The organism is Congzhengia minquanensis (genome assembly GCF_014384785.1).
Classification (GTDB): Bacteria; Bacillota; Clostridia; order UBA1381; family UBA9506; genus Congzhengia; species Congzhengia minquanensis.
The window spans coordinates 1-230,686 of record NZ_JACRSU010000002.1 but is presented as its reverse complement, the minus strand read 5'-3'; the positions used below and the strand labels follow the sequence as shown (position 1 = coordinate 230,686).

General features: G+C 43.8%; 195 protein-coding genes, 1 tRNA gene and 1 other annotated feature (1 of these 197 cut by a window edge). Of the genes, 103 read left to right on the top strand and 93 right to left on the bottom strand.

Translation table 11 applies throughout. From position 1 onward, the window contains the following. The 7 genes from mnmL to rpsR all read left to right on the top strand — a co-directional run. Positions 1 to 338 carry the final stretch of a tRNA modification radical SAM protein MnmL/YtqA gene (gene mnmL, locus H8698_RS06155; RefSeq protein WP_177679065.1) on the top strand. 613 nt of this gene lie to the left of the window's left edge, so only the last 338 of its 951 coding nucleotides appear in the window; the start codon falls outside the window, past its left edge; it ends in the stop codon at positions 336 to 338. A 78-nt stretch (positions 339 to 416) separates the two neighbouring features. Next, positions 417 to 1,211, top strand: coding sequence for an endonuclease/exonuclease/phosphatase family protein (locus H8698_RS06150; RefSeq protein WP_249311729.1), 795 nt, complete (start codon positions 417 to 419; stop codon positions 1,209 to 1,211). A 17-nt stretch (positions 1,212 to 1,228) separates the two neighbouring features. Further along, positions 1,229 to 3,871, top strand: coding sequence for an alanine--tRNA ligase (gene alaS / locus H8698_RS06145; RefSeq protein ID WP_249311728.1), 2,643 nt, complete (start codon positions 1,229 to 1,231; stop codon positions 3,869 to 3,871). Between the two features lie 147 nt (positions 3,872 to 4,018). After that, positions 4,019 to 7,483: a hypothetical protein gene (locus H8698_RS06140; RefSeq protein ID WP_249311727.1), complete on the top strand. Its 3,465-nt coding sequence runs from the start codon at positions 4,019 to 4,021 to the stop codon at positions 7,481 to 7,483. A gap of 152 nt (positions 7,484 to 7,635) precedes the next feature. Next, positions 7,636 to 7,947, top strand: coding sequence for a 30S ribosomal protein S6 (gene rpsF, locus H8698_RS06135; RefSeq protein WP_249311726.1), 312 nt, complete (start codon positions 7,636 to 7,638; stop codon positions 7,945 to 7,947). 28 nt (positions 7,948 to 7,975) lie between these two features. Beyond that, a complete protein-coding gene (locus H8698_RS06130; RefSeq protein WP_249311725.1) occupies positions 7,976 to 8,425 on the top strand; it encodes a single-stranded DNA-binding protein in 450 nt (149 codons plus the stop codon). A 40-nt stretch (positions 8,426 to 8,465) separates the two neighbouring features. Further along, positions 8,466 to 8,705 (top strand): 30S ribosomal protein S18, encoded by a 240-nt coding sequence (gene rpsR / locus H8698_RS06125; RefSeq protein ID WP_249311724.1) that lies wholly within the window; start codon positions 8,466 to 8,468, stop codon positions 8,703 to 8,705. Positions 8,706 to 8,764: 59 nt separating this feature from the next. Here the strand turns inward: rpsR and H8698_RS06120 are convergent, their stop codons facing one another. The 3 genes from H8698_RS06120 to H8698_RS06110 form a co-directional block, all read right to left on the bottom strand. Beyond that, complete coding sequence (locus tag H8698_RS06120) at positions 8,765 to 9,004, bottom strand: AbrB/MazE/SpoVT family DNA-binding domain-containing protein (protein WP_249311723.1); 240 nt, start codon at positions 9,002 to 9,004, stop codon at positions 8,765 to 8,767. Between the two features lie 122 nt (positions 9,005 to 9,126). Next, the gene (locus H8698_RS06115; protein WP_249312266.1) at positions 9,127 to 10,884 is read right to left on the bottom strand and encodes an ABC transporter ATP-binding protein; all 1,758 of its coding nucleotides are present in this window, start codon (positions 10,882 to 10,884) and stop codon (positions 9,127 to 9,129) included. A gap of 7 nt (positions 10,885 to 10,891) precedes the next feature. Continuing rightward, a complete protein-coding gene (locus tag H8698_RS06110; RefSeq protein ID WP_177680367.1) occupies positions 10,892 to 12,067 on the bottom strand; it encodes a cation diffusion facilitator family transporter in 1,176 nt (391 codons plus the stop codon). 146 nt (positions 12,068 to 12,213) lie between these two features. On the opposite strand from H8698_RS06110, the gene H8698_RS06105 reads away from it, so the two are divergent. Continuing rightward, positions 12,214 to 13,476, top strand: a complete 1,263-nt coding sequence (locus H8698_RS06105) for an L-rhamnose isomerase (RefSeq protein ID WP_283245406.1) — start codon at positions 12,214 to 12,216, stop codon at positions 13,474 to 13,476. An 89-nt stretch (positions 13,477 to 13,565) separates the two neighbouring features. Here H8698_RS06105 and H8698_RS06100 read toward each other — a convergent pair whose 3' ends face one another. The 3 genes from H8698_RS06100 to H8698_RS06090 all read right to left on the bottom strand — a co-directional run bounded on the left by H8698_RS06100 (position 13,566) and on the right by H8698_RS06090 (position 17,710). Further along, complete coding sequence (locus tag H8698_RS06100; protein ID WP_249311722.1) at positions 13,566 to 16,121, bottom strand: hybrid sensor histidine kinase/response regulator; 2,556 nt, start codon at positions 16,119 to 16,121, stop codon at positions 13,566 to 13,568. Positions 16,122 to 16,126: 5 nt separating this feature from the next. Beyond that, complete coding sequence (locus tag H8698_RS06095; protein ID WP_249311721.1) at positions 16,127 to 16,489, bottom strand: Hpt domain-containing protein; 363 nt, start codon at positions 16,487 to 16,489, stop codon at positions 16,127 to 16,129. Between the two features lie 129 nt (positions 16,490 to 16,618). After that, positions 16,619 to 17,710, bottom strand: a complete 1,092-nt coding sequence (locus H8698_RS06090; RefSeq protein ID WP_430393568.1) for an HD-GYP domain-containing protein — start codon at positions 17,708 to 17,710, stop codon at positions 16,619 to 16,621. A 159-nt stretch (positions 17,711 to 17,869) separates the two neighbouring features. Here H8698_RS06090 and H8698_RS06085 point away from each other — a divergent pair, with 159 nt between their 5' ends. Further along, entirely contained in the window at positions 17,870 to 19,333 is a 1,464-nt protein-coding gene (locus tag H8698_RS06085; protein ID WP_249311720.1) for a GntR family transcriptional regulator, read from the top strand. Between the two features lie 340 nt (positions 19,334 to 19,673). Here the strand turns inward: H8698_RS06085 and H8698_RS06080 are convergent, their stop codons facing one another. Both H8698_RS06080 and H8698_RS06075 read right to left on the bottom strand, forming a co-directional pair. Further along, positions 19,674 to 20,381, bottom strand: coding sequence for a histidine phosphatase family protein (locus H8698_RS06080; RefSeq protein ID WP_249311719.1), 708 nt, complete (start codon positions 20,379 to 20,381; stop codon positions 19,674 to 19,676). Positions 20,382 to 20,392: 11 nt separating this feature from the next. Further along, positions 20,393 to 21,199: a sugar phosphate isomerase/epimerase family protein gene (locus H8698_RS06075; RefSeq protein ID WP_249311718.1), complete on the bottom strand. Its 807-nt coding sequence runs from the start codon at positions 21,197 to 21,199 to the stop codon at positions 20,393 to 20,395. A 115-nt stretch (positions 21,200 to 21,314) separates the two neighbouring features. Between H8698_RS06075 and H8698_RS06070 the strand changes: the two genes are divergently transcribed. Beyond that, on the top strand, positions 21,315 to 22,136 hold the full coding sequence (locus H8698_RS06070) for an AraC family transcriptional regulator (protein WP_249311717.1): 822 nt from the start codon (positions 21,315 to 21,317) through the stop codon (positions 22,134 to 22,136). A gap of 4 nt (positions 22,137 to 22,140) precedes the next feature. Here H8698_RS06070 and H8698_RS06065 read toward each other — a convergent pair whose 3' ends face one another. Next, positions 22,141 to 22,902, bottom strand: coding sequence for a putative ABC transporter permease (locus H8698_RS06065; RefSeq protein ID WP_177680358.1), 762 nt, complete (start codon positions 22,900 to 22,902; stop codon positions 22,141 to 22,143). 173 nt (positions 22,903 to 23,075) lie between these two features. On the opposite strand from H8698_RS06065, the gene H8698_RS06060 reads away from it, so the two are divergent. Next, positions 23,076 to 23,378 (top strand): hypothetical protein, encoded by a 303-nt coding sequence (locus H8698_RS06060; RefSeq protein WP_249311716.1) that lies wholly within the window; start codon positions 23,076 to 23,078, stop codon positions 23,376 to 23,378. Between the two features lie 47 nt (positions 23,379 to 23,425). Here H8698_RS06060 and H8698_RS06055 read toward each other — a convergent pair whose 3' ends face one another. Next, positions 23,426 to 24,343: a nucleoside hydrolase gene (locus H8698_RS06055; protein ID WP_249311715.1), complete on the bottom strand. Its 918-nt coding sequence runs from the start codon at positions 24,341 to 24,343 to the stop codon at positions 23,426 to 23,428. A 126-nt stretch (positions 24,344 to 24,469) separates the two neighbouring features. On the opposite strand from H8698_RS06055, the gene H8698_RS06050 reads away from it, so the two are divergent. The 7 genes from H8698_RS06050 (at position 24,470) to H8698_RS06020 (ending at position 32,603) form a co-directional block, all read left to right on the top strand. Continuing rightward, positions 24,470 to 25,633 (top strand): ABC transporter substrate-binding protein, encoded by a 1,164-nt coding sequence (locus tag H8698_RS06050; protein ID WP_249311714.1) that lies wholly within the window; start codon positions 24,470 to 24,472, stop codon positions 25,631 to 25,633. Positions 25,634 to 25,652: 19 nt separating this feature from the next. Beyond that, positions 25,653 to 26,537 carry a branched-chain amino acid ABC transporter permease gene (locus H8698_RS06045; RefSeq protein ID WP_249311713.1) on the top strand — a complete coding sequence of 295 codons (885 nt, stop codon included), beginning with the start codon at positions 25,653 to 25,655 and terminating at the stop codon, positions 26,535 to 26,537. Between the two features lie 15 nt (positions 26,538 to 26,552). Next, a complete protein-coding gene (locus tag H8698_RS06040) occupies positions 26,553 to 27,623 on the top strand; it encodes a branched-chain amino acid ABC transporter permease (protein WP_249311712.1) in 1,071 nt (356 codons plus the stop codon). Beyond that, on the top strand, positions 27,620 to 28,456 hold the full coding sequence (locus H8698_RS06035; RefSeq protein ID WP_249311711.1) for an ABC transporter ATP-binding protein: 837 nt from the start codon (positions 27,620 to 27,622) through the stop codon (positions 28,454 to 28,456). Before H8698_RS06040 ends, H8698_RS06035 begins: the two co-directional genes overlap by 4 nt. Beyond that, positions 28,449 to 29,192 (top strand): ABC transporter ATP-binding protein, encoded by a 744-nt coding sequence (locus H8698_RS06030; RefSeq protein ID WP_249311710.1) that lies wholly within the window; start codon positions 28,449 to 28,451, stop codon positions 29,190 to 29,192. The genes H8698_RS06035 and H8698_RS06030 overlap by 8 nt, the downstream gene beginning before the upstream one ends. Then, positions 29,182 to 30,576, top strand: a complete 1,395-nt coding sequence (gene asnS, locus H8698_RS06025; RefSeq protein ID WP_249311709.1) for an asparagine--tRNA ligase — start codon at positions 29,182 to 29,184, stop codon at positions 30,574 to 30,576. Before H8698_RS06030 ends, asnS begins: the two co-directional genes overlap by 11 nt. A 74-nt stretch (positions 30,577 to 30,650) precedes the next feature. Next, entirely contained in the window at positions 30,651 to 32,603 is a 1,953-nt protein-coding gene (locus H8698_RS06020; RefSeq protein WP_249311708.1) for an NAD(+) synthase, read from the top strand. A 22-nt stretch (positions 32,604 to 32,625) separates the two neighbouring features. On the opposite strand, the gene H8698_RS06015 is transcribed toward H8698_RS06020, so the two are convergent. Beyond that, positions 32,626 to 33,444, bottom strand: a complete 819-nt coding sequence (locus H8698_RS06015; protein WP_249311707.1) for a helix-turn-helix domain-containing protein — start codon at positions 33,442 to 33,444, stop codon at positions 32,626 to 32,628. A gap of 144 nt (positions 33,445 to 33,588) precedes the next feature. Here H8698_RS06015 and H8698_RS06010 point away from each other — a divergent pair, with 144 nt between their 5' ends. The 6 genes from H8698_RS06010 (at position 33,589) to H8698_RS05985 (ending at position 41,424) form a co-directional block, all read left to right on the top strand. Further along, positions 33,589 to 34,905, top strand: a complete 1,317-nt coding sequence (locus H8698_RS06010; RefSeq protein WP_177679997.1) for an alpha-L-fucosidase — start codon at positions 33,589 to 33,591, stop codon at positions 34,903 to 34,905. A gap of 184 nt (positions 34,906 to 35,089) precedes the next feature. Further along, positions 35,090 to 36,640, top strand: a complete 1,551-nt coding sequence (locus tag H8698_RS06005) for an SLC5/6 family protein (RefSeq protein ID WP_249311706.1) — start codon at positions 35,090 to 35,092, stop codon at positions 36,638 to 36,640. 164 nt (positions 36,641 to 36,804) lie between these two features. Further along, positions 36,805 to 38,010: a DegT/DnrJ/EryC1/StrS family aminotransferase gene (locus H8698_RS06000; RefSeq protein ID WP_249311705.1), complete on the top strand. Its 1,206-nt coding sequence runs from the start codon at positions 36,805 to 36,807 to the stop codon at positions 38,008 to 38,010. Next, positions 38,007 to 38,744 carry a sugar transferase gene (locus H8698_RS05995; RefSeq protein ID WP_249311704.1) on the top strand — a complete coding sequence of 246 codons (738 nt, stop codon included), beginning with the start codon at positions 38,007 to 38,009 and terminating at the stop codon, positions 38,742 to 38,744. Before H8698_RS06000 ends, H8698_RS05995 begins: the two co-directional genes overlap by 4 nt. After that, a complete protein-coding gene (locus H8698_RS05990) occupies positions 38,737 to 39,486 on the top strand; it encodes a glycosyltransferase family 2 protein (RefSeq protein ID WP_249311703.1) in 750 nt (249 codons plus the stop codon). The genes H8698_RS05995 and H8698_RS05990 overlap by 8 nt, the downstream gene beginning before the upstream one ends. Before the next feature lie 33 nt (positions 39,487 to 39,519). After that, on the top strand, positions 39,520 to 41,424 hold the full coding sequence (locus H8698_RS05985) for a polysaccharide biosynthesis protein (protein ID WP_249311702.1): 1,905 nt from the start codon (positions 39,520 to 39,522) through the stop codon (positions 41,422 to 41,424). Between the two features lie 24 nt (positions 41,425 to 41,448). Here H8698_RS05985 and H8698_RS05980 read toward each other — a convergent pair whose 3' ends face one another. The 3 genes from H8698_RS05980 to spoIVA form a co-directional block, all read right to left on the bottom strand. Continuing rightward, on the bottom strand, positions 41,449 to 41,820 hold the full coding sequence (locus H8698_RS05980; protein ID WP_249311701.1) for a DUF2752 domain-containing protein: 372 nt from the start codon (positions 41,818 to 41,820) through the stop codon (positions 41,449 to 41,451). Positions 41,821 to 41,828: 8 nt separating this feature from the next. Next, positions 41,829 to 42,176, bottom strand: coding sequence for a DUF4234 domain-containing protein (locus H8698_RS05975; protein WP_249311700.1), 348 nt, complete (start codon positions 42,174 to 42,176; stop codon positions 41,829 to 41,831). A gap of 105 nt (positions 42,177 to 42,281) precedes the next feature. Next, a complete protein-coding gene (gene spoIVA, locus H8698_RS05970) occupies positions 42,282 to 43,760 on the bottom strand; it encodes a stage IV sporulation protein A (protein ID WP_249311699.1) in 1,479 nt (492 codons plus the stop codon). 233 nt (positions 43,761 to 43,993) lie between these two features. Here spoIVA and H8698_RS05965 point away from each other — a divergent pair, with 233 nt between their 5' ends. The 10 genes from H8698_RS05965 to H8698_RS05925 all read left to right on the top strand — a co-directional run bounded on the left by H8698_RS05965 (position 43,994) and on the right by H8698_RS05925 (position 55,104). Next, positions 43,994 to 45,595, top strand: coding sequence for a Na+/H+ antiporter NhaC family protein (locus tag H8698_RS05965; protein WP_249311698.1), 1,602 nt, complete (start codon positions 43,994 to 43,996; stop codon positions 45,593 to 45,595). Between the two features lie 123 nt (positions 45,596 to 45,718). Then, positions 45,719 to 49,360: a hypothetical protein gene (locus tag H8698_RS05960; protein WP_249311697.1), complete on the top strand. Its 3,642-nt coding sequence runs from the start codon at positions 45,719 to 45,721 to the stop codon at positions 49,358 to 49,360. A gap of 123 nt (positions 49,361 to 49,483) precedes the next feature. Continuing rightward, complete coding sequence (ppdK, locus tag H8698_RS05955; protein ID WP_346726837.1) at positions 49,484 to 52,108, top strand: pyruvate, phosphate dikinase; 2,625 nt, start codon at positions 49,484 to 49,486, stop codon at positions 52,106 to 52,108. A 129-nt stretch (positions 52,109 to 52,237) separates the two neighbouring features. After that, a tRNA-Ser gene (locus H8698_RS05950) sits at positions 52,238 to 52,326 on the top strand. A gap of 37 nt (positions 52,327 to 52,363) precedes the next feature. Then, a complete protein-coding gene (locus tag H8698_RS05945; RefSeq protein WP_346726829.1) occupies positions 52,364 to 52,792 on the top strand; it encodes a Fur family transcriptional regulator in 429 nt (142 codons plus the stop codon). A gap of 74 nt (positions 52,793 to 52,866) precedes the next feature. Then, positions 52,867 to 53,430, top strand: coding sequence for a 6-pyruvoyl trahydropterin synthase family protein (locus tag H8698_RS05940; RefSeq protein WP_249311695.1), 564 nt, complete (start codon positions 52,867 to 52,869; stop codon positions 53,428 to 53,430). A gap of 445 nt (positions 53,431 to 53,875) precedes the next feature. Continuing rightward, positions 53,876 to 54,169, top strand: coding sequence for a GNAT family N-acetyltransferase (locus H8698_RS13380; RefSeq protein WP_346726828.1), 294 nt, complete (start codon positions 53,876 to 53,878; stop codon positions 54,167 to 54,169). 22 nt (positions 54,170 to 54,191) lie between these two features. Further along, positions 54,192 to 54,434 (top strand): GNAT family N-acetyltransferase, encoded by a 243-nt coding sequence (locus H8698_RS13375; RefSeq protein ID WP_346726836.1) that lies wholly within the window; start codon positions 54,192 to 54,194, stop codon positions 54,432 to 54,434. A gap of 371 nt (positions 54,435 to 54,805) precedes the next feature. After that, the gene (locus H8698_RS05930; protein WP_249311694.1) at positions 54,806 to 54,952 is read left to right on the top strand and encodes a hypothetical protein; all 147 of its coding nucleotides are present in this window, start codon (positions 54,806 to 54,808) and stop codon (positions 54,950 to 54,952) included. Then, the gene (locus H8698_RS05925) at positions 54,952 to 55,104 is read left to right on the top strand and encodes a hypothetical protein (protein WP_249311693.1); all 153 of its coding nucleotides are present in this window, start codon (positions 54,952 to 54,954) and stop codon (positions 55,102 to 55,104) included. Before H8698_RS05930 ends, H8698_RS05925 begins: the two co-directional genes overlap by 1 nt. Before the next feature lie 41 nt (positions 55,105 to 55,145). Here H8698_RS05925 and H8698_RS05920 read toward each other — a convergent pair whose 3' ends face one another. From H8698_RS05920 to secD, 6 genes are all read right to left on the bottom strand, one after another. Beyond that, positions 55,146 to 55,820 (bottom strand): P-II family nitrogen regulator, encoded by a 675-nt coding sequence (locus H8698_RS05920; RefSeq protein ID WP_249311692.1) that lies wholly within the window; start codon positions 55,818 to 55,820, stop codon positions 55,146 to 55,148. Then, complete coding sequence (locus H8698_RS05915; RefSeq protein WP_249311691.1) at positions 55,817 to 57,352, bottom strand: DUF1538 domain-containing protein; 1,536 nt, start codon at positions 57,350 to 57,352, stop codon at positions 55,817 to 55,819. Before H8698_RS05915 ends, H8698_RS05920 begins: the two co-directional genes overlap by 4 nt. Before the next feature lie 82 nt (positions 57,353 to 57,434). Then, positions 57,435 to 58,490 carry an NUDIX domain-containing protein gene (locus H8698_RS13370; RefSeq protein ID WP_346726827.1) on the bottom strand — a complete coding sequence of 352 codons (1,056 nt, stop codon included), beginning with the start codon at positions 58,488 to 58,490 and terminating at the stop codon, positions 57,435 to 57,437. A 78-nt stretch (positions 58,491 to 58,568) separates the two neighbouring features. Then, positions 58,569 to 59,510 (bottom strand): L-lactate dehydrogenase, encoded by a 942-nt coding sequence (locus H8698_RS05900; RefSeq protein ID WP_249311690.1) that lies wholly within the window; start codon positions 59,508 to 59,510, stop codon positions 58,569 to 58,571. A gap of 104 nt (positions 59,511 to 59,614) precedes the next feature. Beyond that, positions 59,615 to 60,514 carry a protein translocase subunit SecF gene (secF, locus tag H8698_RS05895; protein WP_249311689.1) on the bottom strand — a complete coding sequence of 300 codons (900 nt, stop codon included), beginning with the start codon at positions 60,512 to 60,514 and terminating at the stop codon, positions 59,615 to 59,617. A 1-nt stretch (position 60,515) separates the two neighbouring features. Beyond that, positions 60,516 to 61,814: a protein translocase subunit SecD gene (gene secD, locus H8698_RS05890; RefSeq protein ID WP_249311688.1), complete on the bottom strand. Its 1,299-nt coding sequence runs from the start codon at positions 61,812 to 61,814 to the stop codon at positions 60,516 to 60,518. 209 nt (positions 61,815 to 62,023) lie between these two features. Then, positions 62,024 to 62,263, top strand: a binding site (T-box leader). Between the two features lie 96 nt (positions 62,264 to 62,359). Here secD and pheS point away from each other — a divergent pair. The 16 genes from pheS (at position 62,360) to H8698_RS05810 (ending at position 83,058) form a co-directional block, all read left to right on the top strand. Next, entirely contained in the window at positions 62,360 to 63,379 is a 1,020-nt protein-coding gene (gene pheS / locus H8698_RS05885) for a phenylalanine--tRNA ligase subunit alpha (RefSeq protein WP_177678643.1), read from the top strand. 71 nt (positions 63,380 to 63,450) lie between these two features. Then, positions 63,451 to 65,823, top strand: a complete 2,373-nt coding sequence (gene pheT / locus H8698_RS05880; RefSeq protein WP_249311687.1) for a phenylalanine--tRNA ligase subunit beta — start codon at positions 63,451 to 63,453, stop codon at positions 65,821 to 65,823. A gap of 11 nt (positions 65,824 to 65,834) precedes the next feature. Next, on the top strand, positions 65,835 to 67,091 hold the full coding sequence (gene aroA / locus H8698_RS05875; RefSeq protein ID WP_249311686.1) for a 3-phosphoshikimate 1-carboxyvinyltransferase: 1,257 nt from the start codon (positions 65,835 to 65,837) through the stop codon (positions 67,089 to 67,091). Further along, entirely contained in the window at positions 67,058 to 68,152 is a 1,095-nt protein-coding gene (gene aroC, locus H8698_RS05870) for a chorismate synthase (protein ID WP_249311685.1), read from the top strand. The genes aroA and aroC overlap by 34 nt, the downstream gene beginning before the upstream one ends. Further along, the gene (gene pheA, locus H8698_RS05865; protein WP_249311684.1) at positions 68,136 to 69,269 is read left to right on the top strand and encodes a prephenate dehydratase; all 1,134 of its coding nucleotides are present in this window, start codon (positions 68,136 to 68,138) and stop codon (positions 69,267 to 69,269) included. Before aroC ends, pheA begins: the two co-directional genes overlap by 17 nt. An 11-nt stretch (positions 69,270 to 69,280) precedes the next feature. After that, positions 69,281 to 69,796: a shikimate kinase gene (locus H8698_RS05860; RefSeq protein WP_249311683.1), complete on the top strand. Its 516-nt coding sequence runs from the start codon at positions 69,281 to 69,283 to the stop codon at positions 69,794 to 69,796. Between the two features lie 17 nt (positions 69,797 to 69,813). After that, positions 69,814 to 71,505 (top strand): FAD-dependent oxidoreductase, encoded by a 1,692-nt coding sequence (locus H8698_RS05855; protein ID WP_249311682.1) that lies wholly within the window; start codon positions 69,814 to 69,816, stop codon positions 71,503 to 71,505. 14 nt (positions 71,506 to 71,519) lie between these two features. Further along, positions 71,520 to 72,392, top strand: coding sequence for a sugar phosphate isomerase/epimerase family protein (locus H8698_RS05850; RefSeq protein WP_249311681.1), 873 nt, complete (start codon positions 71,520 to 71,522; stop codon positions 72,390 to 72,392). 21 nt (positions 72,393 to 72,413) lie between these two features. After that, positions 72,414 to 73,508, top strand: coding sequence for an ROK family transcriptional regulator (locus H8698_RS05845; RefSeq protein WP_249311680.1), 1,095 nt, complete (start codon positions 72,414 to 72,416; stop codon positions 73,506 to 73,508). 64 nt (positions 73,509 to 73,572) lie between these two features. Next, a complete protein-coding gene (locus H8698_RS05840) occupies positions 73,573 to 74,289 on the top strand; it encodes a radical SAM protein (protein ID WP_283245405.1) in 717 nt (238 codons plus the stop codon). Between the two features lie 15 nt (positions 74,290 to 74,304). Continuing rightward, positions 74,305 to 76,629, top strand: a complete 2,325-nt coding sequence (locus H8698_RS05835; protein WP_249311679.1) for a pyruvate formate lyase family protein — start codon at positions 74,305 to 74,307, stop codon at positions 76,627 to 76,629. 12 nt (positions 76,630 to 76,641) lie between these two features. After that, complete coding sequence (locus tag H8698_RS05830) at positions 76,642 to 77,937, top strand: sedoheptulokinase (protein WP_249311678.1); 1,296 nt, start codon at positions 76,642 to 76,644, stop codon at positions 77,935 to 77,937. Position 77,938: 1 nt separating this feature from the next. Beyond that, complete coding sequence (locus tag H8698_RS05825) at positions 77,939 to 78,958, top strand: class I mannose-6-phosphate isomerase (RefSeq protein WP_249311677.1); 1,020 nt, start codon at positions 77,939 to 77,941, stop codon at positions 78,956 to 78,958. Positions 78,959 to 78,983: 25 nt separating this feature from the next. Further along, entirely contained in the window at positions 78,984 to 79,526 is a 543-nt protein-coding gene (locus H8698_RS05820; protein WP_249311676.1) for a YgjV family protein, read from the top strand. Further along, positions 79,523 to 80,785, top strand: a complete 1,263-nt coding sequence (locus H8698_RS05815; RefSeq protein WP_249311675.1) for an SGNH/GDSL hydrolase family protein — start codon at positions 79,523 to 79,525, stop codon at positions 80,783 to 80,785. Before H8698_RS05820 ends, H8698_RS05815 begins: the two co-directional genes overlap by 4 nt. A gap of 2 nt (positions 80,786 to 80,787) precedes the next feature. Then, positions 80,788 to 83,058, top strand: coding sequence for a glycoside hydrolase family 2 protein (locus H8698_RS05810; RefSeq protein WP_249311674.1), 2,271 nt, complete (start codon positions 80,788 to 80,790; stop codon positions 83,056 to 83,058). On the opposite strand, the gene H8698_RS05805 is transcribed toward H8698_RS05810, so the two are convergent. The 6 genes from H8698_RS05805 to potA are packed head-to-tail and all read right to left on the bottom strand — an operon-like array spanning position 83,055 to position 88,601. Next, entirely contained in the window at positions 83,055 to 83,921 is an 867-nt protein-coding gene (locus H8698_RS05805) for an EamA family transporter (RefSeq protein WP_249311673.1), read from the bottom strand. The two genes, H8698_RS05810 and H8698_RS05805, sit on opposite strands and share 4 nt — an antisense overlap. Before the next feature lie 20 nt (positions 83,922 to 83,941). Then, on the bottom strand, positions 83,942 to 84,883 hold the full coding sequence (dusB, locus tag H8698_RS05800; RefSeq protein ID WP_249311672.1) for a tRNA dihydrouridine synthase DusB: 942 nt from the start codon (positions 84,881 to 84,883) through the stop codon (positions 83,942 to 83,944). A 2-nt stretch (positions 84,884 to 84,885) separates the two neighbouring features. Continuing rightward, complete coding sequence (locus tag H8698_RS05795; RefSeq protein ID WP_249311671.1) at positions 84,886 to 85,920, bottom strand: ABC transporter substrate-binding protein; 1,035 nt, start codon at positions 85,918 to 85,920, stop codon at positions 84,886 to 84,888. A gap of 31 nt (positions 85,921 to 85,951) precedes the next feature. Further along, complete coding sequence (locus H8698_RS05790) at positions 85,952 to 86,725, bottom strand: ABC transporter permease (RefSeq protein ID WP_249311670.1); 774 nt, start codon at positions 86,723 to 86,725, stop codon at positions 85,952 to 85,954. Continuing rightward, positions 86,722 to 87,561, bottom strand: a complete 840-nt coding sequence (locus tag H8698_RS05785) for an ABC transporter permease (protein WP_249311669.1) — start codon at positions 87,559 to 87,561, stop codon at positions 86,722 to 86,724. Before H8698_RS05785 ends, H8698_RS05790 begins: the two co-directional genes overlap by 4 nt. Then, a complete protein-coding gene (potA, locus tag H8698_RS05780; RefSeq protein ID WP_249311668.1) occupies positions 87,558 to 88,601 on the bottom strand; it encodes a spermidine/putrescine ABC transporter ATP-binding protein in 1,044 nt (347 codons plus the stop codon). Before potA ends, H8698_RS05785 begins: the two co-directional genes overlap by 4 nt. Before the next feature lie 418 nt (positions 88,602 to 89,019). On the opposite strand from potA, the gene upp reads away from it, so the two are divergent. Beyond that, positions 89,020 to 89,649, top strand: coding sequence for a uracil phosphoribosyltransferase (gene upp, locus H8698_RS05775; RefSeq protein ID WP_249311667.1), 630 nt, complete (start codon positions 89,020 to 89,022; stop codon positions 89,647 to 89,649). 17 nt (positions 89,650 to 89,666) lie between these two features. Continuing rightward, a complete protein-coding gene (locus tag H8698_RS05770) occupies positions 89,667 to 90,104 on the top strand; it encodes a GatB/YqeY domain-containing protein (RefSeq protein WP_249311666.1) in 438 nt (145 codons plus the stop codon). A gap of 45 nt (positions 90,105 to 90,149) precedes the next feature. On the opposite strand, the gene ftsH is transcribed toward H8698_RS05770, so the two are convergent. From ftsH to H8698_RS05725, 9 genes are all read right to left on the bottom strand, one after another. Next, positions 90,150 to 92,057: an ATP-dependent zinc metalloprotease FtsH gene (gene ftsH / locus H8698_RS05765; protein WP_249311665.1), complete on the bottom strand. Its 1,908-nt coding sequence runs from the start codon at positions 92,055 to 92,057 to the stop codon at positions 90,150 to 90,152. A gap of 90 nt (positions 92,058 to 92,147) precedes the next feature. Further along, positions 92,148 to 92,690 carry a hypoxanthine phosphoribosyltransferase gene (gene hpt, locus H8698_RS05760; protein ID WP_249311664.1) on the bottom strand — a complete coding sequence of 181 codons (543 nt, stop codon included), beginning with the start codon at positions 92,688 to 92,690 and terminating at the stop codon, positions 92,148 to 92,150. Continuing rightward, positions 92,683 to 94,044 (bottom strand): tRNA lysidine(34) synthetase TilS, encoded by a 1,362-nt coding sequence (gene tilS, locus H8698_RS05755; protein WP_249311663.1) that lies wholly within the window; start codon positions 94,042 to 94,044, stop codon positions 92,683 to 92,685. Before tilS ends, hpt begins: the two co-directional genes overlap by 8 nt. A gap of 21 nt (positions 94,045 to 94,065) precedes the next feature. Then, positions 94,066 to 95,409: a replicative DNA helicase gene (gene dnaB / locus H8698_RS05750; protein WP_249311662.1), complete on the bottom strand. Its 1,344-nt coding sequence runs from the start codon at positions 95,407 to 95,409 to the stop codon at positions 94,066 to 94,068. Between the two features lie 26 nt (positions 95,410 to 95,435). Continuing rightward, positions 95,436 to 95,882 carry a 50S ribosomal protein L9 gene (rplI, locus tag H8698_RS05745; protein WP_177680090.1) on the bottom strand — a complete coding sequence of 149 codons (447 nt, stop codon included), beginning with the start codon at positions 95,880 to 95,882 and terminating at the stop codon, positions 95,436 to 95,438. A gap of 31 nt (positions 95,883 to 95,913) precedes the next feature. Beyond that, complete coding sequence (locus tag H8698_RS05740) at positions 95,914 to 97,911, bottom strand: DHH family phosphoesterase (RefSeq protein WP_249311661.1); 1,998 nt, start codon at positions 97,909 to 97,911, stop codon at positions 95,914 to 95,916. Between the two features lie 22 nt (positions 97,912 to 97,933). Then, the gene (locus H8698_RS05735) at positions 97,934 to 98,890 is read right to left on the bottom strand and encodes a DUF2232 domain-containing protein (protein WP_249311660.1); all 957 of its coding nucleotides are present in this window, start codon (positions 98,888 to 98,890) and stop codon (positions 97,934 to 97,936) included. A gap of 156 nt (positions 98,891 to 99,046) precedes the next feature. Further along, a complete protein-coding gene (locus H8698_RS05730) occupies positions 99,047 to 99,940 on the bottom strand; it encodes an SPFH domain-containing protein (protein ID WP_430393567.1) in 894 nt (297 codons plus the stop codon). A 26-nt stretch (positions 99,941 to 99,966) separates the two neighbouring features. Continuing rightward, positions 99,967 to 100,383 carry an NfeD family protein gene (locus H8698_RS05725; protein WP_249311658.1) on the bottom strand — a complete coding sequence of 139 codons (417 nt, stop codon included), beginning with the start codon at positions 100,381 to 100,383 and terminating at the stop codon, positions 99,967 to 99,969. 339 nt (positions 100,384 to 100,722) lie between these two features. On the opposite strand from H8698_RS05725, the gene H8698_RS05720 reads away from it, so the two are divergent. The 7 genes from H8698_RS05720 to H8698_RS05690 all read left to right on the top strand — a co-directional run bounded on the left by H8698_RS05720 (position 100,723) and on the right by H8698_RS05690 (position 108,536). Then, positions 100,723 to 102,840: a polyribonucleotide nucleotidyltransferase gene (locus H8698_RS05720; RefSeq protein ID WP_249312244.1), complete on the top strand. Its 2,118-nt coding sequence runs from the start codon at positions 100,723 to 100,725 to the stop codon at positions 102,838 to 102,840. An 18-nt stretch (positions 102,841 to 102,858) separates the two neighbouring features. Next, complete coding sequence (gene thrS, locus H8698_RS05715; protein ID WP_249312235.1) at positions 102,859 to 104,796, top strand: threonine--tRNA ligase; 1,938 nt, start codon at positions 102,859 to 102,861, stop codon at positions 104,794 to 104,796. After that, the gene (gene mtrB, locus H8698_RS05710; RefSeq protein ID WP_177680003.1) at positions 104,797 to 105,030 is read left to right on the top strand and encodes a trp RNA-binding attenuation protein MtrB; all 234 of its coding nucleotides are present in this window, start codon (positions 104,797 to 104,799) and stop codon (positions 105,028 to 105,030) included. Positions 105,031 to 105,065: 35 nt separating this feature from the next. Next, complete coding sequence (locus H8698_RS05705; RefSeq protein WP_177680004.1) at positions 105,066 to 105,263, top strand: hypothetical protein; 198 nt, start codon at positions 105,066 to 105,068, stop codon at positions 105,261 to 105,263. Between the two features lie 24 nt (positions 105,264 to 105,287). After that, the gene (gene pfkA / locus H8698_RS05700) at positions 105,288 to 106,271 is read left to right on the top strand and encodes a 6-phosphofructokinase (protein WP_249311657.1); all 984 of its coding nucleotides are present in this window, start codon (positions 105,288 to 105,290) and stop codon (positions 106,269 to 106,271) included. An 85-nt stretch (positions 106,272 to 106,356) separates the two neighbouring features. Further along, the gene (locus tag H8698_RS05695) at positions 106,357 to 107,727 is read left to right on the top strand and encodes an MATE family efflux transporter (protein ID WP_249311656.1); all 1,371 of its coding nucleotides are present in this window, start codon (positions 106,357 to 106,359) and stop codon (positions 107,725 to 107,727) included. Positions 107,728 to 107,741: 14 nt separating this feature from the next. Further along, positions 107,742 to 108,536, top strand: coding sequence for an alpha/beta hydrolase (locus tag H8698_RS05690; RefSeq protein ID WP_249311655.1), 795 nt, complete (start codon positions 107,742 to 107,744; stop codon positions 108,534 to 108,536). A gap of 38 nt (positions 108,537 to 108,574) precedes the next feature. Here H8698_RS05690 and H8698_RS05685 read toward each other — a convergent pair whose 3' ends face one another. Continuing rightward, on the bottom strand, positions 108,575 to 109,963 hold the full coding sequence (locus tag H8698_RS05685) for an MATE family efflux transporter (protein WP_249311654.1): 1,389 nt from the start codon (positions 109,961 to 109,963) through the stop codon (positions 108,575 to 108,577). 128 nt (positions 109,964 to 110,091) lie between these two features. Here H8698_RS05685 and H8698_RS05680 point away from each other — a divergent pair, with 128 nt between their 5' ends. From H8698_RS05680 to H8698_RS05660, 5 genes are all read left to right on the top strand, one after another. After that, positions 110,092 to 111,030 carry a prephenate dehydrogenase gene (locus H8698_RS05680; RefSeq protein WP_346726826.1) on the top strand — a complete coding sequence of 313 codons (939 nt, stop codon included), beginning with the start codon at positions 110,092 to 110,094 and terminating at the stop codon, positions 111,028 to 111,030. 17 nt (positions 111,031 to 111,047) lie between these two features. Next, positions 111,048 to 111,194, top strand: coding sequence for a hypothetical protein (locus tag H8698_RS05675; protein ID WP_249311652.1), 147 nt, complete (start codon positions 111,048 to 111,050; stop codon positions 111,192 to 111,194). A 16-nt stretch (positions 111,195 to 111,210) separates the two neighbouring features. Continuing rightward, positions 111,211 to 111,738, top strand: coding sequence for an ECF transporter S component (locus H8698_RS05670; protein WP_249311651.1), 528 nt, complete (start codon positions 111,211 to 111,213; stop codon positions 111,736 to 111,738). 270 nt (positions 111,739 to 112,008) lie between these two features. Further along, on the top strand, positions 112,009 to 113,628 hold the full coding sequence (locus H8698_RS05665; RefSeq protein ID WP_249311650.1) for a hypothetical protein: 1,620 nt from the start codon (positions 112,009 to 112,011) through the stop codon (positions 113,626 to 113,628). Positions 113,629 to 113,648: 20 nt separating this feature from the next. Then, a complete protein-coding gene (locus tag H8698_RS05660) occupies positions 113,649 to 114,776 on the top strand; it encodes an alpha/beta hydrolase family protein (protein ID WP_249311649.1) in 1,128 nt (375 codons plus the stop codon). Between the two features lie 28 nt (positions 114,777 to 114,804). On the opposite strand, the gene H8698_RS05655 is transcribed toward H8698_RS05660, so the two are convergent. The 17 genes from H8698_RS05655 to H8698_RS05570 form a co-directional block, all read right to left on the bottom strand. Then, positions 114,805 to 115,578 carry a DeoR/GlpR family DNA-binding transcription regulator gene (locus H8698_RS05655; protein WP_177677734.1) on the bottom strand — a complete coding sequence of 258 codons (774 nt, stop codon included), beginning with the start codon at positions 115,576 to 115,578 and terminating at the stop codon, positions 114,805 to 114,807. Between the two features lie 16 nt (positions 115,579 to 115,594). Then, positions 115,595 to 116,233: a phosphate propanoyltransferase gene (gene pduL / locus H8698_RS05650; RefSeq protein WP_249311648.1), complete on the bottom strand. Its 639-nt coding sequence runs from the start codon at positions 116,231 to 116,233 to the stop codon at positions 115,595 to 115,597. Between the two features lie 25 nt (positions 116,234 to 116,258). Beyond that, entirely contained in the window at positions 116,259 to 116,897 is a 639-nt protein-coding gene (locus H8698_RS13280) for a BMC-T shell protein (protein ID WP_283245401.1), read from the bottom strand. A gap of 23 nt (positions 116,898 to 116,920) precedes the next feature. Continuing rightward, entirely contained in the window at positions 116,921 to 118,312 is a 1,392-nt protein-coding gene (locus tag H8698_RS05635; protein ID WP_249311647.1) for an aldehyde dehydrogenase family protein, read from the bottom strand. Positions 118,313 to 118,374: 62 nt separating this feature from the next. After that, positions 118,375 to 118,923: a BMC domain-containing protein gene (locus tag H8698_RS05630; protein WP_249311646.1), complete on the bottom strand. Its 549-nt coding sequence runs from the start codon at positions 118,921 to 118,923 to the stop codon at positions 118,375 to 118,377. Between the two features lie 23 nt (positions 118,924 to 118,946). Beyond that, positions 118,947 to 120,281 (bottom strand): SLBB domain-containing protein, encoded by a 1,335-nt coding sequence (locus H8698_RS05625; protein ID WP_249311645.1) that lies wholly within the window; start codon positions 120,279 to 120,281, stop codon positions 118,947 to 118,949. 5 nt (positions 120,282 to 120,286) lie between these two features. Then, positions 120,287 to 120,556 (bottom strand): EutN/CcmL family microcompartment protein, encoded by a 270-nt coding sequence (locus tag H8698_RS05620; RefSeq protein ID WP_177677725.1) that lies wholly within the window; start codon positions 120,554 to 120,556, stop codon positions 120,287 to 120,289. Positions 120,557 to 120,661: 105 nt separating this feature from the next. Then, positions 120,662 to 120,940, bottom strand: a complete 279-nt coding sequence (locus tag H8698_RS05615; protein WP_177677744.1) for a BMC domain-containing protein — start codon at positions 120,938 to 120,940, stop codon at positions 120,662 to 120,664. A 150-nt stretch (positions 120,941 to 121,090) separates the two neighbouring features. Beyond that, entirely contained in the window at positions 121,091 to 121,366 is a 276-nt protein-coding gene (locus H8698_RS05610) for a BMC domain-containing protein (protein ID WP_177677723.1), read from the bottom strand. Between the two features lie 24 nt (positions 121,367 to 121,390). Next, positions 121,391 to 122,587 (bottom strand): zinc-dependent alcohol dehydrogenase, encoded by a 1,197-nt coding sequence (locus H8698_RS05605; protein WP_249311644.1) that lies wholly within the window; start codon positions 122,585 to 122,587, stop codon positions 121,391 to 121,393. Between the two features lie 11 nt (positions 122,588 to 122,598). Further along, on the bottom strand, positions 122,599 to 123,090 hold the full coding sequence (locus tag H8698_RS05600) for a GlcG/HbpS family heme-binding protein (RefSeq protein ID WP_249311643.1): 492 nt from the start codon (positions 123,088 to 123,090) through the stop codon (positions 122,599 to 122,601). Positions 123,091 to 123,107: 17 nt separating this feature from the next. Then, positions 123,108 to 123,908: a class II aldolase/adducin family protein gene (locus tag H8698_RS05595; RefSeq protein ID WP_249311642.1), complete on the bottom strand. Its 801-nt coding sequence runs from the start codon at positions 123,906 to 123,908 to the stop codon at positions 123,108 to 123,110. 126 nt (positions 123,909 to 124,034) lie between these two features. Continuing rightward, positions 124,035 to 124,457: a EutP/PduV family microcompartment system protein gene (locus tag H8698_RS05590; RefSeq protein WP_177677987.1), complete on the bottom strand. Its 423-nt coding sequence runs from the start codon at positions 124,455 to 124,457 to the stop codon at positions 124,035 to 124,037. Between the two features lie 5 nt (positions 124,458 to 124,462). Next, on the bottom strand, positions 124,463 to 124,840 hold the full coding sequence (locus H8698_RS05585; protein ID WP_177677989.1) for a BMC domain-containing protein: 378 nt from the start codon (positions 124,838 to 124,840) through the stop codon (positions 124,463 to 124,465). 3 nt (positions 124,841 to 124,843) lie between these two features. Then, positions 124,844 to 125,629, bottom strand: coding sequence for a glycyl-radical enzyme activating protein (locus H8698_RS05580; RefSeq protein WP_177677991.1), 786 nt, complete (start codon positions 125,627 to 125,629; stop codon positions 124,844 to 124,846). 4 nt (positions 125,630 to 125,633) lie between these two features. Then, positions 125,634 to 128,156 carry a glycyl radical protein gene (locus tag H8698_RS05575; RefSeq protein WP_249311641.1) on the bottom strand — a complete coding sequence of 841 codons (2,523 nt, stop codon included), beginning with the start codon at positions 128,154 to 128,156 and terminating at the stop codon, positions 125,634 to 125,636. Between the two features lie 5 nt (positions 128,157 to 128,161). Beyond that, positions 128,162 to 128,926: an HAD-IIB family hydrolase gene (locus H8698_RS05570; RefSeq protein WP_249311640.1), complete on the bottom strand. Its 765-nt coding sequence runs from the start codon at positions 128,924 to 128,926 to the stop codon at positions 128,162 to 128,164. Positions 128,927 to 129,224: 298 nt separating this feature from the next. Here H8698_RS05570 and H8698_RS05565 point away from each other — a divergent pair, with 298 nt between their 5' ends. Next, complete coding sequence (locus tag H8698_RS05565; RefSeq protein ID WP_249311639.1) at positions 129,225 to 132,854, top strand: S-layer homology domain-containing protein; 3,630 nt, start codon at positions 129,225 to 129,227, stop codon at positions 132,852 to 132,854. Positions 132,855 to 132,870: 16 nt separating this feature from the next. Here the strand turns inward: H8698_RS05565 and H8698_RS05560 are convergent, their stop codons facing one another. Next, positions 132,871 to 133,371 carry a hypothetical protein gene (locus H8698_RS05560; RefSeq protein ID WP_249311638.1) on the bottom strand — a complete coding sequence of 167 codons (501 nt, stop codon included), beginning with the start codon at positions 133,369 to 133,371 and terminating at the stop codon, positions 132,871 to 132,873. Positions 133,372 to 133,532: 161 nt separating this feature from the next. Between H8698_RS05560 and H8698_RS05555 the strand changes: the two genes are divergently transcribed. Continuing rightward, complete coding sequence (locus H8698_RS05555) at positions 133,533 to 134,036, top strand: hypothetical protein (RefSeq protein WP_249311637.1); 504 nt, start codon at positions 133,533 to 133,535, stop codon at positions 134,034 to 134,036. 41 nt (positions 134,037 to 134,077) lie between these two features. Here the strand turns inward: H8698_RS05555 and accA are convergent, their stop codons facing one another. The 10 genes from accA to H8698_RS05505 all read right to left on the bottom strand — a co-directional run bounded on the left by accA (position 134,078) and on the right by H8698_RS05505 (position 141,926). Further along, positions 134,078 to 134,857: an acetyl-CoA carboxylase carboxyl transferase subunit alpha gene (gene accA, locus H8698_RS05550; protein WP_249311636.1), complete on the bottom strand. Its 780-nt coding sequence runs from the start codon at positions 134,855 to 134,857 to the stop codon at positions 134,078 to 134,080. Next, positions 134,844 to 135,671, bottom strand: a complete 828-nt coding sequence (locus H8698_RS05545) for an acetyl-CoA carboxylase carboxyltransferase subunit beta (protein ID WP_249311635.1) — start codon at positions 135,669 to 135,671, stop codon at positions 134,844 to 134,846. Before H8698_RS05545 ends, accA begins: the two co-directional genes overlap by 14 nt. Before the next feature lie 9 nt (positions 135,672 to 135,680). Next, positions 135,681 to 136,103 (bottom strand): 3-hydroxyacyl-ACP dehydratase FabZ, encoded by a 423-nt coding sequence (gene fabZ, locus H8698_RS05540; protein ID WP_177680050.1) that lies wholly within the window; start codon positions 136,101 to 136,103, stop codon positions 135,681 to 135,683. After that, on the bottom strand, positions 136,100 to 137,332 hold the full coding sequence (fabF, locus tag H8698_RS05535; protein ID WP_249311633.1) for a beta-ketoacyl-ACP synthase II: 1,233 nt from the start codon (positions 137,330 to 137,332) through the stop codon (positions 136,100 to 136,102). Before fabF ends, fabZ begins: the two co-directional genes overlap by 4 nt. An 80-nt stretch (positions 137,333 to 137,412) precedes the next feature. Further along, on the bottom strand, positions 137,413 to 138,147 hold the full coding sequence (fabG, locus tag H8698_RS05530; protein WP_249311631.1) for a 3-oxoacyl-[acyl-carrier-protein] reductase: 735 nt from the start codon (positions 138,145 to 138,147) through the stop codon (positions 137,413 to 137,415). Further along, positions 138,140 to 139,060 carry an ACP S-malonyltransferase gene (gene fabD / locus H8698_RS05525; protein ID WP_249311629.1) on the bottom strand — a complete coding sequence of 307 codons (921 nt, stop codon included), beginning with the start codon at positions 139,058 to 139,060 and terminating at the stop codon, positions 138,140 to 138,142. Before fabD ends, fabG begins: the two co-directional genes overlap by 8 nt. Further along, positions 139,048 to 139,992 carry an enoyl-[acyl-carrier-protein] reductase FabK gene (fabK, locus tag H8698_RS05520; RefSeq protein ID WP_249311627.1) on the bottom strand — a complete coding sequence of 315 codons (945 nt, stop codon included), beginning with the start codon at positions 139,990 to 139,992 and terminating at the stop codon, positions 139,048 to 139,050. The genes fabD and fabK overlap by 13 nt, the downstream gene beginning before the upstream one ends. Positions 139,993 to 139,995: 3 nt before the next feature. Beyond that, on the bottom strand, positions 139,996 to 140,217 hold the full coding sequence (locus H8698_RS05515; protein WP_177677700.1) for an acyl carrier protein: 222 nt from the start codon (positions 140,215 to 140,217) through the stop codon (positions 139,996 to 139,998). Positions 140,218 to 140,266: 49 nt separating this feature from the next. Next, positions 140,267 to 141,226 (bottom strand): beta-ketoacyl-ACP synthase III, encoded by a 960-nt coding sequence (locus tag H8698_RS05510; RefSeq protein WP_249311626.1) that lies wholly within the window; start codon positions 141,224 to 141,226, stop codon positions 140,267 to 140,269. Between the two features lie 115 nt (positions 141,227 to 141,341). Further along, complete coding sequence (locus tag H8698_RS05505) at positions 141,342 to 141,926, bottom strand: TetR/AcrR family transcriptional regulator (RefSeq protein WP_177679129.1); 585 nt, start codon at positions 141,924 to 141,926, stop codon at positions 141,342 to 141,344. A 191-nt stretch (positions 141,927 to 142,117) separates the two neighbouring features. On the opposite strand from H8698_RS05505, the gene H8698_RS05500 reads away from it, so the two are divergent. The 8 genes from H8698_RS05500 to H8698_RS05465 all read left to right on the top strand — a co-directional run bounded on the left by H8698_RS05500 (position 142,118) and on the right by H8698_RS05465 (position 161,044). Further along, positions 142,118 to 144,634 carry a heavy metal translocating P-type ATPase gene (locus tag H8698_RS05500; protein WP_283245400.1) on the top strand — a complete coding sequence of 839 codons (2,517 nt, stop codon included), beginning with the start codon at positions 142,118 to 142,120 and terminating at the stop codon, positions 144,632 to 144,634. A gap of 160 nt (positions 144,635 to 144,794) precedes the next feature. Continuing rightward, positions 144,795 to 147,281, top strand: coding sequence for a right-handed parallel beta-helix repeat-containing protein (locus H8698_RS05495; protein WP_249311624.1), 2,487 nt, complete (start codon positions 144,795 to 144,797; stop codon positions 147,279 to 147,281). A gap of 37 nt (positions 147,282 to 147,318) precedes the next feature. Then, positions 147,319 to 153,057, top strand: coding sequence for a hypothetical protein (locus tag H8698_RS05490; protein ID WP_249311622.1), 5,739 nt, complete (start codon positions 147,319 to 147,321; stop codon positions 153,055 to 153,057). Positions 153,058 to 153,134: 77 nt separating this feature from the next. Continuing rightward, entirely contained in the window at positions 153,135 to 156,884 is a 3,750-nt protein-coding gene (locus H8698_RS05485) for a carbohydrate binding domain-containing protein (protein ID WP_249311620.1), read from the top strand. A 136-nt stretch (positions 156,885 to 157,020) separates the two neighbouring features. Beyond that, positions 157,021 to 157,863 carry an NAD(+)/NADH kinase gene (locus H8698_RS05480; RefSeq protein WP_249311618.1) on the top strand — a complete coding sequence of 281 codons (843 nt, stop codon included), beginning with the start codon at positions 157,021 to 157,023 and terminating at the stop codon, positions 157,861 to 157,863. Positions 157,864 to 157,879: 16 nt separating this feature from the next. Then, positions 157,880 to 158,335: an arginine repressor gene (locus H8698_RS05475; RefSeq protein ID WP_177681127.1), complete on the top strand. Its 456-nt coding sequence runs from the start codon at positions 157,880 to 157,882 to the stop codon at positions 158,333 to 158,335. 25 nt (positions 158,336 to 158,360) lie between these two features. Beyond that, positions 158,361 to 160,046: a DNA repair protein RecN gene (gene recN, locus H8698_RS05470; protein WP_249311617.1), complete on the top strand. Its 1,686-nt coding sequence runs from the start codon at positions 158,361 to 158,363 to the stop codon at positions 160,044 to 160,046. Further along, positions 160,046 to 161,044, top strand: a complete 999-nt coding sequence (locus H8698_RS05465; protein WP_249311615.1) for a rod shape-determining protein — start codon at positions 160,046 to 160,048, stop codon at positions 161,042 to 161,044. Before recN ends, H8698_RS05465 begins: the two co-directional genes overlap by 1 nt. Positions 161,045 to 161,103: 59 nt before the next feature. Here H8698_RS05465 and pyk read toward each other — a convergent pair whose 3' ends face one another. Continuing rightward, positions 161,104 to 162,525 carry a pyruvate kinase gene (gene pyk / locus H8698_RS05460; RefSeq protein WP_249311613.1) on the bottom strand — a complete coding sequence of 474 codons (1,422 nt, stop codon included), beginning with the start codon at positions 162,523 to 162,525 and terminating at the stop codon, positions 161,104 to 161,106. Positions 162,526 to 162,711: 186 nt separating this feature from the next. On the opposite strand from pyk, the gene ispG reads away from it, so the two are divergent. The 21 genes from ispG to lgt all read left to right on the top strand — a co-directional run bounded on the left by ispG (position 162,712) and on the right by lgt (position 189,216). Beyond that, entirely contained in the window at positions 162,712 to 163,773 is a 1,062-nt protein-coding gene (gene ispG, locus H8698_RS05455) for a flavodoxin-dependent (E)-4-hydroxy-3-methylbut-2-enyl-diphosphate synthase (protein WP_249311612.1), read from the top strand. Between the two features lie 9 nt (positions 163,774 to 163,782). Then, positions 163,783 to 168,057, top strand: a complete 4,275-nt coding sequence (locus tag H8698_RS05450) for a PolC-type DNA polymerase III (RefSeq protein ID WP_249311610.1) — start codon at positions 163,783 to 163,785, stop codon at positions 168,055 to 168,057. Between the two features lie 39 nt (positions 168,058 to 168,096). Then, positions 168,097 to 170,532 (top strand): DNA internalization-related competence protein ComEC/Rec2, encoded by a 2,436-nt coding sequence (locus tag H8698_RS05445; RefSeq protein WP_249311608.1) that lies wholly within the window; start codon positions 168,097 to 168,099, stop codon positions 170,530 to 170,532. Then, positions 170,519 to 171,535, top strand: a complete 1,017-nt coding sequence (holA, locus tag H8698_RS05440) for a DNA polymerase III subunit delta (RefSeq protein WP_249311606.1) — start codon at positions 170,519 to 170,521, stop codon at positions 171,533 to 171,535. The genes H8698_RS05445 and holA overlap by 14 nt, the downstream gene beginning before the upstream one ends. A gap of 111 nt (positions 171,536 to 171,646) precedes the next feature. Further along, on the top strand, positions 171,647 to 172,705 hold the full coding sequence (gene hrcA, locus H8698_RS05435; protein ID WP_249311604.1) for a heat-inducible transcriptional repressor HrcA: 1,059 nt from the start codon (positions 171,647 to 171,649) through the stop codon (positions 172,703 to 172,705). A 5-nt stretch (positions 172,706 to 172,710) separates the two neighbouring features. Continuing rightward, positions 172,711 to 173,277 (top strand): nucleotide exchange factor GrpE, encoded by a 567-nt coding sequence (gene grpE, locus H8698_RS05430; RefSeq protein ID WP_249311602.1) that lies wholly within the window; start codon positions 172,711 to 172,713, stop codon positions 173,275 to 173,277. Between the two features lie 44 nt (positions 173,278 to 173,321). After that, a complete protein-coding gene (gene dnaK / locus H8698_RS05425; protein ID WP_249311601.1) occupies positions 173,322 to 175,160 on the top strand; it encodes a molecular chaperone DnaK in 1,839 nt (612 codons plus the stop codon). Positions 175,161 to 175,245: 85 nt separating this feature from the next. Then, complete coding sequence (gene dnaJ / locus H8698_RS05420; protein WP_249311600.1) at positions 175,246 to 176,367, top strand: molecular chaperone DnaJ; 1,122 nt, start codon at positions 175,246 to 175,248, stop codon at positions 176,365 to 176,367. 84 nt (positions 176,368 to 176,451) lie between these two features. Then, positions 176,452 to 177,843: an aminopeptidase gene (locus H8698_RS05415; protein WP_249311598.1), complete on the top strand. Its 1,392-nt coding sequence runs from the start codon at positions 176,452 to 176,454 to the stop codon at positions 177,841 to 177,843. Positions 177,844 to 177,898: 55 nt separating this feature from the next. After that, entirely contained in the window at positions 177,899 to 178,705 is an 807-nt protein-coding gene (locus H8698_RS05410; RefSeq protein ID WP_249311597.1) for a GNAT family N-acetyltransferase, read from the top strand. A gap of 194 nt (positions 178,706 to 178,899) precedes the next feature. Beyond that, entirely contained in the window at positions 178,900 to 179,169 is a 270-nt protein-coding gene (locus H8698_RS05405; protein WP_249311596.1) for a DUF3795 domain-containing protein, read from the top strand. 127 nt (positions 179,170 to 179,296) lie between these two features. Further along, positions 179,297 to 179,755: an acyl-CoA thioesterase gene (locus H8698_RS05400; protein WP_177679933.1), complete on the top strand. Its 459-nt coding sequence runs from the start codon at positions 179,297 to 179,299 to the stop codon at positions 179,753 to 179,755. Positions 179,756 to 179,768: 13 nt separating this feature from the next. Continuing rightward, positions 179,769 to 181,061, top strand: a complete 1,293-nt coding sequence (locus tag H8698_RS05395) for an FAD-dependent oxidoreductase (protein ID WP_249311594.1) — start codon at positions 179,769 to 179,771, stop codon at positions 181,059 to 181,061. Positions 181,062 to 181,191: 130 nt separating this feature from the next. Then, positions 181,192 to 182,571 carry a DUF4340 domain-containing protein gene (locus tag H8698_RS05390; RefSeq protein ID WP_249311592.1) on the top strand — a complete coding sequence of 460 codons (1,380 nt, stop codon included), beginning with the start codon at positions 181,192 to 181,194 and terminating at the stop codon, positions 182,569 to 182,571. Between the two features lie 11 nt (positions 182,572 to 182,582). Further along, positions 182,583 to 183,671 (top strand): homocysteine S-methyltransferase family protein, encoded by a 1,089-nt coding sequence (locus H8698_RS05385; protein ID WP_249311590.1) that lies wholly within the window; start codon positions 182,583 to 182,585, stop codon positions 183,669 to 183,671. Further along, positions 183,672 to 184,265 (top strand): recombination mediator RecR, encoded by a 594-nt coding sequence (recR, locus tag H8698_RS05380; protein WP_249311588.1) that lies wholly within the window; start codon positions 183,672 to 183,674, stop codon positions 184,263 to 184,265. Between the two features lie 20 nt (positions 184,266 to 184,285). Further along, positions 184,286 to 184,969, top strand: a complete 684-nt coding sequence (locus H8698_RS05375) for a tRNA1(Val) (adenine(37)-N6)-methyltransferase (RefSeq protein WP_249311586.1) — start codon at positions 184,286 to 184,288, stop codon at positions 184,967 to 184,969. A 12-nt stretch (positions 184,970 to 184,981) separates the two neighbouring features. Then, a complete protein-coding gene (rsmI, locus tag H8698_RS05370) occupies positions 184,982 to 185,821 on the top strand; it encodes a 16S rRNA (cytidine(1402)-2'-O)-methyltransferase (RefSeq protein WP_249311584.1) in 840 nt (279 codons plus the stop codon). Between the two features lie 11 nt (positions 185,822 to 185,832). After that, a complete protein-coding gene (gene yfmF / locus H8698_RS05365) occupies positions 185,833 to 187,116 on the top strand; it encodes an EF-P 5-aminopentanol modification-associated protein YfmF (protein ID WP_249311582.1) in 1,284 nt (427 codons plus the stop codon). Between the two features lie 2 nt (positions 187,117 to 187,118). Next, the gene (yfmH, locus tag H8698_RS05360; protein ID WP_249311580.1) at positions 187,119 to 188,414 is read left to right on the top strand and encodes an EF-P 5-aminopentanol modification-associated protein YfmH; all 1,296 of its coding nucleotides are present in this window, start codon (positions 187,119 to 187,121) and stop codon (positions 188,412 to 188,414) included. Positions 188,415 to 188,427: 13 nt separating this feature from the next. Continuing rightward, a complete protein-coding gene (gene lgt, locus H8698_RS05355; protein WP_249311579.1) occupies positions 188,428 to 189,216 on the top strand; it encodes a prolipoprotein diacylglyceryl transferase in 789 nt (262 codons plus the stop codon). Positions 189,217 to 189,259: 43 nt separating this feature from the next. Here the strand turns inward: lgt and H8698_RS05350 are convergent, their stop codons facing one another. Then, complete coding sequence (locus tag H8698_RS05350) at positions 189,260 to 192,385, bottom strand: metallophosphoesterase family protein (RefSeq protein ID WP_249311577.1); 3,126 nt, start codon at positions 192,383 to 192,385, stop codon at positions 189,260 to 189,262. Between the two features lie 249 nt (positions 192,386 to 192,634). Between H8698_RS05350 and H8698_RS05345 the strand changes: the two genes are divergently transcribed. Next, complete coding sequence (locus H8698_RS05345; RefSeq protein WP_249311576.1) at positions 192,635 to 192,877, top strand: helix-turn-helix domain-containing protein; 243 nt, start codon at positions 192,635 to 192,637, stop codon at positions 192,875 to 192,877. 55 nt (positions 192,878 to 192,932) lie between these two features. On the opposite strand, the gene H8698_RS05340 is transcribed toward H8698_RS05345, so the two are convergent. The 3 genes from H8698_RS05340 to H8698_RS05330 are packed head-to-tail and all read right to left on the bottom strand — an operon-like array spanning position 192,933 to position 195,988. Continuing rightward, the gene (locus tag H8698_RS05340) at positions 192,933 to 194,153 is read right to left on the bottom strand and encodes a CapA family protein (protein WP_249311574.1); all 1,221 of its coding nucleotides are present in this window, start codon (positions 194,151 to 194,153) and stop codon (positions 192,933 to 192,935) included. Continuing rightward, the gene (gene prmC / locus H8698_RS05335) at positions 194,104 to 195,033 is read right to left on the bottom strand and encodes a peptide chain release factor N(5)-glutamine methyltransferase (protein WP_249311572.1); all 930 of its coding nucleotides are present in this window, start codon (positions 195,031 to 195,033) and stop codon (positions 194,104 to 194,106) included. The genes H8698_RS05340 and prmC overlap by 50 nt, the downstream gene beginning before the upstream one ends. Further along, positions 195,017 to 195,988, bottom strand: a complete 972-nt coding sequence (locus H8698_RS05330; protein WP_249311570.1) for a DUF1385 domain-containing protein — start codon at positions 195,986 to 195,988, stop codon at positions 195,017 to 195,019. The genes prmC and H8698_RS05330 overlap by 17 nt, the downstream gene beginning before the upstream one ends. A 144-nt stretch (positions 195,989 to 196,132) precedes the next feature. Between H8698_RS05330 and lonB the strand changes: the two genes are divergently transcribed. Beyond that, a complete protein-coding gene (gene lonB, locus H8698_RS05325) occupies positions 196,133 to 197,830 on the top strand; it encodes an ATP-dependent protease LonB (RefSeq protein WP_249311568.1) in 1,698 nt (565 codons plus the stop codon). A 52-nt stretch (positions 197,831 to 197,882) separates the two neighbouring features. On the opposite strand, the gene H8698_RS05320 is transcribed toward lonB, so the two are convergent. The 5 genes from H8698_RS05320 to rpsT all read right to left on the bottom strand — a co-directional run bounded on the left by H8698_RS05320 (position 197,883) and on the right by rpsT (position 201,889). Continuing rightward, positions 197,883 to 199,214: an MATE family efflux transporter gene (locus H8698_RS05320; protein WP_249311566.1), complete on the bottom strand. Its 1,332-nt coding sequence runs from the start codon at positions 199,212 to 199,214 to the stop codon at positions 197,883 to 197,885. Then, entirely contained in the window at positions 199,201 to 199,674 is a 474-nt protein-coding gene (locus tag H8698_RS05315) for a MarR family transcriptional regulator (RefSeq protein ID WP_249311563.1), read from the bottom strand. The genes H8698_RS05320 and H8698_RS05315 overlap by 14 nt, the downstream gene beginning before the upstream one ends. Before the next feature lie 131 nt (positions 199,675 to 199,805). Beyond that, entirely contained in the window at positions 199,806 to 200,786 is a 981-nt protein-coding gene (locus tag H8698_RS05310) for a tyrosine recombinase XerC (RefSeq protein WP_249311562.1), read from the bottom strand. A 110-nt stretch (positions 200,787 to 200,896) separates the two neighbouring features. Further along, positions 200,897 to 201,541 carry a histidine phosphatase family protein gene (locus tag H8698_RS05305; protein ID WP_249311560.1) on the bottom strand — a complete coding sequence of 215 codons (645 nt, stop codon included), beginning with the start codon at positions 201,539 to 201,541 and terminating at the stop codon, positions 200,897 to 200,899. An 81-nt stretch (positions 201,542 to 201,622) separates the two neighbouring features. After that, the gene (rpsT, locus tag H8698_RS05300; protein ID WP_177677684.1) at positions 201,623 to 201,889 is read right to left on the bottom strand and encodes a 30S ribosomal protein S20; all 267 of its coding nucleotides are present in this window, start codon (positions 201,887 to 201,889) and stop codon (positions 201,623 to 201,625) included. Positions 201,890 to 202,150: 261 nt separating this feature from the next. Between rpsT and rpsU the strand changes: the two genes are divergently transcribed. Then, the gene (rpsU, locus tag H8698_RS05295; RefSeq protein WP_177677686.1) at positions 202,151 to 202,327 is read left to right on the top strand and encodes a 30S ribosomal protein S21; all 177 of its coding nucleotides are present in this window, start codon (positions 202,151 to 202,153) and stop codon (positions 202,325 to 202,327) included. A 55-nt stretch (positions 202,328 to 202,382) separates the two neighbouring features. Here rpsU and H8698_RS05290 read toward each other — a convergent pair whose 3' ends face one another. The 10 genes from H8698_RS05290 to H8698_RS05245 form a co-directional block, all read right to left on the bottom strand. Continuing rightward, on the bottom strand, positions 202,383 to 202,955 hold the full coding sequence (locus H8698_RS05290; protein ID WP_249311558.1) for an RpiB/LacA/LacB family sugar-phosphate isomerase: 573 nt from the start codon (positions 202,953 to 202,955) through the stop codon (positions 202,383 to 202,385). 28 nt (positions 202,956 to 202,983) lie between these two features. After that, positions 202,984 to 203,706, bottom strand: a complete 723-nt coding sequence (locus tag H8698_RS05285) for an SGNH/GDSL hydrolase family protein (RefSeq protein WP_249311556.1) — start codon at positions 203,704 to 203,706, stop codon at positions 202,984 to 202,986. After that, positions 203,703 to 205,907, bottom strand: a complete 2,205-nt coding sequence (locus H8698_RS05280) for a family 78 glycoside hydrolase catalytic domain (protein ID WP_249311554.1) — start codon at positions 205,905 to 205,907, stop codon at positions 203,703 to 203,705. The genes H8698_RS05285 and H8698_RS05280 overlap by 4 nt, the downstream gene beginning before the upstream one ends. 74 nt (positions 205,908 to 205,981) lie before the next feature. Further along, a complete protein-coding gene (locus H8698_RS05275; protein WP_249311552.1) occupies positions 205,982 to 207,007 on the bottom strand; it encodes a LacI family DNA-binding transcriptional regulator in 1,026 nt (341 codons plus the stop codon). Positions 207,008 to 207,199: 192 nt separating this feature from the next. After that, positions 207,200 to 207,610 (bottom strand): DUF4363 family protein, encoded by a 411-nt coding sequence (locus H8698_RS05270; protein WP_249311551.1) that lies wholly within the window; start codon positions 207,608 to 207,610, stop codon positions 207,200 to 207,202. Beyond that, the gene (locus H8698_RS05265; RefSeq protein WP_249311549.1) at positions 207,607 to 208,221 is read right to left on the bottom strand and encodes a DUF421 domain-containing protein; all 615 of its coding nucleotides are present in this window, start codon (positions 208,219 to 208,221) and stop codon (positions 207,607 to 207,609) included. The genes H8698_RS05270 and H8698_RS05265 overlap by 4 nt, the downstream gene beginning before the upstream one ends. A gap of 122 nt (positions 208,222 to 208,343) precedes the next feature. After that, entirely contained in the window at positions 208,344 to 209,795 is a 1,452-nt protein-coding gene (gltX, locus tag H8698_RS05260) for a glutamate--tRNA ligase (protein WP_249311547.1), read from the bottom strand. Between the two features lie 134 nt (positions 209,796 to 209,929). Further along, positions 209,930 to 210,946, bottom strand: coding sequence for an ABC transporter substrate-binding protein (locus H8698_RS05255; RefSeq protein WP_249311545.1), 1,017 nt, complete (start codon positions 210,944 to 210,946; stop codon positions 209,930 to 209,932). 2 nt (positions 210,947 to 210,948) lie between these two features. Next, positions 210,949 to 211,752, bottom strand: a complete 804-nt coding sequence (locus H8698_RS05250) for an ABC transporter permease (RefSeq protein ID WP_249311543.1) — start codon at positions 211,750 to 211,752, stop codon at positions 210,949 to 210,951. Then, entirely contained in the window at positions 211,742 to 212,512 is a 771-nt protein-coding gene (locus H8698_RS05245) for an ABC transporter ATP-binding protein (protein WP_249311541.1), read from the bottom strand. Before H8698_RS05245 ends, H8698_RS05250 begins: the two co-directional genes overlap by 11 nt. 137 nt (positions 212,513 to 212,649) lie before the next feature. Here H8698_RS05245 and H8698_RS05240 point away from each other — a divergent pair, with 137 nt between their 5' ends. Beyond that, complete coding sequence (locus H8698_RS05240) at positions 212,650 to 214,293, top strand: 2-isopropylmalate synthase (protein WP_249311539.1); 1,644 nt, start codon at positions 212,650 to 212,652, stop codon at positions 214,291 to 214,293. Positions 214,294 to 214,358: 65 nt separating this feature from the next. Here H8698_RS05240 and H8698_RS05235 read toward each other — a convergent pair whose 3' ends face one another. The 7 genes from H8698_RS05235 to recJ are packed head-to-tail and all read right to left on the bottom strand — an operon-like array spanning position 214,359 to position 222,168. Next, positions 214,359 to 215,219, bottom strand: a complete 861-nt coding sequence (locus H8698_RS05235) for a 3'-5' exonuclease (RefSeq protein ID WP_249311537.1) — start codon at positions 215,217 to 215,219, stop codon at positions 214,359 to 214,361. 28 nt (positions 215,220 to 215,247) lie between these two features. Beyond that, the gene (locus H8698_RS05230) at positions 215,248 to 215,919 is read right to left on the bottom strand and encodes a uracil-DNA glycosylase (RefSeq protein ID WP_249311535.1); all 672 of its coding nucleotides are present in this window, start codon (positions 215,917 to 215,919) and stop codon (positions 215,248 to 215,250) included. Positions 215,920 to 215,922: 3 nt separating this feature from the next. Next, a complete protein-coding gene (gene nrdR, locus H8698_RS05225; protein ID WP_249311533.1) occupies positions 215,923 to 216,375 on the bottom strand; it encodes a transcriptional regulator NrdR in 453 nt (150 codons plus the stop codon). Positions 216,376 to 216,377: 2 nt separating this feature from the next. After that, the gene (gene hemZ / locus H8698_RS05220) at positions 216,378 to 217,565 is read right to left on the bottom strand and encodes a coproporphyrinogen dehydrogenase HemZ (protein ID WP_249311532.1); all 1,188 of its coding nucleotides are present in this window, start codon (positions 217,563 to 217,565) and stop codon (positions 216,378 to 216,380) included. 15 nt (positions 217,566 to 217,580) lie between these two features. Then, on the bottom strand, positions 217,581 to 218,201 hold the full coding sequence (locus H8698_RS05215; RefSeq protein ID WP_249311530.1) for an MBL fold metallo-hydrolase: 621 nt from the start codon (positions 218,199 to 218,201) through the stop codon (positions 217,581 to 217,583). Between the two features lie 19 nt (positions 218,202 to 218,220). After that, positions 218,221 to 220,443: a RelA/SpoT family protein gene (locus H8698_RS05210; protein WP_430393566.1), complete on the bottom strand. Its 2,223-nt coding sequence runs from the start codon at positions 220,441 to 220,443 to the stop codon at positions 218,221 to 218,223. 12 nt (positions 220,444 to 220,455) lie between these two features. Beyond that, positions 220,456 to 222,168, bottom strand: a complete 1,713-nt coding sequence (gene recJ, locus H8698_RS05205; RefSeq protein ID WP_249311528.1) for a single-stranded-DNA-specific exonuclease RecJ — start codon at positions 222,166 to 222,168, stop codon at positions 220,456 to 220,458. 205 nt (positions 222,169 to 222,373) lie between these two features. On the opposite strand from recJ, the gene H8698_RS05200 reads away from it, so the two are divergent. Beyond that, positions 222,374 to 222,841, top strand: a complete 468-nt coding sequence (locus H8698_RS05200) for a metallophosphoesterase family protein (protein ID WP_249311527.1) — start codon at positions 222,374 to 222,376, stop codon at positions 222,839 to 222,841. A gap of 24 nt (positions 222,842 to 222,865) precedes the next feature. Next, positions 222,866 to 223,642: a type III pantothenate kinase gene (locus H8698_RS05195; protein ID WP_249311525.1), complete on the top strand. Its 777-nt coding sequence runs from the start codon at positions 222,866 to 222,868 to the stop codon at positions 223,640 to 223,642. Here H8698_RS05195 and H8698_RS05190 read toward each other — a convergent pair. Continuing rightward, positions 223,635 to 224,231, bottom strand: a complete 597-nt coding sequence (locus tag H8698_RS05190) for an SGNH/GDSL hydrolase family protein (protein ID WP_249311523.1) — start codon at positions 224,229 to 224,231, stop codon at positions 223,635 to 223,637. The genes H8698_RS05195 and H8698_RS05190 overlap by 8 nt on opposite strands. 31 nt (positions 224,232 to 224,262) lie before the next feature. Further along, a complete protein-coding gene (locus tag H8698_RS05185; RefSeq protein WP_249311522.1) occupies positions 224,263 to 224,655 on the bottom strand; it encodes a ComEA family DNA-binding protein in 393 nt (130 codons plus the stop codon). A 258-nt stretch (positions 224,656 to 224,913) separates the two neighbouring features. Here H8698_RS05185 and H8698_RS05180 point away from each other — a divergent pair, with 258 nt between their 5' ends. Next, positions 224,914 to 225,837, top strand: coding sequence for a hypothetical protein (locus H8698_RS05180; RefSeq protein ID WP_249311520.1), 924 nt, complete (start codon positions 224,914 to 224,916; stop codon positions 225,835 to 225,837). Continuing rightward, a partial coding sequence (locus H8698_RS05175) for an RHS repeat-associated core domain-containing protein (protein WP_249311518.1) occupies positions 225,834 to 230,686 on the top strand: 4,853 nt, incomplete at its 3' end. The genes H8698_RS05180 and H8698_RS05175, both read left to right, overlap by 4 nt.

The window sequence follows — 230,686 nt, the reverse complement described above, 5'->3', positions numbered from 1 at the left end:
GAGAAACGCAGGAAGATATGGTAAAGACTGCGTTTGTTTTAGGGAAATTACGGCCTGATGCGGTAAAAATTCATTTGCTTCACATATTAAAGGGCACAAAGGCCCAGCAGCAGTTTGAAGCGGGAGAGCTAACTCCGATGAAAAAAGACCGGTATATCGACACGGTTTGCCGTCAACTTGCATATCTTCCGCCGGAATGTGTAATTGAGCGGCTTACGGGCGACGGCATTAAGGACAAGCTCATCGCGCCGCGCTGGAGCTTGGACAAAATTTCAGTTCTGGCGGGGATAGACAGGGAGCTTTGCTTAAGGGGCGCGGTTCAGGGGGAATTTTTCTAAGAATTAACCTTGACGCAAAGGCATTTTTATAGTATGATAATACTATTGTGGATATACAAAATATGGGAGATGTTTTTTATGATAAAACCCCTAAAAATTGTTACCTTTAACCTGCGGTGCGCCTGGTCAGAGGACGGCGTAAACAGCTTTGTTCACCGGGCAGGTCTGATTTGGGAAAAAATGCGCGCGGAAGCGCCTGACGTCGTGGCCTTTCAGGAGGTTATGCCGAAATCACTGGCAATTTTAAAGCTTCTGATGCCGGATTACGAATTTTTCGGTCAGGGAAGGAACGCAGATTTTGGCGGAGAGGGCCTTTATACGGCAGTGAAACAATCTGCCGTTTCTGCGGTTGGCTTTGAAACCTTTTGGATTGGTCCAAAGCCTTACGAATCGGAGTCGCGGTTTGAAGACCAAAGCATCTGCCCGCGGATTTGCGTTGCCGCGCTGTTGCGCCATAACGCAACCGGACAGCTTTTCCGCGTTTATAACATCCATTTGGACCATCAGGGAAGCGGCGCGCGAAAGCAGGGCATCCGGTGCGTTTTAGAACGCATTGCACAGGACAGACAAAAGGGCAGTGCGCCTGTTGTGCTATTGGGCGATTTTAATGACACGCCGGAAAGTGAAACAATCCGGCTCTGTGCATCAGGCAAAAGTGTAAAGCTTTCAGATGTTACAAGCAAAATAACATGCACGTTTCACAATTTTGGACGGGACAACAGTGGTTTTGAGAAAATTGACTATATTTTTCTTTCCGAAGAACTGCTGGGCAATGTTATAAGCACATCGGCATGGGAAGACAAGGTAAATGGGATTTACCTTTCCGACCACTATCCGGTTTGCGCTGAACTAAAATTAACTACGAATGAATAAACGAAAGGTTGAGATAAATGGAAAAATTAGGTCTTAATGAAATTAGAGAGAAATATTTATCCTTTTTTGAATCGAAAGGGCATTTGCGCCTGCCCAGTTTTTCGCTGGTTCCGGAAAACGACCCGAGTCTATTGCTCATTAACGCCGGAATGGCGCCCTTAAAGCCCTATTTTACGGGCCGGCAGGTGCCGCCGAAAAAGCGCGTTACAACTTGTCAGAAGTGTATCCGCACGCCGGACATTGAGCGTGTGGGCAAAACGGCGCGTCACGGCACGTTTTTTGAAATGCTGGGGAACTTTTCTTTTGGCGACTATTTTAAAAACGACGCAACAAAATGGGCCTGGGAGTTTGTAACCAAGGTGTTAAACATGCCTGTGGACAAGCTTTGGGTAACCATTTATGAAGACGATGATGAAGCTTTTGACATTTGGACGAAAAATGTCGGCGTATCTCCCGACAGAATTGTGAGAATGGGCAAGGAGGACAACTTCTGGGAAATCGGTACAGGCCCCTGCGGCCCCTGCTCTGAAATCTATTTCGACCGCGGCCCCGAACACGGCTGCGGCTCGCCCGACTGTAAGGTGGGCTGTGAGTGCGACCGATATGTTGAGTTTTGGAATTTGGTATTCACACAGTTTGAAAAGCAGGAGGACGGCACATATAAAAAATTGGATCACCCGAATATCGACACCGGCATGGGATTAGAGCGGATTGCCTGCATCATGCAGGGTGTGCTTTCTCTGTTCGACGTAGACACCATTAAAAGCATCCGTGACAAGGTGTGCGAAATGGCTGGCGTGGAATATGGAAAAGACCCGCAGACAGATGTTTCTGTCCGCGTGGTGACAGACCACATTCGCAGCACAGTATTTTTAATTTCCGATGGCGTGAATGTGTCCAACGAGGGCAGGGGATATGTTCTGCGCAGACTGCTGCGCCGCGCTGCTCGCCACGGAAAGCTTTTGGGCATTAACGGCACGTTTTTATATAAGTTGGCAGACACGGTAATTGACGCATCTGAAAAAGCATATCCGGTTTTGGAAGAAAACCGTGAAATGATAAAAAGCAAAATTAAGAACGAGGAAGAACGGTTTGCGCAGACCATTGACGCGGGATTTTCCATATTAAACAGCTTTTTAGACGATAAGCTGTTAGACAACATGGAGAAAAATACCATTTTCTCAGGCAATGATGCTTTTAAACTCTATGATACCTATGGATTTCCCATTGATTTAACCCGGGAAATTTTGGCCGAGCGCGGCATTGAAATCGACGAGGAAGGCTTTAACCGTGAAATGGAAGCGCAGCGCCAGCGCGCCCGCGCAAATGCAAAAATGACCGAGGTGGGCTGGGAAGACACCATTGCAGATGCGTTATCGAATGTTGCGCCTACGGACTTTGTGGGATATGACAGTTTAGAATCAGAAGCTAAAATTATTGCTATTGTAACAGATGCCGGAAGTGCCAAAGCTTTGGCAGAGGGAAATTCGGGCATTCTGGTTTTGGATAAAACACCGTTTTACGCCGAAAGCGGCGGACAGGTGGGCGATGTGGGAAAAGTGTGCGGCGAGTTTACGGAAGCCGTTGTGACAGACACGAAAAAGACCCCCGACGGAAAATTTTATCATATTGTTGAAGTGAAAGAGGGCACCTTTGGCGTTGGCGAAACTGTTACGGCAAAGGTTGACATTCGTACGAGAAGACGCACCCAGGCAAACCACAGCGCAACACACTTGCTGGACAGTGCGCTGAAAAATAAATTTGGCCGGGCCGTTTCCCAGGCTGGGTCGTTGGTGAACAAAGACCGTCTGCGGTTTGACTTTACTTTAGACAGGCCGGTATCCAACGAGGAACTGGCTGAAATTGAAGCGGACGTAAATCGCCAGATTGCAATGGCCGTGCCGGTGGTTTGGGAAACTATGCCGATTGACGAGGCAAAAAATAAAGGTGCCGTGGCAGTTTTCGGCGACAAATATGGAGATGTTGTGCGCGTGGTTACCATGGGGAACTATTCCATGGAACTGTGTGGTGGCTGTCATGTGGGAAATACATCCGAAATTGGATTGTTTAAGATTCTTTCCGAAACAGGCGTTGCAGCAGGCGTAAGAAGAATTGAGGCCGTAACGGGCTTTGGTGTTTTAACCGAGGTATATGCAATGCAGGAAGTTTTAAACACCACGGCAGAGGCCTTAAAGTGCGCCCCTAAGGATTTGGCGAAAAAAGCGGCAATCGTTATGGATGAATTGAAAAAGGCCGAAGCGAAGATTGAAGGCTTAAACGCAAAGCTTGCAAAAAGCTCTGAGGGTGACATCTTAAACAGCGCAAGAGAAATTAACGGCATTACGGTGGTGTGCGGCAGGATTGACGGCGCGACGGTTGATGCGCTTCGAAAAATCGGCGACGATTTTAAAGCCCAAACCCCTTGCGGTGTAATTGTTTTGGCATCTTCCGACGGCGGCAAGGCAACCTTCATTGCCATGGCAACAAAAGAAGCAATCGCAAAAGGCGCCCACAGCGGTAACATTGTCCGCGAGGCAGCAAAAATTGCAGGCGGCGGCGGAGGAGGCAGACCCGATTCTGCCCAGGCAGGCGGAAAAGATGTGTCTAAAATTGACAACGCTCTCGCGGCTGTTTACAAAATGATGGAGGAATTGAATTAGTAAAAACAAACAATTATATTGTTAAAAAAATAAATATATATAGTTAAAATATACATTGCAAATTCGACAATTAAATGATAAAATCGACATAATAGGAGGATGTTATAAAAAAACACAACACTAATTTAAAAATTAGGGGGAATTTTCATGAGAAAGAAATTTATTTTTTTTAGTTTCCTGTTTATGGCGATGTTTATCTTCGGCGCTGTTCAAGCTTTTGCAGAAAAAGAGGCATCTTATGATGCAAGCACTATGACAGTGGCCTATTCGGATACGAATATGGCCATTCGAAAGAATGGTACGGTTTATTTTGCGCTTTATCAAAATAACCGCATGATAAGCCTAACCACGAAAGATGTGGGAAGAGAAGACACTTCTGTTTCCTTGTCGGCTGAGGTAAAAATGACACCGGATTCCGGTAAAGTTTTTCTATTTGACAGCGAACTAAAACCTATGGCTGAAACAGTTGTGCTAAAGATGGAAAACGGAAACCTAGTTATACAAGACTCCGTAACAGTTACAAAAGATTTTGAAGACTATAACGAAACAACTGGCATATTCGAATATTATGCCGATATCAACGATACAAAGACTTCAAAAATCTGTGTAAACACCGAAAATTTATCAGTATTTTACAATGGTTCGTTGATTTCAACAAATGATATTATAGACGCATTTGGCAGTCTTAAAACATTGTTAGTCGAACGCGCGGATTCCATTACCTTTAAAGAACAAAAAAATGGGATGTTCAATAAAGTTTATGTGACGGATTATGCGTATAGACAAGTAGAGGGAGTAAGCCTAAATGATCTATATGTAAAATTTACAATCGGGGGCTTTTCTCTGAATCCGGATGATCGCGGCGACCGCTTTTTTGCCTATAATTTATTTGATGCCGAAGGCAATATCATTTCTTTAGCGGATGTAAAAGAAGGCGATATCTTTAATATCGCTGCACCGATGCACAATGGTCTAATAGGTGATTTTGACACTGTTCCATATATGGATATTTATGTTACTCGGGAAACTGTTACGGGCATTGTTGACGAAGAAATAGAGGCTGGTTACAGATACAGCATTAATGGAGAAGTATATATAATTGATCCTAACGCGAATATTAAAGTTGGAGATGAAGGAATATTTTACCTTACAATTGACAAAAAAATATATGATTCCGATGCTGCTTCTATTCTTAAGAGAAACTATTCTTTCATTAGCGCTTATGGCTGTGAAACAGATTTTGGTGTTAACAAACACCAGCTCAGGCTGTTTACTGCCGATGGCACATTTCTAGACTTTACTGTTGCCGCTACCTTAAGGGTTTATGAAGGAAATACTTATGCAATTTACAAACGGTCCGATTATGGGCAAGATGCTTTTTTTGCAAAAATTGCTAGCCTGGTTGAAGATGCAGCAACAGAAGAGGAAGCGACAGAAAATCTTGGAAAGAGACTGATTACTTATAAGATAAATTCTGAAAATGAGATTACTGAACTGAGGTTTGCGGCAGCTGGCGCTGATTTTTCTGTCCTATCGCACAAAAGTGCAAAATATAATGATGATTTGCAAATATTCGGCAGTTTTGACTTAAGCAAAAATTCAAAATTGTTTGTTGCCCCTGTAAAACGAACGAATACCGGCTTGTTCAACGTTAATCAAGATAACCTTCGAACCGGTTCATTCTCTTCCTTAGATGCGAATAAGGTTGGTGGCTACAAAGCGTATTTATTTAACTTTGACAGAGAGGATTATCTTGGCGCCGCACTTGTATGTGAAACCGTTGACGCGCTTGTGAACATACCTGAGCCTGAACCTGATCCTACAATAAGCAAAAACTGTTCTTTTATTGCCAATTATGGCCGTGAAACAAGCTTCGGAGAAATTGTTCACCAGCTTAAATTGTTTACTGAAAGTGGTGAATTTAAAGTATATTCAGTAGCTGCTTCCGTCAGGGTTTATAACGGTAACTCTAGTGCAATTTATAAACGAAATGACAAATCGCAAAATGAATTTTTTGAAACCGTTGCCGATTTAGTAGCAGATGAAACCACTTTTGATGCTGCTAAATCGAAATTAGGCCAAAGAATAATCACATTTAAAACCGATTCCAGCAATAAAATAACTGAAATCAGATTTGCATCAGAAGACGCTATTTTCTCAGTGCTTGGCAATGAAAATGCAAAATATAATGAAGCTGCGCAATCATTTGGCGGCTACGATTTAGGCCAAAGTTCAAAATTGTTTGTTGCCCCGGTAAAAGAAGTTGTTGCTGGTAAGTTTAATGTTGAAGAGGATGATCTTCGTACCGGTCCGTTTACATCTTTAGATAAAAATAAGGCTGAAGGTTACAAGGCATATTTATTTAACTTTGACGAAGAGATTTATCTTGGCGCTGCGCTTGTTTGTGAAACTGTTGATGCGCTAGCAGATATTCCTGGTCCCGGACCTGACACTGAGGTGAGCAAAGATTGCTCTTTCATAGAAGCGTATGGTTGCGATACAAGTTTTGGTGTTAATATACATCAGCTCAGACTGTTTACGGGTGATAATGCGTTGGAAGCTTACGCAATAGCTCCAACGGTAAAGGTTTATGAAGGGGATACATACACAAGTTACAACCGAAATGACAAAACGCAGGATGCATTTTTTGCGACGGTTGCTGACTTAGTAGCTGACGAAACCACTCTTGAGGCTGCTAAAGCAAAGCTTGGCAGAAGAATGATTACTTTTAAGGTCAACTCTGTCAATGAAATCATAGAGCTTAAATTTCCTGCGGCGGACGCATCATTTTCTGTAATATCGAATGACAGTGCAAAATACGATCAAGATTTGCAGACATTTGGGGGCTATGTGTTAAAGGATACCTCTAGATTGTTTGTTACGCCTGTGACAAAATTTAACGATGCTTGTTACAATGTCGACGTAGAAAACCTTGAAATCATGCCATTTTCATATTTGGATGAAAATGCAGCCTACTCAGCATTTCTATTTGGTAATGAGGATGATGGCTATCTGAAAGCAGCTCTTGTTGGCGAAGACGTGGAAAGGTCTTTGAAAAATGCACATTTAGCAATTGTTAAGTCACGTTCAACTGGTCTTGATGTCAATGGTTTAGCTGTTGATAAATATACTTTTATTCAGAGCGGTAAAACGGTTACTTTGGCAGTGGACTATGATAAAGCAAACAAAGTTGAAAGAATGGATACGGGCGATGTGTTTCGTTATGTTACAAACATCGACGGTGAAATTATTCAGACAGACTTGATCTATGTTGCAAAAACAAGAGAATTTGATGCTGGTTACTATACATATGTAAATTATGACGCAAATGACAGTGCAATCGTATATGGCAAGGTTACAGAGGTTAGAACAAATAAAATGACAATTGACGCGGAGGATGAATTGACATACAAATTGAATATGACACCAGGCAACACCTATGCAATGCTGGAGGAAGTGAAATTGTCCGGTTCGAATCAATCTTCCGCTGTTCGTATGCTGACTGGAACAGCAGACCTTAGGGATTCTTATGGCTTAAGTGAATACTATGTAGTTGCAATTCTTGGTGAAACCGGCAGGTTTGAAGATGTTGTTGAGATTTTACACCAATAAACGAAACTTCTCTGCAGAAAACATAATTATTGCAAAAACCACTTGACAAACTATGTATTATTATATATAATAATGTAGTTAACATTGCGTTTAGCAGTGTATCCTTGCTCTAAGTGTTAGCTTAGGGCCAAAGTCCAAAAGGAGGTGTAAAAATGTCAGAAGTAATCAATCAGTACGAAACGATCTTTGTAGTTGACGCGGCTTTGGAAGAAGAAGCAATCGCAGGTATTGTTGATAAGTTCAAAACATTAATCGGTGAAGCAGGAGAGATTGAGTCTGTTGACGAATGGGGAAAAAGAAGACTCGCATATCCTATCGATTACAAAACAGAAGGGTATTATGTTCTGATTAATTTCAGCGCAAAACCTGATTTTCCGCTTGAGCTTGAACGTATTTACAACATTACAGACGGTCTTTTAAGAAGCATTACCGTTAGAAAGATTGAGAAAAAAGCCAGAAGCTAATTAAAATTGGCATGGAGGGTTGACGACTATGAATAAGGTTATTTTGGTAGGCAGACTTACAAAAGATCCGGAGCTTCGCGCAACAACATCCGGAATTCCTGTTTGCAGCTTCACGGTTGCTTGCGACAGAAGGTTTGTAAAACAGGGAGAGGAGCGCAAAGCCGATTTTATTAACTGCATCGCTTGGCGCCAGGCCGGAGAATCCATTTCAAAATATTTTGCAAAGGGACACAGAATTGCACTGGAAGGTTCTATCCAGACAAGAAGCTGGACAGACAATGAGGGAAAGACCCGCTACTCAACTGAAGTTGTGGTAGACCAGTGGGAATTTGCACAGAGCAAAAGTGAAAATGGAGCCAGCGCGTCTTACCAGCCGTCATCGTCGCTATATCCGCCCCAGCAGGAGAGCAGTCAATCACCGGCTGCGGGGGATATTGATGGATTTATGCCGATTGAAGAAGAGGATTTGCCCTTCTAATTTTTAGCTGAAACAGTCAACTGTAAAGGAGGTAATTTAAATGGCAGACAGGCCAATGATGAGAAATCGCAAAGCGAAGAAAAAGGTTTGCTCATTTTGTCAGGACAAGGTTGATTATATCGATTACAAAGATGTTGCAAAGTTAAGAAGATATATTTCTGAGCGCGCTAAAATCCTTCCCAGAAGAATTACAGGAACATGCGCAAAGCATCAGAGACAGCTTACAGAGGCAATAAAGAGAGCAAGGCACATCGCGCTTTTGCCTTTCACTGCAGAATAATTAAAACATAAAAAAACACTGTGATATGAGTCACAGTGTTTTTATTTTTTATGTCACCTTTACCGTCCTAGCTCGTCCAAACACTTTGGGCATATATTTTTGCCCTTAAAACTAATAACATCTTTCGAATTGCCGCAGAATATACAGGAAGGTTCATATTTTTTCAAAATGATTGTTCCTTCATCAACATAAATTTCCAAAGCGTCTTTCACTGCAATGTCCAATGTTCTCCGTAACTCAATCGGGAGTACGATTCTTCCAAGCTCGTCCACTTTTCTTACAATTCCTGTCGATTTCATTGTCTAATCACCTCGTTATTTAGAATAATTTATAGCTTCTACGCTTATTATAGCACTTGCCATAAATATAGTCAACAAATAGAATTTGAAGTTTCTGTGAACTTTTTACAAAAAAATACAAATTAAGAACGATACATGCTATACATGTGGCTATACAGACCGCCAGCTTCCAAAAGCTCTTTGTGGTTGCCTTTTTCTTCAATTCCATTTTCCGTCAGCACCAAAATTGTAGAAGCATTTTTAATTGTGGTGAGCCTGTGTGCAATGACGAAAGTCGTCCTTCCCTTAGCTAAGCGTTCTAACGATTCCTGAACGATGCGTTCGCTTTCATTATCTAAGGCGGAGGTTGCCTCGTCTAAAATCAAAATCGGCGGGTTCTTTAAAAACACCCGGGCAATGCCGACGCGCTGCTTCTGTCCGCCGGAGAGCTTTACTCCCCGCTCTCCGACGTATGTATCGTAGCCGTCTTCTAAATCCATGATAAAATCGTGAGCGCCGGCAAGTTTTGCAGCTTCCATAATTTCTGCTTTGGTTGCGCCGGGCCGGCCATATTCAATGTTCTCATACACCGTACCGGAGAACAGGTAAATATCCTGCTGAACGACACCAATGTTGGAACGCAGACTCTTTAATTTCAGCGATTTTATGTCTTTACCGTCAATGGAAATTGTCCCGTCTGTCACATCATAAAACCGAGGAATGAGGCTGCAAAGAGTGGTTTTCCCACCGCCTGAGGGTCCTACCAGCGCAACTGTGTCGCCGGGCTTCACATGAAGGGACAGATTATTTAGAACGTTTTCATTTTCAGACGAATAGCTAAACGTTACGTTGTCAAACTGAATATCGCCGGAAACGTCATTTAAATCTACTGCATTTGGAGCGTCAGTGATTTCAACGGGAGAGTCCATAATTTCAAAAAAGCGTTCAATTCCCGTCATGCCGCGCTGGAACTGTTCCATAAAATCTACAATTCTGCGAATGGAGGAAAGAAGCGTAGAGGCATATAAAAGATATGCAGTGAAGTCCCCGGCGGTAATTTTACCATACTTGATAAAGAATGCGCCCGCCACCACAATAACGATATACATCAGTCCGTCGAACAGCCTTGTGGAGGACTGGAAGCCCGCCATGTATTTATAAGAAACCTTTTTTATGTCCAGCAGCTTGGAGTTTCCGCCCTCAAACTTTTCTTTTTCACATTCTTCGTTTGCAAAGGAATGTACCACGCGAATTCCCAAAAGCGCGTCTTCAACTTGTGCGTTAAGCTCGCCGATTTGTGTCCGCTGGCGCTTAAACTGCGTCCGCATTTTTACATTAAAATATCGTGTGCTAATAATGATAAGCGGAATGATGGAAAAAATTATCAGCGTCAGCCATATGTTAAAGGAACCTAAAATGATGAACGACACTACAATTTTGATGGTAGAAATAAACAGCTCCTCCGGGCAGTGGTGGGCAAACTCTGTTACGTCAAACAAATCGTTTGTGATTCGCGACATAATTTGGCCGACCTTTGTGTTGTCGTAAAAGGAAGACGACAAATTCTGAAGGTGCGCAAACATATCGCGGCGCATGTCCGTTTCCATTTTTGCCCCCATAACGTGGCCAACCGAAGCCATATAATAATTTGCTGCGGTGTCGATAATGCGCAGCACCAGGTAAATTGCACCCACAGAAAGAATTGCTCTGGTGGTGAGGGCGGCAATATCGTTGGTCGCATTGTCGGTGATAAAACGGGCAATCAGCGGCAGAATCAGCTCGCAGAATGTTGTGAAAAGGGCGCAAAACAGGTCGAAGACCATTACTTTCGTATATTTTTTATAGTAAGGCAAAAATCGTTTAAAAAGGCCTTGCTTTTTTGTCTTCTGTTTCAATGTTATAACCTCCTTAGTATTGCTGTTTGTAGTCCACCCGAATTACAGGGTAGTATATAGGGTTTTCCTGTTTTAAATTTTCACTGATTAGGCGGATGGTGTTTTTTTTCTCTTCATCTGTCAGTGAAAAGGGAACTTCCAAATCGAAAATTAAATTGATTCTATTTTTACCGTCAGTCATGCGGAAATCGTGCATGCCAAGCTCGGGGTTTATTTGGGTAATAATGGACTTCACAGTTTCTTTAACAGCGTCGATTTTCTCACATCCCACCAAAATAGGGTCTGTGTGAATTACAGTTTCTACCCCGGTTTCGTTTAAAATTTGAACCTCTAACGCGTCGATAATCTCATGCAGCATAATTGCAGACTTTTCACAGGAGACCTCTGCGTGGACAGAGGCAAGAATCCGTCCCGGACCGTAGTCGTGTATAATTAAATCGTGGATACCCAAAATTTCCCTGTTGGAAAACAAAATTTTTGTAATGGCTTTTGCAAGGGCCGGATCGGGAGAAGAGCCCAATAATGTACTTATGGTGTTCCACGCCACGCGAACGCCGGTAATGCAAATTAAAACCGCCACAATCAGGCCCGCAATTCCGTCCACCACCGGCGGAAGAAATTTACACAGGATAACGGACAAAATCACCGCGCTGGTTGCAACCACATCACTTAAGCTGTCGCTTGAAGTGGCTTTTAAAACTTCAGAGTCAATTTTGTTGCCCAAATACCGCATGGAGAAAAACATCCACAGCTTAATTAACACCGATATAATTAAAATGATAATCATTACAAGATTATATGCCGGCGCTACAGGGTGAAGAATTTTTTCAAAAGAAGATTTTATCAGCTCAAGGCCAACCGAAATGATAATAAACGACACAATCAGCGAACTGATATATTCAATTCTCCCATGACCGAAAGGATGTTCCTTGTCGGGCCGCTGGCTGCTGAGTTTTGCACCGATTAAGGTTACGGCTGACGAGCCGATGTCTGACAAGTTGTTAAAAGCATCTGAAATGATGGCGATGGAGTTAATGGCGGTTCCGATAATGGTTTTTATGACAAACAGAATGACATTGCAAATAATGCCCAAAATTCCGCCGAAAACGCCATAAGCTGTGCGGACAGATGGATTTTTCACATCATCGCTGTTTTTTATAAAGATTTTGGTCAGCAGTTTTATCAACATAAATACCCCCGGTTTTGCTAAAAATTACATAAATATTATTATATCTTATTTTCCGTTCATTTGCAAGAAGTAAAAATCAAATATTGATTTTTGCATTTCTACATGATATGATAAACAAAATGAAAATATTTGGGAGGCAGACGTAATTGGAAAAATTCATTTTAGAAAACTATAAAATTGCAAAAAAGATGTATGAAACCATTGGCGTTGACACTGACGAGGTGTTGGAACGGGTAAAAAAAATTCCTGTGTCCATGCACTGCTGGCAGGGCGACGATGTGATGGGGTTTGAAGGCGCGGGCGAGCTTACCGGCGGAATTCAGACCACGGGGAACTATCCCGGAAAGGCCAGAAACGGAGAAGAGCTCCGCTGCGACATGGAAAAAGCGCTGTCACTGATACCCGGAACCCACAAAGTAAACATTCATGCAAGCTATGCCGAGTTTGACGGAAACAAAGCAGACCGCGACCAGCTTACACCCGCCCATTTTGAAAAATGGGTTGCGTGGGCGAAAAAAAACGGCATTGGTTTGGATTTTAACGAAACCTATTTTTCCCATCCCAAAAGCGAAAGCGGTTTAACCCTCTCAAGCGGAGATGAAGAAATTCGCAGGTTCTGGATAGAGCATGGAAAACGATGCAGGAAAATCGGCGAATATTTTGGCCGGGAGCTGGGACAGACCTGCGTAACCAACCTTTGGATTCCTGATGGTTATAAAGACATTACAGTGGATAAGCTAGGCCCAAGAATGCGGTTGAAAAAATCGTTAGACGAAGTTTTTGCAGAAAAGATTGACTCAGCATATAACATAGATTCGGTGGAGAGCAAAGTGTTCGGCATTGGCTCAGAAAGCTACGTGGTGGGAAGCCACGAGTTTTATATGGGCTATGCCGCGCAGCATGACGATGTAATGCTCACGTTAGATGCGGGGCATTTCCATCCTACTGAAGTGATTTCGGGCAAAATTTCTTCCATATTTACTTTTAAAAACAAATTGCTGCTTCACGTTTCCAGACCGGTTCGCTGGGATTCCGACCATGTAGTTATTTTTGATGATGAGCTTTGTGCCATTATGCAGGAATTAAACCGAAACGACCTGTTTGGCAAAACCTACATTGCATTGGACTTTTTTGATGCAAGCATTAACCGTATTGCGGCTTGGGTGATTGGCATGCGCAACACCATTAAGGCTATGATTTTTGCAATGCTTGAGCCCGTGGAAACGCTGAAAAAAGCAGAAGCAGAAGGAGATTTCACATCCCGGCTTGCGCTTTTGGAGGAATATAAATCCTATCCGTTCTCGGCAGTTTGGGATTATTACTGTCAGGCAATGGGCGTTCCGGTTAAGGAAAGCTGGCTGAATGAAGTGAGAACTTATGAACGGGACGTTTTGGCAAAACGGATATAAAAAACAGGCTTAAACTCAAAAGGCCAATGTCAGTAGAGAAAATCAGTAGAAAAGCGCGTGCCTTCGGTCACGCGCTTTTAGGGCTGAATTTATATTAGATATCTTTTTAACAGGCGAGTTAATTCTAAAACATCGATTGGCTTAGCTATATGGGCATTCATACCACACTCCAAGCAATGTTGTATGTCGTCAGAAAAAGCATCTGCACTCGTAGCAATAATTGGAATAGATAAGGCATCAGAACGATTCAGTTCTCGAATTGCTTTTGTGGCCTCATATCCTGTCATATGCGGCATACGGATATCCATAAGAATGGCATCGTAATATCCTTCCGGTGATTTTTGGAACTTGTCCAGGCATATCTGGCCATCTTCTGCCCAATCCAGCTCTATGCCCAAGTCGGACAACAATTCTCTTGCTATCTCCCAGTTAAGCTCATTATCTTCAGCAAGCAGGATACGACAACCGGATAGATTAATATTTTGGTTCATTGTCTGGTCATGTTCTGTTTCCATGTCCATATACGGACACAAGGCATGATAAAGCGTGGATTTAAAAAGTGGCTTAGTAATAAAACCACGAATACCTGCTTCACGAGCCTCCGCCTCAAATTCACTCCAGTCGTATGCCGACATCAGCAGAATTGGTACTTCATCTCCTAGATTACGCCGGATTTCTTTTGCAACCTGAATTCCATTCATACCTGGCAGTTTCCAATCCAATAGAATGATTTGATAATCATCTTTCTTTTTGTGGCGTCGTATTACCAGTTCTATTGCTTTTTCTCCGCTTAATGTCCATTCTGCTTTTATTCCGATGGATTTAAGTACGTCTATAGTTGTCGTACATGATAGTTCGTCATCATCAACCACCAGCATATTCCAGGAGGGGAGAACCATATCCATTTCCACTGCAACTGATTTTTCAAAATCAAACGTGAGAAGAAATTCGGTACCTCTATCAGGCTCACTTTGTATATCGATGGTTCCTTCCATTGCGTCCACAATGTACTTTGTGATCGACATTCCTAAACCGGCCCCCTCAGTTTTATGTATTCTGGTACCATCTGCACGGCTATAGGATTCATATATTTTTTTCAGAAAATCTGGTGACATACCAATTCCATTATCCTTGACATTGATATGAATTCGGACATAGTTTTCTCCTTTCGGAGATTTTTCTTCAGAAAGGGATAATTGTATCGAGCCGCCCTCCGGTGTATACTTCGTTGCATTTGATAAAAGATTTAACAAAACCTGATTTAAGCGCACACCATCGCACCACACATTTTCTGTTAGAATATTTTCAACATGTATGTCAAAGGTTTGCTTTTTAGTTTTAACCTGCGGCTGCATAATGTTAACAATTCCTTCAACAACTTCCTTTAATGAGATTTGTTCTTTTGCTAAAGTTAATTTGCCGCTTTCAATTTTAGACATATCCAAAACATCATTGATTAATCCCAATAGGTGTTTACTCGATATTGCGATTTTTCTAAGGCAATTCTGCACCTGTTGCCGGTCGTCTATGTGGGCTGTGGCAATCGCGGTCATGCCTACGATTGCATTCATGGGTGTACGGATGTCATGGCTCATATTAGCTAAAAATTCACTTTTCGCTTTGCTTGCCTCAAGAGCCATCTGCCGAGCCTCCTCTAATTCATGCACCTGAGAACGGGTTATAGAAAAATATCGAAGAAAAATCAATGTTAGAATAATCAAAACAGAAACACATGACAATAATGTCATAAACATACGCTGGTTGCTCAGATTATTTATAGCATCGTCCAATATACTATAAGGCATTACCGATACTAAATACCACTCAGAATAGGGTAACGATATACCATAAATTTGCCGTTCTTCGCCATTTACTTCAAATGTTGTTGCATATTCTTCACGATTTTTTAGTGCAGCACCAAATTCTTCAATAGGATTTTCTACAGTTAACTCATTTGCTGTAAACCCAAGCTGCTTTTGTAGTTGTTCAAAGAAATACAACAACTCAGAGTTGGGGTTCTGTATTACAAAGCTGCCGTCTGGCCTGATTATATGATAATACATTAGTTGCCCCTCATCTTTTAGAGAAAGGAAATCAGTAATATAATCCAGAGGAACGGCTGCGATCAGACCAGTGCTCTTATCGCCATTGCGCATCGGATAAGCAGCGTCAATGCCAAACAATACCACTTCATTTCCAGCAGAGTCAACACCTACAGCGACTCGTTGTTCCCCCTGTAATAATGCTTCTACAAAAGGTTCTGGGTTAAGTGGCTGTATGGATTGTCCGTAAAGCGTCTGAAATTTACCATTGGCAGAACAAAGCGCTAAATAGTCAAATCCCCTGACCTGTGCCCTGTAAATAAGTTCCTCATATAGATTTTCTATATCGTTGTTATCTGTTGAGACAACAGAAACAACGCCGCTAACTTGATCAAAACGCAATTTAATCACAGTTTCAAAGTGCCTGGACATCTGTTCATTCATTCCAGACATATAAATATTTCCAATCTCATAAACGGTCTTTTTACTTTTTCTGCTCATATAGATTCCGAGCAGACTGAAAACAGCAATACTAAAGATCAGAAGTCCGATGAAGCTAGATATAAGAAATCGTGTTGCAACATTCTTTTTATTGATAACCATAGATGTTATTCCTCCTTGGATTTCTTGAAATCTTTAATAACATCAATTGTTTCACGGTAGTCCTTTGATAGCTGCGGCATCATATCGACAGCCTTATTCCAATCGTTTTCCTTTAACGCTTTTGTTACTAGGCTACTACTGTCAAACAATCTGGTAAAAGAAAGGTTCTGACAAATTCCTTTGAGTGTATGAACGGCTCTAAGAGCTTCAGCATAGTCTTTATTACCCATAGACGATTCAAATAAGTTAAAGCTTTTATCGTCGAGAAATTTATATACAAATTTCTCAACGGTTTGTTCACGCCGCAGTCTATCCAATACCTCATCAAAATCGCCGCCAAATTTTATATAACAATCTTTTAGATTCATAATCACAATTCCTTCCTTTTAAACCGTTGTCTGTGCGGCCCTCTTTCTATTTTAGAAAACAATAGTCACGTTATTTTTTGTGTTTTTTGAAGTATATTTTATCTTTAAAACAACCTATCATAGTCTATTTTATTTCTTAATATCCTGTATATTTTTTGTGTCTTGTTCAGAAGAGGTATTCATAAGCTCACTTTCAAGTGTATCCGCAATTTCTTGCAGACACAATAAAAGAGTAGGATTAAATGCACCACATTGTCCTTTTAAAATCATTTTCAAAGCGTTTTCATGCGAATAAGCTTTCTTATAGCAACGCTCACTGGTCAATGCATCGTATACATCGGCCAGCGCAACCACCTGGGCAGCTATGGGTATTTCTTCCCCCTTTAAGCCGTCCGGATAACCATCGCCGTCATACCTTTCGTGGTGCCATCGACAAATTTCAGAAGCTACTTTGACAAGCGGGGATTCCTGCTGCTCAATGGGCAGGTCCTGTAGCATATTGGCGCCGACCATTGAGTGAGTTTTTATTACTTCGAACTCCTCTGGCGTAAGGCGTCCAGGTTTATTCAGTATTGCATCTGAAATTGAGATTTTCCCAATATCATGTAGCGCAGAAGCAGTACTGATTAAAGAAATATCTGCCTCGGACAAAGGATATTGATTTGTGCGCTGAACCAACTGCTTTAGCAAATATTTTGTAATCGTATTCACACGCAATACATGCAATCCGCTCTCGCCGTTACGGAATTCCACAATGTGAGACAGGATTGAGATCATCAGCTCATTATTTTTTTCCTGCTTGTGTACCTGTTCTACGATAATTTTCTCAAGATGCTGCTGGCGCGCATATAAAAACATCGTATTAGAAATTCGGCGCTGGACAATGGCCGAATCAAAAGGACGGCTGATATAGTCAAAAGCTCCCAAATCGTAGGCCAGCTTTATATTTGCAGGGGAATCATCAGCAGAAATCATAATAACAGCGAAGTTATCATTCCAGTGGTATTTGTTTATGTAAGCTAACACTTCAAATCCATCCATTTCAGGCATCATAATATCCAAAAGCAGAAGGGAAAAATCTGTTCTTTGCCTTGAAAGAAGAGAAATTGCTTCTGCACCATTATCAGCCTCTACCACATCATATTGTTCTTTCAGGATATCTGCCAAAAGCGCGCGATTCATTTCTGAATCGTCCACAATTAAGATTTTTTGTTTTTCCATTGTTCCTTAAACTCTTTCACTATAATTTTACATTTTAATTATAACCCTTTTCCTTATATGTTGGCAATATCCATATTGGTAAGGTGTACAAATAGGTGAATATTTTTGATGACAAATTTGGTTCGTCATGATATAATTCAGACAGATAGGAGGCAAGTTATGAAACCACAAGAAACAAAATTTACCTTTGTATATAACGAAATTAAACAGAATATTTTGGAGGGCCAAATATCTCCGGGAAAGGCTTTGCCATCTTCAAGGATGTACTGCGAGCGATTTCATGTAAGCAGATATACGATTAACCGCGTATTTGACGCCTTGCGGGAAGAAGGGCTGATTGATATTCAACCTCGTCTTGCGCCGATTGTTGTTTCAACAAAAAATACTTATCATTCATCAAATGCTGTTTTCGAGATTTTAAAACAAAAGGAAGGTATTTTACAGGTATATCAGACTTTTGCTTTAATATTGCCTTCACTCATGGTTTTTGCCTTGCAAGGGTGTGATGTGGAGATAATGCCTCACTATAAACAGGCTATGAAAGAATTGCGTTTGGGATATGCCGCCGGTGGATGGCGTTCTCTTTCGAAACTAGCATATGATACATTAAGAATAGGTGGCAATTCCCTATTCAGCGAACTCTATTCTACGTTTGGCCTTTATAATAAGCTTGCATTCTTTACAGAAGATTGTCCCTATTTCTCTAAGCACTTTTTGCAGGGGTCTGTATCTGCAACCAGAGTAATTATAGATATTTTAAAAGGCAATGATTCACTCGCAAAGTACAACCAGTTATTGAATATATATCAAAAACTTACGGATTCCATTGAAAATACGTTAAATTACCTGTCAGAGACAACACCAAAATGTCTTACACAAACTGGTTTGAAGTTTTCATGGAACCCTATGCGTGGTCAGGATTATTATTATTCAAAAATTGTTGATGACATCAATCTAAAAATCGGCCTTGGAGAATATCCTGTTGGAATGTATCTTCCATTTGAAAAACAATTGGCTAGCCAGTATGATGTCTCTTTATCGACAGTCAGAAAGGCTTTGTCAGAACTCGAACAGAGAGGTTTCGTAAAGACGTTAAATGGTAAAGGCACTATAGTGATAGAACCGGATGATACGAAACTTTATCAGTTGACTTTTAATTCCGGACATGTAGAAAAGGCATTGCGTTACCTTCATGCCTTACAGCTAATGATATTAATTATTCGTCCAGCAGCTTTGGTTGCAGCTCCGCAGTTTACTAGAGCAGAATTGGACGAATTAGCAGACGGGTTTACTTCCTCTGACTCTATTTATTTAGCGGATATTTTTGAATTGATAATGAAACATATTACGTTAAAACCTTTATATGTTATATTATCTGAAACCAATCATCTTCTCGAATGGGGACACCATTTTGCTTATTATTCGTCCAGGAAACATACTCTTTCACATCTCAACAAGCAAGTCATTCTAGCGCTTCAGCTGTTAAGTGAAGGTAATGCAGAATCCTTTGCAGATGGCATAGCAGATTGTTACCGTTATAATTTGGTTTGTATGAAGAAGCGTATGGCAGAAAAATATAGGTTTCATAACGCAGCTAATATTCAAGTTCCAGAAAAATACTAGTTAGCAAGCAATGGAAAGGTTATCCCTTTCTGTTTGTTGGAGAGTTCCACAGTCCTCAGGCAGAGTGCTATAGCACCTCTTCAAACACCACAAAATTGTGATGGCTACGTCACGCTTAAATGGCAAAAGAAAAGCTGGAAGTAATACAAAGCAAATTGCAATACCTCCAGTTTTTTCTTGCTAAAGCCGCTTGAAATTTTCATAAGCGCTTTTTCGGTTTACAATAATAAGGTCTAGGTGGCTACACCAGTTTCTGGGCAGCCACCTAGATGTGAGTATGAAAAACAGTTGTCTGCCGCCGTAAAGGTCACGGTTGACCAAAGGGGGGGAAGCCTGTTTTTTATTTTTCAAATTCCGGATAAAGGCCTGCCTGAGAGATGTCTTCTCCGGCAGCATACAGATGCGAGGTATCCCCAATTTGCACACAGCGAAAGTGTGCATTTCCGCTTCTGTCCGTTTCGGTAACGATGGTGGAAACCGAGGAGGTTGGCAGAAAAAAGTTGTGCCATAGAAGAAACGGGGACGTGCCTGTCAGGTAGGATATAATGGTCAGCCCCATGCCGCAGTGACAAAACAGTGCAATGGTTCTGTCGCTTTCTGCATCACAGCGATACAGCATGCCGTTTCGGCTCCAGCCATATTCTCTAAGCAGTTCACTTAAGCCCAGCGTTGTCTGGTCATATACCTCTTTTACGTTTCCTGAGGCAATTAAAGAAGGATTCATCCAGCGGTTGCGGTCGTAAAAGTCTGCTTCGTCGGCCCAAAGGGTAGGCGCAAGGTCCCATGGAATACGGTTTTTATTTGTATAGGGCGAAGAAATTACGCCGGCAAACTCTGCAAGCCACGGAAGAATTTCTATTTTCCCATTGAGCTTTGCCATGGTTGGTTTTGCTGTGTCCTTTGCCCTGCCCAGCGGCGAGCAGTAAAAATCGTCAATGTTCAGTTTAACAAGCCGCTGCGACAAAAGCTCTGCCTCTCGCCAGCCTTTTTCCGTTAAAGAATCAATGGCATAGTCTGGGTCGCCGTGGCGGATAATTAATAATTTCAATTTTCATTCACTCATCTCGTTAAATAGTTAAAACAATGCTTGATGTATTGGAGCTTATATCCCCGAACTTCAAGAGGACAGCTCCGCTCCCCGGGAATTTCAAAGTTAAACAGCTTGTCATATCCAATTTCCTTTAAAGCCAACACCACTGTTTCAATGTCAACGGTTCCTCGGCCAAAGGGCATCATGTGCTGGTCACGTTCGCCCTCGTTGTCGGCAATGTGCAAAGCTTTTAAATGTTTTCCCGCTTTTTTTATAAACGCTTCCTGATCGCCGAATTGCGATATGTTCAAATGACCGGTATCTAAACAAATTCCTAAGTTTTCGCTGCCGAGCTTATTGATGTACCAAAGAAGTTCATCGGCATTTTCGCAAAACTCCCGCAAATTTTCTAAACAAATAACCAAATCCTTACCCTTTAAATAATCGGTAAGCTGGCGGAGAACCGCGGCGTTCCTTTCTCGCTTTTCCTCTAATGAAAAGTTGCTGTCATACATGCCGTCGCAGTGCAAAACCGCGCTTTTAATACCAATTGCTTCAAACAAGTCGAGCCAGTTTTTCAGCGTTTCAACAACCGGCTTGCTTTCGTCACAAAGCCGGATTGTTAAAAACAAATGCCCCTGCAAAACCGACACATTGTGTGCGTCGCAAAACGCTTTAAATTTTGCTCCGGTTATCTTTGCATCCCCGCGGCCCAAAAGCACTGCCGCGTGCTCGTCTGAGAGCTCACAATAAGAATATCCGTTCTTTTCAAACTCTAAAATGGCGTCCTCCGGCGATAAGTCCATGTAGTAGCTCGACCACATACTGAGTTTCATAATGAATCACCTCAAAATTTATTTTTATTGACAGTTAATATTATAGATGATATAATACAAAAAAGTCAATTCGATTTATTACTTAAAATTTATAAAAAAGTCGCAGGTGATGAACATGTTTATCAGAACAACGCACCCGGATATGTCGGACCAAACGACCTTTGACGAAAATATGTTTGTTGTTTCAAGTGGATATTATAATTTAAAAACAAAAAACCTATCCTGTACCCGGCCAAACGGGAGAAACGACTATTTTCTTTACTATGTGTTAAAAGGTAAAAGCCGCTATGTTATGAACGGTGAGGAATGCTTTGCCGAAGCCGGCGACGTGGTTTTTTATAATATTTACGATTCACAAAGCTATTCTCATTTGTGTCAGTATCACTCCCAAATTTATTGGGCACATTTTAACGGCCTTGTAGCGGCTCCCTTTCTACAGGAACTAAAACTGACAAAAAGCATGAAAATTCACACGGAGGCAAATATCAGCATTTATTTCGAAAACATTCTAAATGAACTCACCTTTAAAAAGAAACTTTATTTTGGCGCCGCAGCAAACAATTTGGCTTCCATTTTAATTGCAATTTCAAGGGAACTAGAGAAGAAAACAGAGGGAGAAGCAAAATTCGATTATGTTATTTCCCTTATGCACAGTTTAGAAAACAATAAAATGACGCTTATGGAATATGCCAGTCTCTGCGGCTTAAGCAAATCGCAGTTTATCCGGAGCTTTACCGATTATACGGGAATGACGCCCATGCGGTATAAAAACAATATTATTATAAAAGATGCGCAGTGGTACTTATTAAATACCGACCTTGCAATTAACGAAATTGCCGCCATGCTCAAATTTGACAATGTCTATTATTTTTCAAATATGTTTAAAAAACACACGGGGCTTTCTCCAAGACAATTCCGGGAAAAAGCCACGTTTTAATTCTTTATTTTTTCCGTTTTTTCACCAGCTGCCGCAGTGCCTCAGAGCCTGCGGCACGCTGTTTTTCCAAATAGTTTTTCAGGTTTTCCTGTAAGGAAATATCAGAATGGAACGCCAACAAGAACCTCGGTTTTATCATTCTGCTTTCCGCCCCCTGTTTTATTTGCCTTTTCAGTTCTTCATAGCGGACTAAAATTTCGTTTTCGTCTGCAAATTTCTTGATTTTGCTCACAACACGGAAAGAATAGCACAAATCAATTGCAAATATGCCATAAAACATGCCAATGACAAAGGAAAACGCCAGATTTTGTGAAAACCAGTTTAATGCAGAAAGAATATGGGGGTGAACAAAAAAGTAGTAAACCGCCCCCAAAACTGCCCAGAAAAAGGAGTAAAGCGGGCAGATAATGCCTTGAAAATTACCCCAATTATTGGTATAGTCCCAAAGTTTGACGTGCATTCTTTTAATAAAGATAACACCTGCAATATACTCAATCAGCGTCATACACGCGGCCATAACCACAAACAAAACAAGTTTGGCGGCCGTTTGGTTTTGCATCACGATATACGGCTCTAAGCCGGCCAGGAGGTACAATGCACAGAGCCCGAACCCATAAAGGGGAAGACAGGGCCCTGCTAAAAATCCGGGGTTAATCCAGTGGTTTTTGCCCTCCTTGGTAAAAAAGTGACGGAACAAAACCTCAAGCCCCCAGCCAATGACACAGCCGATAGAGAATAAAAAGGCCAGAATTAAAAACTTGTTCATACCATACACCACCAGAAAAAAGATTATTTTATCCATTTTATCACAAGAATGGCAAAAATGCAATTTCTTTTTGCAATAATCTGCCTGCTTCCGCACAATGCGACAGCGCCCGACATATAATGTTGTGAGATGGAATGAAAAGCATCTTAAAATTTTTATTGGAGGTATTTTTTATGTGTGGAATCTGTAACATTGTTAGGTGCATAACAGGCAGAAGAAACGGCTGCGGCTGTGGGTGCAGAACATATGAAAATGAATGTGACCGCCGCGCAACCTGGAGAGAGCCTCGCATGAAGATTCATTGTGCAAGCGGCTTGGGAACCGAAGCAGCACGTCCGTGCGGAATGGATGACGACTGGGACTGCGGATGTAACCACAAGCATGACTGCGACTGTGAGCATAAACGACCCTGCGGTTGTGAACACAAACGTCCCTGCGACGGCAGACGCGACTGGGACCGCGATTTTGATTGCTAAATTTCTTTAAATAAAAAAGCATGTTCCCCAAAAGGGAACATGCTTTTTTATTTCGTCAGCTTTTGGAACAGGTCTTCAAAAAGCGCGTCGCGATGAATTTCGAAAACATAGCGGATGAAGTGACGGTTAGGGTCAAAACCATAGTGGTGGTCATATTCTGGGATAGGGCTTGCAATTAAACGGGAACTCATAAAGCGGTTGCTGTCATTCAGCAGCCAGGCCACCGCAGTTACGTCCCATATCACCCGGGACCAAACGCGGCCTTTTGCATACCGCTCGGCGGCTTCAACTACCGTTTCCGTAAGATATGAGCACAGTGCGTTTTTGCCGTCAATCCAATAGCGAAGTTCAGGCTCAGACAGATAAAATTTATCAACAACCCCCATACAGGGAAGCTGAACCAGAGGAACGCCGCAGCCAAAAACAACACGGGCAGCAGCCACGTCCTGAGCCATGTTAAACTCGTTGGAATTGCCAAAATCCAAAGCGTGGCCGCCCAGCCAGACAACAACTATGTTTTCCTTAATTTCAGGGGAAATTAATAGGGCAGAAGCGACATTCGTAATTGCACCGATTGCCACAACATAGAGCGGATTCTGCGGCGAATAACCAGTGGCTCTTAACGCCAAATCCTGTGCTGCCGGTGAATGAACCGGGGTATGTTCGTCCTGCAGATATTTACGGGAACCCTTTAACACGCAACCGTCGGGCAGTGCGGCGCCTGCAAGTTTTATAATTTTTAAAATTTCATCATAGCTTTTTTCCATGCCGTCTTCCGGCGAAGATGAGTTTTCATTAAAAAACGGCGCGGCATAAATAGCTTTTACCGAAAGCTTTTCCGGCGACTTTAAAAGGTATGCCAGGGCAAACTGGTCGTCTACCTCGTTATATGCGTCAGTGTCTAATACCACGTCAATATTATTTTGCGGAACATCTAAATTTTTTACATACTGTTCAAACGTCATTGTTCTGCTCCTTTTCTTTTTTTTTTTCATTATATAGTAAATAATTTCAGAAGTAAATAGATAAAATAACGATTTTTTGGAGATAACAAATATATATTGCAAGACTTGAAAAGGTGGGCATAAAAAATGAAAAAGCTTTTAATTTGTGTGTTGGCCCTTCTTTTTCCAGCTGCCTGTTTGGGATGTTCGGCAGAGAAAACGGAAAAAACTGTGAAAATCGGCGTGTTTGAGCCTGCTTCCGGCGATAATGGCGCAGGGGGCAAACAGGAAACGCTGGGAATTTTATATGCCAACAGCCAGACAAAAACCGTTGAAATTGATGGAGAACCATATCGTGTGGAGCTGGAAACCGTGGATAACGAATCTGCAACAGACAAAGCGCCTACTGCGGCGCAGAATTTATTGAGCAGGGGTGTTTCGGTGGTGTTGGGGTCTTATGGCTCAGGCGTGTCCATTGCGGCGGCCGATATTTTTGCAAGGGGCGGCGTTCCGGCAATCGGTATTTCCTGCACCAATCCCCAGGTGACGGCGGGGAACGAAACTTATTTCAGAATTTGCTTTTTAGACCCCTTTCAGGGAACGGTGCTGGCAAACTTTGCCCGGGACTATTTAAAAGCAGAAAAAGCATATTGTCTGTCAAAACTGGGGGATGACTATTCAGGCGGTTTGGTAAACTATTTTGTTGATGCTTTTCAGAAAGCCGGCGGAGAAGTGGTTTCAGAGGCATTTCAGGAGGGTAACAGCGACTTTACCTCCTACATCACAAAAGCGAAAAATGAAGGCGCCGACATTTTTTATGCCCCGGTTTCCACAGAGGCCGCGGCGCTGCTTGTAGATCAGGCCTCCTCCCAGGGATTAACGGTTCCCATCTTGGCCGGCGATACCTGGGACAGCAACGTTATTTTAAATGCGTCTAAAGGAAAAAACGTCCAAATATATGTAACTACCTTTTATCAGGAGGGCGCAAACCCGGAGTTTGACGCAGGGGTGAAAGCGTGGATGCAGTCTGACCCCAGGCATATAAAAAACAACGGCGGGGATGTTGGCCTTGCCGCCATGACAGCAATGGGCTATGATGCATATTATGTTGCACTGGAGGCCATGAAAAAAGCAGACTCAGTCAACCCCGGCGATATTTTAATCGCACTGGGAACAGTGGAGTATGAAGGGGTTTCGGGCAGTATTGCCTTTGATGAAAACGGCGACGCAATCCGGGACAGGGCATATGTGAAAACAGCGGATACTGAGTCCGGAAGCTGGAAATTTGTTGCCGAACAGACGGTAAGATAAGTGAAATGGGAGGCCGCGTATGAAAGGTGTCACACAAAATTTGCCGTATCTTTTCGCCGGAATATCAGTGGGGGGCCAATATGCGCTCATTGCCATTGGCTACACCATGGTATATGGCATTTTAAGGCTGATTAATTTCGCCCACGGCGACGTGTTCATGGCGTCTGGCCTGATGATGGTTTATGCCGCATCCGTTCTGCCCGTGTGGATTGCGATGCCGCTGGTGGCGGCCGCAACGGTGGTTTTGGGATTTTTAATTGAAAAGGCCGCTTACCGGCCGCTTAGGTCAGCGCCCCGCATGTCCGTTATGATTTCGGCAATCGGTGTCAGCTACTTGCTGCAAAATGTCGCGCTTTACGCAACTGGCGGACTGAACCAAACCTATCCGGCGATTCCCTGGGTCAGCGACACCATATCGGTTTTCGGGGTTGTAACAAAGCGGGTGACAGTTATCACGCCTGTGCTGACCGCTTTGCTGACGGCAGGGCTGATGCTTTTAATCCACCGCACCAAAAACGGAATTGCCATGCGCGCCGTGTCAAAGGATTTTGAAACGGCGCAGTTGATGGGAATTAAAATTAATTCCGTAATCAGCGCTGCGTTTGTAATTGGCTCATTTCTTGCGGCGGTGGGGAGCATGCTCTATTTTTCAAACTACAACGGAATTGTGCCGACGTCGGGCGCCATGCCCGGCTTAAAGGCCTTTGTTGCGGCTGTGTTCGGCGGGATTGGTTCCATTCCCGGCGCGGTAATCGGCGGATTTGTCATCGGCATTTGTGAAAATATTATGAAGGGGCTGGGGTGGACGGTTTTTTCAGATGCATTTACCTTTGCGCTGTTAATTGCGGTTCTTACCATAAAGCCCACAGGACTGTTCGGCGAAAAATTAGCAGAAAAGGTGTAAGCGAGGAGGGCTGGCATGAGCAAAAAAAACAATTTTATTTTATCGGGCTTGCTCATTGCGGCGCTGTTAATCGGAATTTATGTGCTGGAGCAAATTTTGCCGCCAACAGAAATGGTATTTGTGGTTTTGCAAAAAGGAGCAATTTACGCCCTGGTTGCAGTTTCTATGAATCTGTTAAACGGCTTTACAGGGCTTTTTTCGTTGGGACAGGCAGGATTTATGCTTATCGGCGCATACACTTATGCAATCTTTACCATCCCTGAGGTGCTAAAGCCGTCCGTTTACCTTTATTTTGGCGGCGGGGCAATTCATTTTACGCTGCCGGTGCTGGCAGCCATTGTTCTTGCCGGACTTGCGGCGGCTTTTTTTGCATATCTCATCGGCCTGCCGGTTTTACGCCTCAAAAGCGACTATTTAGCAATTGCCACCTTAGGATTTGCAGAAATTATTCGGGCTGTGTTTCAATGGGATGCGCTTGGGCCGGTGACCAACGGTTCCAATCTGCTCAGAAAATTTCAAACGTATGACTCCACACTGTTTCCATTTGTTGTTTCCGGCGCTTGCATTGCGGTGATTGTGCTGTTTATCCGCTCCACATACGGGCGTGCGCTTTGCGCTATCCGCGACGACGAAACAGCGGCAGAAGCAATGGGAATTCATCTTGCCCGGCACAAGCGGCTGGCGTTTTGCATCAGCTCCTTTTTTGCAGGCATATCCGGCGCACTGCTTGCAATGTTTCAAATGACGGTGCAGGCCTCAGCCTTTAAGGCAGCCATGACTTATGAGATTTTGCTAATTGTTGTAATCGGCGGAATCGGTTCTGTCACGGGCAGCTGTTTAAGCGCGTTTTTGTTTGTGGCGGCGAATGAGTGGTGGCTGCGGTTTTTAGACACGGAGCAATATATCGGCAGCTTTCAAATTCCGCTGCTCAGGCCGGGGTTTCGCAGGGTGGTATTCTCTGTTTTGGTCATGTTAGTGGTCCTGTTTTTTCAAAAGGGAATTATGGGCAGAAAGGAATTTTCCATATCGCGGTTTGCAGGCAGGCTGAAACACATCTCTTATAAAAATAAGGAGGTAAAACCATGAATCTGCTCTCTTTAAACGACGTCACCATGCAGTTCGGCGGCGTGGTTGCGGTGAATAACCTGTCCCTTACGGTTAAAAAAGGTGAAATTGTGTCGCTCATTGGCCCGAACGGAGCAGGAAAATCCACTGTGTTTAACGTAATTACCGGCGTATATGCGCCTACCAACGGCGTGGTTTCGTTTGACGGTGAAAAAATGATTGAGAATTATCCAAAGGGAAAAATGAAGCGGCTTTATGCAGGCGAAAACAGAGAAAAATATACAAAAATAATGTTAAAACGGCCGGACGAAATTACAAAGCTGGGCATTGCCCGCACCTTTCAAAACATTCGCCTGTTTCGCTCTATGACTGTGTTTGAAAATGTGCTTACGGCAATGCACGTGAGAAGAACAAGCAATGTATTCTCCGCCGTGTTTCGGATAAACCATAAAGAAGAAGCAGGCATGCGGGAAAAGAGCGCCGCGCTTTTAAAAAGTATTGGCTTGGAACAGCTTCAAAATATGCCGGCATCTTCACTTTCTTATGGCAAGCAGCGGCAACTGGAAATTGTTCGTGCACTGGCAACAGGCCCAAAGCTTTTGCTGCTGGACGAGCCGGCTGCGGGAATGAATCCACAGGAATCGGAAGAATTGGCGGAATTTATTTTAAAAATCCGCAGCCGCTATGAGCTGACAATTTTGCTGATTGAGCACCATATGGACATGGTGATGGGAATTTCCGACAAAATATATGTGGTAGATTTCGGAAAGCTCTTAGCCAGCGGCACACCGGAGGAAATTCAGCAAAACCAGGCCGTGATTGACGCCTATTTGGGAGGGGCAGAGGATGGGTGACCTTTTGACAATTGAAAACCTCACTGTATCCTACGGCGGCATTGAGGCGGTAAAAAACGTGTCGCTCTCTGTTCCGGAAGGGGAAATTGTAACGCTGGTGGGAGCAAACGGAGCCGGCAAAAGCACAGTTTTGAAATCCGCCGCCGGTTTGGTAAAACCAAAAAGCGGCTGTATTTTTTTTAAGGGGCAAAACATTGCGGCCAAACCGCCCCATGAAATCGTGAAACAGGGAATTGCACTGGTGCCGGAGGGCAGGAGGGTGTTTGCCAACCTCACTGTGAAAGAAAATTTAAAAATCGGCGCATATCTAAGAAAAGACGATTTAAAAGAAAGTATGCAGCACATCTATTCGCTTTTCCCGAGGCTGAAAGAGCGCAGGTGGCAGCTTTCCGGCACGCTGTCCGGCGGCGAACAGCAAATGCTGGCGCTTGGCCGCGCCCTGATGAGCCGGCCGGAGCTGATTATGATGGATGAGCCATCTTTAGGGCTTGCCCCATTGATTGTAAAAGATATTTTTGATATAATAAAAGAAATCCGCAATGAGGGCATCACCGTTCTTTTAATTGAACAGAACGCAAACCTGGCACTTTCCTGCGCCGACACGGCTTATGTTTTAGAAACCGGAAGGCTGGTAAAAAAGGGGACGGGGAAAGCGCTTCTGCGGGACGAAAGCGTGAAAGAGGCCTATTTGGGCAAGGCACGACAGCAAAAAAGGAGTAATAAAAATGGAACATGACAACATAAAAGATATTTACACATCGCCTGAACGCTATTCAGGGAAGCAGGTTATCGTCTGCGGCTGGATAAAAAACAACCGGGTCGGAAAAGCCTTTGGATTTATCGATCTAAACGACGGAAGTTGTTTTCGCGGAATTCAGGTGGTGCTTGAGCGGGAAAGCATTTTAAATTACGATGAAATCAGCAAGCAGAACATTGGTGCGGCGCTTGTTGTTTCAGGAAAAATAGAATTAACGCCCAATATGAAACAGCCCTTTGAGCTGAAGGCGGAAACCGTTCACATTGAAGGCGCGTCTACGCCGGACTTTCCCCTGCAAAACAAACGCCACACGCCGGAGTTTTTGCGGGAGCAGGCATATTTAAGGCCGCGGACAAACCTTTTTCGGGCGGTTTTTCGTGTTAGAAGCGAGGCGGCGTTTGCCATTCATCAGTTTTTTCACGACAGGGGCTTTGTCTATGTTCACACCCCGCTGATTACCGGGTCGGACTGCGAGGGCGCCGGAGAGATGTTCCGTGTTACCACTTTGGATTTAGAAAATCCGCCGAAAACAGTGGGCGGGCAGATTGACTGGAAGCAGGACTTTTTTGGAAAAAGCACAAATCTAACTGTATCAGGTCAGCTGGAGGGGGAAACCTTTGCCCTGGCCTTTGGAAAAATTTATACCTTTGGCCCTACTTTCCGAGCTGAAAACTCCAATACAACCCGCCATGCCGCAGAGTTTTGGATGATTGAGCCGGAAATTGCCTTTGCAGATTTAAACGACAACATGAACCTTGCCTGGGACATGATTCAGTATATTATTCAATACGTGTTAAAACACTGCCCGCAGGAAATTGAATTCTTTAACCAGTTTGTTGATAGGGGGCTAAAAGAGCGGCTTTGCGCGCTGGCGGCCAGCGACTATGAAAAAATTACTTACACTGAGGCGGTTTTGCTTTTAAAAAGCAGCAATGCAGCGTTTCAATATCCTGTGGAGTGGGGAAGCGACCTGCAAACCGAGCACGAACGGTTTTTAACCGAGCAGATTTTTAAAAAGCCGGTTTTTGTGGTGGATTATCCAAAAGAAATTAAGTCCTTTTATATGCGGTTAAACGACGACGGGAAAACCGTTGCGGCAATGGATTTGTTAGTGCCCGGTGTGGGGGAAATTATTGGCGGAAGCCAGCGGGAAGAGCGGCTCGACCTGCTTGTTGAGCGCATGAAGGAGCTTTCCCTTGAGGAAAAGGACTATTGGTGGTATTTAAATTTGCGCAGATATGGCGGAACGAAACACGCTGGGTTCGGCTTAGGGTTTGAGCGGATTATTATGTATTTAACCGGTGTGTCAAACATCCGCGACGTAATACCTTACCCCAGAACGGTGAAAAACGCGGAATTTTAGCGGAAAATGATTGTATCGAATAGAAAATTGTGGTAAAATAAAGGATAGAAATAAATTGATAGCGGAGGGGCAACATGTTTGATTTTGTAAGGATTTCCTGCTGCGTGCCAAAGGTCGCAGTGGCCAATACGGAAAAAAACACACAGGATATTATCAAAAAATTAAAGGAAGCAGAGGCAGCAAAATCAAATTTCATTGTGTTTCCCGAATTGTGTATCACCGGTTACACCTGCGGCGATCTGTTTTTTCAGGAAAGGCTTATGTCCGGGGTGAACGAGTCGCTTTTTAAAATCGCATCTGCCACAGAAAACAGTGAAGCTGTTGTGGTTTTGGGCGCGCCGATAAATATTGCCGGCCAACTTTATAACTGCTCGGTGGTTCTTGCAAAGGGAAAAATTATTGGCATTGTGCCAAAAACCTTTATTCCCAATTACAACGAGTTTTATGAAAAACGGTGGTTCTCCTCAGCGGAAGACTTAACAGAGCCTTACATGAATTCCAAAAACCTGTTTCCCGAAAACGATTACAGCTATGATATTCCCCTGGGCAGCAGCTTAATTTTTGAAACGGAAAACGGCATTAAATTTGGCGCAGAAATTTGTGAAGACCTATGGATGCCGGTGCCGCCCTGCATTGGGCTGGCGCTGCACGGCGCGGAACTGATTTTTAATTTGTCTGCCAGCAACGAAACCATTGGGAAACGGACTTACCGACGGGATATGGTAAAACAGCAGTCCTCAAAATGCTACTGTGCCTATGCCTATGTTTCCTGCGGGACAGACGAGTCCACCACAGACCTGATTTTTTCAGGCCACAGCCTTGTTGCGGAGAACGGGACCATTACGTTTGAAAATAAAAAGTTTTTGGATACGGATTATGTGCTCACAGCCGACGTGGATCTGGGAAAAATTAAAGCTGACCGGTTAAAATATAAAAGCTATAAAGACGCTACCAGTCTATATCAGGGAGATTCTGTAAAATTTGTGAAGCTTCCGGCCGTGACAGAAAGCGACGGAATGTTATATGAGGTGCGAAAACACCCGTTTATTCCGTCAGAGAAAAAAGCAAGAATAGAGCGGTGTTTAAACATTTTTGAAATGCAGACACAAGCGTTAAAAAAACGGCTCGCCATCACAGGGGGCAGGGCGGTTATCGGTGTGTCCGGCGGGCTGGACTCGACGCTGGCACTTTTGGTGACCTCAGCTGCTGTTAAGCAGCTGGGACTTCCGCCCACCAACATATGCGCTGTTACCATGCCGTGTTTCGGAACTACAGACAGAACGTTTCACAACGCGGTGGCGCTGATGGAATCGCTGGGAGTGACCACGAAGAACATCTCTATTAAAGAAGCGTGTGTCCAGCATTTTAAAGACATTGGACACGACATAAACGTTCACGACATTACTTATGAAAATGTGCAGGCCAGGGAGCGCACCCAGGTGCTGATGGATATGTCGAATGAATTTGGCGGAATTGTGGTGGGAACCGGTGACTTGAGCGAGCTTGCGCTGGGCTGGTGCACCTATTGCGGCGACCAGATGAGTATGTACGGCGTAAACGCGGGAGTTCCCAAAACCTTGGTTCGCTGGATGATTAACAGTTTGACGGAAAACAATGTTTTTCCCGAAAGCACAGAAATTTTAAAAGACGTGGCAGACACCCCCATCAGCCCGGAGCTTTTGCCGCCGGATGCAGAGGGTAAAATTGCACAGAAAACAGAAGACGTAGTTGGGCCTTATGAGCTGCACGACTTCTTCTTATACTATGTTTTGCGTTATGGATTTTCACCTGCCAAAATTTATTGTTTGGCTAACAGAGCTTTTGCAGGAATTTATGATAAAGCAACGGTTTTAAAGTGGCTGAAAACCTTTTATAAACGCTTTTTTACACAGCAGTTTAAGCGGAGCTGCATGCCGGACGGCGTGAAAATTGGCAGCGTGTGCCTCTCGCCCAGGGGGGACTGGAGAATGCCCAGCGACGCGGAAAGCACAATTTGGATCAACGAAGTGGAAACATTGGGTGAATAACAAAAAAGAGTTTAGGCACGCATTAAATTTTGCTGGCGGCCTGAACTCTTTTTCTGTATGCAAGGGGCGTTTCGCCGTACGTTTGCCGAAAACGCCGGGCAAAATAAAACTGGTCGCAGAACCCCAGCTCATTGCTGATGCTTTTAATGGAATAGCTGGTTTTGGAAAGCAGAAACTCTGCCCGGGAAAAAATTAACCCGTCGGTATATTTACCAATCGTCATGCCGGTTTCTGCTTTGAATTCTTTGGTGAGCTTGCTTTCCGAAATAAACAGGCTGGCGGCAATGTCGGCGGCTTTCAGCTGAATAGAAAGGTTGCGGCTGATAAATTTTGTGGCCTTTAGAACCTCAGGCGAATAGTTGTCGCCGGAAAAACCACGAATTTGATACTGGTCGATAAAGCGGGTGAGCGCATATTCTATATATGCTTTCATTTTCAAACCGTTTAAAAAGTCTTTCGACTGATAATAAAACAAAATCTTGTCTATCGTTTCCGGGCTTATGGGGAAGCTGGCAAAGGAACGGGCAGCCCCAAAAAAGTTTTGACCGCCGGGTTCCGTCACATTCACATGGAAAAACAGCTGGCTTAGGGAGGTTTCGCACCAATAGTCATAAGTCAGCCCGGCGGGTAGAAAATAGCAGTTGCCTGCGGATAGTTTTATAAATTCGTTTTTACTTTTTGCATAACCCTCACCGTTTAAAATAAAATAAATTCTAGAAAACGGGGAGCAGACATTCTCAGCATGCCAGTCGGTGGAAAGCTTGGCATATCCGTTGTCGGCTATGGTGATGCTTAAGTCGTTAAAAAGTTTTGCGACCTGTGTGTTCTTTTTGATATTCATGTCAAAAACTCCATATTTTAAACGAAAAAATATATTGGAAAATCAAATATACCATGTTATAATGCCCTTGAAAGTCCATAAAAACAATATATCATATTTTAAAGAAAATTTCAATGAAAAATGAGGGTAAAGGAGAGAATTTTTATGTCAAGCTATGTAACAAGAAAAACGCCGGGCGACACGGCGTGGTTCACGCACGACCGTTTCGGCATGTTTATCCATTTTGGATTGTATGCAATGCCGGCCCGCCACGAGTGGATTAAAATGCGGGAAATGATTACGGAAGAGCACTATGACAAGTATTTTAAGTATTTTAACCCCGACATGTACGACCCGAAAGAGTGGGCGCGCCAGGCAAAGGCGGCCGGAATGAAATATGTGGTGCTTACCACAAAACACCACGAAGGATTTTGCCTGTTTGACTCAAAGTTTACGGATTACAAATCCACAAATACGCCGTTTGGACGCGACATTGTCCGCGAATATGTAGATGCGTTCCGTGCAGAGGGACTGCACATTGGATTTTATTACTCTCTGATCGACTGGCATCACCCGGAATTTCCAATCGACATGATTCACCCCAGAAGGGAGGATGCAAATGCGGAGGAATTAAGTCGCGGCAGGGACGTACATAAATATGCGGAATACATGCGGAATCAGGTGACCGAGCTGTTAACAAACTATGGGAAAATAGATGTGCTGTGGTTCGATTTTTCATACTCCAACCATGAAGTTCCTGAAAAGTCCCCCTGGATGAAAGGTAAGGGCAAAGATGACTGGGAGGCGGAGAAACTAATTCAAACTGCAAGAGAATTGCAGCCGGGAATTATTATTGACAACCGCACGGAAATTGAACAGGACTTGTGGACACCGGAGCAGTATCAGCCTCTTTCCTGGGTCCGCCATGCAGAAACCGGCGAGCTTGTTACGTGGGAAGCCTGCCAGACTTTTTCCGGCTCCTGGGGATATTTTCGTGACGAAATGACATGGAAATCGCCTGAAATGCTTGTTCAAATGCTGATTAACACTGTTTCAATCGGCGGAAACCTGCTGATGAATGTGGGACCAACCGCAAGAGGCTATCTTGATTACCGGGCGGAAAACGCACTGAAGGTGTATGCGGACTGGATGAAATATCATTCCCGTTCTATTTACGGCTGCACCATGGCGGAACCGGAATTTCAAGAACCGCGGGGATGCCGTCTTACACAGTCTGTTGACGGAAAACGGCTTTATATCCACCTTTGTGAATATCCCTATAAATTTTTAGAGCTTCCCGGATATGCCGGAAAAGTGGACTATGCACAGCTGCTAAACGATGGAAGCGAGCTGAAAATGACAGAGAACGAAGTGCAGCATTTCAGCGAAGGCAGAAGCAAATCAGACGGCCTTTTGGTAATTGAGCTGCCTGAGGTGAAGCCTCCGGTTATCGTGCCTGTAATTGAGCTCTTCTTAAAATAATTTTTAAAGAAAATGCGGAAGTTTTTATTTCCGCATTTCTTTTTTTGCGTACATAAATTTATGAAAATGCAAGAAAATAACGGTATGTATGTAACGCACTTGTCAAAATAAGTAAAATTAACTTGAATCATACTTGTTTATGTGGTATAATTGTCCTTAAAAAAGAAACAGCAGGAGGTAAAATATGGAGAGGTCGAGTTGGAGCTCAAGGTCTACATTTATTCTGGCCGCAGTGGGGTCAGCCGTAGGGCTTGGCAATGCGTGGCGTTTTCCGGGATTGGTGGCCAAGCACGGAGGGGGCGCGTTTTTGTTCGTATATCTGATTGCAATGGTGTGTTTAGGGATACCGCTGCTCATGATGGAAATTTCCATCGGCAGAAAGATGCGTTCCGGCGCGCCGGGAGCACTGCGGGGCATTAACAAAAAGGCAGAGTGGATTGGCTGGGCCGCGACCAGCAATGCATTTATCATAGCGTGCTACTACGCAGTGGTTTTCGCCTGGGTAATTTTAATGGTATTTATGAGCTATAAGTTTGCCGCGTTTACAAATCTGCCGAATATGTCGGAACGGCTGAACGCCGCGAAAAACCTTTGGGCTCAGACAATTCAGACCACCGGAACAGTAACCGGCTGGTCTACCATTTCAATTCCGGTTATAATTTGTCTTCTAATTGCATGGGGTCTGATTTATTACTGTATCAGAAACAGCGCCCACAGCGTTGGCAAGGTGATAAAATATATTGTATTCATGCCCATTATTATTTTAGTGATTATGGCAATTAAGGGTCTGTCCATGGACGGGGCAATGGAAGGCATAAAACGTTTGTTTATCCCCGATTTCAATGCGCTTACTTCGCCGGGGATATGGGTAGACGCCTTTGGCCAGGTATTTTACAGCATGTCTGTTATGATGGCGATTATGTTTGCGTATGGTTCCTATTTGAGTGACGACTCCAACATTGCTGTAGACGGCCTGATTATTGCGTTTTCCGACATTGCAGTCAGCCTGCTGGCGGGCGTGGTAATGTTTTCTACCATGGGCGGCACCGGCATGTTGGATAACATGTCTGCTTCCGGCGTTTCCACTGCATTTATGATTTATCCTCAGACAATTGTCAGCTTAACAAATGTTGGTTGGTTTAACGCACTATTTGGCGTGTTGTTCTATTTATGCCTGGTTACCCTGGCAATCGACTCCGCGTTCTCCATTGTGGAAGGTGTTTCGTCGGCCATATCAGATAAGTTTGGCTTTCAATTGAAAAAAACCACAATCGGCGTTTGCATTGCGGCTGGAATTATTTCGCTGGTGTTCACAACGGGTGCCGGAATGGCTTATGTCGATATTGTTGACAACTGGACAAACCAGTATAACATGGTGATTGTCGGCGTTTTGGAATGTATTGCTGTGGGATATATGTTTAAAACATCTAAGGTTTTGCACGAAGTGAATAGGAACACAGGCAAAATTAAAATGCCATCCTGGTGGTTTAACGCGGCAATTAAAGTGATTGCACCCCTGCTTTTAACCATCCTGGTGTGCTGGAATTTGGGTTCGCTGTTTACAAGCGGCGGAATTTACGGAGCGGCAGACGGCTATACGCTGGCCTCAAACATCTGGGCAGGCTGGATTATTACAATTCTAGCGTTTTTAAGCGGCGCAATTATGCGCATCATTGTAAAGCGGAACAAAAAGTTTCGGGAGCGGGAAGAAAACTTTAAGGGTTGGGAAGATTAAGAAAAAGCACCTTAACATTCATTGTTAAGGTGCTTTTTCTTTCTTTTTATATTTGTAAGAAAAGGTTGAAATCAAAAAAATTATGTGCTATAATTAATAAATAAGATAAAAGCCTGAAGTTGTGTAAATAAATCGTATGGGTTTTCGGTCAGGAGCGTTATAAAATGTATAGAGACATACCCTTTTCACCGCCCGATATAACGGATTTGGAAATTTCAAATGTGATAGATGTTTTAAGAAGCGGATGGATAACCACCGGGGCACAGACAAAATTGTTTGAAAAGAAATTAGCTGAATCTTGCACGACTGAAAAAGCGGTGTGCCTAAACTCCGCCACGGCCTGCATGGAACTGGTTCTGCGCATGTTTGGAATTGGACCGGGGGACGAGGTTATCACCTGCAGCTATACATATACTGCAAGTGCAAGTGTAGCTTGCCATGTGGGTGCAAAGCTTGTTTTAGTAGATGCACAGACAGATGATTTTCATATGGATTATGATAAGCTGGCCGAAGCCATTACAGAAAATACAAAAGCCATAATCCCCATTGATATTGCAGGCATACTATGCGACTACGACAGAATCTATGAAATTGTAAATTCTAAAAAACAGCTGTTTCATGCAAAAAATCAATATCAGGAGGCTCTTGGCAGAATTTTGGTGCTGGCAGATTCCGCACATGGTTTCGGCGCGTCTTATAAGGGCAAAAAAAGCGGCGCTGTGGCCGATTTTACCTGTTTTTCCTTTCATGCCGTGAAAAATATTACCACCGGCGAGGGCGGGGCGATTACCTGGAGACCGGACATTGGATTAGACAGTGGCGATATTTATAAACAGTTTATGCTACTTTCTTTGCACGGACAGTCGAAAGACGCGTGGGCGAAACTTAAACCAAGCTCATGGGAATATGATGTGATTTTACCCGGCTACAAATGCAATATGACGGACATTTCCGCGGCGATTGGATTGGGACAGCTTGAGCGCTATGATGGCCTATTAAAAAAGCGCAAAAAGCTGATACAGGCATACAATGATAATCTGCCACAGGATAAAATTACCGTTTTGCAGCATGACACAGAAAACCAAAGTTCCAGCGGTCATTTATACCTGACGCGGCTTAAGGGTAAAAATTTAGATTTTCGGAACCGGTTTATTCAGCAGATGAGTCAGGCAGGTGTAGCATGCAACGTGCACTATAAACCGCTTCCAATGCATACGGCATATAAGCAAATGGGTTTTAACATTCAAGATTTTCCGAACTCCTATGCACTTTTTGAAAATGAAGTGACGCTCCCGTTAAACTCGAAAATGACGGTTGAAGATGTTTGTTACGTTGCAGAACATGTAAGGAGGCTTTTGCTAAGCCTATGAGAATTTTAAAAAAGTTTGGTTGTCTGCCTGAGCAAATGCAGAATTCTGCTGTTTTGGAGTATTACACAGCGCTTCGCAAAAAAATGTTTTGGCTCTTTTTAAAACGCATATTCGACATTGTTGTTTCCGTTCTTTTCATATGCGTTCTTCTGCCGCTGTTTCTTGTTGTTGCGGCCGCAATCAAGCTTGATTCTTTTGGCAGCATTATTTACAAACAGAGCCGCATTACCCAATATGGCAGGAAATTTAAAATTTATAAATTTCGTACAATGGTAGAAAAGGCAGACACCTTGGGCACTTTAGTGACCGTTGGGAACGACCCGCGTATCACCCGGGTTGGAAAAGTTTTAAGAAAATACAGGATAGATGAAATTCCGCAGCTGTTTAATATTTTGTTAGGCGACATGAGTTTTGTGGGAACGCGGCCAGAAGTTGAAAAATATGTAAATTGTTATACAGACAAAATGATGGCAACGTTGCTTTTGCCTGCAGGCGTAACATCTTCAGCAAGCATTTATTATAAGGATGAGAGCCAGCTTTTGGCCCAGACAGAGAACGTAGATGAAACTTATGTTCAAAAAATCCTGCCTGCAAAAATGAAATATAATCTTCAATATATAGAAAATTTTAGTCTTTGGAACGATTTAAAAATCATGGTAAAGACGGTTTTTGCCGTTTGCGCCAACAAAAAAATAGAATTGCCGGAGAACAGAAAGGCAGATGTAAATGCATAAACTCGTTTCGGTCATTACGCCAACATTCAACTGCGGGGCCTATATTTTAGAAACAATTCGGTCTGTTCAGGCTCAGACTTTTGATAACTGGGAAATGATAATTGCAGACGATTGTTCCGCTGACGATACGAAAGAAATTGTTGGACAGGCCTGCGAAAAAGACCCCAGAATAAAATATGTCCGGCTTAAAACAAATTCCGGGGCAGCCGTCGCAAGAACGGAGGCCATGAAGCTGGCAAAGGGAAATTATATGGCCTTTTTAGACAGCGACGACCTTTGGAAACCGGAAAAGCTGGAAAAGCAGCTTGCGTTTATGGAGGCGAACCGCTACCCGTTTACTGCAACTGCTTATGAAAAGATTGATGAATCTGGCCGCAAGCTGAATAAAATTGTGAACGTTATTGACAGGACAAGCTATAACCGTTTGCTGTTGGATTGTCCTATAGGAAACTCCACAGTGATGTATGATGTGGATAAAATGGGGAAGTTTGAAGTTCCAAACATTAAAAAGCGCAATGACGATGCATTGTGGCTTAAAATGTTAAAACAGGAAAAATATATTTATGGTCTGCATGAGGTTTTAATGGAATACCGCGTCCGCCCTAATTCCATTTCCAGCAATAAGCTGTCATTGGTAAAATATCATTGGAAGCTTTACCGCGAAATTGAACATTTGAGCGTATTACGGTCTGCGTTTCACATCGTTGTGTGGGGAGCGCTGAAAATATTTCATATAAAATAGATGATCAAACAGGAAAGTGAGAAGTGATTAGAAATGGAATACCTGAATAAATTATTTCGGAACAGATATCTGCTGTTAATGGATGTTTTGCTATCTGTCCTGGCCTATGCCATTGTGATTATCCTTATGTTTCCGGTTGCGTCATTTGGCGCTTATTTTATTGATAGTCTGCCCTCCATCGTGCTGACAGTTTGCGTCTTTGCTTCCATTCTTTTTATTTTCGACATGTATAATGTATATTGGATGTATGCCAGCATTAAAGAATACTTAAAGCTTTTAACAGCTTGCGTTACGGCGGGCACCGTTAGCATGCTTGTTGATATTTTTCTGTTGCACAGCGCTTTAATTTATCCTAAATTTTGCCTGGCGGCAAAATTTGCCGTGATGTTTTTAATCCTTGCATTGCGGTTTTCCATTAGAGTTTTGCAAAAGCTGTCCAACGTTTCGGCAGACAAGGAAGGAAAGCGCGTACTTGTTATTGGAGCCGGCCAGCTATGTGCAATGCTGCTGCGTGACATCCGCGACAACAAACATCTGCACTACAATGTTGTCGGCCTGATTGACGACGACAAGGTAAAGAAAAACCAGGTGATGTGCGGCGCAAAGGTGCTTGGCGGCCGCAGTGAAATTGAACGGATTTGCCGGGAGAAGATGGTGGAGGAGATTGTTTTCGCTATTTATACGCTGCCGCTTTCGGAGAAAAAGGAGATTTTAGAAATTTGCACGAAAACCGGCTGCAAGGTTAAAGTGATGCCGGGAATTGAAGCGGTGTTGTCGGGTAATTTTGGTTTTAACAGCATGCGGAATATTGAAATTGAAGACTTGCTGGAACGTGAACCTGTGAAATTTGATAACAATTTGATAAAAGAGGATTTATGCGGAAAAACCGTTTTGGTTACGGGCGGCGGCGGTTCCATTGGTTCTGAGCTGTGCCGGCAGATTATACCGTTTCGTCCGAAGCTTCTGATTATTTTGGACATTTATGAAAATACCACATATGAGCTGCAAAATGAGCTGATGGAAAAATATCCGGATCAGCAATTAGAAGTTCTAATTGCGTCCGTCAGGGACAAAAAACGTTTAGATGACATTTTTTCCGTTTACCGTCCGGAAATTGTGTTTCATGCGGCAGCCCACAAACATGTTCCGCTGATGGAATATAGCCCGTGCGAAGCGGTGAAAAACAATGTTTTCGGCACGCTGAATGTTGCAAAATGCGCAGACGAATTTGGCGTGAGGCGGTTTGTAATGATTTCCACTGACAAGGCTGTTAACCCAACAAACGTTATGGGCGCGACAAAGAGAATGTGTGAAATGATTATTCAAACAATGGCGGCGGAAAGCAAAACGGAATTTGTTGCCGTGCGGTTTGGAAATGTTTTAGGATCAAACGGGTCGGTTATCCCCCGATTTAAAAAGCAAATTGCAGCAGGCGGGCCGGTTACGGTTACGCATCCTGAAATCACCCGGTTTTTTATGACAATTCCCGAGGCGGCGCGGCTTGTAATTCAGGCGGCGGTTAACGCACAGGGGGGAGAAATTTTTGTGCTGGACATGGGAGAGCCGGTGAAAATTTATGACTTGGCGCAAAAAATGATTCGGCTTGCAGGCTTTCAGCCTGAAGGGGACATAAAAATTGAGTTTACAGGCTTAAGGCCCGGCGAAAAGCTTTATGAAGAACTTTTGATGAATGAAGAAGGGCTTCGCAAAACAGAGCACAGTAAAATTTTTATTGGCAGTCCCATTACAATTAACCACAACGAGCTTCAGCATAAGCTGCAGATTCTGTCCATTGCTTTAAACATAGGAGACGAGGCAATAAAAGAAGCTTTAAAAGAGGTTGTGCCCACTTTTGTTCCGGAACAGGCACAGGAGGAGCACGAAAGCGAGCAGGACTATGCCGCTTTATCGAACTCTGCCACGGTTGCGGTGTCTTAAATAAAAAAATACAAAAAAACGGGATTATCCGAAATTTCGGATAATCCCGTAAATCATTAACAGAACAATTTCAACTGACAAAATTATTTTGGAAACTGTGCTCAAACGTCTATCTCCGCTTTTTATGTATCGGATTGTTTCAGCCAAATACAGTGCCAGCAAGACAGGAAGCGTAACAAAAATGACCGGATTATGGAAAAACGCGTCTGCAAAATCAAACCTTGCTAAGGCCACAAACATTCCCGTAATGCCACAGGAGGGACAATATAGCCCCGTAGCCAAATGAAACGGACAGGGAACGGAAAGCCCGGTCAGCCGTATAAACATTAAATATGCCAAGCCGAACAACAGTACGGCGAGCAATCGTTTTATTTCTTTTGTCAGCCTTGCTTTCATAAGAAGTTTTAAGCTGCAATTGCTTTGTTTACAGAATCCTGCATCAGCGCATAGGAAACAATGCTCAGCCCGAAGAACGATAAAATCAGGTATAAAATTCCCCTGCTCTGAGCGGGCCAGCCCTTGTTTATATAAATTCCGTCCAGCTTTTCGCCCATTTTATACATCCAGTAAAACAGATAAATGCCGCAGGACAAAATGGAAAACAAAAACGCCATTCCGCCGGTTGTTGCCATTCGGTCGTCCGCTAAGTAGTTGATTTCATCGTTCAGCTTAATAAACCAGTAAATTCCGTAAATGCCGCAGGTAATCACGCTTAAAACAATGGAGATTGCAATTTCCCTTCTTTGTATCATACAAGCCGCCCTCATTTCTTAATTTTAAATACACAACATTTCTGCTGTAATTATATCATAGGAAACAATGGAGTGTCAAGTGCTGCGGCCGGGGCATGTCAAATTTTAGAGAATAATGCAAATCAAACCGCCGCTGCCCTCGTTAATAATCTTCTGTAGTGTTTCCTGAAGCTTCACCTGAGCCTCGTCAGGCATTCTTCCCAGCTTGTTGTGCAGCCCTTCGTTCACCAGTTCGTGAAGGGATTTTCCGAAAATGTTCGACTGCCAAATCTGCTTTGGATCTGTTTCAAATTCCTGGAGCAGATAGTGCACCAGTTCTTCAGACTGTTTTTCCGTACCCACAATGGGGCTTACTTCTGTCTGAATTTCCGCTTTAATCATGTGGATTGAGGGTGCTGACGCTTTCAGCTTCACGCCAAATCTGCTTCCTTGTCTTACAATTTCAGGCTCTTCTAAGCTCATTTCATCAATGGTGGGCGTAACAATGCCATAGCCTTTGTTTTCAACCTCTTTCAGCGCCACAGCTACCTTGTCATATTCCCGCTTAATTTCAGACATTTGTGTAAGGAGCGACAAAAGCTTATCTTCCCCGTCAATGTCAAATCCGGAGGTTTCTTTTACAATTTTATAGAACAGGTCTCCAGGGGTAGTGACGGAAATTGAGGCTTTTCCCGTGCCCAAATCAATGTTTGCCGTTTCTGCAGCTTCAATGAATTCGCAGGTACACATTTTTGCCGCCGCATCTTTTAAATTGCTTAAGGTAATAATATCTTCAGCAGCGGAAAGAACAGCTTCATAAATGCCTTTTTTTATTCTGTGCTCATCGGCTAACGCGTCAATCCATTTCGGCAAATCCACGCTGATTTCTCTCACAGGGAAGGTTAAAAGCACCTGCTTCATAATTTCCCTGATTTCCCGCTCTGTGAGAGCCAAACAGTTTACTGCCACCACCGGAGCGTGATATTGTTCTTCTAAATAGGTTCTCAAATCCTCTGTTTCGGGCTTGTCGGGATATTTTGTGTTTAATAAAATCACAAAGGGTTTGCCCATTTTGGTAAGTTCTTCAGCAACCCGCGCCTCGGCTTCTACGTAGTCCTCTCTAGGAATATCGGTGACGCTGCCGTCGGTGGTTACCAGAATCCCAATGGTGGAGTGGTCGCAGATTACTTTCTTTGTGCCAATTTCAGCAGCCTTGCCAAAGGGAATGGGCTCCTCAGACCACGGTGTTTGCACCATTCTCGGCACATCGTTTTCAATGTGGCCCAGGGCGCTGTTTACAATGTAGCCCACACAGTCAATCATTCTGACCTTCATTTTTGCATTGTCGTCAAAGGTAATTTCAACCGCTTCATTGGGAATGAATTTTGGTTCTGTTGTCATAATCGTTTTTCCGCCGGCGCTTTGGGGCAGTTCGTCTTGCGCACGTTCCTTTGAGTTTAAGTCGCCAATATTCGGAATGACAAACAGATCCATGAACTTTTTAATAAAGGTCGATTTCCCTGTCCGAACCGGTCCTACAACGCCCAGATAAACATCGCCTCCTGTGCGTTCGGCAATATCCTGATAGATATTATATTCAGCCATACATATTCCTCCATCGTTGTGATTTATTGTTTGTACATAGTATGAAAAGATCTGTTTTTTTATGACTGTTTGTCTTAAATTAATTTCATATAGAAAATTGCATAAAAAAATTCAGCTATTGCCAATAAAATTGTTGACTTTTGGCAATTTTCATAATATAATTGTAAAAGATTGGTGAATTCCTGTAATTTTTAGGAAACCGCTGCTAAAAAACTTACAAAGGGGAAACGAAAATGAAACGTAAAACCATTGTCGGAGTTATTTTTGGAATTCTTGCGGTGGCAGTATTTGCTTTGTTGGCGTTTACTGTGAACAACGGTGACCCGGAAAGCACAAGCCGTTATTCTGCTACCTTTATGTCGCTGTTGCCGCCGGTTATCGCAATCGGGCTGGCACTTATCACAAAAGAGGTTTACAGCTCTCTGTTTATTGGAATTGTGGCAGGCGGATTGTTATCTACAAACTTCCGTCCTGTAGCTGCAATGGACAATATTTTGAACGAAGGCCTAATTGCAGCAGTTTCCGGAACAGCCGGTATCTTTATTTTTCTTGTTGTTCTGGGAATTTTTGTGGCGCTGATAAATAAGGCGGGCGGCTCTGCGGCATTTGGAAAATGGGCCCAAAAACATATTAAGTCAAAAACAGGCGCGTCGATGGCTACCTTTATTCTGGGAGTTCTCATTTTTATTGACGACTATTTTAACTGCCTTACCGTTGGGTCGGTTATGCGCTCGGTTACAGACAGCCACAAAATTTCAAGAGCAAAGCTTGCATATCTGATTGACGCAACGGCAGCTCCCGTTTGCATGATTGCGCCGATTTCTTCCTGGGCTGCGGCGGTTTCAAGCTATGTGCCCGAAGGACAGGGATTGTCGCTGTTCATAAAAGCGATTCCGTATAATTTTTATTCGCTTCTCACCTTTGTGTTTATTATCGCAATTACACTAATGAAGTTTGATTACGGCTCCATGAAGCTGCATGAAAAAAATGCTGAAAAGGGTGATTTATTCACAACCGGTGATAGGGTGGAACAAAATAATGAAGAACATTCATCGCGCGGAAAAGTGATTGACTTAATTCTTCCCGTTCTTGTGTTAATTGCAATTTGCATTTTATCGTTGCTTTATGTCGGCGGCATGTGGTCTGGTGAATCATTTATTAATGCGTTTGCCAATACTGACGCAACGGTCGGTTTGCCGTGGGGCGGAATTATTGCGCTGATTGTTGCTATTTTCTATCTGCTGTGCAGAAGAGTTGTTACGTTTAAAGAAGCAATGGAATGTGTGCCAAAAGGCTTTATTGCAATGGTTCCCGCAATTTTAATTTTGACATTTGCAACGTCGCTCAAAAATATGACCGGCCTTCTCGGCGCCGCTGATTATGTCGGCGACATTATGGAAGGTGCAGCGGCAGGCCTTTCTTATTTCCTGCCGGCAATCATTTTTGTTGTGGCTGTAGGGCTTGCGTTTGCAACCGGAACCTCCTGGGGAACTTTCGGCATTTTAATTCCTATCGTTATGGCGGTGTTCCCCAACGACAGCAGCATGATGGTCATTGGCGTTTCTGCCTGCCTTGCAGGTGCGGTTTGCGGCGACCACTGTTCACCCATTTCCGACACCACAATTATGTCGTCTGCCGGCGCGGAGTGCAACCATATTAATCACGTGTCCACACAGTTGCCATATGCGCTGACTGTTGCGGCCGTATCTTTCGTTTCCTATATTATAGCAGGCTTTGTTCATAATTGGCTTATTGTGCTTCCCATTGCAATTGTTCTGATGCTTGCAACCCTGTTCGTTATTAAGGCGGCTGCCAAACGAAAAATTGCAGAATAAATTTAAAAACTCGAAAGCGTCCGGTTATTTTGCCGGATGCTTTCTTTGTTATTGACACGTTGTATATTTTATGCAATAATTGACTTATAAAGTATTCAATTTAAGGAAGGTATGGTAGCGTTCATGAAAAAGTATGTGTGGTTGGTTCTATCATTTGTTTTGCTGCTTACGCTGTGCCCCATTTTCCCGGCTGCGGCCGATATATCAGACGAGGGCTATGCCTGCTACCAGTTTGAAGACGGCATACCGGAAGGTGTCAGGCTTGAAAATGCGACTGGGAAAATTCAGTTCGGCGGGGTGTATGGAAAGGGCCTTTTGGTTACTGCAGACAGCGGTGAGCCGAAAGTTCTGCTGCCTTTTTTTTCTGAGTCAAATGTGGTTTACAGCTTTTCCGTCTGGATAAAATCCACCGGAAGCGTTGCTTTTTTTATTGAAGACCGAGCGGTGACAAACATACAAACCACAGAGGGGGAAGATGGCTGGACGCAGTTTCGCGGCAGTTGTCAGGCTTTGGACGACGGGAGCTTCAATCAATTTTTAACAATTTCCGGCGAGGAAGACTTTTTGGTTGACGATTGCCTTATTTTGTCTGAGAAATATCACGAGACGGCAATTGCAGGAAATTTGGTTTCAAACGGCAGCTTTGAAGCGGATTTAGCAGGCTGGAAATTAGGCAGCGAAGGGTCAAGAATCGAGGACGGGGCAAACGGCACACACCACGCTATCAGCACAACGGTGAATTATGACTGGGACTGTGCAAAAACACAGGTGGATATCCGGTTCGGCAGAAAATATAAATTAACCTGGTATGCAAAAGCCATTTCAGATGATGCAGATGGCCTTGACATGAAATATATTTTTGACCGCGCGCCATACATGACGGATGACAGAACACCGAAATACAGCGAGCATGTTGCAGGAGCCTTGACGAAAGAGTGGCAGAAGTTTGAAGTTGTACATCAGGATGCAAACAACACGCCGGACCAGTGTCTGGCTGATCTTTATTTCCGTGCCGGTTCAGGGAAAGACAGAGTCACGTTTGCTGTAGATGAAATAAATATTGAAGAAATTGACGATTCCTATGAGGTGCCGTCGCAGGTTACGGTTTCCGGCGATGAACTGAATCAACAGCACATTACGGCGACATTTGGAAAAAAAGGAAGCGCTGTGGGGATTTACTACCGGATTATGAAAAAATTCGGCGATGGCTTTGCTATTATGGACAACGGCTACACCGAGGATCAAACGGCGGTGAAATTTGATTTGCCCGAGAATTTCGCAGGCCTTTGCCGGGTGGAAATTAACGCTGTAGATATTTATGGAATTGTAGGAAAAACGTTTTATTCTACGTGGAAGCCAAAGGGCGAAGCGTTGTTAGAACAGAAAATTATAACCAATATTAATGAAGAAATTTGGACCGATGCAACAAAATCGTTAACTGCTGAAACGGTTTGCAGGGGAGCAGGGGATAGGAACATGCTGATGTCTGCCTTTGCCGTTTATAACGATAAGGGCGCGTTAACGGGAATTGAAACGGCCGATGTTGAAAACATTGCCGGAAACGAAGTGCCTTTGTCTGTTGCAGTTGGCAGCGATGATCATCGCGCAAAATTTATGCTGTTTAACAAAAAAAACCTTGCTCCTGTAAAGCAGGAAGATGAGCTGACAAAGACAACCTCTGGCAGCTTCTTATATGTTGATGCGGAAAACGGCAGGGACTTTAACAGCGGAGAAGCGGGAAAACCCTTAAAATCGTTAAGCGGCGCAAAGGTAAAGGTGCGCGAACTGTTAAAAACCGCTTCGGAGGATATATACGTAATCTTTAAAGAGGGGGAATATCCATTCGGAAGCGCGGTGACTTTTACACCCAACGACACGTCTGACACTTTAAAAATTCACTACATTTCTGAAAAGAAAGGCAAGGCAAGCTTCAGCGGCGGGCGGGAAGCAACCAATTTTTCATTGTGGAGCGAAGAAAAGAATATTTACAGGTCTTATGTGGGCACAGATGTTGAAACACGGCAGCTGTTTGTTGACGGTATTCGTGCCACCCGTGCGAAAAGCAGCGGCAAGCTGAAAGACGCTGTAAATTTAGGCAATGAAGGAGTGGGATACACCACAACAGACATCTCGCTGTTAGAGTTTAAGCATATTGAAGACCTGGAGTTTGTGTTTTATGAGGATTGGACCAACTCTTACTGTGGCGTTGACAATGTGACAGACAACGGAGACGGAAGCGTAACCGTGGCAATGGAGCCTGTAGGCTGGGGGTACCAGTGGAAAAAGGGCAACTGTCTGCCCACGGTTCCCGAATATATTGAAAACGCGCTGGAGCTGTTAGACGAGGAAGGGGAATGGTATTTAGACAGGCACGAGGGTTATCTGTATTATAAGCCCCGGGTGTTTGAAAACATAAACGAGGTTCGCGTGGTGATGCCGGTTTGCGAAAAGATGCTGAATTTAAACGGAAATTCGGCTTTTGATGTAATTCGCAACTTAGAATTTCGTGGGTTTGTTTTTGAGAATACCACGTGGAATGTGCCCAGCAGACCCGGTGGTTTTTGCTGCGGCCAGAACAACGGATATACCGGCGGGGAAGAGCAGTTTATCCCCGGAGCAGTGAATGTGGACAACGCGAATAACATCAGCTTTGTAAACTGCCGTTTTACACGGCTTGGCATGACGGGGCTGAAAATGACAGGCGGCCTGAAAAACTGCAAAGTGGTTGGCAACGAATTTTATGACATCTCCGGCGGCGCGCTTGTGGTGGGCGATGTAGCCAAAAACAACGCGAGTGACCCGAAAGACCCGGCTTATTATGTGGAAAATATTGACGTGACGGACAACTATATGCATAAAATTGCGGTGGACTATAAAGGCGGTGCGGCGCTCTCAACCGGCTTTCCAATAAACAGCAGGATAAACAACAACGAAATTTACGATACCTGTTACAGCGGAATGCACTTAGGCTGGGGCTGGAACTCCTACACCAAAACGGTTACAGAGGACTTTACGGTAAAACAAAACTACATTCATAAGGTGATGAACACAAAAATATTTGACGGCGGCGGTGTTTACTTTTTGGGCCGCACCAACGGGTCGGAAGAACACCCCAACGTGTTTGCAGAAAACTATCTGTACGATACCGGCAACTGCTACGGCATGATTTATCCCGACAACGGTTCAACGAATTGGGACATTTTAAGCAACGTGGTGGATTTAAACAAAAATCCCGTGTGGTACAGAAAAAATGACAGAACGCCTGAAAACATTGTGATGCCTGCTAGATGGCTGCATATTCATATGAGCACGATTACAGATATTTATTTGAAAAACAACTATACAACCACAGATGAAAACTTAAACAACGGAATTTATAATGTAAAGGTAGAGGACTTGCATGTTCATAACGATGCAGACTGGCCCCAGGAGGCGCTGGACATAATTGAACGTGCAGGTGTAACGCCAAAATACAGCGACAATTTCCGCTTCGGCCTTCAGGAGGTTGACGGGGCCGGAGCCGTTACACTGAAAACAGGAGAAACAACGGAATTGAACCTTTTTGTTCAAACCGGAAAAGAAAAGCTTTATCACAGTGCAAACTACGAAATTTATATGGTGAGCAGCAATGAAAATATTGTCAGTGTAAATGGGCAAGCTATTACAGGCTTGCGTGCCGGTTCGGCAGAAATTACTGCGTATGTAAAAGAAGCAGATATTTTACAAACCAAAAAAATTCAGGTCACAGTTGAAAATCTTTCGTAAAATGTAAAAAAAAATTTGATTTTTTATGGATTTATGATATAATGTAATATGGCGTGGGTAAATCTGCCAAACATTCGTTAAAAATATCGGTCAGACCGATTAAAAAATAGGAGGTTTTTATTGATGAAGTATGTTTATCAGTTCAGCGAAGGTAACAAAGAAATGCGCAACACCCTTGGCGGCAAAGGCGCGAACCTCGCGGAAATGACAAGCCTGGGATTACCTGTTCCCCAGGGTTTCACAGTGTCTACAGAGGCTTGTACCCGTTATTATGATGACGGAAGAAAGATCAGCGAAGACATTGAAAAAGAGATTATGGAAAACATCGAAAAGATGGAAAAAGTTACAGGAATGAAATTCGGCGATGTTGAAAATCCCCTTTTGGTTTCTGTTCGTTCCGGTGCGAGAGCTTCTATGCCCGGTATGATGGATACCATTTTAAATCTCGGTTTGAATGAAGAAGTTGTTGAAACGTTAGCAAAAAAATCTGGTAACCCGCGCTGGGCTTGGGATTGCTACAGAAGATTTATTCAGATGTATTCCGACGTTGTAATGGAAGTTGGCAAAAAATATTTTGAGCAGCTCATCGACGAAATGAAAGAGAAGAAGGGTGTAACCCAAGACGTTGAGCTCACAGCAGATGATTTAAAAGAGCTGGCAAACCAGTTTAAAGCAGAATATAAATCGAAAATCGGTGATGACTTCCCTACAGACCCGAAAGAACAGCTCATGGGCGCAATTAAAGCCGTGTTCCGCTCTTGGGACAACCCCCGTGCCAATGTTTACAGACGTGACAACGACATCCCTTATTCTTGGGGAACGGCTGTTAACGTGCAGATGATGGCGTTTGGTAACATGGGCGACACCTCGGGTACCGGCGTTGCATTTACAAGAAACCCGGCAACCGGCGAAAAGAAGCTGTTCGGCGAATTTTTAATGAATGCCCAGGGCGAAGACGTTGTTGCTGGTGTTAGAACACCTCAGCCCATTGACCAGTTAAAAGAGGTTATGCCGGAGGTGTATGACCAGTTCGTTGAAATTTGCCATAAGCTTGAGAACCACTATAGAGATATGCAGGATATGGAGTTCACCATTCAGGACAAAAAGCTTTATATGCTGCAGACCAGAAATGGTAAGAGAACTGCTGCTGCCGCTTTAAAAATCGCTTGCGATTTGGTTGACGAAGGCATGATTTCCGACAAGGAAGCAGTTGCAATGATTGACCCGAGAAACCTGGATTCTTTGCTCCATCCGCAGTTCGACGCTGCCGCAATTAAAAAAGCAGAGCCGATTGGCAAAGCTTTGGCTGCATCTCCCGGTGCTGCCTGCGGTAAAGTTGTGTTCACGGCAGAAGACGCAAAAGAGTGGGCTTCCCGCGGTGATAAAGTTATTTTGGTTCGGCTTGAAACCTCTCCGGAAGACATTGAAGGCATGAAAGCCGCTCAGGGTATTTTAACCGTCCGCGGCGGAATGACGTCACACGCAGCGGTTGTTGCCCGCGGTATGGGAACATGCTGTGTATCCGGCTGTTCTGCAATTAACATGGATGAGGATAACAAAAAGTTCGAACTGGCAGGAAAGACATTCCACGAAGGCGACGTTATTTCTATCGACGGTTCAACCGGTAACATCTATGACGGCGCTATCCCTACAGTTGACGCTTCCATTGGCGGCGAATTCGGCAGAATTATGGATTGGGCAGATAAATATAGAACGCTCCAGGTTCGGACAAATGCGGACACGCCTGACGACGCAAAACGCGCAAGAGCGCTGGGCGCAGAGGGAATTGGCCTTTGCCGTACAGAGCATATGTTCTTTGAAAGCGACAGAATTGCTGCAATTCGTGAAATGATCTGCTCCGACACTGTTGAGCAGAGAGAAAAGGCTTTGGCAAAGCTTGAGCCCATGCAGCAGGGAGACTTTGAAGCACTTTACGAAGCAATGGAAGGCGACGGCGTTAACATCCGTTTCTTAGATCCCCCGCTTCATGAGTTTGTTCCCACAGAAGAAAAAGACATTGAACAGCTTGCTAAAACACAGGGTAAAACAGTTGATGAAATTAAAGCAATTATTGCCGGTCTGCATGAGTTTAACCCTATGATGGGACACCGTGGCTGCCGTCTGGCTGTAACATATCCTGAAATCGCTGCAATGCAGACAAGAGCGGTTATCAAGGCGGCTATTAATGTTTCTAAAAAGCATCCAGACTGGAACATTGTTCCTGAGATTATGATTCCGCTGGTTGGTGAAGTAAAAGAGCTTGCATTTGTGAAAAAGACGGTTGTTGAAACTGCTGATGCAGAAATTAAGGCTGCCGGCTCTAACTTAAAATATAAAGTCGGCACAATGATTGAAATTCCAAGAGCTGCCCTGACCGCTGATGAAATTGCAAAAGAAGCTGAGTTCTTCTCGTTTGGTACCAATGACCTGACGCAGATGACATTTGGTTTTTCTCGCGATGATGCCGGCAAGTTCTTAGATTCTTACTACGACAATAAAATTTATGAAAACGACCCGTTTGCAAAAATTGACCAGGTTGGTGTTGGCAAACTGGTTAAAATGGCTTGTGACTTGGGCAAACAGACCAGACCGGATATTAAGCTCGGAATCTGCGGCGAACACGGCGGCGATCCGTCTACCGTTGAATTCTGCCACAATGTTGGTTTGACTTATGTTTCCTGCTCGCCGTTCCGCGTGCCAATTGCACGTTTAGCAGCAGCACAGGCAAAAATTAAGGCTGATAAATAATTTATATTAAAAAATAAAGCGAGGCTTTGCCTTGCTTTATTTTTTTTATAGAAAAGCAAAAAAAGAGTTGATTTTTTTCTAAAAATAGTGTATTATATATATTGTTGTGTTTCTTTAAAAACATAATATGGACGGGTATCGAAGTGGTCATAACGGGGCTGACTCGAAATCAGTTTGCGGGCAACCGCACGTGGGTTCGAATCCCACCCCGTCCGCCAGCGCCTTGAAACATTTGTGTTTCAAGGCGTTTTTTAATTGCTTTTTATTATTAAAAATAAAAAATATCTATTGACAAAATTTACTTTAATGAAACGTAAAACAATTCAGCAAACGTTAGTTTTTGAAGCGGTAAACCAGTTAAAGAGTCATGTCACTGCAGATGAAGTCTACGATGCAGTCAAAAAAGAACATCCCAGTATCAGCAGAGGGACAGTCTACCGCAATCTGAACCAGTTGTCTGAAAATGGAGCAATTCAAAAGGTAGAAGTTTTAGGCGGTGCAGACCGTTTTGATTTCCAATGCCATAAACATCATCATGTAAGGTGTTTAAAATGCGGCAAAATCTTTGACGTAGACATAGAATATGTTGATGGCTTGGAAAATAACATTAGAAATACCCGTGGGTTTGAATTCAGCGGTTATGATATTATGTTTAAGGGCCTTTGTCCAAAATGTGCGAAATAAACCATATTTATCAATTAATTAGGTGTATGCGGACACAAAAAATCCGTAAATAAAATACAAAAAGGAGAATTACTATGAGAAGCATTACAACACTAGACCTACAATATGCACACAGATTTTACGGTTTTAAAGGGGAAGCGCAGTACTTACACGGACATACAGGAGTTTTAACAATTGAAGTGGAAGATTCTGTTGAACCAGGCGTTAACATGGTTTTTCCTTGCAATGAAATTCAAAAAACCGCATGGGCAGTTCTTAAAAACTTTGACCATGCACTGGTTTTAAGAGAAGATGACCCTCTGCTGCCTGCCATTCTCGACGTTTATGAAAAGCAGGGCATTAAAAATGGTGCGCCAAATAACCAGATGAAAGGCCCCGCTTTTCAGACAGAGCTTGCAACCGCATATCCGGACTGTCGGTTGGTGGTTACGAAAGAAACTATGACGGTTGAGGGCATGATAAAAATGGTTTATGATCTGCTAAAGGATAAACTGAATATCGCCAAAATTACATTTACCAGCGGTGTAAACGCGGCTTCGGCAGAATTTGAAACAAAGAACAAAATAGACCGCTGTCCGTTGTGTGGCATTGCTTTAAACGAAAACGGAGTTTGCCCCAAGTGCGGCTATAAAAAATAGTATCTGATTTATGACGCTTTGGTGCCCAAAAATGGTGCCCGAATTTCTTGTGGCAATATAAAACGATACGGACATATACAGGGAATACCATAATATGCGAGAGCGAAAGCACTCGTTGCTTTCGCCCTCTTGGCTGCCATATAAGCAGGGGCAAACGCGCTTGTCAACAGCGGGGCGAAGTCCGTTTATCTTGACTGTTGACAAGTGTGGCTGGCTCTGCTACTTCCAAATAGTAAAGGAAAACGGTAGAATTGTTGCAGACAAAAACGAGCGATTTTTACGGAAAGGGTCCCCCTTTCCTATGCTTGCTACGAAACTTTTCACATTCATTTTTGTCCTTTGAATGAAAGGGAATGGAAATAGAGGATTGTATTGCTGATATACTATTTGCAAGTATGTGGTTTGAGAATACACAAAATTCGAAGTTGACGAAGAGGTAAAAGAAATGGAGATAAGAATTGCCACGGTTGATGATGCGGGTGCTATCAGAGAAATATATGCTCCTTATGTTATGAATACAGCAATATCCTTTGAATACGAAATTCCGGATATAGAAGAATTTCAGACCAGAATCAGTAATACACTGAAAGAATATCCTTATCTTGTTGCTTGGAAAAATAGTGAGATTGTAGGTTATGCTTATGCAAGCTCGTTTCACTCCAGAAAAGCATATAAACATTCAGCAGAATTATCTGTTTATATAAAACAAAATTGTAGAGGGCTTGGTATAAGGTGGTAAGTTATATCGGGAGCTTGAAAAAATACTGATTCGTCAAAATGTATATACGGTTCATGCTTGTATTGCAAGCCCTGAAGGAAAAGATTTACATCTTACAGATGATAGCGAGAAATTCCATGCAAAAATGGGATTTGAAATTGTAGGAAGACATTATAAATGTGGATATAAATTTGGAAAATGGTATAGTATCATCTGGATGGACAAGGTTATATCTGAAAGGTTAGATAATCCAGCTGCTTTTGTCCCATTTAGTCAATTAGAGTAAAACATTATCGCTTGAAATTTACAGCTTTCTCAGTAGAAGGACAAACAAAAAGAACGGGCGTAGCAACGGGTGTAGTGTTCACATATCCGTTTTGTCATGAGCTCAGAGAATAGGTTTAGTTACGTAGTTAAATGGCAATAAAGCCATAAATATCAATATTCAAAGAATCCTTGATTTTAGGCACTTTCAAGCATTTTCTATAAACACGTACAAGGACTTATAAGACAATATTTGTCTATAAAATCAATAAAAAACAGTAACATAATGTTGCGCGCAAAAAAAACACTCTTTTAAGAGTGTTTTTTTTGCATTTATTTTCAAATTGTTTTTATGAAATTTTGGAGCAAACTATGTGTGGAGGTGCTTTTCAAATGCCGAGGAAAGACAATGTTTATAATGAATATGTAAGTTTTCAAAAAGATAATTTAGAAAACAAGGGAAAACTAAAAAGCCAGAATACAAGACACAATACGAAAAAAGAAGCACTTGGCCCGAACACGAGGAGGAATGTTTACTAATGGCAAAAAAGGGTATGAGAAGATATCAGCCGGGAGATATTCACGGCGGTAGAAATCATAACGAAGATGACAAGCCTAAAAATGACGTTCCGCCTGTTCCTGAAATTCAGGGCAAGGCAAAACACGGCAATAAAAAAGCAGGCCCCATGTAAAAAAACATGCTGCACTCAAATAGAGTGCAGCATGTTTCGTTTTACAGCCCCATTATTTCATCAACCGGAAGTGCAAGAACAAGAGCGCGGCTTTCTGTGTTAATTCCCGCAACCTCGGTTATTTGTTTCATTATTGCATTTTTGTTGCCGCTTTCGGCTAAAATTGCCAAGATGTCTTTTTCGGGCTGAATGGTAAACCCGAAAATATTTTCCACATCCTCAAACCCTACGCGTCTTGCATGAAGCAGGGTTCCGCCGGTAGCTCCGGCGCTTTTGGCCGCGTCCATAACAATGTCCACATTGCCGCGATTTAAAATAGTTAAAATCAGTTCAAATTTTTTATCATTTTCCATAACTGTTTCCTCATTTTCCACTAAATTTTCCGGCTTGCAAAGAATTTGCGGAACCCGCGCGCTTACAGATGAAAGCGGAATTGTAAACACAATTCCTTTGCCTGGCTTATCCAACTGAAAATGATTGGTAATCCCTTTTAAAACAGAGGGGATTTTGCTTTTGGGTGCCATTGTGAGTACAACATCTTTTTCTGTTTCCTCTAGACCCAAATAGTCCAAAATTTCAGATGTGGCCGTTCCCATTCCGAGGCAGATGAAATCATAGTGGAGCTTGTTCCGTTTGTAATAGTCCACCATTTTAGAACCCTCGCCGCGTCTTGTAATGGTTACAATCAATTTAATTCTGTCGGCATTTACATTCATGCGCCTGCCTCCTCGTCTATGGTGTAGTCGATAATTTCATCTGTGATAAATTCAATCTCATTCGGTTTGATGTCTGTTGCTGTTTTCACCTTTCTGTTATAAAGAAAACCCAGTGCCTGAATGGTGATGAGCGGAGTCATTGCAACCATTGCCACAATACCAAATGCATCGGTTAAGATGTTTCCCTGAACCTTTTCGCAAACGCCCATGGCGAAAGGAAGCAAAAATGTTGCCGTCATAGGCCCGCTGGCTACACCGCCGGAGTCAAAAGCAATGGCAGTAAACACTTTTGGTACAAAAAAGCTTAAAACAAGGGCCAGAATATAGCCGGGAATAATAAACCAGTAAATCGATATTCCCGTAAGAACACGGAGCATGGAAATTCCCACCGAAAATGCGACACCCACAGATAAGCTCAACAGCATTGCCTTTGCAGGAACAGCACCGTTGGTGATTTCTTCCACCTGTTTATTTAAAACATGAACTGCAGGCTCAGCCACAACAATGAAATAGCCCATAAGCATTCCTAATGGTATTAAAATCCAGTTAAATTCCAGTCCTGCAAGCATCTTTCCAATGTAGTTGCCTACCGGCATAAATCCAATGTTTACACCCGTTAAAAACAAAACGAGACCGATGTAGGTGTAAATGGTACCGGATATGACCTTAATTAATCCTTTTTTATGAAAGGTACGCGTTATAAATTGAAATACAATAAAAAACAAAAGAATAGGGGAGAGGCCGAAAGCCACCTCTTTTATGTATGTAGGAAATCCGGCTGCAAATGCTTTTCCAACCTGTTGAGAGTCTGTGATTTCCGGTATTGCAAAATCAGGCGGCGTAACTTCTGTGGAATGTAACACAATTCCCATAAGCAGCATGGTAATAATCGGCCCAACGCTGCAAATTGCAACCAGGCCAAAATTGTTGTCTTCTGCGGCATTTTTTTGGTTTGCCGCAATACCGATGCCCAATGCAATGATAAACGGCACGGTAATAGGACCGGTGGTTACACCTCCGGAATCAAACGCTACCGGTAAAAACTCCGGTTTTACAAAAAATGAAATGAGAAACACAATTGCATAAAGAACAATTAAAGTGCTTTGCAACCGAATTCCCCAAAACTCGCGAAGGGCGGCAATGATTAAAAACAAGCCAACGCCGGCTGCAACCGTTAAAATAATCGTAAGGTCCGGCACTGCCGTAAACTGTTTGGCAAGCACCTGCAAGTCGGGCTCGGCGACTGTTACGGCAAAGCCAATTAAAAAGCACAGAAAAACAATAATAATCATCTTTTTTGAAGCGGAAATAGACCGTCCAACCTCTGTGCCCATCGGCATCATTGACAAATCTGTTCCCAGAGAGAAAAAGCCCATTCCAACAATCAGCATAACCGAACCCAAAAGAAAAAGTATCAGCATACCGGCCGGCATTGGCGCAAGATTCGTAAAACTCAGAATCAGCACGATTAAGGTAATCGGTAAAACAGATGAGATCGATTCGCTTATTTTTTGTTTTAATAATTCCTTCATGATTACCCCCTTGCTGTTTTATTACTTATTATTATACAATAACAAAAAACGTGAATCAAGAAAAAAGGCTGTTTAGATTTTGTTAAGATTGTTTCTTTGCAACCAGCATGGTTGTGTTTTCACGCCTCCAGACTTCCTGAACGGATGCAAATCCGGCACTTTTCAGCAAATCGATCTGGTTTTCAATGGTGCAGGGCGTGTCGTAGTGATAATATGTATCATTTGAAAGAGACTGTTCTTTTGCTATTCTGTCATATTCTGAAAAATAGAAGTCTTCTTCTTTTTGGCTTTCCACCATGTAATCGCATTCAATGTAAGTCCCATCAGGTGTAAGAGCTTTATTAATTTTTTTATAAAGCGCTAATTTGTCCTGTTTTTTAAAGTGATGCATCGTCTGAAACGAAACAGCACAGTCATAGATGCCGCCAAAATCACAGGTGAAATAATCGCCATGAATTAAGGTCAGACTTTTATCATTAAATTTTTCTTTTAATGCGTTGAGCATTTCTTTTGTCATGTCCACACCGGTAACAAAAATTTTAGGAAAACGTTTAAAGATTTCAGCCAATTCAAGACCTGTGCCGCAGCCAAGGTCTAAAAGAGACCCACATGTTTCTGGGAGCAGACGTGCAAGTTCCTCGTAACCCTCTTTGCAGCCCTCCACGTCTTCTAACATGTGCGCATCGTACATGTGTACTCTTGCGGCAAAAAAATCGTCCATTTTTTCTAATAAGGGGTCTTTAAACTTTTCAGTCTGTGCAAGTTTGTCCACAAGATCAACGTCGGCGGGGCAGAAGTCAAAGTTTTTTAAGCTTTCCCTCTTTACCCATTTTATGTCCCGGTGCACCCGCCGTATAACCTGACCGCGCAGAATTTTTGCATTAAAAAAAGTAAAATCAATATGAGAATCGGGATAGGTAAAACTAGCGGTGTCAAAAATACCATGCAGCTTAATGTCAATATCAAGTTCTTCCTTGCACTCCCGCAGCGCACACTCTTCCAATGTTTCATTTTTTTCAAGTTTGCCGCCGGGAAACTCCCAAAGGTTTGCATTTTTAGAAGTTTCAGACCTGCGGCAAATTAAAATTTCGTCCTTTTCATTCGTAATAATTGCAGCAGCTACAATTAAATTTTGCATTTTAAAAATTTCCTTTGTCTTTTTCTTTTATTTTACCATTTTTCGCTGCTTGTGTCAACTTCAGGTGAGCATGCAAATTTATATTTTTCTCATATATTCCCGAATGTCCGCGCAGCACCGGGTAAACTCGGCCAATTCATTGTTAGTGAGCGGCAACTCCAAAATTTGCTCGGCGCCGTGTTTGCCAATTACACAAGGCACGCCTGCATAAATGTCTGTTTGTCCATATTCGCCGTCGAGTTGTGCACTGACGGGAATGATGCATTTTTCGTCGTCATAGACCGCGCGCACCAGCCTTGCAAGGGTAGTGCAAATGCCGTATTCTGTGCAGCCCTTGCCATCGTAGGTGATCCATCCGCCATAAATCGCTTTTTCTTTCATTTCTTCTTTATCAAATTTGTATTCTTCTTTTCTTTCTTCTAAAAGGGACAGGGGAGACCCGCCAAAAAAAACATTTGACCATGGCACCATTTGGGAAGCACCGTGCTCTCCCATCATATAGGCCAAAATGGATTTGTGGTCGATATTGGCGGCAATGGACAGCACAGAGGCCAGCCGGGCAGTATCAAGCGCTGTGCCGGTACCGAACACATGCCCCTTGGGCAGGCCGCTTAATCTGTTAATCTGGTACGTAACAATATCACAGGGATTTGAAATATTAATGATAATACCGCGAAAGCCGCCGGCAATTACTTTTGGTATAAAATCATTCACCTGGGCAATGGTAAAGTTTAGCTCCTGCACGCGGTCGTGCGACGCTAAAAGTGTAATGTCCCCAACACAGTTCACCAAAATATCGCAGTCTTTTAATTCATTGAAATCTGCGCCGCGAACGGAAAGGTTATGGGGCAGATAGAGCACGGAATCTCTTAAATCCTGAATTTCACTTTTTAATTTTTTCTCATTTTTATCCACCAAAACGAGTTCATTTACAATTCCCTGAACTGCAAGGCTATATGCACAGTGTGCTCCAACGTGTCCGGCACCCGCAATGGCAACACGCCTTAATTTATTTTTCATTTTAATTCTCCTTTTTGTGTTTTGATTAGTTTGCGCTGTTTGGTGGAAGGAAATGCAAAAAAAGACAGCCAATTGCTGGCTGCCTTTCTAACTGTTTTTATTTTTTATGCGCGTGCTTTTGCCTTTTTGCCATATTTTCTTTTTTTCGCAAGGGTTTTCATGCCAACCCAAATCGGACCTGCAAGAAGTACGCTGGAGTATGTTCCTGCAAGAAGACCAACCATCAGCGGAAGTGCAAATTCCTTAATGGAGTCCACACCCAAAATATAAAGAAAAATAACCGGGATAATGGTTGTCAGGGTAGTGAAGCAGGAACGACGGAGTGTCTGCTTTAAACTTGTGTTCACCAAAGATTTTAAATCAGATTTTTGTACCTTGCCCTGGTTTTCGCGGACACGGTCAAACACAACAATGGTATTGTTGATGGAATAACCGATAATGGTCAGCATTGCCGCAATAAAGTTTGCGTTAATCGGTATCCTGAATATTGCATAGAATGCCAGCATAACCAAAACGTCATGAAGCAGACAAATAACGGCCGATGCGCCGGTGAAAAATTCAAACCGGATAGAAATATAAATAAGCATCAAAAGGCATGCAATTAATGCCGCTTTCATTGCCTGAGCACGCAGCTCAGCACCCATGGTTGCCGTTACATCTTCTACCTGGAGCACTGCAGCGTCATCAATGGAAAAATGCTCTTTTAAAGCAGTGATGATTTTATTGCGAACGTCACGCTCAATTGGCGTTGTCTGAATAATAATCTGTGTGCCGTCCGATTTTAAAACCTTCGGGGAATTGATGGATGCATCCGCACCTTTAACCACGTCTGCAACCTCGCCGAAGTCAACCTCTTTGCCCATTTCCACATACATGGTCATACCGCCGGCAAAGTCAACATCCTGAACAAAGCCGCCCTTGGCAATCAGGAAAATAATACCCAAAAGGATGATTACAATAGGAATCAGGCAAAAATATTTTGCACGTTCAACGATTTTTAACATCTTATTGTACCTCCTTTACTTTTTTCTTCACACCATACCACCACGGGTTTCTAACCTTTAAGTCCACAATCAGCATCAAAAGGTATTTGGTGATAAAAATTGCAGTGAACATACTTACAATCGTACCAATTGCCAGCGTTACTGCAAAGCCCTGAATGGTACCTGTGCCGAAAATATAAAGCACAACAGCGGCAATAATTGTCGTGATGTTGGAGTCGATAATCGCCAAAAACGCGCGGTTAAATCCGGAAAGAACTGAGGTCTTTACAGTTTTTCCAAGCTTAAGCTCTTCCTTAATTCTTTCAAAAATAATGACGTTGGCGTCCACTGCCATACCAACAGAAAGAATAATACCGGCGATACCTGCCAGACTTAAATTAATTCTGAAGAACGTCATAATATAAATTACAATTGCCATATAAGCCAACAGTGCAATGTCGGCAACCAAGCCAGGCAGCCTGTAAACAAGCAGCATGAACAGCAGGATTAAAAGAATGCCGATTCCTGCGGCGATTAAGCTGGTAGAAAGTGCTTCTTCGCCCAGTGTGGGCCCGATGGAGCTTAATTCAACGTCTTTAATTGAAAACGGTAAGTTACCGGAGTTAATTAAAGCTGCAAGCTTACCGGTTTCCGTGGCATCTGTAAAACCGCCGGAAATGATACAGTCGGACGAATTAATCGGACTGCTTACGGAAGGTCTGCTAATCTCGGTTTCGTCCAGTTTAATAGAGATATAATTGCTTCCGGATGACTTGGATGCAGCGGCGCTGGTAGCCTGGTAGAACTTATCCACGCCGGAATCTTTTAATTTCAGTTTTACATAGTGTGCAGCGGCGCCCGTTTCGTCAATCTGGCCGTAAGCGGCGGTTGCAGAATCAACGTCTGAGCCCTCTAAAACAACGTTGCCGTCAGAATCCTGAAACGAGAGCACGGCGGTTTGTCCCAGCGTGTCAACCGCTTCCTGCGGATCTTGAATGGCGGGAATTTCAACTCTGACCTTTTTATCTCCCTGACGCGAAACGGTAGCTTCGCTGTAGCCCAGCGAGTCTAAACGGTTTCTCAATACGTTTTCCACAGATTTCATCTGTTCGTCTGTAACAGAGTCTGCCTGTGCTTCGTATGTGATTACCGACCCGCCGACCAAGTCGAGCCCCTGTCTGATACCCCAATCCTCGTCTAAAGCGTTGGGATATTGAATGTCATAATCGAAAACGCTTATATTCATACCCACCAGTACGACAACCACTGATGTGATGATAACAAGTAGGGCGATGATTAATTTCGCGATACTTTTTCTCATTTGTGTTTTCCTCCTTTTAAAATCGCATAAAACTATTATATATATTTTTTTCATTTTAGTCAACACTAAATTGTGAAATTTTCCTAAAAAACTTGAATTAACTTCAAAAAAAAGGAATTGCAAAAACTTTTTTTTCTGAAATTCTGCAGTTTTTTTAAAATCAGCTTGCAATTCGTTTTAAACTGTGGTAAAATATAAAAAAATAAATATTTTCGGCAATGATGAAGCAAAGTAACCCCGCACTACCTATAAAAGAGAGGATTTTTCACCGGCTGAGAGAAAATCCGGTTAAGGCGGAAGGCGAAATTTCACTTCGGAGTTCCACGCTTGAACGGGTTAACTGATTAGGGCGCGGCGAATGGCGCACGTTACGCGTAAATGAAGTGTCTTTCTTATTTATTAAGGAAGAAATCAGGGTGGTACCGCGGATATAACTGTCCGTCCCTTTTGGGGCAGGCAGTTTTTTTTGTGCCCTTTTTTACAAACCGCGCTTTGTAAGCCCACGCAAAGAACGGAAAAATTGGTGGGCAGAAAGGTTTAGAACAATGAAAGAGCAGTTATTATCCATTAAAAAAGCTGCAGAGGAAAAGCTTTCTCAGCTCCATACGGTTCAGTCCTTAGAAGACATTCGAATTCGTGTGCTGGGGAAAAAAGGCGAACTGACACAGGTGCTTCGCCAGATGGGGTCTTTGTCGGCAGAGGAGCGCCCGGTTATCGGAGCCTTGGCAAACGACATCCGTACGGCGATTGAAAACTCAATTGCAGAAAAACGAAACGAGCTTTTAAAGGCAGAGCGGGAACAGAAGCTGAAAGACGAGGTTATTGACGTTACCATGGCGGGTAAGCGTCCTCAAATCGGCGGTTTGCACCCGATTACAAAGGTATTGGAAGAAGTTAAAGATATATTTTTGGGTATGGGCTTTTCTGTCGCGGAAGGCCCTGATGTTGAGCTGGACTATTATAACTTTGAAGCGCTGAACATTCCGAAAGAGCACCCCGCCAGGGACACCCAGGATACGTTTTATATCAGCGACAACGTGGTGCTGCGTACGCAGACGTCACCGATACAGGTTCGTGTAATGGAAAAGAGTCGCCCGCCGATTCGCATTATTGCGCCGGGCCGCGTTTACAGAAGTGACGCGGTGGACGCAACCCACTCTCCCGTGTTTCATCAGGTGGAAGGCCTTGTTGTTGACAAGGGCATCACCATGGCGGACTTAAAGGGAACGCTGGAGCAATTTTTACAAACCCTTTACGGGCAGGAGGCAAAAATCCGTCTCCGTCCGCACCACTTTCCGTTTACAGAGCCCAGCGCAGAGGTGGACGTTTCCTGCTTCGTGTGCGGCGGCAAGGGCTGCCGTGTGTGCAAGGGAGAAGGCTTTATTGAGCTTTTGGGCGCCGGTATGGTACACCCCGATGTTTTAAGGCGGTGTAACATAGATCCCGATGTTTACAGTGGTTTCGCATTCGGCATGGGCCTTGAACGCATTGTTATGAGAAGAATGAACATTGACGATATGCGTCTTTTATATGAAAACGACATTCGGTTCTTAAAACAGTTTTAATTTGTGCGCTGCAAGTTAACACCCGCAGAGGCGGCGCAAAACGAAAAGCGGGTAGAAAGGTATGAAACATTATGAAATTACCACTTAGCTGGCTTTCAGATTATTTAGATATGACAGGCATTACGCCGGAACAATATAACCACGCCATGACAATGTCTGGTTCGAAAGTTGAGGGAATTGAAAATTTAGGCGACGAAATTGAAAACGTTGTAACGGGCAAAATTTTAAGTGTGGAAAAGCACCCGGACGCAGATAAGTTAAAAATCTGCCAGGTGGACGTGGGAAGCGAAACCATTCAAATTGTCACAGGAGCAGACAATGTAAAACCGGGACAGACCGTTCCCGTTGCGAAAGACGGAGCGCGTCTTCCCGGCGGCAAGAAAATTAAAAAGGGCAAGCTTAGGGGCGTTGTGTCCAACGGCATGATGTGCTCGTATGAGGAAATTGGCATGACGAAAGAAGATTTTCCTGATGCAGAATATGGAATTTTGATTTTGGAGGACGACCTGCCTTTAGGAAAAGATATTAAAGAAGTATTCGGGCTGGACAACCCGGTTGTGGAATTTGAAATTACCTCCAACAGGCCGGACTGTTTCAGCATTATCGGGCTGGCAAGGGAAACGGCTGTTACCTTTAACAGGCCGTTTCATCTGCATACGCCCGAAGTGAAGGGCAGCGGCGACGACATTCACAACTACATGAAAGTAACAGTTGATGAGCCTGCCCTTTGCAAACGGTACACCGCAAAAATGGTGAAAAATGTGAAAATTGGACCGTCCCCCCGCTGGATGGTGGACCGTCTCCGCTCCTGCGGTATTCGTTCTATTAACAATTTAGTTGACATCACAAACTATGTGCTGTTGGAGTATGGTCAGCCCATGCACGCATTTGACATGAACTATTTAGAGGGCGGCGAAATTCATGTGCGCTGCGCAGAAGAAAACGAAAAAATGACGACGTTAGACGGCACAGAACACACCTTAGACAGTTCTATGCTGATGATTTGCGACGGGAAAAAACCTGTGGCGGTTGCCGGTGTTATGGGTGGCGAAAACTCTGAAGTGCGAGAGGAAACGAAAGATGTGCTGTTTGAGTCTGCAACGTTTTTAGGCTCATCCGTCCGCATTACTGCAAAAAAGTTGGGGTTAAGAACAGAAAGCTCCTCGCGGTATGAAAAGGGTTTGGATACGGAAAACACGGTGCCGGCTGTTTTGCGCGCCTGCGAGCTGGTGGAGCAGCTTGGCTGCGGCGAGGTGGTAGACGGATTAATTGACGTTTATACAGCTAAGCCGGAAACTGTAAAAATACCCTTTGAGCCGGAACGAATCAATCAGTTTATCGGTTTTAATGTGCCGGTAGAATTTATGGTTCAGGCGCTCACGGACTTAGGATTTGTTGTTGCAAACGGTGAAATTACCGTCCCGACCTACCGGCCGGACGTGCTATGCTTTAACGATGTTGCAGAGGAGGTCGCCCGTATCTATGGATATGACAAAATTCCCTCCACGCTAATGAAAGGCGAAGCGACGGTAGGCGTGAAAACGTATGAACAAAAACTGGAGGAACGGGTGAAAAACACCTTAGTGGGCTGTGGACTGCACGAAATTTTGGTGTTCAGCTTTACAAACCCGAATATTTTTGATAAGCTTAACATGGATGATGACGACCCGCGCAGAACTGCGGTTGTCATTTCAAATCCGTTAGGGGAAGAAAACTCTATTATGAGAACAACTGCACTGGCCTCCATGATGGAAGTGATTTCACGAAACGAAAACTTTAAGGCGGAAAGTGTTCGTCTGTTTGAGGCCGGAAAGGTTTACCGCCCTGTTTTGGGCGAACAGCTGCCGGAGGAAAAGCACGTTGTTACCTTAGGAATGTTTGGCGGCTGCGATTTTTATGATTTAAAAGGCATAGTAGAAGTCTTGCTGAACGATTTGGGCATTGCAAAAGCAAGCTTTTTGCCAAAGAGCGACGATCCCACCTTCCACCCCGGCAGATGTGCAGAGCTGATTGCCGGCGGCAAGGTAATCGGGCGGCTTGGCCAAATGCACCCGGCTGTTTGCGAAAATTATGACGTGGAGAACCATGTATATGCTGCGGAGCTTGATTTAGACGCGTTAATTTCGCTGGCCAATACGGATAAAAGCTATAAAAAACTGCCCAAATTCCCGTCCACGCAGCGGGATTTGGCCCTGATTGCAGACGACGGCGTTTTAGCTGCGCAGATTGAAGGAATTATAAAGAAAAAAGCAGGGAATATCTTTGAGTCCCTGACGCTGTTCGATGTTTATAAGGGCAAACAGGTGCCGGAGGGTAAAAAGTCGATGGCCTATTCAGTGGTGTTCCGCGCGGAAGAGAAAACGCTGACAGACGAAGACGTAAATCCCGTGGTAGACAGCATTTTAAAAGCCCTGTCCGACCAGTTGGGTGTAACCTTGCGTTAATGGTGAATTTTATGAGTAAAACAATTGCGATATCTCCCGGTTGCCTTTCAGGCACGGTTATAGCACCGCCATCAAAAAGCGCGGCGCACCGTGCGCTTATCTGCGCGGCTTTGGCCAAGGGAACATCCGTCATTTCAAACATTGCTTTGAGTGATGATATATCTGCTACTTTAGCGGCGGTGCGCATGTTGGGCGCCGAGGCCACCGTTTCAGATGGCAATGTAACGATTTGCAGCGCGGGGAAAAGAAGTCCCTTTTGCGGCGAAAATATCTTCTGCAACGAGTCCGGCTCGACCCTGCGGTTTTTGATTCCCATTCTGCTGAGCTTTGGCGGACGGTTTACCGTATCCGGCAGGGGACGGCTGATGCAAAGGCCGTTAGACGATTATTTTCAGATTTTTGACCAAAAAGGAATACAATATGAACTGCGGGGAGATAAGCTTCAGCTTGAAGGAACGCTTTTGCACGGCAGGTTTTCTCTCGCGGGAAACGTGAGTTCTCAATATATCACCGGTCTTTTATTTGCGCTTCCGCTTTTGAGCGGCGACAGCGAAATTGTTGTCACAACACCAGTTGAGTCTGTAGGATATATTGACATGACGCTGGAAATGATGAGGCGGTTTGGCGTTAGGGTGCAAGCACAAAAGAATTACAGACACTTTTATGTTCCCGGAAACCAAACTTATCAGCCCCAGAACGTTACAGTGGAGGGGGACTATTCCCAGGCGGCATTTTATCTTGTCGCAAACGAACTGGGCAGTAAAGTTTGCGTGACGGGGTTAAGTGAAAGCTCCTCCCAGGGTGATAAAGAGATTGTAAATATGATAGAGCGGCTAAAAAAAGACGAGCCGGTTCATATTGTTGATGTGAGCCAGGTGCCGGATTTGGTGCCGGTGTTGTCTGTTTTGGCAGCAAAGGCAAAAGGCATTACCCGAATTGTGGGTGCATCGCGGCTCAGGCTAAAAGAAAGCGACCGGCTGCGTGCGGTGTGCACAGAATTAAAAAAACTGGGCGTTTTGATAAAAGAAGAAAACGATGCGCTGGAAATTTGTGGTGCAAGCCGCTTTTTTAGTGCCGTGGTCGACAGCCACAACGACCACCGGATGGCAATGGCGCTGGCAATTGCGGCAACGGCGGCGGAGGGCGACGTTGTGATTTGCGGCGCGGACAGCGTGAAAAAATCCTACGGGAACTTTTGGGAAAAATTTGCAGAGCTTGGAGGCGCAATACACGAATGTCAGCAACCTATGGAAACCTGTTTCAAATAACAATTTTTGGGGAGTCCCACTCCAACGCAATTGGCGTAGTTTTAGACGGACTGCCTTCAGGAATTGCAGTTGATTTTGATAAAATAAAAACGGAAATGGCTCGGCGTGCACCAGGAAAAAACAAGCTTTCCACCCCCAGATCGGAGAGCGATGTTCCGCAAATACAAAGCGGGATATTTAACGGAAAAACCACGGGAACGCCGGTTTGTGCAATTATTTCCAATACAAACACCAGATCGCAGGATTATCAGCCGGAACTGCTTCGCCCCTCCCATGCGGATTACAGCGGCATCGTGCGCTATCACGGGTTTAACGACTACCGCGGCGGCGGTCATTTTTCCGGCAGATTAACTGCGCCTTTGGTGTTTGCCGGCGCGATTGCAAAACAGGTTTTGGAAAAAGAGCAGATTGAGGTTTTGGCGCACATTAAAAACATTGGCAGCGTTTGCGACGCAGCGTTAGACTATGCTGCGCCTGACGTTGAGTTATTAAGAAAGATAAAAAGCGAAACCCTGCCGCTGCTCGACCGCGCGAAGGCTGCGGTAATGGAAAACGAAATTTTAGCGGCAAAGTCGGAGGCAGATTCGGTTGGCGGCGCGGTTGAAGCGGTCGTAATAGGGCTAAAGCCTGGAATGGGTTCGCCGTTTTTCGAGTCGGTGGAAAGCCGGATTGCCCAAATCCTTTTTTCTGTCCCGGCGGTGAAAGCGGTTGAGTTTGGCATTGGAACCTCGTTTTCACAAATGCGCGGCAGTCAAGCGAACGATCCGTTTTATATTCAAAACGGTGAAATAAAAACAAAAACCAATCATAACGGCGGTATAAACGGCGGCATTACAAACGGCATGCCGGTTGTGGTTACAGCTGCCATTAAGCCTACGCCGTCTATCGGCAAGCCGCAGGAAACTGTAAATATCAAAGAAATGAAAGAGAGCACTTACAGCACCCATGGCCGGCATGACCCCTGCATTGTGCAGCGGGCTGTACCGGTAATAGAGGCGGCGCTGGCTGTGGCGGTTTTGGATATGCTGTTGGAGGAAAAGACATATGCTGGAACAATATAGAAAAGAGATTGACCAAATTGACGAACAGCTCGTGGACCTTTTTGAAAAACGCATGGACACGGCAAAAAAGGTAGGCGAATATAAAAAGGAACGCGGCCTTGAAATTTTTTGTCCTGATCGGGAAAAGGCCGTGATAAAAAAACGGATGGAGCAGACAAAAAATCCTGCCTACAGACAATATACCGCCGAGTTTTTTGAAGACATTATGCGGATTTCGCGTTCGCTTCAGGCAAAGGTTTTAAATGGCGCGCAGAATTTTTTATATCAGCCTGCTGATTTTTTAAACGCCGATTTAAAGGTTGTTTATCCCGGCGTTGTTGGGTCTTACAGCGGTGAGGCATTAAATAAGTTTTTTCCCGCTGTGAAGCATAAGTTAAATGTAAACACCTTTTTGGAGGCGGCAAAACTGGTTGCAAACGGGGAAGCGGACTTTGGCGTTCTGCCTTTTGAAAACAACTCCTCCGGCGCAATTGCCGATACCTTGGATTTAATTTTGTCGGAGCATTTGTTTATTGCCGGCGAAACGTATGTAGACGTGCGCCATTGCCTGCTGGGAACCAGTGACGCCGAGATGGAGGACATAAAAGAAATTTATTCCCACAATCAAGGGTTTGTTCAAAGCGGCCTGTTTTTAAGCAGCCTTAAGGCGGACATTAAATGTGTGCCTATGGAAAACACTGCGTTAGCCGCCAAATATGTTGCAGAATGCGGCAACAAAAAAAAGGCGGCCATTGCAAGCAAGCTTGCCGCAGAGAGTTATGGCCTGAAAATTCTGAAAGAAAACATTCACGAAAACAGCGGCAACACCACCCGCTTCGTGGTGATTTCCAACAAACTTACCTGCGATAATAATTGCGACAAAATTAGCGCGGCGTTTACCACACGTCACAAAAGCGGTGCGCTTTGCGATGTGTTGGCTGTGTTTGCCCGCAACGGCGTAAATTTGATGCATATTGAATCGCGTCCGTTAAAACAAAAGGATTTTTCCTACATGTTTTACATAGATTTTGAAGGAAATTTGGCTGACTCTAATGTTGCGGATGCTATTACGCAGATCAAAGAAACCGGTGCGGAATTAATTCTGCTTGGAAATTACAGAACTGAAAACGTAAGATGAAAGGTTGCAGCATGAAAAAGAGCAATATCGTTCTAATCGGAATGTCGGGAGCAGGGAAGTCGACAGTCGGGATTGCTCTGTCTTTTAAGATGAGAATGCCCTTTGTGGACATGGATAACTACATAGAGCGAACACAGAAAATGACGATTTCTAAAATATTTGAAACACGGGGAAACGAATATTTCCGCGACATCGAGGCAAAGGCGGCGAAGCATATCGGCCTTTCCTACCGGCATACCATCGTTTCCACCGGCGGCGGCGTTATTCTGCGGCCGGAAAACATGAAATATTTAAAGAAAAACGGAGTGGTGGTCTACATCAACCGCTCTGTGGAAAATATTTTAAAAACACTGAACGCGGAAAAAAGGCCGCTTTTAAAAAACAATCCGCAAAAGCTTTACGATATGTATGAGGAGCGCCACGAGCTGTATTTAAAATATGCAGATGTGGTTGTGGTGAATGGGTCTGATTTTAAAAGCGGCGTGCAAAACGTATATGATGCGGTAAAAGGGCTTGTGAAGCAATGAAATTGGAGGGAAAAGTGATGAGAACATTAAACCATCAGGTGGATTTATGTGTTGTGGGCGGCGGCTTAGCTGGCCTTTGTGCGGCTGTTTCTGCCGCGCGGCACGGGATTAAAGTCGCAATTATGCAGGACCGGCCGGTTTTCGGCGGGAACTCGTCCAGCGAAATTAGAATGTGGGTTTGCGGCGCACGGGGAAAAGACAACCGTGAAACCGGCATAATTGAAGAGATGATTTTAGACAATCATTACAGGAACACGTCCCTTAGCTTTAGCATTTGGGACAGTGTGCTGTATGAAAAGGCGCTTTTGGAAGAAAATCTTCAGGTAATTATGAACTGCTCGTGCTTAGATGCAGAAATGGACGGGAACAAAATCGTAAGCGTAAAGGGCTGGCAGACGACGACCCAAACCTTTCACATTGTGAAAGCAACCTACTTTGCCGACTGTTCAGGCGACTCTATTTTAGCGCCGTTATCTGGCGCAGAGCATACCTACGGACGGGAATCAAAGCGCGATTATAATGAAACCATTCCCCCTGATGAGCGGGATTTAAAAACCATGGGTATGAGCTGTTTAATGCAGTTCCGCGAAACCGACCACAAGTGCGAGTTTATCCCGCCGAAGTGGGCCTATCAATACACAGACGACTCCTGCTTCAAATGCAAGCGCCACGACAAAGAAGAAAACTATTGGTGGATTGAAGTGGGCGGCCTTCAAAACTGTATTGACGACACAGAGGAATTAAAAGACGAGCTTTTAAAAATTGCGTTTGGCGTTATCGACCACATTAAAAACCACGGCGACCACGGCATGGACAACTGGGAACTCGACTGGGTGGGCTTTTTGCCCGGCAAGCGGGAAAGCAGACGCTATATCGGAAAACATGTGGTGACGCAGAACGATGTGGAAACAGAAGGAAAGTTTTATGACATAGTGGGTTATGGCGGCTGGACTATGGACGACCATTTTCCTGAAGGGTTTTACTATCAAAAGGGTGAAACAACTATTTTCCACCCAGCTCCATCCCCCTGGGGAATTCCGTTTCGGGCGCTGTGCTCCAAAAACATTGAAAACCTAATGTTTGCAGGCAGAAACATCAGCGTGACCCATGCGGCACTGAGTTCCTCCCGTGTCATGGCAACCTGCGCTGTTTTAGGGCAGGCGCTGGGCACAGCCGCGGCACTAATGGTTAACAGCGGCACAGATATAAACGGCATTGATATAAAAGAGCTGCAAAGACAGCTTATGTTTGACGATTGCTATCTTCCGTTTATGGAAAGGGAGGTTTCGCCCCTCACCCTTAAGGCAAAAACAAACGCTGAAATTGTTCGGAACGGCAAAGACCGCGGGGAGGAAAACTTGTGGAAAGGAAACGCAGGCGACAGCTTGGTTTATGAATTTGATTCGCCGGAGCTGGTTGAAAAAATAAGAATCATTTTCGACAGCGACTTAAATCGCAAATACCACAACATGCCCTGCAGATTCGACCTTGTAGAAAAAAATTACCGCATGCCGAAAACCATGGTAAAGGAATATGCGGTGAAAATTACGGATGAAAACGGAAATGTTTCTGAAATTCATGTTAAGGATAACTGCCAGCGTTTGGTATTTCATGAGATTGGCAAAAAGGTGAAAAAAATTGAGCTTGTCCCCTTCGCAGACTTTGGCGGAACTGACGAAATGCGCGTGTTTTCCTTTGAACTTGTGTAAGGAGGAGAAAAAAGATGATATTATCTACCACAACAGACAGCGTGTTTGAAACATTTGGGTATGAAAACGGCATTCGGCTTTTGGCAAAGCTGGGCTTTGACGCGCTGGATTTAAACCTGATTCATCCTATTTATGAAGCAGAATTTTCGGAAGAGAATTATGAAAGCACCTGCTTAAAATTAAAGCAGTGGGCGGAAGACAACAATATCTATTTTAACCAGGCCCACGCGCCGTTCCCGTCTTACAGGTTTGGCGACGATGAATATAACGAAAAGGTAAAACCTGCCTTAATCCGTTCGATTAAAGCGGCAGGTTTGGTGGGAGCAAAGCAGATTGTTGTGCATCCAACAGCATGTCCCGACAGTGTAGATCAAAAAGAGTTTAACATTGAGTTTTATAACAGCTTGCTTCCGTATGCAAAAGAAGCGCACACAAAAATTGCGCTGGAGAACATGTGGGGTTTTGACAGTGCACAGAATAAAATTGTTCCCAACGTGTGCAGCTTTGGCCGGGAACTTGCCGACTTTTTTGATGCGTTAGACCCAGAGTATTTTACGGTTTGCTTAGACGTGGGCCATTGCGGCCTGGTTGGGCAAACTGCGGGGGCCGCAATATTTGAGCTTGGTGGACAGCGGCTTTGTGCGCTTCATGTTCACGATAACGACAATGTGCGCGATTTGCACACCATTCCCTACCAGGGGAAAATTAACTGGGACGCGGTGATGACCGCCCTGAAATGTATTGAATATGACGGTGATTTTACCTATGAAGTCGGCGGGCATTTTTTAAGCACCTATAAAAATGAGCCTGAACTTATGGTGAAGGCTTTAGAGCTTATGGTTACTACCGGCAGGATTTTAATTGCAAAATATGATAATGCTTTTTAAATAGTATTGGAGGAAGGCAGCATGAAAGCGACCAATGCGGCGGTAATGAAAGAAAAAAACAAAAAGCTGGTTTTGGACTTAATTCGCGAACGGAATTTGTCCAGAGCAGAATTGTCGCAGCAAACGGGCTTAACCAAGCCAGCGCTTTCTACCATTGTGGACGAACTGCTAAAAGAAAACATTGTTTTAGAAGTGCCGCAAATTACAAACGAGGTGGGTCGGCGCCCAAAGAAGCTTTATTTAAACCGGGAATATTTATATTTTGCGGGCGTAAATATTACAAGAAACCATTTTGAGGCGGGCATCATCAATTTTTACGGCGAGGTTTTAGTTCAGAAAAGAGAAAAAATGAAAGAAAGCCTAACGGCAAACGAAGTTATAGAACAGGTATGCAGTATGATAGCCCGGGAAATTTCAGAACTGTCAATTCCCAAAAAAAAGCTGTTTGCAATCGGCGTTACCACCCCAGGGCCGGTTGATCGAAACAATACCACGGTTTTAGCTGCGCCGAACTTTAACCAGTGGCACTTTGTGAACATTGGTGCGCAGATAAAGCACCATTTTCACGTTCCTGTTTATTTAGAAAATGTTTCTAACGCATGGGCGGTTTGTGAAAAATATTTTGGAACGGCAAAAGAGGTTCCCAATTTTATGGTGGTGAAGATTGACGAGGGCATTGGCTCCGGCATTATATTGGGCGGCAGTCTGTATGAGGGATTAAACGAGCTTGGGCACACAACCATAAATTATAACGGAATTCTCTGTGAATGCGGCAACAGAGGATGCCTAGAAACCTATGCATCAATCCGTTCCATTTTAAAAAATACCCCCTACCAAACCTGGACGGAGGCTGTTGATGCAGAAGACACTGTCCTCATCGAAAAGGAAGCAGAATATTTAGTTCCTGCGCTGGTGAATGTCAGCAATTTGTTTTCTCTTGACATTATTGTGCTGGCTTCAGACATTGCTTACAAGTCGGAACAGTTGTTATCTATTTTAAATGCCCGTGTCCGCGAAAAGAGCCTGAACCAAAAGGTAAGCATCGTGAAAACAAAAATAACGTCTTCCATCCAGAGTGCCGCTGTGATTGCGCTGGACAAATTTTTTCATTTATGATTGACAAATGGAAAAAGATGTGCTACTATCAAATTAGTAAGACCAATTAACTAATTTTAAGGGGATGGTTTTTATAAAAATTTTTCAAAAGGGGTTTAACTATTCCCAGGACGGACCGGGAAACCGGCTTGTGTACCATATGCAGGGCTGTAATTTTCGGTGCAAGTGGTGCTCCAACCCGGAAAGCATGGAAAACGTTTGTAAAACCACTGTGAATTACAGTCCGGAGGAAATTGCTGACGAGGCGAAGCGGTGCAAAATGATGTTTTTCGACGGCGGTGGTGTAACCTTTACAGGCGGAGAGCCAACCGTGCAGTTTGAAGAGCTTTTTAATACGCTGCACCTTTTAAAGAAAAACGAGATTCACACCGCTATTGAAACCAACGGTTCCTGCGGCAGACTGACGGAGCTGCTTCAGTTTGTAGATTTTTTGATAATAGATGTAAAGCATGTTGATATGGAGCAGCACAAGCAATGGACGGGGGCAGACAACTTGCAAACGCTGAATAACATTGCGGAAATAACAAAAATTGGGCGGCAGGTGCTCATTAGAATTCCGCTCATTCATGGCTTTAACAGTGGAGCGCATAAAGAATTTGCTTCTTTTTTTAAAAATCTAGACACACAAAACGCAGCTTTTGAACTGTTGCCATATCATGAATATGGCAAGGATAAGTGGGAGCGTCCTTATGAAATTGAAAACGGATTTGTTTCCAAGCAGGAAATAGACAATTTTAAAGAGGAATTTTATAAAAACGGATTGAAACTGGTTATAACTTAAGGAGGGTTATTTGTTATGCTGCATAATCTTTATGAAAAAAATGAAATTACAGACAAAGCGAAAAAGCTGTTTGCCTATGAGCGCAGCAAAAAACGGCTGGACGGCTGGTTTATCGCCCAGGAAATTGCCTGCGGGGTTGACAAACAGTTTACAGGAGTTCCAGAGGAACTGAAAAAGGCTTATATTTTGCAGGAAATTGCAAAAAAAATTCCACTGGAGCTAAACGAGAACTGTATTTTTGCGGGAACGCAGGACGATGGTTTTGCCAGGAGCTATGCGCTGATTAACCCTTCTTTTAAGGTAGAGGAGTTCAGCGGATATTGCGACCCCACAGCAGTGTTCGGTGACATTGAGCCGAATGACGAATTTTCAAAAGACAGAATTGAAGCGGTGAGGAAACAATATGAAAACACCCCATATGTGCAGGAGCTGGGAAAGGTTTATAAATCTGCAGAGAATTACACCAAAGAGGTGGCGTTTTTCGTTGAACAGGTAACGGGCCACTTGATTCCTGATTTCCGGTTTGCGCTAAAGCATGGGTTGAACGAGATGATTCAAACGCTCAGTCAAAGGAACGGAACCGGATATCAGGCAATGGCGGAATCTTTAAAAACAGTCTTGATTTTGGCGCAGAGGTATCGTATAATTGTAAAAGAACAAATGAAAACGGCAGACATACATAGGAAAAATCAGCTTGCACACATAGCGGATACGTTAAAAAAAGTGCCGGAAAACGGTGCGGAAAACTTGTATGAGGCAATCCAGTTTTTTATTTTGCTTTGGCAGGTAATGTGTTTAGAGCAAACGCCCAATCCCTTTGCATTTTCCGTTGGCAATGCAGACCGGATTTTTGACGAATTCCGAGGCTGCATGGACAGAGAAGAAATGTCGGAGCTTTTCCGCCACTTTTTGGTGTTCTTTAATGTTGCCGACAGAAGCTGGGCCATTTCGCAAAATATCATTGTCAGCGGAAAAGACATTTGCGGAAACGATTTGACCAATGAGACCACCTATGCGCTTTTAGATGCATATTACGACATGAATTTGCCGCAGCCCATTTTGTCGGTAAAGCTGCATAAGAACACGCCGGATAAGCTGTACCGCGAGCTGGGCAGATTTTTCTTTTCTCCAGGCGTTCTGACGCCGTCGCTGTTTAACGACGATGCGCTGTTCGAGGTGCTTAAGGCAAGCGGGGTTGAAGACAGCGATTTGCCCGACATTGCGATTGCCGGCTGCCAGGAACCTCTTATTATGGGAAAAGACAACGGCAACACCACAAACAGCTGGCTGAACCTGCCAAAAATTTTAGAACTGACGTTAAATGGCGGTATATCTATTTTAACGGGTGAAAAAATAGCAGAGCTTAGCCCCTGTGATTTGCGAAGTGTAAGAGAGCTATTTTATAAAAACGTGGAATTTTTTGCAGAAAAAATGGTGGAAGCTGCAAACGGTGCGTCGCAAGCACTGTCAAATTTAAGAGTGCCGTTTTTATCCTGCTTTATGGGCGGGTTTGATAGCGGAATTGACCTGCGGGATACAAAGCAGCAGGGTACAAAATATAACGGTAGCGGGTGCTTAATTCACGGATTAACTGTTGTGGCAGACTGCTTTATTGCAATTGATAGCCTATTAAAAGAACGACCTGACGAGGCGGAAAACCTAATTCCAGCTTTAAAGAACAATTTCGAGGGATATCAATCGTTACATAGATTTTTGCTTTCCTGCCATAAATTTGGAAACAATTTAGAAGATGTTGATGATGAAGCGGCGGAGATTGCAGAGCGGATTGCGAACATTGTGTCATCGAAAAAGAACTATTTGGGCAACCCCTTCCGGCCGGACTTCAGCAGCCCGTCTACCCATCTTTTATATGGATATTGGGTTTCGGCAACGCCCGACGGAAGAAAGGCAAGGGAAATGCTGGGCTATGGCGTAGACCCGCTGTATGGGGAAGCCTGCAACGGGCTGGGCTTTCGTATGCTTTCTAACATGAAGCTGCCCTTTGAAAAAATGAATGGCGGATATGCTTCCCATTTGGGAATTGACCCGAAATATTTTAAAGCGGATACCTTGGAAGAAAAGGGAATGGAGTTTAAAAACAAGATTATAAATCCGCTGTTTTTTAACGAGCTGAATGAAGGGGCGGCACCGTTTTATCTCTATGTGAATGTAACAACGCCGGAAACATTGCGGAAGGTTTTGGAAAATCCGAAAAAGTATGCCCCCAGCGGCGTTTATATCATGCGTATTCACGGCACGTTTGTAAACTTTTTGGATTTGTCCCCGGCCATTCAGCAGGATATTATAAAGCGTTTGGACTTAAAGTCAACAGCAATTTAAGGGGGGAGCAGCTTGAAAGCAATTGGACTGGACATTGGAACCACCAGCATTTGCGGAATTTTGGCAGACATACACAGCGGCGCGGTGGAAAAATCAATCACCCTCCCCAACGACAGCGGATTGTCAAGCCCCAATGCTTGGGAAAAAATACAATCTCCGCAGCGAATTTTAGAAACAGTTCACATCATTCTTTCAAAGCTGATGTGCGACGGTGTAGTGAGCATTGGTGTGACGGGACAAATGCACGGAATTTTGTATGTGGATGCGGAGGGAAGCGCCGTGAGTCCCCTTTACACATGGCAGGACGGCCGGGGTGATTTGGCGTTTCAAAACACAACCTATGCCAGATTTTTAAACAGCGCAACTGGCTACGGGTTGGTGACAGACTTTTACAATGAAAAAAATGGTCTGATTCCTGAAACGGCGGAAAAATTCTGCACCATTCACGATTTTGTTGTAATGAAGCTTTGCGGCAACAAAGCGCCGGCTGTTCATGTTTCGGACGCCGCAAGCTTTGGTTTATATGATTTAAAAAACAATGCTTTTACAATTGAAAATGATAGGATTCCGGAAGTTGTTCATGGCGTTCAAACTGCTGGTTACTACAAAAATATTCCTGTTACCGTGGCAATTGGGGACAATCAGGCCAGCTTTATCGGCTCAGTGAAAGATCAAAATGCAGTTTTGGTTAATGTGGGAACTGGAAGCCAAATCTCCGTTCTGTCTGATGAAATTTACAGCGTAAGGGGCCTTGAAACCCGTCCGCTTTATGATGATAAATATATCTTAGTTGGATCGGCGCTTTGCGGCGGCAGGTCTTTTGCCGCTTTGGAATGCTTTTTCAGGGAGGTTGTCTTCCTTGCCACAAAAGAAAAATGCGCATCGCTCTATGGGCCGATGTTAGATGCAATTGATAATCTGAAAGAAACTGGACTCATATTTGACAACCGCTTTTGCGGAACCAGGGAAGAACCGGATTTAAGGGGGAGCATTCGAAACATATCCCTTGAAAACTTCACGCCGGAAAACTTTATTTTTGGCAGTTTATACGCCATATCTGATGAGCTTTTTCAAATGTATCAAAAAACAGGAAAAACGTGCGGTGCCCTTGTAGGCTCGGGGAATGGCATTCGGAAGAACAAAAAGCTTAGGCAGATGTTTGAAGCGGCATTTTCGTGCAAAATGAATATACCGAACCAGCAGGAGGAAGCTTCCTTTGGCGCAATGCTGTTTTCGCTGGCGGGCTCCAAGCTTTATGAAAGCATTGAGGAAGCGCAGAAAATCATTCAATATGAGGAGACGAGATAACATGTTTTATGACAAACCAATATTTTTTGAGCAAAACAGGGTGTACAGGGTATATACCGGCGGTAAATTGTTTGCCGGCTTTTTTGGCGACAACTCTGAGGACAGTTTTTATCCTGAGGAATGGGTTGCATCTCCGGTGAAAGCAATGAACAAAAATAGCAGCGGCCCAAAAGAAGGCGTTTCCAAACTGCTGGGGGAAGACCTGTATTTTGACGATGCGCTGAAAACCTATAAGCAGGAAATGCTTGGCAGCCGAAACGATTTGGGCTTTTTAGTGAAGGTGTTAGACAGCGGTATCAGGCTTCCTGTTCAGGCGCACCCAACAAAAGAATTTTCAAGAAAATATTTTCACTCTGAATATGGCAAAGCAGAAAGTTGGGTGATTTTAGGTCTCAGAGAAAATGCCAAGCTTTATTTTGGATTTCAAGACGGTGTTACCATTGAGGAATTTAAAGCGGCCGTTGAAAAATCTGAATATGACAAAGAGGCAATGGTTGGCCTGATTAGAGAAGTTAATGTAGAAAAAGGCGACGTTTTATTTATTCCGGCAGGCGCTGTTCATGCCATTGGCTACGGCTGCCTGATTTTAGAGGTGCAGGAGCCTACCGATTTTACCATTCAGCCCGAACGCTGGTGCGGCGACGTGAAACTTTCTGATTATGAAATGTATTTAGGAATTGACAAGGAAACTGCCTTTACATGCTTTGATTTTGAACATAAGGTGCAAGGCAAGGTGAAAGCGCAGGTTATTGAAAAAACGGAACAATTTCAATATGAATCTTTAATTGGGAAACAGCAGACAGATTGTTTCCGGGTAAACAGAATCAATGCAAGCGGGACCATTTCGTTAAAAGAACCTGCGTCGGTGTATGTTGTAACAGACGGAAACGGCGTTTTGTCCGGACAGGACTATGAAAGAAACCTGAAAAAGGGCGATTATTTCTTCCTGCCCTATAACGCCGCAGGCAAGTTCAGCCTTTCTGGAAATCCATCCATTGAAGTAATTGAGTGCTGTAAATGAACAAAGTGAAAAGGAGCGAGCCTAAGTGAACTATTTACCGCATATTTTAGGTTACATCGGCGTACTGTGCCTGGTGCTTTCCTTTCAGGTGAACGACAAGAAAAAAATTATGCTCATGCAGGCCATTGGCCGTGCGTTTTTCATCGGCCAGTATGTGCTGCTGGCGGCCTTTGAGGGTGCAGCACAAACCGCGGCATGTATGTTATGCGCCATTGTATTTATGAACCGGGACTGTTTGGAGCCCAAAAACCGCAAATGGCTGGTTTTGATTAACCTGTTTGCAGTGGTCTTTGGTGTTATTTGGTGGAAAAACTGGCTTGGACTGTTTGCAATGGTGGGGGCCGTTTTGCAAAATGTGGCGTTTGCAATGAAAAAACCAAAAGTTGTGCGGATATTAACGGCAATTTGTATTCCGTTTTGGTTTACTTATAATTTTTCAAGCCGATCCTACGCCAGCATGACAAGCGACTGCCTGACCTTTATTTCGGTAATGACAGGCATTGTGCGGTTTGACATTTTAAAACAGCCGGAGAAACCGAATAACCAAAGAGAGGGGATAGAAGCATGAATAAAGATATAAAAATTATACTGCCGCCGAAACTCTACATTTGTTCCAGCCGGGAAAACCAGACCATTCAGACGGACAGGGAAGAATTTAACATTTTCTTTGCCAACATCATTCAGCCGTATTCAGAGGATTTTGACGTTTTCGTAAACTGCGAATATGGAGAAAACCTGGGACATTGCTGGCACATTGACCAGTTACCGGACAGCGGAACGGTTTTTCCGCTGGAAATTAGGCTATATGACGCATATGGCGTATGTCTGGCAGAAAAGAAAACTATGGTTGAAACTGTGGCAAAACAGCGCAATGGTGAAGCTTTTCGCGTGCTTGCCGTCGGTGACTCTATGACGAGAAGTGCAAAATATCTTGCGCACTTGGCCACAAAGCTGTATGGCATTGAATTTGTGGGTTCGCGGTCGTTTGATAAAACAATTTATCACGAAGGCCGCGGCGGTTGGAGCTTTGAAAACTATTTTCACGGAACGCGGGAAAACGGCGATGTAACTTCACCGTTTTTATTTCCCAGAGATGTTTCAGGTAAGGACTATTTCGGCGATTTAGGATACCACAGGGACATTGCAGATGCACTTCACGACCCTTACCAGTTCGACGGATTTAAAGTGGAGCATCCGAAAGACGGGCAAATTGTTACGGATAAAAATGAAGCATTTCGGTTTGAACACGGGAAAATGACGCAGCTTGAGAAAAATGTTTCGTGGGAGTTTTCTTTTTCAAAGTATGTGGAACGGCAAGGTCTAAAAGACCTAAACGCTGTGACGATTTTGATGGGAGCAAACGATTTGCAGATTTGTCCCTATGAAGAGTCGGATAAACGCATTGCAAAGTTTATGGACAATATGGAGCGGTTTGTTCAGTCGGTAAGGGAATACAGCGCGGCGCTTCCAATTGTAATCAATTTGCCGGTTTTGGGAGCGGAGCAGCACGCCTGGGGAAAACAAATGGGCTGCAGGGGCACGCAGAAAATGTATCGTTTTAACATTCTGCGGGCAAACCAAAGGCTGATTAAAGTTTATGGAAACCGGGAAAATGAATTTATCTTTTTAAGTCCCATGTTTTTAAATCTCGACCCTGATTATGGCTTCCCGAAAGAAGGATATCGGGTAAATAAATATGCCAGTGATGTTGTGGAGTACCAGTCGAATTGGGTGCATCCGAATGACAATGGATATTGCCAGATGGGTGATGCGCTCGGCGGTGTGCTGGAAAAAATCAGGGGATTAAGCAGCACAAAAGGAGGATGAGAATGGATCATTGGAAGGTTGCTTATGCAGAGCACAATGCTTGCAAAAACTTGGACTTTATTACTATTGAACAAATAGAAAAAGCAGGGCTTCGCATAATTCCAGCCAGCGTGCCGGGAGAGCTGCAGCTTGATATGATGCGGCAGGGCATTATTGATGATTTGTTTTATTCGGACAATGCATTGACAGCACAGAGACTGGAAAACTTGCATGCATGGTATTATACCCGATTTGACACAAAAAAGGACATGCACCTTAAATTTTATGGGATAGACACCGTTGCGGATATTTATTTAAATGGGAAAATGGTTAAGTCTGTTTCCAACATGTTTTTAGAATATGAAATTTTTGAACCGCTGAAAGAAAAGGACAATGAGCTGATTGTTCACATTAAACCGGTATGCATTGAGGCCAGAAAGTTCGAATTGCCGGCTTCGTGCATCTCACTTGCGGCTTACAACTATCCGGCCTTTTATATGCGCAAGGCTGCGCACTCCTATGGCTGGGACATTATGCCGCGGATTGTGACCAGCGGAATTTGGAAACCGGTGGAGCTGGTGAAAACAAAGAAGAACCAAATTAAAAATGTCTTTTTATCTACAAGTTTAATCGACGGAACAGATGCCACGCTGACTTTTTATATCACTACTGAGGTTGAAGGTGATTTTATACAAGATTATTCTGTGCGCGTCACCGGCGTTTGCGAAGACAGCAGGTTTGAAGTAGAAAAGACATTGTATCACACCGACTACCGTTTTGAACTTTTTGTAGAAAACTGCAAACTGTGGTTTCCAAGATTTAAGGGAAAACCTAACCTCTATCGTGTGAAGGCAGAGCTTTTATTCAGAGGAGGGGAGCCGGTAGATTCCTATGAATTTAGAAGTGGAATCAGAACGGTAAAGTTAGAAAGAACAGACGTTGCAGGAATTAACGGCGAGTTTTGCTTTTGTATTAACGGCGTAAAAACATTTATTACCGGCACGAACTGGGTTCCGCTGGATGCTTTTCATTCACGGGACGAACAGCGGATGGAAAAAGCGCTAAAACTTCTATATGAGTCCGGCTGCAACATGGTTCGCTGCTGGGGCGGCAATGTGTATGAGCGTCGGGAATTGTTTGATTTTTGTGATGAAAACGGTATAATGGTTTGGCAGGATTTTGCAATGGGCTGCGCAATTTACCCTTTTGACACTACATTTGCGCAAAAAATGCTGGAAGAAGCAGAATTTATCATTAAGCGCTACAGAAACCATCCATCCTTAGTGCTTTGGGCGGGAGACAATGAATGTGACATGGCAATTGCAGAGTGGTCCAATGTAAAACTGAATCCGGACACAAATTGGATTACACGAAAGGTGTTAAAGCACGCCTTGGCACTTCACGATTGGTCACGGCCTTACCTTCCGTCATCACCATATATTTCAGAAACAGCTTTTAAACTTGGGAAAAGACCTTCTGAAGAGCATTTGTGGGGCCCGCGGGACTATTTTAAAAGCAACTATTATAGAAATTCAGAATGTCATTTTGCCAGTGAAACAGGCTATCATGGCTGCAATTCGCCGCAGTCAATGGAAAAGTTTTTGAAAAAGACTTGGCCATTTTTTGACGACAGCGGTGCAGTGCGGAAAGAATTACTTGTTCACGCCACCGCAATGGAAACGGTAGAAGATGCTCCGTACACTTACCGCATACGGCTGATGTATGACCAGGTGAAAACAATGTTTTTAAAGGAGCCTGACAACTTAAACGACCTTGCAAAAATGAGTCAAATTTCTCAGGCAGAGGCAGACAAGTTTTTAATTGAGCATTTTCGAATTCAAAAATGGAGAAAAACCGGGCTGATTTGGTGGAATTTAATTGACGGCTGGCCGCAATTTTCCGACGCGGTTGTGGATTATTATTTTGAAAAAAAGCTTGCGTTCCACTTTATTAAGCGGGCTCAAAATCCTGTTTTGCTTATGTTTGACGAGCCGGACGGAGCCAATCTTCCGCTTTACGCGGCAAACGACTATTTAGATGATAAAGAAGTATCCTTCCGCATTACAAATATTACGGAAGGTCAATTGGTTTTAGAAGGAAGGGTAAATGTCCGTGCCAATTCAACACAGAAGGTCACAGACATTTTATGGAAGGACCAGTTATTTTATCTGATAGAATTTACTGTTGACGGAAAAACGTATAAAAATCACTATTATACGGGCCTTTTAAATATTTCGTTTGAGAATTATCTGCGGGATTTAAAGAAAAGTGGATTAGACGATTTTACGTTTTAAAACAGCATGGCAAGTGTGCCTAAGGTGATGCACAAAAGTCCAATTCCCGATTTAACCGTCAGTTTTTCACCAAAAACAATTCTGGAAAAAGCTACGGTGATTAAAATGCTGAGCTTGTCGATCGGAACAACCACACTGGCAAGCCCGTCGTGCAGGGCCTTGTAATAGCAGAGCCACGAGGCTCCGGTGGCCAGGCCGGAAAGGCAGATGAACAGAAGCTCGCCCTTTGGAATGTTTTTTACCTGACCGTGTTTTCCGGTTGTGAAAACCACAATCCAGGACATGATAAGAACCACCACAGTCCGAATAGCCGTTCCAAGGTTCGACTCCACGTTTTCAATTCCGATTTTGACTAAAATAGCTGTCAGGCTGGCAAACAGGGCGGAAAGAAATGCATAAACAAGCCATGCTTTTCCCTCTGGGGGTTCCCCGTTTGCTGCTTTGGTATTTTTTTGAATCATAAGGTAAGTGCCGGCGCCGATTGCTACCGCGCCGGTTATTTTCATTGTGTCGGCCTTTTCGCCTAAAATAATAAACGCTAGAATAATGGTCAGAACGGTGCTGGATTTATCAATAGAAACAACCTTGTTCACATCCCCAATTTGCAGGGCGCGGAAATAACAGAGCCAGGAGGCGCCTGTGGCAACTCCGGACAAGATTAAAAAGGTCAGCGACTTTGCGCTGATGGAAGACAATGTTCCCTGCGAACCCACCACAAACACCATAATCCAGGCAAACAGCAAAACAACAATTGTCCGAATTGCCGTGGCAACGTTTGAGTCTGTTTGTTTAATGCCGCATTTTGCCAGGATTGACGTAATACCGGCAAATAAAGCAGAACCAAAGGCATATAAAATCCACATGGAACCTGTCTCCTTTCTTTTTATTTCATCTCATTTACCAAATCGAAAAGTTCTTCATAGGACTTGGCTGAAAAAGCCTGCACCTTTAACTTGGCAGAGTGGGGAAGCCCTTTTACATACCATGCAAAGTGCTTTCGCATTTCCGGAACACCTACGCGCTCAGGTTTTGTTTCTCGCATCAATTCAATATGGCGCTGCATTGCGCGTTGCCTTTCAAACAAGGTTGGTTCGGAGTATGTTTCTCCTGCCAGCGTTTTTTTTATGCACTGAAAAATAAACGGGTTGCCCAAAGCGCCCCGTCCTACCATAATACTGTCGCAGCCGGTTTTGTCAAGCATGTTTTTCGCACTTGCGCCGTCTGTGATGTCGCCGTTGCCGATTACGGGAACGGAAACCGCCTCTTTTACTCGCTTTATAATTTCTAAATTCGCAGTCCCGCTGTAAAACTGTTCTTTTGTACGCCCATGTATGGCAATAGCCGAAACGCCGGAACACTCCATCACCTTGGCAAAGGAAACGGCGTTTTGGCTGTCCGTGTCCCAGCCTGCGCGGAATTTTACGCTGACAGGAACAGAAACAGCCTGAACGACTGTTTCTGCAATTTTTCCTGCTAATATTTCGTTTTGCATCAGCGCGCACCCGTCACCGTTTTTCACAATTTTCGGAGCAGGGCAGCCCATGTTAATATCAAGATAAGAAACGCCCATGCCCTCCAGTGTTTTTGCGCTTTCGGCCATAATTTCAGGGTCGTTTCCAAATAACTGCACAATCAGCGGCGCTTCGGTTTGGTTCGTCTTTAAAAGCGCGGCGGTTTTTTTGTCCTTATAATGAAGGCCTCGGGAACTGATCATTTCAGAAACCACCAAATCCGCTCCGCATTCTTTGCAAATGGTGCGAAACGCCAAATCCGTAACGCCGGCCATGGGTGCTAACATTACTTTGTTTTTATAAAACTCATTCATTTTTAGTGCGATGCTGTAATTTCGTTCCAGATTTCGAGATATTTCTGATTGATGTTGCCTTCGCTTTGCAGCATTTCGCTTCTTTCTAAAACATCGTTGTCCGGGTAAAGGCCTTTGTTGTTTTTCACTTCGTCCGGAAGCTGGTCGCGGCCTTGTGTGTTCGTAATGCCATAGCAGGTTTCCTGCGCGTTTCTTGCCGCAATGTCAGGCCGCTGCATAAAGTTGATAAACGCCTCTGCGCCGTCTTTGTTCTCAGCAGATTTCGGAACAACCATTGCGTCAACGCAATAAATTGTGCCGTTGTTGGGAATGGCATATTTTAAAGAGTCCTTTTCCTCCATGGCCTTTCCTGCTTCGCCGGAATACACCAGGCCAAGATAGCCCTCGCCGGAAATAATTTTGTCTTTTACTTCATCTGTTACATAACCCAAAATTAAGGGGCGCTGTTTTAACAGTTCCTCTTTTGCCTGGGCAAGCTCGCTGTCGTTTTCAGTATTCACAGAAAAGCCTAACTTTTTCAGCGTCATACCCATGGTGTCGCGCACACTGTCTAACATGAATATCTTGCCGGAATACTTTTCGTTCCACATGATGGACATATCGTCAACTTCATCCGTCACCTTGTCGCCGTCGTAGAGAATCCCCACGGTGGACCACATGTAGGGAACGGAATACTGGTCGTTTTCGTCGTAATACGGCGATTTAAAGGTTTCGTCAATATACTGGTAGTTGGGAATGTTGTCATAATTCAATGGCTGAATTAAATCCTCTTTTACCAGCTTGTCTATCATATAGTCAGAGGGAACCAGCACATCATAGGAGGTTGTTTTTATTTTCGTATACATATCCTCATTAGAAGCGAACTCGCTGTAAACCACTTTATAACCCGTTTCTTTTTCAAATTCTTCAATAACGCCCTCGGCAATGTATTCTGCAGCATTATAAACCTTCACAACCTTCTTGGGGTCGCCGCCGCAGCCGCTGAAAACCGCTGAACAAAGTGTAACCGCTAAAACCAATGCAATAATTTTTTTCATCTTAAAACCTCTTTCTTTCAATATTGTTATATTATGCTTTTGCAGCATTTTTATTAGTTCTGGCATTAATAATAATTAAAAGCACTAAAATCACCGCAAACATCAGCGCCGAAAGTGCGTTAATTGATGGGCTTACGCCTTTTTTTGCCGCGTTATAAATTAATATGGACAAGTTTTCCACACCCGGACCTGTGGTAAAATAGCTGACGATAAAATCGTCGATAGACAGCGTAAATGCCATAAGCAGGCCATTTATCACACCGGGCATAATTTCCGGCAGGGTGACTTTTACAGTTGCTAAGGCCGGCGTTGCGCCCAAATCAAGAGCAGCCTCATAGGTGCCTGCGTTCACCTGTTTTAGCTTTGGCATGACCGACAAAATGACATATGGAATACAAAAGGACATGTGTGCCAAAATCAGCGTAAACCGCCCGGTTGGCAGCTTGCCAATGTAAAACAGAAGCATTAACGAAATGCCTGTTACAATGTCCGGATTTAAAACGGGCAGCATGGTTACATTCATCACCGTGCTTTTCTGCCACTTTTTCAGTCCGTCAATTCCAATTGCCGCCGCTGTTCCAATGATAGTGGAAAGAATTGAGGCGATCACCGCAACAAAAATTGTGTTATAGAGGGCGTCCATAATTTGTCTGTTGTGAAACAGCTCAATATACCATTTCAGCGAAAAACCAGTCCAAACACGGTATTTCGACTCGTTAAAGGAGTAAATCATTAAAATGATGATGGGCGCATAAAGAAATATGAAAACCAGGTAAAGATAAAGCTTTGACAGTTTGTCTTTCATAGCATCATACCCCCCTGACTTTCCTTTTCAGAATCCGGCATGAAGAGTAAGCTCACCAAAATCATCACCATTAAAATTAGCGACATGGTAGAACCAAAATTCCAGTCTCCGCCCACGCCAAACTGTTTTTCAATCACATTGCCCAAAAGGTTCACGTTGTTGCCGCTTAAAATGCTCGAAATGGCAAAGGTAGTAATGGCGGGAACAAACACCATGGTAATTCCTGAGGATATGCCGGGAATGCTTAATGGAAAAATAACCTTTCGAAACACGTTCACTTTTCCTGCGCCTAAATCCTCTGCGGCCTCAATGATGGAGTAATCCATTTTTGACACTACCGAATGAATGGGCAAAATCATAAACGGAAGAAAATTATACACCATACCAAAAATCACAGCGCCCTTGCCATACAAAAACTGAATATAGCCGTCTTGTTCAATTACGCCGATGAACCGAAGAAACTGATTAATGAGCCCTTCATTTTCCAACAGTGTCAGCCAGGAATATGTTCTGAGCAATAAATTCATCCACATGGGAATTACGATTAACAGCATCATCACACTTTTATGTTTTAAGTTTTTTGAGGTTAAAATCAGCGCAGCGGGGTAGCCGATAATCAGACAGATGAATGTGCTGATTGCGGCGTATAGAACCGACCGTCCTAACACACCCAGGTACACAGGCGTAAAAAACCGTTTAAAGTTGGCAAAGGAAATGTTAAGCGATCCGTCAGGCCCCTGAACCGTAATGCCATAAACAAGCACGACGATTAAAGGAACAACGATAAAAATCAGCGCCCAAACGATGTATGGATAGCTATACCAACGTCTGTTCATTCTTCCGCCACCTTCCTCATGATATGAATATCATTGGGATAAAGGTCTAAAAACACCGTGCTGCCTTCAGGCTCCATGGCTGTGGAGTGCACAATCCAGTCAAAATTTTCAGCGCGGATATGCATTTCGTAGTGAACGCCCTTAAACACCACAGACTGGACAGTTCCTTTTATCCTGCCGTTTTCCTTATCAAATTTAATGTCTTCCGGGCGGATTACCACGTCTACCAGTTCATTTTCGTCAAATCCACTGTCTAGGCAAACAAAGTCCTGACCGGCAAACTGCACCAAAAGGTCTTTTTTCATAATGCCGTCTATAATGTTACTTTCGCCAATAAAACCGGCGACAAATGCATTTTTTGGCTCGTTGTAAATATCCACAGGCGTACCCTTTTGCTGAATTTGGCCGTCGTTCATCACGATGATTTCGTCGGACATGGTTAGAGCTTCCTCCTGGTCGTGGGTGACATAAATAAACGTAATGCCCAGCTTGGTCTGAATTTTTTTCAGCTCTAACTGCATTTCCTGCCGGAGCTTTAAGTCAAGCGCGCCTAAAGGCTCGTCCAAAAGCAATACCTCAGGCTCGTTTACCAGTGCTCGGGCAATGGCAATGCGCTGTTGCTGCCCGCCGGAAAGGGACGAAATATTTCTGTTTTCAAAGCCCTTTAAGTTTACAAGCTTTAAAACGTCGCTGACCTTTTCTTTCATAATTTTTTTATCTACTTTTTTTATCGACAAACCAAAAGCCACATTATCAAACACGTTCATATGCGGAAAAAGAGCATATTTTTGAAAAACAGTGTTCAGCCGCCTTTTATAAGGGGGAAGACTGGTAATGTCTTCTCCGTCGAACAAAATCCGGCCGCTGTCCGGCAATTCAAAACCGCCGATTAAGCGCAGGGTAGTGGTTTTACCGCACCCGCTGGGGCCTAATATTGTGACGAACTCGTGCCGCGCAATTTCAACACTGAAATTTTCAAGAATATCCTCTTCACCAAAGCTTTTAGAAATATTTTCAAGTTTAATAATAGCGTTGGACATTTATCACCCTCCCATACTGTTAAAAAAATGCCGGACGCACATCGTTCTTATGCGTCCGACACCCCACATTTTAAAGCTATACGATAACCGTATATTAAAAAATGAAATATTTAATTCTAAACGTATTATAGCATAAAGTTCCAGAAAAAGAAACACTTTTTTTAAATTTAGTCAATATAAATAAAAATGTCTGGTATAATGTTGGGAAAATTATTACTTATGTCAATAACTTTGCTTAAATACTGCCGAATTTCAGGAGAATACCATAAAAAAATATATTTTTGTCGTATTCTTATGGACAAATTGCCGGAATTTTGGTATAATAAATACAATATGTAATTTTTAGTTGAGGCACGATACTTGCCCGCGGTAAGTGCCAAAATCTAATTTTTGCGGACAGAAAGGTATTGATACAATCATGAACGAAAGAGTGCATGAAATGACGCATCCCCTTATCCTGCATAAGATTTCCATGATAAGGGACGAAAAGACCACGGTAAAAGATTTTCGGGAATTGGTGTATGAAATATCCCTGCTGATGGGGTACGAGTCCACCAGAGACCTTGATATGATTGAGCAAACAGTGAATACACCAATTGCGGAAACTACCGGAAAGTTTATTGCAAAGCAGGTTGCTCTTGTGCCAATCCTCCGGGCGGGTTTAGGAATGGTGGACGCGCTTATGAGCATTATTCCTGCGGCAAAGGTGGGGCATGTCGGCCTTTACCGCGACCATGAAACATTAGAGCCAAAAGAATATTACTGCAAGCTGCCGCCTGACATTGATAAACGACAGGTCATTGTGTTAGACCCTATGCTTGCCACCGGGGGCAGCTCTATTGCTGCGATTGATTTTATCAAGCAGCGCGGCGCGAAACGGATTAAGCTCATGTGCATTATTGGCGCGCCCGAAGGGGTAGAGGCGGTGATGAACGCACATCCGGACATTGAGCTTTTTGTAGGTACAATTGATGAAAAGCTGAACGAAAAAGGTTACATCGTTCCGGGGCTGGGCGACGCAGGTGACAGGTTGTTTGGAACAATTTAAAGATAGGAGATAGGTTTATGAATATTGAGGTTTTAAGAAAAGACATGGTTGCAGCAATGAAAGCAAAAGACAAGGCAACCAAAGATGCAATTTCCTCGCTGATTGCTGCGGTAAAAAAAGTTGCAATTGACGAAGGCGTGAGAGATGACATTCCAGAAGAACTGGTAGACAGGGTTATATTAAAAGAGTTAAAATCCATTAAAGAGCAAATCGATACCTGCCCGCCGGAGCGCGATGAACTTAAGGCCGAATATACGGCGGCATATGAAGTGGTTGAAAAATATGCGCCGAAGCAGCTTAGTGAAGATGAAATTAAAGAAATCATTAGCACAAAATTTGCAGATGTTTTGGCTGGAAAAAACAAGGGCCTCATTATGAAGGCCGTTATGGCGGAACTAAAGGGTAAAGCAGACGGTAAAGTTATCAGCGCAGTTGTTGCAGAACTGTGCAAATAAAACAAATAAAAACACAGCCGGCTAATTTGCCGGCTGTGTTTTTATTTAAGCATTTTCAGGTTCAAAATCCGAATCTGGTTCTATCGTCTTCGTTTCTTCCGTTTCGTCGTTTGTCGTTTCATCCATATGAAACAGCTGAACAAATTCATCGCCGTTAATTTTTTCCTTTTCAAACAGAGCGCCTGCAACGTTGTGCAGCTTTGCCATGTTTTCTGTTAAAATATCGGTACAGCGTTTATAAGAATCTTCGATAATTCTGCGAACCTCGCCGTCAATTTCAGCCGCAACCTCTTCGCTGTAGTCTCTGGAGTGGGAATAACTCATTCCTAAGAAAACTTCATCATTGTCCGAACGGAACGAAATTGGGCCAAGCCGTTCACTCATGCCATATTTTGTAACCATATCACGGGCAATTTTACTTGCACGCTCAATGTCGTTGGAAGCGCCTGTTGAAATATCGTCTAAAACAAGCTTCTCCGCAACGCGGCCGCCTAAGAGGCTTACAATATTGTCCAGCATATCTTCTTTAGAAACGTAGTTTTTATCTTCCTTCGGCAGAGACAGCGTATATCCGCCGGCGCGTCCGCGCTGGATAATGGAAACTTCGTGAACCGGGTCGCAGTGGGGCAGAACATGGTGGATAATTGCATGGCCGGCCTCGTGGTAGGAGACGAGCTTCTTTTCTTTGTCAGAAACCACTTTCGAGCGCTTTTCAGGCCCTGCAATTACTTTAATCACAGAGTCTTCAATATCTTTCATATTTATTTTCTTCTGACCTTTTTTAGCTGCCAGCAGAGCTGCCTCGTTCATCAGGTTTTCAAGGTCAGCACCGGTAAAGCCGGAGGTGGTTTTCGCCAAAACAGATAAATCCACATCGCTGGCCAAAGGTTTTGCGCGGGAATGAACTTTTAAAATTTCTTCCCTTCCCTTAGCGTCCGGCGTGTTAACTACTACCTGACGGTCGAATCTGCCGGGACGAAGCAGGGCGGGGTCTAAAATATCCGGCCTGTTGGTTGCAGCAATTATGATAATGCCTTCATTTGCGCCAAATCCGTCCATCTCAACCAAAAGCTGGTTTAAGGTCTGTTCGCGTTCGTCATGCCCGCCGCCGAGACCGGCACCTCTGTGACGACCAACAGCATCAATCTCATCAATAAAAATAATACTGGGCGAATTCTTCTTTGCCTGTTCAAACAAATCGCGAACGCGGGACGCGCCAACACCCACAAACATTTCAACAAAATCGGAGCCGCTGATGCTGAAAAACGGCACCTTTGCTTCGCCGGCAACAGCTTTTGCAAGCAACGTTTTACCGGTTCCGGGAGGGCCGACAAGCAAAATTCCTTTCGGGATGCGTGCGCCAAGTTCTATAAATTTAGAGGAATCCCGCAGAAAATCTACAATTTCCTCAAGTTCTTCTTTTTCTTCATCTGCACCGGCAACGTCTTTAAAAGTCACATGGGTTTCGCTGCCTTGGGTCATTTTAGCGGTACTCTTGCCAAAGGACATTGCCTTGCCGCCGCCCTGAGCCTGCCGCATAAAGAAGAACCAAAAGGCAATAAAAATGCCCACAGTGAGCAGGGTAGGCAAAAACGACACCCACCAGGGGAATTCTTCCGGTGCGGGAGTGTCGAGCTTTAAGCTTCCGCTGTCTAACTGTTTCTGTATTTCCTCCCCGGCGTTTTCATATAAAATTCCAATAGAAGGAATGCTGGCAATCCGCTTGTTGGAGTCGCCCACGGGGTTTTGTTCTTTTAATGCAATGGTTACCTTTCTGTCCTCGATTACCATTTCTGTAATCTGTTCAGATTTAATATAGTTTAATAAATCAGAGTATAGAATTTGTTTGATACCGGGACGGTAATTTAAAACACTGAAAATCAGCAGAACAATAGCGAGCAGAACCACATAGAACCAAATTCCACTGAAATTTCGTTTGTTATATTTTTTCAAAAATTTTCACTCCTAAAAACCATAAATTCATCTTAGTCTATCATATTATCTTATAAAATACAATCACTAATTCAAAATATTCATTTAATGTTAACGATTTTCATAGACCTCAGACTTTAAAATTCCTATGTATGGCAGTTCGCGGTAACGCTCTGCATAATCAAGCCCATAGCCCACAACAAACTCGTCGGGAATGGTAAAGCCGGTAAAATCGGCTTTAATGTCCCGCTCCCGGCGGGAGGGCTTATCTAACAAACAGCACAGCTTTAGGCTTTTGGGGTTTTGCTTAGACAGGTGCGCAAACAGGTTAAAAAGCGTGTTGCCCGAGTCTAAAATATCTTCCACAACTAAAACATTCTTACCCTCAACCGAGGTACTTAAATCTTTAGTGATTTTCAGTGTGCCGGAAGAATGAGTGCTGCTGCCATAGCTTGAGGCGCATATAAAATCAAACATAACGGGGAAACTGACGCATCTTGCCAGGTCGACAAAAAAAGGCAGGCTGCCTTTTAAAACCCCGACGAACAACACTTCCTCGCCTTCATAAACTGCATCAAGTTCCTTCGCCATTTCAGTAATTTTGACTTTAATATCCTCTGCACTGAAATATATTTTGCTTATGTCCTTATTCATGATTTTTCTCCTTAAGATAACTGATTTTTATATACGCATCGCCTGGTGCAGCGCGGAAGGCGGGATTGTCACGAATTCCGCAAACCCAGACGATTTCGTCACCCAAAAGCAGTATTGGAATTTCATCCCTTAAAAACGAGGGAACTTTTTCGTCAATCAACAGTTTTTTTATAGTTTTATGGCCAAACCCCAGCGAAATGCTATCGCCGGGCAGGCGGTTTCTAACTGTAAAGCATATGTCTTTACACATGGATTTCTTGATATAAATAACATTTTTCTCGTGTGCAAAATCTCCGGAGCCTTCTGAAAACAAAAGTTTATTTCCGGTTTCAGATATGATCATTTCCTCTAAACCTTTGTTTTCATAATAAAACTGCGTTTTTGCATTTGCTGTAACAAAATAGAGCCGGTCATACAGCTTGTAAACAGTGAGAAGTGCGCTTACGCTTAGCGAGGTACAATTTCCCAAAACTACGTTTTCATATATGAACCGCACCGTTTTGCCAGATGCCTCTGCTTTTGTCTGTTCCGATATCGCGGTCCGAATCAGGCATTTTACCACATAGCTGTCTTCCTGCAAAAGTGCAGGCAAATCAAAATAAATGCCGTAGCTTTGCCAGTTTGCAAGCTTTAAAAAAGCACTGTCAGCCTGCTTTTTTAAAAAATGGCTGGCCTCGCGGTAAAGTAAAATGTTTTCACTAAGAGTTTCCACAAAATTTTTGTTATAGTTTCTTATAACATCCGGAAGAAAGTGATGCCGGATACGGTTTCTTAAATAATCGTCAGAAAGATTAGAACTGTCGGTAATATAGGAAATGCCGTTTTCTTTTAAATATGTTTCAATATCCTGCCGAGAAGTGTTTAAAAGCGGCCTAATAACAGAAAAATTGTTTTTAATTGGTATTCCTGCAAGACCGTTAATCCCCGTTCCGCGCAAAAAACGCATGCAAACCGTTTCTGCATTGTCGTTTTTATTGTGGGCAGTTGCAATTTTGTCAATGGAATATTTTGTTTTTAAACGCAGAAAAAAATCGTATCTTGCCTTCCGGCCCGCCTCTTCGCAGGTCATTTTATTACAATTTGCCATGTGTGCTACGTCAACACGTTCGCAGTAAAAGGGAATGTTAAGCCGTGCACACAAGCTGCGCACAAATTCTTCATCTCTGTCCGCCTCGCTGCCGCGGAGCATATGGTTTAAATGGGCAACCGACAGGGTAAGATTCAATTCATCTTTCAGCGCACACAAAACATGCAGCAGACAAACAGAATCTGCACCGCCTGAAACCGCAACCAGAACAGAGTCTTTGGGGGAGAGCAGGCCGTTTCGCAATATTGTATTTTTTATGCAATTCATAAACTCATTTTTCATATGTTTTTAATGCTGGTTGTCAAGGTTCATAAATTTCGTATATTGACCAGCCCAGACCATTTTAATGTTTCCCGTTGAACCGTTACGGTGCTTTGCAATGATACATTCCGCAATATTTTTTTGTTCCGTGTCGGGGTTATAAATTTCGTCCCGGTATAAAAACAAAACAATATCTGCGTCCTGCTCAATGGCGCCAGACTCACGAAGGTCGCTCAGCTTTGGTCTATGGTCGTCTTTGCGCTGATCCGGCGCACGGGAAAGCTGGGAAAGGGTTACAATTGGCACATTTAGTTCCTTTGCCAATATTTTTAAGGAACGGGACATATCGGAAACTTCCTGCTGCCTGCTTTCCGACCGGGAGCCGGACATGAGCTGCAAATAGTCAATCACAATCAATCCTAAACCCTTTTCCGCCTTTAACCTGCGGCACCTTGCACGGATATCCGACACGGTGATGTTTGTGGAGTCACTGATGTAAATCGGCGCATTTCCTAAAGTGTTTAACGATACCGCAATTTTTTCCCAGTCGTCGTCTTCCAGTTCACCACTGCGCAGATGGTTGCTGTCAATGAGCATTTCGGAACTGATTAGCCTTGAAACCAGCTGAACACCGGACATTTCCAAACTGAAAATAGCCACAGGAACATTTCCCCGAATAGCTGCGTGGGACGCAACATTTAGAGCAAAGCTGGTTTTTCCCATTCCGGGCCGGGCGGCAATTAAAATAAGGTCAGACTTCTGCAGCCCATGAAGTTCTTTGTCCAGCCCCTCAAAGCCTGTTGGAGCGCCGGTGAGCTTACCCTTGTTTTGATACATATCCGTAAGGTTGTCGTGTGTTTGCAGAAGCAAATCGCGAATGTGAACCATGCCGCGCTGGCTGTTATCTTCCAGCGCATCGAAAATCAGTTTGCCGGCGTTATCCGCCACTTCCTGGGAGGAGCCGCCTGCGTTGTAACTTTTGTCAATAATGTCGTTTGCGGTATGTATTAATTTTCGTCTTAAGGATTTTTCGCACACAATATCTATATGCTGAACGATGTTTGCTGTTGTCGGCAATGTTGTGGCAAGATAGGAAATATATTGAATTCCGCCTACCGCTTCCAACACACCGCCTGCGGTGAGTTCCTCAGAAACCGTTACCAAATCGATTGGAGTATTGCGGTTAAACAACGCCTGCATTGCGGAAAATATTTTTTTGTTGGCTTCAATGTAAAAATCGTCTGCACTCAAACGCTCAAAAGCAGCAGTTACGCAATCGCGGTCAATCAACATGGAGCCGAGCACAGACTGTTCCGCTTCTTTGTTGTGCGGCAGGGGAGTTTGTATGAAATTATCGTTTTGCACATCCATTTGCGGGCAGCCCTTTCCTTTGTGTTTTAAAGCGGTAAAACCTCAACCGTTATCTTTGCGGCAATATTGGCATAAACCTTTATCACAACTTCCGTGCTGCCAAGGGTTTTAATACTGTCCGGCAGCACAACCTTTTTTTTGTCGATCTCAACGTGAAGCTGCATCTTAATTTGTTCGGCAATGTCTTTTGCTGTGATGGAGCCAAACAGCTTTCCGTTGTCTCCCGCCTTTATCTGGAATTTTATCTTAGAGCCTTCCAACTTTTCGGCCAGCTGCTTTGCATGGAGTTCCTCCTGGTTTTTATGAAACTGCTCAGAACTTTTTCTGTTTTCCAGTTCATTTATGGTTGTTTTATCAGCCAGAACGGCAAGGCCTTTTGGAATCAAATAGTTTTTCGCATATCCATCTGATGCGTTTACCAAATCTCCTTTTTTTCCGTGCCCCTTAACATCGGCCTGTAAAATTACTTTCATGCGTAATTCGCCCCTTTCATACGTTGTAAGTTTAGTTGGTTGATTCTAAATAATATTCGTCAATCGCAGCAAGCAGCTGCTGTTTCGCCTCCTCAGCAGAAGTCCCGGGAAGCTGTGCGCCGGCAATGGTTAAGTGTCCGCCGCCGCCGAGCTTTTCCAAAATTACCTGAACATTAATTCCGCCCAAAGACCTTCCGCTGATGGCGACGCCGTCGTTTGAATTAAAAATAACAAAAGACGCGATAATACCCTTAATATTGAGCAGTTCATCAGCTGCCTGGGCGGCGATGATGTGGGTGGACTCGTCTGATTTTGGCGCAATGCTCACTGCAATGTTATCTCTGATAATCGTAGAGTTTCTGATAATGTCGGACCGCTTAACATAAGACTGCAAATCCTGCTGAAACATGGTTTTCACAGCCACAGTATCAACGCCCTGACGCCTTAAAAATGAAGCGGCTTCAAAGGTGCGGACGCCGGTTTTAAACGTAAAGTTCTTCGTATCTACAACAATTCCGGAATAGAGAGCCTCGGCCTCTAATTTTGTTAACGACATTTTGTTCGTTGTATACTGCAAAATCTCTGTAACCATTTCGCAGGCAGAGGAGGCGTAGGGCTCGTGGTAGACCAATGCGGTGTGTTCAATAAAATCTGCGCTTCTTCTGTGGTGGTCTACAATGACAATTTGTTTTGTTGGCTTCAGCAGGGCAGGCGCTTCTAAAAGGGAAGTTTTGTGGGTGTCTACCACAACAATCAGCGTGTTCTGATTGATTCTTGCCGCCGCCTGTGATGCGGTGATAATCAAACCGTCATATTCTTCGCTGTTTTCCAAACGCGTTATCATATTCGCCACGGTTTTGTCGTAGGTTTCCATACAAATGTTAATGGGCTTGTTGTGAATGCGGCAAATCCGGTAAATTCCAAATGCGGCGCCAAAACCGTCCACATCGGCGTTTTTGTGGGTCAGCACAATAACGTTCTCAGCGTTGTTTACAAGGCCGGAAAGGGCAAAGCTTACGACGCGCGCCTTCACCCGGGTGCTTTTTTCGTGTTCTTTTGTTGAGCCACCGTAAAAGCGGAACTGTTCGTTATCCTTCATTACAACCTGGTCGCCGCCGCGGCCTAAGGCCATATTAATGGCATTTTTAGCAAACGTGTCGTTTTCAGACAGCGTCTGGCCGTTTAAGCCGATTCCAATACTGACGGTTGCGGGAATGGTATTTTTTTCGCTGATGGAACGAATTTTGTTTAAAATTTCGAATTTGTTCTTAATAAACTGTTCCAAGTGGCGGTATTCAAAAATAATAAAATATTTGTCTTTTTCATATTTAATAAGCATACCGCTGTGCTCAGCTGTCCAGTCGTTAATTTCCTTATAAATCTGTGCCTGAAGCTGCGGAACGTAGGCCGAAGGGGTAGATTCCATCAGCTCGTCATAGTTATCCACAAAAACCAGGCATTCAAAAGTTTTTTCACTGATATATTTCTTTTGGATTTCCGCTTCTTTTGTAATGTCCTCCAAATAAAGCAGGGTCATGGGCTTGTTTTCTTCTGATGCTTGTGGTGTGTTGCCGATTGCTTTAAACACCTTGTCGCCAGACTTCAATTCACAAATAAACCCATTATTTTCGTCGTCTGCGCGGAGCAGTCCTTTATTAAACTCTGGAAACAGGTCCAAAACAGAACATTCACTTAGGTGCCTGCCCGGAAAAATATCCCGGAATTCGGTGTTATACCACCGGATTGCACCCTCTGCGTCTAAAAGTGCAATGGGCAGAGGGAACGACAGCAGAGCATTGCTGCTGGTGTCGCCGGCGTCCATGGTCACCTTTTCTATCATGGCGTTTAAACGCTTGCGGGAGATTTTTTTTAAAATAAAATTTAAAATAAGTGAAATAACCGCAAGGGACAGCTGAATAACGCCGATCCAGAAATCGCTGAAAATTAAAACCACGCCTAAAACGGCAAAGGCTAAAATATACACCTCGCCGGTCAGGTAAAGCTTTTCTATCTTATTATTGTTTTTCATAACGACTCAACTCCTAAGGAAGCTAACGAATGATTTTTTTTCTGTGCCGGAAGTCAAAACAGCCGTCCAGCGCGCCGCAAATGGCGAGTGCTAAAAAGGGAAGCCCCATTAAAACAAAAGCCGACAAAGAAATGCCAACTAAAACGAGCTTGCGCACGCCGGACTTTTCGATCCTATTTTTTAATTTATATTCAAGAAAAGACAGTCCCAAAACAAAAAAGACAAAGGTCATAACAGTAACCATGTTCAGCAGAGTGTCTGACAGAAAATTGCCGGCAGGCACCACAAAATAAAATGCCAGCAGAACAAAGTAGGTTATGCTGATCACTTTGTCCCCTCTCCAATCAGAAAACGATGCGAACATTGATAGGTCCGATTTTCTAATTTTTAAAATCCGTTTAAACAAATAATAACTAAGAAGCGCAAAGCAAATACACGCAATTACGATAAAGCTGGGCGTAAACCGCAGCAGGGTGGAGGTCAGCTCGGACACAACATTGTTTATCTCCGTGCCCGAAAGCTGGGAACCATACATTGCAGTTAAAGACTCTTTATAAACCTGCCCTACGGAGGCAATCGCCTCTTCAAAAATGTTTTGCCCCGGCGATGCCATGCCCGCCAGTTTTATATTAACCGCTATGTTCAATACATATACAGAGGTAAAAATACTGAGCAGCTTGAAAACAGACAGCTTCACATTATAACAAATTCCCAGCGTCAGACCACACAAAATCAAGGGAAGGGAAGTTATCAGTGCACCTGACAGACTCTTTTGAAACAAAACATAAACGGCGCAAATAACAAACGCCTGGAACGCCACAAAGCCAAAATGGAACCGCGTGGCGGAATAGCCAAGCAGTGCAGTCACGGCAGCGGCGCACAAAATAGACAGCGCAGCGGCCGGAAGCAATGTGAGCAATGTAAAAACAACTGTTATTAAAACAGCCAGAAAAAATTCCTTTAATTTGTTAGAAGGCAATTCTTTTCCTCCTTATACTCATATATTATTTTACATTTTATCACATTATTTTTAAAATATCAAGATATATCAAAAATTATTCCGCTACCTACCTGACGCCGGATATAGAAACAGCCGCCCGGCAATATGCCGGACAGCCTTTCTTAAAATCAAACCTTATTCATTTTTGTCGCTTACCGCAAGCTCCTTAATGCTTGTCACAAGACCTGCTAACCCCTGAATTTCAGAGGGGATTATAATTTTTGTTGCCTTTCCGTCTGCCGCCTTTTCAAAGCTCTCCAGCGCCTTTAAGGAGATGTAGGCTTCGGTTGGGTTAGATTCGTTAATCTTTCTAATTCCCTCCGCAATAGCGGTTTGAACGGCCACAATTGCTTCCGCCTGGCCCTCCGCTTCTTTAATGGCAGCCTGCTTTTTCGCCTCAGCGCGCAAAATGGCAGATTCCTTTTCGCCTTCCGCCATCAAAATAGCGGATTTTTTCTCGCCCTCGGCCCTTAAAATAGATTCACGCCGCTCACGTTCTGCCTTCATCTGTTTTTCCATGGCGTTTTGAATTTCTTTCGGCGGAATAATATTTTTAAGCTCCACACGGTTCACTTTAATGCCCCAGGGATCTGTAGCTTCATCCAAAATGGCGCGCATTTTTGTGTTGATGATATCTCGGCTGGTGAGCGTGCCGTCAAGCTCCATATCGCCGATAATGTTACGCAGCGTTGTGGCGGTTAAATTTTCAATGGCCATCATGGGGCGTTCCACACCGTAGGTATAAAGTTTTGGGTCGGTAATCTGATAGTAAACAACCGTGTCAATCTGCATGGTTACGTTATCCTTTGTAATAACGGGCTGGGGAGGGAAGTCCACAACCTGCTCTTTTAAATTCACCTTTTTTGCAACCCGCTCCACAAAGGGAATTTTAACATGAAGCCCAACCTGCCACGTTGCGCTGTATCCGCCGAAACGTTCAATGATAAATGCGTTGGCCTGAGGTACGATTCTGATGTTTGCAATTACCAAAACCACTAAAATAATGATTAAACCAATTAAAAATGGCATTTTACCCATCCTCTCATTTTTTTATTTTATTTGGCAACAATAAGTTTCACACCGCTTATTGCCTTAATTGTTACCATTGTTCCTTTTTCTATCGGCTGCCCGTCTTCACTTTTTACAGACCAAACTACGTCGTTCACTGTTAGCTTTCCAGTGGACAAATCGTTGTTGACCTCCTCTGTGAGCAAGACCTTTTGCCCAATTAACCGATCCGCATTGGTGGGCTCTTTCTGCCTGCGCATTTTTTTCACAAGCGGCCTTGAAAGAACAAGCAAAACTGCTGACACCAGGGCAAACACCAAAACCTGAACGGTGGGACCGGCGCCAAGCAGGAATGCAATTAAAGCACCCAAAGCGCCGCCGGCGAACCAAATGCTGACAAACTGAAACGTTGCTGCTTCTAATATGGCAAAAATGATAATACCAATAAACCATACAAATCCCATGGCACTGCCTCCAACTTTAAAATTTTATCAAAATATACAAATTTATTATATCATTTGTCGAATTTGAAGTCAATATACGCAGAAAAGAAAGAGCAAGGAAAATTCTGCTTGACGCGCAAGATTATCCTTGATATTTCAGATTCTGTGTGATATAATAAATATGTTTTAGGCTGGATTAATTTGCTAAGATGTAAGAGATAAGCACCAAACAAATGCTTTTGACGTTTATCTCTTATTTCTTGCGGTTAGCCGGTCTTGAGCGATACACCGTTGGCCCGCATCACGGCGTATGATTTTACTATATTCTATTTCGCGGGCAGAAAGGTTATGAAACAATTTATGTACAAAAGTTTTAAAACAGAATTTGCGGGCAGACCGCTGGAGATTGAAACAGGCAAATTTGCAGAACTGGCAGGCGGGGCAGTTATGGTCCGTTACGGCGAAACCTGCGTTTTGTCTACCGCAACTATGTCGGCAAAGCCGAGGGAGGGAATTGACTTTTTCCCTTTAAGCGTTGATTTTGAAGAAAAACTCTATTCCGTAGGCAGAATTCCCGGCGGATTTACACGGCGCGAGGGCAAACCCTCGGAGAAGGCAGTTTTGGTGTCCCGCGTTATCGACAGGCCTATCAGGCCCCTGTTCCCGAAGGATTTGAGAAACGATGTGTCTGTGGTAAATACCGTGATGTCTGTTGACCAGGATTTTTCGCCTGAGGTTGCTGCAATGATTGGCACGTCCATCGCACTGACAATTTCCGATATTCCGTGGAACGGCCCCATCGGCGGCGTTGTGATGGGGTATGTTGACGGTGAAATCATTACGAATCCAGACGTTGCACAGCGGGAAAAAAGCGATTTATATTTAACCGTTGCAGGCACCAAAGACAAAGTCGTTATGATTGAAGCCGGCGCAAACGAAGTGAAAGAAGAAGTTGTGTTTGACGCAATTATGCAGGCTCATGAAGAAATTAAAAAGATTTGCGACTTTATTTTAGACATTCAAAAAGAAGTTGGAAAAGAAAAAATTCATTATGAACCTCATGTTGTAGATGAGGAAATGTATGAAGCAATTAAAGCCTTTGGATTGGACAAATTAAAGGTTGCTTTAGACACAGATGACAAAAACATCCGCGAAGCAAACATGAAAGTGTTCTACGAAGAACTGTATCAGCACTTTGATGGAACATATACAGAGGAAGAAAACGGCGCAGACATCACTGAAACCGTGGAAAAACTAATGAAGTTCATCGTTCGCCGCTGGATTTTGGACGAGGGCAAGCGTGTAGATGGCAGAGGTATTTTAGATATTCGTCCCTTGCATGCAGAAGTTGGCCTTCTTCCCAGGGCACATGGCTCCGGCCTGTTTTCAAGAGGTCAGACCCAGGTTATGACCGTGGCTACTTTAGGCCCTGTCGGCGATGCGCAGATATTGGACGGAATTGACTTAGAAACCGAAAAACGCTATATGCACCACTATAACTTCCCGTCCTACAGCGTCGGCGAAACCAGACCGTCCCGCGGGCCGGGCAGACGTGAAATTGGCCACGGTGCTTTGGCAGAGCGTGCTTTAGAGCCAGTTATCCCAGATGTTGACACGTTCCCTTATGCTTACAGGCTGGTGTCTGAAGTGCTCTCCTCAAACGGAAGTACGTCCCAGGCCAGCGTCTGCGGCAGCACATTGGCGCTGATGGACGCAGGCGTTCCCATCAAAGCGCCGGTAGCGGGTATTTCTGTAGGCCTGGTGACCGAGGAAGACCGGTTCATCACTATGGTGGATATTCAGGGACTGGAAGACTTTTACGGAGACATGGACTTTAAGGTTGCCGGCACAAAAGAAGGCATCACCGCAATTCAGATGGACATTAAAATCGACGGGCTGACCTCGGAAATCATCAAGCAGGCTTTTGCACAGACAAAAGAGGCAAGAAACTACATTATAGACGAAGTCATTTTAAAAGCAATTCCGCAGCCCAGAGAGTCGCTGTCGAAATATGCGCCGAAAATCTTTACCATGAATATTGACGTTGACAAAATCCGCGACGTTATCGGTTCCGGCGGAAAGGTTATTCAGAAGATCATTGCTGAAACCCAGACCAAAATCGACATTGAAGACGACGGCACCATTTACATTGCCACTGCCGACGAGGAAATGGCAAACCGGGCCATGGAAATTATCAAAGCAATCTGCGGGAACATTGAAGTTGGAAAGATTTTTAAAGGTAAGGTTGTTACCGTTACATCGTTTGGCGCTTTTGTGGAATTCATTCCCGGCGTAGAGGGCTTAGTGCATATTTCCAAACTCGAAAACAGGCGTGTTGCCAAAGTGGAAGACGTGGTAAACGTTGGCGATGAAATTATGGTTAAGGTTATGGGAGTGGATGAAAAAACAGGAAAAATCAGCCTGTCCCGAAAAGATGCTATATACGAATTAGAACACAAAAACAACGAAGAAAAATAGACAAAGTTGGAGGCAGTAATTATGAAAATCACACTCAAAGACGGAAGTCAGCTTGAATATAACGAACCAAAACCGCTTTATGAGATTGCGGGCGATATCAGCGAGGGCCTTATGCGCGCAGCGCTGTCTGCGGAGGTAGACGGCAATGTGACTGAGATGCAGACCGTAATTGACCGCGACTGCACCGTTAACTTTTTAACCTTTCAGGACCAGAAAGGGAAAGACACCCTTCGCCACACCGCATCGCATATTTTGGCTCAGGCAGTGAAACGGCTGTATCCTGACGCAAAGCTTGCCATTGGGCCGGCGATTGAAAACGGCTTTTATTACGACTTTGACTGCGATGTTTCCTTTTCTGCTGAAATTTTAAAGGCGATTGAAGCCGAAATGAAAAAAATTGTCAAAGAAAACCTTCCCGTTAAAAAATTTACAAAACCCAGGGAAGAAGCCATGAAATATTTTGAAAAAAATGGAGAACCCTATAAAGTAGAGCTCATTCGTGACCTGCCGGAGGACGCTGAAATCTCCTTTTACCAGCAGGGCGAATTTGTAGACCTCTGCGCAGGCCCTCACGTCTCTTCTACAGGAAAAGTAAAGGCTTTTTGCTTAACAGGAACGGCAGGCGCATATTGGCGCGGCAATGAAAAGAACAAAATGTTACAGCGAATTTATGGCACGGCGTTTTTAAAGAAAAGCGATTTGGAAGAACATCTGGCAGCAATGGAGGAAGCAAAAAAACGTGACCATAACAAGCTGGGACGGGAGTTAGAACTGTTTACGACATCTGACGTGATCGGCCAGGGCCTTCCTATTTTGCTGCCAAAGGGCGCCAAAATCATTCAGACGTTACAGCGTTTTGTGGAAGATACAGAGGCCGCACACGGCTGGCTGCTGACCAAAACGCCCTATATGGCCAAAAGCGACATTTATAAAATTTCAGGCCACTGGGATCACTATTTAGACGGTATGTTTGTAATGGGCGACGAGAAGAAGGACAAAGAGGTGTTTGCTCTGCGCCCCATGACTTGTCCGTTCCAGTATCAGGCTTACTTAAACAAAATGAGAAGCTACCGTGATTTGCCCCTGCGCTATAACGAAACGTCAACCCTCTTTCGGAACGAGGCCTCCGGCGAAATGCACGGCCTTATCCGAATTCGTCAGTTTACTATTTCCGAGGGACACTTAATGTGCCGTCCTGACCAGTTAGAGGACGAGTTCCGCGGCTGTTTGGAGCTTGCCATTTACATGCTGAAAACCTTGGGGCTGTATGAAGATGTGTCTTACCGGTTCTCACAGTGGGATCCTGACGATCGCGAAAAATACATTGGCACTGAAGAACAGTGGAACGAAGCGCAGAGCACTATGAAGCGTATTTTAGACCATTTGGAAATACCTTATAAAATTGGAATTGGCGAAGCGGCATTCTATGGGCCGAAGCTGGACATTCAGATTCGAAATGTGTTTGGAAAGGAAGACACGCTCATTACGCTGCAAATTGACCAGATGTTGGCAGAAAACTTTGGCATGGAATACACCGACAGCGACGGCACGAAAAAGCATCCATATATTATTCACAGAACGTCCATTGGGTGCTATGAACGTACGTTAGCACTTTTAATTGAGAAATATGCCGGCGCATTCCCGACATGGCTTGCACCTGTGCAGGTAAAGCTTTTGCCCATTACAGACGGACAGAAGGAATATGCGCGGGAATTTGCGCTTGAGCTTCAGAAAAGTGGAATTCGTTTTGAAGTGGATGACAGAAACGAAAAAATTGGATATAAAATCCGCGAGGCACAGCTTGAAAAGGTTCCCTACATGCTGATAATCGGTGAAAAAGAAACGGAAACCGGTTCCGTCAGCGTCCGTTCCAGAAAAGACGGGGATCTGGGCCAGATGAAAAAGGCAGAGTTTATCGAAAAAATCTTACAGGAAATAAAGGATAAGGTGAGATAAATGGACGAGATTTTAGGCGGCGGTACGGGAGAATATATCGTTGTGCGGGCGGAGGAAGACGGCGTTAGCATTTTCGGCCTTACCCGGGGGCGCGACACTCGCTTTCACCACACAGAAAAGCTTGACAAAGGTGAAATTTATATAGCCGAGTTCACTGAAATGACGTCGGCTATGAAAATTAAAGGCAAGGTGACGGTATTCTGCCGTCACGGCGTTGTAAAATCCAGCGAATAGGCTTTGCGCAAAAAGCTAACGGAGGTGTTAATGGTTTGTGGATTGTTGTGTATATTACGCAAAACAAAGAAACGGCTATGACCATTAAAAAGCTTTTGCGTGACGCTGGGCTTTTGGTAAAAATGCGGTCTATTGGGCTGAGATCCGATGAACAGTATGGCTGTTATGAAATTTTACTCCCTGAGTCTGAGGTAGAGGAAGGCCACAGCGTTATCATTGAAAGCATGGTTTAATTTAGCAAAGAATTTGGTTAGGATGTGAATAATATGAAAAAAATTGGTGTTTTAACAAGCGGCGGCGACGCACCGGGAATGAATGCGGCAATTCGTGCGGTTGTGCGCGCCGGCATTAACCAAGGACTTGAAGTGCTTGGAATTAAAAAAGGATATGTTGGCCTGTTAGAAGGGCTTTATGACGAAATGACGGCCCGGTCGGTTTCAGACATTCTCCATCGGGGCGGCACAATTTTGCAGTCGGCCCGCTGCAAGGAATTTAAAACGCAGGAAGGCGTTCAAAAAGCCGTGGAAACCGCAAAAGAAATTGGGCTTGACGGTTTAGTTGTTATCGGCGGCGACGGTTCTTTCAGGGGCGCACGGGATTTAAGCCTTGCCGGCCTGCCAACTGTTGGAATTCCGGGCACAATAGACAACGACATTGGCTGTTCCGATTACACCATCGGGTTTGACACGGCGCTTAATACCGTTCAGGAAGCAATTGACAAAATCCGCGACACATGCAGAAGCCACGACCGTTGTTCGGTCGTTGAGGTTATGGGTCGTGATGCAGGGTATATTGCCGCTTATGTGGGCCTGTCTTGCGGGGCCGAGGCCGTAATTGTTCCGGAAAAACATTTTGACTTTAAAAAAGATGTTTTGCAGAGCATTGCAGAAGGTGTGAAACGCGGTAAAGAACAGCATTTGATTATTGTGGCCGAGGGCGTGACGAAAGACAACATCAGCGCAATTGATATGGCGAAACGGATTGAAGAAGAAACAGGCGTTGAAACAAGGGCAACCATTTTGGGGCATATCCAGCGCGGCGGAAATCCGTCTGTGAAAGACAGAGTAGTGGCCAGCAAAATGGGCTATTTCGCCGTAGAGCTGATTAAAGAGGGCATCGGCAACCGTATTGTGGCAACAAAAGGCGATGATATTGTTGACTACGATATTTTAGAGGGCCTGAACATGTCGAAAAAGTTAGACGCGGAATTGCTGAAAATTTCAGAAATTCTTTCTATGTAATGAAAATAAAATTTAATATTTATGAGGGATTGATGTGTGTTGAATCATCAGTCCCTCATAAACATTCAAGGAGAATTAAAAAAACGTGCAAACTACAGAAAATGAGCTGATGGGTACGGAAAAACTGTCGAAGTTAATGCTGAAAATGGCAATTCCGTCAATCCTGGCTCAAATTATTAATATTTTATACAATATCGTAGACCGAATTTATATTGGAAGAATTCCCGATGTTGGAATTAACGCGCTGACAGGCGTTGGCGTTACTTTTCCAATTTTAACTTTTATTTCGGCGTTTTCTGCCTTCGTTGGTGCCGGCGGCGCTCCGCTTTCCGCCATTTGGCTTGGCAAAGGCGACCGGGATAAGGCCGAAAAAATTATGGGAAACGGCGTGTTCCTATTAATTGTATTTTCTGTTTTGTGTATGGCGGTGTTTTATATTTTTATGCGCCCGATTTTATATGCATTTGGTGCAAGCGATAGTACATATGGGTATGCCAGCAGCTACCTTTCGATTTATCTGGTGGGTACGCTTTTGGTGCAGCTTGTTCTGGGGCTGAATCCTTACATCATTACTCAGGGCAGATCTACTCACGCAATGGTTTCCATTGTTGTCGGCGCGGTGACAAACATTGTGTTAGACCCCATTTTTATTTTTGTGTTTAAAATGGGCGTTCGCGGCGCCGCGGTTGCCACCGTTATTTCTCAGTTGTTCAGCGCTATTTGGACGGTTTATGTTCTGTGTGACAAAAAGTCTACACTTAAAATCAAACTTAAGTTTTTAAAGCCGGATTTCAAAATCATTGGCCACATCTGTGCGCTTGGGGTTTCGCCTTTTATTATGCGGTCTACAGAAAGCCTGGTGGGAATTGTGCTAAACCGCGGTCTTCAGCTTTACGGTGGAGACCTGCATGTGGCCACTGTTACGGTTATGCAGAGCATTATGCAACTGATTTTCGCCCCCATTTCCGGCTTTACACAGGGAGTTCAGCCGATTATCAGCTACAATTATGGCGCCGGCAAGTTCCATAGGGTGAAACGGACTTATCGCAGCATGATTGGAATTTGTTTTGTTTTTTCATTGGTAGCCACATTGTTAACAATTTTTCTGCCCAGGTTCTTTGCGTCCATGTTCACCACGGATATAACGCTGATTGAGCTGGTGGGCAGACAAATGCCGGTCTTCATGTTTGGTATGCTGTTCTTCGGACTGCAAATGGGTATTCAGCCAACCTTTTTGGGACTGGGCGAAGCAAAGCTTTCGCTGTTTATTGCACTTTTAAGAAAGGTGCTTCTGCTGGTTCCCCTGGCAATTATCCTGCCGAAATTTTTCGGCGTTTGGGGTATTTATTATGCAGAGCCTATATCAGACATTCTATCAGCAACAATCGCAACGCTATTGTTTATTTTTAATATCAGGCGGATTTTAACAACAGAAAATTTAGAAAAAATTAAATAAAAGGAGAGAAAATCATGCAGGTTGAAACATTTCAGCTATGGAAAAATACACCAGGGATGTGCGAAGAGGTGCCAACGATTACGGCGTATATTCCTGAACGGGGAAAAAAGCAGGGCGCAGTGGTAATTTTGCCCGGCGGCGGCTACTGTCACAGAGCGCCCCATGAGGGAATGGGATATGCAGAGTTTTTGGCGGTTCACGGATATAGCTCTTTTGTGGTGGAATATCGTGTTTCGCCCCACGAATTCCCTCTGCCGCTTTTAGACGCGCGCCGGGGCATTCGGTATGTCCGGCACTATGCGGAAAAGTTTGGAATTGATAAAAACAAGGTTGCCATTATGGGGTCTTCTGCCGGCGGCCATTTGGCGGCGCTGACGTCTACCTATTTTGATACAATTGATTATGAGGGAAAAGACGAAATTGACAAAGAGGATTTTCTTCCAAATGCGCAGATTTTGTGCTATCCGGTAATTGACCTGCATACTCCCATTGCGCACGAGGGAAGCGGCATGTGTCTATTAGGGGCAAGATATGATTCCGACTTTGAAAAGTTTATTCCACGGCTTCTGGCTTCTGAAAAAACGCCCCAGGCGTTTATCTGGCACACCTTTGAAGACGACGCTGTAGACGTGCGCAACAGCTTAGGCTATGCTGCCGCACTGCGGGAAAAGGGCGTTCCAACGGAACTGCACGTGTTCCCCAACGGCGGTCATGGCAAGGGACGGTCTGAAGCAGATGACAAGATTTCAAGGCATATTTACCAATGGAACGGCCTTTTGTTAAAATGGCTGGAATACATAGAGTTTTAAGAAACCCGTCCGGCAGAAAATGCCGGACGGGTTTCTTATTATTCTGGTGCCTTAAAAGCAGCCTGCGGTATTGTTTTATCTGACGGTTTTAGCACCTTCTTTTTAATGTAAAGGTAGCAGAAAAAGTGCACCAGTGATGTAAAGGTCCAGGACAATACATAGGAAAGATACAAACAGTCCAGTGTGTGAACATATTGAAACGCTGTAAAAATCCAAACGATACGAACACCGCATACGCCGAAAATAGACACTACCATGGGCATGACAGTGGAGCCTGTTCCGCGGATTACGCCGGTAAACACCTCCATAATTCCGCAGGTCACATATAGCAAACAAATGTATTTCAGACGAATCATGCCGAAATAAATGGCGTTTAAGTTGTCCGGGCTGTAAATTTTTAAAAGAGGAGTGCCAAACACATATAAAAGCGGCCCCAAAACCAGACCTACAGCTCCTGTAAACAAAAGACATATTTTTAATGTGGAATTCACGCGCCGGAATTGTTTGGCGCCGAAATTTTGCCCGGAAAAGGTTGTGGCGGCCTGCCCGAAAGCATTCATAATGGAATATAAAAATCCTTCAATGTTTGCGGCGGCTGCGTTGCCGGCCACCGTGTCGGAGCCAAACGAGTTGATAGACGACTGGATTATGACGTTTGAAAAGGAAAAGATGGAACTTTGAATGGCAACGGGCAGTCCAATTTTCACCATTTTCAGTAATGTAGCTCCGTGAATTTTCAATTCCTTTAGATAAAGACGGCAGATCCCGTCCGTCTTTATAAGGGAAAGCACAACAAAAATGGCGGAAATATACTGTGAAACGATTGTGGCAATTGCCACGCCCGCAACGCCCATATCAAATTTAATAACGGTAATCAGATTTAAAACAACGTTTACCAGACCTGAAATGGACAAAAAGAACAACGGTCGCTTTGTGTCACCCACGGTGCGCATAATAACGCTTCCAAATGTATAAATCATAAATGCGGGCATACCCAGAAAGTATATTTTCATGTAGAGGGTCGCCTTGTCAATCACATCGTCTGGAGAACCCATAGCGTGAAGCAGCGCCCTGCAAGAAAAAAAGCCAAAAATGCTTACCATAATGCCGCTGACAAGGCTGGTTAGCATGGCAGTGTGCACAGCGTCGTGGGCTTTGTCATAGTCGTTTGCGCCAACGTTTTGTGCTAGAAGAACGCCGGTTCCCACCGAAAGGCCAATAAACGCATTTACAATTAAATTAATTAAAGACGATGTTGAACCTACTGCGGCAAGTGCGGTGCTTCCCACATACCGTCCCACAACGATAATGTCAACAGCGTTATATAAAAGCTGCAATAAACTTGTTAAAATTACAGGAATTGAGAACTTGACAATTTTGGGGAACAAAGAACCCGAGCACATGTCAATTTCATATTTTCCAGCCAAACTTTACACCTTCTTAATATTCATTCATGGCTTAGTATACCACCACAAATTTTTTGTGTCAATAACAGAAAATACGGTTTGGTAAAATAGAACAAATTTACATGCTTTTCCGAATTTAATTTATTGTTTTGTCCCATGCAAAAAAATTGAAAAAAAGTGCCAAACATGATATAATAAATAAAAAGGAAAAGAAAACCATTTCTTTACAAGACAGGAGTGCAGTACAAATGACAAATATTTTAATTGTTGGCTTGGGACTTATTGGCGGTTCGTTTGCTAAGGCACTGTCGGGTTTTCCAAATGCAACAGTTTATGGCTTAGATATCAACGACAATGTAATTGCGCAGGCAGAAGCAGATGGCGCCATTGCAAAAGGTGTGTGCGAAGCAGACGCGATTTTACCGAAAATGGATATTGTCATTTTGTGCGTTACACCAAAAGCTGCAGTGGACTTTATTAATACGAAGACGTTTCAAAAAGGCGCCCTTGTCACGGACGTGTGCGGCGTTAAGGGAATGATGTTTGCAGAAGTCAAAAACGACGACATTGATTATATTGGCGGGCACCCCATGGCAGGCAGGGAATGTGATGGTTATGAAAATTCCACAGGCGACTTGTTTCGCGGGGCAAACTATATTATGGTGACAAAAGAATCCAACTCTGTGGAGCATATTCAAATTCTACAAGATATTATAAAATATATTGGCTGCACAAAAATAACGAGAACTACATCAAAAGAACACGACGTGATGATTGCCTATACAAGCCAGCTGATGCATGTGGTGGCTGCCACCCTATGCGACAATGAAATTTTAGACCGGGCAGAGGGCTTCAGCGCAGGAAGCCTTAGGGACTGCACGCGAGTAGCAAAGCTAAATCCTAAAATGTGGGCCGAACTTTTCGTTGAAAACAGGGAAGCGCTGTCTGAGCAGATTGACATTTTCACAGCCAGCTTAAAAAAAATTGAGATGATGATTAAAAATTCAGACGTTTCTGGAATTGAGGACTTTTTAACCGTGACCTGTGAACGCAAAAAACGGTATCTGGCAGAAAAAGAAAAACGGTGATTGCGGAGGGATCTTATATGAAACAATATGATTTGGTTGTAATCGGCGGCGGTTTTGCCGGCACGGCGGTTCCCATTGCAAAAAAAGATTGTGTGCAGCTAACTGCGGTAAATATAGATAAACTGAGAAAAACACTGAAACAAAACGGTGCTTTTTGCGGCTGAGAAAGGGGTGACAAATGTGGGTGACAAAAAAATATTAAAGCTTGTCATTGCGGCAATGTTTGCATCCTTAGTTTGTGTAGCGACGATGGTAATTAAAATCCCTACGCCGACGAACGGATATGTGAATTTGGGCGATTGCATTGTTCTTCTCTCCGGCTGGCTGTTAGGGCCTGTTTACGGAGTTGCAGCCGCTGCAATTGGCTCTATGCTTGCAGATTTGTTTGCAGGATATCCTGTATATGCCGCGGCAACCTTTGTAATTAAAGGCGCGGTGGCGCTGATTGCATGGCTGATTTTTGGCAGAAAGAGCAGAGGTGCTGTTTTAGCCGTTGTTTCTGCTGTTTGCGCGGAAGCTTTTATGGCGTTTGCTTATTTTGTGTTTGAGTGGCTGTTAATGGGCCAGGGAATATCCGCTGCTGCAGGCATTCCTGCGAACCTGGTTCAGGGTTTAATTGGTGCAGTTTTAGCACTTATACTTTTAAAGCTTTTTACAGGCAGCAAGGCGCTTTCAGAGTTCTTTGAAACTTTTAAAAAGAAAAATTAATGCGGACAACTTACCGAATTATTCGTTCTTACATAGTATGTAGCATAACGAATAAAGGAGGTAAGAGTTATGGGATGCAATGGTGGCTTCTTAGGCGGCTTCGGCGATAACAACTGCATTTGGATCATTCTTATAATTATCCTCATTTGCTGCTGCTGTAACGACTAGTTATTAGAAAAGGGGGCGCCGTCTTGCAGGCTTTGCCTGTGGGGCGGCGCCTTATTTGCGTTTTATTTAGACAAATTAATCAAAAAATGTCCGGCGGCATACTTGAAAAACAAAATACCGTGTGATACACTCAACCCAAGAGGTGAAAAGAATATGCAAAACTGCGGCATAATGTTAAATGAAGATCCCAATCATTTTTATGTTTCACGGATGAACGTGGCCGACGAAATTGATGAGGCCTATTTAAGAAGTTTTATTGACCAGTATCAAGACACAGACGTAACAGACTTTTTAATCTGCGCAAACGGCCCTTTGTCTTCCTTCCCGTCAGAGGTGCTCATGTCTTTCAGTGATAAATATTTTGTGCGGGAGGAGCTGGGCCAACCGGTAGATTATACGGGTACCTTTGTAAAAACCGCATATAAAATTTGGAATGAAAAGGGACTTGACCTTTTTTCCATTTGGATTGACCAATGCAACCGAAACGGAATTCATCCGTGGATATCGTTTCGAATGAATGATGCACATTGCCATTATGACATTCCAAATGTGCTAATCAGTCAAAATTATTACGATCACTTTAAAGATTTTTCCCGCGTGCGCCACCGCCGGCAGTTTCAATATTATGACCGATGCCGGGATTTCGCAATTCTTGAGGTGCGCAAGGAGTGGATTGCCTATATCACCGAAACACTGGAACGTTATAGCCCCTATGGAATTGAGCTGGACTTTCAAAGAGAGTTCGACTGCTTTCAAATAGGCCATGAGTGGGCGGGCATAGAGATTATGACGTTGTTTTTAAAAGAGGTGAAAGAAACCGTTATAAACGCAGAAAAGCGGATTGGCCGTCCAATTAAAATTGCCGTCCGCTGCCATGCGGACCCTGTTTATTGCATGGAATTAGGATTTGATATTTTAAAATGGGCTGAGCTGCAATATATTGACATGGTTATACCGTCGCCGCGGTTTCGCACAACAGACAATGATATGCCCATCCGGCTGTGGAAACAAATGTTACATCCATATCATGTGGAGCTTGCAGGTGCAATGGAAATATTGGTCAATCAAACCCCTGTGGGCGACACTTATGAGGTTCAGGCCAACACCGTCAGCACAGCGTTGGGAACGGCGGCAAACATAGTGTCCCAGGGCGCGGATAAGCTTTATCTGTTTAATTATATGGATACGGCAGACCATATGATTTTGGACAAGTCAAATATCGACAGTTCTGCCGATGAATTGATTACTGGAGAGACATTATATATTAATTCCAGCAGTGCGTATTGCCGTTTGCTGACAACTGCCGGGTCTTTAGAAAAAATTAACAAAGCATTTAGACGGCATATTGTTACCTATCAGGACAAAAATCCTTTGTGGCGGGATGCGAGAGCCCAACTTCCATGCGAGGTTCAATCGGCAGAAGAGCCGAAATTTATTAAAATTGCTACCGGATTCATTCCGCAAACCTGCAGCACAGTTTTAAAACTGGGGATTACAGGGAACGTGAATCCAAAATCGGATTTGGAATTATACATCAACAGCAGCGAAGTGCGGTTCTTGAAAGAGGTTTCCCTAGAACCGCCAATATTAACGAAAAGTCCTGTATACTCCTTTGAAATTCCGCACACCGCCATCCAGCAGGTTTTTCAGGTGCTCGAAATCTTTACCAAAGGAAAAACGATTACTATCGATTATGTTGAAATAGCGGTAATACCAAAATAAGTTTGGGAGGTGCGAGTTACATGAATAAATATTCTGCCGAATACTTTGCAAAATCATTTTATGATGAACATAATTTTCCATTGGCATATCAAAAAGGCATGAGTTGTGAAGAACGGGAAAATTGGAAACAGGCGCTAACAGATAAAATACGAGAACTGATGGCGTTCCCGAAAACGATGTATGAAGAGCCAAAAGTTCATTTGTTGCTGTCAAAAAAACAAGAAAACTATCGCATAGAAAAGTATGAAATGAGCCCAGAGCCAAATTTGTGGATTACGTTCTTTTTAATGGTGCCAGATTTTGCGTCAGAGAAGCATCAAACGCCCGGTGTTTTATGCCTTCCGGGCACAGGATGGACAAAGGAGGCGCTTTGCGGTGAAGATTTCTGCGATTTGGACTATGATCCCCCGCAGCCAATAACTGGCAACGGTCACAGATATTATTATGCTAACACACAGGCGTTACACTACGTCAAAAATGGCATGACCGCAATTGCCTGTGAAGATATTGGCGTTGGAGAGCATGCAGGGGAAAGCCTCGATGTAAATGACATTGAGAAGCTTTTAATTGGGCAGGGGAGAAGTATAATGGGCGTAACCGTTGAGATCCGCCTTGCTCTGCTGAAGTGGCTGAAAAAACTTCCCTTCGTGGACCGCAGCCGTATTGCTATCAGCGGTCATTCGCTGGGAGTGGATTCTGCCATGCATATTGTTTTGCTGGACACCGATGTCAAAGCTTTTGTGTATAATGATTTTATTTGTGATACGCAGCAAAGAATTTCCACTATCTGTCCACCGGAACACTTTTACCCAATTTGCTGGCACATGTATCCCGGAATTTACCGTTGGTATTCTTATCCAGACCTTTTGGCAGCTTATGCGCCGCGGAAACTGTTTATCACCGAGGGAGGAATGACGGAGCATCTTGAACGGTTGGCTGAAGTTTATGCAGAATATGGGGCGCTAGAAAACTTCCGTTACGATTATTATCGCGAATACAGCGCCCCGGAAAATCGAAAATATGACCACAAACCGCTTCCCAAAGGGTTGACGCATGCTGAATATTTCGAATTTGCCAACGTAAATCCGGAAAAGCATTTCTTCAAGTTTGAGGCGGCAATTCCCTGGCTAAAGGATGCATTAAAATAACAAAATAGAGCGGCCATAACAGGCCGCTCTATTTATTTGTTCCAACATTAATATATTCAATTCCTGATTCTACAAATTTATCCACATATTCATCACTGAGGTTAGAATCCGTAATAAAATAGTCAATTCCGTCTAACGGGGCCAGTTTGTAAAACCCGACTTTGCCGATTTTTGTGGAATCGCATAAATAATATTTTTCATTGGCATTAGCCAGCATTTGCTGTTTGATGAAACACTCCTGCTCGTTGCTTTCCAAAATTCCTGCATTAGGCGTAATCCCCTTGCTGGAAAAGAAAACCTTGCCGGCAAAAAAGTTGTTTTTAATGGTGTTTTCCGCCAAAGAACCAACAAAAGATTGGTTGCTGCTGACCAAACCGCCAACAGTGATCAATTTTACCGACTCAACGCCGGAAAGCTCATTAATAATCCGTAAGGAATTGGTAATCACCGTGATGTTTCTTATTTTTTTTATTTCTTTTGCCATGTAAAATGTGGTAGTGGAGGAGTCTAAAAAAATGGTGTCGCCGGGCAGCAGATGCTCTGCGGCCTCTTTTGCCAGCCGTTCCTTTGCAGCGGAGTTGGTTTGTTTCCGTTTCTCAAGCGAAAGTTCATACGAACTGTCAGTTATGGGAACAGCGCCGCCGTGCGTACGAACCAGAACCTCCTGCTTCTCAAGCTTTTCCAAGTCCCGCCGAACGGTTTCCTCCGTAACGCCCAGTTCTGCGCTGAGCTTGCTCACCCAAACAGCACCGTTAGCATTTAAATTTTCCAATATTCGTTTTTGGCGTTCTAAAGCAAACATAGGTTCTCCTTAAAAACTACTGTTTTTTTAAAATCTTAACCTTATCGCCGTTTCTAAGCATAGTGGAATTTGCATCGTCTGTGTCGATATGCATTTCGCAGCGAAAATCGTCGCGCACACGAACCTGAACATCATAAAACCTTGTGGGTTTAATACCCTCAACAAAAACATCAACATATTCGTTGTCCGAAATATTGTTTGCCGCGGCATATTCAGGGTCTAAGTGAATGTGACGGTTGGCAATGATAACCCCCTCTTTTAAATACACCGTTCCGCAGGGACCGACCAGAACGAGGCGTTCTGAGCCTTCAATGTTTCCCGAGGGGCGCACCGGGGGACTTACTTTTAATATGAACGTGTCAGTTTTCGAAATTTCCACCTGGGTGTTCTTTCTCACAGGCCCCAAAACGCGAACCTTTTCAATGGATTTTAAAGACGGGCCAACCAGCGTTACAAACTGGTCTGATGCAAATTCGCGGCCCATAAGGGTTTTCTTTTTGGTAAGCTCAAACCCCTCGCCAAACAGAATATCCAAATCCTTTCTAGACAAATGGACATGACGCTGCGACACGCCGATTGTTACGGAGTCTCTATTCTTTTCAAAATCAACAAGCGCATTTTTCACCGCTTCTTCAATTGTTTTCATATCTATCATAACAATACACTCGCTTTACGTTAATTTAGTTTTCCGTGTCAAAAAACTTGATTACTTCGTCGTGGGGGCGGGGAATAACCGCTTTTCCATAAATCTTGCCAAGCTTAGAGGCGTGCGTTTCGCCTGCCTCAATGGCAGCTTTCACCGAGGACACGCTGCCGCAAATTACAAAGGTACAAAGTCTTCCGCCCAGTCGTTTTTCTGTATGGATTAGCCGAACGTCTGCTGACTTTAGCATTGCGTCTAAGCCTTCAATGGAGGCAACTAAGCCCTGAACCTCCAAAAGGCCAATGTTAGCGGCTATACCGGGTTCTATTTCTGTGCCCAAAAAGCTTTTAGGAAGCTTTTTGTTAAATTTGTCTTTATTAATATCCATTAAATATGCCATTTTTTCCACGTCTGTGCCCGGATTGGCAATCACGTGGGAAACAATGAATTTACCCTGAGATTTTGCATATTTCACACCGGCCTCAACTGCAGCCTTAACGGCAGACACATTGCCCTCCATTTTTACCACCATCACCAGCGGGGCGGGAACGTCGGGGCTAAGCGGCCTGTTTCTGTCAAACGCAATAATTTTTACATCGGCAGCCTTTGCAGCAACATCTGCAACGCAAACCGCTGTGGTAAAGCTATATACTTCAACTAATCCTAATGCGTTCATAACATACATCCTTTATCGAAATTTTAAATAATATGAAGCCCGTCAACCATAACGCATCTTCTTGCACGTGTAAAAGAATGGGCAGCGGTTAATCCCTCGCCTGTGGGGCCTGCAATTGTAAAGGTTGTATAGCCTTCGCCGCCTGCGCCGATTCCCGCATAAGAAGGTGCATTCTTCACAAAGATGGTAGTTTCAACAGCTTTTGCAAAGGCTGTTAAATGGTCAATATTTTTTGAATGAATGTGTGCAGAGTGGCGGTTACCGTGCTCAGCATTCACAGCCATTTTAATTGCTTCTTCAATACTGTTCACGCGGACAATTGCCAAAATGGGCATCATCATCTCCACCTGAACAAAGGGGTGCATTTCGTCTGTTTCACAAATAATGAGTTTCGCGTCGGAGTCAATGCCCAGTTCCTTTAAGAACAAGCTGGCATCTTTGCCCACCCATTTTTTATTAATTCCAAATTTGCCGTCTTTTTCAATTAAGGCAATTTTCTTTAAACGTTCAACCTGGTCGCCGTCAATCATGTATGCGCCGTTTTTTATCATGCTGTCAATCAGCTCATCGGCAATGTTGCTGAATGCAAAGCACTCTTTTTCCGCAATGCAAGGCAGGTTGTTATCAAAACTTGCGCCAAGAACAATGTCGCGGCCGGCCTTTGCAACGTCGGCGGTGTCGTCTACAATGACAGGCGGGTTGCCTGCGCCTGCGCCGATTGCTTTTTTGCCGGAGGAGAGAAGCGTTCTAACCACGCCCGGTCCGCCGGTTGCAACCAACATTCTGACAATGGGCGAAGCCATCATTTCTTTAGAAGTATCCATTGTCGGTTTCGCAACAGAAACCACCAAATTTTCAGGGCCGCCGGCTTCCACAATTGCACGGTTTACCAAATCTACCGCATAGTTTGCTGTTCTGCAGGCGTTGGGGTGTGGATTAAACACAACGCCGTTTCCGCCCGCAATCATTCCAATAGAATTACAAATAACCGTTTCGCTGGGATTGGTAGACGGCGTGATGCTGCCGATAACGCCGAATGGCGCCATTTCAACTAAGGTTAAGCCATCGTCGCCGGTTAAAGCGGTGGGTTTTAAATCCTCCGTGCCGGGGGTTTTGTTGGCAACGAGCTGATGCTTAATAATTTTGTCGCTAACACGGCCCATTCCTGTTTCTTCAACGCCCAATTTTGCTAACGTTTCTGCTTCCTCCAAGGTGAGCTTGCGGATGTTGGCAATCATTTTTTCGCGCTGTGCAATGGAATAGCTGCGGTAGAACTGATAAGCTTTGTTAACCGCCTCAAGCGCGTCTGTCATGCTGTCGAAAACACCCTTTAACCGCTGCTGGGGTGCTGCATTTTCTAGGTTTTTCACAACATTTTGAACAATTTGGTTGATATAGTTTTCGTTTAATTCCATATTCTAACCCTCCGGTCTTATTTTGTATCTCGTCCGCAAAGCGGAAATTTTTACGTTGTAAATTATAGAAGTGTTTGCCATAACTTTTCGTCAGGCCGCGCAATGATAGAACTGTCTAAGAAAAAGCCGTTATCGGTTATCTGCGCTTTTGTCTTTTCAATTGCAGCGGTAACAGATGCAACGCTTCCCGTAATTAGCATATAGGATTTACCGCACATGCCCTTTGCAATTCTCAGTTCAATCAATTCCACCTCAGCAGTTTTTGCCGCCACATCGGCTGCAACAATAATGGAAGCGGCGGAATAGGTTTCTAAAACGCCCAGCGCCTCCACAGTTTCTATGTGTGTTGCACCATAAATGGCCGAAAAAATAGATTCGTGGGGATTGCCCAGAACAAAACTGTCAATCAGTTTTTCGTCAAACTTGGTTTTCGAGGCGTCAACCGCGGCGCGGACGGCGCTCAGTTCACCTGAAATGATGATGATATATTTACCGGGACAAACCGTTTGTGCTTCCAAAATATCCACATCAGCGGTTTTCACCATGGTATCTGCGGCCAGAATGCCGGTTGAAACTGTAACATATTCCACCATGCCGATTGCTTTACTCATAAAGTGGTCTTCCTTCCAAAATTTTATTTATTACACTGAATCAAAATAAAGTGATCGTTCGCATCAATCACCGTGCCGCTGACGGGGGAGTGTAACGAAAGCCCCAAAACTTTTGGCTCAGCCTGGGCGATTACGTCGCCTTTGCTGATCGTTTGTCCGGCAGAAACCACCGGGGGATTGGGCGCACCAATATTTTGCTTTAAAGAAATTCTCAGTTTATCTAAGTGAAGCTCTGTTTCATCCAAACGCGCTGGTTTGTTATATTTCGTAAGTCCCAGCCGGGCAATTAATCGGGGAATGGGAACCAGCTTCATGCTTCTGTTTGGATCAACTGTTTTCACAGGAATATCCACGGGGATTTTCACACCATTTGCTTTAAGCCCGGCTTTATATTCAGAAATAAGCGTTCTGGGAGCTAACCCCTGAGGACAGGAATATAGCTCGCAAAGACCGCAGCCGGAGCAAAATAAGGTATTGATAAACGGCCCTAAGTCCTTCGTGTCGCCGCTGGTTGCGCTCCGCATAAATGCGTGAGGCTCAATGGGGTGGCCCAGCAAATTGCGGGAACAGGTGGTTGTGCAGGCGCGGCACTGACAGCAGGTGCCCATGGCGCGCTTTAAGCTGATGGATATTCTGGTCTTTTTCATTTCAACAACGGGGTGGTTTTTGGGAAACACCAAAATGCCGTTTGTTGTTTTCGTTACCGTGTCTAACGGATTCACCAGCGCACCCATCATAGGGCCGCCGGAAATCACGGCATAATCTTCTTCTGTTGCGCCGCCTGCCAAGTCAATCAGCTCCGAAAAGGTCATTCCCAAAGGGGCTTTCACTGTAATCGGATTTTGAACAGCGCCGGAAATGGTAACATATTTATGTGTAACAGGTTTTCCCTCGAACACGGCGCGGTAAATGTTTAAAGCAGTTTCCACATTAAACACCGTAACGCCGACAGAAATTGGAATACTTCCCGGAGGGACCACCCTGCCTGTGGTTTCATAAATGGTAATAACCTCGTCTCCAGCAGGGTAAACTTCTGGGAGATAAGAGAGTTTTATATTATTAAATTTATCTAAAACAGCGTTCACTGCATTGATTGCATCGTTATAATTTTTTTTCAGGGCAATAATCACATGCTCTGCGTTGGTCGCCTCAGAAATTACATGAAGTGCCGAAAGAATTTCAAAAGCGAATTTTGCCAGAACCTGCTGATGCAGTTTTAAAAGCGGTTCACATTCGGCACAGTTTAAAATAATGGTATCGGCCTTATCGCTGAGCTTTGCGTAAGCGGGGAAACCCGCACCGCCTGCACCGGCAACGCCGGCGTTTTGAAGTATTTTTTTTAACTCTTCAAGTGACATCAACATCACAACTCCAATTCAGAACCGTTATCTACAATACCTACAATTGCGGCGTCAACAGGGGAGTTATCAAGATTGCAGCCAATTCGCGCGGCGCTGCCCTGTGCTACCATTACGACTTCGCCAATTCCGGCGCCAACGTTGTCCACTGCAATAATTTTGGATTTGCCGTTGTTCATCTTTTCAAAAATTTCAACAATCATCAGCTTGCAGCCTACAAGCTTTTCGTTTTTGCGTGTAGCGACAATGCTTCCGGTCACTTTTCCGATAATCATAATTCACCATTCCTCACATCTATTTTGGAACATCAGCGTAAATTTCTCCCGTGCCGGATTTTTATAAAATCCGGCACGAAAGGAATTCTAAATGGAAAAGATTTGTTATTTAATAGCCGGTAAAATCTTTTCAACGTCGCCGTGGGGTCTCGGAATTACGTGGGTAGCTACGAGTTCGCCAAGTTTAGCAGCATTGTTAGAGCCTGCTTCAACAGCGGCTTTCACAGCGCCAACATCGCCGCGAACCATAACGCTTACCAATCCGGAACCAATTTTTTCTGTGCCAACCAAAACAACATTCGCTGCTTTGAGCATAGAATCTGCAGCTTCAATTGCTGCAACCAAACCTCTTGTTTCCACCATTCCTAATGCTTCCTGTGCCATTGTAAAGTCTCCCTTCATATTTTCATTCATAGTTTTATTTGAATTTTCATTTACTGACTTTTTTGTCTTTTTTTCTGCTGCGTTTTTGGTTTCTTTCGGAGCAGCAGCATTTTTTTCCTTTTCAGCCATGATGCTTCACCCAGCTTTCAATTAGAATGACGGTAAAATCTTTTCAACGTCGGCATGGGGTCTGGGAATTACGTGAACCGCAACCAGCTCTCCAAGCTTTGACGCGCATTCAGCACCGGCTTCTGTTGCAGCTTTCACAGCGCCAACGTCGCCGCGAACCATAACGCTTACCAATCCGGAACCAATTTTTTCTGTGCCGATGAGTGTAACCTCAGCTGCTTTTACCATTGCATCTGCAGCTTCAACTGCTGCTGTAAGTCCTCTTGTTTCAATCATTCCTAATGCTTCTTTTGCCATGATTTTTATATCCTCCTAAATTCCTTATTCGTTTATAATTGCGATTTTCAAACCTTCCATTTTCAGGTTTGTTTGGTGTGCTTCGTTAATTTGCGAAAGCGGGAACCGGTGCGTAATCAGCTTTTCAATTGGTAAGCCGATGCCCTTTGCACGTTTTAAAAAGTCAAACGTTGTTGCGTAGTCGCGCAGTGTGTAAACCCAAGAACCAACTGTGGTGATTTCCTTTGCACAGATGTCGAAATGGGGGTTAATCGTAGCGTCGCCGCCGTTTATAAAGAAGCCCAGCTCGCAAAGACCGCCGCCGTTTCTAATAAATTTATAGATATTTGCATGGGCAATAGGGGAGCCTGTGCACTGGAACGCAAAGTCAGCCAGATAGCCGCCGAATGCGTCGGACACAGCGTTTGTTAATTCTTCAATGCCCTTGTGATTTTTAAAGTTGACAGACTTTGTTGCGCCCATTTCCTTTGCAAATGCAAGGCGTTTATCCTCGCCGTCTACAGCCACAATGTTTTCAACACCCAATGTGCGGAGCACCGCGATGCACAACAGACCAATCGGACCGCAGCCCTGAACAACCACGCGGCTGTTAAACCTTAAAATGCCAACGGATTTTGCACGCTCAACAGCGTGAATTAAAACGGCGCTGGGCTCAATTAGAATTCTAAGGTCTAAATCCAAATCACTCACGTTAAACACGGTAGAACCGCCGCGAATTATCAGGTAATCGGCAAACCAGCCGTTTAAGTGAATATCATCATCCGGAAGAAGACCATAAACGTCTGCACCGCCAACGTTCTGCTTGTTCAAGTCGAACATGGTAATGTCCGGATTGTCTTTAAATATCATACAGGTAACAACTTTATCGCCGACAGCCAGGGGTTTTCCCGCACTGTCTTTTTTCACGTTCTTACCCATTTTTACAATTTCACCGGTTCCTTCATGTCCCAAAACCACAGGAATGAGACCAAAGGGGTCTCTTTTAAATTCGTGTGCGTCTGTTCCACAGATGCCGCAGCCTTCCACCTTGACTAAAATATCGTCATCTCCGATTTCAGGGATGGGATATTCTTTAATGTCATAGTGCTCTAAGCCTGTCAGCATTGCAACCTTTGCGGTTTTTGGAATGCTGACGCTGCCTGCGGAATGCCCAGCTTCTGTCTTCATGTTAGAAAGAACCTGTTTTACGATTGCTTCTATGTCATTTGAATTCATAGCCATAACGTAAACTCCTATTCCATGTTATTGATTAAACCTTCAAAAATACTTCCGCCATATTCGGCCAAGAAGGTATCCTGCTCCTCGCTGCCGCCGCTAACGCCCAAACCGCCAATGATTTTACCGTTTGCAATCAGCGGCACGCCGCCGCCGAAAATTACGATTTGACCATTGTTGGTAAACTGTATGCCATAAAGCGAACCGCCCGGCTGGCTAAGTTTTTTCAGCTCTGTTGTGGACATTTTCAGCGCCACCACGGTGTAGGCCTTTTGAAAAGCAACGTCGTAACTGGCAATGTATGAATCGTCCATACATTCTACCAAAACCGGCCGCGCGCCGCTGTTCGAAACGGCCACCACGGCATTTACACCGATTTCTTTTGCTTTTGCTTCAACCTTTTCGGCAAGCTTTTTTGCGAGGGATAACGTCATACTTTTGCCGCTTTCGTTGAAAGAGATTTCTTTAACAACCGCTTCAACGATTTGCGACACTTCACGGTCGTGCATAAAACTGACCTCCGTTATTATTTGCCCAGTTGCTCCATAACCTTCTTTGTAATTTCGGCAATCAAATCGCCTTCTTCATTGGAAGAAGAAACCGTGCCGCATTTGCCGCAGCTGTGACAGCTTGCCTTGCCTGCTTTCGCGTTGGGGCAGAGGTCTGCCGGGTGCTTGCCTTTTAAACCAAACTGTCTGCGGATTTCATAAAGACGCTCAACCTGAGAATTGCTCAGTTCTTTCGGGCCGCCCAACTGTCTGGAAAGGAAGAGAAGCTGTGCATAAAATTCCAACGATTCCATTTTGTGATAAGCGTTTAAAAGAGAGTCGGAATATGCCAGAGCGCCGTGGTTTTCAAGAAGAACAGCGTCATAGTACTGAAGATATTTAGAAACTGCGTCCGGGATTTCTTCGGTAGAAGGCGTGCCGTACTCAGCAATGGGAACGCAGCCAAGCGCGATAACCGCTTCGGGCATAATCGGCTGTGTCAGCGGAATGCCGGCAATTGCAAAGCTGGTTGCATAAATCGGGTGCGCGTGAACAACAGACTGCACATCAGGACGTTCTTTATAAACCCGCATGTGCATTTTAATTTCAGAAGAAGGTTTAAACCCTTTGTTTGCTTGAATGACTTCGCCCTTTGCATTAACTTTGCAGATATAGTCAGGCGTCATGAAGCCTTTGCTCACGCCTGTGGGGGTGCACAGAAATTCGTTGTCGTTGAGTTTTACAGAGATATTACCGTCGTTGGCCGCAACCATACCTCTGTCGTAAATTCTTTTGCCGATGTCGCAAATCTGTTTTTTGATTTCGTATTCAGATACCATGTTCATTTCTCCTTTTTTGTTTCTTTTTGGTTTTATTTTAATAACTTTTCTTTACATTATAATCATACCATATGGCATCATAGATGTCAAGTGTTTTTCTGTGGTTTTTTGTGGGTTTATCTGTTTTTATGACAAATAATTTAATAGTTCACAGATTCCTTCGCCGGTGTAGGCGCTTACACAAAACACCTTTTTGCAGCCGCAGAGCCTAAGCCAGCGCTCTGCACGGTGGGAATCTGCGTTTTTGTGGTCTATTTTGGTAACAATTCCGATAACCTCCCTTGTTGACTGTCCTGTAATGTTGGGACTGTAAAGGGAAAACGGCTCCGTGGCGGAAAGCAGCAGGCCAACAATATCCGCTTCATAGGAATAGAGCGCAATGGCGCCCGCCAGCATTTTTGTCTGAATATATTCTCCCGGCGTGTCAATTACCAAATTTTCGTTACAGATGGACTGGGTTTTCTGGTATTCAATTTTTTTTCCCATAAGCGCCTGTGTCAGCGTTGTTTTGCCGCATTCGCTTCTGCCGATTAAAATAATTTTTCTCATGGCGGTTACGTTTTAGAAATGTCGCAGACGGTAAAGCCTAGAACATCTTTGGAGTAATCACAGAGTGCTCTTAAAGCGGATTCTACCTCTGATACCGTTCCGGTGATAATCAGCGTTCCGCTGAACCGGTCTACAAACCCAATTTCAGCACCGGAGGATTTTGTGGCAATGTCGGCAATGATAATTGCCGTTTCTGCCGGGGAGATGGTTACAATGCCGATGGCGGATTTTGAATAGTCCACGCTGGGGTCAAGTCCCAGTTTCTGATATAAAATTTTGTCAGGATTTGCAATGATGTGGGCAATGGTAATTTGCTTTCCCGGAACAATCTCCTGAATAATCCGCATTTTATCTTTTAAGTTTAAAATTTCAGTATCAGACATTTGTCAGCCTCCTATCTGGCACTTTAAGCCTGTGGTTTTGGCTTTTGCAAGCAGCCGCTGCATCTTTTCATCGGCGGGAGGTAGCAGCTCCGGCAGTTCATAAGTGCGCCCCAATCCTTTATATTTGTCCTGTCCCAAACGGTGATAGGGGAGCAGGTGCAACTCGTTTACATTCGGAAGGCTTGCCGCAAATCTGGCAATTTCCAAAATTTCGCTTTCCGTATCGTTAAAAGTAGGAACAACCGGTACGCGGATAATCAGTTGCTTTGCTTTTTCTGCGATTTTCTTTGCATTTTCTAAAATCAGTTCGTTGGGCCGCGATGTAAACTGTTCGTGCTTTTTTGAGTTCATATGCTTAATATCCATAAGGTATAAATCCAAATAGGGAAGATATTGCTCAATTACATCAAACTTTGCAAACCCTGTGGACTCCATTGCCGTGTTAATGCTGTATTCTTTCGAAGCCCTAAGGAGCGCCACAGCAAAATCGGGCTGGCACAAAGACTCGCCGCCGGATAGCGTCAGGCCACCGCCAGACCGCCTGTAATACGGCATGTCACGTTTCACCGTTTCCATAACCTCGCCTACGGTAACGTCCCGTCCAACGGTTTTCAACTTGCCGCCCAGCGACATTTCCTCAACGGCAAAGCTTTGGGATTCGGGATTGCAGCACCATTTGCAGCGGAGGACACAGCCCTTTAGAAACACAATGGTTCTAATTCCGGGACCATCGTGAACTGAAAATCTTTGAATATCAAAGATCCTGCCCTTGGTATCGTAAAGACTCATCCTATCACATCCCTTGTTCCGTTCTTTTAATAATATCGTCCTGCAGTGATTTTGAAAGGGTGGTGAACAGTGCACTGTAGCCGGCCACACGGACAACCAAACCTTTATATTTTTCAGGATTTTTCTGCGCGTCTAAAAGTGTTGCGCGGTCTACCACGTTAAACTGAATGTGGCTTCCCTTTTGGTCAAAATAGGCCCGCACCAGTGCACAAAAGGCCTCTAAGCCAGACTGTCCCTTTAAAGCCGAGGGGTGAAACTTCATATTAAACAGCGTGCCGTTTGACGCAATGAAGTGATCAAGTTTAGAAACAGAGTTGCAGGCAGCGGTTGGGCCGTGGGTATCTTTTCCGGCAGAGGGTGAAACACCGTCGGCAACCGGGGTATTGGCCAAACGTCCGTCCGGCGTTGCTCCTGTTTGCGCACCCAGAGGCACGTTGGCAGAAACGGGGTAGAGCCCGGCCTGGAAAATTCCGCCGCGGGGATTTTTATAGGTTTCTAACGGTCTTGTATAGGTATATGCAACGTCCCGTGCAAATTCGTCTACTTCAGGAATGTCATTGCCGAATTTGGGAACTTCGTCAATCATTTCTTTTATTTTCTTGTATTTTGCACCGTCGCCACTGGCCGATGCGGCTTTCACCGTTTCAATGATTTCCTGAATGGCTCGGTCGTCAACCGTTTTACCGTTTTTGGCAAGCTCTTCAGCGATTTTTACAGTAATTTCCTCCACCTGTTTTTCAGAAGCAGATTCTCCAAAGTTGTGGTCAAGCGCTTCCTTTAACTCTAGAAGGGTAAACTTCTTTTCCTCAAACACAAGCGTTTTAATGGCGTACAGCGAGTCCGCCATATTGGCAATACCAAACCCCTGGGGGCCGGTAAAGTTATAAATTGCACCGCCCTCCTGAACAGATTTTCCACGTGCAATGCAGTCGTCTACCATAGAGGACAAGAATGGAAGCGGGCAGCGTTTTGCGTGGGCCACATCAATAGAGTTGTCTGCGTTTACCAACAGGCTAATCATATCGTTCATCTGTGCTTTATAGGCGCTGTAGAATTCGTCAAAAGTAGTCATTTCGGCAATGCATTTTGTTTTCGGCCCCACCTGCACGCCTTTGTCCATACCGCGGGAGAACACTAGCTCTAACGGGCGGCACATGTTAAAGAACGCCGCGTCGTGCCAGCCATCGGTTTTACCGGCCTTTTGGGGTTCAACACAGCCAATGATGTTGTAGTCTACCGCATCTTCCATGGTCAAGCCGCGGTTAATGAGAGCTGGAATAATCACTTCGTCGTTATAATAAGCCGGCAGGCCAATTCCCGTGCGGGTGAGATCGGCGGCCTTCATCATCAAATCCTGGGGGGTGCCGTTCCAAATACGAATGGAAAGGGACGGCTGGGGAAGCATCACGTGTTTCGACGCTTCAATACACATAAAGGACAAATCGTTGGTGGCGTCAACCCCCGGGGCAGACTGCCCACCCACAATCAGATTTTGGAACAGGCTATATCCCGCAAACCCTTCGGCTGAGGCTGCATCGCGGGCTTTGTTTAAATCGTTCAGCTTCACCCAGATACAATCTATTAATTCCTGGGCAAATTCTGGCGTCAGGGCGCCGCTTTTTAAATCCTTTTCATAATAAGGATACATATACTGGTCGAATCTGCCCGGGGAGATAGAGTGTCCGCTGGATTCCGTCTGCAAAAGCATCTGCACAAACCAAAACGACTGACAGGCTTCATAAAAACTGTTTGCGCCGTTTTCCGGAACGGTTGCGCAGTTGTGTGCAATGAGCAAAAGCTCCAGCTTGCGCGCTTCATCTGTGCATGTTTCAGCCTCTTTTAACGCCAGCCGGGCATACCGTTTTGCATAGGTAATAACCGCCTCGCAGCTTTCAATAACCGCTTCTAAAAACGTGCTTTTTTCTGCATAGTTTTCATCGCCTACATTGCAATGTTCCAATTCGTTTTTTGCACGCTCAATAATCCCGCGGAATCCAACGGCAAGTACCTCGTCATATTTCACTGTGACGTGGCCGATACCGTTATAAAAATAGTTTCCGGGAGTAAACATGTTGTGTTCCATGGCAGTGAGTGTTCTTGGGTTCATTAATGAGGTTGCAAGCTCGCTCGTGGTTTTGCCTTTCCAATATTGGTTGGCAGAGGAAAGCGCCTTCTTTGTGTCCTCTGAAATATAGAACGGGTCTGCTGTTCTTTTTTCAATGGTATCAAATTCTGCCTCCAGCCACTCAAAGGAAAACTCAGGAAAAGTCTGACAGCTTCTGGGCGCTTTTGTGGCGCTGCCCACTACCAGTTCATCTGGCCGGATAACAATGGGGATGTTTTCTAATATATGGCGGAACGCCCGCGACCTTCTTAAAATAATTGGAAGGTTTTCCGTTTGTTTATAAGATTCCGTTACTAAAACGGCGCGTTCACTTTCCACCTGCGGCATTTTTTCAAATAGGTGGTTTACAAGCCGCGTGATTCGGTCTGTTTTGGGAGTGTTTCTAATTGTGTACTTGCTCATAGCGTTCACCTTTCTCGTAATATATTTAAAATTTCGTCCGTTACGCTGGTTGTCTGAAATTTGCACATTCGCTTGATGTCGGATACTGCCGCCGGGGAGGCAAAACTGAGTCTGGCTTGACGAAGCATGCCGAAATCGTTTGTATTGTCTCCGAATGCTGCAGTTTCAAGGGACGAAATGTCCCACTGTTTTTGCAGGGCAGCCGCAGCAGAGCCTTTGTCTGTTCCAAAAGCAACAAATTCTGTCCAGGAACTGTCGGCATAAATTTCGGAAAGCTGTCTCGATTTAGCGGCAAAGCTTCTTACCGCCTGCTTCGTTTGGTCAGAGAACTTAAAAAACGCCAGCTTATAAACATTGCCATAAACTTCGTTTATTGAAGTGACCGGCGTTGAAGTTTTAAATAAGTCATTATTGCCAAAACAGTAAGTGTGGTCGCGTCCGTAAATCACAAGGGACTCCTGTCCGGAAAGTGCTATTTTATCGAATAAAGTGTTCACAACAGCTTTTTCAAGAGTGGCCTGATACAAAATACCACCATTTTTCACTGCCAGAGCCCCGTCGCAACAAATAAAGGAAACGATGCTTACAACAGGTGCAAATAGGGATTTTAAATCCGGGTAACTTCTTCCGCTGGCAATAACAAATTGGACGCCGCAGGACACGGACTGTCGAATTGTATGAAACACTGCGCTCGATACGACTGTTTGCCCTTTGTCAAGCAGCGTGCCGTCAACGTCGCACAGAACCAATCGGATTTTCGGATGATCCATACAATTCCTCCATTTCGCCCAGCTTTATTTACATTACTATCATACCGCAAATTGAATTGTTTGTCAAGCAAAAACACAGAAATAAAAAAGAAAAAAATGAAAAAATAAAACAAACGCAGAAAAACAAAGATTGCCGCAATGTGTAAATGTAAAATCTGCACAAAAATAAAAAAAAATTTTGGTAATAAATAATATATTTGAATAAAGATCTTGTAATTATATTTTAACAGTGGTATAATAAACTATATTTTGGTAGCTTTAATTCCAAAAGTCAATTTACTTAAATGGAGGTAAGAGAATGAGAAAGACAAAAAAAGTGTTGGCTCTGCTGGTATCGTTGTCTATGCTTGCAACCTCGGGTGTGTTTTTAACTGCAACTGCCCAGGTGGAAGCGCCAAATGCAGACAAGACAAGCACCGAGCCGCTTGCTGAAAAGGACAATCTTCTTCCAGAAGCAAAAGAAATTGAGGATATTTCTTTTGCAGATCTGGGAGACCATTGGGTAACACCAACTGTAAAAATGCTTGCTGCCGGCAAATATGTGCAGGGCGTAGGCGATGGAAAATTTCTGCCTGAAAAGAATGTAACAAGGGCAGAATTTGTTACAATGGCGGTAAATGCACTCAGATTGGAAGCAACAAAATATGCCGGCTGCGCAAAAGACATTACAGCTGACAAATGGTTTGCAGACACCATAGAAACGGCAAATGTAAACGGTCTTTTGGATGCAGCGTTGTTTACAGACGGCAATTTTTCTCCAGATAAAGACATCACAAGAGAAGACGCTTCTTTAATAATTGCAAAAGCAGCAGAATCAAAAGATGCAAAGGCTGACAGTGCGGCTGTTTCCTTTACAGACAGCGACAGCATCTCGGCTTATGCAAAAGACGGCGTGGCAAAAGCATTCTCATTCGGACTTTTGGCAGGCTATCCCGACGGAAGCTTTAAGCCGCAGGCAACCTTAACCAGAGCAGAAGCAAGCGAGCTTTTGGTTCGTACCATTGAAATCGGCGACAGGCTTGCTATTTATGTTGACCCCGAAAACGGCGACGACAAAAATGACGGCACGAAAAACGCTCCTGTTGCTTCTATCAATGCGGCACGCGAGCTTGTGAAGGCAAATAATGACGATATGGAAAACCATCTTTTTGTTTTCCTAAAGGCCGGCGACCATTATATTTCTGAAGAAATTAAAATGGGCGAGGACGAATCCGGTTCAAACGGCTATAACGTCGTTTACACTTCTTACGGCGAAGGCAAGGCACAGCTGATGATGGGCAAACATTTTTCAGGCTTTGAGCTTGCGGATGCAGACTTAAACATTTATAAAACCAAAGTGGGCGACATTCAGTCCAGACAGGTATTTATAAATGATGTGCGTGCAATCCGTGCAAAGAGCGCAGGCGAGCTGACAAACGCTGAAATGACGGACTTTGGCTTCTATTCTGATGACACGTTCTTGGCAGATTACAAGAATATTAAAGACTTGGAATTTGTTACGTACTCAAACTGGACACAGCCCCGCTGCGGCGTGTCTGATGTAACGGTTGAAGAAGGCAGAGCGAAAATCGTTATGGATCAGCCGGGCTGGTCGAACAATAGCGACAACACCCCGTGGAAAGCGCCTCACTGGTATGAAAACGCCTATGAGCTTTTGGATATGCCTGGTGAATGGTATATCGACAGCACAGACGGTTATCTTTACTACATTCCGAGAAGCTTTGAAGACCCGAAAACCATGGTTGCAACCATTCCGGAAGGCGAAAGAATGCTGACGCTGGAAGGAACGGCCGACAAGCCGATTCACAACATTACCTTTGATGATGTTGAATTTGCTTATACAACTTGGCTGCGTCCTAACGATGAAAAGGGCTATAACGACGGACAGAACAACTTCATTGACGGCGGCCTTCCCGAAACAGCTGTTTTGGTGAAATGTGCAAGATATATCGATTTTACCAACAACAAGTTTTCAAAACTTGGCGCTGCAGCGCTTCAGATGAGATATTCCATTCAGGAATGCGATGTTATCGGCAATGAATTTGCGGACCTTTCCGGTACGGCAGTGTCTTTGGGCAACGGCCCCGGAGACAACTACGAAACAGAAATTAAGCCCACAGAATATAAATATTACACCATTAACAACAGAATTAACAACAACTATATGCACGACATTGGTGTTGATTATGGTTCTTCTGCTGCCATTTCTGCTTCTTGGCCGAAATATACGGAAATCAACCATAACGAAATTGCGAACGTAAACTATTCCGGCATGCACATCGGCTACGGCTGGGGCACTTATGCTGAAGATAAAGAAAAGGCAGGAACCGGTCTTTATAAAGTTCAGCTGAATTACAATTATATTCACGATGTAATGAACAGTAAACTTTATGACGGCGGCCCGATTTATACCTTGGGTGCAACAGGCGGCACATATGAAAACCCCAGCGAGTGGTGTAACAACTACTTTGAAAATGACAGAAACGCATACGGTTCTGTTTACCCTGATGAAGGGTCTACGTTCTGGCTCATTGAGAACAATGTAATTGATTATAACGATGTTGACAAATGGAACTTTGACGGCAGAGGAACACCAACTGTTCCCAAGTGGCTTCATATCCACACAACCAGCATTCGCTATAACACAGCAAGGAACAATTATTCTACAACTGCTGAGAAGAACCTGGCATCTCCCTTTAACAACATTGAAGAACCCATGGTCTATGCTGACGGCGAATGGCCGGAAGAAGCACAGAACATTATTGATGAAGCTGGCCTTGAAGCAAAATATCTTGCAAAATACCCTGTTTCTGTGCAGAGATTTAATTTAAACCAGGAAGAATTTGTCGCAAAAGTAGGCGCGAAAAAGCAGATTGAAATTGAAGCATTTGGGCGCAAACAGTCTGTTGCAAAACCGGATGACTATCAGGTAACCTATGTAAGCTCAGATCCATCCGTTGCAGCGGTAAGCGACACAGGTGAGATTTCTGTTCTGTCTGAAGGACGCGTTAAGGTTTATGTAAATGTTTTGGCAGACGGTATTGTCAGAACAAAAGAAATCGACGTTATCTGCGGCGACGAGTTGGAGACTGTAGAACTTGCAACGACTGGCCTTACAGTTATCAAGGATTTTGAATCCACCATTTCACCGAAAGGTACTTCTAAATTCGGCAGAAGCTTGGCAATTGAAGAAGTAAAATATACCGTAGAAGATGAAAATGTTGCCACAGTGGACGAAAAAGGTAACGTTAAGGGGCTTGCAGTAGGCACCACCACCATTCATGGCGCATTTACTGTTGACGGTGTAACCGTTGAAAAAGATATTCCGGTAAATGTTATCACTTATTCAAAAGAGGGTTCTGAGAAATTACCGAGCACAAAGCTTTCCGGCGATTTCTTTAATCCTGAAAACTGGAAAAATGCGAAAGCATCAGCAGACGGCAAAGGCGTAGTTGTTACAGGAAACAACAGCTGCTACACCAAAGAAAAACTGGCAGATGGACTCTACAGTTTTGATATGCAGATTGACGATCCGCACAGCTGGCCATCTCTGGGCTTTAAAATTCCGGACAAAGATAAAGAATTTTCCGGAAGTGATTTGTATTTTATCGGCTTTAAAACCGATCATATTGAAGTGCAGAGATTTAAAAACGGACAGCGCACCATGTTCTTGGGCTCAAGTGAATTCAATCCTGTTGGCGGACCCGGCGTTCCGAATAACGGACAAATTTTAGAATATGGGAAGACATACCATGTAACGGCCGGTACGATTGAAGAAAAAGACGGTGTTAGAATTATTTTAACCGTAAATGGAAAAAATATTGTTGACTATTTAGACAACGATAAAGATGCCTTAAGAGGCCCCGGATACATGGGCGTGTATGTAGGCGGCGGAACATTTACATTCTCACCTTATACCGGAGAATAGAATCCGTGTTTTAGAATTAAAAAAGACCGACCCCCTCCTGTTGTAAGAGCAGGAGGGGGTTTTTATGAAAAGATTTTTTTTTGTTAATTCGACGACTGCAAACCTGCTCTTTTTCCATCATTGCAAACATGGAATACAGTTGTGCTGTTGCTTCGTGCTTTCCGCCGATGTTTTTATCTCCATTAGCGAGGACAAAAATGCTTTCAAATATATTTTCGTAAATTCGTTTTTCAATCGGTGTAAATACAATCATTTTCTTACACGCAAATCCTGAAGCTTCAAAATGAACGGCAATTAACTTTTCATATTCTGAAGAACAATGATAGTCAAACCCGGCAGGTAAATAGATAATATCTCCGTTTTTCACAAACGTTTTTGTATTTTCATATTCAAACTCAGTTTCTCCCTCAAGGCGCATAGCAAGGGCATTAATTTGCCGGTTTTTGTTTTCTGTTGAAACGTAAAACCGTTCAGTTTTATACGCGTCTAACAGGTTTATTCTAATGTTGTCAAACATAAGTATTATCCCCTCGCTTCATTCTACCATAGAAGCATATTAAAATCAAGTTGCGAAATTTAAACCTTTTCTTGCGAAATGTATGTTTTAAATCATTTGATAGTGTGATAAAATGAGAACGAAAATTTAAAGGTAAGGGGCCGTCTAAAATTGAAACGATCATGGACACCTACAGCAAGTTTATCAATGTGGACCATATTATCGGAATGCATATTGCCTATGGAAGCGAAAGCTTTAAAATATATAGAGGAAAACGGCGCAATGTGGCGATCCGAAAATCACTGGGAAAGGGCAATTATTATAACGATGCTACCGCAAACCTTTATGCCGACACTGTTTGTACTGTTTGTAAGACGAAGCCATTTTGGGCGAATAAAGGAGAAGTACTGCTGGATGAAGCTGCGGTTATCAGCGTGAATATATCAATGGAGAGGAAGAAAGAAAAGTCTGAATTTACATCGGATGTTACGGTAACTTCAGGCGGTCTTACGAGGCACATAACGATTTTGGGAGAGAACGGCAAGATTTACGTTGTTGCCGCAAACTTTGGGGAAGGAGAGGAACAGGTGAAACTCAGCAAAGACGCAAAGGATTTATGCACCCACAAAACAGGAAAGGAATTTGTTCTCCGTGCCGAAAGCGCCAAAGTGTTTGAAATAAAATAAAAAAAACAGCGGCACCGCAAAACTGCGGTGCCGCTGTTTCATTACTGTTCCGCTCCAATTTTTCTGAAACGGTTATACCGGTGCTCAAGCAGATTTTCTATAGTAAATCTGCTTTTGTTGTTGATTTCGTTTAAAAGCTCCGTTTTTAGTTCAAGGCCAATATCCTCAGCGGATTTTTCGCCCTCATAAATAATTTTTTCAATAATTCCAAATTTATATAAATCTTCTGCTGTCAGCTTTAGGACCTCTGCTGCTTCGTGGGCGCGGGAAGAATCCTTCCACAGAATACTGGCGCAGCCTTCAGGAGAAATGACAGAGTAAACCGCATTTTCCAGCATGATAACGGTATCAGCCACACCGAGTGCAAGCGCACCTCCGCTGCCGCCTTCGCCTACCACAACAGAAACGATAGGGGTTTTTAACGTCATCATCTCCATTAGGTTCTCTGCTATGGCTTCGCCTTGGCCGCGTTCTTCAGCGCCAATTCCGCAATATGCACCGGAACTGCCGATAAAGCAAATGACCGGCCTGTGAAATTTTTCCGCCTGCTTCATTAAACGAAGGGCCTTTCGATATCCTTCCGGGCTGGGGCAGCCAAAGTTGCGCCGCATGCGCTCGTCTATGGACTGGCCGCGTTCCATTGCAATCACTGTGATGGGAATTCCGCCAAGTGCTGCAATTCCGCCGACGATTGCGCCATCGTCTCCAAATCGTTTGTCGCCGTGCATCTCAATAAAATTATCAAATATGGCGTTGATAAAGTATCCGCCCATAGGACGCTGGCTTTTTCTCGCGTTTAAAACTCTGCTATATGCTTCCATTTGCTCTTACCTCGTGTAGTTTCAGAATAGATGCCAGGGTATCTTTCAGCTTGCCACGTTCCTCAATCAGGTCGACAAAGCCATGGTCAAGCTGAAATTCTGAACGCTGAAATCCTTTTGGCAGCGCCTGGCCTGTGGTTTGCTCTACAACTCTTGCGCCTGCAAAACCAATTAGTGCATTTGGTTCGGCAATGGTAATATCGCCCCCCATTGCAAAACTTGCAGTAACGCCGCCTAAGGTGGGATCGGTTAACACTGTGACGTAAAGAAGTCCCGCGTCACTGTGGCGTTTCACCGCGCCGCTCACCTTTGCCATTTGCATTAAAGAAAAAATTCCCTCCTGCATTCTGGCACCGCCGGAGGTGGTAAAACCAACTACGGGTAAATTTTCTTTCTTGGCAAACTCAAATAAGCGGGTAATTTTTTCGCCGACAACCGTTCCCATGCTGCCCATCATAAACGTAGAATCCATTACGAAGATTGCGGCCTTATTACCGCCAATCGTACATGTGCCGCAGGTAACCGCTTCGTTTTTGTCGTTTGTTTCCAGCGCTTTTTTCAGCTTTTCATCATATCCAGGAAAATCAATTAAATTTTTGCTCATTAATTCGCCGTCAATTTCCTGAAAATCGTCATCTGCAATCAGCGCTATTCTCTGGAGCGCATTCATGCGGAAATAATAGCCGCATTCCGGACAAATAAAATCACTTTTTAAAAGCTTTGTAACAGAATGTTCCTTGCCGCACTTTTTGCAGGTCTTTTTTTCTACAACAATATTTGCTTTACAAAAGTCCAAAATCTGATTCAGTTTCATACTTACACCTCAAGCCTTCTTATCCGTGATGGCAAATGAATATTCTGCGGAAACGCAAAGCTTACCGCTGACATAGCCCTTGCCCTTTGCAAAATAAAAGGGCTCGCGGATTTTTGTTATGACACATTCCGTTTCAAACACATCCCCTGGAACCACAGGCGTTCTGAACTTTACCTTGTCAAGCCCGGTAAATAATGTGAGCTTACCCTCAGTGGATTGCCCAGGAAGGCAGGCGCAGGTTGTCTGCGCTAAAATTTCGCAGAGAATTACGCCGGGAACAACAGGATTTCCGGGGAAATGGCCTTTTAAAAACCACTCGTCACCCAAAATTTTTTTCTTTCCGCGGGCTGTGCCGTCAATCAGCTCCACCTCATCAATTAAAAGCATATTGTCCCGGTGGGGCAGAATTTTCATAATTTCTTCTTTGTTCATTGTGCGCCAACTTTCTTGAAAGCGAGGCAGGCGTTGTGCCCGCCAAATCCTAACGAGGTTGAAAGGGCGACATCAATATCCGCTTTCACCGCCTTGTTGGGGGTATAGTCTAAGTCGCACTCCTCATCAGGCTCTTGATAGCCGATGGTGGGGGGGATAATGCCGGAAGTTAAGGCGAGCACCGAAGCAATTGCCTCTACAGCGCCGGCAGCGCCCAGCATGTGTCCCGTCATGGATTTTGTGGAGCTGATGTGCGCTCTATAAGCCTTGTCCCCCAGTGCCTTTTTAATTGCCATAGTTTCCGTTTTATCGTTTAACGGGGTGCTAGTGCCGTGGGCGTTAATATAAATTTTGTCAGTATCCAGCCCTGTTTCTGCCCATGCATCGGCAATTGCCCTTGCGCTGGCAACCGCTTCCGGGTTGGGGGCTGTAACGTGATATGCATCGCAGGTGCTGCCATATCCGGTGATTTCCGCATATATTTTTGCGCCGCGCGCTTTTGCATGTTCATATTCTTCCAAAATCAAAGCGCCTGCGCCCTCACCCATAACAAAACCGCTTCTGCGTTTGTCAAAGGGGATAGATGCGCTGTCTTTATCTTCGCTGTTTGTTAAGGCCATGCAGTTAATAAATCCTGCAACAGCCAGCGGTGTAATCGACGCTTCGGCACCGCCGGTTATAATGGCGTCTGCATATCCGCCGCGGATTGCACGGTAGGCCTCGCCGATACAGCTTGAACCTGTTGCACATGCTGTTGTAATGCTGAGACACGGGCCCTGGGCATTAAAGCGGATTGCTACATTTCCTGCCGCAATGTTAGAAATCATTTTCGGAACAAAGTGGGGGGAAACACGGCGCGGCCCCTTATCAAGCATGTTGCAGTGCTCTTGGGTAAACGTGTTAAAACCGCCGATGCCCGAACCAAAATAAACGCCCAAGCGCTCGGGAGATACCTGGTTTTCAATGCCGCTGTCGGAAACAGCCTGAGAGGCGGCGCCCAGCGCATACAGTGTGAACAGATCGGTTTTTCTAACTTCTGCTTTATCCACATAGAGCAGCGGATCAAACTCTTTTACCTCCGCCGCAAGCTTTGTTTTAAATTCTGATGGGTCAAAATGAGTGATGGTATCAATTCCGTTTTTCCCCGAAACAATGGAGTTCCAAAACGTATCAACATCATTTCCAACCGGGGAGATTACACCCAGACCGGTAACTACTACTCGTTTCATGTTAACCTTCGCCTTTCCGGCCCACAAAATAGTTTCCGCAGCGCTCCGGCTGTGAGCCGGGCCGGGCGCTTTATAAGGTATTACATGGCAAGTCCGCCGTCAATCCGGATCACTTCACCTGTAATATAATCTGACACATTATCTGCAAGAAACGCTGCAAGGCTTGCAATCTCCTCTGGTCTGCCCATGCGCTTTAGCGGAATCGTGTCTGTGATTTCCGGGCGGTTTAAAAACGCCTCTGTCATATCGGTTTCCACAAAGCCCGGAGCAATAGCATTGCAGCACACATTTCTGCCCGCAAGCTCCTTTGCCACGGATTTGGTCAGGCCAATCATACCGGCCTTAGACGCCGCATAGTTTGTCTGTCCTGCGTTGCCCATAATTCCTGCAACAGAGGTGATATTTACAATCTTGCCATACCGCTGTTTCATAAACTGGCGGTAGCTGTGCTTAATCATGTTAAAGGCGCCTTTTAAATTGATGTCTAAAACATCGTCGAAATCGGCCTCTTTCATCTGAAGCATCAGCATATCCTTATTAATTCCTGCATTGTTAATTAGAATTTCAAATTTTCCAAAATCTTCGGTTATTTTTTTGATGGCAGCACTGCATTCCTCAAAGTTTGCCACATTGCACTGATATGCCATGGCCTTAACGCCTTTCGTTTCAGCCTCGGCCACAATCGCGATTGCTTTTTCTTTGTTTCCGTTATAAATTACCGCAATGTTTGCACCGCATTCGGCAAGCTTTCGTGCGATTGCTGCGCCAATCCCGCGGGAAGCGCCTGTAATAACTGCCGTCTTTCCGTTAAGCATGTTCTTTCACCGCCTTAACCACGGCGTCCAGCGTTTCCTTGTCTGTGACGTTGTAAACCTGCACGTCGCTGGATATTTTCTTAATCAGCCCGCAAAGGGTTTTGCCAATTCCCGTTTCAATAAACGTGGTCACGCCGTCGTCTATCATATTTTTAATGGTCTGCTCCCATTTTACGGGGCTTTTCATTTGAAGAGCAAGGGTTGCCGCCACATCGTCAGAGTAGGGAAGTGCCGTAAGGTTTGCATATACAGGCATAGATGGTGTCTGAATGCTGAACTTTGTCAGCTCTTTGTTAAAATCTTCCGAAGCAGACGCCATATAGGGCGAGTGAAACGCCGCGCTTACCGCCAGGTCCATAATTCGGCAGGGATGCTCTGACATTTTTTCTTTAAATTTTGCAAGTTCGGCTTTATCTCCTGCAACAACCGTCTGAACGGGGGAGTTATAGTTTACAGGATAAACATGTTCAAACTCTGCACAAACACTTTCTACCGTGGCGCTGTCTGTCTTTAAAACTGCGGCCATAGAGGTTTTATGTTCCTCTGCGGCAGACTGCATATATGCGCCCCTTTTCGTTACAATTTTAAACCCGTCGCCGTATGTATATGCGCCGGCATATGCCAAGGCTGCAATTTCGCCAAGGGAAAAGCCTGCCACGCAATCGGCAAAAATACTGTTTTCATTTAACGCCAGAGCCGCACCTAAATCAACAAGATACAGGCAGGGCTGCGTATTTTTTGTTTCCTTAAGCTCCTCGGGGGTACCATGAAAAGACTGTTCCATAGTGCCCGGGCGCAGGGCTTCGGCCGCATCATAAAGCTCTTTTACCTTTGCGCTGGTTTCATATAAAGATTTTCCCATTCCGGGGGCTTGTGCGCCCTGTCCTGAAAATACAAACGCTATTTTACCCATTTTGCCGCTCCGTTCAATATAGTTTCCGCCTCCTGAAACATTTCATCAATAATTTCTTTCGCGGTTTGTTCTTTGTTTACCATTCCGGCGATTTGTCCGGCTAAAAAGCAGCCTTTTTGCTCGTCGCCCTCAACTGCAGCCAGCCGCAGAGCACCCACAGCAAGGTTTTCAAGTTCGTCATCCGGAATTTGTGTGTATTCCGCCTTTGCATAGTTCCTAGAAAAAGGGGTTTTAATGCTGCGGACCGGATGGCCAAGCCGTTTGCCGGTCACGATTGTGGACCTGTCGGTGGCTTTTAAAATTTTATCTTTATAATTTTGATGCACGCCGCATTCTTTAGCAACCAAAAATCTGGTTCCAACCTGAACGCCTGCCGCGCCAAGCATAAACGATGCTGCAATGCCGCGCCCGTCTGCAATGCCGCCGGCCGCAATGACCGGAATTTTAACAGCGTCTGCGACCTGCGGTACCAGCGCCATAGTGGTAAGGTCGCCAATGTGCCCGCCGGACTCGCCGCCCTCAGCAATTACTGCGCAGGCTCCTAGGCGCTCAACAAGTTTTGCCAGAGCCGAAGACGCAACAACGGGAATGACCTTCACACCGGCATTGTTCCACAGCTCCATATATTTTGATGGATTGCCAGCGCCCGTTGTAACAACGGGAACTTTTTCATCCGCAATTAATTGCGCCACCTCATCGGTATAGGGACTCATTAGCATAACGTTTACACCGAAGGGCTTATCGGTTAAGTTGCGCGCAATGTCAATTTGTTCTTTTAGATAGGAGCCGTCGCGGCTCATGGCAGAAATAATACCCAGCCCGCCGGCGTTTGAAACCGCCGCCGCCAGCTTTCCATCGGCTATGTGCGCCATACCGCCCTGAAAAATAGGATATTTTATTCCCGCCAGGTTACAAATGCTTGAGTTAATCATGGATTACTCCTTGTTTGCGTCAATGTGTGCAATTAATTCGCCCACTGTTTTGCCAATGTCCTCTACCTTAATTTCAATGCCAAATTCGTCTTCCATTTCCATCATAATTTCAACTGTGTCCAACGAATCAATGTCTAAATCCTCAAAGGTTGTTGCCTCTGTGATGGTGGATGCATCCACGTCTAAATGTTCTGCCAATAATTCAATTACTCTTTCCTTTGTCATTGTTCATTACCTCCAAAAATTTCATTCATTTTTTATTTTTTTATAGAAATTACCATCTTAAAATGCAGGCCGCGCTGGATAAGCCGCCGCCAAAAGCAGACAGTAACACTAAATCGCCTTTTTTTAAGTTTCCGCTGCGGTTCAATTCATCAAGAGCCATGGGGACACTTGCCGCTGATGTATTTCCGGTATGTTCCAAATTTGCAAAAATTTTGTCCGGTGCAATTTTCAGCTTCTTTTCCGCAAAGCGGAGAATCCGCATATTTGCCTGGTGGGGAACAAAATATTTAATATCATCAATTTTTAAGTTTGCCTTATCCAAAACAATATTTACGTCTCGGCACATGACATTTACTGCAAATTTAAACGTTTCCTGTCCGTTCATGTAAATATAGGGTGTATCTTCTGTTTCTGGTTTAAAATAAGGAGAGGTTCCATGCGTATTCGGAATTCTGATAACGTCGTCGCCGCCTTGCGTATATAACGTGGACGCAAGATATCCGTCTTCCGACGCCTCCAGTACTGCTGCGCCGGCGCCGTCTCCGAAAATGACAGCCGTGCTTCTGTCAGTCCAGTCTAAAATTTTGCTGATTCTTTCCGCACCGATGACCAATGCTTTTTTTGCTGTTCCTCTGGCGAAAAAACCAGCGGCTGTATCCAGTGCAAACAAAAAACCGCTGCAGGCTGAGTTTACATCGAATGCGGGACAGTTGGCGCCAATTTTCGCCTGAACCGTGCCTGCAACCGTAGGGCAGGCAAAATCACTTGAAAGAGAAGCCGCGACAATCAAGTCTAAATCTTTTGCGTCAATGCCGCTCATTTCCAAAGCGTTTTGGGCGGCTTTCGCTGCAAAGTCCGCAGCGGTTTCTCCGGTAGACACCCTCCTTGTGCGTACGCCAACCCGCTGGGTAATCCATTCGTCAGACGTATCTAAAAATTTTGCCAGATCGTCATTAGATACAGTATTTGTGGGGGCATAGCTTCCGGTGCCGGTTATTTTAAAATTCATGTTTGTTCTCCTTATAAAATGTTCGTGTCACATTTTGAGCACGAGGCGTGCTCGTTTAAATTTTAAGCGGAAAAATTTTCCGCCTTAATTCTATTTTATTTTAATTATTTCAATTTTATGCATCGGGTTTCATTCCCTCAATAATACAGCTAAGACCCAGCTTAAAAGAGTCTAATGCCTCGTCTAACGTAAGGCCTGTACCTACAGCGTCTGCATTAAACCCGCGGCAGAAACACCAGATGGAGTAGCTGATATATGTAGTGTTTACTTCTTTAAGCAATCCGTTATCAATTCCATATTGAATGAGGGGTTTAATGTGGTCAATCCACCAGTTCCGGTTGCTTTCGCTGTAAGAATCGTATTCAAACATATACTGACTAAAGTGAAGTTTATCTTCATAGGTGCGCTTTAAAACGGCTACACCGATGTTTTGCAGATAATCGTAATAGTCGCAGCTTTCATCATACTCCGTATTGATGCATTCCCGCATTTGTTTTACGATTCTGTGATAAACAATATCTAAAACGTCCTGAATGTTTTTAAACCGGTTATAAAACACGCGGTTTGAAACGCCAAGCTCGTTAATAATCCGTTTTACACTGATGTGCGCTACACCGTCTGTATATGCAATTTTGGTTGCGACGTCAACAATCTGGTCGGTGAGTTCATCCTCCAATTTAACGCCTTTTGAATATGCCACGAAAAATCATCCTTTCCATAAAAAGTTTGTGGCATAATTAACACACAGCACTTATATTAGCATAATTCCTCTTTATTGTCAATACTTTTTTCTGTTGTAAAAATTCGACTGCTTGACAAAAAAATAACAGAAATGTATAATATTATAGTGAAATGCAAAAGAATAAAAATATTTAAAGGGGGTATGTATCCTTGAAAAAAGAAAAGTTTGACGTTTTGGGCATGACCTGTTCTGCGTGCAGTTCCCATGTTGAAAAAAATGTTGCAGGCGTAGATGGTGTGAACAGTGTTTCTGTCAGTCTTCTGACCAACTCTATGACAGTGGAATATGACGAAGCTGTTACAGACGACAGTCAAATCATTAACGCCGTAACTGCTTCGGGTTACTCCGCAAAAAAGCAGGGAGCAAGCACTGCACCGGGGACAACGTTGGAGGACGCTGCAGACGAACGGCTTCACGGCATGAAAATAAGATTAATTTACTCCTTTGTTTTTTTAATACCGCTGATGTATATTTCAATGGGCGAAATGATTGGACTGCCAATTCCCGGCTTCATTGCCGGTCATCAAAACGCGGTTTCCTATTCGTTTCTTCAATTTTTGCTGTGCCTACCTATCCTATATGTAAACCGGGTGTACTATATTTCGGGCTTTAAGCGACTGTTCCAAGGCGCTCCCAATATGGACAGCTTAATTGCCATTGGCTCTGGTGCGGCTGTGGCCTATGGAATTTATGTCATATTTAAAATTGGATATGCTATGGGAATGGGTGACATGCAGTCGGTAATGCACTATCACATGGAACTGTATTTTGAGTCGGCCGCTACCATCTTGGCGCTGATAACGTTGGGTAAATTTTTTGAGGAGCGCTCAAAGGGAAAGACAGGCGCTGCCATTAAGGCGTTGATGGAGCTGGCGCCCCAAACTGCAATTGTAGAGCGAGGCGGAGTGGAAACGGAAATTCCGTCTGCTGAGGTTTTGGTGGGAGACACCATAATTGTAAAGCCCGGCATGAGTATTCCGGTAGACGGCGTTGTGATTTTTGGCGAATCCACTGTTGATGAATCCGCTTTGACCGGTGAAAGTATTCCTGTTGAAAAGAGCGTGGGCGACAAAGTAACGGGCGCGACCATTAACAAAAGCGGCTACATTAAAGTTGAAGCAAAGAAAGTGGGCAGCGATACGGCCCTTTCTGAAATCATCTCTTTGGTGGAGGAAGCGTCTGCCAGCAAAGCGCCTATTGCACAGCTGGCAGACAAAATTTCCGGTATTTTTGTCCCTGCGGTGATTACAATTGCGGTAATTACCTGTGCGGTTTGGCTGCTTTCCGGTGCTGATTTTGAGTTTGCGTTGTCCTGTGCAATTGCGGTTTTGGTGATTTCCTGCCCCTGTGCGTTGGGGCTGGCAACGCCGGTGGCAATTATGGTTGGAACCGGACGCGGCGCCGCAAACGGGATTTTAATTAAGTCCGGGGAGGCCTTGCAAACACTTCAGGGAATAGAAACCGTGGTGTTGGACAAAACAGGAACCATAACGGAAGGAAAACCCTCGGTAACAGATATGCGTGCCGCAAACCGCGACACGGAGCTGCTTCTAAAAATTGCCTATTCGTTGGAAAAGCAAAGTGAACATCCTCTTTCTGTGGCCATTGCGGACTATGCTAATAGGTTTGATACAGAGCTTATGGAGGTAACCGAGTTTGAAGCCTTACACGGAAAAGGCGTAAAGGGCAGCGTCGGCGACGAAATGTATTACGCCGGAAATTTAAAGTTAATGCAGGATGTGGGGTTGGACACCAGCTTGTTTGCGCCAGAACTGGAAGCGTTTGCAAGTGAAGGGAAAACGCCCATTTTAGTTGCAGATTCTAAAAGTGTAATTGGACTATTCGCCGTGGCGGACAAGGTGAAGCCCTCAAGTCAAGATGCGGTGCGGAGATTGAAAGACATGAACATCAACGTTATGATGCTCACCGGGGACAATCAAAAAACAGCCGCCGCTGTGGCAGGCAGCATTGGTATTACACAGGTAATGGCAGAGGTTTTGCCAGAGGACAAGGAAAGCAAAATTCGCGCTATTCAGGAAAACGGTACTAAAACGGCAATGGTGGGCGACGGAATTAACGATGCGCCTGCCCTGGCAAGAGCTGATGTGGGCATTGCGATCGGCGCCGGAACAGACGTTGCAATAGACAGCGCAGACATTGTTCTGGTACGAAACGATTTAATGGATGTGGCATCTGCTGTGCGGCTGAGTAAAAAGGTGTTGCTAAACATAAAAGAAAACCTGTTTTGGGCATTTATTTATAATGTAATTGGAATTCCCATCGCCGCAGGTGTGTTTTACCCGTTGTTTCACTTTAAGCTGAGTCCGATGTTTGCCGCTGCAGCAATGAGCCTAAGCAGTGTATGCGTTGTGTTAAACGCATTGCGGCTTCGCAATTTTAAGCCGGAAAAAGCACAACTTGAAGATAAAAAAGAAGACAAAAAGGAAGAAAGGAGTAAAGTAAAAATGGAAGTAAAAATTGAAGGAATGTCCTGCTCACATTGCTCAGGCAGAGTGGAACAGGCACTGAATGCAATTGATGGTGTGAGCGCAAAGGTAGATCTGGAAAAGAAAACCGCTTATGTTACAAGCAGCGAAAACATTACGGAAGAACAAATTAAAGCGGCAGTGGAAGATGCCGGATATACTGTTGTTTCAGTAAAATAGCTCAATACGATGAAAGCAGGTCCAAATGCTCGGGCCTGCTTTGTTTTTGTTTATATGTTACAAAACATTTTTTTATTAGTTGACTTAAATCGTGAATTATGTTAAAATAAAGTGAATGTTTTAAATGAAATTTAAATTTAACAAACAGGGAGCTGCGTTCATGGTAAATAAACGAATTTCAGTACTTATTTTTATTTTGGGGATAACATTACATATGACTTGCTTTGCCACAGATTTTGTGAAATTGACGGCAGATAATTTTGATATAAATGATAAATATGAAAAAGAAAACCAAATAACGGCAAATTTTGTTCAGGAGGTGTGGCCGGAAGATATCGACTCTCTTTCTGCCACTGTAACCGCTGAATTTTATGATTTCGGCAAAAACGTAAATTGCAGCCTAGCGTTGTATGATGAGAAAGGAAGGCTGGTTTCTGTTGCGTCGGAGACAAAGCCTTCGCCAAAAGGGAGCATCTCCTCATTTAACCTTTCGGCCGGCAGAGCAAAACTGGCGGATTCGGCAAAGCTTATGGTGTGGGACAGTGCCAGCCAGAAGCCGTTAAGAGAAGCAAAAACCATTGAAAAAATAAAAAATGCATTGACAATATACTTGGACCCAGAAAAGGGAAGCGACACAAACGACGGTACGTTTCAGTCTCCCATTAAGACATTGAAAAAGGCTGTGTATAGTCTTAGGACCAATCAGGATAAGTTAGGGCCTAACGACGACACAATCTACTTTATTTTAAAAAACGGCGAGTATTTTATGGACGATGTGTTTAAGCTTGAACCAAAAGACTTGTTGAGCAACAGGTACCAGGTTGTGTTTACCGCGTTGGAAACACAAAAGGCGGTTTTAACTGGCGCTGTTGATATCACAGGCTTTACACTTTGGGATGAGAACAAAGATATTTACCGCGCCGAGGTGGGAACAGATATAAACTCGCGTCAGCTTTTTGCTGACGGCATTCGCTGCGTGCGGGCAAGACGGGACGAACCTCCTGCCGGATATGAATATAAAGACGGTGTTGCGACAGCGCAGGAATCAGAGTTTTTAGATTTTAAACATATCGAAGATTTAGAATTTGCGTTTGAAAATAATTGGATGCACGACAGGTGCATGGTGACGTCCGTAAAGGATTTGGGGGGCGGAACCATTCAGTTCAACATGTCGGATGAAGTGTGGAAGCAGCTTACAACCAAAAATTATTTTAGCTCTGCGAAACCAACCTATATGGAGAACGCATATGAATTCATAGACGAGGGCGGAGAGTGGTATTTAGACACACACGAGGGTTATCTTTATTATAAACCCAGGGCTTTTGAAGATATGAAGAAAACACGGTTTACAATGCCTGTGAAAGAAGATTTTATGAAATTAAGCTCTGTATCTTCTCCAATTAAAAACATTGATTTTCGGGGGTTGGAATTTACACAGTCTACCTGGATGTTTCCAAGCACCAACGGCGGGCTTTGCATTAACCAAAACGAATATTATCGAAACGGCTCAAATAATGCTCCTATGGAAGGCGTAATCGAGCTGAAAAACACGGAAAACGTGAATTTTTATAACTGCAAATTCAGTAAACTGGGAAGAACGGCGCTGAAAATGATTAATGGTGTCCGAAACTGCACAATTTCTGGAAATGAGTTTTGTGACCTTTCTGCAGGCGCCCTTTCTGTGGGCGGCGTCACGGATTTAGAAAGAAATCCGGATAACGTAAGTTTGAGCGTAAAAAACGTAAAAGTAGAAAATAACTTTATTCATGACATTGCTGAGGACATAAAAAGCTGTGCTGCGGTGAGCGCAGGCTTTCCGATTGATACAAGAATTGGAAACAATGAAATTTACAACACAGGATACAGCGGAATTCACACCGGCTGGGGCTGGGGCACGTTAACGCCCTCGGCAACTAAAAACTTCGTCATTTCTAACAATTATATTCACAAAATATTAAACGACGAAATTTATGACGGCGGCGCAGTGTATATGCTTGGGCACACCGGCGGTTCGGTTGACAATTTAAACAAACTTACGGAAAATTATGTTGAAGATATCAGAAAACCATTTGGCGCGCTATATCCCGACGAAGGCTCGTCCTATTGGGAAATTTCCAATAATGTTGTGGATTTGTCGAAACAGCCCATATGGTATTACGGCGGAGGCTCCGCGCGGTCGCGCTGGACGCACATTCATACGTCTTCTATTAACCATATTTATTATAACAACAATTACAGCACAACGGGCAACATGCAAAACAGCGGCACAAGCATTTCTTATCAGCCGCCAAAAATTTATGCGACAGCAAACTGGCCGGACGAAGCACTGCAGATTATTGACCGGTCGGGAATACAGCCTCAGTTTGAAGATTGTTTTTCTGAGCGGCTGGAGGAATTTTACGATTCCGGAAACATTTCTACATATGTGGGGGGTGAGATTCGGCTAAACGTCACGCCAACAACGTCAAAAGCCAAGTTTTACAATTCAGCAAAATTTGACAGTTATGCGCAAATAAAAAACGACGGCATTTTGGCATTTAGAAACGGAAAAATTTATGCTATGGAAAAGGGGGAAACAGAGGTAACAATAACTGCTGTGGAAAACAATTTAATAAGAGAACATACAGTAAAAGTGATTGTAAATTGACATAACAATTTGACTATTTATGAGAGAGGGATAAATTATGAAAAAATACGCGGCTCTGCTTTTATCAGTTATATTGGTTTTCGGATGTTCGATGGGCTTTCGTCTTACGGCAACTGCTGGTGTCAATGCTGAGGGGTTTCATTTTCCATTTGACAGCGCAGATGAAATTTCAGACACGAATTTGGCGCTTTCTGGATCCTTCAACGAAGAGGGCGCAAACGGCGGAACAGGCTCGCTGGCGGCGTCGTTATCCGGTGTGCCAAGTTCCGGGGTAAAAAATGTTGTTTTGAACAAAGGTACAACCTATGAAGCAAGCTTTTACATTAAATTTACCAATGCAGAAACTTTATATGCGCCGGACATACATTTGTTTGTATACTACAGCGGTTCTATTTCAAACGTATACAGCGATCCACAAAGAACCACGCCAACAACCACAATCCGCTATCCGTTTAACCTGTATACGGTAAAAGCGGAGAATGCAGGCCTTAAAAATAGTGATGGGACCTGCTCTGACCAGTGGGCAAAAGTGACTTACACGTTCCGCTATGACGGCGTTGTTTCATCAACTGGGTATTTGCCGCTTGGTGAAAACAAATTCAACGTATTTTTAAGGTTTGGCAAAAACCCGCACGATATGCGCAATGCCGGGAACTTCATCAATGGGGACGTAAACAGCTCTTATGATTTTCTGCTGGACGAGTTCCAATTAGTGCCGGTTCAAAAGGATAGTGCAATTTTTTATAACAGCTTTGACACGGACGACTGGAAAACAGAGGGAAACGGAAGCTGGAGTTCGATGGGTACGGCGGCGCTGACAACAGACGTACCGTCTGAAAACAAGACAGATTCCCATACCGGCTTGGAAGTTACCAAAACCGCTGGGGCGAATTATTTTCAAATTGCCGCCAATGTGTCGGACAGAAGCAAAATGATTTGGTATAACCGGCCCTACAAAATAACCTTTTGGGCAAAAGGCTCTCAGGCTGTAGTAGACACTGCAGCGGCAGTTCGGGCGGGCAATCCAGGTAAAGGAAGCGACGCATCGTTTGATTTTATTATTGAACGTGTGTCATCTTCACGCGCAGTGCGGCTGCAGCATTGTTATGAGGAAATTGGTATGGAGCAGCCGCTTTCAACACAGTGGCAGAAATATGAGTTTATCTACTACCGGGAAGCCGACTATATGCTGGGGCGAACAGGTGAAGCAGACTATCACTATTTAATCGATTTCAGGCAGACTACGATGCCTGCACAGCCTGCCAACTGCACCTATACCTATACAGATGAAAACGGCGATACGCAGACTTATCAGATGAGCGACTATAAGTTTTGGATTGATAACATATCTGTCGTTGAGCTGGAAAATGTATATAATATGGACAACGCGGAAAACACGGCATTGAAAGTCGCATACAACGGAAATATTGTTTCCAGCGCAGACTTTCTTTCATCTTTGAATAATGGTGCCGAGATTACGGACGAGACACTGGGAAAAACCGTGAACGTCCCACAGGGTCAATGTTTTGAGCGGCCTGTGGACATTGAAAACAACAGGCTTTATAAGCTATCGTTTTGGTATAAGGGCACGGCGGGTGATTCCTTAAAAGTTGCTCTTGACCGGAGCATAAAGGGAACGGTACTGGACAATACTGTTACCGCTGCTAACACCTTAGGGTATTACGGTTACGGAAACTCCACCGAGAGTCAGGGCGACATACCGTTTTATTTATACGGCGGCAGTATTGTTACAACAAAAACTCATACCTTTGATAAATTGGAGCTGTTTACAAAACCTGATGGAAGCAGCTCAGAAACTCTGATTTATGACGATTATTACGACAGGCTGACCAGTAAAAACACACAGGCAAACATGCCGCCGTCGGCATGGAATTATCAATATTACAACGGAACAGTCTGGGAAAACACAAACGATGCTGTGTTTGGCGCGGCAGGTGACGTGTCTTCCGACTGGAAATATTTTGAATGTAATTACGTTTGGAATTATGAGGGCGCACATTACAGAATGCCGAGATTAAACATTTCGGCGAATCATGCACTTCTGTTGGCAGACCTTAAAATTTCTGATAAACTGACTGCGGTTAATCCCTTTGATGAAAGCGGAACATACCCGGAACTTGTGGCTTTAGATTTTGAAGACACTCTGCCGGATACTGTTGATTCCAAAACACTTGCTTTATCTCAAACAACTACACAACGGGGAATGAGTCGGGGCGTACTGAAAACCGTTTCTACAGCCGATGGGGATTTGTGTGTGAAATTCAGAGCCAAGACAGGAATGTCTTACGACATCAGTGTACTGGCAGACAGTAGTGTTGAAGATTTGTCTTTTGCTGTCTATGGAAAAAGTGATACGGGTGAATATCTGTCGAACACGGTGGCGACAAAGGCTGTTGTTCAGGGAGATGGCTGGACGCGGTTTAGCGGAACCTACACCTCAGACGGCACAGGAAAAGATGATTCGGGTCAGGCAGAAGCAATTGGTGAAAACGGGTTTATCGCAATAAAAGTAGGCGCAGGAGAACATCAGTTTGATGAACTGCTTATTATACCCAAATTCAGCGGTGAAGCCGTAACAAAAGACAATTTGGTGCCCTCCGGCGGATTTAATACACAGGACGACTTAGTAGGTTGGTCATATTCACCATCGGCTGTGCAGGTTGGCATAACAACTGACGCCGCCAACGGAACGGCAGGAGCCATGGAAGTTGTGGGAACCGGCAGAAGCTGGGGAAACGTGTCAAATTCCGCGGCCATCAGATTTGGCAGAAAGTATGAAATCTCTTTCTGGGCAAAGGCACTGGATTCAGAGACGGTTGGAAAAACCATTGATTTTATTTTAGACAGAGGCCAGCGCACAGACCCGGCTGCTCCGCAGTATCAGCATTTGCGGGACAATGACAACAAGCTTTTAACTGCAGATTGGGTGAAATATACCATTCTTTATCAGGACATGACGGCAACCACAGACACCTCTGTTCCAAAGATATACTTTAGAATTGGAAGTGCCAGCACGGAAACGTTCCATTATGTTATTGATGAACTTTCCATCGTCGAAATTGAAAATTCTTATTCGATCGATGCACAGCCAAACTTTGTTTTAAATGAATTTTCGAACAACGTGGCAAAATTCGGCTTTGCAAAAAAAGGAAATGCCGTCGGCGCTTATTACCGGTTAATGGCACCCTTTGGGGAAGATTATGCGATCATTGACAGTGGGTATCTAAGCGTCAATGAAACAGCACAGTTTGATTTTGAAGGTGCTGCTCCTGACGGATTAAAACTGCAGTACAATGCAGCGGACCCATATGGTGTTATTGGAGCGACAAATGAAATGGCATGCATAGCGGATTATATTAAGCGGCAGGAAAGAATTATTGCAGACTTTGACACCTCCATCTGGACGGACGATATGGCGTCGCTTGACGCAACCGTCACATTCCAGGGCGGCTCAGACCCGCGTGAATTTACGGTGGGGCTGGCGTTTTACGACGCAAGCGGCAATCAGCTTTCAGTGTCGGAACAGGCAAGCTCTGTTGCGGCAGAGGCAACGACTGTGGTTCACATCAGCAAAACCAATGAAACGGGCGCACAGTCGGCAAAATTATTTGTTTGGGAGCCGAACTCCACAACAAATATCCGACAGCCCAAAGAGGTTGAAAAGCTTACATCGGCAGATAAAATCTTTATTGATCCCGAAAACGGAGATGATTTAAACGCTGGAACGTTCAGCGCGCCGGTGGGAACGCTTTCGAAAGCAAAGTCGATGATAAACGATAAAATAGCGGCTGGGTTCACTGGTGATGTTTATGCAATCCTCATGCCCGGCGAATACAGTGTGGCAGGCGGCGAGTTTGCCCTAACAGGCGACGACAGCTCAAACAATGTGAACATTTTCTACATTTCTTATAAGCCGGGTGAAGCTAAAATCACTGGCGGGCAGGAAATTACGGGTTTTGAACTGTTTGATGCGAATAAAAACATATACCGTGCCAGCGTTGGAACGGATGTGGATTCCAGACAGCTTTATGTCAATGGCGTACGGGCAATTCGCGCCAGAAGTGAAGGCAGGCTTGCAAACGCTGTGAATTTAGGAAAAGGCGGAGCAGGGCTTACGACAACAGATACGTCATTTTTAACCTATGAGCATTTGCAGGATGTGGAAATGGTGTTTTATGAGAACTGGACCAATCCGCGGTGCTGTGTTCAGTCGGCAGAACTGGATCCGTCCACAGGTGTTGTTACGCTCACATTAAACGCCGACCCCTGGACGAGGCTGATGAACAAGGGTAACTGCGTTCCCACCGTTCCGGAATATTATGAAAACGCCTATGAGCTGTTAGATAGCGAGGGCGAGTTTTATCTTGATAAATATGACGGGTATTTATATTATAAACCCAGGGCCTATGAAAACATGGCCACGGCTAAGGTTACCATGCCGGTTGCAGAGCGTATCATGTCGCTTACAGGAACGGCAGAAAATCCCGTGAAAAACATCACTTTCCGCGGAATATCTTTTGAATATTCCACATGGAATGATGCAAACGGTTACGGCTATGTAGACAACCAGAACAACAACCCGACAACTGCAACCCGAACTGGCTTTATTCCCGGCGCGGTTGAACTGAAAAACGTTCATAATGTAGATTTCTACAATTGCGATTTTTCCAAAATTGGTCAGACAGGTGTAAAGATGATGGAAGCCATTCAAAACTGTGATTTTGTTGGAAACGAAGTTTACGATACTTCCGGCGGCGCAGTTTTTGTGGGCGAACCGACTTGGACTTATGCACGGGCGCCCCATGATGCAAAATATTATCAAATTAACAACAACGTTACAGATAACTATATTCATGATATTTCTGTTGAATTCAGGGGCGGCGCGGCAATATCCGCGGCCTACCCGAAAAACATGAATATCTGCAACAACGAGGTTTACAACACCAGCTATTCCGCCGTTCACACCGGCTGGGGCTGGGGCAGCACGGCAGAGTCCGGCACTGTGAACCTGCATATTAACAATAACTACCTCCACAAAATTTTAAACACGAAAATATATGACGGCGGCGGCATTTACACCTTGGGGCATACCGGCGGCTCGCTGGAAAATATGAACGAAATGTGTGGAAATTATTGTTATGACATCGGAAACCGGTATGGCGTTCTATACCCGGACGAGGGTTCCTCCTATTGGCTCATTAAAGATAATGTGGTAGACCAAACAGAGCATCCGCTTTGGTATGGCAAGGGCAGCGCCGAGGAGGGAAGCGATTCCATTGTTGCTAGGTGGACACATATCCATATTAATACCATTAATAATATCCACTATTCCAACAACTATAGCACAACAACAGCGAAACTGAATAACGGAACAGATATTGATTTTGAAGAGCCTCTGTATTATCCCAATGCCGATTGGCCTCAGGAAGCGCGGACTTTGATCTCGGAATCCGGTATCCGGGAAAATTACCGCGATAACTTCAGGTTTGGCCTTCAGGAGGTTTACACAGCCGAAGAAATCACAGTGGAGCAGGGAAGCACGGCAGGAATTAATTTCGTGCCAACCACAAGCAAAAAACTGTTTTATGATGCAACTGGACTCACCTGTGTGTATAGGTCAAAAAATCCAGAAATTGCAACGGTGAACACAAATGGAATCATTACGGGCGTGTCTGTGGGAACGGCAAAAATTGAGCTTGTTTTTGTTGAGAATGGAATTGAACGCGTGTTTGAGTGTAAAGTAAACGTAGTTTAATCGTTTCAAAAGAGGTTTCGCTGCGCTATGAAAGCGCAGCGAAACCTCAAACATAAAGAAAGGTGTTGAATAGCAAGGTGAAAAAGGTATTCTCAATTGTGCTGTCTTTCCTATTGGCCAGCACGGGCCCGCTGGCCGGTTCATTTGCGGTATCTGCTGCTGGCAATCCGTTTGATGAACAGAGGCCCTATCCCCAGGCAGTGACAGAAGATTTCGAAACCAAAACACTTCCGGAAAGCGTTGCTGTAAACGGCGCGCGTTTGTCTGTTGACCAAACAAATCGGGGAATTAGCTCAGGTTCACTGCTGGTTACGCCCTCCTCCGGCAGTCACAGTGTTTATGTCTTATTTGGCGCCAAGAGCGGCATTCAATATCAAATGAGTCTCTTGACAAAAGATATAAACTTATCGAATGTTCGAGTGAAAATTTGGAGCAAGATGGAAAGTGGAACGTATTCCTCCCAGGAAGTGATAATGAACACCAAGGCTGCACCGGACGGTTGGAAAAAGATTACTGGTTCCTTTTCCGGCGAATCTGGTTCGGTGGGCATTGGATATCTGGAATTTTTCTCTGTGAGCACTTCTGTCTATTTCCTCGATGAAATTCTGATAACGCCTGAGTTTGACAGCACCGTTGTGAAAGAGGGGAACCTTGTTCAATATTCCTCCTTTGATACGCAGGAAGAAATAAATAATTTAAGCTACAACAAAAGAGCTGTAACTATTTCTGTTGGAGAGGGCGCCGCAGGCACAAAAGGTTCTCTTCATGTTGTTGCCAACGGAAGAACCTGGGCAAATGTCAGCCAGGATGCTGATTTAAGAGTCGGAAGAAAATATAAGGTGTCTTTTTGGGCCAAAGCAAATGACGAAACGACGGAAGGTTTAGTAATTCAGCTGGCGATTGATAGAAGCAGAAGAACCGACCCCGCGGCCCCTTTATATGCACAGCCCTCGGATTCGCAGCATCCGACCATTCAATCCACTTGGACAAAACACGAGTTTATTTATCAATGTACCGCAGCTACGACGGACGTAGGTCTGCCAACCATTTATTTTAGAGTTGGAAACAAGGCAACGGATGTTTTAGATTACTGTGTGGATGAACTTGTCATTGAAGAAGTGCCGAATTCCTATGAGGTTGATGTAAATACACAGTTCTATGGGGATTCTTTTGAGAATTCTGCCGTTATTCTATCTGTTAACGGATATCTGAATTCTGTTGGGGCATGGTATCGTATCTTAGCTCCCTATGGCAATGGATTTGTAATTGTAAAAAGCGGCTTTTTAAATAATGGCGAAACCGTAAAATATTACTCGCCTGAGAGCGTTGAGGGCACTTATAAAGCGGAATATGTTGCAGTGGATGCATGGGGCTTAGCAGGTTCGGCCAAGGAAGTGTATCTCAGTAATTCTCAATTTGACGAAAAAGAAATAATTCGCGCAAATTACGACACGTCCATCTGGGTAGATGAAATGGAAACGCTTGACGCGACGGTCACATATCAAGGCGGAGAAGCCAGCCGCAACGTGTTGGCAAGCATCGCACTTTACGATGACGATGGAAAGCTGTTGTCCATTAACAATACGCAGGAAACGGTGCAGGCGCAGAGAACCAGCGAAATAAAACTGAGCATTGCGAACGATTTGCTGGCAGAAAAATCGAAAGTTTTCCTTTGGGACGCACAGTCTTTTGCACCTGTAAGAGCCGCAAAGGAGTTTACAAAAACGATATATGATGAAATTATTTATGTAGATCCGGAGAATGGCATTAACTCATCAAAGGCCCCTGGCACATTCCACGAGCCGTTTAAAACAATGGCTCACGGAAGAACAAAAGCGCGTAGCTTGATGAACGATGCGATACAGAGCGACAGCGCACTCAACCTTTGCATTGTTATGATGCCCGGAGTTTATGCGGGTTTTGATTTTACGAAGGTCAACACACCCTGCGCAGATAATGTCAGCATCACATATACCTCTTTTAAGCCCGGCGAAGCAGTTGTTTCTGAGGGAAAACAGGTAACCGAGTTTACGCTTTACAATTCGGAAAAAAACATTTACCAGGCTAATATCAGAAATTTGGGCACTGTTGCATTAAACAGCAGACAAATTTATGTGAATGGGGTGCGCGCAGTGCGTGCCAGAAGTGAAGGCAAGCTTGAAAACTGCGTTAATCTTGGAAAAGGCGGCGTTGGCGTTACGACCACAGACACATCCCTGCTCGATTATAAAAAAATAAACGAGCTGGAACTGGTGTTCTATGAAAACTGGACCAATCCCAGATTTGTGGTGGAGTCGGCTTCGTTTGATGAAGAGACGCAGCTCGTGACACTGAAGCTAAACGAAAGTTTGTGGAATATCCGCATGAACGGTGGAAATACGGTTCCCACCGTTCCGGAATATTATGAAAATGCCTTTGAGCTATTAGACGAAGGCGGAGAATTTTATATTGACAAAACCTTTGGCAAGCTTTATTATATCCCGAGAGACTATGAGGATATGAGTACGGCAGAGGTTGTTATCCCGTGCGATGAATCGCTGATGTCAATTACTGGAACGGCCGAGGAACCAATGAAAAATATTACGTTTGACGGAATTTCTTTTGAACACACCACATGGACGGCGCCGAATGCAAGCGGGTTTGCAGATGGTCAAAACAACGGGGGAAGCACTGCAACGACAAGCGGTTTTATTCCCGGTGCAATTGAGTTGACAAACGTTCACAATGTAAATTTTTATAATTGTAAAATTTCTAAGATTGGGCAAACGGCTGTAAAAATGCTGGAAGCGGTTCAGAATTGTGATTTTGTTGGAAACGAGATTTACGACACCTCTGGAGGCGCAATTTTTGTTGGAGATGCAACATGGCAGCATGCACGGGCGCCAAAGGAGGAAAAGTATTATCAGATTAACAACAATGTGACGGATAACTATATTCATGACATATCAGTTGAGTTTAGGGCTGGAGCGGCCATTACTGCTGCTTTCCCCAAACATATGAATATTTGCAACAACGAGGTTTACAGCACTGCGTATTCCAGTGTTCATACCGGTTGGGGCTGGGGCAGCAAAGCTGAGTCTGGAACAGTGAATTTAAACATTAATAACAATTATCTGCATAAGATTTTGAACACGATTATGTTTGACGGCGGTGCTATTTATACGTTAGGGCACACCGGAGGGTCGCTGGACAATTTAAACGAAATGTGTGGAAATTACTGTTATGATATTGGGAACATGTTTGGAGTTCTGTATCCTGATGAAGGGTCGTCTTATTGGCTTTTAGACAACAATGTGGTAGACCAGACCCAGCACCCGGTTTGGAAGGGAAAAGGCTCCAGCAATGTTGCCGCACGGTGGACGCATATTCATATTAATACAATTAACAATATTGTATATGGCGATAATAATTACAGCACCACGGCGGAAAAGTTAAATAACGGAACAGACATTCAGTATCAGGACCCGCATGTGTATCCAAATGCGGATTGGCCGGAAGAAGCACAAAAAATTATTGCACAGTCTGGCGTTCGGGAACCCTACCGGGATAATTTTGATTTTGGCTTGCAGGAGGTTTATTTCCCTGCTGAATTTAAAATGGAAGTAGGAGACACAATTTCACTCTCTTACATTCCCACAACCAGCAAAATGGTACGTTATGATATTAGCAATGTGGCAAAAGCTTTTAAAAGCGACAATCCTGATATTGTCAGTGTAAATGCAAACGGCGAACTGACAGCCCATTCCTCCGGTACCACAAAAATTAAAGTGGCGTTTATGGACAATGAAGTGGAACGGACATTTGAAGGTACTGTTGTAGTTCCGTAAAGGCAAATTTATATACGGCGGGCAAACTTACCCGCCGTATTTTTTTGTATTTTTTTAAATAACCCTTGCTAAATTTGCATTATTCTAATATAATATACAATATAAATGCATATTTATAAAAAAGGGTTGATTATACTTGAACATATTACTCGTGATAAATGAACAAAAGGACCCAGGATACGTTTTAGCAAATCAAGTTTCAGAGCTGATTGGTACCAGGGCCAACCTCTTTATTGATGGAAAGCACCGCGGTGCCAGCGTTAAAAACGCAAAAAAGATCAGTGAAAATGAATATGCCGGCATGGATGTTATTTTGGTTTTGGGCGGAGATGGAACGCTTTTGTCCGTTGCTAAGGAAGCGTCAAATTTAAACCTTCCCGTAATTGGAATTAATTTAGGACGTCTAGGCTTTTTAGCCGAAATTGAGCGGGAAGAAATTGAAGAAGGATTAAACAAGCTTTTTGCCGGAGATTATGAAATAGAAGAGAGAATGATGCTTCATGCGGTCCTGTTAGACGGAAAAGAGACCACTGCGCTGAACGACATTGTTGTAACACGGGCAAGTTCAACCCTGAAAATATTGGATTTAGATATTTTCATTGACGATGAATATGTCGACGATTTTAAGGCAGACGGCATCATCATTGCAACCCCCACCGGCTCTACCGCATATTCGCTATCCGCCGGCGGCCCCATTGTAGACCCCTCACTGAATTCCATGATTGTAACGCCTGTCTGCCCACATAAAATGTATTCGCGAACCATTATCGTACCGCCGGAGAAAACCGTTACGGTAAAATGCAAAGCAGCAATTGACAATGAAGCTGTTGTGGCAGCGGACAGTGAAATTTTGGGTAAGCTTTCCGGAAACGAAACTGTGGTAATTCAAATTGCCCAGAAGAATTTTAAATTAATTCGGTTTAAAGGATATAAGTTTTTCAGTGTACTGCACAACAAACTGGTAAAAAAAGAAAGCTGATGAAGGGGTTGATTCAATGAAACTGAGCAGGCATACGAAAATTTTGGATTTAATTGCGAAATACAGCATTGACACACAGGAAGAACTGGCAAGACGGCTGGCTGACAGCGGTTATAACGTTACGCAGGCAACCGTTTCGCGGGATATAAAGGATTTGAAGTTAGTAAAGGTTTTAGGCGACAATGGCGTGTATAAATATGTTCAAAGCGGCGGGCGGGAAAATAATTCTGCTGACAAAAATTTTAATTCCATTTTAGTCAGCTCCGTTATTAATATTGAGTTTGCCATAAATATTGTAGTGATTAAAACACATTCCGGAATGGCCCAGGCTGTTGGCTTTGTAATCGATTCGCTGGGTTTTGATGAAATCATTGGCTGTGTTGCCGGCGACGATACGTTGCTGTGCGTAACGAAAACAGAAAAAAACGCAGCGTTCTTAGCAGACAAAATCAAACTGATGATTAAAAGCTGATTGTGCTAGAAAGGACTTGTGGAATATGCTTTTTAATCTTTCCATTGAAAATGTTGCCCTGATTAAAAAGGCCGACGTAAATTTCGGCACGGGCTTTAATGTTTTAACTGGTGAAACTGGTGCCGGAAAATCAATTTTAATCGGATCGGTTAACATGCTTTTGGGTGAACGAATTGGACGAGATATTATCCGAAACGGTGAAAATTATGCCTATGTTGAGGGCTTGTTTTATCTTACCCCAGAAACAGTGAAACTGCTTGAAACGCTCGACGTAACTGCAGATGAAGAAGGCTGCTTGATTGTGTCCCGGCGGCTTTTTCTTGATGGGAAAAACATTTGTAAAGCAGGCGGAAAAACAGTTCCCGTTTCAAAACTTCGGGAAATCGGCCAATGCCTAATCAACGTCCATGGCCAGCACGACAACCAGGCACTTTTAAACAGCGCAAGCCATGTTTCTTTTCTCGATGCTTCTGTTCGGGACTCAGAAAAAGATACTTTTCATGAATTTGATAAAGTATATGCTGCGTTAGGGGAGGCCGAAAAGGAACGCAGCGCGCTTGACATAGATGAAACAGAACGGCTGCGCAGAATTGATGTGTTAAATTACGAAATCAATGAAATCAACGAGGCTGCTCTTTGTCCCGGCGAGGAAGAGGAACTGAAAGCAACACGCAGCATGGTGAAAAACAAAGAGACCATTCAGGAAAATTGTTCGCTGGCGCTGGACATGCTGTATGAAAATAGTGAGGGCGTGTGTGCCTATAATTTTTTGTCTCAGGCGCAAAGAGCGGTGGAAGCCTGCGCGCAATCGGGAGCAGGAATGGATGATGTTTCAGAGAAGATGGCGGAATTTCTCTATGGCTTAGAGGATATTGTAGGGACAATCCACGAAAAATTGGAACAGGCAGGAACTGGCGAATTCTCGTTAGATGAAATTGAAGAACGGCTGGACTTGATTTATCGCCTGAAACGAAAATATGGAAATTCGGAAGAGGAAATTTTGGAATACGGCCAAAGGGCAGAGGCGGAGCTTGAAACCATTCAGACTTCGGAAACAAGAAAAACGGAAATGGAAGAAACCATAAAAAAGCTGTTGGCAAAGGCAAATGAACTTGCCAAAACAAACCGCGGAAAAAGGCAGAAAGCTGCAAAAATAATTGAAACCAAAATCAATGCAGAGCTATCGGAACTTAATATGGAGGGAGCAAAGTTTTCGGTTCATTTTGAACCGTGCGCCCTTTGTAAAAACGGAATGGACAAGGTTGAATTTTTATTGTCCGCTAACCAGGGTGAACCGCCGAAACCCCTTGCAAAAATTGTGTCGGGCGGCGAGCTTTCCAGAATTATGCTTGCGTTAAAAAATGTTTTGGTTGCCGGCGACGCCGCGGGAACACTTATTTTTGACGAAATCGACTCAGGCATCAGCGGCAGGGCGGCAGGCAAGGTTGGGATTAAGCTCCGCGAAATTTCCGAGAAAAAACAGGTGCTTTGTGTAACACATTTGCCGCAGATTGCCTCTCTGTCTGAACACCATTTTAAAATTAGCAAATTGCAGGAAAACAACAGAACAAACACCACAATTCAGCTTTTAAACCAGCAGGAAAAAATATCGGAAATTGCCCTTATGATTGGCGGCGACAATGTAACAGAAACTACTGTCGCTCAGGCAGCAGAGATGATTCGCAAAGGGAAACAGGGTGAGGAGAAATAATGTCAATATCAGGTGACTTGGGAATATACATTGGCTCGGCCACGGCATATGGCTGCATACGCAAACGGGGCATTGTTTTTTGCGAGCCGGCATTGGTGGCCGTGGAGCCAGAAACCGGCAGAATTTTAAATGCCGGTTTTGAAGCGGAAGAACTGTTAAAGCATGCAAAAATACATAGCCGGGGAGTCTATCCTCTGGCAGACGGCAGACTGACTGACTATCCGACCTTTGAACGTCTGGTCAGGCACGTGATAAAACGGATTTGTGGAACAAGAATTTTTAAGCCCAGAGTGGCGCTGTGCCTGCCAGATGGTTTTACCAATGTAGAATGCCGGGCAGCGGAAGAAGCTGTTCTTTCCGCGGGCGGACGAAGTGTCGCCATTGTCAGCAAAATGCTTGCCGCAGGCTATGGAGTTGGAGTAAAACCGGATGACGCTCAGGGCAAAATGATCATTCATCTTGGTGGCGGATGCACGGCTTATGCGTTTCTTGCATCGGGCAATGTTATTTTATCAGAAACTTCAAATTTGTCGCAAAATAACATAAACAGTATGATTTATGACTATATCCGGGACAAATATGATATGATCATCAGCGGAGAAACGGCGGAAAGCATTAAGAACAACCTTGGCTGCTTTTATCCAAGGGACTTTAATTTGAAAATGAACATAACAGGAAAACACGTAACTGATGGAACGCCCGCCTATCTCACCGTGGATTCAAACGAAGTTTATGGCGTGATGCAGCCCGCTGCAGACGAATTTTTACAGATGCTGGCAAAGGTTTTAAAAAAGATTCCGGCACATTTTTTAAAGGCGATAGCAAAAGATGGCGTTGTGCTGACGGGCGGCGGCAGTTTGCTGTATGGGATAGAAAAATTGATTTTTAAAAACTTTTCCTTACCTGCGGTTTCGGACAAAAATGCAGAACGGAGTGTGGCGGACGGCTTCTGCTTAATGCTGCATTCTGGAAAACTTTTTAAACAATCTGAACGATAAACAGAATGGAAAAACAAAGAGGTAAAACAACGGTTTTTGTTGTTTTACCTCTATCTGAATTATTTTCTTGCGTCAGTAACTGTCTGCACCTTTAAAATATCGGTGGTGCCGTCGGCACCGGCAGTAATCACAACCCTGTCGTTATCTTTGATAAAACCAAACCGTTTTGCACAGGCAACGGAATGATGAAAGAGCACATTGGCGTCATACTGATACAGTGCTTTTACAGGATACACCCCCCAGGAAAGCGTTAACTGGTGGTATGTTTTTTCTGATGGCGTTGTGGCGATGATAATTTCCCGCGGGCGGAACTTCGAAACCCGCCGTGCGGTATAACCCGATTTTGTTATAGCAATGATGGCGGTTGCTTTCACGTCCCGTGCCGTGGTGCAGGCCGCGTCACAAATTGCATTTGTTGTGTCGTTCATGTCAATATCATATTGCACGTCCTTGTATATATCCATATCAAAGGCGTCTTTTTCTGCCTGGAGGGCAATGCTGGCCATAACCTGAACAACCAGTTCCGGATGGTCGCCAATGGCGGTTTCACCGGAAAGCATTATGGCCGAGGTGCCGTCGAACACAGCGTTGGCAACGTCTGTAATTTCTGCTCTGGTAGGCGTAGTGGAGTGAATCATCGACTCTAACATCTGGGTTGCCGTGATGACCATTTTCCCTGCCTGATAGCATTTCCGAATGAATTTTTTCTGCAGGCCAGGCAGCTTTTCAAATTCAATTTCCACACCCATGTCCCCTCGGGCAACCATGATCCCATCAGAATGGCTTAATATTTCGTCAAAATTATTTACGCCTTCTATGTTTTCAATCTTTGAAATAATTTTTATATTGTAGCCGCCGTGATAGTCTAAGAAGTTACGGAGGGCAATTACGTCTTCCTTTGAACGCACAAACGAAGCGGCAATAAAATCTACGTCCTGTTCCACGCCGAATACTAAGTCCTGTTCATCTGCCCGGCCTAAATACGGAATATTCAAATGGACATTGGGAATATTAACTCCCTTGTGGTCGGAGACCTCGCCGCCGGAGATAACCTTGCAGATAATATCGTTTTTCTGAACCTGGGTCACTTCAAGATGAATTCTGCCGTCGTCAATCAGCACCTTATTTCCGGGCGTAAGCTGTTTTGGCAGGTCTTTATATGTGACAGAAACCTTTTTTGCGTCGCCGTCATACTCATCAGAGGTGAGCGTAAACACAGCTCCGTTTTCAAGAATTTCCTTGTGGTTTTTAAAATTGCCAAGCCGGATCTCGGGCCCCTTTGTATCCAGCATAACGGCCGCAGGAACGCCCATTTTGTCCCGCACTTTGCGGAACAGTTCAATTGTTTCTTTATGATATTCGTGGGTTCCGTGGGAAAAGTTAATTCTCGCCACGTCCAATCCGCTTTTCAGCATGCCGGCAATCACCTGTTCGCTGCGGGAGGCAGGCCCCAATGTACAAATAATTTTCGTTTTTCGCATTTTAAACTCCTTGAATATAAAAAATAACATTTGATTACATTATACCACATTTTTTAACCAAATTATGTTAAATTGTTGTAAAGATTATTCGTTTCTATTTAGTATGTGTAATTTTTTAATTATGATTGAAAAAAATTTGCCGTTATGATATACTAAAAAAGAATTATATAAAAGGGCGTGGCGTAAGTGGAAAGAAGAAAAACGAAGTCGGTAAAAGTTGGAAAATTTTTGATTAGCGGTGACGCGCCTGTCACCGTGCAGTCAATGCTCAATACAAAAAATGGCGATGCGGAGGCTGCGGTTGCACAGTCACAAGCCTTAAAAAAAGTAGGGTGTGACATTATCCGTCTGGCTGTTACAGATGAGAAAAGCCTTGAAGTTGTAAAGGAATTGAAAAAAGCGATTGATTTGCCTTTGGTTGCAGATATTCAGTTTGACTTTCGAATGGCTCTTGGAGCAATTGCCGCCGGAATCGATAAAATCAGGCTGAACCCAGGAAATATTGGTTCTGCGGATAAGGTGAAAAGCGTAGTGGCAGCGGCGGCAGAGCGCAAAATACCAATCCGTGTGGGCGTAAACAGCGGTTCTGTTTCTAAAGAAATTGCAGCAAAATATGGCCGTTACAGCGCGGAAGGCCTTGTTTTGGAAGCAATGCGCCACATTCAAATATTGGAAGACTGCAATTTTGAGGACATCGTAATTTCGTTAAAGGCGTCCAATGTTGCAACGATGATTGAAAGTTACAGGCTGATGGCATCAAAATGCAGCTATCCCTTACATTTAGGCGTTACCGAGGCAGGAACAAGCTATTCCGGCACAATTAAGTCTGCTGTTGGTATTGGAACGCTGTTGGCAGAGGGAATTGGCGACACCATCCGCGTGTCGCTGACCGACCAGCCAGAGGAAGAAATTCGTGCTGGGATTGAAATTTTAAAATCGCTGGGCCTAAAAAAAAGCGGTGCAACACTGGTTTCGTGCCCTACCTGTTCGCGTTGCAGCGTCAACCTCATACAAATTGCAAAAGAGGTGGAGGAGCGGCTTGCAAACATGCCGTTTCCTATTAAAGTTGCGGTGATGGGCTGCGTTGTAAACGGTCCGGGAGAAGCGCAGGACGCAGATATTGGCATTACCGGAGCAAATGGGGAAGGGCTGATTTTTAAAAAGGGCAAAATTATAAAAAAGGTACCCGAAGATAGAATTGTTGATGAACTATTTGTTGAGATAGAAAAGCTGTTTAAGGAGAGGTAAAGAAAAAGAATGGCAGGTTTAATGGTTGAACTGGCAGGAGAGGAATTTGCTGCCCAATATCAAACGACGCACATTACAAGCTGTAAGGTGAAAAAAGAAGATATGTCCATGCATATTGATATCATGTCTGACGTGTTTCCATGCAGCTTTCCCCTTGATGCCTTCAAAGAAAAAATTATTCAAAAGTTTGGCATTGCCAATATAAAGTTTTCTCTGGGGTTTAAAAATTTTGAATTGACAAAAGAAAATTTACCGATGTTTTATGACCAGTTTCGTGAAATGCTGTGTGCAAAACACCAGGCGCTAACAAATATTTTGACCGGCAGCTCTGCAGAGCTTGACCAAAACGTTTTACATATTAAGCTGCGGTTTGGCGGCGAGAAAACGCTTGTGGAACAGCATATTGACGCGGCGGCGGAGGAATTAATTCAGTCCGCGTTTCATAAGGAACTGAAAGTCGTTTTTGAAAGTATATTAAAAGACGAAACCGAAATTTTTGAAAAGCTGGAACAGGAAAAGAGCAAAATGGTTGCCGGTTCTGCTGAAATTGCCAACAAAATAAATGAGAAAAAAGCAACAAAAGCCGTTTCAAAGGTGAAAGACGAGGAAGAAAAAGACACAAATATTTTTATTGGCAGGGACTTTTCCGGCGACGTTACTAAAATGTGCGATATTAACGAATACAGCGGGAAAGTCATCGTATCTGGCTCTATTATTTCCACAGAAACAAAGGAAATTAAAAACGATAAGGTCATATTTTTTATTTACATAACCGACGGCACGGGTTCCGTTATGTGCAAATGCTTTATGGAAAATGCAAAATATAAAGTGCTGAAGGACAAGCTGAAATCAGCAAAGGCTGTTTGCATCCGCGGTTTGGCACAGTATGATTCCTTTGAGCGGGAAGTCACCATAAAGTTAGATGATATGAAACTGGCAAAGGTCACTCAAAAGCAAGATAACGCAGACGAAAAGCGTGTGGAGCTTCACGCCCATACAGTGATGTCCGCAATGGATTCCGTTGCAAAAACCGGCGACTTAATTAAGCTTGCCGCCTCCTGGGGGCACAAAGCCATTGCCATTACAGACCATGGCGTGGTGCAGGCGTATCCCGATGCATTTTCAGCCGGAGAAAAGAACGGTATTAAAATTTTATACGGCATGGAAGGCTATCTCATGGGGGAAAGCGCAAAGCTTGTCTATGATGAAAAGGATATGGCGCTTACGGGCAGCTTTGTGGTGTTCGACATTGAAACAACAGGCTTCAGCGCTAAGTTTGATGAAATTATTGAAATTGCAGGCATTAAAGTTGTAAACGGAAAAATGACGGACCGTTTTTCAAAATTTATCCAACCAACCCGCACAATTCCGCCTCATATTACGGAGCTTACCCGCATCACCAACGACATGGTAAAAAATGCAGAGCCGGTGGAAGTTGTTTTAAAGGAATTTTTGTCGTTTTGCGAGGGCTGTGTTTTGGTTGCGCACAACGCAACCTTTGATGTTGGCTTTTTAAAAAAGTTCAGCGAAAAGCTTTCGCTTGATTTTGATTATTGCTATATTGATACTGTGGGCTTAAGCAGAAGACTCATTAAAAAAATTAAGCGTCACAAGCTGAACAATGTTGCAAAGGCTTTGGGCTTTACATTTGAAGGGCACCACAGAGCTATTAACGACACAGAAATTACGGCAAAAATTTTTATTACATTTTTAGATATGATGAAGCGCGAAGGTGTTGATAATGTTGCGGACATCAATAAGGTTTTATTGGATGACTCTGTTGTAAAATATACAGATTTATACCATATCATTCTGCTGGCAAAGAATATGACCGGTCTACATAACCTTTATAAACTTGTGTCTGCCTCCCACCTTGACAACTTTTATAAAAAACCGCGGCTGGCAAGGGATGTGCTTGAAAAGCACCGCGAGGGATTAATTATTGGCAGCGCCTGTGAAGCGGGAGAGCTTTATAGCGCAATTCTGTCGGGTAAGCGGATTGACGAGATTGAAGCCATCGCGCGGTTTTATGACTATCTTGAAATTCAGCCCCTTGGCAACAATGAATTTATGATTCGGAACCAAACGGTTTCGACCCATGAGGACTTAAAGCTCATAAACCGCGAAATTGTTGAGCTGGGCGAAAAGCTGGAAAAACCCGTTGTGGCCACCTGCGACGTGCATTTTATCAATCCTGAGGACGCAGTTTACCGCGAGGTGCTGTTTACCGGTCAGGATTATGAAGATGCGTCTAACCAGGCGCCGCTGTATTTCCGTACTACCGAAGAAATGCTGGAGGAATTTGCATATCTCGGCAAGAAAAAGGCCTATGAAGTTGTTGTGGAAAATACAAATAAAATTGCAGATATGGTGGAAGAAATCCGTCCTATCCCAAAAGAAACCTATCCGCCGGAAATGCCAGGCGCTACGGAGGATATTCAACGCATGTCGGACGCGAAAGCCCATGAGCTGTATGGCGATGTGCTGCCCGACATTGTGCGGGAGCGGATGGATAAAGAACTTGTGCCCATTATTAAATACGGCTTTTCTGTTATGTATATGATTGCGCAGAAGCTGGTAACAAAATCGCTGAGCGACGGATACCTGGTGGGCTCCCGTGGCTCGGTTGGTTCGTCTTTCATTGCATATTTAATCGGCATTACAGAAATTAATTCGCTTCCGCCGCACTATATATGCAGAAATTGTAAGAATGTGGAGTTTATCACCGACGGCACCTTTGGCTGCGGTGCGGACATGCCGGACAAAATTTGCCCTGTTTGCGGCGAGAAATATGCCAAAGAGGGATATGATATTCCCTTTGAAACGTTTTTAGGGTTTGACGGCGACAAAGAGCCGGATATTGACCTAAACTTTTCCGGCGAATATCAAAGTGTTGCCCATAAATATACGGAAGAGCTGTTCGGCGTGGGGCACGTATACCGCGCAGGAACCATTGGCACTTTTGCAGAAAACACCGCCTTTGGCTATGTACGAAAATACAGCGAAAAGACGGGGAAGAACTTAAACAAGGCTGAAACCATGCGTCTGATAAACGGTATTGTGGGGGTAAAAAGAACCACGGGCCAGCACCCCGGCGGTGTTATGATTGTTCCGAAGGCCAACGAGATTTATCAGTTTTCTCCCATTCAGCACCCGGCAAACGACAACGAAACCGATATTATCACCACACACTTTGATTACCACTCCATCAGCGGAAAGCTGTTAAAGCTTGATATTCTGGGACACGACGATCCGACAATGATAAGAATGCTCGAGGATTTAACGGGATTAGACGCAAAAACCATTCCCATTGATGACAAACCCACCATGAGCCTGTTTACCGGGACCGAGGCGCTGGGTGCAACAGCAGAGGAAATCGGCAGCATTGTGGGGACTTATGCCGTTCCGGAGTTTGGAACTAAATTTGTCCGTCAAATGCTCTTAGACACGAAACCGACTACCTTTGGGGAACTGATGCGGATTTCAGGCCTTTCTCACGGGACAGATGTATGGAACAACAACGCTCAGGATTTGGTGCGTGACGGAACGGCTACGCTTTCTGAGGTGATTTGTACCAGGGACGACATTATGCTCTATTTGCTCCATCATAATCTGCCGCCTTTAAACTCTTTTAAAATTATGGAAAAGGTGAGAAAGGGCAAAGGGTTAGAGCCGGAAGACGAAAAGCTGATGCGGGAAAACAATGTTCCCGAATGGTACATAACATCGTGTAAAAAGATTAAGTATATGTTCCCGAAAGCCCACGCGGCAGCCTATGTAACCATGGCGTTTCGAATTGCATATTTTAAGGTTCACTATCCAATTGCTTTTTATATTACCTATTTTACCGTTCGGGCTACAGATTTTGACGCGGATTTAATGCTTCGCGGCAAGGAGCGCGTTGTGTCCGCAATTAGTGAATTAAACGACAAACCGGATTTAACACAAAAAGAAAAAAACTTAATTACAATTCTTGAAGTTGTAAATGAAATGTATGCCAGGAAAATATCGTTTCTGCCTGTGGATTTGTACAAATCTGACGCTACCAGGTTTTTGGAGGAGGACGGGGCAATCCGGCCGCCGCTGAACGCCATCAGCGGCATATCCGACGCCGTGGGGCAGAGTATTGTTGACGCGAGGGAGGAGGCCGAGGGGCCGTTCCTTTCTGTGGAAGAACTGATGAAACGCGCGAAAATCGGCGCGGCAGTTGTGGAAAAAATGAAAGAATATGATATATTAAAAGGCATACCCGATACCAGTCAGGTGAGCCTGTTTGACTTATGAGGCTAAGTAGCACAAGATAATAAGAAAGGATAAAGAAATATGACTGTGAAAAGACCGATGTTATGGCTTTCTGTTTCCGTTGTTGCGGGAATGTATCTGCTGGCTGTTTTAGGACCTGACGTGTCTTTCGCAGTCATTTTTTGCGCTGTTTTAACCGCATTGGTTCTTTTTTTTAAAACGCGGAAGCTGTTTCCAAACCTGATTCTAGCAGCTTCCTTGGTGTTGTTTTGCACAGGTGCCGTTCTTTACGGAATTGCAGATGATATTTCAACAAGGCCGCTGTACCCCTACTGCGGCGAACCGGTGCTTTTAACGGGTGAAATCGATGAAGAGCCAGAAATTTCAGACCGCTATGTCCGTTTCCTTTTGCAGGCCACGTCCGTTTCAACGGGGAGAGATGAATCAGAAGCAATTGATGAAAAAATTTCAGTAATTTGTTTTTTTAACGACGGTAGGCGAAACTTCCCCGTGCCAAACCGCGGTGACATTCTGATGGCAGAGTGTGAAGTTGCGGTACCCGACGGGGCAATGAACACCGGCGGGTTCGACTATGCAAGATATTTAAAATCGAAAGGTGTTTATTTTCAGGCGGTTGCAAACACCGAAAATCTGCATATTACGGGGCATAATGCGCACCCCGTTTCTGATGCTGTTTATCAATTCCGAAATAAATGCGCTTCGCTTTTTGACACCGCATTTCCGGGAAAGGAAGGCGGTGTTTTGAAAGCATATGTTATGGGGGACAAGTCGTCGATTTCACCCGAGGTTTCGGATATATTCTCCGCCAGCGGCCTGTCCCATGTTCTGGCGGTATCCGGTATGCACGTTGCAGTTTTTCTGGCGTGCATTCTTGCTCTTTTAAAGTTTTTAAAAATTTCTAAACGAAAACAGCTTGTCATTTCCGCTGGCGCGGTGATTCTGTTTGTCGTTTTTACCGGTGCGTCCATTGCAACTGTCAGGGCCGGATTTGTCAGCATATTCGCTATTTTGGCAAAGCTTGTTTTTAAGCGGTCAGATTCAAAAACAGCACTTGCCGAGGCAGCAGCTATTTTATGTGTATTCAATCCATTGGTGGTGTTTGATGCGTCGTTTATGCTTTCTTTTGCCGCAGCATTGGGCATTTTGTTATTCGCGGACGGTATGTCTGAAACATTTTCATTTGTCTATGCAAGGCTTAAACCGGCCTCTAAAATTCGTGCTATTGTTAAAGCCGTTTGTGATTTAACGGCGGTGGGCCTTTCTGCAAATATTTTTATCATTCCCATCCTGATTCATTTGTTCCGTGAGTTTTCCGTGATGTCTGTTATAGCGACGGTTGTGATTAATCCGGTTTTAGCCCCAATGCTGGTAGGCGGCCTGTTGTTTGTGGCGGTTGGGCTGGTTAGCCAGACAATTGCGTTTCCCATTGCCGGTTTTCTTTATTTGTGCGCAAAATATATGATACAGACGGCTCAAATTTTTGCAGGCGCTCCGTTTGCCAAGCTGGTTTTCGGCGACATCACACCTTTTTTCTTAATAATTTATGCTTTTGCGATGCTCGTGGTTTATTTTACATTGGTAAAGCGCAATAAAACCGGTTACTTTATATCGTTGTATTCTGTTGCAGCGCTTTCCTTAACGCTTCTTTGTTATAATATCTCGGTTTACCACGTGGCAGAGGTGTCTTTTATTAATGTCGGGCAGGGGGACTGTGCCCTGATCAAGGCGCCGGGCAACTGTGATATTTTAATTGATGCCGGCGGTAAGAAAAACAACAATTCCATAGGGGAAAATGTTGTAAAACCCTATCTTGTCCAAAACGGCGTGTATGACATAGAATATGCGGTTGCCAGTCACGGACATGAAGACCATGTAAACGGCATTACAGGCCTTTTAGATATAATGATAATGAAAAACTTGATCGTGCCGGAGGGGTTCGGCACAACAACGGAGGGGGCAGCCCTGTTGGAAAAAGCAAAAGAAAAAGACGTTCCGGTGACTTTTTTTAAGCATGGAGATGTTTTGAAAATCAATGATGAAATGAAGCTTACGGCAATCATGCCGGACGAAAAGTTTCTAAGCTTTACAAAAGAAGACAATGAAAACGACCGTTCACTTTTGTTAAAGCTGGAATATGGAGATATTTCGTTTTTATATACCGGCGATTTATCACAGGAGGGTGAAAATTATGCAGCGGCGCTTTATCCTGAGTTGGTGCCGGCAAATGTTTTAAAAGTTGCACATCATGGCTCAGATGCCTCTAACAGCGAAAAGTTTTTAGATGCTGTAGGACCTGAATTTGCGTTTATCCCGGTGGGGAAAAACAGCTACGGACATCCGAAACAGGAGGTTTTGCAAAGATTAACGTCACGAAATATAGAATTTTATAGAGCAGATAAAAACAAAGATGTGACCTTTTATTTTGACAATAAAGAAATAAAAGGAATTCAATTTGATGAAAATTCGGCTGCGGGAGGGCTATATGAACTACGATGAATTTGTAAAATATTTAAAACAGGATAAAATGGAAAAAAACGTTCTCTTGCTGTATGGCGAGGAGGTATTTTTAAAAGCACACAGCAAAGCGGAGCTGTTGAAAAAAATCACCCCGGCTCAAATGCCGGAGTTTAATGTGTTTGAGTTTGATGGCAGAAAGTATGATTTAAAAGCAGTGGACGAAGCCATTGAGGCGCTGCCTGTTATGTCTGACTCAAAACTTTTAACGTTTCGCAACTCTATGATTTTTACAATATCCGGCAAGGATACGGCCACAAAAGAGTATAAGGAGTTTTGGGAGAAACGGCTTTCAGACATTCCCGAAGATGTGTTTTTGGTTTTTGACGAGGAAAAGGTAGACAAGCGCAGCGGGCTATATAAAAAATTTCAAAAACAAAATGCGTTTGCAGAGTTTTCTTATTTATCTGAAAATAAAATGATTAACTGGACCATTGGTCTGTTTAGAACACTGGGAAAGGTCATCAGCCCTCACGACGCGAAATATTTAATTGAAATTACGGGCGAAGGCATGATGGCGGTAAAGCATGAGGCAGAAAAAGTGGCCGCTTTCACCCAGGGTGAAATTCAAATCACCCGGGCGGACATCGACGCCGTAGTAGTTCCGGTAATTGAAAACAAAGTGTTCGACATGGTGGACGCAATGCTTTCTCAGAATGCCTATGCCGCACTTTCAAAACTAAACGACTTATGCTCGTTAAAAGAGGATGAAACAAGAATTCTCGGTGCAATCAGCTCCAGCGTGGATAAAATTTTAACTGTGAAGCTGATGACGGAAAGTAGGCTGGACAGGACACAAATTGCGTCCAAAAGCAAAATACCGCCGTTTCTTGTGAGTAAATATATCACATTGAGTGCAAAATATACGAGGGAAAACTTAGAACGGCTGCTGACAATGTGTGTTGATACCGATCGGAATTTTAAACTGAGCCAGGGTGACAAAACCGTGCTTTTGCAAAGGCTGATTGCCGATTTTGCCGGATAATTTTGAATTTCATAAAAAATTCATAATTTATTGCTTGACAATTCTGTAAAAAAGTGATATTTTAATGTTAGCACTCGATAAGGTAGAGTGCTAACAACGAGGTGAAGGGTTATGGAAATGAATGAAAGAAAGCGAAAAATACTTCATACCATAATAAATGAATATGTGACGAATGCGGAACCAGTCGGTTCACGGCATATCGCAAAGAACCTTGATTTGGGGCTTTCCAGCGCGACCATCCGAAACGAGATGGCCGATTTAGAGGAAATGGGCTATTTAGAACAGCCTCACACGTCGGCGGGCAGGGTTCCGTCGGACAAAGGGTATCGGTTTTATGTTAACGAACTGATGAACGGCTATGAAGTGAGCCAACGGGACATAGATCTGCTTGCCGTTGCTATGGAAATGAAGCTGAACCAGTTTGACAAGGTTATCCGGCAGGCGTCTGTGGTGCTTTCACAGCTTACAAATTACACCGCTGTTTTAATGACACCTGAAATGAAACACGGTGCGATCAAAACCATTGAACTTGTTCCTGTTGACGCATCTTCCATGCTGATCATTCTGGTAACAAACGAGGGCATCATGAAAAACAAGCGGGTTTACATCCCAAAAAATGTAGACCACAAAATCATCCCTCAGGTTTCAGCACTGATGAAGGAGAAGCTTTCCGGCCTGCTTTTAAATGAAATTGATGTGAAAAAAATCAATGAAATTAAAAAAGCACTTGGTTCAAATTATGAAATGCTGTTTCCGGTGCTGGATTTTATTTCCGATATTATTGACGACATTCAAAAGGAAACGGAAATCTACTTAAGCGGCGTTACGAATATTTTTAATTTTCCCGAATACCGAGACGTTACGCGCGCCAAAGAGTTTATCGAGTTTTTAGACGACAAACAGTCCGTTGCCAAGGTGTTGTCGGACGCAGAAGAAAACGACGAGCATGCAATTCATGTCCGAATCGGCAGCGAAAACGGGCTGGATATTATGCAGAATTTGAGCCTTGTCACCACGAACTACCACTTGGGGGGGAGAGCGGCGGGCCGGCTTGGTATTATCGGACCGACTCGAATGAACTATTCTAAGGTAATTGCAAATATTAATCAAATATCCAATTACCTTGACAGGCTTTTAAAAGAACTGTATATTGATGACAATGGAGAGTGATGAAAATGGCCAAAAAGCCAACAAAGGAAAACGAAGTGAAAGAAAAAGAACGCGTGGAGGATGCCGTTCAGGAAGAAAAGGAGCCTGTCACTGCTAAATCCGGCGAATTGGCGGAAGAAACACCAGAGGAACCCAAAACCGTTGAAAAAGAGAAATATGATGAGGTTTACGACAAATATTTAAGGGTTTTGGCGGAGTATGACAATTATAAAAAGCGCACGCAGAAAGAAAAGGACGAAATGTATAGCCTTGCGGTAGCCGAAACTTTAGAAAAGCTGCTTCCGGTGGCGGACAATCTCGACCGGGCAATCTCAGCGCTGGACGAAACGGAACACTCTGAATTTTCAGAAGGCGTGAAAATGGTGTCGAAACAATTTTTTGAAATTTTAGCGAAAATGGGTGTGGTTGAAATTGAGGCACTGGGCACACAGTTCGACCCCAATATTCACAATGCGGTGATGCATGTTGACGACGACGAGTATGACGCTAACGTTGTGATAGAGCAGTTTATGAAAGGCTATAAATATAAAGAAAAAGTGATTCGGCATTCTATGGTAAAGGTTGCAAATTAACATTGTTAAAAATTTATTTGTTTATATATTAGGAGGAATGACTTATGGCAAAAATCATTGGTATTGACCTTGGCACAACGAATTCATGTGTAGCAGTTATGGAAGGCGGGGAGCCTACCGTTATTCCAAACGCCGAAGGCGGAAGAACAACCCCTTCTGTGGTTGCATTTTCTAAAAACGGCGAAAGACTGGTTGGGCAGGTTGCAAAAAGACAGGCAATTACAAACCCTGAAAGAACAATTATCTCTATTAAAAGAGAAATGGGAAGCTCGCAGAAAACAGACATAGACGGAAAAAGCTATTCTCCCCAGGAAATTTCGGCAATGATTCTGCAAAAACTGAAAGCCGATGCAGAAAGCTATTTGGGCGAGCCTGTAACACATGCGGTTATCACTGTTCCGGCTTATTTTAACGACGCACAGAGACAGGCGACAAAAGACGCAGGCAAAATTGCGGGACTGGAAGTTCAGAGAATTATCAACGAGCCTACGGCGGCAGCCCTTGCTTATGGCATGGACAAAGACGGTGACCAGAAAATTATGGTTTACGACTTAGGCGGCGGAACGTTCGACGTTTCTATTTTAGAGCTTGGCGACGGCATTTTTGAGGTGCTTGCAACAAACGGTAACAATCGCCTGGGCGGCGACGACTTTGACCAGAGGGTTATCGACTATTTGGCATCTGAATTCCAGAAGGAAAACGGAATTGATTTGAAAAACGATAAAATGGCACTCCAGAGATTAAAGGAAGCTGCTGAAAAAGCAAAAATTGAGCTTTCTGGCGTGACGACCACCAATATCAATCTGCCGTTTATTACAGCAGACGCAACAGGACCGAAGCATTTAGACGTTACCTTGACCCGTGCAAAATTTGACGAACTGACACACGACCTGGTTGAGGCAACCATGGAACCCTCGAAAAAGGCGCTGGCCGATGCTGGCTTATCTGCAAGCAACATTGACAAGGTGTTGTTAGTCGGCGGATCTTCCAGAATTCCGGCTGTGCAGGAAGCAGTGAAAAATCTGACAGGCAAAGAACCCCACAAGGGCATTAACCCGGACGAATGTGTTGCAGTTGGCGCTGCAATTCAGGGCGGCGTGCTTTCCGGCGACGTCAGCGGCGTTGTGCTGTTAGACGTAACACCGCTTTCACTTGGTATTGAGACCTTAGGCGGTGTGTTTACAAAATTGATTGACAGAAACACCACCATTCCTGCGAAAAAATCGCAGATATTCTCTACTGCAGCAGACGGACAGACAAGCGTTGAAATTCATGTTCTGCAGGGTGAAAGGGAGATGGCTGCAGATAATAAAACATTGGGTAAGTTTCATTTGGACGGAATTCCGTCGGCGCCCAGAGGCGTTCCGCAAATTGAGGTTACGTTTGATATCGATGCGAACGGCATTGTTCATGTATCTGCCAAGGACATGGGCTCCGGCCACGAACAAAATATTACGATTACAGCCAATACAAACCTTTCAGACGATGAAATTGACAAGGCTGTAAAAGAAGCAGAAAAATTTGCACAGGAAGACAAGAAAAAGAAAGAAGAAATTGAAATTCGGAATAACGCAGACACGTTGGTTTATCAGAGCGAAAAATCGCTGGCAGATTTGGGCGACAAGGTTGATGCTGCTGATAAAACGGCAGTTGAAAGCCTGATTGCCAAAGTGAAAGAGGCCTTAAAGGGCACCGATTCTGCGGCAATTAAAGCAGCGACTGAGGAGCTTTCCAAAAAGTTCTATGAGGTCAGCTCAAAAGTATATCAGTCAACACAGGGGCAGCAGCCTCCGCAGGACGGCCCGAACCCCGGTGATGGAAATGCTCCAGGCGGAAACAATGGTGATAATGTCGTTGATTCTGATTTTGAGGAAGTAGACTAATTAAAAATGAAACTGTTTCAGAAACAAACCCACAGCGTAATATCTGCTGTGGGTTTGCGGAATGTTTTGGTAAAGGGTGAATTTTATGGCAGATAAGCGAGATTTTTATGAGGTTTTGGGTGTATCAAAATCTGCAACCGATGATGAAATTAAAAAAGCCTATAGAAAACTTGCAAAACAATATCATCCGGATTTAAACCCCGGGGATAAACAGGCCGAGCAAAAATTTAAAGAGGTCAGCGAAGCATATGAAATTTTGTCGGACAAAGAAAAGCGTTCCCGCTACGACCAGTTCGGCCACGCAGGGGTAGACCCCAACTTTGGCGCCGGAGGAGGCGCTGGCGGCGGCTTTGGAGGATTTGGCGGGTTCGGCGGCTTTGACATGGGCGACATATTCGGCGATATTTTTGGCGGCGGTTTTTCCTCCCGCGGTACATCCAGGCGCGGCCCGCAGCGCGGAAGCAATGTGTCTGCACAGGTAACTATTAGCTTTGAAGAGGCGGCGTTTGGCTGTGAAAAAGAAATTAATATTTACCGGATTGAAAATTGTCCCGACTGCGACGGAACGGGAGCAAAACCCGGTACTGAAACCGCAACCTGTACCGTGTGCGGCGGCACTGGCCAGGTTCGGTCCACACAGCGAACTATTTTAGGAAACATGCAGACAGTAACGACCTGTTCGGCCTGCGGCGGCAAGGGTACGGTAGTGAAAGATCCATGCCCGAAATGCGCCGGCAAGGGCAAAATTAAAAAGGGAAGAAAAATTAAAGTGAAAATTCCATCCGGAATTGATGACGGTCAGACAATTTCGTTAAGCGGCCAGGGCAATGTGGGCGAAAGCGGCGCGCCTAGCGGTGACCTGTATGTTGCTGTGAATGTTCGCCCCAGCGCTGATTTTAAACGTAGCGGTTTTGACGTGTCCTACGACATGACCATAAGCTTTGCAGAAGCGGCCTTGGGTGCAACTGTGGAAGTGCCCACGTTAGACGGTAAGGTGAAGTATGACATACCGGAGGGAACACAGCCGGGAACGGTTTTTCGGTTTAAGGGCAAGGGAATTCCATATCTGAAACGCTCAGGACGCGGCGACCAGTATGTCAGGGTGAACATTGAAGTGCCGAAACACCTTTCAAAGAAACAAAAGGACCTGCTCCGTGAATTTGCAGGAATGGCAAAGCCAAAATCGAAGGGATTTTTTGATAAATAACGATTCTAAAGGGCATTATTATAGTAAATGGTTTATGGCCCACATAAACCATTTACGCAATTTCATCTTGTGGGCAGAAAGGCAATGAATAGAACAATGTCAGAACTTTTACGCGACAATAAAAACGGCTGGGAGTCCTTAAAAGAAGCGGAAAAACAAGACGTTTTTCAGTTTTGCGGCGACTATATCCAGTTTTTAAATTCTTCAAAAACCGAGCGCCTGGCCGTACAAGAGGCAATAAAAATTGCAGAGCGCAGCGGCTTTTGCGATATTAGCACGAAAGAAAGCCTAAAACCCGGTGACAAGGTTTATTTCAATAACCGCGGCAAGGGCCTATACCTTGCAAACATAGGAAGCGAGGATATTACGTCAGGCATTAATTTTGTTGTGGCCCACATTGACTCGCCGCGTTTGGACTTAAAAGCAAACCCGCTTTATGAAGACGCGGATATGGCGCTGTTTAAAACCCATTATTACGGCGGAATTAAAAAATATCAGTGGACAGCAATGCCCATGTCTCTGATCGGCGTTGTGTATAAAAAAGACGGCACAAAGGTTGATTTTACAATCGGCGAAGAAGCTGGTGACCCAATTTTCTGTGTAAGCGACCTACTTCCGCATTTGGCGTCAAAACAAATGCAGAAAAAGGGCGGTGAACTCATTGAAGGGGAGTGCCTGAACCTGATTATCGGAAGCATGCCGGACGACTGTGAAAAAGACAAGTTTAAAACGGCTGTGATGAAACTGTTAAATGAGAAATACGGTATCACAGAAGATGATTTTGTGACAGCCGAAATTGAGGCTGTGCCCGCGTTCAAGGCCTGCGATTTAGGTCTTGACAGAAGCATGGTCGGCGGTTATGGACAGGACGACAGAGTGTGCGCCTACACTGCACTTCGCGCTGTTTGCGAGTCGGAAAACCCGAAAAAAACGGTTGCGTGTGTTTTGGTTGACAAAGAAGAAATTGGTTCTATGGGCAACACAGGAATGCTCAGCGCTGCCTTTGAATATGGCACCGCCCAGTTAATTTCAAAAACAAAAGGCGACTACAGCGAGCTATTAAAGCTTGAAACATTCCGCAACTCCAAGTGCATGTCGGCAGACGTAAATGCGGCGTTTGACCCCAATTATCCCGACGTAAACGAAAAGAACAATGCAGCCTACTTGGGCCACGGCCCCACGCTGACCAAATTTACCGGTTCCAGGGGAAAATCCGGAACGTCTGATGCGAATGCCGAGTTTATGTCGGTGGTGCGCGGTGTATTGGATCAAAACAATGTTATTTGGCAGACTGGTGAGCTGGGACGGGTTGACATTGGCGGCGGCGGAACCATTGCGCAGTTTGCGGCTAACTTAGATATTGAAGTAGTCGACTGCGGAACTGCTCTTTTGTCCATGCATGCACCGTTTGAAATTGCATCAAAACTGGATATTTACATGACCTATAGAGCGTATAAGGCATTTATTACATTGTAACTTACAAGAGGAGGGAAGATATCCCTCCTCTTTTTGCAGAAAGGGGAAAAGATATTTGAATATACGATTTTCAGATAAGACAGACGTTCCGCAGCTAAAGCACATCTGGAAAGTGTGCTTTGGCGACAGTGACGATTATATTAACATGTTTTTTCAACATCTTTACACACCCGGCCAAACGGTGGTTGCGTGCAGCGGTGAAACAGCAATTGGCGTTGTTTACCTGCTGAAGGCGTCGCTGCTTCACAGAGATTTCCTGTATGGATATGCCATTGGGGTTTTGCCGGAATTCAGGGGAAATTCGGTGTGCCAAAAAATGTTGGAGTTCATACGCGAAGAAGCAAAGCAAAAAAACATTTTATTTGGCCTTCACCCGGCAAACGACAAACTGTTTTCCTTTTATAAACGAATTGGCCTTGAGGAAATGTACTGTTTAAAAACGATAGATGCAAGTCATTTTAATGGCTGTGCGTCTTTTAACATGTCAGACATTTCTGCACACGACTATTTTCACCTGCGCGAGCAGGCGTTTGCACCTCTTGTTTCCTGGGATGAAAAGATGCTTGCATATATGATAACAGAAGCAAGGTCCACAGGGGGATTTGCAAAGAAAATTTTAATTGACGGCCGCGAACGGATTTTGCTGGGCAGGGTGTATGACAAAACGGTTTTTGTGAAAGAAACAACCATGTCGGATGAAGAAATTAAAACTGGGAGCCAATTTTTAAAACAATATTTTTATGCGGAGAAAATAATTTATACTTTGCCGGAGATTTCTGAATTAAATGGAAAAACGGACACCACAATTTTAGGATTTGACAGCGACAGACACGGCATATATATGAATTTATTCCTGGACTGACTTGACTTTGTATTTCTGCGGTGTTATGATATTATAAAAAATAGTATTTGGTTTCGTGCTACCCAAAAACTTTTAACTGTGAACACCATTAAAATTACTGGCTTTTTCAGAGATTAAAGTATCTAAAATAGCAACGGTTTTTGATGATTTGGTGCCCAAATCGATAAAATCAAAGTTTCAGGAGGTATTTGAATATGATTGATTCAAGATGCGGACTACATTGTACAGGCTGTACATACAAAGATTCGTGTGGCTGTTTGGGCTGTATAGAAACAAAAGGTAATCCGTTTCATGGAGAATGTCCTGTGGCAAAGTGCTGTCAAAATAAGGGGTTTGTGCATTGTGGCGACTGTCCCGATATTCCTTGTGATTTATTGACGCAGTACTCCTGTGACCCTGAACATGGTGATACGCCATCTGGTGCAAGAATTGAACAGTGCAAACTGTGGAAACAGGAAGGGTAGCAACAAAATTTAACTTGTTAAAGGGTTTCTTTTTGAGGGAAGATATATATTAGCGAGGGCGCGCATAGATTCTATCCGGAAGACGCATGGCCCGAAATTATAAAACATTTAGAAAATTGAGGTAAACATGAAGAAAAAAGTTTCAGATTCCTTTACGGAACAGGTTCACATTTTATCACAGGGAAATTTAAACGGATACAGCCGTTTGTTCGGCGGCCAGCTTATGGGCTGGATTGACGTAGTTGCAGCCGTAGTTGCCCGCAGACATTCTGGACGAAATGTTACAACAGCCGTGGTGGATATGCTTCAGTTTCAGGCGCCGGCATATGCTAACGACACCGTGTTGATTTTAGGAAAAATAACCTATGCCGGACGAACCTCCATGGAAATTAAAGTTACGGTTTATGTGGAGGAATTAAGCGGCGAGCGAAAGTTGATTAACACCGCCTATGTGGTTATGGTTGCACTGGACGAAAATGAGCGGCCAACAGAGGTACCGGGATTGATTTTAGAAACTGAGGAAGAACGGACGGAATATGAAAATGCAAAATTAAGAAAAGCGCGGAGAATGGAGTATAAAGGCTGATTGGAGGAAAAAAATGTTATATCAGAAAGAGTTGTTTCAAAAGTATGAAACCGATGTGTTTGTGGCAGGCGGCGGTGCAGCAGGTGTAGCGGCGGCGGTTGCTGCTGCAAAAAAAGGAAAATCAGTCTTTCTTGCCGAGTCCTGCGGCGCATTTGGCGGGCTTGGCACGTCCGGCATGGTGCCGGCCTTTGCGCCCTTTGACGACGGAGTGAATATGGTCGCTTCCGGCATTGGGCTTGAAATTCGAAAAAACGTATCGAAGCACGTGCCGCTTAATACATATTGGACGCCCATTGACACAGAAGAATTAAAACGGGAATACGACAGGATTATTACGCAGGCGGGAATTCAATTTTCCTTTTTCACTACCGTTTATGACGTCATTGCCCGCCACGGACGGATTGAATCGGTGATTTTGGGTTCAAAAAGCGGACTGTTTACCGTGAAAGCTAAAATTTACATTGACTGCACAGGCGACGGTGATTTGTGCGCCTTTGGCGGCGGTGAGTTTGAAATGGGAGACGAAAACGGAACTGTGATGCCCCAAACCCTTTGCAGTTTATGGGCAAATATAGACCGTGATAAAATCTGCGAGCCTGAAAACAAGTATATAGAACAGGCCTTTCAAGACGGTGTGCTCAGTTTTGAAGACCGCCACCTGCCCGGATTTTTTCACCGGGAAGACGGCATAGGCGGCGGCAATATCGGACACACCTTTGGCGTGAACCCAACAGATGAGGTTTCTCTGTCCAAAGGAATGATGTGGGGCAGAAAATCCATGATGGAATATGAAACATATTATAAAACCTATTTAAAAGGTTATGAGCGCATGTCCCTTTGCGGCACTGCTGCAATTTTAGGCGTGCGGGAGTCCCGCAGAATTACCTGCGACTATACATTGAACGTTAACGATTTTATTTCGCGTGCTGTGTTTGAAGATGAAATCGGTCGCTATTGCTATCCGGTTGACATTCACGTAATGAACACGGACAAAAAGGAATATGAACGCTTTGAAAAGGAATATGAAACCTTGCGGTTTAAAAAAGGTGAGTCTTATGGCATTCCATTCCGGTCGTTAGTTCCAAAATCATTTTCAAACGTATTAGTGGCGGGGCGGTGTATTGGAACTGACAGGCAGATGCAGGCTTCTGTCCGCGTCATGCCGGGGTGCTTTATCACGGGCCAGGCGGCAGGCACCGCCGCGGCTTTGGCATGTGAGGCAGAAGACGTAAGAAACGTGAAACTGCCGGAGCTTTTTAAAAGCCTTCAAACGATCGGCGCATACCTTCCTAACAACGAAGTATAAGTTTTGGCGGAAAGCTTACGCTTTCCGCCTTTTTTTAAACTTTTTGTAATTATCACATGTTACGCTTGAAATAAACGTCCGGTTGTAGTAAAATAATAATGTTAATCTTGTATGACACGGAGGAAAACTTATGAAATTATACCGGAATATTATAATTATCGCCATAGTGGTTGCCGTTTTGGGCGGCGCGATGTATTTCGTTTCAAAATATCTGCCGGAAAACGATAACAGCGCGAATGTCACGCAGCAGCCCGCTGAAGACGATATGTTCAGCATATATAAAGGGAACAGTGAAAACGTATCGAAAATTCAAATTAAAAATGCCGATGAGGAATATGCGGTGTCTTTAAGCGGTGAAACTTGGGTGATGAATGGCGACAGCACAATCCGCCTCAAACAGACTAACGTAAAATCGCTTCTTTACACCTGCACGTCTGTGTCGGTGAAAAAAACGGTTTCGGAAACTTCGGAAAAAGCAGCTGACTTCGGATTTTCAGCTCCCACAGGCTATGCCGAGCTTTTCTTCAACGATGGCACGACAAAAAGAATTACGGTGGGCAACAAAACGCTGGACGGGCAGGACTATTATATTATGGTGTCAGACGATGAGAAGATTTATCTGAAAAACACCTATGGCTCAGAAAGTTTAATTCCTTCAAGCCAGTCTCTGCGCGACCTATCGCTGATTTCGGTAGACTCGTCCGACCTGAGTACCTTAAAACATGTTTATATGTCAAAACAGGGCAACACGGCGGTTAAGCTTGAAAACACAAACATTGGAACCAGCGAAAATCCAAACTATCAGTGGAGGATGCTGGAACCCGTTTTTGCTGAAATGAACGGACAAGTGTTTACAGACAAAATTATTAGCTGTTTTGAAGCGTTTCAGGCAGCGGCGGTGGTGGAGGACCATCCGGATAATTTAAGCATATATGGTCTTGACGCCCCCTATGCTGAGTTTTCTGTAGGTACGGCGGATAAAACACTTAATATGAAAGTCGGCGGGAAAACCGAAACCTACAGGTTTTTAATGGAGGAGGGTTACGACACCGTTTATGCGGTGCCGAAATCCAGTTTGACGTTTTTAGACGTAGCCTATGTGGATTTGATGAGCAATTTAATTCACGTGGAATATATCAGCAACGTTGATAAGGTGGAAGTGGTTTCAGGCAACACGAAATATGATATGGAAATCAAGGGCGAAAAAGGCGCGGAGGAATATTACATCAATGGTGTTAAAATTCAAAAAGAAACTTTTTCAAAGGCTTATCAGGCAGTAATCGGCATCAGCTTGGACAGCCTTGATTTAACCAAAGAGCCAACTGTAACCCCTGCGGCCTACATTAAATATACGAAGAAAGACGGCAGTACTACTCTGGTTGAATTTCTGCCGGTTGACGAGCGGAATTACCGCGTTACCGTTGACGGAAAAGGCAACAGCATAACGAACAAAAAGAATTTTGAAGGCGTGCTTTCGAAACTTGAAGAAACGGTAAAAGGCGCAAACTAACAGGGGGCAACATGACAAAAGAACAGTTTAAACAGATTACAAAGTCTAACGTGCTTCTGCCTGCTGCATTTTTTGAAAGAACAGAGCACATATATCAAACATTTGGCGCGTTTTTAGACAGCGGCGCAAACTTTTTCATTGCGCCAACCTATCTCTATTCTAAAGAAGCGGAAAAGCTTGAGGCGTTTCGCCAAACGGAGAACGCTGCCAAAGAGCATGCTTTTGTGTGCAGCGCCGTCGCACCGCCAAAGGAGCGAACCGTTTTTTCCGGCGGTACGCTCAGTGTTGACGGTTTCTGCAAAATTATAAAAAATGAGGCCGCATTTCTTTATGAAAATGCCCCTGGCGCCGTGATGTTTTTGTTTGGATTTCAAACCCTTGCAGAGGCAAAATATGCAGTGTATGCCGTAAAAGAAGTGTGCGACCTGCCGGTTTGTGTTTTGCTGGATTTTCAAAACAATCTGCATCTTGCCGACGGATTCAATATTGCTTCGTCTGTGATAACGCTTCAAAGCCTTGGCATCAGCGCGTTAGGAGTTATGGCAGAAGACTGTGACCTCGCATTAGACATACTTTTAGAAATGAAAGAGTTTGCCTCGGTTCCGCTTTTTGTGTTTCCCGGCGCAGGCGGTTTCATCACTCCCACGGAATATGCCCAGTATGCGCAGGATTTTGTGAATAACAAGTGTGTCATGTTTGGCGCTGGCAAAGGAGCCGACGCACGCTTTACGGCGCAAATTGCCAAAGAACTGTGGCAGCTTGAGCCGTTTATGCCCGATTTTCCAACGGTGAATGCGGTTTGCGGCAAAAACCAGATTTGTTTTTTTGACTTTGAAAACCGAACGATAGGAAAAAACACCAAACTGATTGAAATTGATTTAGAAAAGGTATCCAAGCTTTCAGAAGTGGATTTTGTCATTGAAAAATTGATTCAGGCAGGACTTCCGCCTGTTTGCTTTCTGTCTAAGGAAATTGATATTTTAGAACGGGCAGTTTTTGCCTATCCGGGCAGGGCAGCGGTGAAGTCTGACGAATATGGCGAGATAACTGCAAAAGAGTATGGCGCATTGATTTTAAGCGGACAAGAAGGAGATTTTTAAATGTATGCACTTCCAATTGCACAACTGATTGAGGAATTTGCCAAGCTTCCCGGAATTGGAAAACGGTCGGCAGAACGGCTTGCTTTCCATATTTTAAAACAGCCGAAGGACCAGGTGGAGAGGTTTGCGAAATCACTTTTGGCGGCAAAAGAGAAAATAACCTTTTGTCCGGTTTGTCAGTCTCTGACAGACAGCGTTCCTTGTGCGATTTGCGCAAATACCAAGCGGGACCACGGTGTGATTTGCGTGGTGGAAAATCCGAAAGACATTTTGGCTATGGAAAAAACAAAAGAATTTTCCGGTGTCTATCATGTGCTTCATGGCGTGATTTCCCCGATGGACGGAATTGGTCCAAATGATATTAAAATAAAAGAACTGTTGGTGCGGACGGAAAAAGAACCGGTCCGCGAAATTATTATGGCCACGAACCCAACCATTGAGGGCGAGGCGACGGCAATGTATATTTCTAAGCTGTTTAAGCCTTTTGGCATTAAGGTTACCAGAATTGCCCACGGCCTGCCCGTTGGCGGCGAGCTTGAGTATGCGGACGAAATTACGATTACCCGGGCGCTGGAAGGCCGGCATGAAATTTAACAGAAAGGCTTAGGCTTTTTATGGTGCTGAACGAAAATGAACGGATTGAGGATTTGGGCGGCGGATTTCAAATCATTCAGGACAAAACGAAATTCTGTTACGGAACAGACGCCGCGGTTTTGGCGAAATTTATTGCGGCAAAGCCAAAGGAAAAGGTGATAGACCTGTGCAGCGGAACGGCAATTGTTCCGATTTTGCTCTGCAAATATACAAAATGCGCTGATTTTACCGCCTTAGAGCTTCAGGAAGAGATGTGTGCAATTGCAAACAGGTCGGTTGCGCTAAATGGCCTGGAGGATAAAATTAAAGTAATTTGCGGCGATTTAAAAGACGTAAAAATGATGTTTGCCAGCGGCAGTTTCGATGTCGTGAGCTGCAATCCGCCATATATGGTAAAGGGTACCGGCAAAATGAACGGCTCGTTTAGCGTGCAGATTGCGCGGCACGAAATTTTTTGCACCTTAGAGGACGTTGTGCGCTCCAGCGCCTTTCTGCTTAAAAGCGGCGGGCGGTTTTATATGGTGCACAGGGCGGAACGGCTTGTGGATATTTTTGTGCTGATGAGAAACTATAAGATTGAACCGAAGAAAATGACCTGGGTGTGCGCTGGGCCGAACAGCGCGCCGTCATTGGTTTTGGTTGAAGGACAAAAGGACAGGAACAGCGGAATTGTTGTAACAAAACCGCTGTATGTCAATTTTTAGCGGAGGACGTTTATGAGCGAACAAGCAGGCGTATTATATTTGGTTGCAACGCCGGTTGGCAATTTAGAGGATATTACATACAGGGCGCTGAGAATTTTAAAGGAAGTGGATTTCATTGCGGCGGAGGACACGCGGCATTCCCTTAAGCTGTTAAACCATTTTGAAATCAGCAAACCCATGATCAGCTATTATGAGCACAACATCAGAGAGCGCGGCGAACAAATTATAAAAAGGTTAAAAGACGGGCAAAACGCCGCCCTGGTTACAGATGCCGGCACGCCGGCCATCTCTGACCCCGGTGAGGACATTGTAAGGCTCTGTGTGGACGAGCACATTCGTGTTGTTCCCATTCCCGGTGCAGTTGCGGCAATTAATGCGCTGATTTGCTCCTCGCTTCCCACATCGCGCTTTTCCTTTGAAGGCTTTTTAAGCGTGAATAAAAAGAGCAGGATTGACCATTTATCTTCTGTGAAATTTAGCAAATATACGCTCATTTTTTATGAAGCGCCCCACAAGCTTTTAAACACTCTGCGCGACATGCTGGAATATTTTGGTGACCGAAAGATTACTGTTGCCCGCGAACTTACAAAAAAATATGAAGAATTTTTATATACTACCATCAGCGGTGCAATCAGCCATTTTGAAGATGTGCCGCCCAAAGGTGAATTTGTGCTTGTGGTGGAAGGGGCGAAAGATGCAAAAGAGACAACAGTTTTTGATAATATGTCCGTTTTGGAGCATATTAATTATTATATGCGGGCGGGCTTGGATAAAAAAGAGGCAATGAAAAAGGTTGCGCAGGACCGCGGTGTTTCCAAGCGGGAAATTTATGCGGAAACAATAAAGAATTGAGGAGATTGGATATGGACAGTGTGAAATGCTTTAATTTGAAACAGGGACTAAATTTATATTATATCCCGGTAAATAAATTTAAAACAACCTATGTGAGTATTAATATCCATAACGAGCTGAAGGAGGAAACTGCTTCAAAGTGTGCGCTTTTAGCAGATGTTATGCGCCGTGGAAGCAGGAAGTTTCCGGATGAGCCTTCCATGTCGGCTTATCTTCAGGGTCTTTTTGGAGCGTCTTTTTCAACGGATATTAAACGAAAGGGCATTGACCAGATTTTAACGTTTGCAGTTACTGCTGTAGACGACGCATATTTGCCGGAGGGGGAAGCTTGCTTCGACAAGGTGTTGGAATTTTTGTTCGACATGCTGTTAGACCCATATTTAGAAAACGGTGCATTTTGCCCAACCTATGTCAGTCAGGAAAAGGCAAATTTAATGAACGACATCAACGCGCTGGTAAACGAAAAACGGGCCTATTCCGTTTGGCGGTTAATTGAAAACATGTGTGAGGGCGACGTATATTCTGTTCATGAGCTGGGAAGCGCAGAGAAAGTGGAGAACATTGATGCAGAAGAATTATATGCCTTCTATCAGAATTTGCTTAAGACCGGGCCGATTGATATTTTTGTAACAGGAAACGCAGACGTGAGCAAAATTTGTGCCTATGCACAAAAGCGGTTTGAAGCAATTCAATTTGCAAATTTTACCTATCCGGTTCCTGATTTGTATCATAAAAACTTAGGCGGCAAAGAGGTGACGGAACGGTTCGACGTGACGCAGGCAAAACTTTGCCTGGGGTATAAAACATCGGTTTCTCCCACCAGCAAGGACTATTACAAGCTGATGGTTTACAATGGAATTTTGGGAGGCGGAGCCCACTGCAAGCTGTTTAACGAGGTGAGAGAGAAGCTGAGCCTGGCATATTATGCCGGTTCCAGGCTGGAACGGTTTAAAGGGCTGATGATTCTATCGGCAGGAATTGAAAGCGGCAACAAACAACAGGCGTTAGACGAAATTTTTGCCCAGGTTGATTTGATGAAGCAGGGCAAATTTACTGAAACAGAATTCGATGCTGCGGTGAAAAGTATTGTGAATTCATTGCGGACAATTGGCGACAGCATCGCATATCTTTGCGACTATTACCTCGGGCAGACCATTACAAACACGCAAATCAGCCTAGAGGAGTATATTGCAGAAATTGAAAAAGTTACTCCGGAAGACGTGGTTGCAGTTGCCCAAAATGTTTCACTTGAAATGGTTTATTTTCTGACGGGAAAAGAAAGTGAGGAAAAATAAAAATGGAATTTGTAAAACATTTTTCTAAACAGCTGAACGAAACGCTCTACAGCGGTAACCATAAAAGCGGTTTAAAGGTTTATGTCATGCCAAAATCCGGCTACAGCAAAAGTTATGCGGTTTTTGGCACGCATTTTGGCTCTGTGGACAATAAATTTACTGCGCCGGGAGAAACAACGCCTACGGTGCTGCCCGACGGCGTGGCGCACTTTTTAGAGCACAAACTGTTTGAACAGCCCGACGGCGGAAATGTGTTTGCGGAGTATGCAAAATTTGGTGCAAATGCCAATGCCTTTACAAGCTTTAACATGACGGGATATCTGTTTGAGTGTACTGCGAACGTCATTGAAAACTTAAAAATTTTGCTGGATTTTGTGTGCAAGCCCTATTTTACAGATGAAAACGTGGCAAAAGAGCAGGGGATTATCGGTCAGGAAATTAAGATGTATGACGACGATGCAGACTGGAGATGCATGATTAATTTTCTCAGCGCCATGTATGAACAGCATCCGGTGAAAAACGACATTGCAGGCTCTGTGGAATCCATCAGTAAAATTGACAAAGATCTGCTGTATAAGTGCTACCGTAATTTTTATAACATGTCTAACATGGTGCTGTTTGTAATCGGCGAGGCTACGCCTGACCAGGTGGGTGCCTGTGTGGATGAAGTTATTACTGACTATGAAATCCTGCCGGGAAAACCTGTGAGAGATTATGGAAATGAACCGAAAAAAGTGGTGCAAAACACGGTGAAGCAATCTTTAGACGTGTCTGTTCCCACATTTATGCTGGGTTTTAAAGATACCGACACAGGATATAACGGACCGGCGCTTTTAAAGAAAAACATTGAGTTTTCTTTTATCATGGAGGTCGCCTTTGGCAAAACCAGCTATATTTATAATAAGCTATATAACGAGGGGCTTATCATGGGCTTTTTAGATTATGAAACCGAATGTGAAAAGGACTATAGCTTTACATCTGTTTCTGGGGAAAGCAACAACCCTGAACAAGTGCGCGAGGTGGTATTTGAGGGCCTTGAAAAGCTGAAAGAAGAGGGAATTCAAGCAGCTGACTTTGAGCGGCTCAAAAAAGCATTTTTTGGCCGGTTTGTAAAGCAGTTTGATAATATTAACGCCATTGCACACGGATTTTTGGCAAACACCTTTAATAACGTTGGGCTGTTCGATTATATCGACGTAATCGAAACGGTAACGTTAGACGATATTAACAGGCGGCTTAACCATGGATTTTTAAAAGACCTGGCTGTACTTTCGATTATTGAACCGGTGAAAAAATAAGGAGGGGATGATCGTGGTAAATGCAATTGCTTTCCCGGGGCTTCGGCTTGGGCCGTTTATGGTGAGAGAATCTTTTCAGCTGTTTGGGTTAACCATTCACTGGTATGGCGTTATCATTGCCGCCGGAATTTTGATGGCATATCTTTATTGTACGCACATTGCAAAGGACTATGGGATTTCCAAAGACAATCTTTTAGATATTTTAATTTTTGGCTTGCCGTCATCCGTCATTTGTGCGCGGCTTTATTACGTAATTTTTGAGTGGAACAGCTACAAGGATAATTTGATGGATATATTTAAAATTTGGGAAGGCGGAATTGCAATTTACGGCGCTGTGATCGGCGCCTGCCTCTCTACATATATCTATTGCCGAGTGAAAAAAATTAGTGTTTTAAAGGCCTTTGACATTGGTGCATTCGGTCTTTTAATCGGCCAGATATTTGGCCGCTGGGGCAATTTTGTAAACGCGGAGGCATACGGTGCCATTACAGACCTTCCGTGGCGCATGGAGCTTTTAGATTTAGGAATTGCGGTTCATCCCACATTTCTATATGAGTCCCTCTGGAATATGGGCGTGTTTCTTATCATGGTCTTACGACGCAAAAAGATGTCGTTCAGCGGAGAAGCGTTTTTAAGCTATATTACGCTTTACGGATTGGGGCGGTTTTGGATTGAGGGCCTCAGAACAGACAGTTTATTTTTAGGGCCTTTCCGTATTTCACAAATCGTTGCAGTCGCCTGTGTTATTTCTGGAATTGTTTTAATCATTGTAAATAAGCGAAAGCAGAAAACGCTGATATAGAAGAAGAAAGCCCCGCATGAGAGCGGGGCTTTCTTTTATACTTTTACTTAACTGTAAATGATTTTGCTGCTGTCTGCGGAATGCAGTTTTCTAAGTCGCTCCACACAAACAGCTTTGCGTGTGTAATGGTTGCAGAAGCAGGCACGGACGCGTATGCCGTTACAACGGCTGCGTCTGCTACATCGGTAAATCCAGTGGAAACAAGCTCTTTGTCGTTGTAAAGTGCTAAAATTGCCTTGCCTGTTACAGCTTCAGCCATTGTTGCCTTTGCGGTTGCTGTGCCGTCTGTTATAGCAAAGCTATCAGCAGGGCTGAACTCTAAATAGTCTAAATAGAGTGCATAGTCGGCACTAGAGCTGCGCTTTTCAATCCGGAAAATAAGATTGTGGTCTCCGGCTGGAAGAAATACTGTGCCGTTATGAAAAGTGGCCGGAGCCCATTTGCTATTAAAGTAAGTATATTTGCCGTCACTATCTTTTTCAGTGTCCGCATATGTCGTCACATTGTTGCTCAGACAAAGGCCGTTGATGCTGTTTAAAAAGATATCATAGCTACTGAAGTTATCATTAATCACATATTCTATATCATAATTGTCTGCTTGCTCTACGGTAATCGGAATTATAAAAGTTTCGTAGTCATTCGCCGCAAGGTTATCAGTGCTATCAATCCCCAAATACTTCCCGTTGCTGCAGCGTGTAGTAGATGAAATATTCGGCGTATGAGTTGAGCCATCGTTCTGAAGAATGGAAAAATTCTTTTGGTAATCCTCAAATTCAATCCTGGTTGCGGCATCTTTTTTGATGGCAAGCATTTCGGGCGGGATAATTTTAAGATAATCCATGCAAATGCAGACGTCTCGTTGACTGTTCTCAGCCGGCCTTGTCAGCAGTTTTAAATGAATGGTGTGTTCGCCGGAGGGCAGAGTGGCTGAAAAATCATACTGATAAGCCTGGTGCCATGTTTGGTCGAAGTATGTCCATTTGTTGTCAATCTTTTCGGATTCCAAAGCGACACCATTATTGCCCTCTTTCGTCCAAAACGGTGTTTCAGCATCATCTAAATATAACTCTGTGACGCTAAAACTATTACCAGATGCAACATATTTAAAGTTATAACTACCTTCCGCGTCTACAGAAACCGGGATGTCAAGCGTAACGGGTTCTGTTCTGATCGCCGTATCAAAGTGAATATATCCGCTGCCGCTTGTTTGGCTGGTTCCTGTTTTTACGTTGGGTGTTACGTCTACAAAATCGTCTGCATAGTCTTCAAATTCAAGCGTGGTCACTTTGTTCTGAGAAATTGAGGCCGTTTTTGGGGTGAACTGCAAGTAGTCTGCGCAGAACAGATTAGGCTGTGAGGTAGCAATAGGTGCGTCTACCTGAAGTTTCACCGTGTGTGTTCCCTTGCTTAACGTAACACTTTTCCGGTAAATTCGCATCGGAATATATTGCCACGGATACGATTTACCAGCAGAAATGTCTTCAGCATAGGAACTGTCGTTTTTACCGATTGTTTCATTGTCAATGAGCAGCGTAACGACGCTGACATAATCATTGCTGCATTGGTCGCCGAGGGTATATTCCAAGTTATATTCTCCGCCTACAGGTAGATTAATTTCAAAGGTACACGATGCGTCTATAGTTCTTGCAACGTGACCAGTACTAACGGTACCTCCCTGACTAGATGATACTAATTTTCCGTTACTTGCAAGAGTGCTGGTTTTTATAATACTCGTTATGGGGTAATAATCCTCAAACTCATATCTAATTGCATTTGCAGGAATTGAATTATCCTCAGTGGTACAGGTAGCTGAAAGAGGAGTGCCAAAAACTCCCAGCGGGCTCATGGGATAAACGTTAACATTGAAAGTTGCTCCGTAACCCAGTCCGCCGATGGTTCTTGTGCAACTCGTTGCCCTGCTGCTCTCCGGCAAGTAAAAATCTGCCTGATATGTTTGAGAGGAAAGAACCGAACCGCTTTCATTTGTGACTTCTACCTTGTAAGCTCTCACAAATCCGTCCTGTTGACTGCCTGACTCCAAATTTGTTGCATTGTTTGGGTAGGTAACGGTAATGCCATTCCCAACAGGCGTAGCAGTGATTTCAGCACCGGCAGGAAATTCGGGTACCGCGGAGTTTTGACGCTTGTCAGCAGAATAAAGGTAATGCTCTGTGTCATTGGTTGAGTCTTCGTCTGTCATATCCGACACGATCGACGGAATATCAATAACCCAGGGTTCGCCGATAAGCTCTTTTGTAACTAAGTCAAGCTTATAAATTTTAACCACATTGTCTTTCACGGCAATCATCGAGGACTGGTGTACGCTGCTGATGTTTCCGGTTGACGTACAGTTTAATTCTTCTAAATAGCCGCCGCCTGTAAGCGGGGTTTGAAAGACTGTGAAGCCATCCTGCCAAATGGTCTGCGGCAGCTGAGCCGGAACGTGCCAGTGGGCAGTTAAGTTCACAACCTGTGGTTTTGTTTTTAAATATGCTAAGAACTCATCTGAATAGCTTTTGATGTGATTGTTGAAAACGGTTCCCTGAATCGGACCGTGCAGAAGCACAAACACTGGTTTCTTGCTGTCTTCTGAAATGGCAGCGTCAATTTTCTCCTTCAGCCAGGTTTCAGTTTCACTGCTGTAAGCAAGGTTATAATTTTCCGGCGCGGCAGCAATGAAATGATAGCCTTTAATTGTGGTTTGATAGTTCAATGATTGACCTGTTTTTGTTACAAACAAGTCTTTTGACTCCTGAACCTTTTCTGCAGATAAACTGCCGTTCTGCGGAAATTCATGATTTCCCATTGCAAATACAAAAGGAACTTCTCCCTCGTCTGAGCCGTATCCGGCATTGTCTAACGACGTCATAACGGAATCGTAACGGTCCGTAATAACTTCATCAGATTTATTCTGATAAATCACGTCGCCAGTTAATGCAAGAGCGTCCAGCGTTCCGCCGCCAATGGTTTTCTGGGCAGTGAGCGATTCTTGAAACCAGCTTAAAATTGAACTGTCTGATGTTACATGTGAGTCGCCTATCATGCCGAACTTCAAATCTGCACCGCTAATGTCTGGGTTTTCCACCCAACTGTCAGCGGCAAACGTTACCGGCAGCAGCGTTCCAAAAAGCATTGCCACCGTGAGTAACGCGGTTAAAAATTTTTTCATCTCTTGTTCCCCTTTCTTTTTGTGGATGTATGATAAATTATTCCCGGTAATTTTATTTTAACTTGTTCTTCAAAAATAATCAATATAAAATATTACTAATAATTTATAAAAAAGTCGCATATCAAATTATAAAACAGAAATTATAATGCAAAGCAAAGACTATTTATAGCCAATATTGTATCATATATAGCCTACCTTGTCAAGTATAAAAGTCTATAATTAGCCTATAACTTAAATGAGGTGATATATATGAATACGTATGAAGCAGTGAAAAATAGAATATTGTCGTTATGTACGGAAAAGCACTTTACAATTCATAAATTAGCGACCGAATCTGGCATTGCACCATCAACAATCAAAAATATTTTATATGGTAAAAGTCAAAATCCGGGTATTGTTACGCTGAAAATGATATGTGACGGGTTGGGTATTACATTAATTGATTTTTTTGAAACAGAAATTTTCAGAGAGCTGGAACAAGAAATAAAATAAAAATAAAAACACCGACATATTTATTTTATGTGTCGGTGCTTTTTTGCAAATAGATTTAATTTTCGACCGTAACAGCGGTGCAGTCGCCAAACACATCATCAAAGACCTTTTTAAATCTGTCAACGCTCACTTTGCCGTCGTATTGTGCCACACCGTGTTTTTCGGCCAGTTCGTCGGTATAATCTTTCAACGGATATACACGAAACTCCCTTGAGTTTGCATTATAATGCGTTACGGTAGGCATAACAGACGCAGAATCAATGTAAGTTCCGCGTTCCTCATTGGAGCATATTTTTACCTTTCCCATTGCGCCAACCAGGTTTGCCGCCTCTTTTTGACGGGACACATAATTTCCTAAGGAATAGAACACCAACGCTTTGCCGCCGTTTTCGGTTTCAATCCATTCCGCCGGCTCCACCACATGGGGGTGCGAGCCCATAATCAAATCGGCCCCGCGCTCCGTCATAAAGTGTGCCAGGTCCTTTTGTCCATCATCGGCGGAAAACCTATATTCCGTGCCCCAATGCATAAACACAACGGTAAAATCCGCATTTTCTTCGGCTGTATGTAAATCCTTTTCAATTTTATCACGGTTTACTTTGTTCACTAAATACTCTTTCGATTTCGGCGGAGATATTCCGTTGGTACTGTCAGTGTAATTCAGCACGGCCAGTTTAATGCCGTTTTTCTCAATATACTTTACGGCGTCATAATCTTCCTGTGATTGGTTTAAGCCAAGCACGGTAACACCAGGATGCTTTTTCCAAAATTCCAACGTGTTTACAATCCCTTTTTCTCCTTTGTCCAACGCGTGGTTCGTGGCAGAAAGCACAATGTCAAATCCGGCATTTGCAACTGCGTCGCCAACCTCCTGAGGGGAGTTAAACAAAGGATAGCCAGAGTAGCCAAGCGATTTTCCGCCCAAAATTGTTTCCTGCACAATCACCGATAGATCGGCCGCCTGAAAATAGGACGCCATCTCTGCATAAAGACCGCCAAAATTTAAACTTCCGTTTTCCTCCTGCGCATCGCTGATTAACGGCATATGTATGAGGTTATCGCCAACCATCACCAACGAAAGTTCGTTTGTTTGCTGCTTTTTCTTGTTGGTTTTAACCGTTTGCGAAACCTGGGCGCTGCCATTGTCAAAATGGTGTGTCAGCTTGGTTGTGCCAATTCCGGCCAGCACCACAACGATAACCACAGAACATGCTAAAACAATGCGCTTAATAGTGTTTTGCCGTTTTAATTCCGCTCGGGCAGAGTTTCTTTCCATATGCTTCGTTCCCTTTCACTGCGGTAACCATTCTGTCCAGCCCCGCAAAGTCTTTTGTAATGGTGATAGAGTGAAATGCGCTGTTTTCTTCAATTATTTTTTTTACAGCACCGCCCTGGTCAAAACCTATTTCAAACACCAGTTTTCCATTCGAAAAAAGGTTTTCTGCCGCAAACGCCGTAATAATCCGATAAAACTCCAGCCCGTCTCCGCCGCCGTTTAAGGCATATTCGGGTTCAAAGTTTTTGACATCGATCGGTAGGGAAGAGAGGTCGGCATTTTTTATGTATGGCGGGTTTGACACAATACAGTGATGTTTTTGATCAGCATGAAGCCCATTTAAAATATCTGTCTGAATCACGGAGATGCGCTCTGACAGCGCGTAGCGGGCCGCATTTTTTAATGCGGCATTGATGCAGACGTCGAATTTATCCACCGCGGTTAACCGGGCATTTTTTAAATAATAAGCAAGACTTACGGCAATCGCGCCGCTTCCGGTACATAAATCAAGGATGGAAACATTGTCTGCCGTTTCATACGTTTTTATGATAAATTCCACCAACATCTCCGTTTCCGGCCGGGGAATTAGAACACCTTGTTCAACAAAAAAGTCCAGCGACATAAATTCCTTTGACTGGGTAATATAGCTCACGGGCTCATGGTTCAGCCGCCGCTTTACCATGGCAGCAAAAGTGTTTTGTTCCTCGTTGCTTAACCGTTTCTCACGATTTAAAACCAGATCAATTCGGGAGCAGTGAAGCACGTGACCCAGCAGAACCTCGCAGTCTAAACGCGGCGATGTAAATCCATTTTCCGCAAGCAGCAATTTTGTAGCCTGAGCTAAGCTCTCCCCAATGGTTCCATTACCACTTATCGTCATTTTTATTCCCTGTTAACACGCTTTTTAAAGATGCAATCGCAACTTCAATCTGGCTTTCGTCCGGTTCTGCGGTAGTGATTTTTTGCAGCCACATTCCCGGCGCACTGATAATATCCACAATCGCGCCGCTGTGCCTGCCGGCAAATTTAATCAGTTCATAGGATAGGCCTGCTACCAACGGAAGCAGAAGCAAGCGGATTATTACACGCTGAATGGGATTTTCCCAAGACACAAATGAAAACACAATAATACTGATAATCATAACCAAAATTAAAAAGCTGGTTCCGCACCGCGGGTGCAGTCTTCCTTGCTTTTTCACGTTTTCAACAGTTAAATCATCGCCGTTTTCATAACAGAAAATGGTTTTGTGCTCGGCGCCGTGATATTGAAAAACACGGTGAATGTCTTTCATTTTTGAAACCAGCAAAATATAAATGACGAAAATAACAATGCGCACCACGCCCTCTAAAAGCGTTGCCGCGATGTTGTTGGTTAAATGTGCATAGTCCCGCAGCAGGCCCACCAAAAAGGTTGGCAGAAGCATAAACACGCCGATGCCGAAAATCAGTGCAACCGCTACAGATACGAAAATCGCTCCGGTCATCATCTTGTCGTTTTTTTTGTTATAAGCTTCCAGTTCCTCAGCGGTCATGGTTTCTTTTTTCTTTTTATCGTCCTCGTCTTCCACATCATAAAATTCAGCAGAAAACATCAGCGCTTTCGTGCCCACAATCAGTGACTCAAAGAAAGAAAAGACACCGCGAACAATGGGAATTTTATTAATTTTAAATTTCTGAACAAATGAATTGATAGGTTTTTTCTCAACAATAATTTCTCCGTCCGGCTTGCGGACTGCAATGGCGGTCTCTTTCGGGCCGCGCATCATAACGCCTTCTATAACAGCCTGTCCGCCAATGCTGGTGATGTGACAGGATTTCGATTCGTTTCGGCTCATGCATTTTACCTGCGCTTTCTAAAATAATTTTATCATCTTATTTTACCATATATAGAAGGAAAAAACAATGAAAAATTTATTAACTTTTGAAATAAAAGAACTTTATCTGTCAATACTAAATTTTGTAGATGGGAGGAATTTATTATGCTAAATGTTATTATGACAGCTGTGCAGCTTTGGCTTTTATGCGTTATGGGAATTTATTTTTATACCATGCTGAAATCGCAGAAAAGCACAAAGAGCAGTATTCATAGAGATGCAAACGGCGAGCTTGAAAAGCTGCGCAGAATGCAAAAAACATCATTAACCGAACCGTTGTCTGAAAAAACACGCCCCTCCTCGCTGGAGGAAATTGTGGGTCAGGAAGACGGTTTAAAGGCTTTAAAAGCGGCGCTGTGCGGAAAAAATCCTCAGCACGTCATTATTTATGGACCGCCGGGAGTGGGGAAGACCGCCGCGGCAAGAACGGTGCTGAAAGAAGCGGTTGCCAATTCAGTGTCTCCCTTTGGAAGCCATGCACAATTTGTGGAAATGGACGCCACCACCATGCGGTTTGACGAACGGGGCATTGCAGACCCTTTAATGGGCTCTGTGCACGACCCAATTTATCAGGGTGCCGGGGCATATGGGCCTGCGGGAATTCCTCAGCCCAAAGCCGGTGCAGTTACAAAAGCGCACGGCGGCATTTTGTTTATCGACGAAATTGGTGAACTGCATCCCGTGCAGATGAACAAGCTTTTAAAGGTTTTAGAAGACAGAAAGGTTTATTTCGAGTCAGCTTACTATGCAAAGAATAATCGTGAGATTCCAATGTATATTCACGAAATTTTTCAAAAGGGAATGCCTGCCGACTTTAGGCTGGTAGCTGCAACCACCAGCTCTCCGGAAGAAATTCCTCCTGCGCTGCGCTCCAGATGCACAGAAATTTATTTTAGACCGCTGACAAAAAAAGAAATCATGAAAATCAGCGAGAATGCAGCAATAAAAGGCGGGTTTTCAATCAGCCGCGAAGCGGTTAGCCGGCTTTCCGAATATGCCGACAACGGCCGCGACGCAGTGAACATTGTTCAGACGGCCGGCTCCTGTGCTTCTCTTGAAAACAGGACAAGAATCACTTTAGAGGACGTAGAATGGGTGGCAGAGTCCACAAGATGCACACCGAGGGCAGAAATTAAGGTGACAAAAGACGAACTGATTGGGCGCGTTAACGGCCTGGCGGTGTATGGAGCCAACATGGGAACTGTGATGACCATTGAGGCCGAGGCAAATCCCTGTGAGCCCAGCAAGGGCGCCATTAAAATAACGGGCGTGGTGGAGAGTGAAACCATCGAGAGAAGGGGACAGTCTTTAAAACGGGAAAGCACCGTGAAAGCTTCCATTGAAAATGCAATTACCGTTTTGGCTGAAAAGCTGCACACGAACACAAAGGATTACAACATTCATCTGAATTTTCCCGGTGGTATGCCAGTAGACGGTCCTTCCGCCGGAACGGCAATCCTTGTTTCACTGTTTTCGGCAATTCACCATATTCCAGTGCGGAACGACATTGCTTTTACAGGTGAAATTTCAATATTTGGCAATGTAATGCCGGTTGGCGGTGTTGCGGAAAAGGTCGCCGCGGCGAAAGAGGCAGGTGCGCAACGGGTTTATATTCCGCAGGATAACGACAGAAGCTTTCTACACGCCCAGGGTATTGCGGTGATACCTGTTAAAAACATTGACGAAATTATGGCAGCGGTATTTAAAGACAGTCTTGACACAGCGGAGAATAACCACTATGCCGTAACTGGTGAACAGGTCTTAACTGCTGAGAGCGTTTCGGGCAATAACGTTTTAAGTTAAATATATATGAAAAGCGGGAAAAGGTTTAATGACTTTTCCCGCTTTTTTCACTCTATTCTATCATCTTTTTTCGCAGACGGATAAAAAAGATCAGTGCAAGTACAGAAACAAGCAAAGATGTAATCGGTGTGTTTAGCCATATTCCATCTAATTTCAGCGGCCACAAAACCGGCAGCAATACAATTGGGATAATAAGGGCATTAGAAACGGAAAGTATCGTTGCGGGGAGCGGCACTTCCAACGCAACCAAAAAGTTCTGAACGGCAAACCCAAACCACCTTGTTAAAAATGTAAAACTGTATAACGGCAAAGCATATGCGCACATTTTAAGCAGCTCAGTTTCATTTTTTTGCATAAACAATGATACAATCTTTTCCGGGAAAACGAGCATAAGCACTGTTCCGCCGATAGAGATAACCGCACAGGCTGCAACACAGCATTGAATAAGGCTTTTAACTCTTCCAATATTTTTAGCGCCCCAATTATATCCAATGGCCGGCTGCATGCCGTCGCAAGTTCCATATAAGAGCTGTTGGAGCGTATCTCCAACATAAACCAAAACGCCATATACGCTCACTGCCATTGTACCGCCAATTTTAAGAAGAACAATATTCATCAGGATAGAGGTCAAACGTCCGGCAACGTTACTCAAAAAATTCGGGCTGCCGCCTGCTATAACTTGGCGTACCATTTGTAAGGCAAAGTGCGGTTTGCAAAAACGCAAAGTCAGCTTTTTTCTCACAAACGGATATAGTGCAATTATAGTGCAGATGAACATTCCGCCGCTAACTGCAGCGGCAGAGCCGCTGATACCCATTTTAAGCACGGAAAGGCAAAGATACTCCAATCCCAAAATCAAAACTGACATAATGATATTAAGCGCCATACTGCTCTTGATTTTTCCGCAGATACGTAAAAAGTTATCAACAGCAAAAGTCATTGTTGTAAATGGCGATGCGAGTGCATATACCCGTATATATTGAATTGCCATAGCTGCCAAATCGTCATCAGCCCCCATAAGTTGCATAAGAAGCGGTGCGGAGAAAAACAGAACAGCGCCTACAACAATTCCCGTTGCAAAAATCATCAAACAAGCGCAAGTAAAATAATTGTTTGCCTCCTCGTTTTGTTTTTTGCCAAGAAATATTGATATATTAACCGAGGAACCGACACCGATTAAGTCTGCCAATGAAAAATTAATCAGCACAAATGGAAACGCTAAATTGAGAGCGGCAAAAGCGGTTTCACCCAAGAAATTGCCAACAAAAATACCATCAAATAATCCCCACAATGACGAAGCAATCATACTTATTGCACCGGGAATGGCGATCATAAAAAATAATTTTAATGGCGAAACCTTTGCGTATAAATCAGAACTGTTCATGCTTTATCTGCTCCTTTTCGTACTGAAAAATTTCCTGGAATTCTTCGTGCAAACAATCGCTGAACTCTTCTAATGCTGCAACAAATTCGGGTTTGAATTTCTGTAAGGTCCTGGATATGGCTTTTTCTTCTGCCAAATAAATATCAGTCAAATATTTATCTGCATATTCTTTGCCAGTTTCCGTCAAAACAATGGCTTTTTCCTTTGTGTGATGCTCCGAACAGAATTGAATAGATCCCCTGGCAAGCATAGTTTTAACGATAGAGTTAATCGTTGTGCGGGGGATTATCCATTCATCACTAATTTCTTTTTGTGAATGTGGCTTTCCGTCAGCGAGCGCATAAAAAAATGCAAGGGTGTTTTCGTTAATGCCGCACTTTTTTCCAAAAAGGTAATACACACCATCTATTTTATTGGTTGCAAGCATAATGCGCCTAACTATTTCATATTTTTGATCCATCGTGTCCTCCTTATAATACGAAATCGTACTGAATATATATTATAATACGAAATCGTATTAATGTCAATAAGTTTTTAACAAAAAATATAAAAGCAGAACGGTTTTAATGCCGTCTGCTTTTTATATCTTCTTTATTTTTTGTTGATTTCAGATAGTGGGTTTGCCATAGACGCACTGCGAAGCTGTTCATCATCTAAATGCGTATAAATTTGAGTGGTCGATAAATCCGTGTGGCCAAGTATTTCCTGAAGCACACGCACATCGACATGACCGTATCGGTACATTAACGTTGCAGCGGTGTGGCGCAGTTTGTGAACGGAATATTTTGCGGTGTCCAGCCCGGCTGCCTCCAAATGCTTTTTTACAATATGCTGAATGGTTTTTACGCTGATTCTTTGGTTCAGCCTGCTCAAAAACAAAGCATCTTTGTGAGGTGATTTAATGCCATCCTTGGGGCGTTCGTTTTTCACATAATCTGAAATTGCATTTACACAGGCTGCATTTAAATAGACGGTGCGTTCTTTGGCGCCTTTACCAAAAACTGTAAGTTTGTCCTCGTGAATGTCTTTTAAATTAATCCCGGCCATTTCAGAAAGCCGCAGACCACAGTTCAAAAAAATGGTAATAATTGCATAATCCCGATATTTATACGTGCCGTCAATGCTTTCCAAAAGTTTTTTGCTCTCGTCTAAAGAAAGATATTTTGGCAAAGTTTTCGGTTTTTTTGGCGCGTCAAGCTCAGCAGCGGGATTAAACGCAATAAGTTTTGCCTTATTGAGCAAATATTTAAAAAATGATTTTAAAGATGAAACTTTGCGTGCCCGGGAGTTTGCGTTGTTTAAACGTTCCCGAAGCGTATAGGAAAGGTATTCATATAAATCATGCAAAGTAATTTCACGGATAAACTCAATGGGGATATCACGAATGGAAATGTTGTCGAAATCATCAATTTGAGCTTGACCTTTTAAAACCTTCATGTACCTTAAAAAAGTTCTTAAATCGAAAAAGTATTCATCAACCGTTTTTTCCGATTTGCCTTTAATGGTTTCCATGTACATAATAAAATCCTTTAAGTAATATGGCGCCTCGTCGAGCATCTGTTTGCTTTGCATAATACCACTTCCTGTTTTTGTCTTCTCCCAATTATACAAAATTCTTATTTTGTATAATTGGGTATAACTTTATTATAGCTTCTCCGTTTCGATTTGTCAAGCCAAAACCGTTATATGTAAGCAGGAAGCTCTGTTAAAAGGCCATTTAAGTGGTCGTGCTCGTCGTACAATTCCACTTTGGGATTTTTTAGGTCGTCATAGTTTACCACAGTGACGGACGCATTTTTCACCCAGTCGTAATCTCTGATGTCTGTAATGTCCTTTTTAAACCAAACGGTTGACATGGCTCGCATAGGCGTGCCGTGTGTCGCGATCAAAACAGTTTGTCCTTTGTGTTTTTCGGCAATTGCAATAACCTCTTGATTTACACGCGTGGCAAGTTCCCGCACGCTTTCACCGTTAGGACATCGGCAGTTTCCCATGTCGTTTCGCCAGTCATGATATTCGTTTGGAAACCGTGCTTCAATTTCGCTGTATTTCACACCCTCAAAATCTCCGCCGTTAATTTCCCGCAGATTTTTTGAGATTACAACTGTAAGCCCCTGCCTGTCTGCCGTAAATTTAGCTGTTTCATAAGCCCTAGCTAAATCGCTGGAATACACTGCGTCTATTTTATAACGGTCTAAAAATTCAGCTGTTTTTTGAGCTTGGCGTTTGCCCAAATCCGTCAGCGGCACATTAACGTGGCCGTTAAAAGAGTCGGACCGATTGCCCTCGCTTTCACCGTGCCGCACAAAAATCAATATAGTAGACATTGTATGATCACTCCCCTTTTAAGCTTAAAATAACGAAATAAGAGCCGAACAGAATTAACTGTTCAGCTCTAACATTCTTTTTTATGCACCAATTTTATTGAGTTTGAGTGCAAGCTGCGACTTCTTTCTGGAAGCTGTGTTTTTCTTCACAATACCCTTGGCAACTGCCTGGTCAATTTTCTTAACAGCAATCTTAAAAGCAGCCTCTGCTTCCGCTTTATTGCCATTCTCAGCAAGTGCTTCGAATTTTTTGATATATGTTCTTAATGCGGATTTAACCATCTGGTTTCTCAAGGTTTTGGTTTCAATAACCTTAACTCTTTTTTTAGCTGATTTAATGTTTGGCAAATTTTTCACCTCCACCCAAACTTATTTGACTTTATGTATTTTACCACAATTCCATTTGAAATGCAACTGTTTTTTTTATTTTTTCTGATTTTTTTCATAAATTTTAACAAACTAAAAATATTTTAAGTTGGTATTGACATTTTATACATAAATAGGTTATAATGTTTCTTGTGATTTTGTAGCAGAGTTAAATCCGCGACAAAGAGGAATTGTTCAATTTATCAATTCCGAACTCGTTTGAGCGGAGGGAGGGAATCAGTAATGTCAGAAATAAGAATAAAAGATCATGAGTCTTTAGATAGCGCATTAAGACGTTTTAAGCGTTCTTGCGCAAAAGATGGTGTTTTATCTGAAATCAGAAAACGTGAACACTACGAAAAACCGAGCGTTAAAAGAAAAAAGAAATCGGAAGCGGCAAGAAAAAGAAAGTTTAAATAATTTAAATAATAAAAAAGCAACTGCAAAAGCAGTTGCTTTTTTATGTGTTTACGCATTATTCTGATTTTGTTTCCATCTTTAGTGGATAATCTCCCAGCTTTTGCACTTTAAAACCATTTTTTACAAAGGAATCATAGTCAAAAGCCTCCAATTCGTCAATTGCAAGCTTATGAAATTCATAGAAATTCGTCCACCATTCATATCCACTGCCGAGCTCTGCATTAAGATATGCATCTGCAATTTCGCAGCCCATTTGCGGTGCAACGTAAAAGGCGCCCATTGCCAATGCATTTACACCATTTCCTGTAACCGCACGAAGCGCGGCAGGAACACTTTCAACAACGCCAGCGTGAACATGAGGGCATTTGCTTGCCGCAATATGAATTCCCATGCCCGTTCCACAAAACAACAATGCACGTTCAAATTCACCCTCAGAAATTAATGCGCCGGCGTGCAGGCCCACCCGGTGAAACATCAGGTCTGTATTGTTAGGATCGGAGTCCGCTTTTACTCCAATGTCCGTCACTTTCCAGCCTTTTTTCTCAAGGTGCTTTACAACAACCTCTTTTAACGGAAAACCGGCAAAATCGGCACCAACCAAAATTTCCTTATTGCATATTTTTTTCATTTTTTTCTCCCTTCTGTATTGTGGATTATTAATTCATCATGGTTTCAACCAATGAAACGGCAAACAACCAATTCATTTCCCTGACAGGATGATTTATTCTGTTTGCCAAAAGCATCGTTGTATCAACACCGTTTTCGTATAATTGCTTCCATTTAAAGTAGCAATCGCAAACCGGAATATTATATTCGATACACAGCGAATGTGCCTCGCTTAAATACTTTTCTAAAACAGCACTGTTTTGCACACTTTGTGATGCCTCTGCAATGGCCCGGCAGTCAGCATCCGTAATGCAACTGCTGACATATGTATTCATCATATTTGGCGTCATAAAAATAGTTTCAATTGTTTCCTTTTGCAACGTAAGGAAAATATTCTTTAGTGCTGCTTTATATTGAGAAATGCCGCTTAATCCGGCCATTGCATCATTTAATCCAAAGCAAACCACTACCAGATCCGGACTGTACCGCAAAACGTCGCGCTCCAGTCGCTCAAATCCATGAGTCGCATTGTCGCCGCTGATTCCGGCATTGATGATATTGACTGGCACGGATGGATATAGTAACGATAAAATCCGATTTAGGTACGTGTGATATGCATTGGTTTTATCAAAAACCGTTTCAATACTTCCGTCGCTTTTTTTGTATAGCTCAAAACAGCCTTGGGTCACACTGTCGCCTAAAAATGCGATTGTAACTCCAGGTTTGTTTGCATTGTCGTTTGCCTTTTCGTGAATGCGATTCATAATTTTCATTTGCAGCTCTCCTTTACAATATCACGAAATTGATAATTGCCGCTGGTAAGCACTTCATCATGGAACAATACTGTCATGCCATCAGGCACTGCAATTGATACATTAACGTCTTTGCCGCTTTTTTGCCAGGAGACAGACAGCTTGCCGCTGGCGGTGTCATACGTACACATAGCATAGTCTAACTGTTCAAAATAATATGGATTTACGCATACTATTTTCATACCGACACTACCCTCTTTTTGAGAAATTCCCATAATTGTCTTTAGCATCCAAGATAAAACATCGGAATACATTTGATGATTTTTAGAATCTATGTGATCCTCACAATTCCAATACTCCCAAAGCGTTGTCGCCTCCTGCTCAAACCATGCCCTGTACGAAGGATAGCCGGCCGCTGTTACAATTTTATAAGCATACTCCTCCAATCCGCATTTATTGAGTGCTAAATACAAACGCCGCAAACCAACCATGCCGCAGTCATGGTGAAAATCATGCTCTTCTACAAGTCGCTTCAATTGTTTCTTTAAAGGGAGAAGATCGACATACACATCATAATAGATCATCATTGCAACAGCAGTCTGTTTATTAATTTTGCACCTGCCATCTGCGCATATATAACGCTGAATTATTTTGTTTTTCAATCTTTCACACTGACGCTCTGCATCATCGGACAATTCTCCAGACAGCTGCTTCGAAACGATAAGAATTTGATAAAAATGGTATGTTAACAGCGCATTAATGAATTCGACGGGAACGTCTGTTTCTTCATTATATTTATGCGGTCTTGCCCAATCATCTAGCCCAAACCGAGGAAAACCGTCCTGGTCTGACATACTGTTCAAATATTCTAAGTAGCGTGTAAAGTATGGTATCGATTTTTTTAGGGGTTCTGCGTTTGCGGTATGCAGATAAATACGGTAGGGAATTTCGAACAAAACACCGTCGGATACCGGTCCGTTCCCCCAGCTATATCCTTTGCCTGCGGTGGGAATGTATCCAGGTAATGCTCCATTCGGCCTCATTGCGTCATAAATATCCTGAAGCCATTTTTCAAGCAGATTTTCTGCATGAAAATTAGTTAAAATTTGTTCAGCGGAGGCTTGGGCATCGTTCGCCCAGCCAAGCTTTTCCCGCGTTGGGCAATCTGAAATTAGGTAAAACATATTGGACCATGTTGCGTAAATTCCCGCGTGAAAAAGCTGATTTAAAAAGGGATCAGAACATTCAAAGGTTGTGCGTCTGCCTACCGACTGATGCACAAACACGGCCTGAATTGTAATATCATCCGGACAATTCAATCCAGACACTTCAATAAAACGAAAACCGTGGTATGTAAACTTTGGAGACCACCTCACAGGTGTTCCGGAGCAGATAAACCGATCTGTTTGAAATTCACTTTCTGGATAGTGCTTTGGCATATCGTTTAATTCGCGGCTGCCGTCATCTTTCAATTGTTCTGCATAACGAATGGTAAGTAGCTGTCCGGAAACTCCGGCGGCCTTTAGCCTAACATAACCAGAGATATTTTGTCCGAAATCAAATACATATTTTTTATCTCCGGTCTTTTGAACGTTTTTTACCGAAAGCAACTCTATTTCTCGAATTGGTTCGCATAAGCACTGGCGAAATGCGCCCCTAGGCTGATTCGTATCAATTACAGCTGTTTCCCAGCCGCTGTCGTCATATTCTAAAGTGTTCCAGTTATCATCATAGATCCGCGCGTCAAAATATTCGCCGCTTCGAAGCGCATTAAACCAAACAGCATTCTTTACGCTGCACTTCCAGGTAGCGTCGGTGGAAAGCACTGGTTCTCCGTCAACCTCAAGCTGTATAATAACTTTCGGAACATCTCGCCATTCAGCACGGTCGAAATCCCAACTTGTTTTAAAATCTTCATTATACCACCCGTTTCCACACCAAGCAGCAATAACATTTTCTCCCCGGTTCAACAATTGCGTAACATCATATACATTATACCAAAGAGTGTGCTGGTAGTTGCTGACTGGCGCTGTAAATAAATCGTCGCTTACCGATTTCCCGTTTAAGTAATAATAGCCATATCCTAACCCGCAAACGAATAATTTTGCATTCTGAAAGGATTTTAGTGTAAAACGCTTTCGAAACTGCGGAGCAAAATTTCGGTTGGTAAATGATGCAGGAGCGTCTGCTGCGGACTTGATAAAAGAAACATTTTCAAACATTACACTTTCCTCCATATTCATTAAATAATTTATTAAAACGTTTTAATATATAAAAAGAAAAACAATAACACTTCTCAACAAGAATCTCGAATAATCAATTTCTGCGGAAGGATGATTTTATCGCTCACATTTTTATTTTCACTGATAGCTTGCACCAAATGAAAGAGTTCTGTGCCCATATCTGTCTGATTTTGTTCAATTGTCGTAAGTCTTGGATTTACAAAAGAAGAAATTTCAATATTGTCGAAACTAATAATTCCGAAATCTCCCGGCACCTGATAGCCGTGCTCCCTTAAAGCTCTTATCGTACCGATTGCCAACAAATCCGATGTGGCGATAAATGCGTCGGGAAGGTGCTTTTTATCTCGCTTTTCTAAGATGTTGCTCATATAATGGTAGCCATTTACAAGTGCATCCAATTGAAAGCCGCCGCAAATAAATACATCATCTTCCGCAAAAGCGTAACCGCAGGCCGACAAGGCGGCTTGAAAGCCAGCAAAACGTTCTTGAATGTTTGTAAACGTCAAGGGTTCTGATATAAAACCAATTTTACGGTATCCTTTTGATTTCATTAAAGCTACAGCTTCCAATATTGCTTGATTATTGTCAAAAAAAATGCAGTTTACACCTTTCATATCTGAAAATCGGTCCGCTAATATCACTTTTTTGTGCATATCAAGCAATCGGTTTATGCCGGCCTCATCTCCCATGCCATTGATGATAATCACGATATCTACACTGTTGCTGGAAAGGTTATTCATTACTTGAAGTTCTTTCTCTACGGAATATTCATAACCAAATATTTGAACAATAAATTCATGCTCAAAGGCGTGATTTATAAATGTACTCAAAATCCGCGGATAAAAGCTGTTGTTTAAATTGGGAACTAAAAAACCAACTTGCTTGCTTTTTTTGCTTCGTAACGATCTTGCCGTCATATTTGGAATATAGTTCAACTCTTCAATAACCTTTTGAACTCTTGCGGTTACTTCAGGAGAAATGGGAGCAGTACCGTTGATTACATGCGATACTGTACCAATTGTTACTTTAGACTTCTCTGCCACTTGTGTTATTGTAACACGGTTGCTCTTTTTTTTCATATCTTGGATTTTCTCCCTTAAAACGTTTTAATTAATTTTAGTATATCACATTACTTTGAATTGTCAATATAAAATTTATTTTTAACCAATTCAAGACCGCGGGAAAAATCAACGCGCGGGAAAGAATCATTCTTTCCCGCGCTAAATCTATATAAACGACCGCTTTTTTAAAAAGCAGCCGGTTATAACATACTATGCCTGCCGAGCAAATTGCGTGTTTGTCTTTAGGATATTTTCCAGTGTTGGAAGCTCGTTTTCGGTAAGCCTGTCAATCAGTACTAACAAAACGGAAGAATACATCACGGTGTCCTGAGGATCGTTGTAGCGGGCGCTTTCTTTTAGTTCATTCATAGAACGTTTCACTTCATCCAGGTCACCGTGGTCGGTAAAAGAACATAGCACCTTTTCGTGGCGGTCCCACAACTCCATTAAATTGTCAACCTTGTCGTTACACTCCTCCCAGTTTTCCTCCTTGGCTAAATCAGAAACGGTATTAATCAGAGAAACCAGCTCCCCGGTAGTGTCGGTCAGATAGTAAATATATACACCAAATCCTGTAAGCATGAGAACCATTACAAGAATTGAAGCAATAAATGTCTTCATTTTTCTCCCCTCTTTTGCATGTAAAACTGACCCGACTCATCAACGCTTGCAAACAGCACCTCTTCCAACTTGTCTGCGCCTTTTGCTTTCAATTGTTTTTCGAGCCACTTTTCATCTTTTTCAAACGCCCTTAATGCGTTGTCATTTACTTTTCCATCGCAAACCAGCATAAACGGCAGCCCTTTATACGTTATGTTCATATCAAAATCACTGGGGGTGGCCGGCCTGCTGGACGCTTTGGGGATAATGCTCAAGCTTCCGTTCGTTTCAAAAATTGCATACTCAATTTCATTGATATCCGGATTGCCGTTTGAGCGAAGTTCCTCCATTAAATCGTCTACGTTTAAACGCAGACGCTCCAATTCCTCCTCAAACACTTTTCCGTTTCGAATGAGAACAACCGGTGTACCCGACATGATTTTTCGAAATCTTCGGCTTTTAAGGTTGATAAACGACAGCGTTGCTTCAGCAATAATCAGCGTTAAAATGGGAATCACACCATGCATCAGCGGAATGGATACATGCCCCATGGGAATTGATGCAAGGTCAGATATCATTAGCGTTACCACCAGTTCTGTCGGTTCTAACTGCCCAACCTGACGCTTTCCCATAATCCTAAGCGCAACGACAATAAGCAGATATAATATAATTGTGCGTATAAAAGAAATAAGCATACCATTCACCTTAACAGTTTGATATGCTTATTATTCACGTATTTTTTTGTTTTATGTTTTTATTTGCTTAAAATTTCAATTCCTTTGCGAATGCGGTTTAAGGTTTCTTCTTTTCCCAAAATGTCGGCCAGCTCTACCCCGCCGCCTGGCGTAAAGGATTTGCCGGAAACCGCAACGCGAAGCGGCCAGAGGATAATGCCGTTTTTCACTTCCAGTTTAGCAATTAAATCAAACAGAGCTGTGTGAATCGCGTCAAAGGTCCAATCGCTTAAATTCTCCAACACAGGGAGAACTGCCTGTAACGACGACAGTGAATTTTCTTCATTTGTCTTCATTTTTTTGTGACAGTAAAGCTCCGGTGAATATTCTGGTAACGTATCGAAAAAGTCAATCTGTTCCGGAATGTCTGAAAGCTTTTCACATCTTTGATGAAGCAAATCGCTGATTTTATGTGTGTCAATTGTGTCGGTTTTTACAGCCTGCCGAATGTAAGGCAGCGCCAGCTCGTGAAATTCATCAGAGGACAGTTTTCTAATATATTCCCCATTGAGCCAGTTTAATTTTTGTATATCAAATATCGCGGGAGATTTGCTGATGCCCTCTAAATTGAACGCTTTTATCAGCTCATCCATCGTAAAAATTTCCTGCTCGCCGCCGGGGCTCCACCCCAAAAGCGCAATGTAGTTGATAATTGCATCTTTTAAATAACCTTTGTTGATAAAGTCTTCATAAGAAGCGTCGCCTTCTCGCTTGCTGAGTTTTTTGTGCGCGTCTTTCATTACCGGCGAAACGTGAATATAGGTGGGGATTTCCCAGCCAAAGGTCTCATACAGCAAATTATATTTCGGTGTTGATGACAAATATTCGCTGCCGCGGATGATGTGGGTAATGTTCATTAAATGGTCGTCGATTACGTTTGCAAAATTATAGGTAGGAAGCCCGTCGGACTTAAGCAATACATTATCGTCTAACGTGGCGTTGTCCACCGTGATTTTTCCGAAAATTTCATCGTAGAACGTGGTCGTGCCGCGGCGGGGAATTTTCTGCCGGATTACATAAGGAACACCGGAGGCCAGCTTTTCTTCAATTTCTTCTTTGGAAAGGCGCGCGCAGTGCCCGTCATACTTCGGCATTACCTTTGCCGTCTCCTGCTGGGCACGAAGTGCGTCTAAACGCTCTTTGTCGCAAAAACAATAATAAGCGCCGCCAAGCTCTACCAGCTTTTGGGCATATTCTTTATAAATATTTCTTCGTTCACTTTGGATATACGGTCCGTAAGGTCCGCCGATATCCGGCCCTTCATCGTGAATCAGGCCGGTTTCTTTCATTGTTTTAAAAATAAGGTCCACTGCGCCGTCTACATACCGTTCCTGGTCGGTGTCTTCAATTCTTAAAACAAAATCACCGCCATTGGCTTTTGCCAGCAAATATGCATAAAGCGCCGTTCTCAAATTGCCGATGTGCATATACCCCGTTGGACTTGGGGCAAATCTTGTCCTTACCTTTGTCATCTTTGGTTGCTCCTATCATCTTTTAAATAGTCATGTATTATTTATTTTACCCCATATGAAAATTAAAATCAAGCCTCTGTGCAAAAAAATGCGGATATTTTGCATATTTTACGCAAAATATCCGCAAATAAAATCTATTTGCCTAAAACGGCATTTGCAAATTTATTGTTCACTACCTTGTCGTAGGGTGCTTTTGTGCTGAGTTCACCGGCGCTTTCCATAACGGTCTGCAATTTATCAAAGGCGGTCTGCTCTAAAACCGGCTCAACTTTCCAGCTGTCAATGTCTTTGTAACGCTGAACAACGGTTGTTAAAAGCGTTACATCACTGTCTGGGAAAGAGTCTGCAATGACCTTTGCCACCTCTTCTGCGGAATTTTCATTCACCCATTTTAAACCCTTATAAATTGCATTGGTAAATCTCTGCACCAAATCCTCATTTTTCCCTATGTAGCTCTTTTTCGCACAGTATGCTGTGTAGGGAATTTCACCTGATTCCTGCCCAATAGAGGCTAAAATATAGCCCTTGTTTTCCTGCTCAATCATTGATGCGGTGGGCTCAAAAAGTGTAACATATTCCGCATCGCTCCCTGAAAACGCGCCTGCCATCAGCGAGAACTGAATGCTATCATCTAAATTCAAATCGTTTGCCGGATCTAACCTCTTTTCCTTGAGCAAATACTCAAAGGTCATATAGGGAACGCCGCCCTTTCTTCCGGGAATAACGGTTTTGCCTTTGAGCTGGTTCCAGTCGAAAGTATCGGGTTTTTCTTTGCCCACCAGGAAAGAACCGTCGCGTTTGGTCATCTGGGCAAACACCTCAGGATAGTCTTCCCTACCCTCGTTGTAAACATAAATAGAAGCTTCGGGGCCGCAGAAGCCAATGTCAATCTGGTTCGAAAGCAGTGCGGACATAACCTTATCTGCCCCGCCCAGATTTGAGAGCTCAATTTCAATACCCTCATCGGCAAAAAATCCTAAGCTGATTGCGGCATACTGCGGTGCATAGAACACAGAATGTGTCACTTCTCCCAAACGTACTTTATCGAGCTTCTTTTCCGCTTCCTTTGTGTCGCTTGTTGCACTGCCGCCGCAGGCGGTGAATGACACCATCATCAGCGCACACATAAGCATGATTCCTAATTTTTTCATGATTACCTCCTGTTTTTCAGTACGATCTTTTCAAAGATCAGCACCAATTTATATATAATAGCTGCAAAAACAGCTAATATAATGACGCTCGCCATTACTAAATCCAGTTTAAACACCTGGCCGCCGTAGACGATTAAATATCCCAGACCGGCTTTGGAAACCAAAAACTCACCGGCGATAACTCCTACCAGCGATAAACCGAGGTTTATTTTCAGTGAGTTGACCAGCGTTGTTACGTTTGACGGAAGAACAATTTTTGTAAAGATTTGCGCTTTTGTTGCGCCAAAGGTTCTTGCCATCTTTATTTTATCTTTATCCGTATTGTTGAAGCCGTTTAACAGCTCCATAACGGTCACAACCAACGATATGGCGAGGGCCATTACAATAATGGCTTTCATGCCGGCGCCTACCCAGATAATGATAATTGGACCCAGGGCAATTTTCGGAAGGCTGTTTAAAATGACCAGATAGGGTTCAAAAATCTGCGAAAACGTCTTAAACCACCAAAGTACAGATGCTATAACAAGCCCCAATAACACACCTGAAACAAACCCGATAATGGTTTCAGTGCACGTTACTCCCAAGTGCATTAACAAATCATTCGAAGATAAATTAATAATGGTCTTCACGACTCTGGACGGCTGGCTGGTGATAAAGCTGTCAATCACACCCAATTGCGCCATAATTTCCCAAAGGGCAACAAGCACCACCAAAAGGCCGACCTGTGCTGTTAATATGAACCTTTTTTTTCTCTGGAGCTTCTTTAAATACACTTCTCTTTCGCTTAATACCGCGTTACTTTTCATGCATATCGAGCTCCTTCCACAACGTGTCGAAATAATGGCTGAATTTCGGGTCTTTCCGGCATTTCAGCGGAGTCCGATCTTTTAGTTGTTCAAATTCAATTTTATGAATACTTTGTATTTTAGCCGGACGGTTTGACAACACAATCACTCTGTCTGCCATTGAAATGCCTTCCGGAATGTCGTGGGTAACCATAACGATTGTCTTTTTTTCTTTTCGAATAATTCCATACACATCATCGGTCACTGCCAGACGCGTCTGATAATCCAGAGCGGAAAACGCCTCGTCCAGCAGCAAAACCTCCGGTTTTGTCACAAGGGTTCTGATGAGTGCCGCCCGCTGGCGCATGCCGCCGGACAGCTGGGAGGGGTAACTGTCTTTAAAATCATACAGCCCATATGTTTTTAAAAGACTGTTTGCATAAGCAATGTTTTCATCAGTCAGCTGCTTTTGTATTTCCAACCCCAAAAGGATATTCTTGTAAATCGTTCTCCATTCCAGCAGGTTGTCGTTTTGCAGCATATAACCGATTTTCGGGGTAATTCCGGTGCTTTTTTCGCCGTCGATGAAAACATCTCCGCCGCTTGCCGGAAGGATTCCGCTGATTATGGAAAGCAAAGTTGATTTACCGCATCCGCTAGGGCCTATGATAACAACAAATTCTCCTTCTGAAACATTGAAGCTTATATGATCTATTGCAGTTACCTCGTTGTTTAAATCCTGGTAGTTCATTGTAATGTTCTTGAGTGCGAGTACATCCATAAACATCTCTCCTTTATAACCAGTATATTGAGAACATCGGGAAGTTGCTACAATTATTTCACAGAAACGATTGACTAAAAATGTAAAATGTATTATAATACAAGTAATTTGTTTCGGTGAACAACGGAGGAATTTTAATGAATTATCAACATTATAAAAAAAGCTATTTTCATATTCCCAATTTTAAACGGACTTGGCCTGAAAAAGAGATAACCCACGCCCCTGTTTGGGTGAGCGTGGACCTTCGCGACGGGAACCAGGCGCTGCTCTCCCCCATGACGCTGGCGGAAAAAGTGGAGTTTTTTAAATGTCTGGTTGACGTGGGATTTAAAGAAATTGAAGTTGGTTTTCCTGCCGCGTCAGACACGGAATATAGCTTTGTGCGCTATTTAATTGATAATGACTTAATTCCTGATGATGTTTCTATTCAGGTGTTAACCCAGTCCAGGCCGCATATTATTAAAAGGACTGTGGAAGCCATTGCGGGCGCTAAAAATGTCATTGTCCATTTATATAATTCCACGTCGTTTTTGCAGCGAGAAGTTGTTTTCGGAAACACCCGGCAGGAGACGATTCAGCTGGCGCTGGAAGGCTTTCAGCAATTAAAAGAGCTTTTAAAAGATAATCCAAACCATATCCGCTACGAATATTCTCCCGAGAGCTTTACCTGCACAGAAATGGATTTTGCAATTGAAATTTGCAATGCCGTTATAGACGAGCTGAAGCCGGGTCCAAATCACAAGCTGATAATTAATCTGCCCTCCACTATTGAAGTGTCAACACCTAATATATATGCAGACCAGATCGAATACGTGAGCGAAAGACTCAACCGACGGAGCAGTATTATTTTAAGCGTACATGCCCACAACGACAGGGGGACGGGTGTTGCCTCGTCGGAGCTTGCGCTTTTAGCCGGTGCGCAAAGGGTAGAAGGTACGCTTTTTGGCAACGGGGAGCGGACAGGCAATGCAGACCTTGTTGTTATTGCTTTAAATTTAATGTCGGTGGGAATTGACCCTAAGCTGGAGCTTTCTGACATTGACCGGTTAATTCACATTTACAAAAAATTTAACAAGCTTCCCATTCACCCCAGACATCCTTACGTGGGTGAATTTGCCTACACCGCGTTTTCTGGTTCCCATCAGGATGCAATCCGCAAAAGTATGGACTATGCCCAGCGCACAAATGCAGAATTTTGGGAAAATCCTTATATTACCATCGACCCGAAGGATATTAACCGCTCCTATGAGCCGATTATGATAAACAGCCAGTCGGGCAAGGGCGGAATTGGATATGTTTTAGAAACTAAGTTTGGCTACATGCTGCCAAAAGCTCTGCTTCAGGATTTTACCTCTGCAATTAAGTCGCTTTCCGACAGAAAGCATGCGGTTTTAGAGCCGGATGAAATTTATGAAGCCTTTCGGCAGGAATATATCAACCGGAGCGATAACATTGAACTTTTGGAATATCATATTCATGCAATTGGCAGCGAGTCTGAAATTACGGCAAAAATGAAAATTTACGGCGAAACAAAAGAATTAAAAGCGGTTGGTAACGGTCCTTTAGATGCGCTTTGTTTAGCCATTCGGCCGGAAATAAACCATAAGTTTGAAATTGCCACATACAGCGAGCATGCGTTAGACGGGAAATCGTCGTCCCGCGCTGTAACGTATATTGCCCTAAGCGATAACGACGGAACCGTTACCTGGGGCGCAGGCGTGCACCCTAACATTAATACATCGTCGCTTTACGCGCTGGTCAGCGCATTAAACAGAATGTAAAAAAGCAGGCGTCATTGCTGATAAAAAGCAATGACGCCTTAATTCTATTGAAGCCAATATATAATTTATATCTTTACCTGTTTTTCTGGTTTTGCCAGTTTAATCCTTTTTTTATATTTAATAATATTACCATAGGTTTTTAAAATTTCAACCGAGCATATATACTGCCGTTTGCATTTCCGGCACACATGGGAGGACAAAAATTTGCTGCCGTTTAAATACCAGCCATGCTTTTTGCGAGTATATCTACCGCACTCAGGACATCTGATTTTAAAAATACGTTTATCTACCTGTTTGTTGTTCAAATCGGTAATCGGCACGTCTTTAAAAGTGCAATTTTTCGTGGAAGCGTCCACAATATATTTTTTAAACTTGTCCGGCTCAAACAGTTTTGCAAAAACCATTCCAGAAATAGTTGCGTCAACCAGTGCGTCGTGCAGCAGTTCCTCGTTATAGCGAATGCCCGTTAAATCCGCCGCAAACTTAACGCTCAGCTGGTTACCGCTGGCTTTGTCGCCAGCAAGCGCATGCGTTACATACCGCTGGACGTCGGCAAAGCTTTTTAAAAAAGTCAGCTTTACGTCCGGGTTAAAATAAAGGCAGTTGCTGCGCAGAATTTTGGCGTCCTGCGCGCCCCACGACATTAAAATGCTGTCAGGCCCAATGAATTTTTTAAATTCTTTAATTGCCTTTGCAAAAGGAATGCCGTCGCTTTTTAAAATTGCCATTTCTAATCCGGTTAGGTTGCCTACCATGGGGTCAATTTTTTTATATAGTACTGGCTTTATCAACCGGCTAAACGTTCCGGTGCACTTCATCTGGCTGTTATATTTTACAGCGCCGATTTGTATAATTTCATCGGGACAACGCGTTTTCACAGCTTTCACCAGCCGGTTCCATTCAAGGTCAAAAACAATATAATTCATATAATCTACTCTTTTATGTGTCAATTTTTTATTCTGCTATTTGCCAGTTAACCGGCTCTTTCCCAAGCCGCGTTAAAATTTCGTTTACTTTAGAAAAGTGCCTGCATCCAAAAAATCCCCTGCTCGCAGACAGCGGGCTGGGATGTGCTGCGGACAGGACAAAATGCTGGCTGCCAGTTATAAGCGGCAGCTTGTCTGCGGCGTTTCTGCCCCAAAGCAGAAAGATAACCGGGTCTTCCCTTGCGTTTAAAGTTTCAATAATCTTATCGGTAAAGGTTGTCCAACCCAAATTTTTGTGTGAGTTTGCCTCGCCCTCTCTCACCGTTAAAACCGTGTTCAGCAGCATCACACCCTGCGTTGTCCAATCCGTTAGGCATCCGTGGCTTGGGGGCACAACGCCTAAGTCTGTGCTTAGTTCCTGAAAAATATTTAAAAGAGACGGTGGTTTTGCAACGCCTTTCTGAACGGAAAATGCAAGTCCATGGGCCTGCCCCACCCCGTGATAAGGATCCTGCCCTAAAAGCAGGACTTTTACCTTGCTGTATGGCGTAAATTTTAACGCATTAAAAATGTTTTCCTTCGCGGGATAAACGGTGCGTGTGCGGTATTCTTCCGATAGTTTTTCACGGAGCGTTATGTAATATTCCTTTTCAAATTCTCCGCTGATATAGTCGTCCCATTCGTTTCCGATTGTAATCATGTTTTACCTCTTCAATAGTTTATTTACTTCTTCCACAAAGGTGTTAATGTCTTTAAACTGCCTATATACCGAGGCAAAACGCACATAAGCCACCTCGTCAATTTTGGGCAGGCGCTCCATCACCATTTCTCCAATTTTTTGTGACGAAATCTCGCGCTCCAGCAGGTTTTGTGTTGCAGCTTCAATTTCGGTTACAATGTGTTCCATGTCGCTGGTTTTCACCGGGCGCTTTTCGCAGGCACGCATAATACCGTTTAACAGCTTTTGACGGTCGAACATTTGCCTGGAACCATCTTTTTTAATCACCATCAGCGGAATATTTTCAATTTTTTCATAGGTAGTAAACCGTTTGCCGCATTTCAAACATTCCCTGCGGCGGCGGATTGCTTCTCCCTCATCTGTGGGGCGCGAATCAATTACTTTGCTTTCTTCAAACTCGCAAAAAGGGCATTTCATCGTTATTGTACCTCCAAATTTAAAAATTCATATATATAGTTTTTGCGCTCACGCATTTCTGTGGCGCGCTTTAAATATTCCCTCACGTCCTTCACATTGAATATCCGCTCTATTCTATCCCCGCGTACCAGCTTCGTAACGGCCCCAACGCCGGCAGACAGCACAGACCGAATTTCCTCCATCATGCAGATGTTGTAAATTCCCGGGGTGTTTCTGCGGCTGAATCCAGTGTTTTCTAAATCACCCAGAATGTTTTTCTGTCTGTAAAGATAATAGGGTTCATACCCTGTATTTTGCAGCTTCCCATGGGCATATGATATCATTTCCGCTACGTCAAAATCCTCAGGCAGGCCTGCAAAGTCCCGATCCTGATTAAGCTTTGCCGCCCGTTTAATGCTCATGGTATGCACCGTAATATTTTCAGGCTCTAAATCCGTAACCGCGTCAATGGTGTGGGCAAATTCTGAAACGGTCTCTTTTGGCAGCCCGGCAATCACATCCATGTTAATACACTTAAAATCATACTGTTTCGCCAGTTCAAACGCTTTATATACTTGCTCTACTGTGTGCTTTCGTCCAATCATTTCAAGTGTTTTGTCGTTCATCGACTGGGGGTTGATGCTAATTCTGTCCACCCCATATTTTTGCATTACTTCCAGCTTGCTCTCCGTAATCGTGTCCGGTCTCCCAGCCTCAATTGTAAATTCCCGAAGGCCGGATAAATCGAAGGTTCGGGTAATTTTATATAAAAGGTTGTCCAGTTCCAACGAAAGAATGGACGTTGGCGTTCCGCCGCCGATATAAATGCTCACAATTTCTAAATTCAGGTCTGTCACAATGGTTTTAATTTTGTCAAGCTCCAAATAAAGTGCATTTAAATAGGGTTCAATAAAATCCTTCATTTCCGAAACGGGCATGGAAGCAAAGGAACAATAAACGCATTTTGAGGGACAAAACGGAATATCGATATACAAAGAAACAGCATTTTTCGGAATGGTTTTCATAACCTCTAGCTCAATTTTTGCAATTTTCATGGCAAGGGCTGTTTTTTCGCTGCTCACAGCAAAGTCCTGTTTCAAAACCGTTTCAATTTTTTCATCGCAAAGCCCGTCGTTCATCATTTTTACTACGCGCTTTACCGGCCTGATGCCCACAAGATTTCCCCATGGTGCTGTTGTTTGTTCATTCACACTCAATTCGCCTTTCTATCGTAAATAAGGATTGTTTGCTTTTTCAAAGCCAATGGTCGTGTCGTCCTCATGACCTGGATATACCCGCACGTCGTCCGGCAGCGTTAACAATTTTGTTTGAATGCTGTGCAGGAGCGTGTTCTGATCCCCGGTAGGAAAATCACTTCTGCCAACGCTACCACAAAACAATGTGTCGCCGGAAAACAACAGCTTTTCATTTTCACAGTAAAGACACATGCCGCCTGAGGTATGGCCGGGGGTTTCAATCACGCGGTACACAAATGTTCCTGAAATAAGCGTGTCGTTTTCAGAAACCAAACGGTCCGCCGAAAGAGACGTAGGCGATCTGGTAAAACGGCTTGTCATATTCACGTTGCTGTCGGCAAGATTTTCTGCTTCCTTTGAACAAACTACAATCTGTGCCCCTGTTTGCTTTTTTACCTCGTTTGCGGCTAAAATATGGTCAAAGTGGCAGTGGGTCAAAATAATATATTTTGCTTTCAGGCCATGTTTCTTTAAAACTGCACAGATTTCATCTGCACTGCCTCCAGGATCAATTACAAAAACTTCGTCTTTGTCGCCTGTAATGTAGCAGTTCACTCCCATTACCCCAACATTGATTTTTTTTAATATCATAATTTTGTGTCATTTCCTTTCAAGACTGTTCGGCAGTTTTGGTTTTCGTCCCGTCCGCTTTGCGCTGCACATCGTAAACGCCGGAAATATTTCTAATTTTTTTCACAACCTGGTTCAGCTCGTCAGTGGAATTAATTTCTATAACGATGTTTACAACCGCCGTTTGGTTTTTGGTGGTTTTTAAGTTCATTCCGGTAATCAATATTTTAAGCTCAGATATAGTGCTGGCAATTTCCGCCAGTAGACCTTTTCTGTCATTCGCCATAATTTGTATTTCAGAAAGATAAGAAGTGTTTTTATCCTGCTCTTTTTCCCAATAAACGTTAATCAACCGTTCAGTGTCCCCATGCTTTTCGCTGGAAACAATATTCGTACAGTCTTTCCGGTGCACGCTTACGCCGCGGCCCCTGGTGATATACCCGATAATATCATCGCCGGGCACAGGGTTGCAGCAGCGGGAAAAGCGCACCAAACACCCTTCGATGCCTTCAACAATAACACCGTTGCTGGCCGTTTTTTTCTTTTTTTGAGGTGTTTGTTCGCTTTGCACAATCTCCGTTTCAGGCTTTTCTTTTTTCATGGCCTGTCGGTATTCTTCCCGCAGTTTTCCAACCACCTTGTTCACCGTAAGACCGCCGTATCCCACCGCGGCATAAATATCGTCCAGTGATGAAAAAGAATATTTTTTACAAAGCATATCAACCCATTCCGTGCGAAACAGTTGACTATGAGAAAGGTTTACACGCCTTAACTCTCTGTCAATCAGTTCTTTTCCGTGCTGAATATTTTCGTCACGGCACTCGCGCTTGAGCCACTGGTTGATTTTTGAGCGTGCGCCGGAGGTTTTACACAGCTTCAGCCAGTCGCGGCTTGGCCCGCGGACAGCCGACGACGTCATAATGTCTACAATGTCGCCGTTTTGCAAAATATAGTCCAGCGTGGTAATTTTGCCGTTTACTTTTACACCGGCCATTTTGCAGCCAACTGCGCTGTGAATGGAAAACGCAAAGTCAATGGGCGTGGAGCCGGCCGGCAGGTTAATAATGTCCCCTTTGGGAGTAAACACAAACACCTCGTCAGTAAACAGGTCAATTTTTAACGTCCGCATAAAATCGTCGGTGTCGACAACAGAATTTTGAATTTCCAAAAGCTGGCGAATCCACTCAAGCTTTGCGTCTACATCGGTTTTACCGCTGACGCCCTCTTTATATTTCCAGTGTGCGGCGATACCGAACTCGGCCACGCGGTGCATTTCCCATGTTCTGATTTGAATTTCAAAGGGTGTTCCGTCCGGTCCGATTACGGTTGTGTGCAGCGACTGATACATGTTGGGCTTGGGCATAGCAATGTAATCTTTAAAGCGCCCAGGAATCGGATAATACAGCTCATGAACCATTCCCAGCACGGCGTAGCAGTCTTTAATAGAGTCCACAATAATCCGTACCGCAAACAGGTCGTAAAGCTCGTCAATAGATTTGTTCTGCGTGAACATTTTGCGGTAGATGCTGTAGAAATGTTTTGCCCGGCCCATAACATGGGAATTAATTCCCATTTCGTCCGTCTTCTTTTTCAAGGAGTCCATAATGTCGTTGATGAACTGTTCGCGTTCTTGTTTTTTCAAATTAATGGACTCTGTAATTTCCTTATAAGCCACCGGATCAATATATTTTAAAGAAAGATCTTCTAATTCCCATTTAATTTTCGACATACCAAGCCTGTGGGCTAATGCAGCATAGACCTCTAGTGTTTCACGGGCCTTTTCGCGCTGCTTTTTTTCAGATTTTGCCTTTATGGTGCGCATGTTGTGCAAACGGTCTGCAAGCTTAATTAAAATTACCCGCACATCTTTTGCCATGGCCAAAAACATCTTGCGCAGGTTTTCCACCTGCTGTTCCTCCGCCGTGGTATATTGAATTTTGCTCAGCTTTGTAACGCCGTCAACAATAATCCCAACGCTTTCACCAAATTCGCGGTTAATGTCAGCCACAGTGTAGCTTGTGTCCTCCACAACATCGTGCAAAAGCGCCCCTACCAAGGTGTCGCAGTCCAGCTCTAAATCAGCAAGAATGTAGGCCACCTCTAGGGGGTGCGTCAGATAAGGCTCGCCGGATTCACGCATTTGCCCCTCGTGGGCTGTGCGCGCAAGCTCGTAGGCCTTTTCTAACTTTGCGATATCAAAATTTGCATTATATTCTAAAACCCTTTTTTTCAGACTTTCAAAGTCATGGCCCTCGTGCATCATAGTAACTCGCTCCTAACCGGTAATTTCGCTTAATTTCACGTCTTTTAACAAGACTTGGAGCTGGCGCATACCTCTGTATAAATTAATATCAAGATTGAAAGCAATATCAATCAAATCGTCGTTTTTTAAAATCTCATTCAGTTCCCCCATGTTAAAGCCAACCGCGTCAATGTAAAATTCGCCGGAGCGAAGCGTTAGCTTCACATGCTTGCCCTCACTTAAGGGGCGAACTTGTGCAACCGTCATTTTTCTTGCAAAAAAAATTGGGCTTGCGTTCCCCATGCCATATGGCTCTAAAATGGAGAGGCGTTCGGCGGTGTTCATATTAATATACTGCACCGGCAGCTCCGAATCGAGATATAACAGCGGCATAAAGTCCTCCTCGGTAAGCGTTTCCTTTGCATAGGAATTAATCTTTTCCCGAAATTCATCTATTCTGTCCGGCGCAATGGAAAGCCCCGCCGCCAAATCGTGGCCGCCAAATTTGAGCAGCGTGTCCTGGCAATATTCCAACGCCTTAAACAAATTAAACGAACGAATACTTCTGCCAGAGCCTTTGCCGACTTCCCCGTCGGTGCTGATTAAAATGCAGGGCTTATTGAACCGCTCCGAAATTTTTGAGGCCACAATTCCAATTATCCCATGGTGCCAGTTATCGTGGGCTAAAACAATGACATAATCATTTTGCAAAGCGGCAGAATTTTCAATCATATTTAGAGCGTCTTCTAAAATACTGATTTCCGTTTCCTGGCGTTCGTGATTTTCTCGGTTTAGTTTTTCGGCATATTTGCGCGCCGTCATATCGTCGGTGGCCAAAAGAAGCTCCACGGCGCACCGTGGGTCGCCCATTCTTCCGGCGGCGTTAATCCGAGGCGCAATCATAAACCCAATGGTGCCGGTTGCCACATTAGAGAGATTAATGTCGGCCGCGTCGGCCAAAGCGCGGATGCCGCGGTTCTGGGTAAAGGACAAAAGTTCTAACCCCTTTTTCACAATCACACGGTTTTCGCCAATCAGCGGCATCACATCCGCCACGGTTCCAATCGCCACAAGGTCGGCGTATTCTTCAATCAGTTCCCGCATGTGGAACCGCATTTCAATGGTCAGCGCCTGCAAAAGCTTAAACGCCACGCCTACGCCGGCAAGCTTTTTAAAGGGATAGGGGCAGGCGGGCTGTTTCGGATTGAGCAGGCAATAAGCGTCGGGTGTTTCGTCCTTGCATTCATGATGGTCTGTGATAATGGTGTCAATTCCCTTTTCTTTTGCATAGGCAATTTCGCCGACAGCGGTTATACCGCAGTCCACCGTTATCAATAAGGTTACGCCTGTCTGCGCAATTTTGTCGATAGCGCCTTTGTTGATGCCATATCCCTCTTCTAACCGGTCGGGAATATAGTACATCACATCTGCTTTATGAGAGCGCAAAAATTTTACCATGATAGCGGTAGAGGTAATGCCGTCAACATCATAATCACCGTAAACCGCAATTTTTTCATGGTCTTCAATTGCCTTTAAAATTCTTTTTGTTGCGTCTTTCATTCCCAGCATTAAAAACGGATCCAGCAAAGATTCCTCTGTGGGGTTAATAAAGTCCTCCGGTTCGCGAATGCCGCGGTTCATCATAATGGTTGCAATCACCGGCGGCAGACTGAGCTTCCGGCTAATTTTCAGCACATCTTCCGGCCGGTGCTCTTTATACAGCAATATCCATTTCTTTTTCTTCATAATTAAGCTAAAATCCTCATTATCTTCCCTGTACGACTACATATAGTACAAATTTATCATTATTGATACTAATTATACTACTTTTTTGTAAAATTTGCAACAATCTTTTTGAAAATATATTTTTTCGTTCAGAAAATATTTACAATCAGCGATAAATGACCTATAATAAATACAAACCAAATACAAAGATTATGAGGGTTTATAAATGAAATTTTTAGTTTTCAGCGACAGTCATGAATATACAAACGGTATGGACTGCGTAATTGAAAAACACAAACATATTAATCATATTATCCATTGCGGGGACATGGCTTCCGACGTGCTATATCTGCACCATGTTTATGGTTCAACACACAGCATTTGCGGCGTATGTGGCAACAACGACTACTCCGCTCCGGACCCGTTTCACCGTGTGGTTTTTTGCGGCCGGCAAAAAATATATGTAACTCACGGACACCGCGAGCATGTGAAAAGCTCTCTCTACACACTAAAATCTAAAGCAATGTCAAGCAGATGCGGCATTTGCATTTTTGGCCACACCCACAAACAATTTTTCGAGGAGCAGAACGGGCTTGTCATTTTAAATCCAGGATCTATTGGATATTTTAAGCAGGAGTATGCCGTAATCACTGTTGAAGACATTCAGGTAAACGTGGAATTAATGAAACTTTAAATTCTGGAAAGGATTGAAATAACTATGCTATTTGTAATTGATGTTGGGAACACAAACATTGTGGCGGGGTTTTATGAAGGAGATAAGCTAAAATCCAGCTACCGCATGGCAACGGACAAAAATAAATCGTCAGATGAAATCGGCCTGTTTTTCAGCCAGCTTTTAAACCATGAAGGAATTGGCAAAGAGGAAATTCGTGATGTGATTATCTCCTCCGTTGTGCCTTCGATTATGCATGCGTTAGAAAATGCAATAAAAAAGTATGTAGGAATTTCTCCAATTGTAGTGAACGGCAGCTTAGACTTAGGTTTAAATATTTGCTACGACGATCCGAAAGAAGTAGGCGCGGACAGAATTGTCAACGCTGTTGCTGTGGACAAGATATATGGCGGCCCGGCGGTAATCATCGATTTTGGCACAGCAACGACCTTTTGTGTGATCGACGGATGCAGCAACTATCTTGGAGGTGTTATTTATCCCGGATTAAAAATTTCGATGGACGCGCTGGTTGAAAAGACTTCAAAGCTTCCACGGATAGAAATTATCCGGCCGGAAAACGTTGTTGGAAAAAACACTGTTTGTTCCATGCAGTCTGGCCTTGTGTTCGGTTACGCTGGAATGGTAGACGCCATTGTGTCACGGATAAAAAAAGAAACAGGCACACCCGAAATGCTGGTAATTGCCACGGGCGGCCTGTCAACTTTAATTGCAAAAGAGTCTGAAACTATTCAGACCATTGATAAAAATTTGACCATAAAAGGCCTTAAAATCATATATGACCGGATAAAACTTGCTAAATAAGCTTGGTTAAAATATTACACACAAGCTTTGCCTGCACGCGTTTCCCTTCCTCCGTATAATGGTAGCCGTCGTTTGCTCTATAGAACGGGCAGGAAAGAATAAAATCATACCAGTCGTTTAAACTTAACGAAAACTTGTCAGCCGCTTTTCTGATAACCTCATTGCGTTTCAGCACAACGTCATTTTTGGGGGAAAGGATTTGCGGCTTGTTTTTTTCTGTTATGGGAGTGCAGGTAGCCAGAACGACCTTCTTGGAATACTTCATTAAAAGCTCCACCTTATCAAAAAAAGCCTCTTCAAACAGGTTAATTGGAACATCAATTCCATGCAGGCCGTTGTTAAAGTATATAATTTCATGGGTATAGTCCACCAACGCAGCCTCTAAATCTGTGTCGAACACAGGGTCTGTCACCACTCTAGAGGAGGCAAGCAAATCTGTCGCCACATAATTTTGCAAAAGGTCTGAAACGTCATTATAAATGCCGTTTGTAATTGAGTCGCCAATTAACAAAATTCGTTTGGCGCTGTCGTCGTTGGCGTTGTGCCACATGTAGTTTACCCATTCGGTCTTTTCTCTGTTGCATATCACAAAAATCCCTCCCAAAGCTGTCTGTCAGCGCTTATTCAACACAAATTTTGTCTGCAAGGGCTTCGTACGTTTTTTCACCGATTCCCTTCACCTTTGTAATATCCTTTGGCTTCTTAAAAGGCTCTTTTTCGCGGTATTCAATAATTTTTTCTGCCTTATCCGCACCAATGCCACTGAGCAGCATCAGCTCCTCTTTTGTAGCCGTGTTTATATTAATAACTTGCGGCACGGCAGACTGGACAGCCTCCGGTTGGGGCTGATCAAACGTCACATCGTTTTCCGGCTGCATGATAACGGAACGATTTACATTTTGCATTTTCAGCAAAAAAGTACCCACCGCGGTAATTGTCAAAACCGCAATGACGGATAAAATAAGACTTAAAATGTCAATCTTTTTCTTCTCTGTCTGCCCTGTCTTCAACACGTTTCACCACATTATCTAAATTTTCTGTATAATTTAACATTATTATACCATGACTCTTTATAAAAAGCAACACCTTACTTAAATAAAGCATTGTTAATAAATATTGTCTAAAAAGCTTGTTTGTGTCAATATTCGTCGAAATGTTGTTATATAATTGCACAAAAACTATTGATAAAAGCGAAATAAAGTAGTAATATAAACTAAAAGGTGTGTGTACAAAAGATACATATATCAAATAATTTTATGGGAGGATTTATTATGAAAGGAAGACAAAAAACACTGGTCATTGTTGCGGCAGTCATTGCTTCGCTGTGCCTGACAACAGGCGCAGTTTACTTAAACAGTGAACTGGCCGTGGAAAATGAACAAAAAGTACAGCAAATGGAACAGGAAACAAATCAGGCTACAAAAGATCTGCTGCGGGATGCCGATACTTCGCGGCTGGAACATGCCTCTGTGGTGCCCGACACCTCGGTTCAGGATTACATCAACGCATTGTTTGAAAACGGAGAAAGCCAAACAGAAGCAGACTTGCAGGCACTTTTGGATATTGTGAAGTTCTGGGAGGACACCAACGACGACATAGCGATTGTAGGCAGCATATATGAACAACGTCCTCTTGCAGAAGTTTTGGCAAAAATGAGTACAAATCGGCCCTGGATTGAATCCGCCTACAACGACATCACGGGACGGGACGACATTTTGAGCGTGGAGGACGTTAAGGCATATTTGGAGGCAGGCCTGACCTATGAAGATATTATTTCGGCAAGCCGCCTGTCTTTGAGGGGTGATATTTCAACAAGCCAGGCATTAGACCAAGTAAATGAAGGTACATCGTGGTATAGCTTAATTACAGGAGCAAGCCCGCTGTCTGCAGAGCTAGAAGATGTTTCTGCAAGTGAACTGTTAGATGCCCGGAACGTGGCAGAGGCACGGAGCATAGAGCTAAATGTAGTTTTGGAACGCATGCAGGCAGGGGAACCATTGGGGACGTTAGACAATGCTGAACCCGAAACTCCGGAGGAAATCTCAGAAAGCGCCGCTGAAACAGAGGAGATTGAAAAGGTTGAGGACGCTAAAGATATAGAAACGGCTGAATCTACGGCTGAACTTGCAGAACAACCAGAAAGCACAGAAGCCTTGACTCCTGCAGATGAAATTGAAAGGGGTGAAGCAGAATGAAAAAGAAAATTTTTACTTCCATCCTGTTATTTTTAGGTTTGCTTCTCTGTTCTGTTGTTACCTGTTTTGCCGCCTCGACAGCTGAATCAGTTGCTGAAGCTATGGCGGAACAACGCGGACAGGAAAAATATTTGGAATCTGTCCACGCCCCAGCGGATAATACGGAAGACAATGACCATATTGATATTTCAACAGGAAATATGGTTATGTCTGAAACCGATTTATACCTTCCCGGAAAAAATGGGCTTGATGTCACACTTTCCAGAAATTTTAATTCTATGGATACAGATTATAATTATACGTATTTGCCAGATAATTCCACATACGCATACAGCAATATGTTTATTTATAAATATTATACAGACAGAGGCACAGAAACGTGGCTTGCGTTCCCATCAGAAGAAGCGTTTTTAGAAACTCCGGAAATTATTGAATACCAGGACATTTCCGCCGACCCATACAGATTCAGCAGTGACAATTATGGAGAAGTTACCGGATATATTTACGGGAGACTTACGAAAACGAACACCGACCGGACGCTTACACTAAAAAGGCCGATTACCGGCGGCAAGTGCTATACGAGAGATTATGACCGCGAAGATTTGCAAACACATTGGCGGCGGGACACGGTAGATTATGAAACCCTGAGCTACAATTGGTATTTTAATATCCCTTACACCGATCATTCACAAATATCTTCAAAAGCAGGCGGTTCCGGCACAATTGCATATAATGACAAAGTTTACTTGAAATTATATGACGGCGAGAATCAGGATGATATCAAATATGGTATTGGTTATTCAAAGGTGAACGGTCATTGGCAAATTGATGATATTGCAATTCATCGTTTATATAACAATAAATATAATTATAACTTGCGGTTAATGACACCAGACGAAGAAACAATGCTGATTGAACAAGTAGGCGGTCAGGTGACAATTGAACTGTGCGCGGTGCTTGAACGCGATGACGGTGTGCGGTATTTTCTAAACCGCGCGCATGTAGAAAGCAAAATTGTTCTGGTAGCAGATCGTTTTGGAAACTGCATTAATTATGCAACCGGCGGTGAAATTATCGATTCTATGGGCAGGCGCATTGTTTATTCATCAGACGGAATTAAAATGGAAGATGAAAACGGAGTCCTTCAATATGTTGTGAAATATACAACAGAAGAAACGGCAGACCCATCTTATCCTTCTTTTGACTGCTACAAAACATATACGTTTCGGGTGGAACGTTTTGCGCATCTCGGCGACACACAGACAGATGATGTAACCGTTTACACAATGAAAAAACATGGCCGCCCGATACGGGACGAAACATGGACTATGTTCTATTACACAATTGATCAAATTCTTTACCCAACCGGAGCGCACCGTGATTACGACTATGCTACGGTTAAAACGTATGAACCATATTTTGGAAGTGTTGCAATTAGCGGCGCAACATCTTGCATAAGAAAAAAAGCAATATCGTCAAAATTTTATGCAAGTAATGGAACAGATTATGAATATTATTATGAATATATATATACAAAACCGAATGAAGGTCTATTCTATCATAATTCACGCAAAGCAAATATGCGGTATACAACAGATAAAATACGCAAAGCGCCCAATTCAGCCAACGATATAAAGACCACATATACCTATGACTATTTAGGACGAATTCAGACGGCAGAATCGTTTAAAGGCACAGCGCGCATTTATCCAAAAATCACCTACACATATCCTGCAGACAGTGAATCACCCGGAGACCAACCGATTCAAGTAAAAACAGATTTAGAAAACAGCGTTTCTAAAATAAGCCAATATGAATATTATTACAGAAAGTCTGTACCGGATAAAATTACGGAAAACGGTCTGATTACCAGCTATTCTTATGATTATGCTATAGGTACTATACCTCGCTATTTCCTACTGACCGAAGCAAGCTATACGCCTGAGGGCGACACATCAGCGGTTAAAGAGATATCAAACACTCTGACAGCAGACCGGAAGAGCATATCAGAAACAGTTGTAAAAGATGCAAGCGGCGCGATAAAAGAAAAGACGGCGTTTGAATATAATCCGGATGGTACCGTGTCGAAAACAAAGGTCTACACCGACATAGCAAACAATGTATACAATGAAACGGCTTATTCATATACATATAATACAGACGGTTCTTACTCTGTCACCACATCTGTAAACAACGTAAAAGACGCAGACGGCGCAAACGCCCATGCGGTTTCCGTCATCACGGTTTACGACCGTTTTGGCAACGTTGCAAGCCAAACTGATGCAAACGGTGTGAAAACAGAATATACCTATGACCTATCTTGCCGCGTGCTGTCTGTGAAAGAGTTAAACAGCTCAGGTACACAGCTGTCGGAGAAGACATATTCCTATGATGTATCCGGGAACGTAGTGGACATCACGCGTGAAAATGGCAGGCAGGAGAAGCAACAATTTGACAGTTTTGGCAATCTGAAGGCCTCACAGGTGAACTACGAGGGCGGATTTAAAACGGTGTATGAATATACCTACGACACGTTTGGCAGGCCTGCAACCGCAACAGAAAATGCGCGCTTGGGCGCAGACGGCACAGTGGAAGAAAAATATGTTACCACAAATGTATATGACGACCGGAACCGAGTGGTTAAGCAGACCACGAAGAACAAAGCGGGCACGGTGGTATACGAGGTGAGCACAGAGTATGGCGGCGCTTCAGGCAAGCAGTACAGCACCCAGTGGCTGTCGGGAAGCGCCCTCTACTCTGCCGGGAAATATAAATCGGAGTATGACGCGTTTGGACGGAAGACAGCGGACGTCATTTTAAACAACACCGCAGAATATTCCCGCACAGATTACACCTACGACTGTATGGGCAACGTTCTGACCGCAAAGGACGACAAGGCGCGGGCGGAGAACCTGCCCTACTCCGTTTCCTATGCTTACGATCACGCCGGCAGGGTGCTCTCGGAAACCGATGTGTTCGGTAATGCCGCGACGTATTCCTACAATGACGCGGGTAATTTAATTAACATACACGAAGCGGCAGGCAAAACAGTATCCTATTCTTACGATGCGCTGGGCAGAAATACCATTGCATACGACGGTTCCATGTTTTCCAAAAATTACTATGATGACAACGGAAACCTGGTTAAGACAACGGAAAGCCAGACGGCTAATGCATCAAACGGCCACGCGACTACAATGACGTATGACGATTTAAACAGAATGACGAAACTGGTAAACAGTACGTCAAAAACTGATCTAACCAGCACAACGGGTATTTATGAACACTACACCTACGACATAATGGGAAACGTTTTGTCAACAGCGCAGGATGCGCTTGGAGCAAACAAAACAACCTATACCTATGATATTCTGGGAAGAAACCTGTCTGTAACCGATCCGGACGGGAATGCAGAAACCTATACATACAATTTTGACGGTACGCTGAAAACCAAAACGGACAAAAAAGGCACGGTGTTTACCTACAGTAATTATAACGTGTTTAAGAACGCAGGCAAAATAACTGCTGAAAATGGAAGCCAATCACAATATTTAGAATTTAGTTATGATATGATGAACAATCTAACGTATGAATATGACAGCGAGGGTTTGGATTACGGCAACCATTACAGCTACGACTTCTTGGGCAGAATGACAGCAAAAAATGGCGACATTAATGCCTATTTAAGTTATACTTACGACACGTTAGGCAACAGAACCTCTATGTCGATCGGCGAAAACGACCAGCAGGGCGGCACCATTGATTATTGTACACAGACCTACACGTACGATAGTAAAAGCCGTTTAACAGAATCGACAGCATTTGACAAAACGGTGGAATACAGTTATAATGAAAGTGACTACCTAACGTTTAAACAGTTGGGTGTGGTGCAGACAGCTAGAAATCTAAATAATCGGAATTTAGTTACATCTGATATAATTTTAAAAAATTATGGATTAACGAATGAATATATCTTTGATAATAACGAATATCGTTATGACTACCGCGGGGAACAAACATTTGAAATTCCTGGAACTACTGATGTGTATAACAATATGTACTACGACTTATACTACACATACGACGGTTCAGGCAGGCTTATTCAAATGAACTTAACCGATACCAGAGCTATGCGTGGTATCGGCGAGTTTTACACTTTTGATGACAGGACGAACATTACTAATATTTTAGTAAGGGATTACGACAGGGACGACAAATCCTACACAGCGGTCTATCCCTATACCCTGTCCAACCACATGTCAGGCACAGTTTTTGAAAATAAAACAGGTTATTTAGAAGAAGAAAAAACGGCAGCGAGCGACGCAAACGGTAACAGAACCACTGACAGAGATGCTACGCATACCTACGATCTGTTCAACCGCCTCACTTCTTACACCAAAGACGGCGAGACCACAACGTACACCTATTACGCCTCAGGATTACGCGAAAGCAAAACAAGAGACGGCGTCACGACGAAGTTTATCTGGGACGGCGGAAATATGGTTTTAGAGTATCGCCCTGACATTTGGGAGTATACGCACACGTATATTTATGGTGCTGACGGATTAGCCTACAGGCGGGACGCAGACGGCACCATATACACCTACAACACAAACTTTAGGGGTGACGTGCTGTCTGTAATGGATGAAAACCAAAACTGTATGGCAGAATATGTGTTTGATGCCTACGGAAATATCTTTAACCAATACAACGCGACAGGGTTTTCCGACAACTTCGGCTACCGTGGAGAATACCACGACCCCGAGTCGGGTTATATCTACCTCCGCATGCGATACTTAGACCCCACATCAGGACGGTTCTTAACTGAAGACCCTGCAAAAGACGGTTT

Coding starts and splice junctions, on each gene's coding strand:
- H8698_RS06150 (WP_249311729.1), top strand. CDS start 417: ATGATAAAACCCCTAAAAATTGTTACCTTTAACCTGCGGTGCGCCTGG.
- alaS (WP_249311728.1), top strand. CDS start 1,229: ATGGAAAAATTAGGTCTTAATGAAATTAGAGAGAAATATTTATCCTTT.
- H8698_RS06140 (WP_249311727.1), top strand. CDS start 4,019: ATGAGAAAGAAATTTATTTTTTTTAGTTTCCTGTTTATGGCGATGTTT.
- rpsF (WP_249311726.1), top strand. CDS start 7,636: ATGTCAGAAGTAATCAATCAGTACGAAACGATCTTTGTAGTTGACGCG.
- H8698_RS06130 (WP_249311725.1), top strand. CDS start 7,976: ATGAATAAGGTTATTTTGGTAGGCAGACTTACAAAAGATCCGGAGCTT.
- rpsR (WP_249311724.1), top strand. CDS start 8,466: ATGGCAGACAGGCCAATGATGAGAAATCGCAAAGCGAAGAAAAAGGTT.
- H8698_RS06120 (WP_249311723.1), bottom strand. CDS start 9,004: ATGAAATCGACAGGAATTGTAAGAAAAGTGGACGAGCTTGGAAGAATC.
- H8698_RS06110 (WP_177680367.1), bottom strand. CDS start 12,067: ATGTTGATAAAACTGCTGACCAAAATCTTTATAAAAAACAGCGATGAT.
- H8698_RS06100 (WP_249311722.1), bottom strand. CDS start 16,121: ATGGTTATCAATAAAAAGAATGTTGCAACACGATTTCTTATATCTAGC.
- H8698_RS06095 (WP_249311721.1), bottom strand. CDS start 16,489: ATGAATCTAAAAGATTGTTATATAAAATTTGGCGGCGATTTTGATGAG.
- H8698_RS06090 (WP_430393568.1), bottom strand. CDS start 17,710: ATGGAAAAACAAAAAATCTTAATTGTGGACGATTCAGAAATGAATCGC.
- H8698_RS06085 (WP_249311720.1), top strand. CDS start 17,870: ATGAAACCACAAGAAACAAAATTTACCTTTGTATATAACGAAATTAAA.
- H8698_RS06075 (WP_249311718.1), bottom strand. CDS start 21,199: ATGAAACTCAGTATGTGGTCGAGCTACTACATGGACTTATCGCCGGAG.
- H8698_RS06070 (WP_249311717.1), top strand. CDS start 21,315: ATGTTTATCAGAACAACGCACCCGGATATGTCGGACCAAACGACCTTT.
- H8698_RS06065 (WP_177680358.1), bottom strand. CDS start 22,902: ATGAACAAGTTTTTAATTCTGGCCTTTTTATTCTCTATCGGCTGTGTC.
- H8698_RS06060 (WP_249311716.1), top strand. CDS start 23,076: ATGTGTGGAATCTGTAACATTGTTAGGTGCATAACAGGCAGAAGAAAC.
- H8698_RS06055 (WP_249311715.1), bottom strand. CDS start 24,343: ATGACGTTTGAACAGTATGTAAAAAATTTAGATGTTCCGCAAAATAAT.
- H8698_RS06050 (WP_249311714.1), top strand. CDS start 24,470: ATGAAAAAGCTTTTAATTTGTGTGTTGGCCCTTCTTTTTCCAGCTGCC.
- H8698_RS06045 (WP_249311713.1), top strand. CDS start 25,653: ATGAAAGGTGTCACACAAAATTTGCCGTATCTTTTCGCCGGAATATCA.
- H8698_RS06040 (WP_249311712.1), top strand. CDS start 26,553: ATGAGCAAAAAAAACAATTTTATTTTATCGGGCTTGCTCATTGCGGCG.
- H8698_RS06035 (WP_249311711.1), top strand. CDS start 27,620: ATGAATCTGCTCTCTTTAAACGACGTCACCATGCAGTTCGGCGGCGTG.
- H8698_RS06030 (WP_249311710.1), top strand. CDS start 28,449: ATGGGTGACCTTTTGACAATTGAAAACCTCACTGTATCCTACGGCGGC.
- asnS (WP_249311709.1), top strand. CDS start 29,182: ATGGAACATGACAACATAAAAGATATTTACACATCGCCTGAACGCTAT.
- H8698_RS06020 (WP_249311708.1), top strand. CDS start 30,651: ATGTTTGATTTTGTAAGGATTTCCTGCTGCGTGCCAAAGGTCGCAGTG.
- H8698_RS06015 (WP_249311707.1), bottom strand. CDS start 33,444: ATGAATATCAAAAAGAACACACAGGTCGCAAAACTTTTTAACGACTTA.
- H8698_RS06010 (WP_177679997.1), top strand. CDS start 33,589: ATGTCAAGCTATGTAACAAGAAAAACGCCGGGCGACACGGCGTGGTTC.
- H8698_RS06005 (WP_249311706.1), top strand. CDS start 35,090: ATGGAGAGGTCGAGTTGGAGCTCAAGGTCTACATTTATTCTGGCCGCA.
- H8698_RS06000 (WP_249311705.1), top strand. CDS start 36,805: ATGTATAGAGACATACCCTTTTCACCGCCCGATATAACGGATTTGGAA.
- H8698_RS05995 (WP_249311704.1), top strand. CDS start 38,007: ATGAGAATTTTAAAAAAGTTTGGTTGTCTGCCTGAGCAAATGCAGAAT.
- H8698_RS05990 (WP_249311703.1), top strand. CDS start 38,737: ATGCATAAACTCGTTTCGGTCATTACGCCAACATTCAACTGCGGGGCC.
- H8698_RS05985 (WP_249311702.1), top strand. CDS start 39,520: ATGGAATACCTGAATAAATTATTTCGGAACAGATATCTGCTGTTAATG.
- H8698_RS05980 (WP_249311701.1), bottom strand. CDS start 41,820: ATGAAAGCAAGGCTGACAAAAGAAATAAAACGATTGCTCGCCGTACTG.
- H8698_RS05975 (WP_249311700.1), bottom strand. CDS start 42,176: ATGATACAAAGAAGGGAAATTGCAATCTCCATTGTTTTAAGCGTGATT.
- spoIVA (WP_249311699.1), bottom strand. CDS start 43,760: ATGGCTGAATATAATATCTATCAGGATATTGCCGAACGCACAGGAGGC.
- H8698_RS05965 (WP_249311698.1), top strand. CDS start 43,994: ATGAAACGTAAAACCATTGTCGGAGTTATTTTTGGAATTCTTGCGGTG.
- H8698_RS05960 (WP_249311697.1), top strand. CDS start 45,719: ATGAAAAAGTATGTGTGGTTGGTTCTATCATTTGTTTTGCTGCTTACG.
- ppdK (WP_346726837.1), top strand. CDS start 49,484: ATGAAGTATGTTTATCAGTTCAGCGAAGGTAACAAAGAAATGCGCAAC.
- H8698_RS05940 (WP_249311695.1), top strand. CDS start 52,867: ATGAGAAGCATTACAACACTAGACCTACAATATGCACACAGATTTTAC.
- H8698_RS13380 (WP_346726828.1), top strand. CDS start 53,876: ATGGAGATAAGAATTGCCACGGTTGATGATGCGGGTGCTATCAGAGAA.
- H8698_RS05930 (WP_249311694.1), top strand. CDS start 54,806: ATGCCGAGGAAAGACAATGTTTATAATGAATATGTAAGTTTTCAAAAA.
- H8698_RS05925 (WP_249311693.1), top strand. CDS start 54,952: ATGGCAAAAAAGGGTATGAGAAGATATCAGCCGGGAGATATTCACGGC.
- H8698_RS05920 (WP_249311692.1), bottom strand. CDS start 55,820: ATGAATGTAAATGCCGACAGAATTAAATTGATTGTAACCATTACAAGA.
- H8698_RS05915 (WP_249311691.1), bottom strand. CDS start 57,352: ATGAAGGAATTATTAAAACAAAAAATAAGCGAATCGATCTCATCTGTT.
- H8698_RS13370 (WP_346726827.1), bottom strand. CDS start 58,490: ATGCAAAATTTAATTGTAGCTGCTGCAATTATTACGAATGAAAAGGAC.
- H8698_RS05900 (WP_249311690.1), bottom strand. CDS start 59,510: ATGAAAAATAAATTAAGGCGTGTTGCCATTGCGGGTGCCGGACACGTT.
- secF (WP_249311689.1), bottom strand. CDS start 60,514: ATGTTAAAAATCGTTGAACGTGCAAAATATTTTTGCCTGATTCCTATT.
- secD (WP_249311688.1), bottom strand. CDS start 61,814: ATGAGAAAAAGTATCGCGAAATTAATCATCGCCCTACTTGTTATCATC.
- pheS (WP_177678643.1), top strand. CDS start 62,360: ATGAAAGAGCAGTTATTATCCATTAAAAAAGCTGCAGAGGAAAAGCTT.
- pheT (WP_249311687.1), top strand. CDS start 63,451: ATGAAATTACCACTTAGCTGGCTTTCAGATTATTTAGATATGACAGGC.
- aroA (WP_249311686.1), top strand. CDS start 65,835: ATGAGTAAAACAATTGCGATATCTCCCGGTTGCCTTTCAGGCACGGTT.
- aroC (WP_249311685.1), top strand. CDS start 67,058: ATGTCAGCAACCTATGGAAACCTGTTTCAAATAACAATTTTTGGGGAG.
- pheA (WP_249311684.1), top strand. CDS start 68,136: ATGCTGGAACAATATAGAAAAGAGATTGACCAAATTGACGAACAGCTC.
- H8698_RS05860 (WP_249311683.1), top strand. CDS start 69,281: ATGAAAAAGAGCAATATCGTTCTAATCGGAATGTCGGGAGCAGGGAAG.
- H8698_RS05855 (WP_249311682.1), top strand. CDS start 69,814: ATGAGAACATTAAACCATCAGGTGGATTTATGTGTTGTGGGCGGCGGC.
- H8698_RS05850 (WP_249311681.1), top strand. CDS start 71,520: ATGATATTATCTACCACAACAGACAGCGTGTTTGAAACATTTGGGTAT.
- H8698_RS05845 (WP_249311680.1), top strand. CDS start 72,414: ATGAAAGCGACCAATGCGGCGGTAATGAAAGAAAAAAACAAAAAGCTG.
- H8698_RS05840 (WP_283245405.1), top strand. CDS start 73,573: ATGGTTTTTATAAAAATTTTTCAAAAGGGGTTTAACTATTCCCAGGAC.
- H8698_RS05835 (WP_249311679.1), top strand. CDS start 74,305: ATGCTGCATAATCTTTATGAAAAAAATGAAATTACAGACAAAGCGAAA.
- H8698_RS05825 (WP_249311677.1), top strand. CDS start 77,939: ATGTTTTATGACAAACCAATATTTTTTGAGCAAAACAGGGTGTACAGG.
- H8698_RS05815 (WP_249311675.1), top strand. CDS start 79,523: ATGAATAAAGATATAAAAATTATACTGCCGCCGAAACTCTACATTTGT.
- H8698_RS05810 (WP_249311674.1), top strand. CDS start 80,788: ATGGATCATTGGAAGGTTGCTTATGCAGAGCACAATGCTTGCAAAAAC.
- H8698_RS05805 (WP_249311673.1), bottom strand. CDS start 83,921: ATGTGGATTTTATATGCCTTTGGTTCTGCTTTATTTGCCGGTATTACG.
- dusB (WP_249311672.1), bottom strand. CDS start 84,883: ATGAATGAGTTTTATAAAAACAAAGTAATGTTAGCACCCATGGCCGGC.
- H8698_RS05795 (WP_249311671.1), bottom strand. CDS start 85,920: ATGAAAAAAATTATTGCATTGGTTTTAGCGGTTACACTTTGTTCAGCG.
- H8698_RS05790 (WP_249311670.1), bottom strand. CDS start 86,725: ATGAAAGACAAACTGTCAAAGCTTTATCTTTACCTGGTTTTCATATTT.
- H8698_RS05785 (WP_249311669.1), bottom strand. CDS start 87,561: ATGAACAGACGTTGGTATAGCTATCCATACATCGTTTGGGCGCTGATT.
- potA (WP_249311668.1), bottom strand. CDS start 88,601: ATGTCCAACGCTATTATTAAACTTGAAAATATTTCTAAAAGCTTTGGT.
- upp (WP_249311667.1), top strand. CDS start 89,020: ATGAACGAAAGAGTGCATGAAATGACGCATCCCCTTATCCTGCATAAG.
- H8698_RS05770 (WP_249311666.1), top strand. CDS start 89,667: ATGAATATTGAGGTTTTAAGAAAAGACATGGTTGCAGCAATGAAAGCA.
- hpt (WP_249311664.1), bottom strand. CDS start 92,690: ATGAATAAGGACATAAGCAAAATATATTTCAGTGCAGAGGATATTAAA.
- tilS (WP_249311663.1), bottom strand. CDS start 94,044: ATGAATTGCATAAAAAATACAATATTGCGAAACGGCCTGCTCTCCCCC.
- dnaB (WP_249311662.1), bottom strand. CDS start 95,409: ATGGATGTGCAAAACGATAATTTCATACAAACTCCCCTGCCGCACAAC.
- rplI (WP_177680090.1), bottom strand. CDS start 95,882: ATGAAAGTAATTTTACAGGCCGATGTTAAGGGGCACGGAAAAAAAGGA.
- H8698_RS05740 (WP_249311661.1), bottom strand. CDS start 97,911: ATGAAAAACAATAATAAGATAGAAAAGCTTTACCTGACCGGCGAGGTG.
- H8698_RS05730 (WP_430393567.1), bottom strand. CDS start 99,940: ATGCCATTTTTAATTGGTTTAATCATTATTTTAGTGGTTTTGGTAATT.
- H8698_RS05725 (WP_249311658.1), bottom strand. CDS start 100,383: ATGGGATTTGTATGGTTTATTGGTATTATCATTTTTGCCATATTAGAA.
- H8698_RS05720 (WP_249312244.1), top strand. CDS start 100,723: ATGTACAAAAGTTTTAAAACAGAATTTGCGGGCAGACCGCTGGAGATT.
- mtrB (WP_177680003.1), top strand. CDS start 104,797: ATGGACGAGATTTTAGGCGGCGGTACGGGAGAATATATCGTTGTGCGG.
- H8698_RS05690 (WP_249311655.1), top strand. CDS start 107,742: ATGCAGGTTGAAACATTTCAGCTATGGAAAAATACACCAGGGATGTGC.
- H8698_RS05675 (WP_249311652.1), top strand. CDS start 111,048: ATGAAACAATATGATTTGGTTGTAATCGGCGGCGGTTTTGCCGGCACG.
- H8698_RS05660 (WP_249311649.1), top strand. CDS start 113,649: ATGAATAAATATTCTGCCGAATACTTTGCAAAATCATTTTATGATGAA.
- H8698_RS05655 (WP_177677734.1), bottom strand. CDS start 115,578: ATGTTTGCTTTAGAACGCCAAAAACGAATATTGGAAAATTTAAATGCT.
- pduL (WP_249311648.1), bottom strand. CDS start 116,233: ATGATAGATATGAAAACAATTGAAGAAGCGGTGAAAAATGCGCTTGTT.
- H8698_RS13280 (WP_283245401.1), bottom strand. CDS start 116,897: ATGAACGCATTAGGATTAGTTGAAGTATATAGCTTTACCACAGCGGTT.
- H8698_RS05635 (WP_249311647.1), bottom strand. CDS start 118,312: ATGGAATTAAACGAAAACTATATCAACCAAATTGTTCAAAATGTTGTG.
- H8698_RS05630 (WP_249311646.1), bottom strand. CDS start 118,923: ATGAGTAAAGCAATCGGCATGGTGGAATATGTTACAGTTTCAACCGGC.
- H8698_RS05625 (WP_249311645.1), bottom strand. CDS start 120,281: ATGTCACTTGAAGAGTTAAAAAAAATACTTCAAAACGCCGGCGTTGCC.
- H8698_RS05620 (WP_177677725.1), bottom strand. CDS start 120,556: ATGATTATCGGAAAAGTGACCGGAAGCATTGTCGCTACACGCAAAAAC.
- H8698_RS05615 (WP_177677744.1), bottom strand. CDS start 120,940: ATGGCACAGGAAGCATTAGGAATGGTGGAAACAAGAGGTTTGGTTGCA.
- H8698_RS05610 (WP_177677723.1), bottom strand. CDS start 121,366: ATGGCAAAAGAAGCATTAGGAATGATTGAAACAAGAGGACTTACAGCA.
- H8698_RS05605 (WP_249311644.1), bottom strand. CDS start 122,587: ATGGCTATGAATTCAAATGACATAGAAGCAATCGTAAAACAGGTTCTT.
- H8698_RS05600 (WP_249311643.1), bottom strand. CDS start 123,090: ATGCACGACCGTGAAGTGTCGCAAATCGTTGAAGCGGTTGTTAAAGAA.
- H8698_RS05595 (WP_249311642.1), bottom strand. CDS start 123,908: ATGGTATCTGAATACGAAATCAAAAAACAGATTTGCGACATCGGCAAA.
- H8698_RS05590 (WP_177677987.1), bottom strand. CDS start 124,457: ATGAGAAAAATTATTTTAATCGGCAGAAGCGAATGCGGCAAAACAACG.
- H8698_RS05585 (WP_177677989.1), bottom strand. CDS start 124,840: ATGTCTGATACTGAAATTTTAAACTTAAAAGATAAAATGCGGATTATT.
- H8698_RS05580 (WP_177677991.1), bottom strand. CDS start 125,629: ATGAGTCTTTACGATACCAAGGGCAGGATCTTTGATATTCAAAGATTT.
- H8698_RS05575 (WP_249311641.1), bottom strand. CDS start 128,156: ATGAGCAAGTACACAATTAGAAACACTCCCAAAACAGACCGAATCACG.
- H8698_RS05570 (WP_249311640.1), bottom strand. CDS start 128,926: ATGGATCATCCGAAAATCCGATTGGTTCTGTGCGACGTTGACGGCACG.
- H8698_RS05565 (WP_249311639.1), top strand. CDS start 129,225: ATGAGAAAGACAAAAAAAGTGTTGGCTCTGCTGGTATCGTTGTCTATG.
- H8698_RS05560 (WP_249311638.1), bottom strand. CDS start 133,371: ATGTTTGACAACATTAGAATAAACCTGTTAGACGCGTATAAAACTGAA.
- H8698_RS05555 (WP_249311637.1), top strand. CDS start 133,533: ATGGACACCTACAGCAAGTTTATCAATGTGGACCATATTATCGGAATG.
- accA (WP_249311636.1), bottom strand. CDS start 134,857: ATGGAAGCATATAGCAGAGTTTTAAACGCGAGAAAAAGCCAGCGTCCT.
- H8698_RS05545 (WP_249311635.1), bottom strand. CDS start 135,671: ATGAAACTGAATCAGATTTTGGACTTTTGTAAAGCAAATATTGTTGTA.
- fabZ (WP_177680050.1), bottom strand. CDS start 136,103: ATGAACAAAGAAGAAATTATGAAAATTCTGCCCCACCGGGACAATATG.
- fabF (WP_249311633.1), bottom strand. CDS start 137,332: ATGAAACGAGTAGTAGTTACCGGTCTGGGTGTAATCTCCCCGGTTGGA.
- fabG (WP_249311631.1), bottom strand. CDS start 138,147: ATGCTTAACGGAAAGACGGCAGTTATTACAGGCGCTTCCCGCGGGATT.
- fabD (WP_249311629.1), bottom strand. CDS start 139,060: ATGGGTAAAATAGCGTTTGTATTTTCAGGACAGGGCGCACAAGCCCCC.
- fabK (WP_249311627.1), bottom strand. CDS start 139,992: ATGATTAACTCAAGCATTTGTAACCTGGCGGGAATAAAATATCCTATT.
- H8698_RS05515 (WP_177677700.1), bottom strand. CDS start 140,217: ATGACAAAGGAAAGAGTAATTGAATTATTGGCAGAACATTTAGACGTG.
- H8698_RS05510 (WP_249311626.1), bottom strand. CDS start 141,226: ATGAATTTTAAAATAACCGGCACCGGAAGCTATGCCCCCACAAATACT.
- H8698_RS05495 (WP_249311624.1), top strand. CDS start 144,795: ATGGTAAATAAACGAATTTCAGTACTTATTTTTATTTTGGGGATAACA.
- H8698_RS05490 (WP_249311622.1), top strand. CDS start 147,319: ATGAAAAAATACGCGGCTCTGCTTTTATCAGTTATATTGGTTTTCGGA.
- H8698_RS05475 (WP_177681127.1), top strand. CDS start 157,880: ATGAAACTGAGCAGGCATACGAAAATTTTGGATTTAATTGCGAAATAC.
- recN (WP_249311617.1), top strand. CDS start 158,361: ATGCTTTTTAATCTTTCCATTGAAAATGTTGCCCTGATTAAAAAGGCC.
- H8698_RS05465 (WP_249311615.1), top strand. CDS start 160,046: ATGTCAATATCAGGTGACTTGGGAATATACATTGGCTCGGCCACGGCA.
- pyk (WP_249311613.1), bottom strand. CDS start 162,525: ATGCGAAAAACGAAAATTATTTGTACATTGGGGCCTGCCTCCCGCAGC.
- H8698_RS05450 (WP_249311610.1), top strand. CDS start 163,783: ATGGCAGGTTTAATGGTTGAACTGGCAGGAGAGGAATTTGCTGCCCAA.
- H8698_RS05445 (WP_249311608.1), top strand. CDS start 168,097: ATGACTGTGAAAAGACCGATGTTATGGCTTTCTGTTTCCGTTGTTGCG.
- holA (WP_249311606.1), top strand. CDS start 170,519: ATGAACTACGATGAATTTGTAAAATATTTAAAACAGGATAAAATGGAA.
- hrcA (WP_249311604.1), top strand. CDS start 171,647: ATGGAAATGAATGAAAGAAAGCGAAAAATACTTCATACCATAATAAAT.
- grpE (WP_249311602.1), top strand. CDS start 172,711: ATGGCCAAAAAGCCAACAAAGGAAAACGAAGTGAAAGAAAAAGAACGC.
- dnaK (WP_249311601.1), top strand. CDS start 173,322: ATGGCAAAAATCATTGGTATTGACCTTGGCACAACGAATTCATGTGTA.
- dnaJ (WP_249311600.1), top strand. CDS start 175,246: ATGGCAGATAAGCGAGATTTTTATGAGGTTTTGGGTGTATCAAAATCT.
- H8698_RS05415 (WP_249311598.1), top strand. CDS start 176,452: ATGAATAGAACAATGTCAGAACTTTTACGCGACAATAAAAACGGCTGG.
- H8698_RS05405 (WP_249311596.1), top strand. CDS start 178,900: ATGATTGATTCAAGATGCGGACTACATTGTACAGGCTGTACATACAAA.
- H8698_RS05400 (WP_177679933.1), top strand. CDS start 179,297: ATGAAGAAAAAAGTTTCAGATTCCTTTACGGAACAGGTTCACATTTTA.
- H8698_RS05395 (WP_249311594.1), top strand. CDS start 179,769: ATGTTATATCAGAAAGAGTTGTTTCAAAAGTATGAAACCGATGTGTTT.
- H8698_RS05390 (WP_249311592.1), top strand. CDS start 181,192: ATGAAATTATACCGGAATATTATAATTATCGCCATAGTGGTTGCCGTT.
- H8698_RS05385 (WP_249311590.1), top strand. CDS start 182,583: ATGACAAAAGAACAGTTTAAACAGATTACAAAGTCTAACGTGCTTCTG.
- recR (WP_249311588.1), top strand. CDS start 183,672: ATGTATGCACTTCCAATTGCACAACTGATTGAGGAATTTGCCAAGCTT.
- H8698_RS05375 (WP_249311586.1), top strand. CDS start 184,286: ATGGTGCTGAACGAAAATGAACGGATTGAGGATTTGGGCGGCGGATTT.
- rsmI (WP_249311584.1), top strand. CDS start 184,982: ATGAGCGAACAAGCAGGCGTATTATATTTGGTTGCAACGCCGGTTGGC.
- yfmF (WP_249311582.1), top strand. CDS start 185,833: ATGGACAGTGTGAAATGCTTTAATTTGAAACAGGGACTAAATTTATAT.
- yfmH (WP_249311580.1), top strand. CDS start 187,119: ATGGAATTTGTAAAACATTTTTCTAAACAGCTGAACGAAACGCTCTAC.
- H8698_RS05350 (WP_249311577.1), bottom strand. CDS start 192,385: ATGAAAAAATTTTTAACCGCGTTACTCACGGTGGCAATGCTTTTTGGA.
- H8698_RS05345 (WP_249311576.1), top strand. CDS start 192,635: ATGAATACGTATGAAGCAGTGAAAAATAGAATATTGTCGTTATGTACG.
- H8698_RS05340 (WP_249311574.1), bottom strand. CDS start 194,153: ATGGAAAGAAACTCTGCCCGAGCGGAATTAAAACGGCAAAACACTATT.
- prmC (WP_249311572.1), bottom strand. CDS start 195,033: ATGACGATAAGTGGTAATGGAACCATTGGGGAGAGCTTAGCTCAGGCT.
- H8698_RS05330 (WP_249311570.1), bottom strand. CDS start 195,988: ATGAGCCGAAACGAATCGAAATCCTGTCACATCACCAGCATTGGCGGA.
- lonB (WP_249311568.1), top strand. CDS start 196,133: ATGCTAAATGTTATTATGACAGCTGTGCAGCTTTGGCTTTTATGCGTT.
- H8698_RS05320 (WP_249311566.1), bottom strand. CDS start 199,214: ATGAACAGTTCTGATTTATACGCAAAGGTTTCGCCATTAAAATTATTT.
- H8698_RS05315 (WP_249311563.1), bottom strand. CDS start 199,674: ATGGATCAAAAATATGAAATAGTTAGGCGCATTATGCTTGCAACCAAT.
- H8698_RS05310 (WP_249311562.1), bottom strand. CDS start 200,786: ATGCAAAGCAAACAGATGCTCGACGAGGCGCCATATTACTTAAAGGAT.
- H8698_RS05305 (WP_249311560.1), bottom strand. CDS start 201,541: ATGTCTACTATATTGATTTTTGTGCGGCACGGTGAAAGCGAGGGCAAT.
- rpsU (WP_177677686.1), top strand. CDS start 202,151: ATGTCAGAAATAAGAATAAAAGATCATGAGTCTTTAGATAGCGCATTA.
- H8698_RS05290 (WP_249311558.1), bottom strand. CDS start 202,955: ATGAAAAAAATATGCAATAAGGAAATTTTGGTTGGTGCCGATTTTGCC.
- H8698_RS05285 (WP_249311556.1), bottom strand. CDS start 203,706: ATGAAAATTATGAATCGCATTCACGAAAAGGCAAACGACAATGCAAAC.
- H8698_RS05280 (WP_249311554.1), bottom strand. CDS start 205,907: ATGTTTGAAAATGTTTCTTTTATCAAGTCCGCAGCAGACGCTCCTGCA.
- H8698_RS05275 (WP_249311552.1), bottom strand. CDS start 207,007: ATGAAAAAAAAGAGCAACCGTGTTACAATAACACAAGTGGCAGAGAAG.
- H8698_RS05270 (WP_249311551.1), bottom strand. CDS start 207,610: ATGAAGACATTTATTGCTTCAATTCTTGTAATGGTTCTCATGCTTACA.
- H8698_RS05265 (WP_249311549.1), bottom strand. CDS start 208,221: ATGGGAAAGCGTCAGGTTGGGCAGTTAGAACCGACAGAACTGGTGGTA.
- gltX (WP_249311547.1), bottom strand. CDS start 209,795: ATGACAAAGGTAAGGACAAGATTTGCCCCAAGTCCAACGGGGTATATG.
- H8698_RS05255 (WP_249311545.1), bottom strand. CDS start 210,946: ATGAAAAAATTAGGAATCATGCTTATGTGTGCGCTGATGATGGTGTCA.
- H8698_RS05250 (WP_249311543.1), bottom strand. CDS start 211,752: ATGAAAAGTAACGCGGTATTAAGCGAAAGAGAAGTGTATTTAAAGAAG.
- H8698_RS05245 (WP_249311541.1), bottom strand. CDS start 212,512: ATGGATGTACTCGCACTCAAGAACATTACAATGAACTACCAGGATTTA.
- H8698_RS05240 (WP_249311539.1), top strand. CDS start 212,650: ATGAATTATCAACATTATAAAAAAAGCTATTTTCATATTCCCAATTTT.
- H8698_RS05235 (WP_249311537.1), bottom strand. CDS start 215,219: ATGAATTATATTGTTTTTGACCTTGAATGGAACCGGCTGGTGAAAGCT.
- H8698_RS05230 (WP_249311535.1), bottom strand. CDS start 215,919: ATGATTACAATCGGAAACGAATGGGACGACTATATCAGCGGAGAATTT.
- nrdR (WP_249311533.1), bottom strand. CDS start 216,375: ATGAAATGCCCTTTTTGCGAGTTTGAAGAAAGCAAAGTAATTGATTCG.
- H8698_RS05215 (WP_249311530.1), bottom strand. CDS start 218,201: ATGATATTAAAAAAAATCAATGTTGGGGTAATGGGAGTGAACTGCTAC.
- H8698_RS05210 (WP_430393566.1), bottom strand. CDS start 220,443: ATGATGCACGAGGGCCATGACTTTGAAAGTCTGAAAAAAAGGGTTTTA.
- recJ (WP_249311528.1), bottom strand. CDS start 222,168: ATGAAGAAAAAGAAATGGATATTGCTGTATAAAGAGCACCGGCCGGAA.
- H8698_RS05200 (WP_249311527.1), top strand. CDS start 222,374: ATGAAATTTTTAGTTTTCAGCGACAGTCATGAATATACAAACGGTATG.
- H8698_RS05195 (WP_249311525.1), top strand. CDS start 222,866: ATGCTATTTGTAATTGATGTTGGGAACACAAACATTGTGGCGGGGTTT.
- H8698_RS05180 (WP_249311520.1), top strand. CDS start 224,914: ATGAAAGGAAGACAAAAAACACTGGTCATTGTTGCGGCAGTCATTGCT.